217 protein-coding genes, 2 tRNA genes, 3 rRNA genes and 4 pseudogenes (1 of these 226 cut by a window edge) are annotated in these 230686 nt (G+C 36.7%); 124 read left to right on the forward strand and 102 right to left on the reverse strand.

Going from position 1 to position 230686, the window contains the following annotated elements:
• From AC4CVF_RS05265 to AC4CVF_RS05285, 5 genes are all read left to right on the forward strand, one after another.
• Positions 1-1506, forward strand: partial view of a circularly permuted type 2 ATP-grasp protein gene (locus AC4CVF_RS05265; RefSeq protein ID WP_419327763.1) — the 3' portion only. 96 nt of this gene lie to the left of the window's left edge; the window shows 1506 of its 1602 coding nt (coding positions 97-1602); its start codon lies off the left edge, out of view; its stop codon occupies positions 1504-1506.
• Between the two features lie 39 nt (positions 1507-1545).
• The gene (locus tag AC4CVF_RS05270; protein ID WP_490789053.1) at positions 1546-2154 is read left to right on the forward strand and encodes an alpha-E domain-containing protein; all 609 of its coding nucleotides are present in this window, start codon (positions 1546-1548) and stop codon (positions 2152-2154) included.
• On the forward strand, positions 2151-2930 hold the full coding sequence (locus tag AC4CVF_RS05275) for a transglutaminase family protein (protein ID WP_490789054.1): 780 nt from the start codon (positions 2151-2153) through the stop codon (positions 2928-2930). Before AC4CVF_RS05270 ends, AC4CVF_RS05275 begins: the two co-directional genes overlap by 4 nt.
• 74 nt (positions 2931-3004) lie before the next feature.
• Positions 3005-3739: a proteasome-type protease gene (locus AC4CVF_RS05280; protein WP_336954457.1), complete on the forward strand. Its 735-nt coding sequence runs from the start codon at positions 3005-3007 to the stop codon at positions 3737-3739.
• Positions 3740-4059: 320 nt separating this feature from the next.
• Complete coding sequence (locus AC4CVF_RS05285; RefSeq protein ID WP_419359552.1) at positions 4060-4488, forward strand: BLUF domain-containing protein; 429 nt, start codon at positions 4060-4062, stop codon at positions 4486-4488.
• A 69-nt stretch (positions 4489-4557) separates the two neighbouring features.
• Here the strand turns inward: AC4CVF_RS05285 and alr are convergent, their stop codons facing one another.
• Positions 4558-5631 (reverse strand): alanine racemase, encoded by a 1074-nt coding sequence (gene alr / locus AC4CVF_RS05290; protein ID WP_419359554.1) that lies wholly within the window; start codon positions 5629-5631, stop codon positions 4558-4560.
• A 283-nt stretch (positions 5632-5914) separates the two neighbouring features.
• Between alr and AC4CVF_RS05295 the strand changes: the two genes are divergently transcribed.
• Positions 5915-6337: a DUF4259 domain-containing protein gene (locus AC4CVF_RS05295; RefSeq protein WP_419359556.1), complete on the forward strand. Its 423-nt coding sequence runs from the start codon at positions 5915-5917 to the stop codon at positions 6335-6337.
• Between the two features lie 57 nt (positions 6338-6394).
• Here the strand turns inward: AC4CVF_RS05295 and dnaB are convergent, their stop codons facing one another.
• The 4 genes from dnaB to rpsF all read right to left on the reverse strand — a co-directional run bounded on the left by dnaB (position 6395) and on the right by rpsF (position 9132).
• On the reverse strand, positions 6395-7840 hold the full coding sequence (dnaB, locus tag AC4CVF_RS05300) for a replicative DNA helicase (protein ID WP_419820273.1): 1446 nt from the start codon (positions 7838-7840) through the stop codon (positions 6395-6397).
• A gap of 210 nt (positions 7841-8050) precedes the next feature.
• Complete coding sequence (gene rplI / locus AC4CVF_RS05305; RefSeq protein ID WP_004719333.1) at positions 8051-8497, reverse strand: 50S ribosomal protein L9; 447 nt, start codon at positions 8495-8497, stop codon at positions 8051-8053.
• Positions 8498-8506: 9 nt separating this feature from the next.
• Complete coding sequence (gene rpsR / locus AC4CVF_RS05310; protein ID WP_004719336.1) at positions 8507-8734, reverse strand: 30S ribosomal protein S18; 228 nt, start codon at positions 8732-8734, stop codon at positions 8507-8509.
• Between the two features lie 11 nt (positions 8735-8745).
• Positions 8746-9132: a 30S ribosomal protein S6 gene (gene rpsF, locus AC4CVF_RS05315; protein WP_336954464.1), complete on the reverse strand. Its 387-nt coding sequence runs from the start codon at positions 9130-9132 to the stop codon at positions 8746-8748.
• A 266-nt stretch (positions 9133-9398) separates the two neighbouring features.
• On the opposite strand from rpsF, the gene AC4CVF_RS05320 reads away from it, so the two are divergent.
• A complete protein-coding gene (locus AC4CVF_RS05320) occupies positions 9399-9884 on the forward strand; it encodes a hypothetical protein (RefSeq protein ID WP_336954466.1) in 486 nt (161 codons plus the stop codon).
• Positions 9885-9983: 99 nt separating this feature from the next.
• Here AC4CVF_RS05320 and AC4CVF_RS05325 read toward each other — a convergent pair whose 3' ends face one another.
• The 9 genes from AC4CVF_RS05325 to ppsA all read right to left on the reverse strand — a co-directional run bounded on the left by AC4CVF_RS05325 (position 9984) and on the right by ppsA (position 21692).
• Entirely contained in the window at positions 9984-10745 is a 762-nt protein-coding gene (locus AC4CVF_RS05325) for a DUF3142 domain-containing protein (protein WP_490789055.1), read from the reverse strand.
• Positions 10746-10752: 7 nt separating this feature from the next.
• A complete protein-coding gene (locus AC4CVF_RS05330; protein ID WP_490774208.1) occupies positions 10753-12885 on the reverse strand; it encodes a PA5441 family protein in 2133 nt (710 codons plus the stop codon).
• Between the two features lie 86 nt (positions 12886-12971).
• On the reverse strand, positions 12972-13850 hold the full coding sequence (gene cyoE / locus AC4CVF_RS05335) for a heme o synthase (protein ID WP_004719345.1): 879 nt from the start codon (positions 13848-13850) through the stop codon (positions 12972-12974).
• Between the two features lie 6 nt (positions 13851-13856).
• Complete coding sequence (gene cyoD / locus AC4CVF_RS05340; RefSeq protein ID WP_171066910.1) at positions 13857-14183, reverse strand: cytochrome o ubiquinol oxidase subunit IV; 327 nt, start codon at positions 14181-14183, stop codon at positions 13857-13859.
• Positions 14180-14800 (reverse strand): cytochrome o ubiquinol oxidase subunit III, encoded by a 621-nt coding sequence (gene cyoC / locus AC4CVF_RS05345; protein ID WP_056512630.1) that lies wholly within the window; start codon positions 14798-14800, stop codon positions 14180-14182. Before cyoC ends, cyoD begins: the two co-directional genes overlap by 4 nt.
• A gap of 4 nt (positions 14801-14804) precedes the next feature.
• Entirely contained in the window at positions 14805-16796 is a 1992-nt protein-coding gene (gene cyoB, locus AC4CVF_RS05350) for a cytochrome o ubiquinol oxidase subunit I (RefSeq protein WP_004719352.1), read from the reverse strand.
• Positions 16797-16799: 3 nt separating this feature from the next.
• Entirely contained in the window at positions 16800-17864 is a 1065-nt protein-coding gene (gene cyoA, locus AC4CVF_RS05355; RefSeq protein WP_336954469.1) for a ubiquinol oxidase subunit II, read from the reverse strand.
• Between the two features lie 295 nt (positions 17865-18159).
• Positions 18160-18939, reverse strand: a complete 780-nt coding sequence (locus AC4CVF_RS05360; protein WP_490789056.1) for an RDD family protein — start codon at positions 18937-18939, stop codon at positions 18160-18162.
• Between the two features lie 374 nt (positions 18940-19313).
• Positions 19314-21692, reverse strand: a complete 2379-nt coding sequence (gene ppsA, locus AC4CVF_RS05365; protein ID WP_056512635.1) for a phosphoenolpyruvate synthase — start codon at positions 21690-21692, stop codon at positions 19314-19316.
• 154 nt (positions 21693-21846) lie between these two features.
• Between ppsA and ppsR the strand changes: the two genes are divergently transcribed.
• The gene (gene ppsR, locus AC4CVF_RS05370; protein WP_004719361.1) at positions 21847-22683 is read left to right on the forward strand and encodes a posphoenolpyruvate synthetase regulatory kinase/phosphorylase PpsR; all 837 of its coding nucleotides are present in this window, start codon (positions 21847-21849) and stop codon (positions 22681-22683) included.
• Positions 22684-22827: 144 nt separating this feature from the next.
• On the forward strand, positions 22828-23547 hold the full coding sequence (locus AC4CVF_RS05375) for a hypothetical protein (protein ID WP_490789057.1): 720 nt from the start codon (positions 22828-22830) through the stop codon (positions 23545-23547).
• A gap of 61 nt (positions 23548-23608) precedes the next feature.
• Here the strand turns inward: AC4CVF_RS05375 and AC4CVF_RS05380 are convergent, their stop codons facing one another.
• From AC4CVF_RS05380 to AC4CVF_RS05400, 5 genes are all read right to left on the reverse strand, one after another.
• Positions 23609-24166 (reverse strand): NAD(P)/FAD-dependent oxidoreductase, encoded by a 558-nt coding sequence (locus tag AC4CVF_RS05380; RefSeq protein WP_336954474.1) that lies wholly within the window; start codon positions 24164-24166, stop codon positions 23609-23611.
• 17 nt (positions 24167-24183) lie between these two features.
• Complete coding sequence (locus tag AC4CVF_RS05385; protein WP_419359567.1) at positions 24184-25113, reverse strand: ferritin-like domain-containing protein; 930 nt, start codon at positions 25111-25113, stop codon at positions 24184-24186.
• Between the two features lie 213 nt (positions 25114-25326).
• Positions 25327-25809 carry an inner membrane protein YiaA gene (gene yiaA, locus AC4CVF_RS05390; RefSeq protein ID WP_336954477.1) on the reverse strand — a complete coding sequence of 161 codons (483 nt, stop codon included), beginning with the start codon at positions 25807-25809 and terminating at the stop codon, positions 25327-25329.
• 237 nt (positions 25810-26046) lie between these two features.
• A complete protein-coding gene (locus AC4CVF_RS05395) occupies positions 26047-27060 on the reverse strand; it encodes an LLM class flavin-dependent oxidoreductase (RefSeq protein WP_336954478.1) in 1014 nt (337 codons plus the stop codon).
• Between the two features lie 167 nt (positions 27061-27227).
• On the reverse strand, positions 27228-27767 hold the full coding sequence (locus AC4CVF_RS05400; protein WP_056512651.1) for a glycine zipper domain-containing protein: 540 nt from the start codon (positions 27765-27767) through the stop codon (positions 27228-27230).
• Positions 27768-28512: 745 nt separating this feature from the next.
• On the opposite strand from AC4CVF_RS05400, the gene AC4CVF_RS05405 reads away from it, so the two are divergent.
• Positions 28513-28722: a GNAT family N-acetyltransferase gene (locus tag AC4CVF_RS05405; RefSeq protein WP_419327772.1), complete on the forward strand. Its 210-nt coding sequence runs from the start codon at positions 28513-28515 to the stop codon at positions 28720-28722.
• A gap of 353 nt (positions 28723-29075) precedes the next feature.
• Here the strand turns inward: AC4CVF_RS05405 and AC4CVF_RS05410 are convergent, their stop codons facing one another.
• Positions 29076-29507 (reverse strand): YMGG-like glycine zipper-containing protein, encoded by a 432-nt coding sequence (locus AC4CVF_RS05410; RefSeq protein ID WP_336954287.1) that lies wholly within the window; start codon positions 29505-29507, stop codon positions 29076-29078.
• Between the two features lie 389 nt (positions 29508-29896).
• On the opposite strand from AC4CVF_RS05410, the gene prfA reads away from it, so the two are divergent.
• Positions 29897-30985, forward strand: a complete 1089-nt coding sequence (gene prfA / locus AC4CVF_RS05415) for a peptide chain release factor 1 (RefSeq protein ID WP_336954286.1) — start codon at positions 29897-29899, stop codon at positions 30983-30985.
• Complete coding sequence (gene prmC / locus AC4CVF_RS05420) at positions 30985-31803, forward strand: peptide chain release factor N(5)-glutamine methyltransferase (protein ID WP_336954285.1); 819 nt, start codon at positions 30985-30987, stop codon at positions 31801-31803. The genes prfA and prmC overlap by 1 nt, the downstream gene beginning before the upstream one ends.
• 137 nt (positions 31804-31940) lie before the next feature.
• Here prmC and AC4CVF_RS05425 read toward each other — a convergent pair whose 3' ends face one another.
• From AC4CVF_RS05425 to AC4CVF_RS05445, 5 genes are all read right to left on the reverse strand, one after another.
• Entirely contained in the window at positions 31941-32852 is a 912-nt protein-coding gene (locus AC4CVF_RS05425) for a bestrophin family protein (RefSeq protein WP_490789058.1), read from the reverse strand.
• 112 nt (positions 32853-32964) lie between these two features.
• Positions 32965-33798 (reverse strand): ABC transporter permease, encoded by an 834-nt coding sequence (locus AC4CVF_RS05430; RefSeq protein WP_419327773.1) that lies wholly within the window; start codon positions 33796-33798, stop codon positions 32965-32967.
• On the reverse strand, positions 33798-34781 hold the full coding sequence (locus tag AC4CVF_RS05435; protein WP_419327774.1) for an aliphatic sulfonate ABC transporter substrate-binding protein: 984 nt from the start codon (positions 34779-34781) through the stop codon (positions 33798-33800). Before AC4CVF_RS05435 ends, AC4CVF_RS05430 begins: the two co-directional genes overlap by 1 nt.
• Positions 34782-35058: 277 nt before the next feature.
• Positions 35059-35406: a hypothetical protein gene (locus tag AC4CVF_RS05440; RefSeq protein WP_336954281.1), complete on the reverse strand. Its 348-nt coding sequence runs from the start codon at positions 35404-35406 to the stop codon at positions 35059-35061.
• 218 nt (positions 35407-35624) lie between these two features.
• Entirely contained in the window at positions 35625-36641 is a 1017-nt protein-coding gene (locus tag AC4CVF_RS05445) for an AraC family transcriptional regulator (protein WP_336954280.1), read from the reverse strand.
• 271 nt (positions 36642-36912) lie between these two features.
• Between AC4CVF_RS05445 and AC4CVF_RS05450 the strand changes: the two genes are divergently transcribed.
• From AC4CVF_RS05450 to AC4CVF_RS05470, 5 genes are all read left to right on the forward strand, one after another.
• Positions 36913-37296: a hypothetical protein gene (locus tag AC4CVF_RS05450; protein WP_490774202.1), complete on the forward strand. Its 384-nt coding sequence runs from the start codon at positions 36913-36915 to the stop codon at positions 37294-37296.
• A 228-nt stretch (positions 37297-37524) separates the two neighbouring features.
• The gene (locus AC4CVF_RS05455; RefSeq protein ID WP_490774201.1) at positions 37525-38295 is read left to right on the forward strand and encodes a 3-hydroxyacyl-CoA dehydrogenase; all 771 of its coding nucleotides are present in this window, start codon (positions 37525-37527) and stop codon (positions 38293-38295) included.
• Between the two features lie 205 nt (positions 38296-38500).
• The gene (locus tag AC4CVF_RS05460) at positions 38501-39634 is read left to right on the forward strand and encodes an acyl-CoA dehydrogenase family protein (protein WP_490789059.1); all 1134 of its coding nucleotides are present in this window, start codon (positions 38501-38503) and stop codon (positions 39632-39634) included.
• 271 nt (positions 39635-39905) lie between these two features.
• Positions 39906-41552 carry an AMP-binding protein gene (locus AC4CVF_RS05465; protein WP_490789060.1) on the forward strand — a complete coding sequence of 549 codons (1647 nt, stop codon included), beginning with the start codon at positions 39906-39908 and terminating at the stop codon, positions 41550-41552.
• Between the two features lie 218 nt (positions 41553-41770).
• A complete protein-coding gene (locus AC4CVF_RS05470) occupies positions 41771-44236 on the forward strand; it encodes an ExeM/NucH family extracellular endonuclease (protein ID WP_490789061.1) in 2466 nt (821 codons plus the stop codon).
• Between the two features lie 160 nt (positions 44237-44396).
• Here the strand turns inward: AC4CVF_RS05470 and AC4CVF_RS05475 are convergent, their stop codons facing one another.
• From AC4CVF_RS05475 to AC4CVF_RS05485, 3 genes are all read right to left on the reverse strand, one after another.
• Positions 44397-46337: a sensor histidine kinase gene (locus tag AC4CVF_RS05475; protein WP_490789062.1), complete on the reverse strand. Its 1941-nt coding sequence runs from the start codon at positions 46335-46337 to the stop codon at positions 44397-44399.
• Positions 46283-46975 carry a LuxR C-terminal-related transcriptional regulator gene (locus tag AC4CVF_RS05480; RefSeq protein ID WP_336954270.1) on the reverse strand — a complete coding sequence of 231 codons (693 nt, stop codon included), beginning with the start codon at positions 46973-46975 and terminating at the stop codon, positions 46283-46285. Before AC4CVF_RS05480 ends, AC4CVF_RS05475 begins: the two co-directional genes overlap by 55 nt.
• Before the next feature lie 779 nt (positions 46976-47754).
• The gene (locus AC4CVF_RS05485; protein WP_490789063.1) at positions 47755-49206 is read right to left on the reverse strand and encodes a SulP family inorganic anion transporter; all 1452 of its coding nucleotides are present in this window, start codon (positions 49204-49206) and stop codon (positions 47755-47757) included.
• Between the two features lie 214 nt (positions 49207-49420).
• Here AC4CVF_RS05485 and AC4CVF_RS05490 point away from each other — a divergent pair, with 214 nt between their 5' ends.
• The 3 genes from AC4CVF_RS05490 to AC4CVF_RS05500 all read left to right on the forward strand — a co-directional run bounded on the left by AC4CVF_RS05490 (position 49421) and on the right by AC4CVF_RS05500 (position 51181).
• On the forward strand, positions 49421-50032 hold the full coding sequence (locus AC4CVF_RS05490) for a glutathione binding-like protein (protein WP_004719407.1): 612 nt from the start codon (positions 49421-49423) through the stop codon (positions 50030-50032).
• A 204-nt stretch (positions 50033-50236) separates the two neighbouring features.
• The gene (locus AC4CVF_RS05495; RefSeq protein ID WP_336954267.1) at positions 50237-50818 is read left to right on the forward strand and encodes an NAD(P)H-dependent oxidoreductase; all 582 of its coding nucleotides are present in this window, start codon (positions 50237-50239) and stop codon (positions 50816-50818) included.
• 48 nt (positions 50819-50866) lie between these two features.
• Complete coding sequence (locus AC4CVF_RS05500; protein WP_419820284.1) at positions 50867-51181, forward strand: putative quinol monooxygenase; 315 nt, start codon at positions 50867-50869, stop codon at positions 51179-51181.
• Between the two features lie 221 nt (positions 51182-51402).
• On the opposite strand, the gene AC4CVF_RS05505 is transcribed toward AC4CVF_RS05500, so the two are convergent.
• The 7 genes from AC4CVF_RS05505 to AC4CVF_RS05535 form a co-directional block, all read right to left on the reverse strand.
• Positions 51403-52107 carry a hypothetical protein gene (locus tag AC4CVF_RS05505; RefSeq protein WP_490789064.1) on the reverse strand — a complete coding sequence of 235 codons (705 nt, stop codon included), beginning with the start codon at positions 52105-52107 and terminating at the stop codon, positions 51403-51405.
• Positions 52107-52787 (reverse strand): hypothetical protein, encoded by a 681-nt coding sequence (locus AC4CVF_RS05510; RefSeq protein ID WP_336954264.1) that lies wholly within the window; start codon positions 52785-52787, stop codon positions 52107-52109. Before AC4CVF_RS05510 ends, AC4CVF_RS05505 begins: the two co-directional genes overlap by 1 nt.
• 77 nt (positions 52788-52864) lie before the next feature.
• Positions 52865-53665 (reverse strand): thiazole synthase, encoded by an 801-nt coding sequence (locus tag AC4CVF_RS05515; protein WP_490789065.1) that lies wholly within the window; start codon positions 53663-53665, stop codon positions 52865-52867.
• Between the two features lie 14 nt (positions 53666-53679).
• Positions 53680-53877, reverse strand: a complete 198-nt coding sequence (thiS, locus tag AC4CVF_RS05520) for a sulfur carrier protein ThiS (RefSeq protein WP_336954262.1) — start codon at positions 53875-53877, stop codon at positions 53680-53682.
• Between the two features lie 50 nt (positions 53878-53927).
• The gene (locus tag AC4CVF_RS05525) at positions 53928-54293 is read right to left on the reverse strand and encodes a DUF423 domain-containing protein (protein ID WP_336954261.1); all 366 of its coding nucleotides are present in this window, start codon (positions 54291-54293) and stop codon (positions 53928-53930) included.
• Positions 54294-54467: 174 nt separating this feature from the next.
• The gene (gene rpoH, locus AC4CVF_RS05530) at positions 54468-55337 is read right to left on the reverse strand and encodes an RNA polymerase sigma factor RpoH (protein ID WP_336954260.1); all 870 of its coding nucleotides are present in this window, start codon (positions 55335-55337) and stop codon (positions 54468-54470) included.
• Positions 55338-55475: 138 nt separating this feature from the next.
• The gene (locus AC4CVF_RS05535) at positions 55476-55715 is read right to left on the reverse strand and encodes a sulfurtransferase TusA family protein (RefSeq protein ID WP_336954291.1); all 240 of its coding nucleotides are present in this window, start codon (positions 55713-55715) and stop codon (positions 55476-55478) included.
• A gap of 382 nt (positions 55716-56097) precedes the next feature.
• Between AC4CVF_RS05535 and AC4CVF_RS05540 the strand changes: the two genes are divergently transcribed.
• Together AC4CVF_RS05540 and rhlB are read left to right on the forward strand one after the other, a co-directional pair.
• Positions 56098-56310 carry a cold-shock protein gene (locus AC4CVF_RS05540; RefSeq protein ID WP_004822370.1) on the forward strand — a complete coding sequence of 71 codons (213 nt, stop codon included), beginning with the start codon at positions 56098-56100 and terminating at the stop codon, positions 56308-56310.
• Between the two features lie 106 nt (positions 56311-56416).
• Positions 56417-57568, forward strand: a complete 1152-nt coding sequence (gene rhlB, locus AC4CVF_RS05545; RefSeq protein ID WP_336954259.1) for an ATP-dependent RNA helicase RhlB — start codon at positions 56417-56419, stop codon at positions 57566-57568.
• A gap of 93 nt (positions 57569-57661) precedes the next feature.
• On the opposite strand, the gene AC4CVF_RS05550 is transcribed toward rhlB, so the two are convergent.
• Positions 57662-58042, reverse strand: a complete 381-nt coding sequence (locus AC4CVF_RS05550) for a hypothetical protein (protein WP_004719430.1) — start codon at positions 58040-58042, stop codon at positions 57662-57664.
• A 326-nt stretch (positions 58043-58368) separates the two neighbouring features.
• Here AC4CVF_RS05550 and AC4CVF_RS05555 point away from each other — a divergent pair, with 326 nt between their 5' ends.
• From AC4CVF_RS05555 to AC4CVF_RS05595, 9 genes are all read left to right on the forward strand, one after another.
• Positions 58369-58944, forward strand: coding sequence for a nitroreductase family protein (locus AC4CVF_RS05555; protein ID WP_336954258.1), 576 nt, complete (start codon positions 58369-58371; stop codon positions 58942-58944).
• A gap of 75 nt (positions 58945-59019) precedes the next feature.
• Positions 59020-60093 carry an NAD(P)H-dependent glycerol-3-phosphate dehydrogenase gene (locus AC4CVF_RS05560; protein ID WP_336954256.1) on the forward strand — a complete coding sequence of 358 codons (1074 nt, stop codon included), beginning with the start codon at positions 59020-59022 and terminating at the stop codon, positions 60091-60093.
• Between the two features lie 91 nt (positions 60094-60184).
• Complete coding sequence (locus AC4CVF_RS05565; RefSeq protein ID WP_336954255.1) at positions 60185-60640, forward strand: SixA phosphatase family protein; 456 nt, start codon at positions 60185-60187, stop codon at positions 60638-60640.
• Positions 60641-60678: 38 nt separating this feature from the next.
• A complete protein-coding gene (gene gspL, locus AC4CVF_RS05570) occupies positions 60679-61821 on the forward strand; it encodes a type II secretion system protein GspL (RefSeq protein WP_336954254.1) in 1143 nt (380 codons plus the stop codon).
• Entirely contained in the window at positions 61821-62300 is a 480-nt protein-coding gene (locus AC4CVF_RS05575; protein ID WP_419820286.1) for a type II secretion system protein M, read from the forward strand. Before gspL ends, AC4CVF_RS05575 begins: the two co-directional genes overlap by 1 nt.
• Before the next feature lie 89 nt (positions 62301-62389).
• Positions 62390-63394 (forward strand): quinone-dependent dihydroorotate dehydrogenase, encoded by a 1005-nt coding sequence (locus AC4CVF_RS05580; RefSeq protein WP_336954251.1) that lies wholly within the window; start codon positions 62390-62392, stop codon positions 63392-63394.
• A 3-nt stretch (positions 63395-63397) separates the two neighbouring features.
• Positions 63398-63991 carry a CvpA family protein gene (locus AC4CVF_RS05585; RefSeq protein WP_336954249.1) on the forward strand — a complete coding sequence of 198 codons (594 nt, stop codon included), beginning with the start codon at positions 63398-63400 and terminating at the stop codon, positions 63989-63991.
• 24 nt (positions 63992-64015) lie between these two features.
• Positions 64016-65560 carry an amidophosphoribosyltransferase gene (purF, locus tag AC4CVF_RS05590; RefSeq protein ID WP_336954248.1) on the forward strand — a complete coding sequence of 515 codons (1545 nt, stop codon included), beginning with the start codon at positions 64016-64018 and terminating at the stop codon, positions 65558-65560.
• Positions 65561-65645: 85 nt separating this feature from the next.
• Entirely contained in the window at positions 65646-67538 is a 1893-nt protein-coding gene (locus AC4CVF_RS05595) for a M48 family metalloprotease (protein WP_419359585.1), read from the forward strand.
• Between the two features lie 110 nt (positions 67539-67648).
• Here the strand turns inward: AC4CVF_RS05595 and bioB are convergent, their stop codons facing one another.
• The gene (bioB, locus tag AC4CVF_RS05600; protein WP_336954246.1) at positions 67649-68638 is read right to left on the reverse strand and encodes a biotin synthase BioB; all 990 of its coding nucleotides are present in this window, start codon (positions 68636-68638) and stop codon (positions 67649-67651) included.
• A 305-nt stretch (positions 68639-68943) separates the two neighbouring features.
• Positions 68944-70038, reverse strand: a complete 1095-nt coding sequence (gene queG, locus AC4CVF_RS05605; protein ID WP_490789066.1) for a tRNA epoxyqueuosine(34) reductase QueG — start codon at positions 70036-70038, stop codon at positions 68944-68946.
• 46 nt (positions 70039-70084) lie between these two features.
• On the opposite strand from queG, the gene AC4CVF_RS05610 reads away from it, so the two are divergent.
• Genes AC4CVF_RS05610 through AC4CVF_RS05625 form a run of 4 tightly spaced genes read left to right on the forward strand, consistent with a single transcriptional unit; the run spans position 70085 to position 73109 of the window.
• The gene (locus AC4CVF_RS05610) at positions 70085-71560 is read left to right on the forward strand and encodes an NAD(P)H-hydrate dehydratase (RefSeq protein ID WP_490789912.1); all 1476 of its coding nucleotides are present in this window, start codon (positions 70085-70087) and stop codon (positions 71558-71560) included.
• A gap of 7 nt (positions 71561-71567) precedes the next feature.
• Positions 71568-71840, forward strand: coding sequence for an acylphosphatase (locus tag AC4CVF_RS05615; RefSeq protein WP_419359589.1), 273 nt, complete (start codon positions 71568-71570; stop codon positions 71838-71840).
• A 50-nt stretch (positions 71841-71890) separates the two neighbouring features.
• Positions 71891-72775, forward strand: coding sequence for a hypothetical protein (locus AC4CVF_RS05620; RefSeq protein ID WP_336954239.1), 885 nt, complete (start codon positions 71891-71893; stop codon positions 72773-72775).
• Positions 72768-73109 carry a hypothetical protein gene (locus tag AC4CVF_RS05625; protein ID WP_336954238.1) on the forward strand — a complete coding sequence of 114 codons (342 nt, stop codon included), beginning with the start codon at positions 72768-72770 and terminating at the stop codon, positions 73107-73109. The genes AC4CVF_RS05620 and AC4CVF_RS05625 overlap by 8 nt, the downstream gene beginning before the upstream one ends.
• Positions 73110-73219: 110 nt before the next feature.
• Here the strand turns inward: AC4CVF_RS05625 and ruvC are convergent, their stop codons facing one another.
• Positions 73220-73765, reverse strand: a complete 546-nt coding sequence (gene ruvC / locus AC4CVF_RS05630; protein WP_336954237.1) for a crossover junction endodeoxyribonuclease RuvC — start codon at positions 73763-73765, stop codon at positions 73220-73222.
• Between the two features lie 311 nt (positions 73766-74076).
• Here ruvC and AC4CVF_RS05635 point away from each other — a divergent pair, with 311 nt between their 5' ends.
• Together AC4CVF_RS05635 and AC4CVF_RS05640 are read left to right on the forward strand one after the other, a co-directional pair.
• Positions 74077-74643, forward strand: coding sequence for an FxsA family protein (locus tag AC4CVF_RS05635; RefSeq protein WP_336954236.1), 567 nt, complete (start codon positions 74077-74079; stop codon positions 74641-74643).
• 546 nt (positions 74644-75189) lie between these two features.
• A complete protein-coding gene (locus AC4CVF_RS05640; protein WP_166782296.1) occupies positions 75190-75819 on the forward strand; it encodes a LysE family transporter in 630 nt (209 codons plus the stop codon).
• Here the strand turns inward: AC4CVF_RS05640 and AC4CVF_RS05645 are convergent.
• Positions 75816-76004 (reverse strand): hypothetical protein, encoded by a 189-nt coding sequence (locus tag AC4CVF_RS05645; RefSeq protein WP_336954290.1) that lies wholly within the window; start codon positions 76002-76004, stop codon positions 75816-75818. The genes AC4CVF_RS05640 and AC4CVF_RS05645 overlap by 4 nt on opposite strands.
• A 294-nt stretch (positions 76005-76298) precedes the next feature.
• Between AC4CVF_RS05645 and AC4CVF_RS05650 the strand changes: the two genes are divergently transcribed.
• On the forward strand, positions 76299-76550 hold the full coding sequence (locus AC4CVF_RS05650; RefSeq protein ID WP_336954235.1) for a hypothetical protein: 252 nt from the start codon (positions 76299-76301) through the stop codon (positions 76548-76550).
• A 258-nt stretch (positions 76551-76808) separates the two neighbouring features.
• Here the strand turns inward: AC4CVF_RS05650 and metK are convergent, their stop codons facing one another.
• Positions 76809-77975: a methionine adenosyltransferase gene (gene metK / locus AC4CVF_RS05655; protein ID WP_004719464.1), complete on the reverse strand. Its 1167-nt coding sequence runs from the start codon at positions 77973-77975 to the stop codon at positions 76809-76811.
• A gap of 568 nt (positions 77976-78543) precedes the next feature.
• On the opposite strand from metK, the gene tkt reads away from it, so the two are divergent.
• The 5 genes from tkt to AC4CVF_RS05680 all read left to right on the forward strand — a co-directional run bounded on the left by tkt (position 78544) and on the right by AC4CVF_RS05680 (position 83285).
• On the forward strand, positions 78544-80532 hold the full coding sequence (gene tkt / locus AC4CVF_RS05660) for a transketolase (RefSeq protein WP_419327790.1): 1989 nt from the start codon (positions 78544-78546) through the stop codon (positions 80530-80532).
• Between the two features lie 718 nt (positions 80533-81250).
• On the forward strand, positions 81251-81529 hold the full coding sequence (locus tag AC4CVF_RS05665) for a hypothetical protein (protein ID WP_336954232.1): 279 nt from the start codon (positions 81251-81253) through the stop codon (positions 81527-81529).
• A 383-nt stretch (positions 81530-81912) separates the two neighbouring features.
• A complete protein-coding gene (locus AC4CVF_RS05670; protein WP_490789067.1) occupies positions 81913-82509 on the forward strand; it encodes a hypothetical protein in 597 nt (198 codons plus the stop codon).
• Entirely contained in the window at positions 82461-82904 is a 444-nt protein-coding gene (locus AC4CVF_RS05675) for a hypothetical protein (protein ID WP_336954230.1), read from the forward strand. The genes AC4CVF_RS05670 and AC4CVF_RS05675 overlap by 49 nt, the downstream gene beginning before the upstream one ends.
• 138 nt (positions 82905-83042) lie before the next feature.
• Entirely contained in the window at positions 83043-83285 is a 243-nt protein-coding gene (locus AC4CVF_RS05680) for a hypothetical protein (protein ID WP_336954229.1), read from the forward strand.
• A gap of 279 nt (positions 83286-83564) precedes the next feature.
• Here AC4CVF_RS05680 and AC4CVF_RS05685 read toward each other — a convergent pair whose 3' ends face one another.
• Together AC4CVF_RS05685 and AC4CVF_RS05690 are read right to left on the reverse strand one after the other, a co-directional pair.
• On the reverse strand, positions 83565-84041 hold the full coding sequence (locus tag AC4CVF_RS05685; protein ID WP_336954228.1) for a transposase family protein: 477 nt from the start codon (positions 84039-84041) through the stop codon (positions 83565-83567).
• Positions 83989-84384: a transposase family protein gene (locus tag AC4CVF_RS05690; protein ID WP_419327791.1), complete on the reverse strand. Its 396-nt coding sequence runs from the start codon at positions 84382-84384 to the stop codon at positions 83989-83991. Before AC4CVF_RS05690 ends, AC4CVF_RS05685 begins: the two co-directional genes overlap by 53 nt.
• A 193-nt stretch (positions 84385-84577) precedes the next feature.
• On the opposite strand from AC4CVF_RS05690, the gene AC4CVF_RS05695 reads away from it, so the two are divergent.
• The 5 genes from AC4CVF_RS05695 (at position 84578) to AC4CVF_RS05715 (ending at position 87350) form a co-directional block, all read left to right on the forward strand.
• Positions 84578-84907, forward strand: a complete 330-nt coding sequence (locus tag AC4CVF_RS05695) for a YcgJ family protein (protein ID WP_419327821.1) — start codon at positions 84578-84580, stop codon at positions 84905-84907.
• Positions 84908-85955: 1048 nt separating this feature from the next.
• Positions 85956-86171 carry a cold-shock protein gene (locus tag AC4CVF_RS05700; protein WP_336954225.1) on the forward strand — a complete coding sequence of 72 codons (216 nt, stop codon included), beginning with the start codon at positions 85956-85958 and terminating at the stop codon, positions 86169-86171.
• A 100-nt stretch (positions 86172-86271) separates the two neighbouring features.
• Positions 86272-86499, forward strand: a complete 228-nt coding sequence (locus AC4CVF_RS05705; protein ID WP_336954224.1) for a hypothetical protein — start codon at positions 86272-86274, stop codon at positions 86497-86499.
• A gap of 70 nt (positions 86500-86569) precedes the next feature.
• Entirely contained in the window at positions 86570-86776 is a 207-nt protein-coding gene (locus AC4CVF_RS05710; RefSeq protein WP_419327793.1) for a hypothetical protein, read from the forward strand.
• Between the two features lie 358 nt (positions 86777-87134).
• Positions 87135-87350, forward strand: coding sequence for a hypothetical protein (locus tag AC4CVF_RS05715; RefSeq protein WP_336954222.1), 216 nt, complete (start codon positions 87135-87137; stop codon positions 87348-87350).
• Positions 87351-87478: 128 nt separating this feature from the next.
• On the opposite strand, the gene AC4CVF_RS05720 is transcribed toward AC4CVF_RS05715, so the two are convergent.
• Positions 87479-87697 (reverse strand): hypothetical protein, encoded by a 219-nt coding sequence (locus AC4CVF_RS05720; protein ID WP_336954221.1) that lies wholly within the window; start codon positions 87695-87697, stop codon positions 87479-87481.
• A gap of 339 nt (positions 87698-88036) precedes the next feature.
• Positions 88037-88437, reverse strand: a pseudogene (locus tag AC4CVF_RS05725) (OsmC family protein).
• A 310-nt stretch (positions 88438-88747) separates the two neighbouring features.
• On the opposite strand from AC4CVF_RS05725, the gene AC4CVF_RS05730 reads away from it, so the two are divergent.
• Positions 88748-89326, forward strand: coding sequence for a YceI family protein (locus tag AC4CVF_RS05730; protein WP_419327794.1), 579 nt, complete (start codon positions 88748-88750; stop codon positions 89324-89326).
• 84 nt (positions 89327-89410) lie between these two features.
• On the opposite strand, the gene AC4CVF_RS05735 is transcribed toward AC4CVF_RS05730, so the two are convergent.
• The 4 genes from AC4CVF_RS05735 to AC4CVF_RS05750 all read right to left on the reverse strand — a co-directional run bounded on the left by AC4CVF_RS05735 (position 89411) and on the right by AC4CVF_RS05750 (position 92817).
• Complete coding sequence (locus tag AC4CVF_RS05735) at positions 89411-90445, reverse strand: DUF6670 family protein (protein WP_419327795.1); 1035 nt, start codon at positions 90443-90445, stop codon at positions 89411-89413.
• 33 nt (positions 90446-90478) lie between these two features.
• Entirely contained in the window at positions 90479-91102 is a 624-nt protein-coding gene (locus AC4CVF_RS05740; RefSeq protein ID WP_419359609.1) for a sterol desaturase family protein, read from the reverse strand.
• Between the two features lie 114 nt (positions 91103-91216).
• Entirely contained in the window at positions 91217-92215 is a 999-nt protein-coding gene (locus AC4CVF_RS05745; RefSeq protein WP_336954216.1) for an AraC family transcriptional regulator, read from the reverse strand.
• Positions 92216-92424: 209 nt separating this feature from the next.
• Complete coding sequence (locus tag AC4CVF_RS05750; RefSeq protein ID WP_336954215.1) at positions 92425-92817, reverse strand: helix-turn-helix domain-containing protein; 393 nt, start codon at positions 92815-92817, stop codon at positions 92425-92427.
• 66 nt (positions 92818-92883) lie between these two features.
• On the opposite strand from AC4CVF_RS05750, the gene AC4CVF_RS05755 reads away from it, so the two are divergent.
• Entirely contained in the window at positions 92884-94107 is a 1224-nt protein-coding gene (locus tag AC4CVF_RS05755) for an MFS transporter (protein ID WP_419820297.1), read from the forward strand.
• A gap of 72 nt (positions 94108-94179) precedes the next feature.
• On the opposite strand, the gene AC4CVF_RS05760 is transcribed toward AC4CVF_RS05755, so the two are convergent.
• Positions 94180-94734: a lipocalin family protein gene (locus AC4CVF_RS05760; protein ID WP_419820298.1), complete on the reverse strand. Its 555-nt coding sequence runs from the start codon at positions 94732-94734 to the stop codon at positions 94180-94182.
• A 76-nt stretch (positions 94735-94810) separates the two neighbouring features.
• On the reverse strand, positions 94811-95020 hold the full coding sequence (locus AC4CVF_RS05765) for an acyl-CoA thioesterase (protein WP_336954212.1): 210 nt from the start codon (positions 95018-95020) through the stop codon (positions 94811-94813).
• Between the two features lie 251 nt (positions 95021-95271).
• Between AC4CVF_RS05765 and AC4CVF_RS05770 the strand changes: the two genes are divergently transcribed.
• Entirely contained in the window at positions 95272-95586 is a 315-nt protein-coding gene (locus tag AC4CVF_RS05770; protein ID WP_336954211.1) for a hypothetical protein, read from the forward strand.
• On the opposite strand, the gene AC4CVF_RS05775 is transcribed toward AC4CVF_RS05770, so the two are convergent.
• The 4 genes from AC4CVF_RS05775 to AC4CVF_RS05790 form a co-directional block, all read right to left on the reverse strand.
• Positions 95583-96116, reverse strand: coding sequence for a ClbS/DfsB family four-helix bundle protein (locus AC4CVF_RS05775; RefSeq protein ID WP_336954210.1), 534 nt, complete (start codon positions 96114-96116; stop codon positions 95583-95585). The two genes, AC4CVF_RS05770 and AC4CVF_RS05775, sit on opposite strands and share 4 nt — an antisense overlap.
• 201 nt (positions 96117-96317) lie before the next feature.
• On the reverse strand, positions 96318-96587 hold the full coding sequence (locus AC4CVF_RS05780; protein ID WP_419359615.1) for a putative hemolysin: 270 nt from the start codon (positions 96585-96587) through the stop codon (positions 96318-96320).
• A gap of 321 nt (positions 96588-96908) precedes the next feature.
• Positions 96909-97625 (reverse strand): glutamine amidotransferase, encoded by a 717-nt coding sequence (locus tag AC4CVF_RS05785; RefSeq protein ID WP_336954208.1) that lies wholly within the window; start codon positions 97623-97625, stop codon positions 96909-96911.
• Between the two features lie 67 nt (positions 97626-97692).
• Positions 97693-98259 (reverse strand): TetR/AcrR family transcriptional regulator, encoded by a 567-nt coding sequence (locus tag AC4CVF_RS05790; protein ID WP_336954207.1) that lies wholly within the window; start codon positions 98257-98259, stop codon positions 97693-97695.
• Between the two features lie 94 nt (positions 98260-98353).
• Here AC4CVF_RS05790 and AC4CVF_RS05795 point away from each other — a divergent pair, with 94 nt between their 5' ends.
• Both AC4CVF_RS05795 and AC4CVF_RS05800 read left to right on the forward strand, forming a co-directional pair.
• Positions 98354-99100, forward strand: coding sequence for an SDR family oxidoreductase (locus AC4CVF_RS05795; RefSeq protein WP_490789068.1), 747 nt, complete (start codon positions 98354-98356; stop codon positions 99098-99100).
• Positions 99101-99262: 162 nt separating this feature from the next.
• Positions 99263-99850 (forward strand): 2-hydroxychromene-2-carboxylate isomerase, encoded by a 588-nt coding sequence (locus AC4CVF_RS05800; RefSeq protein ID WP_336954206.1) that lies wholly within the window; start codon positions 99263-99265, stop codon positions 99848-99850.
• A gap of 171 nt (positions 99851-100021) precedes the next feature.
• Here the strand turns inward: AC4CVF_RS05800 and AC4CVF_RS05805 are convergent, their stop codons facing one another.
• The gene (locus AC4CVF_RS05805; RefSeq protein ID WP_336954204.1) at positions 100022-100939 is read right to left on the reverse strand and encodes an AEC family transporter; all 918 of its coding nucleotides are present in this window, start codon (positions 100937-100939) and stop codon (positions 100022-100024) included.
• 148 nt (positions 100940-101087) lie between these two features.
• On the opposite strand from AC4CVF_RS05805, the gene AC4CVF_RS05810 reads away from it, so the two are divergent.
• From AC4CVF_RS05810 to AC4CVF_RS05820, 3 genes are all read left to right on the forward strand, one after another.
• Positions 101088-101960, forward strand: a complete 873-nt coding sequence (locus AC4CVF_RS05810) for a LysR family transcriptional regulator (RefSeq protein ID WP_336954288.1) — start codon at positions 101088-101090, stop codon at positions 101958-101960.
• A 52-nt stretch (positions 101961-102012) separates the two neighbouring features.
• Positions 102013-102432: a hypothetical protein gene (locus AC4CVF_RS05815; RefSeq protein ID WP_336954203.1), complete on the forward strand. Its 420-nt coding sequence runs from the start codon at positions 102013-102015 to the stop codon at positions 102430-102432.
• Between the two features lie 90 nt (positions 102433-102522).
• Complete coding sequence (locus tag AC4CVF_RS05820; RefSeq protein WP_336954202.1) at positions 102523-102861, forward strand: immunity protein Imm33 domain-containing protein; 339 nt, start codon at positions 102523-102525, stop codon at positions 102859-102861.
• 133 nt (positions 102862-102994) lie between these two features.
• Here the strand turns inward: AC4CVF_RS05820 and exaC are convergent, their stop codons facing one another.
• The gene (gene exaC, locus AC4CVF_RS05825; RefSeq protein WP_004719517.1) at positions 102995-104506 is read right to left on the reverse strand and encodes an acetaldehyde dehydrogenase ExaC; all 1512 of its coding nucleotides are present in this window, start codon (positions 104504-104506) and stop codon (positions 102995-102997) included.
• Between the two features lie 425 nt (positions 104507-104931).
• Here exaC and AC4CVF_RS05830 point away from each other — a divergent pair, with 425 nt between their 5' ends.
• Entirely contained in the window at positions 104932-106047 is a 1116-nt protein-coding gene (locus AC4CVF_RS05830) for a sigma-54-dependent transcriptional regulator family protein (RefSeq protein ID WP_490789069.1), read from the forward strand.
• Positions 106048-106104: 57 nt separating this feature from the next.
• Here the strand turns inward: AC4CVF_RS05830 and AC4CVF_RS05835 are convergent, their stop codons facing one another.
• From AC4CVF_RS05835 to mdh, 3 genes are all read right to left on the reverse strand, one after another.
• The gene (locus AC4CVF_RS05835) at positions 106105-107067 is read right to left on the reverse strand and encodes an alpha/beta hydrolase (protein ID WP_419327803.1); all 963 of its coding nucleotides are present in this window, start codon (positions 107065-107067) and stop codon (positions 106105-106107) included.
• A 41-nt stretch (positions 107068-107108) separates the two neighbouring features.
• Positions 107109-107951 (reverse strand): SDR family oxidoreductase, encoded by an 843-nt coding sequence (locus tag AC4CVF_RS05840; protein ID WP_490789070.1) that lies wholly within the window; start codon positions 107949-107951, stop codon positions 107109-107111.
• Positions 107952-108151: 200 nt separating this feature from the next.
• A complete protein-coding gene (mdh, locus tag AC4CVF_RS05845; protein ID WP_490789071.1) occupies positions 108152-109324 on the reverse strand; it encodes an iron-dependent methanol dehydrogenase in 1173 nt (390 codons plus the stop codon).
• Between the two features lie 674 nt (positions 109325-109998).
• On the opposite strand from mdh, the gene AC4CVF_RS05850 reads away from it, so the two are divergent.
• Positions 109999-111117, forward strand: coding sequence for an OmpW/AlkL family protein (locus AC4CVF_RS05850; RefSeq protein ID WP_336954197.1), 1119 nt, complete (start codon positions 109999-110001; stop codon positions 111115-111117).
• 178 nt (positions 111118-111295) lie between these two features.
• Here AC4CVF_RS05850 and AC4CVF_RS05855 read toward each other — a convergent pair whose 3' ends face one another.
• Positions 111296-112834 carry an acetyl-CoA C-acetyltransferase gene (locus tag AC4CVF_RS05855; RefSeq protein WP_336954196.1) on the reverse strand — a complete coding sequence of 513 codons (1539 nt, stop codon included), beginning with the start codon at positions 112832-112834 and terminating at the stop codon, positions 111296-111298.
• Positions 112835-113145: 311 nt separating this feature from the next.
• On the opposite strand from AC4CVF_RS05855, the gene AC4CVF_RS05860 reads away from it, so the two are divergent.
• The 3 genes from AC4CVF_RS05860 (at position 113146) to AC4CVF_RS05870 (ending at position 116930) form a co-directional block, all read left to right on the forward strand.
• Entirely contained in the window at positions 113146-114537 is a 1392-nt protein-coding gene (locus AC4CVF_RS05860) for a 3-oxoacyl-ACP reductase (protein ID WP_490789072.1), read from the forward strand.
• Between the two features lie 192 nt (positions 114538-114729).
• A complete protein-coding gene (locus AC4CVF_RS05865) occupies positions 114730-115584 on the forward strand; it encodes a MaoC family dehydratase (protein ID WP_490789073.1) in 855 nt (284 codons plus the stop codon).
• Positions 115585-115664: 80 nt separating this feature from the next.
• Complete coding sequence (locus tag AC4CVF_RS05870; protein WP_490789074.1) at positions 115665-116930, forward strand: serine hydrolase domain-containing protein; 1266 nt, start codon at positions 115665-115667, stop codon at positions 116928-116930.
• A gap of 116 nt (positions 116931-117046) precedes the next feature.
• On the opposite strand, the gene AC4CVF_RS05875 is transcribed toward AC4CVF_RS05870, so the two are convergent.
• On the reverse strand, positions 117047-117634 hold the full coding sequence (locus tag AC4CVF_RS05875) for a TetR family transcriptional regulator (protein ID WP_490789075.1): 588 nt from the start codon (positions 117632-117634) through the stop codon (positions 117047-117049).
• 114 nt (positions 117635-117748) lie between these two features.
• Between AC4CVF_RS05875 and AC4CVF_RS05880 the strand changes: the two genes are divergently transcribed.
• The 5 genes from AC4CVF_RS05880 (at position 117749) to AC4CVF_RS05900 (ending at position 127251) form a co-directional block, all read left to right on the forward strand.
• Positions 117749-119236, forward strand: a complete 1488-nt coding sequence (locus tag AC4CVF_RS05880; protein ID WP_419330379.1) for an MFS transporter — start codon at positions 117749-117751, stop codon at positions 119234-119236.
• Positions 119237-119948: 712 nt separating this feature from the next.
• Positions 119949-122183: a DNA polymerase III subunit gamma/tau gene (gene dnaX / locus AC4CVF_RS05885; protein WP_490789076.1), complete on the forward strand. Its 2235-nt coding sequence runs from the start codon at positions 119949-119951 to the stop codon at positions 122181-122183.
• An 816-nt stretch (positions 122184-122999) separates the two neighbouring features.
• Positions 123000-123737: a PA4824 family protein gene (locus tag AC4CVF_RS05890; protein WP_490789077.1), complete on the forward strand. Its 738-nt coding sequence runs from the start codon at positions 123000-123002 to the stop codon at positions 123735-123737.
• 34 nt (positions 123738-123771) lie between these two features.
• On the forward strand, positions 123772-126519 hold the full coding sequence (gene mgtA, locus AC4CVF_RS05895; RefSeq protein WP_490789078.1) for a magnesium-translocating P-type ATPase: 2748 nt from the start codon (positions 123772-123774) through the stop codon (positions 126517-126519).
• 12 nt (positions 126520-126531) lie between these two features.
• Positions 126532-127251, forward strand: coding sequence for an MgtC/SapB family protein (locus AC4CVF_RS05900; protein WP_336954187.1), 720 nt, complete (start codon positions 126532-126534; stop codon positions 127249-127251).
• Between the two features lie 365 nt (positions 127252-127616).
• Here AC4CVF_RS05900 and AC4CVF_RS05905 read toward each other — a convergent pair whose 3' ends face one another.
• The 3 genes from AC4CVF_RS05905 to AC4CVF_RS05915 form a co-directional block, all read right to left on the reverse strand.
• Complete coding sequence (locus AC4CVF_RS05905) at positions 127617-128048, reverse strand: acyl-CoA thioesterase (protein ID WP_336954186.1); 432 nt, start codon at positions 128046-128048, stop codon at positions 127617-127619.
• A gap of 227 nt (positions 128049-128275) precedes the next feature.
• On the reverse strand, positions 128276-129079 hold the full coding sequence (locus AC4CVF_RS05910) for an OmpW/AlkL family protein (protein WP_336954185.1): 804 nt from the start codon (positions 129077-129079) through the stop codon (positions 128276-128278).
• Between the two features lie 482 nt (positions 129080-129561).
• Positions 129562-130716, reverse strand: a complete 1155-nt coding sequence (locus AC4CVF_RS05915; protein WP_490789079.1) for an iron-containing alcohol dehydrogenase — start codon at positions 130714-130716, stop codon at positions 129562-129564.
• A gap of 120 nt (positions 130717-130836) precedes the next feature.
• Between AC4CVF_RS05915 and AC4CVF_RS05920 the strand changes: the two genes are divergently transcribed.
• The 12 genes from AC4CVF_RS05920 (at position 130837) to AC4CVF_RS05975 (ending at position 143821) form a co-directional block, all read left to right on the forward strand.
• Positions 130837-131340, forward strand: coding sequence for a low molecular weight protein-tyrosine-phosphatase (locus AC4CVF_RS05920; protein ID WP_490789080.1), 504 nt, complete (start codon positions 130837-130839; stop codon positions 131338-131340).
• Positions 131341-131380: 40 nt separating this feature from the next.
• Complete coding sequence (gene murB / locus AC4CVF_RS05925; protein WP_336954181.1) at positions 131381-132409, forward strand: UDP-N-acetylmuramate dehydrogenase; 1029 nt, start codon at positions 131381-131383, stop codon at positions 132407-132409.
• A gap of 13 nt (positions 132410-132422) precedes the next feature.
• Positions 132423-133571: a YdcF family protein gene (locus tag AC4CVF_RS05930; RefSeq protein WP_490789081.1), complete on the forward strand. Its 1149-nt coding sequence runs from the start codon at positions 132423-132425 to the stop codon at positions 133569-133571.
• Complete coding sequence (locus tag AC4CVF_RS05935) at positions 133571-134602, forward strand: alpha/beta hydrolase (protein WP_004719563.1); 1032 nt, start codon at positions 133571-133573, stop codon at positions 134600-134602. The genes AC4CVF_RS05930 and AC4CVF_RS05935 overlap by 1 nt, the downstream gene beginning before the upstream one ends.
• 410 nt (positions 134603-135012) lie before the next feature.
• Positions 135013-136551, forward strand: a 16S ribosomal RNA gene (locus tag AC4CVF_RS05940).
• Positions 136552-136610: 59 nt separating this feature from the next.
• Positions 136611-136687 (forward strand) — tRNA-Ile (locus AC4CVF_RS05945).
• Positions 136688-136731: 44 nt separating this feature from the next.
• Positions 136732-136807 (forward strand) — tRNA-Ala (locus AC4CVF_RS05950).
• Between the two features lie 336 nt (positions 136808-137143).
• Positions 137144-140034, forward strand: a 23S ribosomal RNA gene (locus AC4CVF_RS05955).
• 182 nt (positions 140035-140216) lie between these two features.
• Positions 140217-140331, forward strand: a 5S ribosomal RNA gene (rrf, locus tag AC4CVF_RS05960).
• The 16S, 23S and 5S rRNA genes sit together here with 2 tRNA genes alongside, the layout of an rRNA operon.
• A gap of 406 nt (positions 140332-140737) precedes the next feature.
• Positions 140738-141130: a putative signal transducing protein gene (locus AC4CVF_RS05965; RefSeq protein WP_419359954.1), complete on the forward strand. Its 393-nt coding sequence runs from the start codon at positions 140738-140740 to the stop codon at positions 141128-141130.
• A gap of 519 nt (positions 141131-141649) precedes the next feature.
• The gene (locus AC4CVF_RS05970; protein ID WP_490789082.1) at positions 141650-142849 is read left to right on the forward strand and encodes a hypothetical protein; all 1200 of its coding nucleotides are present in this window, start codon (positions 141650-141652) and stop codon (positions 142847-142849) included.
• Positions 142850-143257: 408 nt separating this feature from the next.
• The gene (locus AC4CVF_RS05975; protein ID WP_419327357.1) at positions 143258-143821 is read left to right on the forward strand and encodes a DUF4256 domain-containing protein; all 564 of its coding nucleotides are present in this window, start codon (positions 143258-143260) and stop codon (positions 143819-143821) included.
• Between the two features lie 670 nt (positions 143822-144491).
• Here AC4CVF_RS05975 and AC4CVF_RS05980 read toward each other — a convergent pair.
• The 5 genes from AC4CVF_RS05980 to AC4CVF_RS06000 all read right to left on the reverse strand — a co-directional run bounded on the left by AC4CVF_RS05980 (position 144492) and on the right by AC4CVF_RS06000 (position 148586).
• The gene (locus AC4CVF_RS05980) at positions 144492-145598 is read right to left on the reverse strand and encodes a porin (RefSeq protein ID WP_490789083.1); all 1107 of its coding nucleotides are present in this window, start codon (positions 145596-145598) and stop codon (positions 144492-144494) included.
• A gap of 221 nt (positions 145599-145819) precedes the next feature.
• A complete protein-coding gene (locus tag AC4CVF_RS05985; RefSeq protein WP_336950729.1) occupies positions 145820-146236 on the reverse strand; it encodes an HIT family protein in 417 nt (138 codons plus the stop codon).
• 28 nt (positions 146237-146264) lie between these two features.
• Entirely contained in the window at positions 146265-146531 is a 267-nt protein-coding gene (locus AC4CVF_RS05990; protein WP_004719576.1) for a YARHG domain-containing protein, read from the reverse strand.
• A gap of 81 nt (positions 146532-146612) precedes the next feature.
• Positions 146613-147485 (reverse strand): NAD(P)-dependent oxidoreductase, encoded by an 873-nt coding sequence (locus AC4CVF_RS05995; protein WP_336950730.1) that lies wholly within the window; start codon positions 147483-147485, stop codon positions 146613-146615.
• A gap of 9 nt (positions 147486-147494) precedes the next feature.
• Positions 147495-148586, reverse strand: a complete 1092-nt coding sequence (locus AC4CVF_RS06000) for an alpha/beta fold hydrolase (protein ID WP_336950731.1) — start codon at positions 148584-148586, stop codon at positions 147495-147497.
• Between the two features lie 141 nt (positions 148587-148727).
• Between AC4CVF_RS06000 and AC4CVF_RS06005 the strand changes: the two genes are divergently transcribed.
• From AC4CVF_RS06005 to trpB, 9 genes are all read left to right on the forward strand, one after another.
• Positions 148728-149915 carry an O-succinylhomoserine sulfhydrylase gene (locus AC4CVF_RS06005; protein WP_336950732.1) on the forward strand — a complete coding sequence of 396 codons (1188 nt, stop codon included), beginning with the start codon at positions 148728-148730 and terminating at the stop codon, positions 149913-149915.
• A 113-nt stretch (positions 149916-150028) separates the two neighbouring features.
• Positions 150029-150358 (forward strand): YbaB/EbfC family nucleoid-associated protein, encoded by a 330-nt coding sequence (locus tag AC4CVF_RS06010; RefSeq protein ID WP_004719585.1) that lies wholly within the window; start codon positions 150029-150031, stop codon positions 150356-150358.
• Positions 150359-150368: 10 nt separating this feature from the next.
• Positions 150369-150965 carry a recombination mediator RecR gene (gene recR, locus AC4CVF_RS06015; protein ID WP_419359958.1) on the forward strand — a complete coding sequence of 199 codons (597 nt, stop codon included), beginning with the start codon at positions 150369-150371 and terminating at the stop codon, positions 150963-150965.
• Positions 150966-151312: 347 nt separating this feature from the next.
• Entirely contained in the window at positions 151313-152455 is a 1143-nt protein-coding gene (locus AC4CVF_RS06020; protein WP_336950734.1) for a ribonuclease D, read from the forward strand.
• Positions 152456-152636: 181 nt separating this feature from the next.
• Positions 152637-152942 carry a YcgL domain-containing protein gene (locus tag AC4CVF_RS06025; RefSeq protein ID WP_490789084.1) on the forward strand — a complete coding sequence of 102 codons (306 nt, stop codon included), beginning with the start codon at positions 152637-152639 and terminating at the stop codon, positions 152940-152942.
• Positions 152935-153348, forward strand: a complete 414-nt coding sequence (locus AC4CVF_RS06030) for a hypothetical protein (RefSeq protein ID WP_419359960.1) — start codon at positions 152935-152937, stop codon at positions 153346-153348. Before AC4CVF_RS06025 ends, AC4CVF_RS06030 begins: the two co-directional genes overlap by 8 nt.
• A gap of 20 nt (positions 153349-153368) precedes the next feature.
• A complete protein-coding gene (locus tag AC4CVF_RS06035) occupies positions 153369-154220 on the forward strand; it encodes an AAA family ATPase (protein WP_336950737.1) in 852 nt (283 codons plus the stop codon).
• A 15-nt stretch (positions 154221-154235) separates the two neighbouring features.
• Complete coding sequence (locus tag AC4CVF_RS06040) at positions 154236-155423, forward strand: vWA domain-containing protein (protein ID WP_336950738.1); 1188 nt, start codon at positions 154236-154238, stop codon at positions 155421-155423.
• A gap of 63 nt (positions 155424-155486) precedes the next feature.
• A complete protein-coding gene (gene trpB / locus AC4CVF_RS06045) occupies positions 155487-156695 on the forward strand; it encodes a tryptophan synthase subunit beta (protein ID WP_336950739.1) in 1209 nt (402 codons plus the stop codon).
• Positions 156696-157381: 686 nt separating this feature from the next.
• Here the strand turns inward: trpB and AC4CVF_RS06050 are convergent.
• The 3 genes from AC4CVF_RS06050 to AC4CVF_RS06060 form a co-directional block, all read right to left on the reverse strand.
• Entirely contained in the window at positions 157382-157813 is a 432-nt protein-coding gene (locus AC4CVF_RS06050) for a CBS domain-containing protein (protein WP_004822228.1), read from the reverse strand.
• A gap of 146 nt (positions 157814-157959) precedes the next feature.
• Entirely contained in the window at positions 157960-158337 is a 378-nt protein-coding gene (locus AC4CVF_RS06055; RefSeq protein ID WP_336950740.1) for a DUF2750 domain-containing protein, read from the reverse strand.
• A 179-nt stretch (positions 158338-158516) separates the two neighbouring features.
• Positions 158517-158750 carry a hypothetical protein gene (locus AC4CVF_RS06060; RefSeq protein WP_004719607.1) on the reverse strand — a complete coding sequence of 78 codons (234 nt, stop codon included), beginning with the start codon at positions 158748-158750 and terminating at the stop codon, positions 158517-158519.
• Between the two features lie 222 nt (positions 158751-158972).
• Between AC4CVF_RS06060 and AC4CVF_RS06065 the strand changes: the two genes are divergently transcribed.
• Together AC4CVF_RS06065 and AC4CVF_RS06070 are read left to right on the forward strand one after the other, a co-directional pair.
• On the forward strand, positions 158973-159332 hold the full coding sequence (locus AC4CVF_RS06065; RefSeq protein WP_004822225.1) for a hypothetical protein: 360 nt from the start codon (positions 158973-158975) through the stop codon (positions 159330-159332).
• Positions 159333-159581: 249 nt separating this feature from the next.
• Complete coding sequence (locus AC4CVF_RS06070) at positions 159582-159908, forward strand: hypothetical protein (protein WP_336950742.1); 327 nt, start codon at positions 159582-159584, stop codon at positions 159906-159908.
• A gap of 10 nt (positions 159909-159918) precedes the next feature.
• On the opposite strand, the gene AC4CVF_RS06075 is transcribed toward AC4CVF_RS06070, so the two are convergent.
• Both AC4CVF_RS06075 and AC4CVF_RS06080 read right to left on the reverse strand, forming a co-directional pair.
• Positions 159919-161529: a M16 family metallopeptidase gene (locus AC4CVF_RS06075; RefSeq protein WP_490789085.1), complete on the reverse strand. Its 1611-nt coding sequence runs from the start codon at positions 161527-161529 to the stop codon at positions 159919-159921.
• Between the two features lie 13 nt (positions 161530-161542).
• On the reverse strand, positions 161543-162937 hold the full coding sequence (locus AC4CVF_RS06080; RefSeq protein ID WP_419359963.1) for a M16 family metallopeptidase: 1395 nt from the start codon (positions 162935-162937) through the stop codon (positions 161543-161545).
• Positions 162938-163113: 176 nt separating this feature from the next.
• On the opposite strand from AC4CVF_RS06080, the gene ftsY reads away from it, so the two are divergent.
• The 5 genes from ftsY to AC4CVF_RS06105 all read left to right on the forward strand — a co-directional run bounded on the left by ftsY (position 163114) and on the right by AC4CVF_RS06105 (position 169726).
• The gene (ftsY, locus tag AC4CVF_RS06085; RefSeq protein WP_336950744.1) at positions 163114-164220 is read left to right on the forward strand and encodes a signal recognition particle-docking protein FtsY; all 1107 of its coding nucleotides are present in this window, start codon (positions 163114-163116) and stop codon (positions 164218-164220) included.
• A gap of 412 nt (positions 164221-164632) precedes the next feature.
• Positions 164633-165226 carry a nitroreductase family protein gene (locus AC4CVF_RS06090; RefSeq protein ID WP_004719619.1) on the forward strand — a complete coding sequence of 198 codons (594 nt, stop codon included), beginning with the start codon at positions 164633-164635 and terminating at the stop codon, positions 165224-165226.
• Between the two features lie 717 nt (positions 165227-165943).
• Positions 165944-168106: a malate synthase G gene (locus tag AC4CVF_RS06095; protein WP_483770930.1), complete on the forward strand. Its 2163-nt coding sequence runs from the start codon at positions 165944-165946 to the stop codon at positions 168104-168106.
• Positions 168107-168296: 190 nt separating this feature from the next.
• The gene (locus tag AC4CVF_RS06100; RefSeq protein WP_004719624.1) at positions 168297-168917 is read left to right on the forward strand and encodes a 2OG-Fe(II) oxygenase; all 621 of its coding nucleotides are present in this window, start codon (positions 168297-168299) and stop codon (positions 168915-168917) included.
• Between the two features lie 143 nt (positions 168918-169060).
• Positions 169061-169726 (forward strand): SOS response-associated peptidase family protein, encoded by a 666-nt coding sequence (locus AC4CVF_RS06105; protein ID WP_490789086.1) that lies wholly within the window; start codon positions 169061-169063, stop codon positions 169724-169726.
• A gap of 9 nt (positions 169727-169735) precedes the next feature.
• Here AC4CVF_RS06105 and AC4CVF_RS06110 read toward each other — a convergent pair whose 3' ends face one another.
• Positions 169736-170200 (reverse strand): MarR family winged helix-turn-helix transcriptional regulator, encoded by a 465-nt coding sequence (locus tag AC4CVF_RS06110; protein WP_336950748.1) that lies wholly within the window; start codon positions 170198-170200, stop codon positions 169736-169738.
• A gap of 962 nt (positions 170201-171162) precedes the next feature.
• On the opposite strand from AC4CVF_RS06110, the gene AC4CVF_RS06115 reads away from it, so the two are divergent.
• Entirely contained in the window at positions 171163-172704 is a 1542-nt protein-coding gene (locus AC4CVF_RS06115; RefSeq protein WP_336950749.1) for a TerC family protein, read from the forward strand.
• 123 nt (positions 172705-172827) lie between these two features.
• Here AC4CVF_RS06115 and AC4CVF_RS06120 read toward each other — a convergent pair whose 3' ends face one another.
• Positions 172828-173685: an alpha/beta hydrolase family protein gene (locus tag AC4CVF_RS06120; RefSeq protein WP_336950750.1), complete on the reverse strand. Its 858-nt coding sequence runs from the start codon at positions 173683-173685 to the stop codon at positions 172828-172830.
• Between the two features lie 127 nt (positions 173686-173812).
• Between AC4CVF_RS06120 and AC4CVF_RS06125 the strand changes: the two genes are divergently transcribed.
• Positions 173813-174271, forward strand: coding sequence for a hypothetical protein (locus tag AC4CVF_RS06125; protein ID WP_419327349.1), 459 nt, complete (start codon positions 173813-173815; stop codon positions 174269-174271).
• Between the two features lie 52 nt (positions 174272-174323).
• Here the strand turns inward: AC4CVF_RS06125 and AC4CVF_RS06130 are convergent, their stop codons facing one another.
• A complete protein-coding gene (locus tag AC4CVF_RS06130; protein ID WP_336950752.1) occupies positions 174324-174560 on the reverse strand; it encodes a hypothetical protein in 237 nt (78 codons plus the stop codon).
• Positions 174561-175206: 646 nt separating this feature from the next.
• Positions 175207-176499 (reverse strand): branched-chain amino acid transport system II carrier protein, encoded by a 1293-nt coding sequence (gene brnQ / locus AC4CVF_RS06135; protein ID WP_419327348.1) that lies wholly within the window; start codon positions 176497-176499, stop codon positions 175207-175209.
• Between the two features lie 326 nt (positions 176500-176825).
• Here brnQ and map point away from each other — a divergent pair, with 326 nt between their 5' ends.
• Positions 176826-177620, forward strand: coding sequence for a type I methionyl aminopeptidase (map, locus tag AC4CVF_RS06140; protein ID WP_490789087.1), 795 nt, complete (start codon positions 176826-176828; stop codon positions 177618-177620).
• A gap of 349 nt (positions 177621-177969) precedes the next feature.
• Here map and AC4CVF_RS06145 read toward each other — a convergent pair whose 3' ends face one another.
• The 4 genes from AC4CVF_RS06145 to aceR all read right to left on the reverse strand — a co-directional run bounded on the left by AC4CVF_RS06145 (position 177970) and on the right by aceR (position 182541).
• On the reverse strand, positions 177970-179142 hold the full coding sequence (locus tag AC4CVF_RS06145; RefSeq protein ID WP_483770935.1) for a benzoate/H(+) symporter BenE family transporter: 1173 nt from the start codon (positions 179140-179142) through the stop codon (positions 177970-177972).
• Between the two features lie 629 nt (positions 179143-179771).
• Positions 179772-180425: a leucine efflux protein LeuE gene (gene leuE / locus AC4CVF_RS06150; protein ID WP_336950755.1), complete on the reverse strand. Its 654-nt coding sequence runs from the start codon at positions 180423-180425 to the stop codon at positions 179772-179774.
• Between the two features lie 153 nt (positions 180426-180578).
• A complete protein-coding gene (gene tal / locus AC4CVF_RS06155; protein WP_336950756.1) occupies positions 180579-181562 on the reverse strand; it encodes a transaldolase in 984 nt (327 codons plus the stop codon).
• A gap of 88 nt (positions 181563-181650) precedes the next feature.
• A complete protein-coding gene (gene aceR / locus AC4CVF_RS06160) occupies positions 181651-182541 on the reverse strand; it encodes an HTH-type transcriptional regulator AceR (RefSeq protein ID WP_034618362.1) in 891 nt (296 codons plus the stop codon).
• A gap of 147 nt (positions 182542-182688) precedes the next feature.
• On the opposite strand from aceR, the gene aceI reads away from it, so the two are divergent.
• From aceI to AC4CVF_RS06190, 6 genes are all read left to right on the forward strand, one after another.
• Positions 182689-183114, forward strand: a complete 426-nt coding sequence (gene aceI / locus AC4CVF_RS06165; RefSeq protein ID WP_004822192.1) for a chlorhexidine efflux PACE transporter AceI — start codon at positions 182689-182691, stop codon at positions 183112-183114.
• 585 nt (positions 183115-183699) lie between these two features.
• On the forward strand, positions 183700-185769 hold the full coding sequence (locus AC4CVF_RS06170; RefSeq protein WP_490789088.1) for a hypothetical protein: 2070 nt from the start codon (positions 183700-183702) through the stop codon (positions 185767-185769).
• A 131-nt stretch (positions 185770-185900) separates the two neighbouring features.
• On the forward strand, positions 185901-187616 hold the full coding sequence (locus tag AC4CVF_RS06175; protein ID WP_336950759.1) for an AAA family ATPase: 1716 nt from the start codon (positions 185901-185903) through the stop codon (positions 187614-187616).
• Between the two features lie 23 nt (positions 187617-187639).
• Entirely contained in the window at positions 187640-188053 is a 414-nt protein-coding gene (locus AC4CVF_RS06180; RefSeq protein WP_490789089.1) for a hypothetical protein, read from the forward strand.
• 397 nt (positions 188054-188450) lie between these two features.
• Entirely contained in the window at positions 188451-189905 is a 1455-nt protein-coding gene (locus AC4CVF_RS06185; RefSeq protein WP_336950760.1) for a SulP family inorganic anion transporter, read from the forward strand.
• 537 nt (positions 189906-190442) lie between these two features.
• Positions 190443-190826, forward strand: a complete 384-nt coding sequence (locus AC4CVF_RS06190; RefSeq protein WP_336950761.1) for a 5-carboxymethyl-2-hydroxymuconate Delta-isomerase — start codon at positions 190443-190445, stop codon at positions 190824-190826.
• Positions 190827-190909: 83 nt separating this feature from the next.
• Here the strand turns inward: AC4CVF_RS06190 and AC4CVF_RS06195 are convergent, their stop codons facing one another.
• The 4 genes from AC4CVF_RS06195 to AC4CVF_RS06210 form a co-directional block, all read right to left on the reverse strand.
• The gene (locus AC4CVF_RS06195) at positions 190910-191482 is read right to left on the reverse strand and encodes a DUF4240 domain-containing protein (RefSeq protein WP_419820320.1); all 573 of its coding nucleotides are present in this window, start codon (positions 191480-191482) and stop codon (positions 190910-190912) included.
• Positions 191483-191545: 63 nt separating this feature from the next.
• On the reverse strand, positions 191546-192412 hold the full coding sequence (gene thiM, locus AC4CVF_RS06200; protein ID WP_490789090.1) for a hydroxyethylthiazole kinase: 867 nt from the start codon (positions 192410-192412) through the stop codon (positions 191546-191548).
• Between the two features lie 9 nt (positions 192413-192421).
• Complete coding sequence (locus tag AC4CVF_RS06205; RefSeq protein ID WP_336950764.1) at positions 192422-193576, reverse strand: hypothetical protein; 1155 nt, start codon at positions 193574-193576, stop codon at positions 192422-192424.
• A 553-nt stretch (positions 193577-194129) separates the two neighbouring features.
• A complete protein-coding gene (locus AC4CVF_RS06210; protein ID WP_336950765.1) occupies positions 194130-194393 on the reverse strand; it encodes a hypothetical protein in 264 nt (87 codons plus the stop codon).
• Between the two features lie 1437 nt (positions 194394-195830).
• On the opposite strand from AC4CVF_RS06210, the gene AC4CVF_RS06215 reads away from it, so the two are divergent.
• Together AC4CVF_RS06215 and AC4CVF_RS06220 are read left to right on the forward strand one after the other, a co-directional pair.
• Positions 195831-196496: a YccT family protein gene (locus AC4CVF_RS06215; RefSeq protein ID WP_336950766.1), complete on the forward strand. Its 666-nt coding sequence runs from the start codon at positions 195831-195833 to the stop codon at positions 196494-196496.
• Between the two features lie 470 nt (positions 196497-196966).
• Positions 196967-197524 carry a GNAT family N-acetyltransferase gene (locus tag AC4CVF_RS06220; RefSeq protein ID WP_336950767.1) on the forward strand — a complete coding sequence of 186 codons (558 nt, stop codon included), beginning with the start codon at positions 196967-196969 and terminating at the stop codon, positions 197522-197524.
• A gap of 47 nt (positions 197525-197571) precedes the next feature.
• Here AC4CVF_RS06220 and AC4CVF_RS06225 read toward each other — a convergent pair whose 3' ends face one another.
• The 8 genes from AC4CVF_RS06225 to AC4CVF_RS06260 form a co-directional block, all read right to left on the reverse strand.
• Positions 197572-197868 (reverse strand): cyd operon YbgE family protein, encoded by a 297-nt coding sequence (locus AC4CVF_RS06225; protein ID WP_336950768.1) that lies wholly within the window; start codon positions 197866-197868, stop codon positions 197572-197574.
• A gap of 3 nt (positions 197869-197871) precedes the next feature.
• Positions 197872-197973: a cytochrome bd-I oxidase subunit CydX gene (gene cydX, locus AC4CVF_RS06230; RefSeq protein ID WP_002120988.1), complete on the reverse strand. Its 102-nt coding sequence runs from the start codon at positions 197971-197973 to the stop codon at positions 197872-197874.
• Positions 197974-198003: 30 nt separating this feature from the next.
• Positions 198004-199149, reverse strand: a complete 1146-nt coding sequence (cydB, locus tag AC4CVF_RS06235; RefSeq protein ID WP_004719675.1) for a cytochrome d ubiquinol oxidase subunit II — start codon at positions 199147-199149, stop codon at positions 198004-198006.
• The gene (locus tag AC4CVF_RS06240; RefSeq protein ID WP_004719676.1) at positions 199146-200732 is read right to left on the reverse strand and encodes a cytochrome ubiquinol oxidase subunit I; all 1587 of its coding nucleotides are present in this window, start codon (positions 200730-200732) and stop codon (positions 199146-199148) included. Before AC4CVF_RS06240 ends, cydB begins: the two co-directional genes overlap by 4 nt.
• Positions 200732-200923 (reverse strand): cytochrome oxidase putative small subunit CydP, encoded by a 192-nt coding sequence (gene cydP / locus AC4CVF_RS06245; protein WP_004719678.1) that lies wholly within the window; start codon positions 200921-200923, stop codon positions 200732-200734. Before cydP ends, AC4CVF_RS06240 begins: the two co-directional genes overlap by 1 nt.
• A 796-nt stretch (positions 200924-201719) precedes the next feature.
• Positions 201720-202334 (reverse strand): OB-fold-containig protein, encoded by a 615-nt coding sequence (locus tag AC4CVF_RS06250; RefSeq protein ID WP_336950769.1) that lies wholly within the window; start codon positions 202332-202334, stop codon positions 201720-201722.
• A 14-nt stretch (positions 202335-202348) separates the two neighbouring features.
• The gene (locus tag AC4CVF_RS06255) at positions 202349-202660 is read right to left on the reverse strand and encodes a Rieske (2Fe-2S) protein (RefSeq protein WP_162242519.1); all 312 of its coding nucleotides are present in this window, start codon (positions 202658-202660) and stop codon (positions 202349-202351) included.
• Between the two features lie 18 nt (positions 202661-202678).
• Positions 202679-203683 (reverse strand): adenosine kinase, encoded by a 1005-nt coding sequence (locus tag AC4CVF_RS06260; protein WP_336950770.1) that lies wholly within the window; start codon positions 203681-203683, stop codon positions 202679-202681.
• Between the two features lie 288 nt (positions 203684-203971).
• Here AC4CVF_RS06260 and AC4CVF_RS06265 point away from each other — a divergent pair, with 288 nt between their 5' ends.
• From AC4CVF_RS06265 to AC4CVF_RS06280, 4 genes are all read left to right on the forward strand, one after another.
• Positions 203972-204439: a GNAT family N-acetyltransferase gene (locus AC4CVF_RS06265; protein ID WP_336950771.1), complete on the forward strand. Its 468-nt coding sequence runs from the start codon at positions 203972-203974 to the stop codon at positions 204437-204439.
• Positions 204440-204799: 360 nt separating this feature from the next.
• Entirely contained in the window at positions 204800-205555 is a 756-nt protein-coding gene (locus AC4CVF_RS06270) for a COG4705 family protein (protein WP_336950772.1), read from the forward strand.
• Positions 205556-205786: 231 nt separating this feature from the next.
• Entirely contained in the window at positions 205787-208726 is a 2940-nt protein-coding gene (locus AC4CVF_RS06275) for an insulinase family protein (protein ID WP_490789091.1), read from the forward strand.
• 27 nt (positions 208727-208753) lie between these two features.
• On the forward strand, positions 208754-209902 hold the full coding sequence (locus AC4CVF_RS06280; protein ID WP_336950775.1) for a phospholipase A: 1149 nt from the start codon (positions 208754-208756) through the stop codon (positions 209900-209902).
• Positions 209903-210308: 406 nt separating this feature from the next.
• On the opposite strand, the gene AC4CVF_RS06285 is transcribed toward AC4CVF_RS06280, so the two are convergent.
• Positions 210309-212180: an ABC transporter ATP-binding protein gene (locus tag AC4CVF_RS06285; RefSeq protein ID WP_419327336.1), complete on the reverse strand. Its 1872-nt coding sequence runs from the start codon at positions 212178-212180 to the stop codon at positions 210309-210311.
• A gap of 170 nt (positions 212181-212350) precedes the next feature.
• On the opposite strand from AC4CVF_RS06285, the gene AC4CVF_RS06290 reads away from it, so the two are divergent.
• Positions 212351-212659, forward strand: a complete 309-nt coding sequence (locus AC4CVF_RS06290; protein ID WP_336950779.1) for a hypothetical protein — start codon at positions 212351-212353, stop codon at positions 212657-212659.
• A gap of 681 nt (positions 212660-213340) precedes the next feature.
• Positions 213341-213678: pseudogene (locus AC4CVF_RS06295) on the forward strand (C40 family peptidase); the annotation flags it as partial.
• 177 nt (positions 213679-213855) lie between these two features.
• On the opposite strand, the gene AC4CVF_RS06300 reads toward AC4CVF_RS06295, so the two are convergent.
• Positions 213856-214131 carry a hypothetical protein gene (locus AC4CVF_RS06300; RefSeq protein ID WP_490789092.1) on the reverse strand — a complete coding sequence of 92 codons (276 nt, stop codon included), beginning with the start codon at positions 214129-214131 and terminating at the stop codon, positions 213856-213858.
• 1087 nt (positions 214132-215218) lie between these two features.
• On the opposite strand from AC4CVF_RS06300, the pseudogene AC4CVF_RS06305 reads away from it, so the two are divergent.
• From AC4CVF_RS06305 to AC4CVF_RS06350, 10 genes and pseudogenes are all read left to right on the forward strand, one after another.
• Positions 215219-215680: pseudogene (locus tag AC4CVF_RS06305) on the forward strand (GNAT family N-acetyltransferase).
• Between the two features lie 784 nt (positions 215681-216464).
• Complete coding sequence (locus AC4CVF_RS06310; protein WP_490789093.1) at positions 216465-217007, forward strand: Csu type fimbrial protein; 543 nt, start codon at positions 216465-216467, stop codon at positions 217005-217007.
• Between the two features lie 56 nt (positions 217008-217063).
• Positions 217064-217618: a spore coat protein U domain-containing protein gene (locus AC4CVF_RS06315; protein ID WP_490789094.1), complete on the forward strand. Its 555-nt coding sequence runs from the start codon at positions 217064-217066 to the stop codon at positions 217616-217618.
• 11 nt (positions 217619-217629) lie between these two features.
• Positions 217630-218145 (forward strand): Csu type fimbrial protein, encoded by a 516-nt coding sequence (locus AC4CVF_RS06320; RefSeq protein ID WP_490789095.1) that lies wholly within the window; start codon positions 217630-217632, stop codon positions 218143-218145.
• 19 nt (positions 218146-218164) lie between these two features.
• Positions 218165-218965, forward strand: a complete 801-nt coding sequence (locus AC4CVF_RS06325) for a fimbrial biogenesis chaperone (protein ID WP_490789913.1) — start codon at positions 218165-218167, stop codon at positions 218963-218965.
• Complete coding sequence (locus tag AC4CVF_RS06330) at positions 218966-221476, forward strand: fimbria/pilus outer membrane usher protein (RefSeq protein ID WP_490789096.1); 2511 nt, start codon at positions 218966-218968, stop codon at positions 221474-221476.
• Complete coding sequence (locus AC4CVF_RS06335; protein ID WP_490789097.1) at positions 221473-222495, forward strand: Csu type fimbrial protein; 1023 nt, start codon at positions 221473-221475, stop codon at positions 222493-222495. Before AC4CVF_RS06330 ends, AC4CVF_RS06335 begins: the two co-directional genes overlap by 4 nt.
• A gap of 360 nt (positions 222496-222855) precedes the next feature.
• Positions 222856-223455, forward strand: coding sequence for a resolvase (locus AC4CVF_RS06340; protein WP_490789098.1), 600 nt, complete (start codon positions 222856-222858; stop codon positions 223453-223455).
• Entirely contained in the window at positions 223456-223740 is a 285-nt protein-coding gene (locus tag AC4CVF_RS06345) for a hypothetical protein (RefSeq protein ID WP_490789099.1), read from the forward strand. It abuts the gene before it with no gap.
• A 1366-nt stretch (positions 223741-225106) separates the two neighbouring features.
• Positions 225107-225310 (forward strand): hypothetical protein, encoded by a 204-nt coding sequence (locus tag AC4CVF_RS06350; protein WP_490789100.1) that lies wholly within the window; start codon positions 225107-225109, stop codon positions 225308-225310.
• Between the two features lie 12 nt (positions 225311-225322).
• Here the strand turns inward: AC4CVF_RS06350 and AC4CVF_RS06355 are convergent, their stop codons facing one another.
• The gene (locus AC4CVF_RS06355) at positions 225323-225562 is read right to left on the reverse strand and encodes a DUF2171 domain-containing protein (protein ID WP_336950780.1); all 240 of its coding nucleotides are present in this window, start codon (positions 225560-225562) and stop codon (positions 225323-225325) included.
• A 592-nt stretch (positions 225563-226154) separates the two neighbouring features.
• Here AC4CVF_RS06355 and AC4CVF_RS06360 point away from each other — a divergent pair.
• A complete protein-coding gene (locus tag AC4CVF_RS06360; RefSeq protein WP_336950781.1) occupies positions 226155-226685 on the forward strand; it encodes a hypothetical protein in 531 nt (176 codons plus the stop codon).
• Between the two features lie 651 nt (positions 226686-227336).
• On the opposite strand, the gene AC4CVF_RS06365 is transcribed toward AC4CVF_RS06360, so the two are convergent.
• Entirely contained in the window at positions 227337-227954 is a 618-nt protein-coding gene (locus tag AC4CVF_RS06365) for a LexA family protein (protein ID WP_490789101.1), read from the reverse strand.
• A gap of 93 nt (positions 227955-228047) precedes the next feature.
• Positions 228048-228682 (reverse strand): annotated as a pseudogene (locus AC4CVF_RS06370) (SOS response-associated peptidase family protein).
• 249 nt (positions 228683-228931) lie between these two features.
• On the opposite strand from AC4CVF_RS06370, the gene AC4CVF_RS06375 reads away from it, so the two are divergent.
• Complete coding sequence (locus tag AC4CVF_RS06375; protein ID WP_336950783.1) at positions 228932-229192, forward strand: hypothetical protein; 261 nt, start codon at positions 228932-228934, stop codon at positions 229190-229192.
• Between the two features lie 175 nt (positions 229193-229367).
• Positions 229368-229577 (forward strand): pyridoxamine 5'-phosphate oxidase family protein, encoded by a 210-nt coding sequence (locus AC4CVF_RS06380; RefSeq protein ID WP_336950784.1) that lies wholly within the window; start codon positions 229368-229370, stop codon positions 229575-229577.
• Between the two features lie 40 nt (positions 229578-229617).
• Here AC4CVF_RS06380 and AC4CVF_RS06385 read toward each other — a convergent pair whose 3' ends face one another.
• On the reverse strand, positions 229618-230085 hold the full coding sequence (locus AC4CVF_RS06385) for a BLUF domain-containing protein (RefSeq protein WP_490789914.1): 468 nt from the start codon (positions 230083-230085) through the stop codon (positions 229618-229620).
• A gap of 39 nt (positions 230086-230124) precedes the next feature.
• Positions 230125-230574 carry a BLUF domain-containing protein gene (locus AC4CVF_RS06390; RefSeq protein WP_336950785.1) on the reverse strand — a complete coding sequence of 150 codons (450 nt, stop codon included), beginning with the start codon at positions 230572-230574 and terminating at the stop codon, positions 230125-230127.
• Positions 230575-230686: the final 112 nt, after the last annotated feature.

The following is a 230686-nucleotide window of genomic DNA, read 5'->3' on the forward strand; positions in this document are numbered from 1 at the left end:
ACGAATCAACAACAGATAGGAAATATTCAACAGGCCATTCATCTAAATATCGATGCACAACAAGCCTCACATCATTTACTTAAACAGATGAATTCGGTTTTTTTTAATGAAATGACAGACGATCACGTTCTTTCTCCTGAAACTGCTGAAAAAATTGAAGATTGGTTATCTCAACACAGTATTTACCAACTTGAAAAACTCAATGAAACAGCTAAAGCGCATTTTTTATATCAAGGAATTACTTTTGCGGTTTATGGTGAAACATCGGGAATTGATCGCACCATACCATTTGACTTAATTCCGCGTGTGATTGCCAAACAACAGTGGAATAAAATTGCAGCAGGCTGTGCGCAGCGTATTCAAGCGTTAAATTTATTTTTAGCTGATATCTATAATCAACAAAATATTTTAAAAGAAGGCTTAATTCCAGCAGTACAAGTACTATCGCATGAAGCTTACCAACCAGTGATGATGAATCATCGTTTGAATGGAAATATTTACAGTCAAATCAGTGGAATCGATATTGTACGGGATTGCAAAGGTGAATTTTTTGTCCTAGAAGATAATCTACGTACGCCTTCAGGTGTGTCATATATGCTTGAAAGCCGTAAGATGAGCGAAAAACTCATGCCTGAATTATGTAATCAACATGTTGCTGATATTGGGCAATATCCGCAATTGTTGCGTGAGATTTTGGCTGAAAACTCAAAGGTAGATTGCCCAATCATCGTGGTTTTAACCCCCGGGCGTTATAACAGTGCGTATTATGAACATTCATTTTTAGCAAGGGAAATGGGTGTTCCATTGGTGACATCGCGTGACCTTTTTGTTGAAAACGACAAGGTTTATGTGAAAACCATCCGTGGTCGTCAGCAGGTTGATGTAATTTATAGACGTTTGGATGATGGTTTTTTAGACCCATTAAGCTTCAGGCCTGATAGTACTTTAGGTGTGGCAGGGTTAATGTCTGCTTATTTAAGTGGAAATGTGGTGATTGCTAATGCTCCTGGTACAGGTGTTGCAGATGATAAGTCGATTTATCCATATGTGGATCAAATGATTGCCTATTATTTAAATGAAAAGCCAATTTTGTCCAATGTACCTACTTATCAATGTCGTGAAGTTGAAGCTTTGGATTATGTTTTGGCAAATTTGGATCAATTGGTGGTAAAAGAGGCTCAAGGTTCAGGTGGTTATGGGATGCTCATCGGTCCTAAAGCAACTGAACAAGAAATTGATTTATTTAAAATGAAGCTAATGGCTTCACCCTCAGCGTATATCGCTCAACCCACCTTAAATTTATCTGTTGCACCAACACTAACTTCCCAAGGAATTGCAGAACGTCATATTGATTTACGACCATTTATTCTCAGCTCACCAGAACGCATAGAAATTGTTCCAGGTGGCTTGACTCGTGTTGCGATGCAACAAGGCTCACTGGTGGTCAACTCATCACAAGGTGGTGGAATCAAGGATACATGGGTAATTGATGAATATTCAATTTAACCCCACCTTCATACCAATCCCAGCCAAAGGAGAGCAAACATGATTTTACTCAGTACTAATGCACAGAATATATTTTGGTTAGGACGCTATTTAACCCGTATTCAATATTTATGTAGTCAATTCCCATTTAAAACCAATGAATTGGCTTTAGACTATGCGCATGCTTTTTGTTTACCTGCATTTGATGCAAGTTCTTTAAATGAATTGATTTTAGACAATAAGCAACCTGCATCATTTCATCAGTATTTTTTATGTGCCAAAAATAATATTCATGATTTACGTGGAGTGATATCAGCACAGTCTTTTGCTGAATTAAATCAGTTATTACAACAAGCAGAGCAAAATGCAGGTTTCATATGTGATGTTTGTGAAGAATGTAATGATGTTTTAGAGGCAGAAGATGATGAATTGTTATTTCTATTTTTTAGTTTAGGGCAAAAGATGGAACAATTTGATCGTCAATTACGCTTTAATCAAGATAAATCAGTCACCTTGACACAATTAAACCATTTAATTGATCGTTTAGACCAGCATGGTATGTGTAGTTTGCCTGAGGTTTGGCAAGAGCTAAAAAATCAACCTGACCGAATGAATTATTATCATTTTAGTGATCATATTGACTCGTTATTTGAATTGGATCGCTTATGAAGTTAATGATTAATCACCAAACCCATTATCAGTATTCTGAATGGGCAAAAAATAGTATTCAGTATATCAAGATGACGCCACAGTCTAATTTGCATCAACAAGTGACAGGTTGGCATGTCAGCGTCCCCGGTGAAAAACAAATCAAAAAAGACGCCTTTGATAATGTTTGGTTGACCAGTTCACAAATTGAACCTTATCAACAAATGTCCATTATGGCCCAAGGGATTGTTGACATTAATGTAGATAATCAATTTGGTATAGAAGATAAAGTATCACCTGTGGTTTTTTTACAACCAACCTCTACAACATTGTGCAATACTGAAATGATAGCTTTTGCAGAACACTATATAACGCATAAGCGATGGATAGATTTCCAAAAATTAGCAGAAGCATTGTTGCAACATATGCCTTATATCAGTGCAAGTACGACAGTAACCCACACTGCAATGGAGTCTTTTTCAGCACAACAAGGAGTATGTCAAGATCATAGTCACGTCTTAATTGCGATGGCGAAAGCCTTGGGGGTACCAGCTCGCTATGTCTCTGGTTATTTATATGTAAATAATCAATCGCATTTGGCGAGTCATGCATGGACTGAAGTGTTTTTAGAGGGCAAATGGCATGTTATTGATGTCAGTAATCAATTGTTTCGACCAGAATCACACGTCTATGTGGCAATTGGAAGGGACTATTGGGATGTTGCACCAGTCCGAGGGGTGAGAGAGCAAGGTGGAACTGAAACCATGTACTCTATTGTTCAAGTACTTGCATGTTAATGGTGGCAGTGGTAAATAGTGTGAATAATTGCAGAATCTGATTACTCTCAAATTTTAGTTGTATAGGTAGTTCCATGACGTATTGCTGTGCTTTAAGACTCAAACAAGGTTTAGTATTTATTAGTGATACGCGAACCAATGCTGGAGTTGATCACATTTCTGTATATCGAAAACTTTATACGTTTGGGGTAAAAGGTGAACGGTTTATATGTATTCAAACTTCAGGCAATCTTGCAACAACACAAGCAGTAATTGGACATTTAGAAAATCATTTGGCACTCAAGCAAGAACCCAACTTGTATAGTGTGAACACAATGTTTGAGGTTGCAGGTTTAGTCGGACAAACTCTGCGTAAAGTTATTGCTGATGTTACTGAGGATACTCAAGAGCAAAGTAACTATTATTGTAGTTTATTGGTTGGTGGTCAGATCCGTGGCGAGGAAATACAGCTTTATAATATTTATCCGCAAGGTAATTTTATTTCTGCAACTAGTGATACGCCTTATTTCCAAATTGGGGAAAGTAAATATGGTAAACCAATTTTAGATCGTGCGTTGAGCTATGATATGCCCTTAGATGAAGCTCTACGTTGTAGTTTAATCTCATTTGATTCGACTTTACGTTCAAATGTATCGGTTGGTATGCCATTAGATGCGATGATTTATCTTAAAGACAGTCTAGAGGTGCCAAAAGGTAAGCGTATTACAGATAGTGATCCTTATTTTCAGCACATCAGTAAACAATGGTCTGAAATGTTAAAGAAAGGTTTGCAAGATTTACCCAAACCGACCCATGATTATTTTGAATAATTTTATGATGTGATTCAAAGCGGGTGTAATCTCGCTTTTTTAACTGTAGAAATAATAAGTAGATCATAAAAAATTAATTTCATAAGTTTCTGTTTTAATATTTTCACTGGATAAATAGAATAAGCTGAAAATATTTTGTGTGTTTTTAATGATGGATGCATATTGAATAAATTTTTAAAATAATAGATGAATTACTGTATAGAGATATTGCAAATATAAATATAGAAAAGTCGATAAGCACTTTAATTATAAAAGTTAAGACTTGTATATTCGTAAATAATTGTTTATAAATAATGAAAGTTAAAAAATAGAAGAATTACATGACTTTTCAATTATGCTATGCAAGTAAAACGACATCACCACCTCATCAAATACTCAATGATTTAAGAGATATTTTAGGTGAAGCGAGAGATTTTAATATACTTCATCAAATTCAAGGCGTCTTATATTTTGCGGATGAACACTTTTTTCAATGCCTAGAAGGCGATGAAATGATTATCTTACACGTGCTTGAAAAATTGTATAAAGATCCAAGACATCATCAAATTAAGTTATTTAGAGCGGGTCACGTTAAGCAGGGGCATTTTTCACAATGGTCTATGAAATACGTTAGACGAAATGGCAAAATTCAACAATACTTTGAGAGTAAGGGTTATAAATACTTTCGCCCATTGAATTTAGATGAGCAGGATATTCCGACATTGCTCAAATTACTCTATGAGATTGAGCAGCCAGAAGAGTTTGTATAAAGTCATAAAATCGATTCAAAAAAATCCAAGCGATGGCTTGGATTTTTATTTTGAATAGAAAATCAGTGCTTAAAGTTTTTTACGGATAGGGCGAGCACTCATACGACAGAGTAACTCATAACCAATCGTACCATTGGCAGCAGCCACATCATCAACCAAACGATCTTTGCCCCACAGTTCAACGACTGTTCCTAGCGGTGCGTCTAAGCCAGTGACATCAATTGCGATCATATCCATTGCTACACGGCCAATGATTGCTGTCATTTGCCCATTGATGCTGACATAATTTTGTCGAGGAAAAGCACGCGGATAACCATCTCCATAGCCTATCGAAACAATGGCAATATCCATATCACTTTTGGCAACAAATGTAGAGCCATAGCCTACAGATTCATCTGCTTTAATATGATTGAGTGCAATGATTTCAGCGGTAAAGCTCATGACAGGTTTGATGTCTAATTCAGCAATGCTTCGATCTGCAAAGGGAGACGCGCCGTAAAGCATGATACCTGGACGTACAAAATCAAAATTCAGTTCAGGCCATTTAAAAATAGCAGCAGAATTGCAGCATGAAGCTAAGATCGGTTCACAAGCAGCTTTTACCTGTAATAATTGATCTTTCTGTTGTTCATTTAACGGGTGATGATCCGCATCTGCATTGGCAAAATGCATAGTCAGCACACAGGTAAAACCTTCTGCTTTGAGTGATTGAATCACTTCAATAATTTCAGCAAACTTAAAACCCAATCGGTTCATACCGCTATTGAGTTTTACCCAAACTTTTAAACTTTTGTCGATATATTGTTTTTTATGTGCACGCAACCAAGCCAATTGTGGCTGATGATGTACAACGACTTCAACATTGTTTTCAACGGCAGTGATCATTTCATCTGCACTGAAAATACCTTCGATGAGAGTAATCGGTTGTTGATAGCCTAATGCTCGAATCTCTAAGGCTTCAGCAAGGCTGGCGACACCAAAGGCATCAGTCGCATTTAAGGCGGCTAAACAGTCCTTGACGCCATGTCCATATGCATTGGCTTTAACCATACTGACAATTTTAGCGCTTGGTGCAAGTTGTTTGACTCGGTTTAAATTATATTGCAGTGCTTCACTGTCAATATAAACTGTTGCTTGACGCACCCTAGTTACTCCTGAGGAATGGCAAAGATTGTATAATGCTAAATCGCATAAATAGAGATAAAAGCCTAACTTTAAAAAAAGTGCAGCTTTAAAACGCTAAATATTGTAGTCCTATCAGCTTTAAATAAACATAAACATTTGTGTTTTGAATGGTTTATTGATTTTGTATCGATAAAATTTTTGCTAAGTGCTTTGCACATAATTTGTAAAGATATAGCTCTTTCTTTTTTAAATAAAATCGTACATTTTATATTTAAATTTAAGGATTTATTTCGGAGGGTGTATGGGAACATGGTCACATGAACCATTTGGAAATGATACTGCAAGTGATTGGGCCTATGAGTTTAAAGAGCATGATGGATATGTTGTCATTGAACAAGCCTTCGATGAAATGATTGATATGGCAACCGAAGAGTTTATCGATGCCGATATTGGTTGTATTGCACATGCTGCGGCAGATGTTTTAGCTAAATCATTTGGTGAAGGGATTGAAGAAAATGAATATTATCCTGAACCTGTAGAAAAATGGCTTGAACAGAATAAAAACAATGTCAATTATGCACTTATTCCAAAAGCATTGACTGCATTATTATTATTGACCAGTGAAAACTCTGAATTGGATGAGCTTTGGCAAGATTCAGATGATTATGATGAATGGACTAAGAATATTGAAACGTTGAGAGAGACTTTAAGTTCTAAGATTTGAAGATTAAAATCTCATCTCTACAGCAGTGTTAAATGATGCTAATTCTATTGATTAATATTATTCTTCATCTTGATATTGCGCATAATACTCAGGCGATAGATTACTAAAGCGCGTGTATTGACCTTCAAAGGCTAAACGCACAGTCCCGATCGGGCCATTACGTTGTTTACCAATGATAATTTCAGCAGTGCCTGCTTCTTTCGACTCTTTGTTATAAACTTCATCACGGTAAATAAACATAATTAAATCGGCATCCTGCTCGATTGCACCTGATTCACGTAAGTCGGACATTACCGGACGTTTATTTGGACGGTTTTCCAGAGAACGGTTAAGCTGTGATAGTGCAATAACAGGGCACATCATTTCCTTGGCAAGGGCTTTTAAGCTTCGTGAAATTTCACCAATCTCACCGACACGGTTATCACCCATGCCTGGCACTTTCATCAATTGTAGATAATCGATCATGATACAACCCAGCTTGCCACCATGTTGTTTGGCAATACGTCGTGCACGTGCTCGAAGTTCCGTTGGTGGCAGTGCAGATGAATCATCAATATAAAGGTGTTTTTCTTGTAGCTGTAAAATGGTTCCTGTGACTTTAGACCATTCATCGCCATCAAGTTTACCTGAACGTAAATGCCCTTGATGGACTTTACCGTATGCTGAAATGAGACGCATGGCGATAGAGTCTGCTGGCATCTCCATAGAGAAAACCAGTGCTGGCAGATCACAGTTAAATAACACACTTTCTACAAGGTTCATGGCAAAGGTTGTTTTACCCATCGACGGACGTGCAGCAACAATGATCATATCACCAGCTTGCATACCAGAGGTTTTATTGTCTAACTCCATAAAACCTGTGGTTAAACCAGTGATATTACCTTCCATTTGAGAAAGTTCATTTAACTTATCAAAAACGTCTGCTACAACTGAGGTAATGGCTTTTGGCCCTTGTGCTTTGGCATTGTTATTATGTTGTTCTGCAATAGAGAAAATATTGGTTTCAGCAAGATCAAGAATTTCACTCACTTCACGACCTTTGGTGTCATAAGCATTTTGCAGGATTTCATTGCCTACTTTAATCATGCTTCTTAAGGTTGAAAATTCTTTGATTTTCCCGGCATAGGTTTCTAAGTTATAGAAACTCGAAGGCGAATCTGACATTAACTGCATTAAATACTCTTCACCGCCAATTGCATCAAGCAAGTTTTGCTTAATCAGCCAATCGTTAACTAAAACTGCATCATACGGAGAATTTTCTTGTGCCAGTTTTTCAATTGCACGGAAGATATATTTGTGACGTGTTGCATAAAAATCAGTTTCATTCAAAGCGTCACTGACTTGTTCAAAAGACTCAGCAACCGTCATCAATGCAGCCAGTACAGCTTGTTCAATTGCCAAGTTATGAGGAGGCGTACGAAACTCTTTTAACTGTGCATTATCTTTATTTTTTGCATCAGTGTTGAAGGGATTCTGTTGAGCTGTGGCAGTTGCCTGAGACATATAAAACCTTGATTTTTAAATCGTGCAAAAACATTATGTACGTGTGTACTGAAGTACTCACTTATCTTAATGCAAAATACTAAAAGTATCTAACAGTAATACCAATAAGTAGGGGAATGAATCAACTAGAAACAATTTCAGCTGATCCGAGGTAAAATTTAAAGATAAAAAAAGAGCATACAAAAGTATGCTCTTTTTTTCTGCAAGAAATTACTCAGATACGATTGTAACGAGAACTTCAGCAGTAACATCATGATGCAATTGGATTGCGATGTTAAATTCGCCAGTGTGACGAAGTGCACCGTTCGGTAAACGAACTTCAGCACGGTCAACAACAAGACCAGCATTTGTTAACGCGTCAGCGATATCACGAGTACCGATTGAACCGAATAATTTACCTTCATCACCAGCTTTCGCGGTGATAACGATATTTACTTCGTTCAATTGGTCAGCACGTGCTTGAGCAGCAGCTAAAACTTCAGCTTCACCTTTCTCAAGTTCTGCACGACGAGCTTCAAAAGCAGCAGTATTCGCTTCAGTCGCTGCAACTGCTTTACCTTGAGGGATAAGGTAGTTACGGCCGTAACCAGCTTTAACTGAAACTTTATCGCCTAATTTACCAAGGTTTTTAATGCGTTGTAATAAAATAATATCCACGGCTCAACCTCACTTATGATTGTCAGTGTAAGGAATCAACGCTAAGTAGCGAGCTTGTTTAATAGCAAGCGCTAATTGACGTTGGTAACGAGCTTTAGTACCTGTAATACGGCTAGGAACAATCTTGCCGTTTTCAGTGATGTACTGTTTTAAAGTGTCGATATCTTTGTAGTCGATGTACGTAACGTTCTCAGCTGTAAAGCGGCAGAACTTGCGACGACGGTAAAAACGTGCCATTGATGTTCTCCTTATGCTTCAACAGAATCTTGAGCTTGTTGTGCTTCTTCACGTTGAGCTTTACGCGCACGTTTTTCTTCAGCACTCTTAGCGAGTAAAGATTCTTCAGTGATGGCGTTTTCACGACGGATAATCACGTTACGAAGGATTGCATCGTTATAACGGAACAATTCTTCTAATTCATTAAGCGTAGTTTGATTACATTCAAGATTCATTAAAATGTAGTGCGCTTTATGGATTTTGTTAATTGGGTAAGCCAATTGGCGGCGGCCCCAATCTTCAAGACGGTGAATTTGACCTTCAGCATCTTTGATGTGAGAAATGTAGCGTTCTACCATTCCCACAACTTGATCGCTTTGGTCTGGGTGTACCAGAATTACGATTTCGTAGTGACGCATTGTCAGCTCCTTACGGTTTATACAGCCCCAACCTTAAAAAGATTGAAGCAAGGAGTCACAATCAGCATAAGCTTTAAACAACAGTTTAAAAGCCAATAGATTGTGCCGCAAAAATTGCGAGGGCTTATTATAGGAAAGTTTGCGCACAAACACAATTTAATATTCAAATATTTATTGGAATAACCACTAAAATTTTACAGATGCGAGATTGAATTTCATCTTGTACCTATTTAGATTGAAAATGAATAAAAGTATGGATAGCTAAAATGACAAACTACAGCGCTGAAAAACTTGAAACCATTGAATCTTATATTGAAAACCCTACACAAAATTTCTACTTTGATGTTTTTGATGGTCGTTATGATATTGTCATGGTGGTGGATTGGAGAGAAGAGGATGATGCAATTATTGGCTATTGTGAAAACATTTTAGAAACTGGACAATTGTCTGCTGAACTTGAAGATGCTGATAATCAACAAGGTTTTAGTATCACAATTCATTATGGTGAAAAATCATTGTTGATTCCTTATCAAGGAAAAGGTGCTGATCGTGATACCACACTACGGGCACTCAATGAAATTTTACAACCTGAGTATGAAATCCGTTTCTGCAAAGCTTCTGATGGTTCCGACACATTAGAATTTATTCCACTTCCGAAAAAATTATGGCATCAACTTGATATGAAATATGCGGGAAAAATGGATGAGTTATTTGCTCGGTTTGAGCATGATTCAGTTTTTTTTGGAAGTTAATTTGGTTAGTCAATTAGAAGTTAAATTACTAAAATAAAAGCATGAATTTATTTATTGTGCAAATATTCGATTTTGATTGATGTAGATGCCATCACATATTTATTGGATTAATTCACGATTATTTTGTCGTAATAAAAATACCACAAAGCCCTTAAAATTTGGGTCAGTATCAAATCTAAGTTGGTGATCCCATTTACCATGTTGTACCAAACCAATTTTATAAGGCAGTTTCAATGTTGAAGCCTTAGTCAAATAAGCCTGATAATTTGGAATAGTGGTAGAGCCTTGATAGGTTTGAATCACCATTTCATCAATATTTTCTCTAAATAGCCTAAGTGTATCTGGATCGCGAAGATTGCCCCAATCCATCAAACTGGTGATGCTAAGTTGATAATGTTGTGGTAACTGCTTTCTAAGCTGTTGTAGAAATAAGCCATACGCTTTTAAATTTTTAGTTGGTACATCAAAGTCAATTTGAATACCTTGAATGTGATTGCCTGCGCTTTCCCATTGTAGGACGCGTTGTAAAATATTTTCTATTTCAGTGCTTTGCCAATTTAAATGATGATTTCGAAAAACCAACCATATTTTCTGATGTGGAATTTTAACCACAGAAATGCCTTGTTGGATCAAGATAGAATGGTTGGAACTTTTCTCTAGCCTAACTTCACCTTGTAAAATATAGATTTCCTTTGCATTACTTAAATAAGGCGTAGACTTGATATTTCCCCAAATCCAAAAGGCATCATAGTCATTTGCATTGACCTGATCGGAGGTTACCGCTGATTGACTCGGTTGACATGCCATTAATCCTAAACAACATTGGATTGTCAGTAGACCCGAGAAAAACTGTTTAAGCATGAATAAGCTACCAATAATATTTTAAAGATTTTGCCCATGTGGTATTTGGATAGTCACGTTTAATTTGTGTGTACCATTGTTTACGTGTGGATTTTGTGGCGTCTTTTCCACCACAGACATTTATACTACTCGGCGAATAACACATAACAGCGCGATAAAGTGCATAAGCTTGTAATTCACTTTTAGAATTTGATTTAATAATTTCTTTATAGACTTCACCACGACTAAAAGTTTCACCTGTAAAGGCATTTTTCGGCTGGTTAAAACTTGGACCATAGTAATAGTCACCATAAAAAATTTCTAAAGCAGTGCCTTGATTACGCATATATTCGCCTAGGCATAAACGATAAGTTAAATTTTTTGGATTTTTTTCTAAACCAGCTGTTAAGGTGCTTAATTTAGGGCATTTGAGCGTTGGTGTAATTTCATGACCATTCCAAACAAAAACTTCGAAGTGGGGTTCTGACTTATAAGCGTTAATTTTGCTGTTATATGCTTTGTATTCTGAGGCATCTTGAGGTAACCATGTGGTAAAGGCTTTATTGAATACCGCATAGTTTTGAGTCATTAAGCTTTTATCTAGTAATGTATATAAAGCCAGATTCTTTTTATCAACTGAACTGTCTTTGGCAATAATGATACTTTGCAAAGCTTTGACATCGGCAATTTGAGTAATGAATGCTTTCTGTAAGGTTGCTTGTTTGATTTTTGAATGATTTCCTAAAAAGGCATTTTGGTTATTGGTGTTTTTATAGTGAATCGCTAGGGCGACTTCTGCCAAAGTTTTTTGATAAGGATTAGCAGAAATTGCGAGTAAATGGTTCCAATATTGTTCAACCAGATTTTTATCACTAATTTTTTCAAGAATGACCCCTTTAAGCGTATATTGGCTGAGTTCTAAATAATTTTGAATAGAATTGGTTTTTTGTTTCGGTAAATAATTTAACGCATCTTGTGGTTTTTTCTGAATAAAATATAAATGAACAGCTTGTAAATAACGGAACAGCTCAGGTTGTTCCTTAAATACAGTTTTTTGTGCATTTAACTCGGACCAACTAATTGGCTGGTACTGCTTAGAATCACTCTGACGCATATGCATCAGATCATAGATAGCTAAAAAGAAAGGATCGTTGAGTGTTTTTGCGTTGAAGTTTTCTAAACCAAATACCTTGCGATCTATTTCGGCTGCCAATGTGGACATATCGAGATTGTAATAATCTGATTTTGGGTGATCCATCTGCCAAATCATCTCTTTGACTAGAGCATCTTGTTGATTAGCAATCCAGTAGCCTCGGCGTAAAAATCCTCTGGCACTGGCTACGTATTGGCCTTTAGGGTAAAGTTTAAAATAATCAGTAATGCGATTGAAAAAAGTTTTAAGAAGTGCTTGATCAACTTTCAGAGTATCTAAATCACCGTAACTTCCTAATGACTGGCTATACAGCTCATTTAATGATGTGCGGATGAGCATGTATTGAGCTGTTTCTTTTAACCAAGGGTCATCAACTTGGCTTAAGGCTGTAAATATTTTAGTTGCTGAGGAATAGTTAGCTTTGTAAAATAAAATAATCCCATTTAAATAAGAAGCATACTGTTGAGCGGGCTGTGTCCATTGTGAATTGACTTGAATCAGTGGAATACTTTGTTGACAATTTTTGATCTGATTTCGTTGTTCTAACAAGCTGCTTTTTTCGTCTTGAGATAGTTTCTTGTGATTTGAAACCTGTTGAAGAAAAACTTCAGCACCAGATTTTAGTGTTATACAGCGTTCATCATAGACGTGATCATTTGCATCGTAAAAAGCACGTTTATTTGGAATCTTATTTTCAGATGCTTGAGTTAAGTCAGTAGGGTAAAAAGGAACTATGCCACTAGAAGTATCCCATAAACTCATTTTATCAACTTCAAATGCTTTGATACTTGCTAAACCTTTGTCACTTAGCAGTAGCATCATGTTGGTTCTATTGTCATTGGCTGGATAGAGTATGGGGAGGTTTAATATACGATATTGATTGTTGTTTAGGTCAAAAGTTGGTGATGCGACTTCTTCTGCAGCGCCCGCAAAACTAGAAGTTGGATAAACAACCAAAGGTAAACCAACAAGAAAGGCATATTGCAGTGTTTTATTTTTAAAAAGCATAAAGTGCCTATCGTTATAATAAAAATTTTAATATTTTAATTTTATTTATGCAGATAAAAAAAAGATAGAGAGAACTCTATCTTTTTTTAAAACAGTGGCAAATGTGGTGCAGGGGAGACATAACTAAAACTAAAGCTCACACTGAGTGCTGTAATTAGAATGACGGAATACAAAAAATATTTTTTTGCCCAGACCTGATCATTTTCAGCTTTAAATCCAATAATCGATAAATATACCCAATAGGCACATAAAGCATTAAAGGTAATAAGGAAAAAGATGTTGGTATAGCCAAAACAATACAATCCATTTAAAACTGCAGCAAACAGAATAACGTATATTAAACTTTCAACTTTTGTGCGAAAAATTGAACGAGCTACAGGTAAAATTGGAATATTTGCATTTTTATAATCATCAAATCGGTAGATTGCAATTCCCCAAGAATGTGGCATTTGCCAAAGTGCGTAAGCTAAAAAAATCAGCAAAGCAGCAACATCAAATCCGTTGGAAACAGCAGTATATCCAATTACAGGAGGGCTTGCGCCTGAAATACTTCCAATCACAGTTTGGTGAATGGTGGTACGTTTACTCCAAAGACTATAAAAAATCACATACACAACAAAGCCGAGTACAGCAAAGCCAAATGCGTAGGCGTTGACAAAAAACCACAACAAAGCAAAGCCAATTAAACCGAGCACAGCTGAAAAAATTAAAGCAACTGTTGGACTGATGGTTTTTTTGACAAGCGCACGATTCATTGTACGTTGCATTTTTTGGTCAATGTCTTGGTCAATGACATTATTCACCACACAGCCAGAGGCAACGACAAGCGTAGTGCCTAGTAATGTGATGAGAAGTAAAAGGAAATCTACAGAACCTTGAGCGGCTAAGAAAAAGCCACCCAAAGTGGTAACGAAGTTACCAAAGAGAATTCCTGGCTTAGTCAGGAATAGATATTTTTTCAACATGACACCCTAGAGCATCATGTTTGAATGTAAGTAGTTCATGATCCATACAGAACCAATTAATAGAACTGCAATCGTCAGAATCGTATAGATGAATGCAATCACATTCCAGCGTTGTTCAGAAGATGAATTCATGTGCAAGAAGAAAACTAATTGTACAAGAACCTGAGCAATCGCAGTGATCGCAATCGTTGCAACAACTGCACCACCAGTCATTCCTTTCATCACCATCCCGAATGGGATGATGGTCAAAACGACAGAAAGGATGAAGCCGATAGAGTATTGTTTGATGTTTCCGTGCGAAGCACCAGCAGCATTATGATCATGACTCATTATAAAGCTCCCAGTAAATAAACTACGCTGAATACACAGATCCAAACGATGTCAAGGAAGTGCCAGAACAAACTTAGGCAAGCAAGACGACGTGTATTTGGTACAGTCAAACCATTTTTCTTGATTTGAACCATTAACACAATCATCCATACCAAACCAGATGTTACGTGGATACCGTGCGTACCTACAAGGGTAAAGAACGCAGACAAAAACGCACTGTGGCTAGGACCATGACCAGCGTGAACTAAATGATTAAATTCATAAAGTTCCATACCGATGAATGTTGCACCAAAGAGCCAAGTGATAATTAACCACATAAGCACTTGGTTTACATTTTTCTTGTAAGAAGCAAGTACCGCAAAACCGAAAGTCACAGAAGAAATTAAGAGAGCAAAGGTTTCAACAAGTACGAAACCTAAAGACTCGCCAAATAACTCTTTTGGACTTGGAGTACCAGGCGGAATATGACTGCTTAATACAGCGAACGCGATGAAGAGTGTACCGAATAAAATCAAGTCACTCATCAAGTATGTCCAGAAACCAAAGACGGTGATGTCTGTATCATCGTGATGATGATGTTCATCGTGTCCGTGGTTGTCGTGATGAAGTACTTCAGCCATATCCTTAGTCCTTCTTCAAGTGTTTTTCAAGTAAAGCATAACGCTCGTTTTCGATACGTTCTACTTCAGCAGCAGGTACGTAGTAGTCCACTTTTTTAGTGAATGAACTTACGATGAAGCTGATAACAGCACCAAGGAAAGTTGCAACGACTAACCACCAGATATGCCAGATTAAAGCGAAGCCCATTGCTGTAATGAACAAGGCAATAACAAAACCAGCAGCACGATCAGTTGGCATATGAATATCTTCATATTTCTCAGGACGTGCATATGCTACACCATTCTCTTTATCATTCCAGAAAGTATCAATACCATTGATTTTTGGAATTTCAGCAAAGTTATAGAACGGAGCAGGGGATGAAGTAGACCATTCAAGTACACGGCCATCCCATGGATCGCCAGTGTTGTCCATGTTGTCGTGACGTTGTAAGAAACCAACAATAACTTGCATTAAGAAACAAGCAATACCGATTGCTACAAGCACAGCACCAAACAAAGCAATTGCTAAGTATGGATCCCATTCAGGGTTGTCATATGTATTCAAACGACGTGTCATACCCATGAAACCAAGGATATAAAGTGGCATGAATGCAAAATAGAAACCAAAGAACCAGAACCAAAACGATGCTTTACCCCAAGTTTCATTTAACTTCCAACCAAACATTTTTGGCCAGTAGAAAGTGATACCCGCGAACATACCAAATACAACACCACCAATAATTACGTTATGGAAGTGAGCGATCAAGAATAACGAATTGTGTACTAAGAAGTCAGCTGGTGGAACAGCCATCAATACACCCGTTAAACCACCGATACCGAAAGTCACAAGGAAGCCAAGTGTCCAGTACATTGGTGATGTAAAGGTAATGCGACCCTTATACATAGTGAATAACCATGAGAAGATTTTCACACCAGTAGGAATCGCAATAATCATGGTCATGATACCGAAGAACGCGTTGACGTTGGCACCAGCACCCATGGTAAAGAAGTGGTGTAACCATACCACGAAAGCAAGTACTGTAATCGCAATCGTTGCATACACCATAGATTTATAACCGAACAACGTTTTACGAGAGAACGTTGAAACGATTTCAGAGTAAAGACCAAAAGCAGGTAATACTAAGATATATACTTCTGGGTGACCCCATGTCCAAATCAAGTTCACATAGAGCATTGGGCTACCGCCAAGCTCATTGGTGAAGAAGTGGAAACCGAAGTAACGGTCAAGTGTTAACATTGCAATTGTTGCAGTCAATACTGGGAACGATGCAATGATCAATACTGCTGTACAAAGTGCAGTCCAAGTAAAGATCGGCATGTCCATAAGTTTCATACCAGGTGCACGCATTTTGATGATGGTAACAAAGAAGTTAACACCGGTTAAAAGCGTACCTAGACCAGAAACCTGGAGTGCCCAGATATAGTAGTCAACACCAACACCAGGAGAATATTGAATGCCAGAAAGAGGTGGATATGCCATCCAACCTGTTGCAGCAAACTCACCTAATACTAGAGAAACCATCATCAAACCAGCAGCACCAGCAAATAACCAGAAGCTCACAGAGTTTAATAATGGGAATGCAACGTCACGTGCACCAATTTGAAGTGGTACAGTAATGTTCATCATACCAACAACAAGACCCATTGCTACGAAGAAGATCATGATTACACCATGTGCGGTGAAGATCTGATCGTAATGGTCGGGATGTAAGTAACCTTCACCACCACCTTTTGCAAGGAACAGTTGAAGACGCATCATGATTGCATCAGCGAAGCCACGAAGTAGCATCACAACAGACACAAGAATATACATAATACCAATTTTTTTATGGTCTACAGATTTAAACCATACATTCCAGAGGTAACCCCATTTTTTGAAATAGGTGATACCACCGAAAACTGCAATTGCACCAAGAGCCATAATGACCATTGTTACAAGTACAATCGGCTCTTTAGGGATTGCATCCCAATTGAGTTTACCTAATAACAAAGACATGTCTTATTCCCCTACAGAAGCAGTTGCATGTTCAGCACCTGCATGTTCAGCGCCTGCATGGTCTGCACCATGGTAGTTGCTCATGTAAGTGTTGATGATGCTTTTGAACAAGTCAGGCGTAACTGAAGAATAATAAGTCACAGGATGAGGCTTAGTAGGGAATGGACCTTTACGTTCAGCTTCGTGTGCAGCTTTAATTTCTTCAGGAGTATGCGCATTGTTCAGCATTGCTTCAATTTGGTGTTTAGAACGATCACCATCTTTGAGCGTAGCAAATTCTGTCGCATCAAGCGTGGTTTTTTGGATCGCTTCAGGATTAATTGAAGTACCTTTACCTGCTTTAATAGCGTCTACCCAAGTGTTGAAGTCAGCATCTGAAACAGCATGAGCTCTAAAACGCATTTGCGTAAAGCCGTAACCGCTATAGTTCGCTGAGAATCCACGGTAGCCGTCTGCTGGACTTGGGTGTTCTGCAAGCATATGTAACTTAGTTTGCATACCCGCCATAGCATAAACCTGACCTGCTAACTTAGGAATGAAGAAAGAGTTCATTGTAAAGTTAGAAGTGATTTGAAATTCAATTGGTTTATTGACTGGGAAACGAACTTCGTTAATTGTAGCTATTTGTTGTTCAGGATAGATAAACACCCATTTAAACTGTTCAGCGACTGCTTGAATTTTTAAATGTTCTTCCATCTGACCTTGAGTATTTGTTAACGGTCTATAAGGGTCATATTTGTGTGAACCCCACCATGTTAAATACGCAAGAATAGCAATAATAATACATGGGATACCCCATACTACAATTTCAATCGCAGTAGAGTGTGCCCATGTAGGTTTATAGTCTGCATCTTTATTTGACGCGCGATATTTCCAACCAAACCACAATGCCATTAAGATCGAAGGAATTACGACCAATAACATTAAGTAAATCGCAGTCATCATCAGGCTACTTTGACCTTCAGCGACTGGACCTTTAGAGTTTAGAAGTACTATATCACCACCACACCCAGTTAAGAGTGCGGTGATCGCAGATAAAGACAATACAGCTAAAGTCGTTTGTCTCATTTTACAACCTCGGTGAAGAGTCCCATTCCCTATATAAATATGGGATAGCGATTAAAGTGCCGCATGATTGAAAATGACTATTATTTCTAAATAGAAAACATTCTCAATGATCTGACACCGCTACGTTGTAGGGCATTATGCCTCATATCGGCAAACTTAGCTATACATAGAGAATGAATATATTGATGTAAAAATACCTGAGACTTTTAGTCGGAATTATAAAGAAAACAAAAACATAAATTATTAATTTCTGAATGTTTAGCTATAAAAAATGGCGGTATAACCGCCATTTGAATTATTCTGAAAGATCAATAACTTTGGTTTTAGAAATACGATCATGCAATGCATAATTCTCTTTAGAGAAAAACATAAACAAATCAACAATGAAAATGATGGCGATAAGCGGCAATATATTCATAATTTGTGACAGAATGAGAAATAAGAATGAACGAACAAAAAAGCCTCTTAAAGAACCTGGTAATTGATTGGTATTTACATCAACAATCTGTAGTTTGAATATTTTTTTGCCAATAGATTGCCCAAATTTAGTAATCATAAAACATTGAGTGATCAAGAGAATGAGTACAAATACCATCAAACCAATATTGAGATAAGCTGGCATACTTTGGCTAATCATTTCTGCAATTTTAACTTGGTTTTCTACTGAGAAACCGTCTGAAGCAACTTTGACCGCATCTTCTGGCATGAAGTAAGCGATAGCCATAATTTGCGGTAAAAATAATAGGGCAAAATCTACAAGTTTAGCTGAAATTCGTTTGCCTACTGGGGCTGCTTTAGTGATTCTTTTTGTACTTTTTTCAATTTTAATATTTTTGATTGCAGGGTTTTGTTGAGGATCAATTTGTTCACTAGTAGATAATGTCGGAGAGACATAACCAATAGGTTCATAAACGAGTTTACCTTGTGTAAGTTCACCAAGCGCTTTCCATTCTGTTAATCCTTGATGCCAAGCTAAATCCGTTAGAAGCACTTGCTGGCTTGCAAGCATTTGATTCAGTTGTTCAATTGAATACGGACCTGCTTGTTGGTTATTTCTCGCCAAGTAAATTTGCATAAAACTCAATTCTCAAAATAAATCTAAAAGTACATAATTGGTAGATGAAAATGAACACAATCGCAACTTTGTTCACCTACTTTTTTAAACCACTATGTATACTAGATTTTTGAATGTATTAACATTAAATTTACACGAAATCTTAAAATATCAAGAAAATTTAACTTATCTAATAGAAGAGGGTTGATTGTAAAACTGGGTCTAACATTTAACCTAAGTGAAGAAAACTTTAACTTACGATCATGTATCGAGTGATTGATATCTGTGCTGAAAGTAAGAAAATTTGAACTAGATCTTTGATATAGCTTAATTCAAAATTTTAAAAAATGTACATAAAAAAGACCCTGCTTGAGGGTCTTTTTTAACTGATTAGATTAAGACTGTTTAATCTTTTCTTCAGCAAGGAAGAACCAAGTATCTAAAACTGAGTCTGGGTTTAATGAAACAGATTCAATTCCTTGTTCCATTAACCATTTTGCAAGATCAGGGTGATCAGAAGGACCTTGACCACAGATACCTACATATTTACCGGCTTTACGGCAAGCATGAATTGCCATAGAAAGTAATGCTTTAACTGCTGGATCACGTTCATCAAATAAGTGAGAAACAATACCAGAGTCACGGTCTAAACCAAGTGTTAACTGGGTTAAGTCATTTGAACCAATAGAGAATCCATCGAAGTGTTCAAGGAACTGTTCAGCAAGTAATGCGTTTGTTGGTAATTCACACATCATGATTACTTTAAGACCATTCTCACCACGTCTAAGACCATTCTGAGCCAATAATTCAATAACACGTTTCGCTTCAGATACTGTACGTACAAAAGGAATCATGATTTGAATGTTGGTTAAACCCATTTCATCACGTGCTTTTTTCAATGCACGACATTCGAGTTCGAAGCAGTCACGGAAGTTATCAGATACATAACGACTTGCACCACGGAAACCAAGCATTGGGTTTTCTTCTTCAGGCTCGTAAAGCTTACCGCCAATCAAGTTTGCGTATTCATTTGACTTAAAGTCAGACATACGAACAATTACAGGTTTGTCAGCAAATGCGGCTGCAAGTGTAGAAATACCTTCAACCAATTTTTCAACGTAGAATTCAATCGGTGATGCATAACCTGCTGTACGTGCTAGAACTGCTGCACGTGTTTCGCGTGGTAGGCTGTCAATGTTTAACAAAGCTTTTGGATGTACACCAATCATACGGTTGATGATGAATTCTAAACGTGCAAGACCAATCCCTTCGTTTGGAATTTGAGCAAAGTCAAATGCACGGTCAGGGTTACCGACGTTCATCATAATTTTGAACGGTAGTTTAGGCATAGATTCGATAGAATTACGTTGAATTTCGAAATCCAATGCACCTTCATAAATAAAGCCTGTGTCACCTTCGGCACAAGAAACAGTGACTTCCTGACCATCTACAAGCACTTCTGTTGCATTACCACAACCTACGATAGCAGGAACACCAAGTTCACGTGCAATAATTGCAGCATGACAAGTACGACCACCACGGTTAGTTACAATTGCAGCAGCACGTTTCATCACTGGTTCCCAATCTGGGTCAGTCATGTCTGATACAAGGACATCACCTTCTTGTACTTTATCCATTTCTTTAATCGAAGTAACGATACGAACTTTACCAGAACCAATACGTTGACCAATTGAACGACCCTCACAAAGAACCGTACCTTTCTGTTTAAGGAGGTAACGTTCCATTGTGCCGACATTCTCACGGCTTTTTACCGTTTCAGGGCGTGCTTGAACGATATAGATTTGATCATCATCACCGTCTTTTGCCCATTCGATATCCATAGGTGCTTGATAATGTTCTTCAATGATCAATGCTTGTTTAGCAAGTTCTTGAAGCTCTAAATCATTTAAAGCAAATTGTTGACGATCTGCTTTTTCAACATCTACAACGACAACAGATTTACCCGCAGCACCTTCTTCACCATAAATCATTTTTTGGTGTTTAGAACCAAGATTACGGCGAATGACGGCATGTTTGCCATTTCTTAGAAGTGGCTTAGAAACATAGAATTCGTCAGGGTTTACTGCACCTTGTACAACCATTTCTCCTAAACCGTAAGAAGCAGTAATAAATACTGCTTCACGGAAACCAGATTCTGTATCAAGTGTAAACATTACACCTGCAGCGCCTGTTTCAGAGCGAACCATACGCTGAATACCAGCAGAAAGCGCAACAATATCATGTGCAAAATTTTGGTGTACACGGTAAGCAATGGCACGGTCATTATAAAGTGAAGCAAAAACTTCTTTAATTGCGATGAGAACGTTGTCGATTCCACGAATGTTTAAGAACGTTTCTTGTTGACCCGCAAATGAAGCATCTGGTAAGTCTTCAGCAGTTGCAGAAGAACGTACCGCAACAGCAATGTCAGGATTACCATTAGAAAGGGCAGCAAATGCTTCGCGAACTTCAGTCTCTAGACCTGTAGTAAGTGGAGTTTCTACAATCCATTGACGGATTTTTGCACCAGTTTCTGCAAGTGCGATTACATCATCTACATTTAATGCTGCAAGTTCTGCATTGATTTTAGCATTTAGGCCACTTTGCTCTAGGAATTCGCGATATGCATCAGCAGTCGTTGCAAATCCACCTGGAACAGATACGCCAGCATTTGCTAAATGACTGATCATTTCCCCAAGTGAAGAGTTTTTACCACCCACGATCTCAACGTCGTGTTTACCTAGTTTTTCCAGACCGATTACGCGTGCTTCCAAAGTTGTTACTCCACTTATGCAGTATTAATCACTATCTTGGCATGAAATTATAACAAAAAACTTAGCATTTTGATTCAACTAAGTGATAGTCATGTAAGATGGGCTTACTATAAAGATTATACATCGCTAAGACAAATGTTTGAGGAGATTTTTAATGTCAGAAAGTAACCAAATAAAGCGGAGCGTATTTTTTATTTCTGATGGTACAGCGATTACGGCTGAAACCCTTGGGCATTCATTATTAGCGCAATTTCCTCATGTAAAGTTTGATATCCATATTATTCCCTATATTACCTCTGAAGAAGCTGCAATGAATGTGGTCGAAGAAATCAATAAAAGGGCGGATAAAGATGGTCAACAACCCTTGGTATTCGATACTTTGGTTGATCCTTATGTTCGAGATATTATTAACACTGCAAATGCTGTGAATCTTGATGTTTTTGAAGGGCTTATCAGTAAGTTGTCCGACGTTTTAGGTACTCCGCCTACAACTTTAGTCGGACAAACACATGCAGTGACTGATTCTGAGTCGTATAAAGCACGTATTGATGCTGTTCATTTTGCTTTAGATAATGATGATGGCGCACGTACACGCCATTATGATAAAGCTGATTTAATTTTGATCGGTGTATCGCGTTCTGGTAAAACACCCACTTCAATTTATTTATCTTTACAGTTTGGTATTCGGGTTGCAAACTACCCATTGACCGAAGAAGATTTGGACGATAACCGCTTACCTGCAGTATTGAAGGAGCATAAAAATAAACTATTTGGCCTGATGATTGATGCTGAACGTTTAGTCGCAATTCGTTCTGAACGTAAAGCTAATAGTCGCTATGCGAGCTTTTCACAGTGTCAGATGGAGCTACGCGCAGTCGAGGGAATCTATATTTCTGAAGGGATTAAATATTTAAATGTTTCAGAGATGTCGATTGAAGAGATTTCAACACGTGTTTTACAGATGACTGGGCTTAAACGTCGTATTGGATAATCCATTATTATGTTTTTTGATGTGTATTGTAATGTAAGGACAGTAGTGAGCTGAATCAAATTTGGCTCTTTTTCTTTTATGTTTATTATTTTTTATAGTGTGATTTGTTATATGAATAAGATATTAAAAATAAGTTCATTTTTCATGCTTGTAAGTGTACAAAGTATATTTGCACAACAAACCAATGTTGAATCATTGAGCAACTTTGAAAATGGTTTGGTTGAAAAATACTATCAAAAAACCTGTTCAGGGCGTGGTGAATGTGATCAGTACAATGAAAAAATTTCTAGTGAAATTGAAAATAAAATAAAAAATGATTCATCTAGTTTTGCATATTCGTTTGCAAAACTCACTGAGAAAAATATGCTGGATATCCATTACAGTCCTGATCGAAAAATCAAATTTTATACGATGGACGTTTCTGCTGGGGGAACGATGAGAGAACCATATAGTTTAATTCAAGTGAAACAAAGCAATGCTTTTGCTTCCCAAGAGTTATCTCAAGTTGGATTTATCGATAAAATTGTGCAAGTCAAAATTAAAAATCAAGATGTTTATTTGGTCACCAGTCTATTTATTAATAGTACCTGTTCAAGGGGCTATCGGATTCACTCCTTTGTGTTGAATAACGGCAAATTTGTCGCGCAACCCATTTTTGAAACCAAAACTCAAAAACTTGATTCAATTGGTATTGAAAATGATTGTCAGGGATGGGAACATTCTGCTGATGATTTTATCCGTATGTCAAAAGATTTAAAAAATATAGATATATTAGTGGTGAATGCTTCAGGAAAATTGACCAATAACTATTTACGTTACCAAAAGACTCCACAGGGTTATCGTTATAGTGGTGTTGTCAAATAATAGTTAATCTAAAAAATAAAAGAGGCTAAAAAGCCTCTTAAACTCGAATCTTCTAAACCTATTATTCGTAAGTAGTAATAATCACATCCACTAAATGTTCAATTCCTTCCATACTTTGTACGGCATGCTCAGTAATTTTAACGACTGGCCAAGTGATTAATTTACAGTTTTTACGTTGCACCGCTGTATAGTAGCTATCTGATTTTAAAAATACTTTATTCTTTAGCGCAGAGTTCGGCATCAATTGACGTTTTAACCATTGTTCCTGAACTTGCGATTCTAGATAACGAATCGCCAACATTGATTTAACACGATGATTAAATAATCGACGGTTTTTGATGATCAAAGGGTGTGAGATTAGCTTTTGGACACCTTTTTCAGTTTGCGGTAAGATAAAAGAGGGTATGATTTGAAAAACTTTTACAAATTCAGCACTGTTTAAAACATGGCTAAGATGTGTGACTGTAAGTTGGTTTGCACCGATAATTGCCACGTTTAAACCTGTAAAATCGATGAGTTTAATCTCGGTAGATGCAATAATTTTACCTTTATAATGCTTAAAAAATTCCGGCTGATTTTGAAAAAAACCTTCATTTTGACTCTTTTTCCTGTCGAGCATATTATTTCCTTTTTATATTAATTGGTCGCAGTGGGTTCAGATGTTAATTGATATATCCAACTTGGAACTTTAGGTAAAGACTTTTCAGGAATCTTGTCAGTCACGCTAACCATGGCATCAATCGGAATATGGAACCATTTCTTATTGCGATCTACTACATTTTTGCCATGAAATTGAATGATTTGAAACCACGGGTTACGGCGTCCCTCTACTGTTCTTCCGCCAATTTTCGAAAATTTATTCATTGCTGCATATAATTTTTCTTCGGGAAGCCCGAGCTTAATAACATTGTCACGCATTTTATTGATCAGTGGTAAGTAAGCCAAAATACCGAGCATCAAACGTGGGTCGATTACCCTTGCAGCCATTTGGGCAAGCTCAATAACGCTTTTATTGATCCCTTGTGCTTCCATCACACTGAAACCTACCCCTAAATGCCGTGCTTCATCACCGTTAATCAGTTCAAAGGCTTGGTGGCAAACTGGATCATCTACAGTATCCAATAAAAAGGTGCATAAAGCGCCATCCAAAGCAACTTCAAGCATGGGAATTACTGCGCCTAAAATATAAAAAGGCATTTCATCGGCATAGGTATCCAGCCATTCAATAATTAAACGTAAATTTTTATTTGGTTTAGGGATATCACCATCTAACATTCCCCAGCGTTTCATAAGCGCCATTTCTGCATTGGCATGGCGTTGTTCTTCAGCATGGAAGATGGCGTACATTTCACGTAAAGTTGCCGTTGGAGCTTTTTTTGACATTGCTGAAAATGCACGAGCACCGACATGTTCAATCCACATCAGATCTGCCATAAAGTCTTTAAGTTTTGGCCATTGTTCGACTGTAACCAGCTCTCGACCTGGTGCATCCCAATCAATATCGGATAAAGTCCATTGTGTATTTTTGACTTTATCTAACATTTTTTCTAAGTCAATTGAAGCCATAGCAAATCTATCAAAAATAAGGATTTCATTGCATTTTATTTAATATCTCTGTGAATCAATTGGCAAAGATATTCATTGTGGAATGATGAAAAATATCAACGCAGTAATGATTTGATTTTGAAAGTGAAAATTTAGCTAAGTGATTGAGATAAAAAGAAAGACTTGTCATAAAAGGACAAGCCTTATCATTTGGAGCAATAGATTGTTTAACAATTAAAATTTATCTTCAGGTGTTTCTAGTTCTTTAACCTCAACTTGCTGAACAGGGTGGGGCTGAGGCAGTTCAGGCTGTGAATGAGTTCTGAGATATTCCAAGTCTCGAATATTCTTTTGTACAGCAACAGCACCGAAGAGGCTAAGTAAAAAAGCCATGATATAAAAGCCTTTCTCACTGAGTGTCATCGTCGCATTCCATAAACCCAATGCGAGCAGAACAATACAGATCACCACGGAAGCCCAGCACAATCCATAATAAATTGCTGTCACTTGCTGACCTTCAAGTTTATCCCGAACAACTTTTTGCAGTGAAACAGCAGAAAATAGACCATAAAGGATCAGGATTAAATAATAGCCTTTTTCATTTAATAGAATTTGTGCATTGAATAAACCGACACAGTAGGCCGCCGCACCAGCAAGCAAAGCCACCCAACTGACTGCAATAAAAGCAGGGGTGGGTTTATTGATATATTGGTTCATTGTTGTTCCTTATTACTATTTTACTGATTTTTATATGTTCTATTATGCTGATTTGAAATGAGATGGCAAATCTTTTCAATTTATGAGAGCTAATTCAAATAAAGTTTAAGTGTGGAAAATAGTAAATAGTATTTTAAATCAATTGGATATTTAAGCTATAGGGCAGTTTAATCAAAAAAAACCAAAATGAAATTTGTCATTTCATTTTGGTAAAGAGGAAAACATGATTGATTTGTATTATTTTTTTAAATCCATCAATAAACTAAAGTTGTCTAGGCGCTTCTGAGTATCATAAATATCGCAAGTGAAAATAAATTCATCTACCTGATATTTTTCTAAAAGTTGCTTTAGACCATTTTTCACTGTATCTGGTGAGCCAATTTGCGCCATACCTAAGAAGTTTTGTACGGAAATTTTCTCTGATGCAGACCACCGGCCTTCCATTGTTGCTATAGGCGGTTTCAGTTTTAAACTTTGCCCTGTCAGTAATGCAAGAATACGTTGATACACACTTGTGGCTAGATACTCTGCTTCCTCATCGGTTTGGGCAACGACAGTAGGAACCCCCATAGATACAAACGGTTTATTTAAATAGGCGGATGGTTCAAAATTTTCACGATAGAGCTGAATGGCTTGGCCTAACATTCTCGGTGCAAAATGTGAGGCAAATGAATAAGGAAGTCCTAATTTAGCCGCCAGTTGTGCGCTAAAAAGACTCGATCCTAAAAGCCACACAGGCACATGCGTACCTTGCCCTGGTGTTGCTTTAATTCTTTGCTGAGGCACTGCGTCGGCGAAATAGCTTAAAATTTCTAAAACATCTTGTGGAAATTGCTCTTCTGTTTCTTGACGACCACGTCTTAATGCACGCATGGTGGTTGGATCTGTTCCGGGCGCACGACCTAAGCCGAGTTCAATACGATTTGGATAGAGTGTTGCCAAGGTACCAAACTGTTCAGCAACCACTAAAGGTGCATGGTTGGGTAACATAATCCCTCCCGAGCCCACTTTAATATTTTTTGTATTGGCTAAGATGTAACCCAGCAATACAGCAGTTGCGGAGCTGGCGATACCGTCCATATTATGATGTTCAGCTAACCAAAGGCGATCAAAGCCCAACTGTTCTGCATGCTGGGCAAGTTGCAATGCATGCTTAAGTGAAAACTCAACTGTTTGATCTTCTCGAACAGGTGCGAGTTCTAGGATAGAGAACTTCGTATTCTTTAATGCGGTATCTGTTAAAGACGACATTTTTAAACTCGAAAATAATATATATCGAAATAATACGATATAAGTGTGCAAATGTATATCGAAAATTGTCGATATTTAGTGCTTTTAATGTTGATTTTATTATCCAAAAAAATTAAGCACCCGAAGGTGCTTGATTTAAATAATTGGATATTAATTTTGCAATGAAATTAATTTTTCCAGTTATTCCAACGGTTTTTGTTTTTGTAGTGACCATAATGATTGCCATTGTCTTTGCGATATCCACGGTCATTATAGCGATAATCAACATTACGATAACCGCTACGATCATAACGATCATTGTAACGTCCATAACGGCTGTCATAGCGGTCATCATAACGACGGTCGTCACTGACTTTTTGACCTAATGCCGAACCACCTGCAGCACCAAGACCTGCGCCAATATAGCCACCAGTTGAAGTTCCCGTCACATTACGACCTACGGTATAACCACCAGCACTACCTAAAGCGCCACCGATGATCGCACCATTACGGTCACGTTTATTTGATGAAGCGCCTGCGCCAACACCACCACCGATTGCAGAACCAATCATCGCACCTGTTGAACCACCCATTTGTTGCCCAATTGCAGCACCCACCACACCACCAAGTGCAGATGTTAATGCTGTATTGGTTGAGTTGCCTGCATGTGCAGTCGTCATCATTGTTGCTGCAATTACAGTTGCACCAAGGATTGCTTGTAATTTCATTTTAAACTCCTGATCGAAGCTTCTTCGAATTCTTTAACTTGAGGCTAGAATAACGAAACATTTAGCAATAATTATGGATTTGAATGTAAGCAATTTCTCTGTTTTGTGTGTGGATTGTATATTTGGCTGATTAATTTATTCATGATTAGTTTATGTTGATCTTATGAGGGGAATATTGTTGTCGTAATAATCATGATGATATTTTAATATTAAAATATCTTTTGAGATGCAGCTCTACCAATGTATAGCCATAACATACAGTCAACCTATTAAAAAACTTATATACAAGAATATAATTTCTCTTAATTAGCATTTTTAATTAAATCAATTGTATGGAAAATAAATTGTTTGATGATAAAAAGCTTGCAATGCCACACCTTACATTCAAAGTTTAAATACCTTTACGTAGGCGTTGCCTCACTTTTCAGATATGAAAAGATGATAAAAATCTTCCGTTTAACAGGGCTCTTGCGCTGCAAACAAAGCAGTGCTTTATTTTTGCTCATATACCCCCGCCCAACGGCGACATCCATGTCGCCACACGGTAGGATAACCATCTAGGATTCACAAATACAAAAACTTATTCATAGCCAAAACTTCTCGATTTCATACAAAAAACATTAGCTTCATTGATGATCAATGACTGGATGAAAATCATTTGTATAAATAATTAGGGGGTTTGACTATAACGAAACGTGATAGTGATATGTGAATAAATATGAAGAATCGCTCGGGCTAAAGACAAATGATCGAAACTGAACGTTTAATTTTAAAACCATTTATGGAAAAAGATTTATTGGAAATCTCTGCTTTATTTCAGGATGAAGATTTTATGGCTTTTTCTCCCAATGGGGTTTTAACGACTGAGTCTGCCATAGGGCGATTTTGGGAGATTGAGAAACATTATAAAGAATATGGCTATGCAAAAATGGCGATTTTCTTAAAAGCAACTTAGCAAATTATTGGATATTGTGGTTTTGGAAAATGCGTATTGAATGGTAATCAAACCGTTGAATTAGGATTTCGTTTACTAAAACAAGAAAGGCGAAAGGGCTAGATAAAAGAAGCTGCAATCAAATTATGTGAAGATATTCAAGCTAGAGGCTTTAAAAATATAATTGCATTTTCTGAATAAAATAATGTTTCTGCGCATCAATCTTTACTTAAACTTTTATTTATACAAAGACTTACTTCTCATTTTTAAATATGCAGGTCATTTTTTTTGAAAAAGAAGTTGAAGAAAACGGAGCAGAGTAATATGAAAAATAAAAAAGCACCCGAAGGTGCTTGATATCATTCACGGATCAATTAGTGATGACGACGGTGTTTTTTGTAGTACTTTTTATTGTACTTACGTTGATCTGCATGGCGGTCTTGAGAAACTTTTTTTCCGAGAACCGAACCACCCGCCGCACCAGCAGCAGCACCAATATAACCACCTGTGGTACCACCCATATTTTTACCGACGGTATAGCCACCAACGCCACCTAAACCACCACCGATTGCAGCCGCAGTACGGTCTTTTCTATTGGTTGATGCTGCAGCACCACCTGCACCACCTACTGCTGAACCAATCATTGCGCCAGTGTTACCACCAATTTGTTTACCTACTGCAGTACCAACGACACTACCTAGAGCAGAAGTTGCTGCAATACGTGTTGAGTTGTCAGCATGGGCACTTACTGTCAATACTGAAGTTACTGCTAATATAGTGCTTAATATGATCGTATTAAATTTCATGTGTTGCTCCATGTCCTTATTTGGACAGTTCTATCTATATTCGATGTGGCAAATGTAACAAAAATTTTTCCAAAAAATGTGGAGAGGAATCTGAAAATTGATAGCGTTTGGTATCTGAATGTATATTTTCTATTAAAAGTGAATTTAAAACACCCATATTAGTCAACAAATAGCATGAATAATGGAGAAAACAAACATCTAATCAAAAATCATGTTGATCATCTTGCTATAAATTCTACTGCTTATTTTGATGGTTCTTATATAAATGTGTCATTTAAATGGCAGAATCGGTAAACTAGGCACAATTTTAGAATTTTCTTACCAATTTTAAATGGGCTGTTATAAAGCTCGATGTTTTTGGTGAGGCTTAGATTGAGAATGTATTTAAAATGAAAGAATCGTTACGTTTACGATTAGACCAACTTTGTGATCGACATGAAGAGTTAGAAGCATTATTAGCAGATGTTGAAGTCATTTCAGACAATAAGCGTTTTCGTAATTTGTCCCGTGAGCATAATGATTTATCCGAAATTACTGATGTCTGGAAAAAGTACAAGCAAGCTGAAGAAGATATTGAAACCGCAGAAGCTATGTTAACTGATCCAGATTTTAAGGATATGGCTGTTGAGGAAATCAAAGAGAACAAAGCTTTAATTGAACGACTCGAAAGTGAGTTGAATATTCTCATGATTCCTAAAGATCCCAATGATGCCAACTCAGCATATTTGGAAATCCGTGCGGGTACAGGTGGTGATGAAGCTGCGATTTTCTCGGGTGATTTATTCCGTATGTATAGTAAATATGCTGAAACTCAAAACTGGCGTATTGAAATCTTATCTGAAAATGAAGGCGAACATGGCGGATATAAAGAAATTATCTGTCTAGTGAATGGTGAAGGTGTTTACGGTCGTTTGAAGTTTGAAAGTGGAGCGCATCGTGTTCAACGTGTTCCAGCTACTGAGTCACAAGGCCGCGTCCATACTTCAGCTTGTACTGTGGCAATTCTTCCAGAAGTTGATGTAGACACTACTGTAGAGATTAATGCTGCGGATTTACGTATTGATACTTACCGTGCTTCTGGTGCGGGTGGTCAGCACATTAACAAAACGGATTCTGCTGTACGTATTACCCATCTTCCAACAGGTACTGTTGTGGAATGTCAGGATGAACGTTCACAGCATAAAAACAAAGCAAAAGCGATGGCATTATTGGCTTCACGTTTAGAAAATGCGAAACGCGCTGCTGCCGATGCAGCAACTTCTGAAATGCGCCGTGACTTGGTGGGTTCCGGGGATCGTTCGGAACGTATCCGCACATATAACTATCCACAAGGTCGTATGACAGATCACCGTATTAATTTAACTTTATACAAGTTAGATGCAGTAATGGAAGGTGATTTGACTGAGCTACTTGACAGTTTACATCGCGAATATCAAGCAGATCAGTTGGCGATGCTTGCACAACAAAATGGTGGTTAATGAATATTGCAAAGGCTTTGGCCTTACGTGGAGAAGCTGAAAGTTACGAGCGTCAAGAAAATGCTTGGTTACTTGAGCATATTTTAAAAATTGATGCATTTGATTTGTCACTTAAATCTACGCAAGAATTAACGGTTGAGCAAGAACAGCAATATGTTAACGGTTTAGCGCGGATTGCTGCTGGTGAACCATTGGCTTATGTGACTGGCTCACAACCATTTTGGACTTTGGATTTAACGGTTAGCAAAGATACTTTAGTTCCTCGTCCAGATACTGAGGTCTTGGTTGAAACAGTTTTAAATCTTGATTTGCCTGAAGATACTCGTATGGTTGATTTAGGTACAGGTACAGGTGCAATTGCATTATCACTGGCGAGTGAGCGTCCTAATTGGTCTATTATTGCCACAGATATCTATGAACCAACTCTAGAAGTTGCTCTACATAATGCTGAAAAGCATGACTTAGGGCAGGTCAAATTTTTCTTAGGAAGTTGGTTTAAAGCTTTGAATCGTCAATTTTTTGATGTGATTGTTTCGAATCCACCCTATATCGATGTTGATGATGAACATATGCAGCATCTCGCTTCTGAGCCTGAACGTGCTTTGGTTGCCCAACAGCATGGTTTGGCGGATATTGAGCATATTATTCAGCAAGGTAAAAAATGGTTGGCAACACAAGGCTGGATTGTACTTGAGCATGGTTATGATCAAGCTGAAGCAGTTCAAAACATTTTTAAAGGTGCTGGTTTTAAACAGGTCAGAACTGTTAAAGATTATGGTGGAAATGATCGTGTGACTTTAGGTCAATGGATAAATTAGAATTGGATTGTTGTTTTAAAAAGACTTTGTTGGGTTGCAGTGATTGCTCAATCAACAAAGTCTTTTTTAACGCACAATAAACTTTAAAAGAATTCGATGTATTTTTATATTTTGAAGTTGAGCTTTAGAAAAATAGCTTAAGTCAAATTACTTTTAACCAATTGAATTGGCTCTAACAGTTCCTCACCTAAAGAGCTGAGCATTTCTCTTTCAATTAAACGGGTAATCGAATCTAAAGGTAAATCATTTTCTTGTAGGCCAAATGGTTCTTCAAGCTGGGCACTCAAAGCATCTAGACCTAAAAATAAATAAGCAATTAAACTGACGATAACAGGTGTCCAAATACCTAAGCTAGCTTCTAAGCTAAATGGTAGAATCAAGCAAAAACAATATACTGTACGATGTAATAAGACTGAATAGGAATAAGGCAGGGGGGTACTTAAAATACGATCACATCCGGCCTGAATATTACCAAGTGCAACAATATGTTGGTTTAAACCCTGATAGATAATGTCAGAAATTTCACCTGCTTTAAGTGATTGAACTAAAGATTTTTGAATTTCTTCTAAAACAAATTGTGAGGCATTGAGGTGATTTTTCAGCTGGTTAAAGGTCAATTCATCTAAATCGACTTTATTATTATAAAAATTAATGGATTGGTTTTGATTGCGTAAGCGATTTCTTAATAAACAGGTAAAAAGCATCACACGATACATTAAAACTTTACGCTGGCTTTCTTTTAAAACATGAGTATCACGAGAAAGGTGTCGTGATGTTGCAATCAATGAACCCCAGAGTTTACGACCTTCCCACCAACGATCATAGCAAGCAGTATTCCTGAAACTTAAGAAAATAGAGAGGATAATGCCGAACACGGTAAATCCAATTGCTGGTACAGCAGGAATTGTAAAATAGTGATGTGATGATAGGTAAACCAGAACTGTCGAGATCAGCACAACAAAGGTTAATGCGGGTAAGACTTTGGGAAGAATGGTGCCGTGCCAAGCAAAGAGAAGTGCGAAGCTGTTACTTTTATCTCGAATGATCATACTGTCTACCTAAATATTACTGTGACAGTGTTTCATAGAGAAAAGCAGAAATGCAAGTTGCAAATAAGCAATTTAAAAAAATACGGCTGATCAAAAGCCGTATCTGAATGGTTTAAGTTCTCCAACGTAAAAACCAGTTTTCAATCAATTTCATTAGACTGTCTGTGATTTTACCGAGGACAGCCAGCAAGATAATCGCAATAATCACAATATCGGGCCGTGAGGTTTCTCGACCATCACTGAGCAGATAACCGATACCTTGTGTAGCTGCAATCAGTTCTGCTGCAATCATAAACATCCACGCTAGGCTTAAACTATTTCTTAGTCCAACGAGAATTCCAGGAGATGCAGCAGGCAGAACAATTTGGAAGATAGTTTGTAGATAGGTCAGACGGTATACTTTTGCCACTTCTAACAACTTTGTATCAACACCATGTATGGCAGATACGCTATTGGTATAGGTGGGAAAGAATGCACCAATCGCGATTAAAGTAATTTTGGAGGCTTCATCAATGCCTAACCACAAAAGCAATAACGGAATCCAAGCAAGGCTTGGAATAGATTTGATTGCTGAAAATGTAGGTTCTAAAAATTCCTCAATGTGTTTGTTTAAACCCACTGCAAGTGCAAAAATTAGCCCCAATAAGCTACCAATAAAAAATCCTAAAAATACGCGCCAAGTGCTGGTATAAATATGGGTAAATAAATCACCTGCGGCAAGCTCCTTGAATGAGCTAACTAAGCTACTTGGGGCAGGGAGAAGATAAGACTCAATCCATCCAAAACGAACTAAATACTCACATAATAAAATGAACAACAACGGAATCGTAATTCCTTTGACCCATTTTAAAACATTGGCCTTAAAGGCAGGTTTGTATAAACCCGCCTGCGCTATATGTACATTTGATTGTCTGTGCATCGATTGAGTATGTGTAGACCTTGTCATTACTTCTCAGCAACCTTGCCAATGACCTTTTGCGCATATTTGCTGTCAAATAGTTGATCCACAACTTGATTTACATTAGTTCCTTTTCGAACCAATTCCTCTTCAGTCAAAATAGTGCCTGCTTTCTTTAGCGCATTAAGATGTTTCGCGGTTGGAATATTTTGATCTAGATTAGTTCGACTCAATTGCAACTTCGCCACTTCAAGTGGCAATTTTGCTTCACGTGCTAATAATTCTGCTAGCTTATCTGGATTGGCTTTTGCCCATTTACGTGCTTGTTCATAAGCTTTAATTACAGCCTCAACTGCTTCTGGGCTTTGGGTGCTAAATTGATCTTTTACACTTAACACACTGTAACTATTGAAAGCGATATTGCGATAGAGCAGTTTTGCACCTGTTTGCAATTGTGCAGACGCCATCAGTGGATCAAGACCAGCCCAAGCATCTACCTGACCACGTTCTAAAGCTGTTTTTCCATCTGGATGCTGTAGATGTACCAATTGCACATCGCGTTTATTTAAGCCAACCGTTTCAAGTGCTTGAAGAGTGAATAAGAATGGGTCTGTACCCTTCGTTGCAGCAATTTTTTTCCCTTTGAGGTCTTTTAAGGATTTGATTGCTGAGTTTTTAGCTACGACTAATGCAGTCCATTCTGGCTGGCTTTGGATATAAACCGTTTTAATCGGACTGCCATTGGCACGACTCAATACTGCTGCTAAACCCGCAGTCGAGGCGAAATCGATACTGCCACTGTTTAAATATTCAAGTGAACGGTTACTGCCTTGGCTAAATACCCATTTGACCTCGGTTTTGGGTAAGGCTTTTTCTAACAGCTTTTGTTCTTTAACCACTAAACTTGTTGGGGCGTAATAGGCATAGTCTAATTTCAATGTTGTTGGGATGGCTGCAAAAGAATACGTTGCGGTTAAACTTAAGGCTAAGGTGGAAACTAAGCGTGTCATTTTTTTGCTAAAAACTTTCATATATACCCCATAAAACTCAAAGAGAAACACAGAGCTAGATATGTATATTTTTTAGGGTGAAAGCACAAAAAAGAAAAACAGATATTGACTTCTTAAAATATGAAATGTAAAAAATATTGGTTTAACCATTTGAATTAATTTATGTTTCTGGGATATGCATATTTGTTTGTTGAATAGATGATTATTGAAATGAGTTATAAAAAAATATTCTAATTAAATTTTAGTCATTAGACAAAAAAAATGCCTCGGTATCGAGGCATTTTTGGATTGGGGTAAATTAAACTGGATAATCTTCCAGACTATCTGCAATTTCAACTTGGTCTAATGCATTGGTTTCAAGTGCCAGACAGAGCGCAACAATTTTTGCAGTATCAGCAATATTTTCTTTTTTCATTGCTAAGCCTGATTGAATTGCATCTAATCGTTCTTGGTGAATATCAAGCGCTTGTGCGACTTCTGATGCATCATTGGTTTTGAAAAAATCATTCATGGCATGTTCAAAGTCATGATCTGAAGCTTTTAAAATACCTTCGATAAGCTCATCTAAATGTTCAGTTTGAGCAGAAAGGGAATGGATAAAGTTTTGAACTAGATTTTGTTCTAGTACATCAATCATCTTAATCATGTTAGTGACCTAAAAGTGATTAAAGGGGAGGAGGGTACAACAGGAAAAAGCAGAAAATCTGCTTTAAATTGGGTAATAAATATACCATTTTTGATCAAATTGCAACCTGATTCAGATGAGCTGTAAACAGAGAGCCTGACTTTATATTGATATATTTTTTTATTATAGTTTTGATTTAAAAGAAATTTCCTAAAATACCGTTTTTTTATTGAACGATGTTATTTGGGTTCTCTATAAGCACCTGGACTTAGACCAGTCCATTTTTTAAATGCCCGATGAAATGCGCTGGCATCCTGAAAATTCAACAGCTCACTGATGTCTTGTAAGGTATATGTGGTTTTACAAAGTAGTTCAATCGCCATGTCCCGCCGTATATCATTTTTGAGTTGTTGGTAACTGCTACCTTCATTTTTTAAACGGCGTTGTATAGTGGCTTCTGAAATATTGAGCTGCGCAGATAGTTCACCAAGTTCTAACCATTCAGCAGGAGCAATAGAAAGTAATTGCTTGCGAATCATTGAACTTAAAGCCAAAGGATTCTTAAATCTTAATAGTAGATTTTCGGGGGTGTTTTTAATAAAACTATACCAAGATTTTTGGTCGCGTTTGATTTGAATATTTAAGTAGTTTGCATCGAATTGCAGATAATTTTCAACTGCTTGGTAAGTAATATTTTCACAGAATCGAACGCGATAATCGTTGTCATCTTCAGGAGGCATGCATTTTAATTGTAATTGATTGAGTAAAATTCTTTGATCTGCTAACCAACAGATTAAACTGTGAACCAACATGATATAAGTGGCATAGCAGAACATGCGCTTGGTTTGTAATTTGTCTGTAATGACAATGTATGCATAATTTTCATCTACAATCATTTTGCTGGAGAAATCATCCAAGACAAAATTAAAATATTGCAAAATTTGTTCAATCGCAGTTTGTAGGGTATCCGCTTGCATGACCATTTTAGACAATAAATTATAACAACCACGTCGCATCTGATGCGAGTCCATGCCAAAGAACTCATCATTCATATGGTCAGCTATTTTAGTCCAAAGTTTTGCATAAGCAGAAACAGCAATACGTGATTTGGCTGCCTGAAATATTTCCATTGGTATTTCTGCATCATGCAAAATCTGCTTTATATCATAGCCCTTATCTTGGGCACTGTTCAGGGCTTCATGTACCAATGCAATAGAAATTGTGCCTTTACTTTCACTGAATTGTTGAATATTCACAAGGTATACTTTAATAAAACCAGATAATTTATGAAATTTTAAACAAAATTAAAGTAATTATGCATTTATTTTATTGTGGAAATAAAATGAATACAGAAACATATACTCAAATTTTATTCTAGATTCGTCAATGAATAATATGCTTTTTCTTGGCTTTAGCTCAATCTTTTATTACAAGAATGAAAGGGCTAGCTGTTGCAATTGATTAGCATTGAAAATAAATGATAATTTGTTATTTTAATGCATCTATGATCAAAAATAATGTATAAAAATGAAATATTCACTTTTATTGCCATTACTGGTATTGCCAATCACAGTATTTGCACTTGAAAATACAAATAAAGAGCGACAGTGCCTGAATGTAAACGAAAGTATTACAGTTAAGTCTTGTCTAATAGTCCATGGGACTGGTACTGATGCTGAATATGTAGAACTTAATTTTAGTAAAAAAGTGTTTTTTATTGAAAAGCCAATAATATGTTATAACACCGAGTGTGATGTAAGACTTGGTGATCAATTTAATCATCTCAAAGTTGCTGAAGTCTATTATTTAAGTGAGAAAAATAAAAAGCAAACAACACGGTTAGTTGGTAAATATTGGACGTGCTATAAACAAATCGATGGAAAAATTAATGTGTGTTATAGAGAAAAATAAGTATTTTAAGATTATAAGAGTATTGATCCATTCTCTCCTATTCTTTTATGTTGTGATTTGACGCTGTTGATCTTATGAAATATTGCTATTGTCCAAATACATCATACAAGATGCAACTTTTGGAAATTGTACTCAAGCTTGACTATGTTTACTCTGCATCTTAAGTCGAAAGTGGGTTTAATTCATCATTTAAACTGCTCTATTCAAACAATGAACTAGGAAAATAAAATGAAAATTGAAGGAAAAGTTTTTGTAGTGACTGGTGGTGCATCTGGATTAGGTGCTGCTACAGCCACACATTTGATTAGTCAAGGTGCGAAAGTGATCATGGTGGATATGAATCACCAGCTTGGCGAAGAAATGCAGAAGCGCTTAGGTGAAAAATCAAAATTTGTTCAACTTGATGTGACAGATGAAATTGCTGTTGAACAATTCTTTAAAAATGTGGAACAGGATTATGCGCAATTAAATGGCTTAATTAATTGTGCAGGGATTGGTCCATCCGCCAAAGTTCTGGGTAAAAATGGCATCCATGCTTTAGATGCATTTCAAAAAGTATTGAATATTAATGTCGCAGGAACATTTAACATGCTGCGTTTTGCCGCAGATGTCATTTCTCGTTATGAGTTACAAGTAGGTGAAGAAGATCGTGGTGTGATTATTAACACTGCTTCAGTGGCTGCGTTTGATGGCCAAATTGGTCAATCCGCTTATGCTGCGTCTAAAGGTGCTGTTGTTGCAATGACATTACCTTTGGCTAGAGAACTTGCGCAACATGCCATCCGTGTGATGACCATTGCACCAGGGATTATGGAAACCCCAATGTTGAAATCATTACCACAAAATGTTCAAGATGCGCTGGGTGATATGGTGCCTTTTCCTAAACGCCTTGCGAAGCCTGAAGAGTTTGCACAGCTTGTTGGTCATATTTGTGAAAATAGCTATTTAAATGGTGAAACAATTCGATTAGACGGCGCAATCCGTATGCAGCCAAAGTAATCCGGTCTAATCTATCTGCTTATGTCTAAATTTGCTTTAACGCAAGCAATAGCAAACTTTTTAAAAAATCAATACTGCCTGACATGATCTCAACCATCGTGTTAGGTGGACTTCAGCCTAAATTTATACAAACAACAAGATTTGACTGGTCGCTGATCATGATTGCAGTGATTTAAAATTTAAAAGTGCTGAGAGGGATGCTCATATGATTCTCAATGATGAACAAAAAATGGTTCAGGAAATGATGCGGAATTATTCGCAGAATAAACTTAAATCCACTGCTGCTGAACGTGATAAAACTGCAAAATTTCCTCATCAAGAACTCAAAGAATTAGGTGAACTGGGTGCATTAGGCATGACCGTATCTGATCAATGGGGTGGCGCAGGTTTGGACTATATTTCCTTGGTGACGGCAATTGAAGAAATTGCCGCAGGAGATGGTGCAATTTCAACCATTGTCAGCGTACAAAATTCTTTGCCTTGTGGAATAATCCAAAAATATGGGACAGACCAACAAAAACAAGACTACTTAATACCATTGGCAACAGGTCAATGGCTTGGCTGTTTCTGTTTAACCGAACCACAGGCGGGTTCAGACGCAGGTGCTTTGCTATGTAAAGCAGAACGTGATGGCGATTCATGGGTAATTAATGGAACCAAACAATTCATTACGTCTGGAAAGCACGCACAAGTGGCGATTGTATTTGCAGTTACGGATAAATCCGCAGCGAAGAAAGGGATTTCTTGTTTTATCGTTCCAACCAATACAGAAGGTTATATCGTTTCTCGGATTGAAGACAAAATGGGGCAACATTGCTCAGATACTGCAACAATTTTTTTTGAGAATTGTCGGATTCCTGCTGAGAACATATTAGGAAATGAGGGGGAAGGATATAAAATCGCCTTGTCGAATTTAGAGTCAGGTCGCATTGGTATTGCCGCTCAATGTGTGGGAATGGCACGAGCAGCATTGGAAGCTGCGGTTGAATATGCCAATCAGCGTAAAGCTTTTGGAGTAGAGTTGGTACAACATCAGGCTGTAGCATTTCGCTTAGCCGATATGGCCACTCAAATCGAAGCAGCACGGCAGTTGATTTACCATGCCGCAACTTTAAAAGATACAGGTTTACCTTGTCTAAAAGAAGCATCAATGGCGAAGTTATTTGCATCTGAAATTGCTGAAAAAGTCTGTTCAGATGCGATACAAATTCATGGTGGTTATGGTTATGTCGCTGATTTTCCGGTTGAGCGAATCTATCGAGATGTTCGAGTCAGCCAGATTTATGAAGGCGCTTCCGATATTCAACGTTTAGTTATCGCAAGAGCGGTGATTCATTAAGTTCAATTGTAGATTAGCGCATCAAAATTCTATCTCAAGACCAGCTTCGCACTGGTCTTTTTTTAAAGCCTTCCACCATGACAGGAAAAACAGATGTTCAAAAACCGCAATACAATTGAGGTATTTGGAAATTGTGTGTGAATTCTAATCATGATTATCTATAAGCATAGAAACACATGTTGAATGATTCAACATTTTAAAGAAAAGCTATAAAGCAAAATATGGAACCGCACATCGAGATGATTTGTGCTGAAAATACAAGGATATTGCCATGAAAACATTGGAACAAGCCTATCAAGAATTCGATTATGAAAAACTAATCAATGAGCAACTGCTTGGCAACCCACAGTCAATCAATGCCTATATCGAGTGCTGCGAGCGTTTTGTTGGTTTAAATAAAGTGGCTTTGATCTGGGAAGGCAAAAACGGTGAGTCTTCACAATGGACCTTTGAACAACTGGCACAAGCAGCAGGAAAATTAGCCAATTATTTACAATCGCTCGGTTTAAAAACAGGCGATTGTATTGCTGGTTTGTTACCACGTACTCCAGAATTATTGATCACCATATTGGCAACATGGCGTATTGGAGCAATTTATCAGCCCTTATTTACCGCTTTTGAATCAAAAGCGATTGAGCATCGTGTAGCAACGGCCAATACCCAACTGATCATCACCAACATTGAACAACGTCCCAAACTAAACGGGATTGAACTTCCGCATATTCTGACCGTTCATCCACAAGATTTTGCCACAACAAAGCATGCAGATTTTTGGCAAGAACTAGAAAGTCAATCAGCTGAATGTGCACCCGTCATGATGAGTTTTGCAGATAATTTTTTAATGATGTTTACCTCTGGAACAACAGGTTTGGCAAAATCTGTTCCAGTGCCATTAAAAGCAATTTTGGCCTTTAAAGAATATATGCGTCACGCTGTTGATTTACGTGAAGATGATTCATTTTGGAACCTCGCGGATCCAGGTTGGGCATATGGTCTATACTATGGTATAGCGGGCCCATTGGGATTGGGACACAGTATCATCATGGATGAACGAGCATTTAGTGTCGACCATGCTTTGGAAATTATTCAAAAATACCAAGTCAGTAATCTTACAGGTTCACCTACAGCATTTCGTATGTTCTTTGGTTTTAAAGAAAAATTTAATACTTCGATCAAAGATCATTTACGTGCCGTTAGTAGTGCTGGTGAACCTTTAACTCCTGAAGTAATTCATTGGTTTAATCATGACTTAAATGTCAATATTTATGACCAATATGGGCAAACAGAATTAGGTATGGTAATAGGTAACCATCATGCTTTAACACATGCAATAAAAGTCGGCTCAGCAGGTTTTGCTAATCCTGGTCATCGTTTTGCAGTGTTAAATCAAGACAACCAAGAAGTTGAACGAGGTGAGATTGGAACGCTAGCAATTGACTTCTCTCAATCGCCACTCACATGGTTTAAAGGTTATGGTGGGAATAATCGTAAATCCTTTGTTGGTCATTATTACTTAACTGGAGATACGGTCCGTTTGAATGAATTAGGTGGGGTGGATTTTATTGGTCGTGCAGACGATGTCATTACAACTTCAGGTTATCGTGTTGGGCCATTTGATGTTGAAAGTACACTTTTGGAATGTGTCGAAGTTTTAGAATCTGCAGTCATTGGCAAACCTGATCCAGAAAGAACAGAGATCGTAAAAGCTTTTATTGTGCTCAAGCCTCAATTCAAGGGTTGTCAGCAATTGAATGCTAAATTACAAGAATATGTACGTTCACGATTATCTAAGCATTCTTATCCACGAGAAATTGAGTTCGTTGAAAGCTTACCTAAAACATCTAGTGGCAAAATTCAACGTAATTTATTGAAGCAGCAAGAAGTAGCTAAATTACAGCAAATACAATTGCTGGCTTAATATATTTTAAAGTTCCATGCTTTGCACCCGAAAGGGTGCTTTTTTTTATGATCAGCATGAGATCTCGTATTTCTAAGGTTCTTATAACAATTTTAGTCCACTTTGCCAGTAGTATATTTTGTCTAAACTATAAATGGATCAAATAGAATGATTTAAATTCACGATATTGTCATTAATAAAAATTAATCTGCTTTAAATTTCAACAAACGTTAAAAATTATGCAAAATTTAAAACTACATACACTTTGTTTAAGCCTTGCACTATTGGGCTGTTCATTTCCAAGCTATGCACAATTGATGTTTAGCCAATACATTGATGGTACAGTAAATAGAAAAGGCTTAGAAATTTATAATCCAGATGGCAGCACTGTAAATCTTGCAGATTATCAAATTGAACAATATACCAATGGGGCAACGAGTAAAACAGCAACTTACACCTTAGAGGGAAATTTAGCCAGTAAAGCAAAATTTATTATAGGTCGTACCGAATTACAGGCTGAACTTGGCACTAAAGTGAATCAGGTTGCTGGTTTGTCATTTAATGGTGATGATGCCTTGGTCCTTGTTTATAAAGGTACACCTGTAGACCGCTTTGGACGGATTGGGGAGAAACCAGCAAGTGGCGGCTGGGGAACAACAATCACCAGCTATCAAAATAGCCTAAGTAGAATAAAAAATAAAAATGATGTCAGCGCTGTAGATCCAAATAGTGCCTTTGATTTGGACAGTGAGTGGAGCAAATGGTCAGATCGTAATGCATTCAGTAGCTATTTAGGTACTGGTACAACGACACCGCCAATCACTGCAATCAGTTGTAGTACTGCTGATACTGCAATTGCAGATTTACAATCTGCGGCACAAAACCAACAATATGTGGTTCGAGGTGTAATTACTGCGGATTATCGCTATCAAAATGGTTTTTCAGGTTTTTATATTCAAACTCCTGACAGTAAAGCTAAAGCAAATTTAAGCAATGCGATTTTTGTCTATCTCCCTGCTGCAAGCACAATCACTGGCGGTAAAGTGGGTGAAGAAGTGATTCTGAAAGGGCGTTTAACCAATTATGAAAATCAATTGCAAATTGATCAACTGAGCAGCAATATTCAAACTTGTAATAATCAAGCCGCAAGTTTGGTGAGTTCTACTCCGATTCAACTGCCATTTTCAAGTTTAACCGATGCTACAGGCAATGCACCTAAGCGCTATCAAGGCATGTTGGTGAAAATTCCTCAAACCCTAACGGTTAGCGAGAATTATGATTATGGTCGATATGGTCAATTGTCTTTAAGTTTGGGACGCTTATATATCCCAACCAATTTATATCCTGCGAAATCCAATGAAGCGGTTGCTTTAGCAAAACAAAATTTACTGTCTAAGATTATCTTGGATGATGGTTATAATAATCAAAACAGAACACCATGGTTGCCACAAACATTTAATGCGGCAAACACTTTACGTACAGGCTATCAGCTTAAAAATGTTGAAGGGATTTTGGAATACCGTTTCAATGCTTGGCGTATTCAACCGATTCAAAACAAAGCTTTGCCTGAGGTTGTCAAAGACAGTAATCTGCGGAATTCAACCGTCTTGGCAAAAGAGACTAAACAGGTTCGTGTTGCCGCATTTAACGTCTTAAATTATGACAATTCTCCGCTGATTGGTGTTAAACCAGATCGTGGTGCAAACACCGAGACAGAATTTAATCGTCAACATGCCAAAATAGTCAGTGCGATTAAAACCATTGATGCAGATGTTTATGGCTTAATGGAAATTGCCAACAATGGTTATGGCGAAAAAAGTGCTGTGAATTACTTAACCAAAGCTTTAGGTGCAGATTGGAAATATGTCATCCCACCGAATATGGATAAGTTAGGTACTGATGTGATTGCAGTTGCGATTATTTATAATAGCAAACGTGTAAAAGCTGTTGGTAATCCTGTGGTATATGATGATTTGACACAGAAAAACCGAGTCACGATGGCACAAAGCTTCCAAGCGGTAACGGGAGGAAAAACCTTTACTGTTGTACCAAATCACTTAAAGTCTAAAGGTAGTTATCCTGACGATAAAACTTCACCAGAAGCAAACCAAGGTGATGGTCAAGGCTGTTGGAATCCGACTCGTGTTACTGCAGTACAAAAGTTGATTCAGTGGATTGCAACCAACCCGACCAAAGCTGAAAAACCAAATTATTTATTGGTCGGGGATATGAACAGTTATGCCAAAGAAGATCCAATCTTGGCATTTGAAAATGCGAACTACAAAATATTGCTAAATGATGAAAAAGTAGGGCAAGGTAAATCTGCATATAGCTATGTCTTTGGTGTGGCCAGTGATGCAACCGGGAATGGTGGTGCGGGTAATTTAGATCATGCCATTGCAGATGCAAACTTATACCCAATGGTTAAACGTACTTTTGCATGGCATATCAATGCTGATGAACCAACAGCATTAGACTACAATGAAGAATATAAGACTGAAGAGCAAATTGCTTCTTTCTATGCGCCAGATGCTTTCCGTTCTTCTGATCACGATCCGGTTATTGTTGATTTAGATTTAAATGAATCAAGTGGTACTACAGGTGGGCATAAGAGCAGTGGGGGCAGTACGGGGCTGTGGTCTTTATTTGGACTGATGTTACTTACTGCGACATCAGTATTTGCGCGTTCTAAAAAGAAATCCTAATACGCGATATCTTTTTTAAAGAGAAACTAGTGATCTAGTTTCTCTTTTTTATGCTTTTATAAAACTATAGAACATAAAAAATTGCACCAACTGATTTAAGATTGAATCTCTTCATAGATCAAGCGAATGATTGGTCGAAATTCTATTTCATCCATCCAAATCATTCAGTTTTATCTTTCAACGGTATTATGGCTCGGATCACGGTAAAACCCTGCTGAGAATGGATTTCAAAACTACCTCCAATTCTTTTTACTCGCACTTGCATACTCTGCAAACCCACATGCAAGCCAGCTTGAACTTGATCTACTTCAAAGCCAATGCCATTGTCTTGAATGGTTAAAACGAGTTGTTGTCGTTCATCTTCAACCAACGAAACTTCGACATCAGTTGCATGGCTATGTTTTACAATATTGGTTAAGGCTTCTTCTGCGACACGAGAAAAGGTTAAACAAATCAATGCAAGCGGTTTATGTTTCCATTTTTCTGCAAAAATCCAAGTCGATTCAATCTCCATTTCTTCGAAAATTTGTATAAAACGATGACGCAATGGCGCAACCCACATCACTGGACTTTCTGGTATTTTTGCCCCAGCACTGCTTCCTGAGTCAATCACTTGGCGTAAGTCATTTCTTAACAGTTTAAACATAGAGATCACTTGTTGTTTTTCAATATGTTCACTGTGATCCAGTATAATCATCGAGCGAACAATTGAACCACCCAGTCCATCATGTAATTCATGGGACAGGTTTAGACGCTCTTGCAACCGCATATTATCAATTTCGAGTTGGTATTTTTTATCTAAAGATTGTTCTAAGTCAAACGTGACTTTTTCAATAGTTTCTTCAAGCGTCTGATTAAATTTTTCAATACGTCCAACATTTTGCGAAATACGATAAGCCAAGATAAACGAAATCGCTAAGCTGGTAATTGGTGCGGCCAATGGCGTCCAATAGAGCGTCTGATCCAGATGATGGATCATGCTATAAAAATCATGAACAATAATAAGTAAATAGATAAGGAAAATAAACGCAAGCAGGAGAATGTCCATCTTTCTACGTTTAAAAGCAATCCACTGGAAAAACAAGCAGTTAAAAATAAATACCATGCCAGAATAGAAAAAGACAGAGGATAAGCTACGTTCTAGATAATTGATCGGTGTCAACAGCAATGCCGCAATTGCGATTGTAGAAGTCAATAAAAGTAAACGTTCTAAATACGGATAATGGCGATTGGCAAAACGCCAAGCAAATAAACAGAGGCAATAGGTATATCCAACTAAAAACACCAGATTTAGACGTGCTGTTAAGATACTGTCGGTAAAAGGAATAGGAATGGTCGAAATAATATTATAGGCAAACAATACCCATAAAAATGAAGTTAAACCAAACCACCCAAAGGCTTTTTCTTGGCGTCGAAATAGCCAAATGGTAAAACCTGTAGTTCCCACCACAAAGGTAATAATAATATTGATAAAAAATAAAGTTCGCCGTTCAAAAACCAACTGATCCTGTTGATTGGCGATATCTTCGGCCTGACCAAATTTAATTTTTCCTAGGCCTGAATGTTGTGATGCAACCCCTACAACACGGACTAAAATTTCATTTTGCTGGTTTTGAATAGATGTAGCAGGAAGCACCCAATATCTTGGCATATTCCAACTTCTAGACAATGGCTCTACTAAGGATTTGTCTTTCCATAACAGTTCATTATTGCTATAGACAGCTCCTGCAATATTGATTCGTTCAATCAGTAAGGCGACAGGTTGATTTTCCTGATCGCACTGATATTGCCATTTGATTTTATACCAAGCAGCGCCTGTGTAGTTTTTCCAGCGCGTTTCCCAGTCATCTGGCAAGGTGACTGTTTCCCATCCCTGTTGGGGAACCTGTTCCAGATTTGGAAGCGCTTTGACAACTTGTATACTTTGGATTTGAAAATAGCAGACTGCATCTGTTGCATTGGGCTGAGCTGTTAAGAGAGCACCAGCAAAAGCAAAATGTTGTGTCAAACTTAGGATAAGACCGAAAAGCCCGATTAACTTTAGAATTAGTCGAGTAATCCTAAGTTGCGTGCTGTATCGATGGCTTTGGCTCTGTTGCATACCGCAAGTTTCCGATAAATATGTTTAATATGAGATTCAACGGTATAACGGGATAAATTGAGTTGATCTGCAATTTCCTTATTGCTTAAGCCTTGAGAAACTAGTTCTAAAATTCCCAATTCTCTTTTGGATAATACACTGTCCTGATCCATTACCTTCTGAATGGGCGATGTTTTATTTGAATTATTTTTCTCATTAAAATGTAGTTGTTTTAAAATTTTTTGGGCAATAAATGGATCAATAGGGGCCCCACCACGTAAAACACTTTTAATCGAAAGAGAAACTTCCAAGTCATCTCTTTCTTTCAAAACATAGCCTGTTGCACCTGCACTTAATGCATTGAGAATGGCATCTTCAGTGCTCCAAGCTGAGATCACTAAAATCATGATGGTTGGATCATAGTTTTTTAAAATTTCAATAAATTCAATTCCATTTCCATCAGGCAAGCCTAAATCAACCAATGCAAATGAAGCTGAATGTATACTGAGTTGTTCTTTGGCTTGAGCTAAACTTTGGGCAAAACGTAAATCTGAAATTGAGTATCCAAGATTAATTAATATGTCAGTCAGTCTTTTTTGTATAAGAGGCTCGTCTTCTACGATGATAACTGGAACAGGTAAACTTAACTCATTGTTCATGATGTAAAAAACTCGCCCATGTCTATTGGACTTAGTTTTTCAGATATTGATGACTTTATCTATACCTGATAATAGGTATTTTTAGTATTTAATAAGGGTCTGTTGATATTTCATAAATGGCTTGCGTTGTAGGTTAAAATTGAGCATGAGACGTATACGTCGTAAAGCATGAAGAGAATAGCGAGACTATTTTCAAGTTTCATAACGAAGGCTGAGATAATTTTAACCACAACCCTGAGCAAGAACAAAGCACTGCTTTGTTTGCAGCGCAAGGCGCAGCGGGGACTAGCGTGTTTTTTGCCTCTACATCGTTACCTTGCGAAACGATGTTTCTCATCATTTAGAATGACTAAATTTCGTATTTCGCGCCTAGTATCATCTAAAAATATTCGTAGTCGCAAACATAGACGAATTGTTAACAGACCCAAAGTGATTAGAAATGAATATTCAGTTTATTACAATCGAGTTTTAACGCGCTAAATGAGTATCAAATGATGTCTAAAGTCAATTTATTGAGATCAAGTTAACTTTTTGAGATAAGGTTATTGAGACTGGTTAAGTAAATATTCAAATTTTATTAGATAAAAATCACAATTTAAAAGCAAAATATCGGTTATATTCGATAAATAATGGATTATTTTTATAATGGATGTCGTTTACGATGATTAAATTCCTTAGAAATTTGGCAGTGATACAATGTATTGCGATTACCATTTTGGCTATTGTTCTTTACTTGTATTAAACACTTAGCATCACTGCCTTAAGAAAAATAAAGATGTTTATTTTACCGCGCTAAATTGATCAACTAAGCTTCGACTTGCTTCATTCATCCCTATAATTTCAACCTGAATGTTATTTTGCAGAAACTTGTTCTGTGCCTGATTGAGCATACTGACAGAGGTAATATCCCATATATGGGCATGAGTTAAATCGATAATGACATGATCAATAGATTCATTAAAATCGAAAAACTGAAAGAATTTGTCTGAACTGCTAAAGAAAATTTGCCCAAAAATTTGATATTTACGGGTCGTGCTGTTCAATAGATGAGACTGGACACGCACTGCATTTTCTAATTTATTGACTAAGAAAAGTGCAGATAAAAGTACACCAACCAATACACCTAAAGCTAAATTATGCGTCATTAGTACAATGACCACCACCGCAAGCATCACGCTATTGCTTTGTTTGGGATGTTTTGAAAAGTTTTTGACTGAATCCCAGTTGAATGTAGTAAAAGCCACCATAATCATAATTGCCACAAGTGCAGCCATTGGAATATAAGACAGCCATTCTTTTAAAAAGACCACTAAACACAGTAAAAAAATACCAGCAATCAAGGTCGATAGGCGAGTTCGTGCGCCAGAAGATACATTGATAATTGATTGCCCAATCATGGCACAACCTGCCATCCCTCCCATAAATCCACTGACCATATTGGCGATGCCTTGACCACGACATTCTTTATGACGATCACCTTCAGTTTGCGTCACTTCATTAACAATTGTAGTTGTCATCATGGTTTCGAGTAAACCCACGGTGGCTAAAGTGATGGCATAAGGAAAAATAATTTTTAAGGTATCCACGTTAAGTGGAATGTCTGGAATCAGAAATAGTGGTAAAGTGTCTGGAAATTTTCCTAAATCACTAACTGTACGCATATCCGCACCCAAAAATAAGGCAACTAAACTTAGTACAATAATGCACACTAAGGGTGAGGGAATGAGTTGACCGATTTTGGGAATATAGGGAAAAAGATAAACCAACCCTAAGCCAAAGGCGACAAATAGATAAGCCGTCAGATCCATACGTTGTAATTCAGGAATCTGTGCCACAAAGATGAGAATGGCCAATGCATTAACAAAACCATAGACGACAGACTGTGAAACAAAACGCATCAGCTTTGCAACTTTAAAATAGCCAGCAAGAATCTGAATAATTCCAGTCAAAATTGTGGTGGCAAATAAATACTGTAAACCGTGATCTTTGACGAGGGTAACCATGAGCAATGCCATCGCGCCTGTGGCTGCGGAAATCATTGCAGTACGTCCACCGAAGAAAGCAATGCTCACTGCAATACAAAATGATGCATACAGACCAACTTGTGGATCTACACCTGCAATTGCAGAAAAAGCAATTGATTCAGGAATAAGTGCTAAGCCCACGACCATTCCAGCAAGTACATCTGTACGAATATTGGAAAACCATTCCGCTTTTTTTAGACTAATCACTACAAACCTTTCATCATTCTTTAAAGATGCGTATGTTAAAACATCTCTTAGTGAAAAAGCAGTTAACTTTGACTTGAAAAAGTCTTCATTTTGTTGAATATTCAAGTTATAGCTGATTTTATAAATTTATGCTTTTTGCAATTTTATGTTTTACGACTTGAAATTGTGATCTGAGCCATTTACAACTTAAACAGTCATATAACAAGGATTAGATATGAAATTATATTATTCACCAGGTGCATGTTCTTTAGCGGCCCATATTTTACTCAACGAAATTAATGTTGATTTTGATCTAGAACGTGTTGATTTAAAAACGCATAAAACAGAAAAGGGCGCAGATTATTACGAAATCAATCCAAAAGGCTATGTACCCGCATTAGAAATCAATCCAGGGTTACTTTTAACTGAAAATGTTGCAGTACTGCCTTTTATTGCACAACACGATCCTAAACAAGATTTGATCCCACCATCAGGTTTGGGACGTGCTAAAGTTTTAGAATGGTTGGGTTATTTAAACTCAGAGTTGCATGATGAATATGCTGTCTTCTTTGATCCAGCAATCACTGAAGATGAAAAAGTACGTGGCTATGCAACCATAGATAAGATGTTGAAATACATAGATGACTATCTTGCCGAGTCTGAATACGATTATTTGGTTAATGACCGCTTTGGTCCTGCTGATGCGTACTTGTTTGTACTGACAAATTGGTCGAATTCAATTCATCATGATCTAACTCCATTTACCAATATTGTGGCATTACGTAATAAAGTTGCTGAACGTCAATCTGTACAGATTGCAATGCGTGATGAAGGTTTAATTCCTTAAGTATAGTGGAATAGAGCTACAAAGCACCTACGGGTGCTTTTTTATTGAATTGATTAAAGTGAAATGGGCAGAAGCAGAAAGAATTAGATATTTATTGTTGATTTTTAATCAATAATGTTTTGTTTATTTTTGCGTTTTTTGGAATAAAAATAAGCTCTATAGTTGCGCCATAAATCAAACGTATTGGCAAAACATAGGTAAACAATGAGTAATATCTTAATCGTAAATGGTGCAAAACAGTTTGCACATTCAAAGGGTGAATTAAACGATACTCTGACTGACTTGGGTAAAGCAGTACTTACCGATTTGGGGCATAGTGTAAAGGTGACACGTACTGATGCAAATTACGATGCTCAAGAAGAAGTGGAGAAATATCTCTGGGCTGATGTAGTGATCTATCAAATGCCAGGTTGGTGGATGGGTGCACCGTGGACCATGAAAAAATATATTGATGATGTTTTTACCACTGGTCATGGCCGTTTATATGCCAATGATGGTCGTAGCCGTTCTAATACTGCCAAGAAATATGGTTCAGGTGGTTTAATTCAGGGGAAAAAATATATGTTGTCATTAACTTGGAATGCACCCTTACAAGCGTTTGATGATCCTGAGCAATTTTTCCATGGTGCTGGTGTAGATGGTGTTTATTTACCTTTTCATAAAGCCAATCAATTTTTAGGGATGGAAAGCTTAGAAACATTTATTGTCAATGATGTGATTAAAGCACCGCAAATTGCGCAATATGAACAAGCATATCGCCAGCATTTGCAGCAGCTTTTTGCTTAAATTAATTGGTATTTTGAATATCTCATTTAAAAATTTAAGGAGTTTAAAATGTTGACCATTGTGGCTGAAATCCGCGCATATCCAAATGGATTACACAAAGATAAAATTATCCAAGCATTTAAGAAAATCACCCCAACAGTATTACAAGAGCAAGGTTGTCATGGCTATCAGTTATTGGTTGACGCTGATGTTGATGTAAGTTATCAAATCAAGGATTGTGATTTGATTGTGATGCTTGAAAAGTGGGAAAGTATTGAGCTTCTCAATGCACACTTGCAAACTGAGCATATGCAAGCTTATCAACTTGAAGTAAAAGAGCATGTTGCTGATGTTAAAATCCGTATTTTAAACAATGGATTTTAAAATTTATACATTGCTGGATAGATTAAAAATATATAAATCAAAATGTCGAGCTTGATTATTGAATCTAATACTTAAAGTCAACCCAGCCGAGTTGGAGCGAAGTAGTTTAGTTTACTTTTGTGGGGGAGTGTTGGCCTTATTGCTTTTGTATGGAAGATACAGAGTATCTTCCATACATTCTTCCCCAGCTTTATGAATCGTTGGTAGATGTGAAAAGTGTTCTATTCAAATTCACCGTAGTCTTTAAAATTAATCTGCTCAAGTTTAAGTGAATAACTGTTCTTTAATTTAGACCAAGAAACTTGCTTAGCTTGATCCTGATTTTCAAACGCACTACCTCCCGTAGTATTTTTAATTTTACCTGTTAGAAAATTGATACTTTTCGCACTGGTTTCACCAGAAGCGCGATGGAAGTAATCTGTATCGTAACCAATTAGTTTAAAAGACTGGTTTTGATAACGAAAAGTAAAAGCGTTGTTATAGACAGACCATGAACCGCAACTGAGCCAATAATGTAAATTAATTTTAACTAATCCATTTTTGATGTTGAGTGGATCGCTTTCACCTAAAGGGTCAGTAAGACAGGGTGATTCTTGATCTCCCTCAGTAGGAAGCAAGGAATTACTTGCAATAAGACGATAGCCTTGAGGGCCTTTAAATAAAATTAATAACTTTCGATTGTTTAAATTCAGCTGAGGATTACCTAATCCCTCATTTGTCACAATATTTTTTGGATCTGTATTTTCAATAATTAAAGCAAGATCCGCTTGTTGATCACCATTTAAATCACCTTGTGCTTTACTCAGTACTTTCCAGTTTTTGGGGACAAATGATTGATAGTCAGCTTTGGTATTGGTGTCTGCCCAAACCAAAGCTGAGAATATTGTTAATGTACAAAATAAAAGTAACCCAGTTTTGTTTTTCATTATTTTTCTCCAATAAATTTAACGCTAAAGTTATGAATAAATTCTTCACTATCCCAAGGGATATTTTCCAAAGTATAGCCTGTCGAAGTTCTCAGTGTTTTCCAAACAATTTTGGCTGGCGTTTCAACTTGTGCAAAGATATTTGGAGTTGTGGTTACTTTGGCTTTGTTGCTTAGAAAGTTAAGGCTGGTTTCTTTTAGTTTGCCACTAATTTTATCTAAATCATAAACATCAAATCCAATGAGGTGGAATTGATTGTTCTTCAGTTTAAACCCATAGGTATACATCAAGCCATATGTATTGCTACAAGATGACATGGTATTGAATAACACATCTAAGCGTTGATTTTCTATCGTCAACGTAGAATCATCTAAAGCATCTTCGATACAGAGTTCTTCTGAACGATAGGTCCAGTTAGAAATTTGCCGACTTAGCTTGAGCTGTAATTGTTGATCTTTTCGAAACAGCACTAATAGCTTTCGATTGTGCTGGTTTTTATTTTTGGGTTGAATGATGATAGCAATATCCTGTCTACCATCCTGATTCAAATCACCCTCTGCTTGAGCAAGAATTTCCCAATTATTTGGAATAAATTTTTGTAATGAGTTGGAAGGTTGATTTGCAAAACTTAGCGATGAATAAGCGATCAGGAGAAGGGTGGTATTTATTATTTTAGTCATGATCTCTCTCAATGAATGTATCAAGATATTTTGAGCCTAAAAGTACTTCGGAAAATCCTTTTAGGCAATTCAAACTATTATTTAAAGAAATAACCTGTTTCAGGTGAGCTTGCATTTGCTATACGTTTACGTGGCATACGACCCGCCAAATACGCTTCACGTCCAGCTTCAACCGCTTTCTTCATTGCTGATGCCATTAAAACTGGATGCTGTGCAGCGGCAATCGCGGTATTCATGAGTACACCATCGCAACCTAGTTCCATTGCAATTGCGGCATCGCTCGCAGTACCTACACCAGCATCAACCAAAACTGGCACTTTGGCATTTTCTTTAATAATCGAAATAGTATGTGGATTTAAAATGCCTAGACCAGAACCAATCAAGCTACCTAAAGGCATAATCGCAACACAACCCATGCTTTCGAGTTCTTGGGCGACAATAGGGTCATCTGATGTATACACCATCACTTCGAAGCCATCTTCAATCAATGTGCGAGCAGCATCAAGTGTTGCTGTTATATTGGGATAAAGGGTTTTCTCATCACCTAATACTTCCAATTTGACCAAGTTATGACCATCTAAAAGTTCACGTGCAAGCATACAAGTACGTACTGCGCTATTGGCATCAAAACAACCGGCTGTGTTTGGTAAAATGGTATATTTTTCAGGAGGAAGTATCGACAGTAAGTTGGGTTGATCTGGATTCTGCCCAATATTTACTCGGCGAATCGCAACAGTCACAATTTCAGCGCCACTGGCTTGAATTGCTAAATCAGTTTCTTGCATGTCTTTGTATTTACCCGTACCAACAAGAAGGCGTGATTGAAAAGTACGAGAACCGATAATAAGAGGGGAGTTTTCAGTAGGAAAATCTAGCATGGGAGAGCTCCAAATTAGCCGCCACCGACAGCGTGAATGATTTCAATACGGTCTTTTTCAGTAATAGGGGTAAGTTCAAGTTTACTTTTTGAAATGATCATTTCATTCATTTCTACGGCAAAGCGTTTACCTTCGAGTGAAAGTTCCTGAACCAGTTGTAAAAGATTTTGGCAAGCGGTTTCTTGAGGCTCACCATTTAAGAAAATTTGCATATACATTCCATTCGATTGCGCAAATTGTGAGGTCTAAAATCAAAATAAATTTATTTAGCGTATTTCAATGCGTTCCATGCGAGAACTAGCCAACCTGCAATCATGAGTGCTCCACCAATGGGTGTAATTGCACCTAAACCTCGTGGTAAACCTAGTGCCATGACATAAAGCGAACCGCAGAAAAATAAAATACCGATTTGGATGAGTAAGAAGCTAGCTTTGATTGGAAGTTGTGGAATGACTTTACCGAGAATCGCCAATGCCAATAGACCTAGTGCATGGTAGAAAAAATAATCGGTTGCTGTTTGCCACCATACCAACTGAGCTTCAGTTGCATGAGCTTTTAAACCATGTGCGCCAAATGCACCTAAGATTACTGCAAGCGCTAAATTCAGTGCTGAAATTGCAATCCACATAAGCCAGTCATCTGCATTAATTTGCGCATAACATTAACACAATTTCAAAGCGGGATTAAAGGCAAAATCTATTAAGAATAAAGATTTGACAAAAATATCTGGCAAAATAAAAGGGCATGTCGCCCTTTTATTGAAAATTTAAATTTTATCTTGTATGTAGACAGTTTTGAAGATTTAGTTGGATGACATGGCAACTTTAATTTTGTCCATAGCATTTTTTTCTAACTGACGAATACGTTCAGCAGATACATTGTACTCTGCAGCCAGTTCATGCAAGGTCGATTTATCATCATCTAACCAACGGCGCTGTAAGATGTTGCGTGAGCGATCATCTAACTGTTCCATGGCATTATGCAAAGCTGATGTACTTTGTTCTTCGTAATCTTCTTCTTCGACTAAACGGGCAGGATCATAGCGGTTATCTTCAAGATAAAGTGCTGGTGCAACATGGGTTGAGCCTTCGTCATCGTCATCGCCTTGAGCTTCAAATGCAGCATCATAAGCAGTTAAACGACCTTCCATTTCCAAGACTTGTTCAGGTGTTACATTTAAGTCGTTGGCAATCGATTTTGCTTCTTCAAGTGTGAGTTTTTTACTCGATTTTTTTAGGCTACGTAAATTAAAAAACAATTTACGTTGCGCTTTGGTGGTCGCAATTTTGACAATACGCCAATTGCGAATCACATATTCATGAATTTCAGCCTTAATCCAGTGCACAGCAAAAGACACCAAACGTACACCCATATTCGGGTCAAAGCGTTTGACTGCTTTCATTAAACCGAGATTACCTTCTTGAATTAAATCACCTTGTGGCAAACCATAGCCCGCATAACTGCGCGCAATATGCACCACAAAACGTAAGTGAGACATCACTAACATTTTCGCAGCATCTAAATCTTGATCGTAAAAATAGCGATCAGCTAACTCTTTTTCTTGTTCAGCTGTCAAGATTGGAATCTGATTTACGGTGCTGATATAAGCACCTAAGTTAACACCTGGTGCAGATAAGGACAGGGGCATCAACTGATTGCTGCTGTCACTCATGGGTTCTCCTTATAGGAATTTCGTTGTATAGCTAATGTATTCATCTTAATTCGAATATTGTACATAAGTAAGGAAATTTGGGTATCGAAATGTAAAAATATATGCAAATTTGCAAAAAATAATTTGAATCGAAAATAATTAAGATTCAATTAAGTAATGAAATTCATGCTCTGATCGTTTAGTCAATTGGCAAGTTATCTTATTGATCTCGCAATAACGAGTAATGTCAATTTCGCTGTGCGGATCAGAGGACATTAAGAGAAATATTTGATTAGGCAATGCTCTTTTTAATTCACGTTTTAACATTAATAGAGGCATTGGGCAGGGTTTGCCCATACAATTTATTTCAATAGTTGTCTGACCTAAAGTTTCATTCATTTTTTGGCAAGGTAACAATAGGGTGATGGAACGCATATTTTACCAAGTTTATTGAAACACCCCAACAAAAATTGGAAAATTCTTCAACAAATAAAAAATAATCGTGAAGCTGTTTAAAAAACACGCTTGATATCGAAAATAATTATCAAAAAAAATTCTATTAATTGTCATAAACCCATGTTAAGCTCGTTGCGTATTTAGGATTTATCAGAAACAATTCTTGTTTTGAAACCCTATTACAAGATGGATGTAACCGGGATTTTGTTAATAGTTTTACAGAATGATTACAAGCTTTGAAATTAGAAAATATTTTAAAACTTTGTTTGCTCTGCTGTTTGCAACACCGGGTGGTCCCTTTTTCTTAATAACTGAGGATTAACTTATGACAGCTCGTGAACAAGGCGTAGTTAAATGGTTCAACGACACTAAAGGCTTCGGCTTTATCCAACGCGCAGGCGGTGATGACGTATTCGTTCATTTCCGTGCTATCCAAGGTGACGGTCATCGTTCACTTCGTGACGGTCAACGCGTTGAATTCAGTGTTGTGCAAGGTCAAAAAGGTTTTCAAGCTGAAGAAGTTCAGCCTTTAGACTAATCTTAAATTTTTAAAATTTAAGTGGCGCTCCAATTTCTTATAAATTGGGGCGTTTTTTGTTTATAATGGGCGCAATTAAAAGTGTCTACAGTTAGAGCTCGTATTTATGTCATCAGGTTTCGAAACCCTTAATTTACATCCGCAACTTAAACAAGCGATTGATGCTTTAGGGTTTAAAGAAATGACCCCAATTCAGCAAAAAGTATTGAAATATACTTTAGCAGGTCATGATGCGATTGGTCGTGCTCAAACCGGCACAGGTAAAACAGCAGCATTTTTAGTCAGTATTATTAATGATTTGCTCACAAACCCAATTCAAGAACAACGTTTCCGGGGCGAGCCACGTGCATTGATTCTTGCGCCAACACGTGAACTGGCAATTCAAATTGAAAATGATGCAAAGGATTTGGTCAAATATACCAATCTAAATGTCGTGACTTTGGTTGGTGGTGTAGATTTTGATAAACAAAGAAAGCAATTGGATCAAGGTTTTGTCGATATTTTAGTAGCAACCCCGGGTCGTTTAATCGATTTCACCGAACAAAAAGAAGTTTGGTTAGATCAAATTGAATTTTTAGTGATTGATGAAGCTGACCGTTTATTAGATATGGGCTTTATTCCATCAGTTAAACGGATTGTGCGTTTTTCTCCACGTAAAGAACAGCGTCAAACGTTAATGTTCTCGGCAACATTTAGCTATGATGTTCTCAATCTTGCACAACAATGGTTATGTGAGCCAGTTACAGTAGAAATTGAGCCTGAAAAGAAAACCAATGCTGATGTGGAACAACGTGTATATGTGGTCGAAAAGAAAGATAAATATCGATTATTACGTGAAATTTTGGCAGATGAACCCATTGAAAAAGTGATGATCTTTGCCAATCGGCGTGATCAAGTTCGTAAACTTTATGACCATTTAAAAGCTGATGGTTATAAGGTGGTGATGCTATCTGGTGAAATAGCGCAAGATAAACGTTTGAAAATGTTGGATCAATTTAAAAATGGTCAACATAATATTATGATCGCAACAGATGTTGCGGGTCGTGGTATCCATGTTGATGGCGTATCTCATGTGGTGAATTTCACTTTACCTGAACAGTCAGATGATTATGTACATCGTATTGGGCGTACAGGTCGTGCAGGTACGCAGGGTGTGAGTATTAGTTTCTTATCTGAAGATGATGCATTTAATTTACCGACTATTGAGAAAGCGATTGGACAAAAATTGCCTTTAACTCGACTAGAAGGTTATTGCTAGGTTTTTTGTTTCTTTATCGGATTGTGCGTAAAAAACCCACTTATTTAAAGTGGGTTTTTTAATGGCTATTTTTAATTTAGAAGACTAAACGGATTAACTTGCTTTACAGCTAAAGGTCAGAGTTGTTTGATAGTCAGTATCTTTTTCAATACCGTAATTTTTGCCCATCACTGAACCTAATACGCCTGCTGCTGCAGTGATCATTTTTCCAGTTTGTTCATCGACTACACCTTTTAAGCTGCCATGGTATTCAGTTTTTTCATCAACCAAGACGGGCGCACCTTTTTTACCGCAAGCCTTGTTTGCTGCAGTAATGGCATTGTTTTTTGCCGTAATTTGATCTTTACCTAAGCCAGTAACTTCATACTGGTTATCTGCTTTTTGAATCGCTAAAGTTTGTGTTGGATTTGATGCACATGCTGTGAAGAGTAATGCTGAACTAGCAAGTAAAGTGATCGTTGTTAATTTATTCATATTGATTCTCAAATTCCTGTACTAAAAATTAAAAAGATAGTGCTTTTAAATTAGTTATAATTTGAGCATAGAATGTGGGCTAAATATTGAGAAACATGTATAAATTTTGCAGTTTTTTTTGAGTTTATTGATGATTTGGCTTTATTTTTAAAGCCACAGGGTATTGAAGGCATTTTTTTTGTGAGCAATCATGATCATTGATAACCTAACAATAAGTTGTATGCATTATTGACAGATGCTAAGTAAATTTTGTTGGAGATAGCTTAATGATTTTAGATTATGCTAATCTTGAAACAAGTGAAATTAACTAGATAATAGATAGGTCAATGTCAGATTTAAATTTCAAAGCAGTACATGACAATATTCATCAACGTCAATCAGTCGGTCATTTGGTTGAACCAGCACCTTCACACGAACAACTGAATATTGCATTTAAAGCCGCTTTAACAGCACCCGATCATCATCGTTTAAAGCCAACACAATTTATTGTAGTGGATGTTGAACAACGTGAAGCATTTGGCGCATTACTGGCACAATCTATTGCTGACTTAGGTGAATTAGATCCAGCCCAAGTTGAACGAGTAAAACTTCATCCTTTTAGAGCACCTATTTTAGTACTTGCTGTGACTAAATTCCAAGACCACCCTAAAGTGCCTTTTTTTGAACAAACGCTGAGTTCAGGGGCAGCAATTGAAAACTTTTTATTGTCGATGCAGGCACAAGGTTTCGCAACAATGTGGCGGAGTGGGGCTGTTGTTGAATCTAAATTATTAAAATCAGCATTGGGTTTAGCTGAGCGAGATTTAATTTCAGGCATTATTTATGTTGGCACAGCGGCAAAAGCGATTGCCTCGCGTGCAGAGGTTGAAACAACACAATATGTTCATTTTTGGCAAGCTTGAGTCAAAAAAATATTGATATTTTCAGATTGAAAAAATCACTGGGTTATTAGGATAAGCATTTTAGGATAACAATAAATGTCGGATTTACAATTTAAAGATTTAGTTGAACCTATTGTTTTGGGTCAGAAAACAGCATTACGAGTGACTGTACTGGGTGGCGGTAGTTTTGGTACTGCAATGGCAAATACAGCAGTACGTAATGGTTGCGACACCATGATTTGGATTCGTGATGAAAGTATAGCTGCCGAAATTAATGCAACCCATGTAAATAAACGCTATTTACCTGATTTTCAATTGGAGACGGGCTTACGTGCTGAGTCAAATCTAGAAGATGCAGTGCGTGATCGCGATATTATTCTGGTCGCAATTCCAAGTCATTCTTTTCGTGATGTTTTACGTCAAATTAAACCTTTTATCAGTGCGCAAGCCGTTGTTTCATTAACCAAAGGGATTGAAGCAAAAACCTTTAGTTTTATGAGTGACATCATTCGTGAGGAGCTTCCTGAAGTTCCTTATGGTGTTCTTTCAGGGCCAAATTTAGCCAAAGAAATTGTTGCAGGACAACCTGCGGGTACAGTGATTGCCAGTGATAGTGAGTTAGTACGTTATGCCGTACAACAAGCACTGCATAGTGCCTTGTTTCGAGTATTTGGCAGTGACGATGTGCATGGTGTCGAATTGGGGGGGGCACTTAAAAATATTTATGCTGTTGCAATGGGAATGGCGGCAGCTTATAAAGTCGGTGAAAATACCAAGAGTATGATTTTAACCCGTGCCTTGGCTGAAATGAGCCGCTTTGCAGTTAAGTTGGGTGCAAATCCTTTAACCTTCTTAGGCTTGTCTGGTGTTGGTGATCTTTTTGCGACCTGTAATAGCCCGTTGAGCCGAAATTATCAAGTTGGTTTTGCCTTGGGTTCTGGAAAGACACTGGAACAAGCAACATCTGAACTGGGTCAAACCGCTGAAGGGATCAATACCATTGTACAAGTCAATGCACGTGCAAAGGAGTTGGATGTCTATATGCCAATTACAACTGCGTTGTATGAGGTTATTTTTGACGGTGCACCACCACTCAATATTGCTGTTTCTTTAATGAAGAATGGGCATCGTAGTGATGTAGAGTTTGTCCTTCCACATAACGAAGTTTAATGGCATGTTGTTAGGACAATATTTCAAGCTTTAGAGATGGATTTGTAACAAAGCCTCGTTATAATCAGTGCAATATTTAAAAGGAAATCTTATGCAACTGACTTTGGTGCGTCATGGTGAAGCAGCTCCACCCGTCAATGGGGTGGACAGTAAACGACCTTTAACACAACGCGGGCATTTACAAGCAGAACAAACGGCTAATTTTTTAAAACAAAACGTACAGCCTGATGTATTTGTTGTAAGTACTTTATTGAGAGCACAAGAAACATTGGCGCACATACAGACTTACTTCCCAGATGTATCAGTATTAGTCTGTGATAAAATAAAGCCAGATGATGATGCAAAATTAGCAATCGAGTGGTTGTCACAATTGCCATTTGAACGTATTGTTGTGGTATGTCATATGAATGTTGTTGCACATATTGCTGAACAGTTGACACATGAACATTTTAATCCTTTTGCCTTAGCAGAGGCTCGTATCTATGAGCAAACTGTGATTGCAAATGGTCTATCTACACAAGATAAAGCCTTTATTCCAACTGTATAAAAGCATTGTTAAAAGAACTTAACGGCAGAAAACGATAAATGTTGTACTTATGGATGCCTGAAGCCAATGGGGTTTGGCAGTGGTCTCGAGGAAGTGATTGGACTAAATCTTCGACCCTAGAACAATTAATACAAGATATTAAACTTTACCAAGGTGAAGAAGCTGTGGTTTTCTTCCCCAGTCGTGAAGTGCAAATTCTTCAACAGAAATTTAGTAAAACTCAATATAAACAATTGGGTGTAGATGGTGTCAAATATTTATTAGAAGAATATGTGATTTTGCCGATTGATCAGATGAAAGTGTTTTCATACTTTCAACAACCGGATCAGGTTTCAATATTGGGGATTCATCAATATGCTGTCACAACAATGCAGCATTCCTTGTCATTGATTCCGTTAAAAATCGTATCTTTATTACCTGACTTTTTGATGCTGCCCGCACCAGAAGCTGGACAGACGATTTTGGCCAATATCAATGGGCAATTATTGGTTCGAGAAGGTGAGTTTCTTGGTAATTCGATTGATGATATCAGTGTATATTTAGATTTTGCTGATCGAGAAAAAAATTATCTATATAGTGGATTGACAGATGAGCAAGCGGTCAGCTTATTTGCCATTGCTACAGCGGATCAACGTGAGCCTTTTGATTATCAATTTAGTGAAATCAAAAAAACTAAACAACATCCTTATAATGTATTGCCAAAAGCCAAGCAAGCCAATCAAGGTGTTTCTCGTTATTGGCAAGCCTGTGCAGTATTGGTGGTTGTGTTGATCATTGCGCAATTGAGTTATGATGCTTTGCGTTGGATTAAACTAAAGAAAGTTGCGGATCAAACTGCTTTAATTGCAGTGGATCAGTACAAAAAGTGGTTTCCAAATGAGCAACGGATTACAGAAGAGTCTGTAGAGCGTCAGTTTAAAAATAAATTAGCACTTAGTCAGAGTGCCAATACGCAAGCTTTACAATTACTCAGCCGTGTTGGGCCTATTCTGATGCAACATCAGATCATTGCCAGTCGTGTGAATTATGATACAGCTGTGTTAAACATGGATCTGGTGGCGAAAAATGCTGAAGGCTTACAGACCTTGGTAACGCAACTGAATCAACAGGGCTTTAAAGCGGAATTAGGTAATGTTCAGACGCAAGGTGCATCTGTCGTTGGTTTGGTGAAGATACAATAATGAAAACAATGGAAAATGTGCAAAATCGACTGGATATATGGTCTGAGAAAATCGCAGATAATTTAGAAAAAATATCACCACGTGAACGTGTCATGGTTATTTTCACTACGATTTTTGTCATTGTGGCAATTGTGGGTGCGGCATTGTGGTACACCCATAAAGCTGCCGAAAAACAGCAAGCACGTTTAAATCAGATGAAAGATCTTGTGGTTTGGATGCAAAGTAATGTGGTGACTATGAAGCCTGCAGATGACTTGGCTTTAACCACCGCAGATAAAATTCAACGTGTAGCACAACAACAAGGGCTTTCGGTTGCCTCGCAGCAAGTGGGTGAGCAATTTCAGATTATTGCACAACATCAAAACTATGCCGTTTTAGCAAACTTTTTAACCCAAATTGCCCAAATGGGTGTAAGTTTGGAAAAGATGGAGTTAGCCAAAGAAGGTGGGCAGATTAAATTAACAGCGACGGTACAGTAGTAGCGAAAATAAACACAGTTCAAGCATAGCCTTTTCAACATACTGTGCCTATAATATGGCAACTTAAAAAGCAGTAGACTTTTGTAGCTATGATGTATTCACTTGCTCGCCCTTTGTTGTTTTCTTTAGCACCAGAGCGTGCACATGAACTCACATTATCCATGCTTAAATCTGCCCATAGAATGGGGGCGATTCGTCAAACTGTTGCTGCCAAACCAGTCACTTGCATGGGAATTGAGTTTCCAAATCCAGTTGGCCTAGCAGCAGGACTAGATAAAAATGGCGCTTATATCGATGCCTTAGCGGGTTTAGGATTTGGTTTTATTGAAATTGGAACCATTACGCCTAAACCACAAGAGGGCAATCCCAAGCCACGCCTTTTCCGTATTCCCCAAGCCAAAGCAATTATTAACCGTATGGGGTTTAATAATGATGGTGTGGATCAATTGGTTGAGAATGTTAAAGCCGCAAAATTTAAAGGCATTCTTGGTATCAATATTGGTAAAAATGCCACAACACCAGTTGAAGATGCAGTTTCTGATTATTTAGTTTGTCTTGAAAAAGTTTATAACTACGCATCTTATATTACTGTTAATATCTCATCTCCAAACACCAAGAATTTACGTTCTTTACAAAGTGGCCATGCCCTCACTGAACTTTTGGAAACACTGAAAAAACGTCAGTTAGAGTTGGCAGAAGAATTGCAACACTATGTTCCTTTAGTGTTGAAAGTTGCACCAGATCTAGAAGCTTCAGATATTGAATTTATTGCATCACAATTGTTGCAGTTTAAAATTGATGGATTGATTGTGACCAATACAACATTATCCCGTGAGGGGGTTGAAGGTTTACCATTTGGTGATGAAGCGGGTGGTTTATCCGGTGCGCCAGTATTTGAAAAGAGCACGGCATGTTTGGCGGCTTTTTCAAAAATTTTGCAGGGGAAAATTCCTTTAATCGGTGTTGGTGGAATTTTATCTGGTGAACAAGCTGTTGCAAAACAACAAGCCGGCGCAAGCTTAGTCCAAATTTATAGTGGTATGATCTATACAGGTCCTATACTCATTAAAGACTGTGTTGACGCTATGATTTAAAATATGAATACCTTAGACATTATTATTCTGATTCTATTGCTCATTGGAGGGCTAAACGGTTTGCGACAAGGATTCGTGAAAGCCTTTGCGAACTTGATAGGATGGATATTTGCACTGATTGTCGGTGCCAAATATGCCAATATCATCGCACCTTCAATGTCTGCACTCAGTCAGGATCCTGTGGTGCAGAAAATTGCTGCATTTGCTTTTATTGTCTTGGTCATTATTGTTTTAACATGGATTGTCACTGCTTTACTTAATCAGATTTTAAAAACTTTAAAACTCGGTCCATTAAATCGTTTAGCTGGAAGTGCTTTGGGTGCCTTGAAAGGTTTGTTCATCGTCCTCATTACTATGCAAGGTTTAGGGCCGTGGGTTGAAAGTTCTCCAACTTGGAAACAATCCAAATTCATTCAGACGCTTTTACCATTTGCACCTTTGGCATCTGAAATCTCTAAAGATGCTGCAAATGAAGCATTACATCATATACATTCAGAAGATCGTTCCGATGATGCTTCTGTAACGAAGACTGATCGATCATCGGATATTCAAAACGATGAAAAATCAGCACATTCGACAAAGAATCCGTTTTATTAGTCCTAGCTGGTCTGCGAGGTAGTTATGTGTGGAGTCGTTGGTATAGCAGGTAAAGCACCTGTAAACCAAATGTTATTTGATGCGTTGACGATGTTACAACATCGTGGGCAAGATGCGGCTGGGATTGTGACTTGTCATAATGGACGTCTTTTTCTAAGAAAAGATAATGGTATGGTACGTGATGTATTTCATACTCGCCACATGCGTGCGTTACTCGGTAACTATGGTATTGGTCACGTGCGTTATCCAACTGCTGGTTCTTCAAGTAGTGCAGAAGCGCAGCCTTTCTATGTAAACTCACCGTATGGGATTACTTTGGCTCATAATGGTAACTTAACCAATGCAGCTGATATTCACGATGACTTATTCAAAACTGACTTACGTCATATGAATACGGACTCAGACTCAGAAGTATTGTTAAACGTTTTTGCTCATGAATTGCAAAAATGTGCATCATTAACGCCAATGCCTGATGATATTTTTCATACGGTTAAACGTGTGCATGAGCGTTGTAAAGGTGCTTATGGCGTCGTTGCAATGATCACAGGGCATGGCATTGTTGGTTTTCGTGATCCGAATGGTATTCGTCCACTTATTTATGGTTCACGTTTAACTGAAAATGGTGAAACAGAATATATCATCGCATCGGAATCTGTTGCAATAACAGCATTAGGATTTAAGGTAGAGCGTGATATTGAGCCTGGTGAAGCGATCTTTATCAATTCAAAAGGTGAATTCTTTTCACAACAGTGTGCTGCAAATTCGCGCTACCGCCCATGTATTTTTGAATACGTTTATTTTGCGCGTCCAGACGCAATAATTGATGGTATTTCGGTATATAAAGCACGTTTGAAAATGGGTGAAACCCTTGCGAAGAAAATTCTTCATGAATGGGGTGATATGCATGACATCGACGTGGTGATTCCAATTCCAGATACAAGTCGTACTTCTGCTTTAGAGTTGGCGAATATGCTGGGTGTGAAATTCCGTGAAGGTTTCATGAAAAACCGTTATATTGGCCGTACCTTTATTATGCCGGGCCAACAACAACGTACCAAATCCGTACGTCAAAAACTCAACCCTGTAGAGCTTGAGTTTAAAGGTAAGAACGTTTTGTTAGTTGATGATTCGATTGTACGTGGTACGACTTGTAATGAAATCATTCAAATGGCACGTGATGCTGGTGCAAAAAAAGTCTATTTTGCCTCTGCTGCACCTATGGTGAAATATCCAAATGTGTATGGTATTGATATGCCAGCAAAAGCAGAATTGATTGCTTCACATCGTAGTGTCGAAGAAATACAGGGAATCATTGGCGCCGATCGTTTAATCTTTCAAGACTTGGATGATCTAAAAGCTGCAGTAAGAACCAGTAAGGTTCCTGTAGTGCAAGAGTTTGATTGTTCAGTGTTTGATGGTGTTTATGTGACAGGTGATATTGATGAACAATATTTAACTGATCTGGAGCAAAGTCGTAGTGATACTGCTAAAAAAGAGAAAGATGGTTATATTGATGTCAATATCGATGCTGCATCTGTTGATTTGAGTGGTATCAAAGAAGAAATGTAATCAACTTTGATTTACATTGAGAAAAAGCGGGAAGTTCCCGCTTTTTTCATTTATAGTATTTTGCAATGTAATGAGGAATTTTACATTGAAAGATGTCAGTCATTATTTGATAAAAAACAAAAATATGTTGTGGTCTGCAAGTATTTGTTTACTTGCGGTCATTTTGACGATTTTTATTCTAAATACTGTTTTAGGGTTGCTGGTTCACTATGCAGACCCAGATCAAGAGATTTGGTGGAATATTCTCAGCCCATACTGTGTAGGCTTGATCATTGTCATTATTGGATGGTCAATCGCATATGAATTTTATGTCTTCCGTACAGGTGGTCATTCACTTGCAAAGCAATTAAAAGCCCGTCGTTTAAGTCAAATTGAAAGCACACCTGAAGAAAGTGTAGCATTAAAACTAGCAGATAAATTTGCGGAGACTTTTGAAATTGATGCACCTACATTATATGTTTTGCCAGATGAAGTTGGGGTTAATGCATTAACTGCTGGATTCCATCCAAGAGATACAGTGATTATCCTGACTTGGGGTGCATTACAGAACTTGGATGAATTAGAACTTTATGGTTTGCTCGGTCATGAGTTTAATCAAATTTTGTCAGGTGAAGCACGTGAAAATACCCGACTTAAAATTTTATATAGTGGTTTAATTACCTTTAGCCAGTTGGGAAGTAAAATCGCAAAACAGGGTTTTAATCGTTATAACGCCAAGGGAAATCAGCATAAATTTGAAACCAGTTTTGTTGCTGTTGGTGGCGTGATTTGGCTGTTAGGTAGTATGGGGATTTTAATTAATCGTTTGATTAAATATTTCACTTTAGGGGGGCGTACTTTTTATAACGATTATAAAACTAAAAAGTTATTGTTAAATAATGCCAATGTACAAACGTTATTACGGATCTATGTGCATCACGCAGGTTCTCAAATTCATAGTGAGTTTTCAGAAGCCATTGCGCATATGTGTTTTGCTAATTCATTAAGTCCGCAAAGTTGGTTAAATATCCATCCAAGTATTGAAGACCGTATTTATGAGTTAAATCCAACACTATTACAGGATTTACAGCTCGAAAATTTAAAAAAATTACGCAGTCAGCCTTTATTTAGTTTGTTGCGACCTTTGGAAGAATCAACAGGGGATGTTTATAACCCGTGGGTATCTCCACAGCCGCTACCTCTGTTACGATTATCGCCGATTAGTTTTGCTTTAAACGATGCAATTAAGCCTTTAAATCCAGAAGTACGCCGTCAAATTGAGCGTTCTGACTTGATTCAGCGCGCTATGCAAACAGCAACGGGTTCTCGTGAGGTGATGGTCGCCATCTTAATGATTCGACAGTATCGCGAATTTATTCCATCTGATGCAGAGGTGAGTCGTGCAATTATTGACTCACTTTTGAATTTAGATGGTCGGGTGCATATTCAAATTTTCCATGATGCCTGTGAAAATCTTGGTAATATGCCTGCGACCAGTGCACGTCAATTTGTGACCAAGCTAGCGAAAATTATTCAAGAAGATGGCGAGATTGGTTTGTTAGATGCATTGCTGATTGAACGTGTAAAGGCTGAATTGCATTTGCTGCCGATGCATACACCCTCATCATTGGAAACGGTGAAGCCGCAAATTGTGCGCTTGATTGATGCATTACTGCACGTACAGCAAATTAACAGTGCCAATCAGCTTGATGTACGTTATGAGATTTTAGAACGGGTTTTGTCTAAGGATGAGTTAGAACTGTTTGAGGAAATCTCAGATGAACCTATTGATTTGGGAGAAATCTTAAATGATATTGCAGGGTTATTATTACGTGATCGCCTAAGTATTTTGGGCGTGGCTGAAATTTGTTTGTGGAATGATCGAATTATTACGCAAGATGAACTAGATGTACTGCAATTGCTGTATTGGCGACTTGGCTTTGCCACAGATGATATCGTAGATCAAATGCAAAAAAAGAATAGTGTGATGATTATTTAACAAATGTAAAGTAAGTTGTAGTGACGTAATCATAGAAAGTATAATAAAAAGAATCAAATGGGAAACGCGAACACCCCTTTTTTTTGAAGTGGTGTTCACGAAACTTTGAATTAACTCGCCATAGCATCGACAGAAAGCTCAGCCACTGTTGGTTTGGCTTTTTCTGCTTTTAAACCTAACTTATTAAACAGTTGTTTGTCTTTACCTTCGCCTGCATTCGGTGTGGTTAATAATTTTTCACCACTAAATAGCGAGTTTGCACCTGCCATAAAGGCTAAAGCTTGATCTGAGTCAGTGAGAGATTCACGGCCAGCAGAAAGACGGATATAGCTGTGTGGCATGATAATACGCGCAACCGCAATAGTACGAATCCATTCTGTGACATCAAGTTTTTCAACATCTGCAAGTGGTGTACCTTCAATTGGGACAAGCATGTTGATCGGTACAGATTCAGGATGAACAGGCAAGGTTGCTAATTCATGTAATAATCCAATACGATCATTACGATTTTCACCCAGTCCAACAATACCGCCACTACAGACTTTCATACCTGCATTACGAACATGATCCAAGGTGTCTAAGCGATCATCAAAAGTACGGGTGCTGATAATATGTGAATAGTATTCACGAGACGTATCTAAGTTATGGTTGTAATAATCTAAGCCTGCTGCATGTAAACGTTCAGCTTGTGATTGGTTAAGCATACCCAGTGTCATGCAGGTTTCTAAACCTAAGGCTTTAACTTCACGCACCATTTCGAGGACATAAGGCATATCACGCTCATGTGGGTTTCGCCATGCTGCACCCATACAAAAACGCGAAGAACCTGATTCAATGGCTTCTTTTGCTTCACTGATTACTTTATCAACCGCAATACGTTTTTCAGCTTCTAATTTTGAATCATAGCGTGCAGATTGCGAACAATATTTGCAATCTTCAGGGCACTTACCAGTTTTAATTGAAAGTAAAGTACTGACTTGGATGGTATTGGCATCAAAGTGTTCACGATGAATTTGCTGTGCTTTGAAAACTAAGTCTAAAAAAGGCTGTTCATATAAAGCTTGAATTTCTTCACGAGCCCAGTCATTACGTACTGTCATTAATTAAATCCATGATAATCATTATCTATCCCTGTATATAATACATAATTCATGCCAATTCTATAGGGCAAAAAAGTACAAATATGATGGTATCTTACGATTAAAATGATCAAGAGTATAGAGAACTAAAATTATAAATATAGTTGCAAAGTTAATCACATTTCTTGTGATTTACTCACAAAATTTTAACTTTAATTTTTGTTAACTTCAGTGTATTGGTTATTAAAATATTCAAAAATTACGAACTTTGTAACGATCTGAAAATTATAATTTGGCACAATTTAAGGGCATAAATGAGCTTGAATTTAGCCTTGTTTAGAGCTTTGCTCTTTAATAGCCCAATCAATATGGACTTGCACAACTTCATCATGTAGGGCTCTATTTTGGGTCAAAGCTGTAATAATTTGGGCTGAATACGGTGCATTACCTAAGCCGATTGCAATATTGCGCATAAAGCTTTGAAAGCCTGTACGTCGGATGGGACTTCCTTCAGTACAGTTGAGGAAGGTTTGCTCATCCCATTGCCATAAATCTAATAAATTAATATTGTCTAAGCCATGACGTGGATTAAAGTCTTCAATTGAGGCTTTTTTGGCAAAACTGTTCCAAGGACAAATCAGTTGACAATCGTCACAGCCAAAAACACGGTTACCAATACCACGTCTTAACTCTTCAGGAATAATTCCCTTATATTCGATGGTTAAATAGGCGATACATCTGCGCGCATCCAGCATATACGGCTCAACGATCGCTTGTGTTGGGCAAATATCGATACAGGCTGAACATGAACCACAATGAGGCGTTGACGGTTCATCAAAGGGTAAATCAAGTGAAGTAAATAATTCACCTAAAACAAAAAAGGAACCCGATTTTTTATGAATCAATAAAGTATGTTTACCCGTCCATCCCATTCCTGCACTTTCTGCCAGTGATTTTTCAAATACTGGTGCCGAGTCCGCAAAGGGGCGAGATTCAAACGGACCAACTTTTTCTTTAATGAGGGTTGCCAAGGTTTTTAACCGACCACGCATGATTTTATGATAGTCACGTCCACGTGCATAACGGGCAATAATGGCTGAATTGGGTTCATCTGGGACATAACGTGGTTTTGGTGTTTCAACCAAATAGTTCATTCGTACACAGATGATACTTTTCGTGCCTGGAACCAATAGTGTGGGATCCGCTCTTTTTTCTAAATTTTCTTCTAAAAACTTCATATCGCCATGGTATCCGCGTTTTAAATATTCTTTAAATCGTGGTAATTCAGCTTGAGCATCAGGACAAGCAATGACACAATCAGCAAAGCCCAGTTGCAAAGCCTGTTGTTTGATCCAAGACTTTAGTTCTTGAAGATCAAGCTGTTGCAAGGGAATGGATTGCAAAGTTAAAGTTGCCGACATAATGAATCAATGCGCTATAAAATAGTGAGAAGAAAAGGACAGAATGATGCATCAGCAAGTTTATCACAGCCGTGAAATACAAGCATGGGAAGCGCGTTGGTTTGCTCAGCAAAATAGCACTTTTGGTTTAATGCAACAGGTGGCTTGGTCGATTGCGCAACACTTAAATATTTTGTTTCAACAAGCTTCTCCCTCAATTACTACTGTTGCGCTGTGGTGCGGTGCGGGAAATAATGCTGGTGATGGCTATTGTGTTGCTCATTATTTGCATCAATACGGTTATCAAGTCGAAATATTTGCAACTGAAGCAGGGCATTCTCAGCAGTTGAAGGCGGCAATTGAATTAGCACAGGCAGATCAACTCAAAATCCATCCACATTTTAATATCCAAAAGCGGTTTGATTGTCATATTGATGCATTGTTTGGTATTGGTTTAAATCGTGATTTGGATGATGCATTGCAAGCGATTATTCAACACTATAATACCCAATCAGGTTTAAAAGTAGCCATTGATATTCCGAGCGGTTTAAGTGCCAATACAGGACAACCTTTACCTGTGGCGGTAAAAGCAGATCAAACATTGACTGTTTTAGGCCTTAAAGCGGGTTTGTTTACAGGACAAGGTCGAGAATATACGGGGCAAATTGAGCTCATTTCAGTCGTCCCAGTAGACTCGCAATTAAAAGCAGTCGCACAGTTGTCACCCAAACAGATCCAATTGCCACAACGCCAAGCGTTTGGTCATAAAGGCAGCTATGGGCATGTTTTGGTAGTTGGTGGGCATGCAGAGATGGGGGGAGCAGTCATGTTAGCTGCTGAATCTGCATTTAGTGCGGGTGCAGGAAAGGTCACGATTGTATGCCATGCCAAACATCACACTGCAATTCTGGCACGCTCTCCTAATATCATGCTGAGAGATATCAATGCTTTAAATGATTTAGATATTCAAGATTTATTAAGCCATGTGGATGCTGTTAGTTTTGGCATGGGTTTAGGACGTGATGCTTGGGCAAAACAACAATTTTCAAAATGGTTTTCACCTATCCACTTAAACCCACAGCTACAAGTGGTTTTAGATGCTGATGCTTTATGGTTTTTAGCTGAACAAGCTGTTCAACTCAATCAACGAACTTACCTGACCCCTCATCCTGGTGAGGCTGCTAAATTATTAAATTGCTCAGTGGCAGAAATTGAACATGATCGTATTGCTGCGATTCAAAAACTTCAGCAAAAATATTCAGGCCAGTGGGTACTTAAAGGTTCTGGAAGTTTGATTTTAGAAAAACATCTATGGATCTGTACTGCGGGGAATGCAGGCATGGGCACTGGTGGAATGGGAGATGTTCTTGCAGGAATGATTGCTAGTTTAAAAGCACAGTTTGATGAAAATATTCATTTACATGAAATTGTCACCTTGCATGCTTTGGCAGGTGATAGGCTCGCAAAAAACGGTATGCGCGGTTTACAGGCACAGCAAATGCGTGATGCTGTCTACTATGTGGTCAATCATTGTGAGGAGTGAGTTTGCGATGAAAGCGGTTAAATTGTTAATTCGTGGTAAAGTTCAAGCTGTAGGTTACCGTCGGTGGTTTGAAAAAGAAGCTTTACAATTGGATTTAAAAGGTTATGTGAAAAACCTAACTACAGGAGAGGTTGAAGCTGTTGTGATCGGAGATGAACAAGCGATTTTAAGTTTGATTCGTCATTGCTATGTTGGTCCGTTACGTGCTGATGTGAGCAGTATTGAACAACAAAACCTTAATCATGGTTTAGACTATACTGATTTTAAGATGATTCGTTAAAGAGATTATTTAGAATAGCAACCACATACTGATATCAATCAATATTACATATGATGATCAACAAAATTTTATTAAGCTGTATTTTGATTTGCGGTATTCATACTGAGCTTGTCGCACAACCAGTAGATGCTGTGACGAATAAGAATAAGATTGCTTTAAAAAATTTGGACTTTAAAACTGTGATGAAGTCTTTTTATCAAAAACAGATCCAATATGTCAAAATCCCTCAATTAGATCAGAGTAACATACAGTATGTCGGGATTAAAAATCCCGAATATACCCATGTCTTTGATCGTGATGATGCTGTAATTGTATTTAGCCCTGCGAGTGCTTATCAAAATGCTCAAAATGAGTTGCGCTATCTTATAAGTACGACAGAAGTTTCGATAGATAAAAATAATGAACTACTAAACTTTTGTGGTGTATGCGCAACATTTACTAAAATCTACCTATTTAAGAAAAATGCTTTAGGTCAATTTGAGTTAGTGAGCCAGAGTCAGGATGAAAATAGTTGGATGAATGCAGATTTTAATTATTTGCCTTATCCGACTGAAAATATAGTTAAAAATATTCGAAAAATTGGTCCGAGAATAAAAGGCTATGTTGAAGAACAAGCCTATAGTCGACAAGGCTATTCAACGAGCACGCTCTATATCATCCCATTTGATGAAAACCCTGCAATGGTCAAATTGGAAGTTGCAGAAATTGGGAATGACAATGAAGTGACAGGAAGTGATAAAATCTACAATACACAAGCTGATTATCGTTTTTTAAGCACTGAGCATGAGGGTTTGTACGATATTGAAATTCACTATTCTGGTACGCAACAAATCTATGTTGGTGATATCGCTAAAATTGTGCCTATAAATGAAACCCATGTTTATCAGTATAATGAAAAACAGCAGAAGTATATTCGAGTGAAATTACATGATTGATAAATATTTAGTTGTTGGAATTGTATTTGCTGCGTGTTTGGTATTGATTATTTATACCCAACTCGATAGTGGAAAAAAAGAAGATAAGTCTTTGTCATTTAAAGCAAAGTTGCAAAAAGAATTTCCAAGTTATACCATTCTTGAACGGAATCAAAATTTCATAATATGTCGAGAAGGGAGTAATCCACGTATCCCTGAAGAGTTGGTGTTGATTCGTGTTGATTCTGAACAGAAGAAAAATTTAAGAACTTCTGGAAAAATGTTAATTGCAACCTATACGAAGCAGCCCAGTATTCGTGAGATTCGAAAAGATACTTTGCCTTATTTAACTTGAGATGGGCTGTACCATCTCAATAAATAAAAACGCTTTGAATTCACCTTTATGACTGATATAGCTTGGGCTTAGACATGGGTAGAGCGAGGCGTTTTGGTGGAGTATATAAATTAACGTCGACGACTACTATTGCGACTCCGCCCACGAGCCATACCGCCTAAAGCATTCAGTACAGCTAGTTTGCTCATACTGCCAGAAGCATGGGCATGGCAAATTGCTGCAGCGAGTGCATCGGCAGCATCTTGTTGGGGTTGGATTGATAAGTTGAGTAACTTCATCACCATCAACTGAACTTGTTCTTTGTCTGCAGCACCATAGCCCACAACAGATTGTTTAATTTGACGAGCTGTATATTCTGCAACTTGTAAGTCTAAATTGACCAATGCGGCAATTGCAGCACCACGCGCTTGCCCAAGTTTTAAAGCAGAATCAGGGTTTTGTGCCATAAATACTTGCTCTACAGCAGCTTCTGTAGGGCCATGAAACTGAACAATGCGTTCAACTCCAGCAAAAATTCGTTTGAGTCGCTCAGGCATTTCAGTTGTTTCAGTGCGAATTGTACCAGCATCAACAAAAGTAAGTTTTTGACCATCTTTTTCAATGATGCCATAACCTGTTAAGCGTGAACCGGGGTCAATTCCAATAATTAAAGGCATAATACTGCTTATAGTAAGTCTTGCTTCAATTATATGATTCTAAAAATGAATTGTAAGTAAAATTTTCACTTAGTTGTATAATCAAAGTACACATCAGTATTATTTCCTATAAGCACAGTGCGAGGGTGCTCATTATTTGTAAAACCTTAGTCAATAAATTGCACAAATATACAAAATCGCTGTTAGAACACAAAATTACCCTTTAAAATTTTTTAACTGCCCATATAAATGATAGAAGCAACGAAATTCATTGTTTTTATATGTGAATTTTCAAGCTCACTTTTAATTTATCTTTGAGATGCCTTGTTTCGATGAAACTTTTTCCTATTATTTTAATTGGTACGATTCTTGAAATTGCTGTATGGATTGGTGTAGCCCAGTTCATTAGCGGTTGGTACGTATTTTTCTGGTTTATCATTGCTTTTGTAATTGGTTTAAACTTGTTGCGCTCAAGTACCGCAACAATTATGCCGCAATTACAACAAATGCAAATGACAGGAATGATGGGGAATGATCCTGCAATTGCCAAAAAAATGGCGACAGCATTTGCGGGTATTTTGTTGATGATTCCAGGTTTAATCACCGATGTCTTGGCGCTACTGGTTATTCTTCCACCTGTACAGAATGCAATTAAAAATGCTGGTATGAAATATATGGCGAAAAAGCAACAAGCCATGATGAACAATATGATGGGTGGAATGGGGGACATGGGTGGTGCTCAAGGTCAAAACCCATTTGCAGATTTGATGCGTCAAATGCAGGATATGCAAAACCAGCAATCTGGGCAACATCGTGATTCAACCATTATTGATGGTGAAGCGCATGAAGTTGAACCGCAGCATAAACAAATTGAATTGAAAGATATAAATAAAAAGTAAAATACAGTCTACGATGTTGAATAGAACGCCGAATCAATGATTCGGCTTTTTTATGCCTGAAATCATAGGGTCTGTGGACAATTCGTCTACGTTTGCGACTATGAGTGTTTTTTAGGCGATACTAGGCACGAAATACGAAATACGAAATACGAAATACGAAATACGAAATACGAAATACGAAATACGAAATACGAAATACGAAATACGAAATTTAGTCATTCTAAATGATAAGAAACATCGTTTCGCAAGGTAACGACGTAGCGTCAAAAAACACGCTAGTCCCCGCTGCGCCTTGCGCTGCAAACAAAGCAATGCTTTGTTCTTGCTCAGGGTTGTGGCTAAAATTATCTCAGCCTTCGTTATGAAACTCGAAAATAGTCTCGCTATTCTCTTCATGCTTTACGACGTATACGTCTCATGCTCAATTTTAACCTACAACGCAAGCCATTTATGAAATGTCAACAAACCCTAAAGCAAGCATAATTTCTTAAACATATTTTTGATCAAACGATATAATCACTGAGTCACAATTTCTAAGATTTTATTATGTCGATGTTATTGACTATTTGTGCACTACACTTTGTTGCACAGTTGAGTCCTGGTCCAGATGTATTACTTGTCGCTAAAAGCTCAGCATCGACAACACGTGCCAATACTTTAAAAATCATTCTAGGCATCTCTGCCGGTGTGGTGGTATGGGTTGCTTTAACTTTGCTTGGTTTTACGGTTTTATTGGAACAATGGCCGTGGATTCAACAGGTCTTGATGCTGATCGGAGGCCTGTTCCTTGCCAAAATGGGCTATGCAATGTTGAGAGGCGGCATTGCAACACTTAAACAAAATACCAATTTAGATGGCGTGATCGAGCAGCCCCCTAAAAACTATTTTCTATTAGGGCTTTATACCAATTTAGCTAATCCTAAGATTGTGATTTATTTCAGTAGTGTTTTTTCATTGGCATTGAGTTCAACAGCAGGTGCAGATTTAAAACCGCAATTGGCAGTGATTATTCCCATTCAAACATTTTTAGTTTTCAGCCTATTGATGATGATCATGTCAATTCCTAAAATTAAGCGCATTTATCAAAAATCTGGAAGTTATATCGATATTGTTTCAGGAAGCTTTTTCTTATTATTTGCTATTTTCCTGTGGGTCGATGTTTTGAAAATGTTTTAATGGTCAGGATGTGGTTGAGATTTTAAAAGCTGTTCTTGTGACGGTTGATCATTGCGACTGTGGTTCGGATCTTGAGTGGTATACCGATGCGGATCTAAGGTTTTCATATTATTCTCAGATTGCGTGTATTTACGACTGCGATTTGCACGTTCTCTTAATCCGCCTTTTTTAATCAGCTGTACCAAAATAATCTCCAAAACAATTTCTTTCACTTCGTAGATTATAGCCTGAATCAGTGTGATACAGAATATTGAATGAATGATCCACAATTAGATGGTATTGATTTATAATCATTTATTTTTATTATATAAATTTAAGTTGTTGAATTTATATAAGAATATATTGAAACAAATTTGTCTTGTCAAAAGATGCGAATCATGTACACTAAAAAAAGAAACAGATTTTTTGCATTACATATATGGATATAATTGTAGTGTAATAATTAAAAACAATAATAGTGCCTAAAAGGAGATCTGAATATGATTCTACAATATCATTGTGCTTGTTGTGATGAAGCGGTCAGTTCAACACAAAAAGTTTGTCCAAAATGTGGCTCTCAACATATTAAAAGCCCATATGGATTATGGACGTTTTGTCTGGTTGCTTGTTTGATTGCAGCAGTAACGTTTAAAGTGGGACATATTTATTTGCAAAATCACAATACAGAAACCCCAGCACAAGTTTCTTTATTGAGTGTATTACAGCCAGATTCTAAATCAGATGGTCAATAATTCATGTAAGTGTAGATGGTAGGTTTAATTGTATAAAGGTTTGATTTTTTAAAAAACAATAAAATTAGATCATGCTAATGATTAAAATAAACAAACCATTAGAGCTGTTTTAAGTTATAAATATCGATAGGATATTTAACATATAGAAATTCAGTGGTGTAGAGGAGGAAAAATTTTGAGGTATTCATCCCGATAACATTAATTCAATAAAAAAGCTCGCATTTGCGAGCTTTTTTAGATTTAGATCTTAGGCTAGAATTACAAATTTGCAGAAGCTTTAAGCGCTTCAACTTTATCTGTCTTTTCCCAAGTAAATGCAGTATCTGAACCTTCTCGACCAAAATGGCCATAAGCAGCGGTTTGCTTATACATTGGTTGAATCAAGTCAAGCATACGGGTGATACCGTATGGACGTAAGTCAAAATGCTCACGAACCAATTGGATAATCAATTCATCAGATACTTTACCGGTATTAAATGTGTTGATCGAAATGGAAGTCGGCTCAGCAACACCAATTGCATAAGACACTTGAATTTCACATTTATCCGCCAAACCTGCTGCAACAATATTTTTTGCAACATAACGGCCTGCATACGCTGCAGAACGGTCAACTTTTGATGGGTCTTTACCCGAGAAAGCACCGCCACCATGACGCGCCATACCACCGTAAGTATCTACAATGATTTTACGACCGGTTAAACCACAGTCTCCCACTGGACCACCAATCACAAATAACCCTGTTGGGTTGATGTGAAATTTAGTACCTGCATGGAACATTTCAGCAGGGATAATTTTTTTCACGATTTCTTCAATCACAGCTTCTTTAAGATTGGCTTGCGAAATTTCAGGATCGTGCTGAGTTGAAAGAACAACTGCATCTAAGCGAACAGGTTTGCCATTTTCGTAGGCAAATGTTACTTGGCTCTTTGCATCTGGGCGTAACCACGGTAGTGCGCCGTTACGACGTAATTCAGCTTGTTTTTCCATTAAGCGATGTGCATATGAAATCGGTGCTGGCATTAACACATCAGTTTCACGGCTTGCATAACCAAACATTAAACCTTGGTCACCTGCACCTTGGTCTTCTGGTTTCTGACGGTCTACACCTTGTGCAATTTCAGGTGATTGTTTACCCACCATGTTAATCACAGCACAAGTTGAACCATCAAAACCTAAATCGGTATGGTGATAGCCAATTCCATTTACGGTATTGCGGACAATAGTTTCAAAATCGACATTTGCAGTCGTTGTAATTTCACCTGCAAGAACGACTGCACCAGTTTTTACTAATGTTTCGCATGCAACCCTAGCGTATGGGTCTTCTTTTAAGATTGCATCCAAGATAGCGTCACTGATTTGGTCAGCCATTTTATCTGGATGGCCTTCGCTCACAGATTCCGAAGTAAAAACAGCATACTCGCGCATGAAAGTCCTATCACAGTAATTTATAAAGACGCAATATGTTACATCGACTTCAGCCTGAGGACTAGCATTACCTGACTAAAATGCATGAATTAAATTCATTTTCATGTGTTTTTAATTGATATGCTCATGAGTAAAATTGATAAAAGATTGCGATTGGGTATTGTTTCTGGGCAAATCACCAAAAGTGTGGCAGTTTGAATTCAAGTTATCATGATTTTTTATCGCGTGAAACGCTTTAGCGAGATCTTGTTCTATTGAATAATGATCAGCATGAAATTTTCAAAATTTAGACTGAATTGGATGGTGAAAGAATGTCCGAATGTAACTGCATCGCTTAAACATAATCAAATTTGTTTTGCTGATGTTGAGATGTTCGATGTGAATAAGAAAAAAGACCGTTTTTAACGTTGATTTAAGACTATTCAGTATATTTTTTAATTAATTTGCAACCTAAGCGGATAAATATAGACTTAAGTCTTTACCCTGATCGCTTTTTTTAAGACAATACATCCCAGTTTTTGAATTTTCTATTCATCTTCCTATATTTTAATTTATTGGACTCTGATTTATGACAACCCCGCTGAATGAACGTCGTATAGCTAACGCAATTCGTGTATTGGCTATGGATGCTGTGCAAAAAGCTAATTCTGGACATCCAGGTGCTCCAATGGGGATGGCAGATATCGCTGATGTCGTATGGCGTGAATTTTTAAACCATAATCCAAGCAACCCACAATGGGCAAACCGCGACCGTTTTGTATTGTCAAATGGTCATGGTTCAATGTTGCAATATGCTTTGCTTCATTTAACGGGTTATGATCTTTCTATTGAAGATATTAAACAATTCCGCCAGTTACATTCTAAAACTCCTGGTCACCCAGAATTAGGTTATGCACCAGGGATTGAAACGACAACAGGTCCACTTGGTCAAGGTGTTGCCAATGCTGTAGGTTTTGCACTTGCTGAGAAAACTTTAGCAGCACAATTTAATAAAGAAGATATTCAAGTTGTAGATCACTTCACTTACTGTTTCTTGGGTGATGGTTGCTTAATGGAAGGTATTTCCCATGAAGCATGTTCACTTGCTGGAACATTAGGTCTTGGAAAACTCGTTGTTTATTATGATGACAACGGTATTTCTATTGATGGTGAAGTAGAAGGCTGGTTCTCTGATGATACAGAAGAACGCTTTAAAGCTTATGGTTGGCAAGTACTTCGTGCAGACGGTCATGATGCAGATGCAATTCGAGCTGCAACAGTTGCTGCGCGTGCAGAAAGCTCGAAACCAACGTTGATTATCTGCAAAACGATTATTGGTTTAGGTTCGCCAAACAAACAAGGTAAAGAAGATTGCCACGGTGCGCCACTAGGTAATGATGAAATTACATTAACTCGTGAAGCATTGGGCTGGAAAGAAGAGCCGTTTGTTATTCCTGCCGATGTTTATACAGCTTGGGATGCAAAAGCAAAGGGTTCAGCCTCAGAAGCTGCTTGGAATGACGTTTTTGCAACCTATGCTGCAAAATACCCAACAGAAGCGGCTGAGTTAAAACGCCGTGTCAATGGTGACTTGCCAGCAGAATTTTTGGCACAAGCGGATGCTTATATTGCTGAAGTGAATGCAAAAGGTGAAACCATTGCAACACGTAAAGCAAGCCAAAATGCGATTCAAGCATTTGCCCCTTTACTACCTGAAATCTTAGGTGGTTCTGCTGACTTGGCTGGTTCAAACCTTACACTTTGGAAAGGCGCGAAAGGGGTTGAGTCTGATCCTGCGGGTAACTATGTACATTATGGTGTGCGTGAGTTTGGTATGACTGCAATTGCCAATGGTGTAGCATTGCATGGTGGTTTCATTCCTTATGTAGCTACATTCCTTATGTTTATGGAATATGCTCGTAATGCAGTTCGTATGTCTGCATTGATGAAACAACGTGTGATCCATGTTTATACCCATGATTCGATTGGTCTAGGTGAAGACGGTCCAACACATCAACCTGTTGAGCAAATTGCATCTTTACGTGGTACACCAAATTTAAATACGTGGCGTCCATGCGACACAGTTGAAGCGTCTATTTCTTGGAAATCTGCTTTAACACGTAACGAAGGCCCTACAGCGTTAATTTTCTCTCGTCAAAACTTACCATTCCAAACACGTACTCAAGCTCAGATTGAGAATGTTGTGAAAGGTGGTTATGTATTGGCTGAAGAAAAAGGTGAATTAAAAGCGATCATCATTGCGACCGGTTCAGAAGTTTCATTGGCGATGGAAGCATATGCACAACTTGAGGGTGTGCGTGTGGTGTCTATGCCATGTGCGGAAGAATTTGTTAAGCAAGATGTTGCATATCGTGAAGCGGTATTACCATCAAATATCCGTGCACGTGTTGCAGTTGAAGCTGGACATGTAGATTACTGGTGGAAATTTGTAGGTTTAGACGGCAAAGTCATTGGTATGTCAACTTACGGTGAGTCTGCACCAGCCAAAGATTTGTTCCAATTCTTTGGTATTACCACAGAAGCAGTTGTTGGCGCTGTAAAAGAATTGACAGCTTAATTCTTACATTGTTTAAATATAAAACGCCCCAACAGGGGCGTTTTTTTACCTTTGTTAAATCTTTTAAAATAACAGACAATGGCTTTTTTTCCTTAAAACTGAATTATTAATTCTAGGGTAACAAGCTGGCAATTTTTTAAAAGCGAAATGGCAGCGTAACAGCAACAGTTAGAATAAAACCCCATCCACCTAAATCGAAAACTTTTGATACTGCAAGAGATGCAAAAGCTTGGGCCAAAGAACTTGAGGTCACCTTGAAAAATGAAAAGGTGCAAAATTTTAAACATATAGTTTTTAAAGATGCTCTGATTGAATATCGAGAAAATGTATCTATAAATAAAAAAGGTGCATCCCAAGAAATCACCAGAATAAATTACATCTTTAAAAAATATGGACTGTTCAAAGGCTTTGATAAATGTAGATAAAGAAATGCTTGTTAAATGGAGGGAATTGCGTTTAGAAACCGTTAAGGAGGGCAATTGTTCGCCGTGATCTAATAATGTTTCAAGGCTTCTTTGCATGGTGCATAGAAACAAAAATATGGTTAGGTAGTAACCCACTCAAGGATGCGTCCATACCTAAATAATCAGAGCATAGAGAGCGTGTTATTGCTGATTGGATTAATGATGATTCAAAAGTCTTAATCCCCAAGAAGAACAAGCATTGTTGTGAGATATCAGACAATGAAGCAAGAGCAGTACGGCGACTGATCTTAGATATGCAAGGTCAATCTGAAGCATTGGATGAATGGCTGGATGCTATAGTTGATCGATATTTTTATAGCAGTTCATGGCCCCAAATGGTTATTAAATCAGGTACAGTGGATATGCCAGTTATTGCTCGCGCAGAAAGGGATGCTTGTTTTGATGTGAAGTGTGGCTTAGATGCATTAAATGTGAGGTATCCATTTATTCAATATAAAGCACACTGCTTGACCCTGCACAGGGTATATGGCATATTTCTTGTTATAGTGGGCAAAGTTATGGTAATCCGCTAGATATTAAGCTCACTTTTAAGTGGGCTTTTTGCTTTTTAGAAATACAAATAAAAACAGATATTATAATACTGTAGAAAAATTGGAAATTATATGAGTAAACGGTGAGATCAGTAACCTAAGACCACTTTTATTTAGATAATTTAAAACACTATACTTAACTGTTGTTTATTAAAAAAATTTATATTCAAATTATATGGAAGTTTATTTACTCATTTCTATTTACTTTAATACGCATGAATATTGAAATTTATCTATGTTGCTTTTATTTTAAAACTAGAAGATGGAATAATTATTTGATTTATATAGGTTAAATATTTTACATATATTCTTGTTAATTATTTATTCAGGATGAGACAAGCTCAAAATTATTAAAAGGTAAAAAGATGAAAAATATATTAAGTGGCTTAGTGCTAGTATTTATGTCTAATCATATATATGCGGCTGTAACATGTGGTACGTCAACATCAACACTTCCTACTTTAAATAGTGTTTATAAATCAGGTGAGTTTAGAATTTTCTACTCATCAAATCCAAGTAATGCTGATTACATACCAAATCAAACTGATCTTAATAATAATGGTATTCCAGACTATGTTGAAAATGTAGCAATACAAGCTAATGCGACTACAGAAGCTTTAACTAGCCTTAGATTTGTTCATCCTTTAAATAGTGAACGATACGCGGGTGCGGCAAAATTCATTGATATCCATTTAACAGCTTTAACTGGCAATGGTGTAGCGTATGAAAATCCTTCAATATTTATTAATAAACCAACCAAAGAAGGTAAATGTGCTCTTAACATATATATTCGAAATAATATTGAGAGTTTTACTGGAGATTATTGGGTTACAGGAACGCACGAAATTTTTCATCTTTATCAATATGACTATAATCAATTTAAAGGTGGCTGGTACCTTGAAGGAATGGCTAAATGGCTGAAAGTCTTTTGCAATCGGGTACTCAAAATGGAGATGGCCTAACTCCATTGCCAAAAGAACAAAAAAAATTAACAGCAGAGGTTTATGAAGTACCATACAATCAATTATGGAGTCGATTAGCCGTACTTTCTGATACAACAAATGGTCAACTAAATCTTCCGCCAAATTTAATAAACCGAACATACCTAGATGGCACAAAGGTGTTTAAGGATGACAAGTTAAAAGGTTATTTATTTATTAAGAAAACTTTAGAAAGTTTGAAAATTAAATCAGATCAAATTTCTTCACAAAATGGTCGGAATCCTCATAATTGGGACGAAATAGATCAGTCTAATCCTGCTAATAGAACATTAATGTTAAAGGCAATCCAAGATTCAATGTTGCAATTTGGGATGAATCAAACAACAGAAGAACAAGAATTTTTACTTTTACAGTAAGAATATGATTTTCAATAGTTTTAAATTTAAAGCTCACTTTTAGTGGGCTTTTTTATTTTCTAAAGCTTATAAATTATAATTCAATTAACAGGCTGAATTTAGTAGTATCGACCTAGAGTTCATTGCATTGAGATAATCATGAAAAATAAATATTTATTTCTATTTGTCATATTTATTTGTATTGGTTTTTTTATTTTATTAGTTAAAGGTGAATTACAATTATCTCAATCTGGCGGTATTGAAAAGGAATGTATAGGAGTAAATATTCCTGAGAGTGTAAAATATACAAAGTCCCGACAATATTGTACTTGTTTCAATAATCAGCTTAATTATAAAGATAGCAGTAGTGCTCAAAGTTTTTGTTTAAATAAAATTAACTAAAAATAAATTTTATCCGTCAAATAGTTTGATGGATTCACCATGACCGCCGAAAAGCGGTTTTTTATGTCAGGAGAAAATGAATGACACGTGAAGAACGCCAACATTATGTAGATGTAATTAAAGCCCTCTACAAAACCTCTATTTCAGTTGATGAAGTCAAATTTCAGATGAAGTAGTAGATATTGTAGATACAATTCTTTATGCAATTCGAAATTGCACTATGAATCTTGGCATTTTTATTTCTATTGTTAATGATGTTACTTCTGAAATAGACTTCTTTCATAACTCACTTTTACTCAGTTCTAAATTATAAATTCCTGCAATAAAATTGAACCTTAAGACAAACTTTTTCCATCTATTTCGATATCGCTCTGCAAGGATTTTGAAAGTCTTTAATGTTCCAAATACATGCTCAATCCCTATTCTTCTTTTATTAATTTCTCGATTATATGTTTTTAGTAAAGGATCTAATTCACAACGTTTTTTAGCCTTGCACGGTAACAAGCTATTGGGATATATAGTATAAATCCCTTGATAACCTTTATCTTCCAGAATAAATGAATTTGTTGGGACTAAATGCAGATTGCGTTTGAACAGTTCAAAGTCATGTACAGCGCCTTTGCTCATGCATAAACTTAGTATTTGCTGAGTTTTACAGTGAATGATCGCTTGTACTTTAAGCGTATGAGTCTTTTTCTTACCACTATAGCTTTTTTTCTGTTTTTTTAGGCCTTTGAATTGGAGTTTCAGTAGCATCTACAATCACCACATTCCAGTCTATACCTTCACCTTCGGGGATATCTTTGGGTAAATTAAACAAACCTGACTGGATTAAACTAACTTCAACTTGACGAACAATTCTGGAAGCTGTTGGCTCTGATACACCGTAACTTGCAGCAACATGAAATAAGGTTCGGTATTCTCTCCAATAGCTTAAACAGAGTAGTACTTGATCTTCAAGACACAGTTTCGGTGGTCTGCCTTTAGATGGAATTTGCATCTGCATTTGTTCAACCATTAGAGAAAATGTTGAACGAGATATGCCTGTATAACGCTTAAACTGGGAATCAGAAAGCTTTGTTAAGTTGAGATATTTCATATACAGATTATGCTTGAAAATCTTAAATTTTAATCTATTTTTTGACAAGTTCATCAATACTCAATAATGTAATTTTTTATTTATATATTAGTTTAAAAGTAATAATTGTTTATCCTTAATCAGATTGAACTTATAATTTTGCTTTATTTTTTTAGGATCAAAAGTGAAAATTTATAAGGGATTTCTTAATCTCATTGGTTGCACATGTTTAATCATCAGCTCTTCAGTGATAGCAAAAACAAGCATTAGTGTTTTTTCACCTAAAAAAGGTGTGATTTGTGATAAATATATTTGTGCTGATAAGAAAGGTGTATCAAAATCCCTTACGGCCAAATATTTAGGGACTAAGAAAGCGAGTAAAGCTTTTTCACAAAGCAATTTTGACACATCAGCATTTACACTTTCTAATGGGGTATTTTGTGATACAAATACAAAAAGATGTCATGTAGATCGATATTTTGAGAACGGACATAGAAGTAAAGTTGATAAAAGCATGACTGATAAGCTTTTTAATTATAAATAGTTCTTTGTCATAAATAACTTAAAGAGCTCGTCTAAAGGTGAGCTCTTTTATGATCGAAATGTGGAAATTAACCAATATAATATTCTTAGCAAAAAAGAAAACCATAAAATAAACCAAGAACAAGGCCGTTACAAAAGGCAAAGCAAATTTAATTTGAAGTTAATGGGCACAAATTGGAACAGATGAAATTTTCTGATTGAAAAGAACCCAATATATAGAAATTATTTTGAGTGAACATAAAATTTTAAAAGAAATAATCATTGAAATTTGTATATTCCCATGATTATGAAATCAATTATTCAATAAATTTTTGTTATCTGATATGAAACAAAATAAGAATGATTATCTACATCAAATTAGATATGATAAGGGCAACTATTAATTTATCAATATAGATGAAATTACAAAAGACAATTGTAGAAATTTTATAACTTTAAAGGACTATGGATTGCATATTTCAAAGATTGTATTTAAGAGTTGAATAAATAATACATGTAAGATTTTTATAATTATAAAACTGTTGATTACAGTTAATAAAGTATCAGAAAAATCATTATGAATTACATTAGTCGTCATAATTGATATAAATAAGACCAAAATTAAAACATAGAATTTGCTATTAAGATATTGATTTGTCATGAAAAACTCATTCTTTAATTGTTATATTGTAACATTTATCTCTAGAGACTTGTATATTAGATATGTCATGAAATGAAAAGAATTATTTATTTGTAGAAATAATAAAGCAAAAATAATCGTAAGTGTAAGTTAATAAATGAAATTTTAACATTAAATTTTAATAACTATAAGCATTTATGAAGAACTTTTATAAATAAAATTAATATATATATAAGAAAACTTGATTATTTTTGTTTTGGGTGTACAATAAACTTAACTAGAAAAAGTCATGTTTGGTAAATTTTCTCTAAGTACCGCAGTATTAGTCATAATCCTTCGTTTTTTTCAGATTTTAAGCTCCATTCTTTATTATTTCGATGTTACAGAATAGTCAATAAAATGGCTAAATTTTTAAAAAATAGGATTTATTATGTCTAATTCAAATGTTATGAAAGGTACTGTTAAGTGGTTTAATGAAGCCAAGGGTTTTGGTTTTATTCAGCCAGAATCAGGTCCAGATGTTTTTGCTCACTTTAGCGAAATCGCTAGCTCTGGCTTCAAAACTCTTGCTGAAGGTCAACCCGTTGAATTCAGTATTGCACAAGGTCAAAAAGGCCCAAATGCTATAAATATTGTTGCTGTATAAGTAATTGTAAATAGTAAAAAGAAAAGCACTAATTAGTGCTTTTTATTTTCTCTTAAAATTAATTTTAAGATTGTTAATAAGTTTAAATTTAGGATGTAAATTGTTAAAAATAAATGATTTAATTGCAAAATCTAAAAATGGTACAGAAATTCTTGTGTCTTTGATTCCTCTAAATAAAATACAAAACACACGTGAAGGCTTTAAAACAGTAGAGGTTGGAAAAAGAGTTCTTCTTTCCTCTGGAATTGAAGTTGATTTGAATTTAGATGGACGGACCTTCTATGCCTCTTTAAATCAACTATTTAAATTAAATGATAGAGTTATTTAAAAAACTCAATTAGTTACTGAAAACTTAGGTGGATTCTTCATTTCTGCCAAAATTTTATTAGGATATCGTAATGCTTAAACATAGTATCAGTGTTAAAGACCAGTTTGGAATTAAATATCTCATTCAGGCAACCGTGGATAATTATTTCGCTAATACCCAATGTTTTTCAAATTTAAAATACATTACAGTTGAAGGCGAAGACATACGACCGAGTTTTGAAATGTTTTTTCAAAGTAAGCTCACTGGTAAAATTTTTAAAATTGATAAAATCTCTTAGTTATAATGAATTTAGTGTTTTAAAGGGGATGAAGAGCAAATACCTTAATTAAAGTGGAAGCAGGTATTTACATCGCTTATTTCAACTTGCATTTTAAAAATATTAGTGTATTTATAACGTATTCAAATTTATTTGAAATTTGTTATTTCCGTGAAAGTGCAACAAAATTGCAACATTCTAAATTATTTAATTGATTTATAAGCAAATTATTTGCCCCAATTGGGGCGGTTTTATTTTGTGAACTTGGTTTGTAAATTAACTAAATTTTAGTAGCAGTTTTTTGCAATAGGTATATAGTTGTGCCATTCATTGGGTATTCATGAAACATGGTGATACATATCCCATAAGTGAGGAAAATATGAGCCTTTATGAACAAATTAGTGATGAAATTACCTTGATGGATGCAGGTGAGCAAAAGTGGATTGGGCAGGATTTGCCGCTTGAATCTATGGTTGCTGTTGAGTTACTGCTACAAGATTTTCAAGAAGATAAGTTGATTAAGATCCGCCGTAAAAACCATGAAAAGCACTCTGGTTTAAAACAGGTTGATCGTGTCTTGGTTGAGAAGTTATAAGTTTAAAAGCCCCGTAAGGGGCTTTGATATTTTAGAAATATTTTGCAGAACAATCGTACAAAAACTGACTCAAGTAAATTAGTTATAAATAAAACTTTGATAATTCAAATGATATTAACCTAGAAAATTTAAGATAAACGATCCATCATATTTTTAATACGTTTTTCAGCATCGCCCAATGAAATATCATGATAAAAATCATCTACAAATGGATGTTCCTTAGCGAGATATGGAATCAAAATAGTTCTTAAATTACCAGTTTGGGTATGAACAGACATCAGTGTCGAAGAATCACCAAATTTATATTCAGAAAGAAAATTACACAGCGACCAAAAAAGTGATTTCATGATTTTCTTTATTAAAATGATCTTAATAATCTTGAAAACTTTTTTCACCTACAAATACCCATAAGCCAAATTCGAGCTCACAACAACGATTAATAACTTTTTTTAAATACAAGGTATAAAATGGTTAACTTGATCATGGTGTGTAATCACACAAAAGTCATTATGGATAACAGCTAGATTACTTTTAGCTTCCACGGAAAGAATTGCAAAATAATTGGGATTAGAAAAACAAAGTGTAGGCCATACGGATTGATGTAATTACCAACATTTTTGACAGGACGTTTTGTATCATATTTTTACGCTACTATTATGAATATGTGCTTGTCCTATGCTTAGCATTTAGCATTCAATTCCCAACTCTGTTTGAATTTGAATATTTGAAGTCAATAATTTATGAACAGGACAACTTTCTGTAACTTTAAGCAGGCGTTTATGTTGCTACTCGGTGAAATCACCTTTAAGAAAAATTTTCCTTGAAATATTATTCTCAACTAGTTCAGGGTTTAAAGCTCAATCTAATTGTACATGTTCAATTTTAGCCCTTTATGATTTGAATACATTTCTAAGTTGCTCACAGTACAAGCAGATTATGTAGATAATAGAAATTAAATCGGATTCTGTGCTGTATCTTGAACACCCTTATCGCTAGGTTTATCGGCATACCATGTATGTCCTTGGGGGTGGGTGAGTGTCACACGATAAGGTGTCTGTGTACTTTCTACTTGAGCAAGATTTGCCATAAAATGTTCATCAGATAAAAATAGACCAGTATCATCAATATAAAATTTTCGGAAAAGTTTTCAGTTTAATTTATTGCTTTATAAATTTTAGATTTGAATGTGACCTATGGTCAATGTTTTTCTTAATTACTTTTTAAAAAATAAATAATTATAAAACAAAGTCTTGTTTTGTTTTTTTAGGGTTGGATTAAGTTTTTAAAATGGTCATTATAGAATCGTTGCATATATGCAACATATCGTATTATCAATAACAGTGAATTTATACGGGAAGTGTATACACTAATATCCATTCGATAGCGAGAATATAAAGATGAACTTTAAAGCATTAACATTGGGTTTGGCCGTAGCATCAGTTACAACTTTCAGTATGGCAAAGCCTGTAGATTACAAAATTGATCCAACACATACTGCAACAGTATTTACTTGGAATCATTTCGGTTTTTCAACACCTTCAGCAAACTTCAGTGACATTCAAGGTACGATCTCTGTTGATAATGCAAAACCAGCAGACTCATCTGTCAATGTAACTATTCCATTAGCTAGTTTAAATACCAATGTAGCAGCATTAGACCAACATTTAAAAAAGGCAGATTTCTTTGATGCTGAAAAGTATCCAAATATCACTTTTAAAAGTACTAAAGTTCAAGCTTTAGGTAAAAATAAATACAAAATCACAGGTAATTTAACTGTGAAAGATGTGACTAAACCAGTTATTTTAGATGCTGTTTTAAACAAACAAGGTGAACATCCAATGACTAAAGCGCAGTCAATTGGTTTCAATGCAACGACATCATTTGACCGTTCAGCATTTGGTGTTGGAGCATACGTGCCAAATGTAGGTGATAAAATTACTGTAAATATTACAACAGAAGCGTCTGTAGCAAAGTAATATTTAAATAGATCAAAGGCTTATAAGGTGGATATAACTTGCTTTATAGGCCTTTTTTATCGACTAGATAAAAGTTGCATCAATCTAATCAGTACGGATATCTAAATATTCAATATAACCAGTACCTTCAACTGGACTCCCTTTGAATGTACCTTTGTATTGATAGCTTCCTGCATAGCCTCCAGCCATGCCATATTGAAAATCTGCATTTGTTAGACCATCAATACGTATTAACGAATTTCCATTATTATCATTCACGCACCATGAGAAAGTACGAGGTAAACGCATTGATAAACCATTCGGTGTTATAACACGTTGAGCTTGAAATGCATGGACATTAAAATTAAATCCATTTGAATGAATACTGCCATGATCATCTGTAGAACGAATATATACTCGACGTTGCAATACAAGATTTAATGGGCCAAGAACTTCGACAAGTAGGACTTGAGTTTTCTCATCGATATTTAAAATATGATAAGTAAAATAATTGATATATAAATTTACATCTACTGCACGAGCATATTCATAAGTACAAAGTCCTTGAACTGAGGTTTTCTTACCTTGATATTCAAGAAATCCTTCATATGTACATAATAATGCCCAGTGATCATATAAACCTAATGACATTTGTGCAAAATGTGCAATTTTATCAGTCGCACGAATCTTTAAATCAAAATTGAAATCATGACCTTCACGATGCGCATGAAAATTTGGATATGTGCCTTTTAATAACAAGTCATTCCCAAATTTTAAGGATGAACCATTACTTTCCAATTTACAGTCATTTTCTACACTATAGCCATTAAAGTGTTTGTCTGTACCCACTGCTGTGCCTATTAATACATTTGCTGTATCAAGCGCAGTGGTTTGGATCAAATGTTGATTTCTAAAAATTTTTACACGTGGTTGACCAACCACAATTAAAAGATTCAAAAAATTAAATGGTGCATTAAGATTCGGAATCATAACCCCATAATGAACGCAAGAATATTTTCCTCGTGGTGTATGCGTTGGCGTATTCACCTCAAAAGGTTTTCCGTTGATTGTCTCTGAACAATCGATAAAATTATGTAAAAACTTTGGCGCAGCAATGTGTTTGGGTAATAATCGTTTCATCTAAATGATCCTTAATACTTTATTTGTTAAAATTTACAGTTCTAATGAGATGCCTTGACGAGCACTTTTTATATCCAATGCACTCTTAGAAGTAATTTTAAGATATGATTTTGCAAATATTTTCTGTGATGTCTTGTTTAGGATTATTTCAAAATTTTTAGGTAGATTTATTCCTAGAGGATTGCTTTCTTTAATCGAAAGCTCAGTAAAAACACGTGTTCCCATAATATAATCAAACCACGGACGTGTAACACACCAATTGGCATTTTGATTACTAGCCATATGATGATCATAGTGCCAAGGGATCCGTTTACGCGCATATTCAGGGTCTAGGTGAGATTTTGCATGTACTCGCCAATAATTCCAAATCCCATAATATAAGCCGGCAGTAAAAAATGGTGCAATGGGTAAAAATACAGTTGAAACAGCGGCTATACCTAACAATGCGGTTTTTTCATTATAAATTTCTGCATTTTTAAACATAGATTCACGATATCCTTCATCATGAAACACATGTGTTCTGGCACGTTTATGATGTGCTATATGTGTGAAGAAAGGGCTATTACGGTGTTTACTTGGAAATTCATGCAACCATACCTTATGTGCATACCATTCAAATCCATTCGCAACTAAAAGGCCAATTGGAAAACCTAACATCTCTAATCCTTTTCAATTAAGAAATAAACATCAGTGTAGAAAAGAACAGCTCATTTTTTTTGACTGAAAAGCTAACTCGTTAAATGTCATTAGAATCAAGTTATAGCTAAAAAATTATTTTTGCTTACGCTGGCGATAATGGGATGGCGTTTCATTTGTCCAGCGTTTAAAGGCACGTGAAAAGGCGGAAGGCTCAGAAAAACCAAGTAAATATACAACTTGATCTATGCTTATATTGGGATTCATCAATAGTTTTTTGGCCATTTTTTCACGGTAAGTTGCCAAAACTTTTTCAAAAGTCGTATTCACTTCTTTAAGATCTGCACGAAGTTTTCGTGGCTGCAGCCCTAAATGTTGGGCAATTAATTTTAAATCTAATTGACCTGATTCTAATAAACCGGAGCTGAGTAAGTTTTCTATATCATTAATTAAATAATATTTATCGACAACTTTCACCTGCTGTTTAGCAACATGCTCATGTATTTTTAATAGCATTGGTTCAGCTGATGCTGAAGCTAAGCTCAATATTTCAGCATCAAAAACTATACAGCCGTGCTGCATACCTAAACGAGTAGGGCATTTCCAGATACGTTGATATTCATCTAAGCTCGCACCTTGTTGGTATGGCAACCATATTTCTTTGGGATTAAAATGATTGTTAGTTATATAGTTCAAAAAATTAAGCATAACGCTTATGGCGCATTCTAGATAATGACGAACTGGGTGCTGAAGATTCGTGATCATTGCATTTTGATTTTCAATGTGTAAATGAGCCACAAAAGCATCAGTAAAAATTTTTTGATAACGCAAAGCTCTTTGTAAGCCGTCCCCAAATGTAGGACTACTCATAAAAATGTATTCTAATATTTCGCCTCTAAAAATGGGGAAATGTTCACCTACATGAAGTCCGATATTTTGATCAGCACTGATTTCTTCAGCTATTTCCCAAAAGCGTTGTTGGGTCGAATTATCTCGCCGAATGGTTTTGTCAGGTGGTTGTTCTGATAATCTTATTTGTGAAAATATCCGATTTGCATCCAAATTCATTTTATTTAGGGTGTGATATGTTAACCAGAGGAAAACACCAGAATCACTAGATTTGTTTTGATCCATAAATCAAAAATACCGATTTCAACATATACAATTAATACTCATAGATCAGGCTACAAATGTATAAAAGTCATGAAAATTTAAGCTTGTTTTATCATCTTAGAGAAAGCCATTTGACTGTTCAATGTCATTGCGTGCTAATTTTAATTATTGTTCTACAATCTAATTTAGCTATTCAACAAATACGCCTAACAATCTTTTTAAAATGTCTTTTATTTCTGAGCTGCCTTCTCAACTAGTCGCTTAAAGCTAGGGCATTGCAAATGCGATGGTGCAGGGCAGTCACCTACGTGGCGAAGTATGTCACGGAGTGCGATCAATTTATGAATTTGAAGATCAATCTCATCGGCTTTTTGATGAATAACACTTGGAGAAAGATCAAGTGCGCCACGACTATCGAACATTGCTGCGATCTCTTTAAGCGAAAAGCCCGCCGATTTTCCCATTGAAATCAAAGTGAGTCGTAACAGAACTTCAGAAGAAAATTGTCTACGTAATCCATGACGAGAAATTGAGAAAATCAAACCGATTTCTTCATAATAGCGTAGTGCTGAAGGTTTAATTCCACTTTTTGCTGAAACTACACCAATATCAAGAAATTTCATACTTGACCTCAAGTCAACTTGAATTAGTAGTATGTGATTAAACACCACTGCTGACAAGAGCGCAACATGACAGAGCAGACAGAATCGATAAACAAGACCCAAACTGGAATCACCATCACTTTGGCGTTATCCATGCTATTGGCATCGCTGGGGACAAGCATTGTCAATATCGCCTTACCCACACTTGCTGAGGTATTTCTACTGCCATTTAATCAAATACAGGCTATTGTAATTGGATACCTTGTCTCGCTGACGCTCTCTGTTGTCATTGCTGGACGCTTAGGTGATCGATATGGATGTAAGTCTATGCTGATCGTTGGACTGATTATATTCAGTTTGGCTTCACTGCTATGTAGTGTTGCACCTAACTTATGGATATTGGTTGCTTCACGATCATTTCAAGGAATAGGTGCGGCATTCTTAATGACACTTGCAATGGCACTGACACGTCATACCGTCAGTAAATCACAGTTGGGAAGAGCAATGGGAATGCTTGGAACGATATCAGCTTTAGGTACAGCACTTGGACCAGTGTTGGGTGGGTTTCTGCTTGTTGTGAGCGGTTGGCAAGGCATTTTTGGATTACAGTTTATACTTGCGGGTATCGCGATTATTCTGGCTTGGGTACTGCTGCCTAATGATTACATTAAAAAAGAAATTCCTGCACTAACTTCTTTGCAACCAGACACGAACATAACACAAAACCTCATGGTTAATTTGCTGGTTGCCGCCGTTATGATGACCACACTTGTCATTGGACCTTTTTATCTCAGTCTTGGTCTAAACTTGAATCAAATACAAGTGGGTTTGATTATGGGGATTGGGCCAGTGGTTGCTATCTTAAGTGGGATTCCATCGGGTCGACTTGTCGATCGTTGGGGCAGTCGCTATATCGTCACTACAGGGTTGATTTTTCTGATTATCGGTAGCTCGATGCTCGCTATCTTACCGAAATTGATGGGTATAAGTGGCTATATTATGCCGATCATTATTTTGACTTCGGGTTATCAACTGTTTCAGGCAGCCAACAATACCATGACCTTGGCAGATGTTCCCAAAGCTCGACAAGGGATGGTATCAGGACTTCTTAGCTTATCTCGTAATATGGGCTTAATTATCGGGGTTTCAGTGATGGGAGCTATTTTTTCATTTGGTGTCGGCACAAATCAACTCACTCAGGCAACGGCTTTAGCAATCATTGATGGGATGCAATTTACCTTTTTGTGTGCTGGAGCATTGATGATTGTGGGGGTGCTCATCAGTTTTGTCTCATTTCGTAGACAATATTGATAAGAAGGATTTGTAGCGTAATCGTATAAAATGAGCTAGATCTAACAAGCCCTTTTAAGGGCTTGTATGCGTTTATTTTTGTTTGGTTTCAATTAAATCACTTAAATTATAACCTAAGCTTTTAGCATAATTTAAATATTCTTCAGTTGTGGCTGGATCAAGCTGTGGAGATCGACTGAGTAACCATAAATATTTTTTGTTGGGTGTACCGATCAATGCAACTTGATAATTTTCATCCAGCTTTAAAATCCAATAATCACCACGCCCCACAGGTAACCAACGAAGTACTTTTGGTAAAAAACTTACTTTTAATTTGGAGTTCGTAGGCGCGTTTTGTACATATGCTTCGCCAATTGATTGTTGAAGCTTGCCATTTTTATCGTAACAACGATTATCTACTTTGATTGAGCCATTTTCATTTAAGGAATAATCAGCAGTAACGTTATAATCGCATTTATTTTGAAAATACATTGGCTTGCGTGCAATTTCATGCCAAGTACCCAGATACCTCTTTAAATCTACATTTTTAACGGTTTGAATCTTTTCATTTCCTGCATAAGCAAATGCCGCAACACTAAGTAATGCTATTCCACCGACGAGCGTTAATATTTTAAACTTGTTGTTCATGACATAGCCCTATATTTAAGTATTTAATATATATATTCATTATGTCGCGCCTGATGCGGGGATATTGTAATTTTGCTTACAAGTCATGTAGTTTTTTCATGTAAAAATCTCTTCTAAGCAGTCCAAGTTGTCTTTTTCTTGCGATAATTTCATCATGCTGGTAAGGCAGTATTTCAGCCAATTGATCAACAGTTAAATGGTTGTTTTCAATGAGAAAGCAATCTTGATCTGTTGACCAAGCAGAGGATAACAATTGTTTTGTGTTTGGCTTATTTCTATAGGACATGGGATTAAATTTTTTACACCTTAAATGGCTGACAATCAATAAAATTGCGAGTGATTGAATTTTAACGCTCTGCACTTTTAGCGATATAAATTTGATATATTTATATCAAATTTTGATTTTGTTACTTAATCAAGATTTTAATATGTACTTTAGAAAAACTCAAATTTTAATTGTTATCGATAAATTGAGAGGGTGATATAAGATATAAATAGTTTATGATCAGCTTAACCTAAGAACGATGAAGCAAGTTTATGAAAAAAATAACAATGGTATTATTGCTTATGCTTACAGGTTGCATTACTCCAAATCCTCATAGTTTGGTACTGATGAAACAAGAAAAACCCATTAAAGTCATGCATGAGCAACTGGATGATGAAAATACCAGTAATGAGGTAAATAGAGCATTATTATGTGGTGAATATGAGCGTGTCTATAAAACAGAATACCTGCCTGCTTTAATGAAATATGATAAATCATTAGGGCAAGAAAAACCAAAACAGTACTATTTGGATGAATTAAATAACACCATTTCTCAATATTTAGAACTGAAAAAAATAACCTGTTAAGGCTTTTTAGTTTGTTCAGTATTTATGTTGAGTTTCTTCCATTTTCTGATTTGAACTCTAAAATTGGTAAAAGGGGCGACAGTGTTGATATGAATCCATTTATACAGTGGCCAGTTGGCAGGTGTGGTTGCCCATTTACGTTGATTTATTTCAAATAGTTCTCCATCTGTTAGATTTTCAATCCAGTCTGTGACTTCTTTGACCTGTTTAGATAATAACCGAGTATTTTCTTTTAATGAATGCTGGGCATGGGTTTGATAAAAATTTTGATATAGACTTGCTAAGTTATTCCATTTATAGCCTTCTTTCGGCATTGAAACGGGGAAACCTGCAAGTTCTTTGCTTTCCCATTCTAATAATAAATTTACCCATCCCAATTGATAGGATAAATTTTGGGCAGGGGTTTTATCTACAGTTGCAACTTTATGATCTTTTAAGTCTTCGGATATTTCTTCAAATTCTGTTAAATATTGATTTAATGAATTATTGATTGCAACAATCAGTTCCTGTTTAGATTGATAGGTTTTCATCTATTCAATATTCCCAAAATAAATACAATACTGTTTATATTTAGTGCAAGTTTAGATCTAATTTATTTTAATTATGAAAAGGGTGGAGCAACTCATTACCGTAGTGAATATATAGTAATGAGTCTGAAATTAATGCCAATAGAAAATGAGTCATTCAAGAAGGCTTGTCTATTGTTTATATTCCGCAGCGATTATTCAAAATTATTTAGCAGCAGCTTGCACATCGCCTTGTGCACTTCTAAACAACTTCCATTCATCAACCACTGTTCCATTTGGAAGCTTACAATATCCTGCTTCATTTCCTAATGCATCTTTTTTAATCTGAGACTCGCCTCCCATTTTTTGACAATACACACTTGCGGGATTAGCCATGCCAAGCGGTTTAGCATTTTGAGTATTTACTTCAGGGGTAGAACAGGCAGAAAGAAGTGTTGTCATGAGCACAGATGTGCCAATATATATTTTATTCATTGCAAATAAAGTCTTTGTTTTAAAGTATGAAGTATAATTAAATTAGCAAGTTTTAATGTATCTACTCTGTATAATCCTGTAGCTCAAAATAATGATGAGTACGACTTAGTATAAAGTTTAATTAAATAATATTATGTATAAATAAAGAAAATCTTTTAAATGTAAATGGTATAGTCAGTTAAATATAATAGTAAGTTAAATATGGGCAACGCAGTATTGATATTACACTTACACCAACACCGTATTTATGGGTGGAGACTAAATAGGGTATAAAAAGCACGAAACAGTAAAGTCTATTTCATGCTGATATAGATAAACAGATTATACATTTAAGTGTTTGATAAAATGCTCTAAAACCAGGGGTGATTTTAATTCTAGATTTGGCGCATATTTTTCATTTTCAGTTCGTAAATGAGGAATATTTAAGGCAGCTTTACGCAATTCACAAGTATGACCAATCAGCCATTTTTCCATATCCTCTGCTGCAACTTCGACATGGAATTGTAGTGCTAAGATATTTTGACCAACTCTAAATGCCTGATTTGTATAAATTGCAGAGCTTGCAAGTAATTCAGCCTGTACTGGCAAGTCAAACGTATCACCATGCCAATGTAAAACTTCGGTATTTACGAGTGGCAATAATGGATTATTTTGAGCCAGATTTAGCTTCAATTGACTCCAGCCAATTTCTTTTTGATGGCCTGCATAAACCTTTGCACCCAAAGCATGTGCAATCAATTGTGCACCTAAGCAAATACCAAGCGTTGGTAAATTCTTGGCTAAACGTTGTTTAAGATAAGTGATTTCATCATTTAAAAAAGGATAATCCTCAGTTTCATAAACACCAATTGGACCACCTAGAACGACGACTAAACCTTCAAATGCAAATGCTTGCTTTAAATCATCTATACCTGCTTCAAAATAACGTATGCGATAGCCCAAATCATAAAAAGTGTCTTCAAGAATACCTAAATCTTCAAAAGCTAAATGTTGAATGGCATAGATTGTCTTCGGCAAAGCGTATGTGGAGGAAGTCATGGTTTTATGATGATTTAACGAGAATATCGCTAATTTATACTAGATTCTATTGGGTTGAAAACTAAATTTATGATGTGATTTGCAACATAGAATAAATACAGTGTTTGCTTGATTCCAAAATGGTCGATTTAACCGAATCATCAGAAACACTTCTTGCTATGAGTATAGCACCTACCAGTTGACATAAGACGCCCCAGGCTTTTTCTTCACTTCCGAGGCGTTGAGTAAATAGGGCATGACCGCGCTGTAATTCTTGTTGATAGCGTTGTTTAATCTCCTCATCAGAACGTGCGACTTCTGTGGCGAGTGTTGGCAGTACACAACCATGATTTGGATGTTCAACATGAGAGAGGGTTAAGTAACGATTGAGTTCAAATTCAATCCATAACTCAGCCTGATTATGGGGATTGCTTTGCCACAGCTGAATGCTATTTTTAAGTTCATTTTCAACCAATGCTTTAAACAAATCCTGCTTGGAAGAAAAATGTGAATAGAATGCACCACTGGTCACGCCAGCAGCTTTCATAAAGCCATCTACACCGGTTGCAGCAAAGCCATCTTTTTTGGCAAGCTGTCCACTGATTTTTAATAGTTCTTTTCTTTTTTCTTCTTTATATCCAGATTTGTATCGCATATTTTCCTCGATCAAATTTTCCTTGACGCTCTTGTAAAACTATAACATAGTGATCGTTATAATAACGATCGTTATGCAAAAAGGGAAGCATGATATGCAAGATGAAATAACAACATCAAATCAGAAAGTTGCATTGATTATTGGAGCAGGTGATGCAACAGGTGGCGCAATTGCGAAACGTTTTGCCAAAGGGGGATATATTAGTTGTATGACCCGTCGCAATGCTGACAAGTTACAACCACTGATTGATGAAATTGAACAGGCTGGCGGGACAGCATATGGTTTTGCATCAGATGCTCGAAAAGAACAGCAAGTTATACAATTAATCGAAGAAATTGAAAGCAATATTGGTGAAATAGAGGTACTGGTTTTTAATATCGGTGCCAATGTCCCATGTAGCATCCTTGAAGAAACAGCGCGTAAATATTTTAAAATATGGGAAATGGCCTGTTTTTCTGCTTTTTTAACTGGTCGTGAAGTGGCGAAACGAATGGTAAGCCGACAACGCGGGACATTGATCTTTACAGGTGCGACTGCTGGTCTACGTGGTGCTGCTTATTTTTCAGCATTTGCAGGGGCAAAGCATGCACTTAGAGCTTTGGCACAGAGTATGGCGCGTGAACTTGGTCCACAGAATATTCATGTGGCTCATGTGGTAGTTGATGGTGCAATTGATACAGATTTTATTAAAAACAGTTTTCCTGATCTTTATGAGAAAAAAGACCAAGATGGTATTTTAAATCCTGAACATATTGCTGAAAATTATTGGTATCTTGCCCAGCAACCACGTGATGCATGGACGCATGAGCTAGATTTACGCCCTTGGATGGAAAAATGGTAAGTCACTTTATATTAGTAAGTTTTTTGTATGAGTAGGTTAATATAGCTAGATGACTTATCTCGATATAGTGAGAGTAAGAAGTCATGATTTAAGTTTTTTCTAGAATTATTTTTACAGTAGTACGATAAAAATATGATCAGTACAGTTAAGGAATAACACTGAATGAAACAGGTAGAATTTTATTTTGATTTGGGTAGCCCATATAGTTATTTAGGCTTTTATCAGATTCAAAAAATTGCAAAACAAAATCAAGCACAAGTGATCTGGAAGCCGATCTTGCTTGGTGGCATTTTTAAAGCCACAGGGAACAGCAGTCCAATGGCTGTGCCAGCAAAAGCCAGTTATTCGATGATCGATATGGGGCGTTGGTCAAAACTCTGGAATATTCCAATACAAATGAATCCCTATTTTCCAATTAATACTTTAAATCTGATGCGCGTGATTACAGCAGTTCAGCTTTATCAAGCTGAAAAATTCTTAACAGTGTTAAACGCTTTATTTGATGCAATGTTTGGGCATCCGCGTAATTTAAATGATATCAATGAATTTATTACCTTGCTTCAATCATTGGGTTTTAGTACAGAGCAGGTTCAAACTTGGCTTTCAGATGAACAGGTTAAAGCCCAACTAAAAAATATCACAGAAGAAGCCATTGGGCGTGGTGTTTTTGGTGCACCGACATGGTTTATTGGAGATGAAATGTTTTGGGGTGTTGATCATCTTCACTTTGTTGAGATGGAATTGGCTTAATCTTGATAAATACGCTTTTAAATTCTGATTCTATTATTTAGATGCTAGCATTAGAGAATTGCGTTGTATTGTGTTACAGCTAGCCATGCCGCACAGTTATTCTATAGAAAGCCAAACTGCATTGAATCAGAAAAATATTTGATGAAGAATGCTAATCGTAAATGTAGAGGATTAAACATAAAAATGCTGTAATAGTGCAAGGATTAGTGCCAAAGTAAATACGGATAAAAGTGTTTGCATGCTGATGCTTGCCGCCATTAATTGATGATCGCCGTTTAATAGTTTGGTTAAGATATATGCGGAAGATGCGGTTGGGATAGAAAAGAAAATCATGATAGCAATCACGGCGGCATGACTTAGCTCAAAAAACTGCAAACAGATAAAGGCAATAAGCGGGATCAGCAATAATCTGATTAGGCTAATGAGCAAAGACTTTTTCAGATAAATTCTGAGGGTCGAAAATTGAATTGCTGTTCCTACACATAATAAGCCTAACATCAGACTACTACTTGAAAAAGCATTTAACAGATTTGCAAAGCCAGACCAAATAGGGATGTTTAAAAGATTAAATGTAATTCCCAATATACAAGAGCTGATCAGTGGGTTTTTGATTAAAGACCAGAATATATTTTTAATGTTCTGTTGATCTTTATCTGTCAGAGAAAGGATCGAAATAACATTAACCAAGGGAATTGCTATAGCAAGGATATTTACCAAGATACTTTTGATTTCAGCATTATTAAGTGTTGTGGCAATCGAGAGTCCGAGATAGGTATTAAAACGAATCAAGCTTTGGACATATACACCGATCTGGGCAATAGGTGTTCGGTTTAACTTTGCAAACAGATAAACGCCAGCAATGATCATGGCCATAATTAAAAAAATGACTGTAAGAATACTGTTGAGATGCCCCATATTCATATCTGCATTTGCAAGAGAACTAAACAATAAGGCTGGAAATAAAATATAGTAATTTAGCTTTTCTGCGCCATTCCAGAATTTTTCATCAAGTATATGTGACTGGAAAAGATAAAAACCTAAACCAATCAGGGCGATGGATGGGAAAAGAATAGTAATCATTTGTAGCATGATGAACGCTCTATGCAGAACCTAATTCGACCAAGTCCCACCCACTGATTTTTTTCATCTGTAAGCTAAACCCAAGTAAATTTTAATCAAGAATATGACTTATGCCTATTCATGGTAAAATGAGTCTTTACTCATGGATAGAGTAGCGATGACATTTACTCAACTGACTATTTTTGCCGTGTTAGCTGAACAGAAAAGCTTTACTGTTACAGCTCAGCGTTTGCAAATTTCTCAATCTGCGATTTCTCATGCAATTAAATGCTTAGAACAAGATTGGTCGGTCACATTGTTTTATCGCAATCATAATGAAGTTGAGTTAACTGAATCGGGTATACGGCTTTTAGTGCATGTGAAAGAAATTTTGAATATTTCCAATGTCCTAAAGCAAGAAATCTCCGATATACAAGGATTTCATTCTGGAACTTTAAGAATTGGATCTTTTGGTGCTTCATCTTCTAATGTACTTATTCCCTTAATTCTAGAAAAATTTAGTTTAAAATATCCAAATATTGAAGTGTTTATTAAAGAAGGAACGGATAAAGATATTACTCAATGGATTCATGATCGTACTATTGATGTTGGATTTGTAGTTTTACCCGAAGAACGCTTTGATACTTTTCCTGTGATTGAGGATATTTTTGTAGCACTTATTCCAAAGTCCTATGCACGATCACAGCAAAGTGCAGTTCGATTGGATGAATTGGCAGAATATCCTTTTTTAATGACCTCAGCAGGCAGTCAAAACCATGTCACAGAGATGTTTAGAAAAGCCAATCTGAGTCCAAAAATTAAATGTTATTTTTCTCAAATTTTGACCATTATTAATATGGTTAACAATGGTGCAGGTGTTTCAATTGTTGCTGATATGGCATTGAATAAAGAGTTAATGACACTGTTTCCCAATGTGCAAAAATTACCTTTATCACCCAATATTAAGCGGTCTATTAGTCTGGCAGTGAAGAATAAAAAACAGATGAGTCCAATTACGCAGGCATTTATTGATATTGCACAAATGGTTTAGCATTTTATCGTGAACGTTTCGCAGAAGAATAAATGACGAGTCTAAACACAGCATGAATGATTTGATTTATAAATTCATAGAACGTCCTAAAACAGCATTTATACTATGTGGCTGTGTTGCTAACCTATCCTTATGGGCAATTAGTCATATCAAAAGTTTTAGTATTTTATGGGTAATATGCTTCTTTGTTTTTACCGCATTTTCTGCATTGTTTTTGTCTGTTTATTTGATGGAATTTGTTGAGAAAAAACCAAGATACAAGATCTACTTTCAACTGTTGTTTTATATACTTTTGATCATTTTATATTTAGCATTGAATACTTATAAATCTGTTTTAGATCAGAAATTTCTTCCACAAAGTTTAGTGATGTCTGTGATTGTGTTTTTCACAATGTTATTGATGATGAATTTAAGAGTCGTGGTTGGATATAGTTTCGAACATATTAAAATGTTATGGAAAAGACCTAAATAATTTTGCTGCTGATCTCAGTATATCTGTTTGAACGCATTGGTTTATTCAACTAAACAAACAATACGAAACAGGCAATAAAGGAATGTGTTGATGAATTTAGAAACATTACAAAGGCAAATTTGCAAAAAATATGAATCAAAATATATGGAATTTAATCTGTCGGATAGGGTTGCAATTGCATTACAGAGTCTAGGCCAACAACCGATTTATGCAGTTCGAGTTGCGCTTAAAAAACAAGACAATGTTTCTTGGTTTATTCACTGTGGAGAATATTCTTCAGCTGATGATTTTTATCAACCGCTGCATGCCTCACATTTACAGCAATATTTACCTGAAATTTTACCTTATTTGGCGCTTGAGCACGGTTATCATGTCATTATTGATAAGCATGGCTATGAAGATGTTTGGATGAATCCAACAACCGACTAAATTTAGCGAATCATCGCAATCTGTATAAAATAATGAATGAATTGACAGTTATAAGGATTAAACAGCATCTTAATCATGACTAAAAAAAGCGAACCGAAGTTCACTTTTTTAAAGTGTAAATCAACTATAGAACTTAGAAGAAGCCCATTGCTTTGGTTGAATAGCTAACCAATAAATTCTTGGTTTGTTGATAATGATCAAGCATCATCTTGTGGTTTTCACGGCCAATACCAGATTTCTTATAACCACCAAATGCTGCATGTGCAGGGTAGATATGGTAGCAGTTGGTCCATACACGACCAGCTTCAATCGCACGACCCGCACGATAAGAGGTATGCGCAGAACGAGACCATACACCAGCGCCTAAGCCATACATCGTATCATTGGCAATTCTGATTGCATCATCATAATCTTTAAATGTTGCTACAGAGAGAACTGGTCCAAAAATTTCTTCTTGGAAAATCTTCATACTGTTGTCGCCTTTGAAAATGGTAGGTTCAATATAGAAACCTTGACCGACTTCCTGACGATCGCCACCCCCTGTAAGCAGTTGAGCACCTTCAGCACGACCTGTTGCAATACAACCCAAGATTTTGTCTTGTTGCTCTTGAGATGCCTGAGCACCAATCATGGTGTCTGTGTCTAAAGGATGTCCAGTTTTGATGCGTTTTACACGTTCAACTGCCATTTCAAGGAATTTATCTGCAATACTTTCTTGAACCAATGCACGTGATGGGCAAGTACATACTTCACCTTGGTTTAAGGCGAACATGGCAAAGCCTTCAAGCGCTTTGTCTAAATAATCATCATCTTTATCCATGACATCTTCAAAGAAAATGTTTGGTGATTTACCACCAAGCTCAAGCGTTACAGGAATAATATTTTCAGTTGCATATTGCATGATCATTTGACCAACCGCAGTAGAACCTGTAAAGGCAATTTTAGCAATACGTGGATTGGTAGCCAGTGGGCGACCCACTTCAACGCCGTAACCATTGACAATATTTAAAACGCCTGGCGGTAAAATATCTTGAATGAGTTCTGCAACTACTAAAATACTTGATGGTGTTTGTTCAGCAGGTTTAAGTACAATACAGTTACCCGCTGCAAGTGCTGGTGCAAGTTTCCATGCTGCCATAAGAATAGGGAAATTCCATGGAATGATCTGACCCACTACACCTAAAGGTTCATGGAAGTGGTAAGCAATGGTATCTTCATCAATTTCAGAGATACCACCTTCTTGTGCACGTAAACAACCTGCAAAATAACGGAAATGGTCAATTGCTAAAGGAATATCGGCTGCCAATGTTTCACGAATTGGCTTACCATTTTCCCATGTTTCTGCAACCGCCAGTAATTCTAAATTTTCTTCTAAACGATCTGCTATTTTCAGTAGTACATTTGAACGTGTTGTTGGAGATGCTTTGTTCCATGAAGCTTTGGCTTTATGTGCTGCATCTAATGCAAGTTCGATATCTTCCGCGGAAGAACGTGGAATTTTGGTAAAGGCTTTACCATCTACAGGAGAGACATTATCAAAATATTGCCCTTTAACCGGTGCTACCCATTTGCCATCAATAAAGTTTTCATATTGGGCTTTGAACTGTACTTTTGAACCAGGTTGATTTGGATCTACATAACGCATAAGAGTATCCCTTTACTTATATTCATGATCATTCATGATGTGTTTAATATGGCATGTATGAACAATGATTGTTTACATGATGGATTGAGCATAGAGAGTCAAAGGTAGGGAAAAGGTTGGATGAAATCCTAGAGTCATTTGCGCTATGCTTTAATCTTTGGCAATATTTTCTTGTTTATTAGAAAATTGCTAAATATTGGAAAAAATTGGTTTTATTCTACAGCTTTGGTATGAGTTGTGTTGACTCAGGTTAAGCTCACTATGTTAATGTGCTAGAGTAATTTATAAGCAGGTCCGCTGGATAAAAACAACAGAGAAAGGATAGGATATTTTTTAACGAATTACAGAGGAAGTAGCGTATGTTAAGCCAACAAGAGTTATCAAATAAACGGAGTTTAATTGAGCAGTTACGCTAAAGCAGTAGTTTGTCTTTAAAACATGCTGATCAACTCGGACAGAGTATTGCAAGTTCATGGCAACGTTCCAACTCAGCTGCGATTCCCAAAGATCGTGATGCTGCACCTTTGATGAATGTAAAACAAGAAAGAAAAACGCTGTTAGAAAAAGCAATAGAACATTGTCGGGATGAATTAACTCATATCGCAGAACAGTCAGCAATGGTTGCTGCAGTAGGGGATATCGGTAGTACTATTATTTGGTCAGCCGCAAGTGGGCAAATGCGCAATGCTGCAGAACGTGTCCATTTTATTGCTGGTGGACAATGGCGTGAAGATTTGGTGGGAACTAATGCTTTGGCACTGTCATTAAAAACCCAACAATCCAGTTGTGTGTTTTCCAACGAGCATTTTATGTCTTCTGTGCATGACTGGGTTTGTTATGCCTCTCCAATTATAGATCCATATTCCAAACAAGTTTTAGGGGTCATTGATCTTTCAACCACATGGAATCATCACAATAGTTTGGGATTATTGGCGGCTGAGCGCTGTGCCTCGATTATTCAATCGGCATTGCTAGAGTTTCAACAACAACATTTATTTATCCGTGCTTTTGCTGTGCCACAAGTGTTGTTCAATGGCAAGATTGTGGTATTGACACCACGACAAATTGAAATTTTGACCATTCTTGCGTTGTGCCCTCAAGGGATGAATCTGGAAAATTTACATCAAGCGTTGTATGGTGAACGAAAAGTGAGTGTCGGCACATTAAAAGCAGAAATGTCGCAGTTGCGTGATATCTTGGGCGGCATGCTGGGTTCACGGCCTTATCGTTTATTGGCACATGTTGAAGCAGATTTCTTGCAAGCAGAGAATGCTTTAGATGCGGGTTATACCGAATCCGCTTTAAAATTATGTAAAGGTGTATTTTTAGCTAAAACCGAAAGTCCTTTTTTATCTGCATGGCGAGATTGCCTCGAATCACGCCTAAGTGAAGCGATTTTTAAAGCCAATGAAACAGATGCTTTATTAAAACACCTTGCACATTTTCCAGAAGCGATTGATGCCGTTGAACGTCTAATTGAACTTACACCAGACGGGCATCCTGCTCATCAAATTCTAATGAAATATAAAGATGAGCATTGATTTTGCAGGATACTTTTAACTGATCATTTGCTTGCAAAGAAAAATGGATTTGAGCCTTTAAGGTTGCTTTTGAGCTAACCATGAAAAAAGTTGATGATAAACTTCTCTTCTGACTTCTGGTGCCGATAAAACCAAGTCATGTAGTCCATTTTGAATGGTCATGACATTAACATCGCCCTGTATTTTACCTGCATCTCTGACGATGTCTTTGACCTCTAAAATAACATCAGTGCTTTGAGCATCTCGGTTAAATTTCTTAGGATAGGTTGTTCTGTGAGAATGCATCACTAAGGTTGGTACATTGATCTGTACACCTGCATGAATTTCTTTTTGGGCTTCAAAAATTGCATGCACAAAGCTTAAATATACTTTGGGGTAAGTTGGTTTTTTCCACTCTAAGCTGAAATCCCATTCGCCTTGCAAATCTTTATGCAGACTGGTGACATACCATTTATTTAATTCACTTGGAAACTTTAAATTAGGTAAGCGTTTGCCCATTGCGCTGAGTTTGGGGAGGGCTAATTTTTTCTTCCAAGCAGGCATATTAAAGTCATAAAAAGGACTATTGCACCATAAGGCTTGAATAAGGGGATGTTGTGGATAATGTGCTGCATATAATGTTGCGATCAATCCACCTGTAGAATGTCCTGCCAGTAACACCTCAGTGTGGCCTTCCTGACCAATAATCTTTAATGCTTGCGTGATTTCTTCATCATATTCATTCAAATTTAGAACATAATAATATTTTTGATGTGGTAGGTAAGAACGACCATATTTTCTTAAATCAAGTGCATAAAAATCATAATCATGTTGATTAAATTGTTCAGCCATTTCTGTTTGAAAGAAATAATCGATAAAACCATGGATATAGAGCACCGCTTTCTTGGTCGCTTGAGCTGCTTGTTTGCGTACCAAAGTCGCAATGACTTTACCATCATAGTCATTTGGTAAGTTTAAGGTTAGTTTTTCATAACCCGTACCAAGGGTATCAGGTTGATATTCAATAGATTGAGTGGTCATAGCGTATTCCTGAATTTTATAGAAAAATGAAATCCGAAAAATTACAGATAGTCTTTTACCAGCGCATAGGATTCATCATATAGTTTTTGTGCCAACTTTATATTTTTGGCCCTGCCTGATTTAAACGCTGGAGTTTGTAAACTCACATAATCACCATTTCGCTTTTCCCATGACGGATCAAAAGCAATTTTTTTAATTAATTCGGCAGGCTTAGATGGTGGAATAAGACCAAGTTTAATGATTGCATATTGCCATTTGGGTAATTCACGATAAATCTCAGAATCTACGCCACCTGGATGTAATGCATTGCTGGTGACATGACTTCCATATAGTTGTTTGGCGAGGATATTACTAAAGAGCAGATTAGCTAATTTACTATTGCCATAGCTCAAAACACCATTGTATTTCTTCACTTGATCCGCGTTAAAGTTTTCAGGTTGGATACGACCTAAAAGATGCATCATTGAAGCCAAATGAATTACACGACCTTGTTGGGCTTTTTGAACCAATGGAAGAAGTTTCAATGTCCAAAGAAAAGGCCCCAGATAATTTACCCCAAACTGTTTTTCAAAACCATCAGCTGTGGCCTCAAGATCAGGTGTCATCATGCCAGCATTGTTGACTAATACATCAATTTTTTCATATTTAGCAATAATTTCATTGGCTGCTTGGTTAATTTGTTCAAGACTATTTAAATCAAGGTGAATTACGTCTACTTGACCTGTACCGAATGACTCTAAATGTTGCTGTGCTGTTTTGGCTTTTTCTGGATTACGACAAGCAATGATCACATGGTGACCATCCTTAATAAAGGTTTCTGCAGTTGCAAGCCCGATTCCGGTATTTGCACCCGTGATGATGATGGTTTTACTTGTTGTTGTCATTGCTGAAATAATCCGCTGATGTTTTAAGCATCATAGTCATAGATTGTGACTTTATCAATATATCTGACAATAATGATTGTCATTTTTTATAAGCGTATAAAAAAGGAATATTACTAAAGTAATATTCCTGAGTATCAAGCACACTTCATTGTATTTGGCCTAAAAGGTTCTTAGGCTGAGTAGAAAGAAAGCGGATCGTTTTACATGGCTGATTCAAAAATTTTAATGACTTGAGCATCAGTTGCTTTACGTGGATTGGTCAACATACAGGCATCTTTTTGCGCATTTGAGGTCATCACTGCATGCTCTTCCGCTTTGACACCCAATTCAGCTAAGCCAGAAGGGATACCAATAGATGAAGATAACTCACGAATTGCATCAATCGCAGCAAAGGCAGCCTCAGTAACGGTTAAACCCTCAGTATTGACACCCATTAATTGGGCAATTTTTGCATAACGGTCTGGGCAGGCAATTAAGTTAAACTCACACACATGCGGTAATAGAATTGCATTACATACGCCGTGTGGAAGGTTATAGAAGCCACCTAATTGATGAGCCATTGCATGTACATAACCTAAAGACGCATTGTTAAATGCCATACCTGCTAAATATTGTGCATATGCCATTGCATCACGTGCTTCAAGATTTTCGCCATTGGCAACAGCAGGGCTTAACCATTCGCTAATCATTGAAATGGCTTTTTCTGCACATGCATCAGTAATTGGGTTTGCAGCAGTTGAAACATAAGCTTCTACAGCATGAGTTAAAGCATCCATACCCGTTGCAGCAGTTAAAGCAGCAGGTTTTGCAATCATGAGTTTAGGATCATCAATTGCAACAAGCGGTGTACAACGCCAATCAACAATTGCCATTTTTACATGGGTATCAGTATTGGTGATAATACAGAAACGAGTCATTTCGGAAGCAGTTCCTGCTGTCGTATTGATTGCGACAAGCGGTGTCATTGGGACTTTACTTTGATCAATCCCTTCATAATCACGAATATGACCGCCACCTGCGGTAACTAAGCCGATTCCTTTTGCACAGTCATGAGAAGAGCCACCGCCTAAAGACACAATAAAGTCACAACCATTATTGTTATATTCGTTTACGCCATTATGTACGTTAATGTCTGTCGGGTTTGGTTCCGCCCCAGGAAAAATATGACTGTCTACCCCAGCATCTTTAAGATATCCAACAATAATGTCTGCAACACCAAATTTGAATAAGCCGGCATCAGTGACGATGAGGGCTTTTTTTGCCCCTAAATTTTGTGCTTTAGCACCGACTTCTTTGGCACAACCTGGACCAAAAAGTGAGACGCAAGGGATGTAAAAACCGTTTGTTTGATCTGCTATATTTTTAAAAGCCATGGTGCGATTCCTTCTACCATTGTTATTTCATCATTCCAGAAAGGTGATGTTCACCTTGAGGTTGAGTATCTGTTTTGAGGGCTAGATTGAATACCTACTAAACACCTACCAAACTTTAATAATGCAAACCTTAAACTAAGTATTTGATATTTTTATTTAAAATAAAGTAGTGAAGTTTTTCTTTATAATTTTTAAGGTGAAAATTATATTTGAACGTGAGTTTTGATTAAAAAGTACAAAAAGCTATTTTGTTGGGTGTTTTTTGCTCTAACAATTCATTTTATTTTTAAAAAGTGAATCGTTGAGTTTAATTTCGGGCATACATTTTAAAATCCATCAAAATAGAATGAATTATCAATTTATGAGAATGTGTATTGATAATTAAAAAGTTAAAATTATGTGAAAAATTTGATATTTATATAATAGTTCAGCAGGGGCTTAAATAGACTTTTTAAATATACCTTTACTGTTAAATTATGCTAAATGATAAAAATAAAACAATGATATATATCATTAATAAGTAGTATAAAAAATTTAAAAATAAAATTACCTATATTTTTTACGGCTGAGTGAAAATGCTATTGATCAGAATTTTATACATAAAGATTGTTTTTTATGTATGTTTTTTAAACAGGTTGCCACGGTTCGGTAATCTCATATTTTAAGGATAAAAAATGAAAAAAATATTAACGTTAAAAAATATTGTCATAACAAGTTCATTGTTCGCGATTACCAGCATGAGTTTTGCGGGGGAGTATAAACGCTTTTCAGTATCTGCAGGTTGGTTACATGTTATGCCTCAGGGAAAAGCCAATCCCTTTAATATTAATACCAGTGTTAAAAATGGTACCAACGCAACAGTCGGAAGTATCTCTACAACCAGTTTTTTAAACTCAGTTGATCCTAATGCTATGGGGGAAGACTTAGGCGGAGTACCATTTAATCAGAAAGAGGTTTTAACTGAATTTCTCAATGATGCATTTATGCAAACCCTATTGACCGATGGTAAGGGTAATATTTTGCCAGAGGTCGCAGGAACAGCAAATATTCATGGCTTGGAAAATTGGCAAGCTAAGGGAACAGGGCTTGAAGTCGATGATGTAGATACCCTTGGTATGATGTTAAATTATTACATTAATGACAATGTTTCTTTGCAACTCATTGGTGGAATTCCTCCAAAAGTTGATATTAAAGGTAAAGGGGAAATCTTGGCACCCCTCACCGGATTAGCCACCTCGCCAAGTGACCTAGTCGGAATTTTATTTCCAGATGGTATAGATTTAAACCAAGCAATTCCAATCACCAATTTAGGCAACAAATCTAAAGCAGCTTCAGTCCGTGCATGGACACCAGCGCTTGAAGCGCAATATCAGTTTGGTCAGTCTGGTGTCAATAAATTGCGTCCATATATTGGGGTAGGGGTGATGTACTCTCATTTTACTGATATTAAATTGAACTCACAGATCAAAAGTGATCTGGTCGCAGCGGGACACATGATTCAAAACGTTTTAGATGGAAAAGCAGGGGCTGCGTTGGATGGCAAACCTTCCAGTGCAAATCCTTATGTAAGAGTTAAAACGACTGATGCAATTGCACCTATTGTAAGTCTGGGTGCTACTTATGATATTAATGAAAACTGGTTTGGTGTGGCTTCTGTTTCTTATGCCAAGCTCAACAATCAGGCTAAGATTGATGTTGTTGATGCCAAGACTGGTAAGCGACTGATTAATTCCACGACAAAAGTTGATATAGATCCATTGATTACTTATGTTGGTGTGGGGTATCGCTTCTAAAATCAACACTATTTTCCCTAAGAATAGTGAAGATTTTAAATGGTTAGCTTCGGCTAACCATTTTTTATGTTGAGCAGAATGGTCTATGCAATTTTTTTTAGCTAGATGTAGATTGATGAGCAATAAAAAAGCATCCTAAATGGATGCTTTTTTGAGAGTATTGTACAAATCAGAGAATTTATTTCTCTACGATTGCAGTTACACCTTGACCACCAGCAGCACAAATCGAAATAAGTACACGACCTGAACCTTTTTGGTTAATCAATTTTGCAGCAGTTGCCAAAATACGACCACCTGTTGCTGCAAATGGATGACCAGCAGCTAAAGAAGAACCTTTAACATTGAGTTTGCTACGGTCAATTGAGCCCAATGGTGCATCTAGACCTAAACGTTCTTTACAGAACTTAGGATCTTCCCATGCTTTTAAGGTCGAAAGAACTTGTGATGCAAAAGCTTCATGAATTTCATAGTAGTCGAAGTCTTGAAGTTTAATACCCGCACGAGCCAACATACGTGGAACAGCATAAGCAGGCGCCATCAATAAACCTTCTTTCTTATTCACAAAATCTACCGCAGCAGTTTCAGTGAATGTTAAGTAGGCAAGGACTTCATGACCATTTGCTTTAGCCCATTCTTCAGAGGCTAATAGAACAACTGAAGCACCGTCTGTAAGTGGGGTAGAGTTACCTGCAGTCATTGTTGCAGTATCACCTTTACCAAATGCAGGTTTAAGCTTAGCCAATTTTTCAACTGAAGAATCAGGACGCAAATTATTGTCTTTGTCTAGACCCATAAACGGCGTGATCAAATCATCGAAGAAGCCTTCATCATATGCTTTGGCCATTTTTTGATGTGAAGATGCAGCAAGTTCATCTTGAGCTTCACGCGGAATACCCCATTCTAAAGCAGTAATCGCTTGGTGATCACCCATAGATAAACCAGTACGAGGTTCACCATTTTTTGGTGCATCCATCAAGTCTTTAACATTGATTTTAGCTAAAGCTTTTAAACGGTCTTTACCTGTTTTTGCAATGTTTAATTCAAGCAATGCTTTACGTAAGCCGTCACCAAATGCGATTGGTGCATCAGAGGTAGTATCTACACCACCAGCAATACCCACTTCAATTTGGCCTAATGCAATTTTGTTTGCAACAAGGAAAGCTGCTTGTAAGCCAGTACCACATGCTTGTTGAATATCATAAGCAGGGGTTTCAGGCGCAAGTTGAGTATTTAAAACACATTCACGTGTCATGTTGAAATCACGGCTATGTTTTAGAACTGCACCAGCAACCACTTCACCTAAACGTTGACCTTGAAGGTTAAAACGTTCAATTAAACCGTTTAAAGACGCAGTAAGCATGTCAATGTTTGACGCTCGGAAATAAGGGCCATTTGAACGTGCAAAAGGAATACGGTTACCGCCAATAATTGCTACGCGACGTACAGTGTTTTGACTCATAATTTTATCCTGCTGACCAGAAGTTTGAGTTTTAGAAGATGAAGATGTTGTAACTTTTTTTGCCGTCGATGCAGTTGCTTTGCTACGTGAAGCAGCTGCTGGTGCACGAGTCGGTTTTTTAGTCGTGTTGGCTGCATTGGCATTTGTAGAATTTGTGTTGCTACTTTTACTCGTACGAGTACGAGGTTTTGATGTATTTGACACAGTTTCTTGTACAGTGCTTTCAGCGTTCGAATTTTCTTGAGTTGTTTTGCTCATAAGGCTTTTCCAAGCATGTTCGCAATATTCTTAGGGCTTACATTAACATAATTGGCTATGACTCGAATTGACTATAATGACATTTGCATATTCTTTCAGGTCAAGTCATCATTTTGGCAACTCAAGTATGATTTAACTGAAACTTATGGGTCATAGAGATGATAGCGTTGTTGACGATTCCTCTAAGTCTTGCGCGAAGACCAACGCAAGCCATTTAAGAAAGCGTAACACAGCTAAATATCTGAGATTATACTGAAGTTAAAAGATAGCTTAAGCCCCATACAAAATTAATTTGATGAGAGATAAGAAACATGTCTGACCAATACCAAGCATTTGCTAAATCTCCAATTGGTAAATTTGTCATAAAAAATTTAGGTTTACCATCACCAATCCAGCTAGACCGCTTTGAGTCAGCCACTCCTGTCGTTAAAGGTGCTGTATTATTTGGTGCAGCTCCAAAGAGTCATTTCACTGGTGAAGTTGCGCAGGTTCTTAGTAATATTCATGCCAACACTTATGCAGGGAATAACGCAGAGTTACAACAAGCTGCGGCAAAATCTGGTTTGAATGTGGGTGCTTTTAATGAAGGCGATAAAGAATCAAAATTCAAAGCAGTGATATTTGATGCATCAGGGATTCAAAATTCAGAACAATTACATGAACTACACAAGTTTTTTAATCCTGTTGCCCGTCAAATTGCAACATCAGGCCGTGTAATTATTATTGGTTTAACACCTGAAACTGCACCAACGATTAAGCAGGCGATTGCACAACGTGCATTAGAAGGGTTTGTTAAATCGGTTGGTAAAGAGTTTAAGAAAGGAATTGCTGCTGATCTTATTCTGGTTGATGCAGATGCTGCACAAAACTTGGAATCAAGTTTACGTTTTGCAATTTCTCCACGTTCAGCATACGTATCGGGTCAAGTGATTCGCGTATCTAAAGGTGATGTGATTGATATCGATTGGGCAAAACCGCTTGCAGGCAAAACTGCACTAGTAACAGGTGCAAGCCGTGGTATTGGTGAAGCGATTGCACATGTATTGGCACGTGATGGTGCACATGTAATTTGTTTAGATGTTCCACCACAACAAGCAGACCTTGACCGTGTTGCAAGTGAAATTGGTGGTTCTACACTCGCAATTGATATCACTGCTGCTGATGCTGGTGAAAAAATCAAAGCTGCGGCAGCTCAACAAGGTGGTTTAGATATCATCGTACATAATGCGGGTATTACACGTGACAAAACTTTGGCAAATATGAAGCCAGAGATGTGGGATTTGGTGATTAATATCAACTTATCTGCTGCTGAACGTATTAACGATTATTTATTGTCAAATGATGGATTAAATGCAAATGGTCGTATTGTTTGCGTATCTTCAATTTCAGGTATTGCAGGTAACTTAGGTCAAACCAACTATGCTGCATCAAAAGCGGGTGTCATTGGTTTGGTGAAATTCACTGCACCTGTACTAAAAAATGGTATTACCATTAATGCTGTAGCGCCGGGTTTCATTGAAACTCAAATGACCGCGGCAATTCCATTTGCAATCCGTGAAGCGGGTCGTCGTATGAACTCAATGAGTCAAGGTGGTTTACCTGTTGATGTTGCTGAAACAATTGCTTTATTTGCATCTACAGCATCTACAGGATTAAATGGTAATGTTGTGCGTGTTTGTGGTCAAAGCTTATTGGGTGCATAATCACGCATAAGTGAAGTCCTGTTTCGTTTAGGGGATTATTGCGAAGTGATTATTTAAGTATTTAAATAATCACTCTCACTGACTTTCGCTTGAACGAAATCAGGATGTTTATTCTCTGTCATTCGTTAATTTTCAACTGAAATGTTGGATTTTTTAAATGTTGAATAAGAATTAATTTTTCAAAGGTCTAGTATGAATACTCGCCATTTTAGTCAGCTTCCTAAGCCATATTTAGCTTATCCAAAAGTGATTCAGGGTTTAATTTTTAAAAAGCCAAAAGGTGAAAAAGTTCTACCGCAAGTTGAATATGTGGTTGATTCATTCAAAATTGATCCAAATCATTTAAAAGCATATAACGAAGTGTGTGGCTTTAAAAATAATGGGTATATTCCCGCGATTTATTTAGCTGTTTTATCGCAAAGTTTACAAATGCATATGATGACCTCTGAAGCATTTCCTTTTGCAATCTTAGGCTTGGTGCATATTCGCAATCAAATTAAGCAAACACGTAAAATTGGTGTCAATGAACAGCTGACTTTATCTTGTCAATTTGGTGAGTTAAAGCCCCATGATAAAGGGGTTCAGTTCGATTTCATCACAACAGCCAAAGTTGGCGGTGTCGTGGTCATGCAAGGATTAACCACCTATCTAGCACGTCAAAAGACTGAGGGTCCTGTTGCTGATAAACCAAAAGATAAAAAAGAACCAAATTATCAAGTTCAGGCAGTTTGGGAAGTTTCTGAAAATACTGGTCGTCGTTATGCTATGACATCAGGTGACTTTAACTTGATTCATATCCATGCATTAACTGCAAAAGTATTTGGTTTTAAACAGGCGATTGCTCATGGGATGTGGAGCAAGGCGCGCGTTCTCGCTGGGCTCAACTTACCAGAAGCTTATGAAGCCGATGTATTGTTTAAATTGCCGATGTATTTACCTTCAACAGTAGAATTTTTAACTGCACAAGATGGTACAACAACTGACTTTTTGATTCGTAATCAAAAATCACAAAAACCTCATGTTTCTGGTGTGGTTAAGGCTTTATAAGATAAAATATAAAGCCTGAGTCGAGATGATTCAGGCTTTTTTAATTAAAAAAGTTATGATTAAAAAAATAGGATGGGGTAATGAGCAGTTTAACGGACATTATTTTTGCGAATACGAAAAATTATCAGGGTTATGTGGATGAGCGTTTTCAAGATCTCGCTGTTCAATTTAGCCGTTTGCAGGATGGTCGTAGCGAAAATGGTGGTGCTGCTTTAACTGTTTATTTTCGAAATGAAAAAGTTGTCGATATATATACGGGTAAAAAATCCAAAACTGAGCAATGGGATGAGCAAACTTTATCAGTGTGTTATTCCACTGGGAAAGGTGTATTGGCAACACTCGCACATATTTTAGTGAGTGCAGGTTTCTTAGACTACGATACGCCTATAGTCAATTTTTGGCCTGAATTTGCTCAAAATGGTAAAGAGAAAATGACACTGCGTCATATTTTAAGCCATCAAAGTGGCTTATACGATATTCGCAATATTGTTGCTGGTGCAGTTGAAATGGCAGATTGGCAGCATATGCTCAAGGTCATGGAGCAGGCCACACCTCGTTTTGCTGTAGGAACTGATATTGCATATCAGGCATTAACATTTGGCTGGTTGGTGGGTGGTGTTTTAGAGAAAGCAACGCATCAATCTTTAACACAGTTAATGCAGAAGTATTTGGTTGAACCCCTACAACTTGATGGTGCCTATTTTGGTGTGCCTGAATCTGAGTTAAATCGTGTGGCGCGTTTAATTCAAAAAGCAGTGCCAGTACAAAAAACAGAAACAAAATCCAGTAAGAGCAAAGCTAAGAAGCATCATAAAACGTCATTTTCAGATAAATTGGTTGAATTAACCGGACAAAATCCGCAAGATTTTTTAGATGCTATGGTACCGAAAGGGATGCGTGATTTTAGTTTCTTTAGTGACCAAGGGCTTCAAGCGATTATTCCAGCGGCCAATGGTGTATTTAGCGCCAATAGTCTTGCAAAAGTTTATGCCATGATGGCAAATAAAGGGGTTTGGGAAGGAAAAGTTTTAATTCGCCCTGAAATATTTACAGAGTTAAGTCAGATCCAATCGATTAAACGAGATCGCGTGATGCCAATTCCTATGAAATGGCGTTTAGGCTACCATCGTGTGATTAGTATGGGTAAACGTGCTAAGCAAGGCTTTGGACATATTGGATATAATGGCTCTGGGGCGTGGTGTGATCCGCAACGAGGGCTTAGTTTTGCCTATACTCATAATTTTGCCATTGGTTCAATCACAGGCGATTATCGTCTTTGGGGACTGACCCAAGAAACATTACGTTGCGCTGATGGTTTACTTAAGGGAAGTAAAGGCTGGTTTTAAATATTAAGATCAAAGCGATTGAAATTTCATAGAAGGTTAGATGGCTGAGTCTTATAGTGCAAAAGAATTAAAAATAAGGACTTTATACAGCGGCATGTAGATCCATCTATATTTTCTTAGGCAAGTAACTCCATTTTTAAGATGGTTTCGACATGATGTTTAAACGAGTGTTGGTCTAGACCTTTTAAGCCAAGTTGATAGATTCCTTCTAAACCACAAACAAAAGCAATCAGCCGCCAAGCAATGTCTTGGCTACTGCTGGCTGTAGCAATTTTAAATTCTTGTTGGGCGACGCCATGTTCAATCGCTGTAACCAAGGCAACATGCCATTGTTCCATCGTAATATTATAAGCTTTTTTAATTTCAGGATCTTGATCGATTAAAATCTCAGCTTCATTCCAGAGTCGTAAATAGGGTTGCGTTAGTTCAATATTTTCAAAGCCTAGCAAGAGAGATAAACGCTCAAAACTACTATCGGTTTTAATTTGATCTTCTACTTCATTGAGTTGATCCATCAATTCAATAAAAACTTCTGCCTTTAAATGCGAACTTGATTCAAAGTGATGATGTACTTGTCCTGTTGAAACTTGTGCTTCTGCGGCAATACGGCGCACAGTTAATCCATTCAATCCATCTTGTAGTGCAACACGCTTTGCTGCATCCAAAATCATAGTACGACGCTGTTCTCGGTTTAAATAATTCATCACTTTTAATACAACAAAATTTACAAAACAAATATTAAACAAAGTTGGACGTTTGTTCAAGTCTGCTTATAATGATGAAACTTGAACAAGCGTCCAACTTTAATTAGGTGTGTTATGTACCGCAATTGGGTGATTTTGGCAATCATCGTTTTAATTTATTTACCGGTTTCAATTGATGCAACGGTTTTGCATGTTGCCATCCCAACATTGAGTGCTGCTTTATCACTATCCAGTAATGAAATGCTCTGGGTGATTGATATTTATTCACTGATCATGGCAGGCTTGATTTTGCCCATGGGGGCATTGGGGGATCGTATTGGCTTTAAACGTCTGATGCTGATTGGTGCTGGTATTTTTGGTGTGGCTTCTCTCATGGCTGCTTTTGCGAGTTCAGCCTATATGTTGATTGCGGCAAGAGCATTTCTTGGTGTAGGTGCTGCCATGATTTTACCTGCAACCTTGGCAGGTGTTCGCAATACCTTTTTAGATGAAAAACAACGTAATTATGCTTTAGGTATTTGGGGAACTGTCGGTGGTGGTGGAGCCGCTTTTGGTCCACTGTTGGGTGGTTTTATTCTGGAACATTTTTCATGGGGAACCGTGTTCCTGATTAACGTGCCAATTATTATTTTGGTCTTGGTATTGACGACATGGCTGGTGCCAAAGCAAGTGGTAGAAACCAAACAACCTTTAAATCTATTACAAGCGCTCACTTTGGTCACTGCAATCTTAATGCTGATTTATTCAATTAAGACCTCTATCTATGCGTTTAGCCTAGGGATGATTTTGATTTTTGTGCTTGGATTGGGATTGTTGGTGGGATTTATCCGCCATCAATTAAAAACAACCCAACCGATGATCGATTTTAGTCTGTTTAAGAATCCTGTGATCTCAACCAGTATTGTGATGGCAATGGTGGCTATGATAGCTTTAGTAGGTTTTGAGCTACTCCTTTCACAAGAATTACAGTTTGTGTATGGATATAGTCCATTGGAAGCAGGTTTGTTTATTTTGCCCTTTATGATCGCTATTAGTATTGGAGGACCTTTTACCAGTATTTTAATGAATCATTATGGTTTACGACCTGTTGCAACTATTGGGATGCTGATGTGTGCCTTATGTTTCTTTGGCTTGGCCATGACCAATTTTGATATCGATTATATTCAAGCTTGGGTTTGGATGGTGTTGATGGGAATCAGTGTTGAAATCGCGTTATTATCTTCCACGGCAGCTATTATGTCTGCTGTACCTCCACAAAAAGCAACGGCTGCTGGTGCAATTGAAGGCATGGCGTATGAGTTAGGTGCAGGTCTTGGGATTGCGATTTTTGGACTGTTACTGTCTATATTTTATGCGCATTCAATTGTCTTGCCTGAGCATTTACCGCTGAATATCGCAGCTCAAGCAAGTTCTTCTATTGGTGAGGCATTATTGTTGACCAAGCAGTTAGAACCCGCATTGATGCAACAGGTAAAACAAGCAGCTTTTGAAGCGTTTATTCATTCACATAGTAAAGTCTTGGGCATTTCGGGTCTGATGTTTCTGGTTTTATCTGTATTTGTTTGGCGTGCTTTACCTGCAAAGAAACAGATTACTGTCTAGAATATTGCGCATGATTTAAATTATGCGCTTGTTTTTATATTTGTAGTCAAGCAACTAATTGTTTATACAAGTGATTTTTATGTAGCCATTGATCTGAAATGAAGCTTTTATTTTGGTATGAACTTTTAGAAACTATTTATTGCTTATCAATTCATTTTTGAAACTTTTGAATTATAGATGGTTGTCCTACCGTGGGGGCGACAGGGATGTCGCCGTTAGGCGGGGGTATATGAGCAAAAATAAAGCACTGCTTTGTTTGTAGCGCAAGAGTGAGGCATAGCCTACGCAAAGCTATTTAAACCTTGAATGTAAGGTGTGGCATTGCAGGCTTTTTTATAATCAAAAATTTTTTCCATATAATTGATTTAATTAAAAATATTGATTAAGAGAAATTCTATTCTTGTATCTGAGTTTTTGACAGGTTGACTATAGGTTTTACGGTGTAATATAAAAGTTTGGAGAAGCGATTGAAAAACTATAACAGCCCAAAATGTGATTTGTTTAACACTGCCACGTCAGTGTTTTTTAAAGTAAAATTAGCTATTGTGTGTTTTTAAATCTATTTAAGCGATAGATAAACTTTATATTGTAGAGCACAGTGTCAAATTAGAAGAAATTGATCGAATTATCTCTAATAAAAAATAACTCTACAGTTCTTCATTCACTAATCAGTAAAAAAACAGTATCCTTAGACCTGTAACTAGGAGCTTCCATGTATCAGGTACTTGCACGTAAATATCGCCCACGTAACTTTAATGAATTGGTCGGACAGAATCACGTTTCACGTGCACTGACCAGTGCGTTAGATCGTGGACGTTTACACCATGCCTATTTATTTACTGGAACACGTGGGGTGGGGAAAACCACGATTGCTCGAATTTTAGCGAAATGTTTAAATTGTGAAACAGGGGTAACCTCTACACCTTGTGAAGTTTGCGCAACTTGTAAGGCGGTAAATGAAGGGCGCTTTATTGACCTGATTGAAATCGATGCTGCTTCACGGACAAAAGTTGAAGACACACGTGAGTTGCTCGACAATGTACCTTATGCACCGACCCAAGGTCGATTTAAGGTATATTTGATCGATGAGGTACATATGCTGTCGACGCATTCCTTTAATGCGTTATTGAAAACATTAGAAGAACCGCCTGAACATGTAAAATTTTTATTTGCGACCACAGATCCACAAAAATTACCAATTACGGTGATTTCACGTTGCTTGCAATTTACTTTACGTCCATTGGCTGTAGATGAAATTACCCATCACCTTACAGACATTTTAAATAAAGAAGAAATTGCATCAGAGCAAGATGCGATTTGGCAAATTGCTGAATCTGCCCAAGGTTCGTTACGTGATGCATTGTCTTTAACTGACCAAGCAATTGCTTATGGTCAAGGCGCAATTCATCATCAAGATGTCAAAGAAATGCTAGGTTTGATTGATAGAACCATCATTTATGATTTGATCTTGGCAATTCATCAAAATCAAAATGCACGGGTTAGTCAGTTATTACTACAATTTAGGCAACAGGCTTTAGATGTTTCACTGGTTTTAGATCAGTTTATTTCAACTTTGCATGAGTTGGCGATGTTGCAATATTTGCCTGATTTAAGTCTAAAATACAGTGCTGAAATTAATCAAAAAATTATGCAGTTATCAAAAATTGTCTCTGCACAAGATTTACAGCTTTATTATCAAATTGCCTGTAAAGGTCGAGCGGAGCTACAACTTGCAGTAACACAAGAGCAAGGCTTTGAAATGACAGTATTGCGTTTACTGGCATTTAGACCGATGCAAATCAATGAAATTGTAGTCTCTCAAGCTGAACAACCACAAAACAATCAAAATATCGCTCAAGTTGCTGTGTCACAGCAACCGCATCAAGCATCTGTTCAAGCCGGGATTATTCAAGAAGCGCAAATTCAGCAAGCACAGATTCAACAAGAACCAGCTCATCAACAGCAGGCTCAGCAAGCACCTGTTGAAAAAAATAATGAACAACAAAATGCTGCTTTGAATGTAATTCCGCAACCAGAAAGTTACGCGCCATTAACAGAAGTACAGCAACCGCAGGTTGAGATCAATTCGCAGCGTGTAGTGAATGATTTAGATCCAGCTTTTGACGAAATAGAAGAGCTGCAAACTCAACAGCAAAGCGTTGATCATGAACCCAGTAGTGATGACTACTTGGATGACTTTGCTGAGGAAGCACAACAAAGCGCTGTAGTTGAATCAACTGTTCATAATAATCAAAATATTGAAGCGCAGTCGCCAACTGTTCAAGAGAAAATTGCAGTAGAAAATGCTGAACCAAGTTTAACTTTATTTGGTGCTGATTTGAGTCAACCGAAAAATTCTACGTCTCAGTCTAGTTTAAATAAAGATGTATTTTTTTTAGCACCTGAGAATCAGGATCAAAATGTTGAAATTGATTTAGTTGAGCCTATTCATTCTCAAACAGATACTCCAGCTCAAGTTTCTAATATTATCCCTGAAATAGAACCAGGATCTTCTGGTGAGCAACAAACGCCGCAACAGATACTTGCCTTAAAATTACAGGTCTTAGAAGGTGAGTGGACAGTTGAAAAATGGGAGTATTGGTTTAGAAACAGCTCACTTTCTCCAGCTGTTCAAGAACTTGCACAGCATGGGTTAATGACAGGGGATGTGAATGGTCAATCTATTTTTCAAATTTCACAAAAATATGAAAAATTACTGAACCAAGCACAACATGACCTTGAGGCAAAATTAAAACAGCAATGGCCGAGTACTTTGTTTACAGTGCAATATGGTGAAGTTGAGTCGACTACACCTTATATGATGCAAAACGAGCGTAAGCTTCGAGCTTATGATCGTGCGAATGAAATGCTTGAAAAAGAACCTTTGGTCAAAAGTTTAATTGAAGCATTGGATGGGAAGTTGGAAAATATTCAGCTCAAAGCTTAGGGGCTGTAGACATTTCATAAATGGCTTGCGTTGTAGACTAAAATTGAGCATGAGACGTATACGCCGTAAAACATGAATGAGAATAGCGAGACTATTTTCGAGTTTCGTAACACAGGCTGAGATAATTTTAGCCACAACCCTTCGGGACTTGTGTGTTTTTTGCCGCTACGTTGTTACCTTGCGAAACGATGTTTCTCATCATTTAGAATGACTAAATTTCGTATTTCGTGCCTAGTATCGCCTAAAAACACACGTAGTCGCAAACGTAGACGAATTGTCAACAGCCCCTAATTTTAAAAAACATCTAGATTAAATAACGTTTTAAATAAGCTCAATTTCACTGGAATTGGGCTTGTTTTTATTCCACTGTATTTTGCCGAAATTTAGGCAATATTCACAATCCTTTTCTGCCTGTGCCAAGGTAAATCATTTTAAAATCTCATCAGGTTCTCAATTTATATAAGAATTTTAATTCAAATTATGATGATCAATCTGGCATTTATGGGCGTTGTTATGCTGAAAATCACTTGTTTTAAATATTTTTATGGTTATAATTGCGGCAACTTTAATTAGCGGAGACCCTAAGTGGCAAATTGTTCATCGAGGCGCTGTAGTTTATATACAGCCATTATTCGTATCTGAGCAAGAGAGCGCTGCCTTTAGGAAAGCTGTCTTGCAATGAGACAGTTATAATCTGATTTTAAACTACATCCCCATTTTGACGTGAAACAGCTCAATTTTGACTTTAATCAGTTCAATTTTGGCTTGTTTTTGTGCGCACTTAGATTCATACCGCCTCAGCAATGAGGATTACGGATGGTAATCAATCAACTTTGTATGATAGAAACAGTACTGATTACGGGCTGTTTTTTATTACTTATTATTCATAAATCAGCATATGCCGATCCTGTATTAATTACAGATGATGCAAGTGTTGCTGATCTATATACTTGCCATTTTGAAAGTAATATAAACTTTTATAAACATCAGGAGGTCAATTCCAGTTTTTCTCCAGTATGTGGCATTGCCAAAAATTTGGAATTAAGTTTTCAACTGGATGATCATCTTCAAAATAAGAATCGTCATGATGTGATATCAGGTCAATTCAAACGTAATTTGAAAGCAGTGGAATCGAATAGTTGGGGCGCTGCCGCATCCCTAACAATAAGCCGAAATATGTATGGTGATGACCACTCTAGTTGGAAAGTGAATCTCCCCGTAACTTATTTATTACTGGATGATCGTTTATTTTTAAATGGCAACATCTCCTATGAACATCAGGGCAATACTCAGTATGTTTTAGCTGCAATTTCAAGCAATTATTGGATCAATGCTAAAACTTCGCTCAGTGCAGAAATCTTTAATCAAGATCATCAGTCTGTATTTTTTCAAACCGCATTTGGTTATGAGTTGATTCAAGATTTTGTCAGGGTCCAAGTGGCTTATGCAGATCGATTTGACCACCATCATGATCGCTGGTTTGGGCTGGGAGCTGAGTTTCTCACCAATTTTAAGCTCAAAAAAAAATCATCTAATTCAATTCCTGTTCAATAGGAAGAAATCTTTATTGCCAAAAAAGGAGAACACTATGCTTCATAATCTATGGCAACGTTTATTTTCTAATTTCATCAAAAAATATCATATTCAACATTTATTTGAACGTCATCGTTCATTTAAAGAATTACATCAAGCAAGTTATGCCAGTGAAATTAGTAAAAAAATTTCACAAAGTTTGATCAATGCTTCCTATGTACTTTCAGACCAATTGCTCAATCATTTAAATACAACAGAGCATGGTCTGTCAGCAAAACAGGTTGAACAACGACAAGAACAATTTGGATTAAATGAGCTTGCGCATGAAAAACCACTGCCGTGGTGGAAGCATCTTTGGTATGCCTATCGCAATCCATTTAATATTTTACTTACAATTTTGGCTCTGGTGGCTTTCTTTACTGATGATATAGAAGGCACAATCATTATTACATCCATGGTTGTACTTTCTACTGTGTTGCGCTATTGGCAAGAGTTTAAGTCAAATAAAGCGGCCGCTGCATTAAAAGCCATGGTGAGTAATACAGCTACCGTGATTCGTCAAGTAGATTGGGATGATCCAGATTTTGAAACCATGCAAAATGACTTAGATCAAGGATCTCAACAGATTGAACTTACCATCCAAGATTTGGTCCCTGGCGACATTATTTTATTGTCTGCTGGTGATATGATCCCAGCAGATTGTCGAATTATCTTTGCAAAAGATCTCTTTGTTTCGCAAGCGTCGATGACGGGTGAATCTATTCCTGTAGAAAAGTTTGCTGATCAAAAAGATCACACTCTGCAAAATGCATTGGAACTGGAAAATATTGTTTTTATGGGAACTAATATTGTGTCGGGTTCTGCAAAAGCGGTGGTGGTAAATACTGGCACACAAACCTATTTTGGGGCATTGGCACACCGAATATCACATGCAGATCGTGCAACGACCTCATTTCAAATGGGCGTAAATAAAGTCAGTTGGTTATTGATTCGATTTATGTTGATCATGGCGCCAATTGTATTATTTATCAATGGGTTTACCAAAGGCGATTGGAGTGAAGCATTGCTGTTTGCTTTATCTGTTGCTGTGGGTTTAACACCTGAAATGTTACCGATGATCGTGACCTCAACATTGGCCAAAGGTGCAGTATTCTTATCTCGTAAAAAAGTTATCGTTAAACGTTTAGATGCGATTCAAAATTTCGGTGCAATGGATGTTTTATGTACAGATAAAACAGGTACATTGACTGAGGATAAAATTTGTTTATCACAACATGTCGATGTAAATGGCAAGTCATCACAACGTGTACTGGTACAGGCGTACTTAAATAGCTATTACCAAAGAGGGCTGAAAAATTTACTGGATGCTGCAATCTTGGACCATGCTGCACAAGACTTGCAAGATCTAAATTTTAAATTTAAGAAGCTGGATGAAGTACCATTTGATTTTGTGCGTCGACGTATGTCAGTAGTGGTCCGCACCTTACAAGGGAATGCACGCATTATCACTAAAGGTGCGGCAGAGGAAATGCTGAAAGTCTGTTCGCATGTAGAGATAAACGACAAGATTGAGCTATTAACGCCTGAGTATCTTGAAGCTATTCAAGAAAAAATACGCCAATTTAATCTTGAAGGTCTACGTGTTATTGCCATCGCATATCGAGATTTTAATGGTAGATCAGATCACTTTTCTGTCGCAGATGAAAATAATTTGATTTTAACTGGTTATCTAACTTTCTTGGATCCTCCTAAAAAATCTGCTGCACCTGCTCTAGCTCAATTGGCAGCCCATGGCGTCAATGTCAAAGTGCTTACAGGTGATAATGAGTTTGTTACTCAAAAAGTCTGCGAAGAACTTGGGTTGGATTGTGAACATGTACTTTTAGGTGGGCATGTTGAGAATATGACTGACGAAGAACTAAAATTTGCAGTTGAATATACTCAAGTATTTGCCAAATTAAGCCCAGTTCACAAAGAACGTATTGTGATGCAGCTGAAAGAGAATGGACATGTGGTTGGATTCTTAGGAGATGGTATCAATGACGCGGCGGCTATACGCAGTGCTGATATTGGAATTTCGGTGGATACAGCAGTGGATATTGCCAAAGAGTCAGCAGATTTAATTTTACTTGAAAAAAGTTTAATGGTGCTTGAAGAAGGCGTGCTAGAGGGACGACGTACATTTGCCAATATGTTGAAATATATCAAAATGACGGCAAGTTCAAATTTTGGTAATGTTTTTTCGGTATTAGTAGCGAGTGCTTTTATTCCGTTTTTACCGATGCTACCAATTCATTTGCTTATACAGAACTTACTTTATGATGTATCACAAATCGCCATTCCATTTGACAATGTTGATGATGAGTTGATCGAGAAACCGCAAAGCTGGAAACCAAATGAAATTGGGCGTTTCATGATTTTCTTTGGACCGCTTAGTTCGATCTTTGACATTTTGACCTTTGCTCTCATGTGGTTTGTATTTCATGCAAATTCACCAGAACAGCAAACCTTGTTTCAGTCAGGTTGGTTTGTCGTAGGATTATTAACACAAACAATTATTGTGCATATGATTCGTACAGAAAAAATACCATTTATTCAAAGTCGTGCGGCAATGCCTTTGATAGTCATGACCTTGGTCATTGTGGCTGCTGGTATTTTCTTACCAATGGGGCCTTTTGCTGAGTACTTAAAATTACAAGCTTTACCATTAACTTATTTCTTATTTTTACCATTAATCTTGCTTGGCTACATGCTGGTTGTGCAACTGATGAAAAAAATTTACATCCGTCGTTACGGTTGGTAATGGAGAACACCAATGCAACTCCAATTCATGCAACATCTAGAATTAGCGAATATGTTAGATTCTTTGATTAGTTTACTTGGCGCTTTTATTTTAGGAGGATTGATCGGGTTTGAGCGACAGTATAGACAACGTACTGCAGGTTTAAGAACCAATGTGTTGGTTGCACTTGGCGCTGCTATATTTGTTGATATTGCCAATAACTTAACAGGTGCTGATGGCTCGGTACGTGTGATTGCTTATGTGGTTTCTGGCATTGGATTTCTTGGCGCAGGGGTAATTATGCGTCAAGAAGGGAATATTCAAGGACTTAACACTGCTGCAACCTTATGGTGTTCTGCTGCCGTCGGTGCTGCGGCAGGCTGTGACCGTTTGGTGGAAGCAATATTGGCGACGATATTTATTTTGGCAGCCAATACTTTATTGCGTCCTATTGGGCACATTATCGACCGTAAGCCTTTAAATGTTGATTCGGAAATGCAACATGAAATTTATGTGGTTTGTCAAAAAGAGCACAGTAAATATGTTATGGATGAGCTGAATAAAGCTTTAAAGCGTTATCATTTTCCAGCCAAAGATTTTGATGTAGAACCTTTTGGTGAGCAAGATGTGGAAATTAAAGCGATTTTGATTGCGAATTCCGTTGAGGAAAAAGAAATTCAGCCCATTATTGAAATGTTAAATCAAATGCCAGAAGTGAGTCAGGCTTTTTGGGATCAAAATACGCTCGCTTGAAATGATAGTTTATTTTTAGGATGTTGGGGATGAGTTTTTTAAGAATTAATTTTGTCTTAAATGATATAAAGTGAACTCGACTTATCTTTAACTGATTGAAAACAATGATCTTGACAGTGTCTTACTGAGCTTTCATTCAATTTCAGGGTCAGCCTGCGGCATGCCCTACTTTTTTTCGGAGGGAGGAGCTAAGCTTCGCATGGACAAGCATCTTGCAAAGTCTTGCTCCTCACCGCAAAAATCGTCGACAACCAGCTACACATTCAATAAATCGTAGAAAGAAGACTTTATGAATGAAGTCCTGCCTCAGACTATTACGGATGACGTTTCTGAGTAGCATATTTAATCAAGAACCTATATTGAACTCAGATTATATAGTTTTGCAAAGAATCTCGCATTTTTTGTGGAATCGGGGTGCTTTTTTTTGTTTCACGTTCTACAAAAACATGGATAAAGTGACCTTGTGCTGAAGCATCATTTTTACCTTGTTTGAAAATTGCCAGATCATAACTAAGTGATGTATTTCCAATTTTTGTAATCGCTACACCAACTTCAATAATTTCAGGGTAGGTGAGTTCTTCTAGAAAATGGCAAGAAGAATTTACCACCAAACCAATGATGGGTGAATGATGTATGTCAAAGTCTGCTTTGTGGATCAATAGCGCATTTGCAGCAGTATCAAAATAGCTATAATAGGTCACATTATTGACATGTCCATAAATATCATTGTCCGCCCAACGTGTTTGGATGGGTAAGATAAAGGGATATTGGCTGCGTAATTTTATTTCTGGTTTCATTTTGATTGATTCATTTCTATAGATTAAATATTTAGAATATTTTCGCTGTCAATCACGAAGTCAATTCTTTATATGGTTTTATAAACAAGTAACTTTATAGATGAATTTTGCATTTTTTTACAAGTGTTTTGGTTAAAACATTCACGATCAAGTTTGGGCAATAAAAAAGCTCATTAAGTATAACTTAATGAGCTTTTCAAATTTACAACTGATTCAGTTCAAATTGATTAGAAACGATAACCAAGACCTAAATAAGTCACGATTGGTTTAATTTCAATGCTGCTTTGGCCTGAAATTAAAGTTGTTGGTCCGCCTAACGTTGTACCATTTACATTTAATTTTGCTTTTGTTGTCAGATGCGCATATGAAACAGAAGCAGTTGCATACCAATTTTTATTGATATTGAAATCTGCACCTAGAATTGCAACAGGAGCAAACGCATCATCAACTTTAACTTTACCTAGTTCAGGTCTAAACGCGCCGATAGGTGAAGCTTTTAATGCATCATTGATTGCTGGATCAGTCTCAACATTTGAGAAATGAGCATACATCAAGCCAGCACCCACATAAGGTCGGATCTTGTTATTGATTGAACCAAAGTGATAACGAGCTGAAAGCGTTGGTGTATAAGCATCTGTTGTTGCAGCTTTATCAAATTTATTCAAATCAACTACAGTTAGGCCATGAACTTTAATGCTACCTTGACCAGCAAGTTCCATTTCAGGAGGAGCACCTAAAGTTAATTCAAGTGAAACGTTATCATTAACAAAATAATCAAGCATCAAGCCTGCTGTATCTGCATTTTGTACTTCAAAACCTGCATCAGGGTTATTAGCTTGTATATTTGCCAGAGGTCCTAAGAAAGGACTATTACCAGTTTTACCATTGACGCCTTGTCCTTTACTTTGAGGCATAACATGCAACCAACCAGCAGAAACACCAAAAGTCTTACCATCTGAAGTTGCTGCGTGAGTAACGTTGCTTAATCCAAATGCTGCTAATGGCAGAATCGCTAATGTAAGTTTTTTCATAAAATGATTTTCCAATACTATCAGTTGTCTTAATTTTCCGATTAAGATCCGGCGCGATTTTAGAGTAATTATTTTAAAAATTAAATAAAAATTAAATAAAAACTCATTACTAGGCAGTCATAAAAATAGTCATCTAATAGAGTATTTTTTTGAAAATTAATGAATTTTAAATTATTTCATTAAAAAAACTTTAAGTTTAATTGATTAAAAAATATAACAAACATTATAAGTCACGTTGATTTTTCACATATTAAGAATAACCAACTTCAACTTTAAAGTAGTTTTTGCGTGGTTACATTTTGAGTTGAAATGTAGTCAAATTGATGAGATATACCCTATGTGCATACTATGGTTTATGTTTGTATAAGTTATATAGAAGATATTTGAAAATAAAACACGAAGATGAAATATGCTAACTTATCTCAATGTTTTATTTAGAAATTTATTTAATGTATGACTTCGTAAATGAATACTGATAACTTTTAATAAATCGTTTGATAAATTTTTAACGCATCTAAGTGGCTTAGCGGTCTTGGATTATTTTGTAAAAGACGTGTCTGAAGCATTGCATCGGATGCCAATCTGTCGAGTTGGTGTTCTTGTACATTTAAATCTCGTAACTTCAAAGCCAACCCACTGTGATCCAAATGTCTCTGCATATGATCAATAAATAAATCACACAAGCCGTCTGTGCTACCTTTACTATATGGATCAATCCATTGCATTAATTCTGCGTAATGTATTTTTGCTTCAGGCGCATTGAATTTTAAAATTTCCAATAAAACTAAAGCATTGGTATGTCCATGTGATAAATGAAAATGACCGCCCAACGGATAAGCTAAAGCGTGAACAGCACCTACTGGAGCATTGGCAAAAGCTTGTCCTGCAAGCATAGAGCCAAGTAACATATTCTGACGAGCTTCTAAATTTGTACCATCAGTTAATACTAATTTTAAATTTTTATTTAAAAGTTTAAGTGCTTGTTTAGCAAGCATGTCTGCATAAAAATTCTTTTTAATTTTAGAAGTATAGGCTTCAATTGCATGCACCATAGCATCGATACCTGTTGCTGCTGTGATATGTGCAGGTAAGCCTGAGGTAAAGGTTGCATCTAAAATTGCGACATCTGCATATAAAATTGGAGAAACAATTCCAGTTTTGGTTGTTTCACCTGTCGTGACAATAGAAATGGGCGTTACTTCAGAGCCTGTGCCTGCTGTGGTTGGAATAAGAATTAAAGGAAGGCGAGGGCCTTTGACATTATTAACCCCATAGATTTCCTGAATACTTTGTGATTGCTTTGGATTTGCCAATATCGCAATGAGTTTGGCAACATCCATAGAGCTACCACCACCGAAGCCAATAACCACATCTACTTGATTTTCTTTGGCGAATTTAACTGCCGATAAAACAATTTGCTCTGCTGGATCTGCCTGTACATCGGCATAAATTTCATAGTTTAAATTGCATTGCGCTAAAATTTTTAATAGCGGCAAATGCAGTGCGTGTTGAATCATGCCTGCATCTGTCACGATTAATGCTTTGTGGTATTGATTGCCTAATACTGTACTGAGTTCTTGGATTGATCCTAAACCTGAAATAATATTGGCTACAGTTTGGAATTGAAAATGACTCATATGTATTATCCTTAATCTATCATCACAAATTAAACATTATTGTTTTAAGGTTCTATAGGATTCGCCTGCTAAATAACTTAACATAAGACTTTATAAAAGAAATGATCATTTGAGGTTGTTATGTCATCCAAAATGCCATACAAAGTTTTATGTGTGTGCTTAGGAAATATTTGTCGCTCACCCACAGCAGAGGTGGTTTTACGACACTATTGTGATGAAAAACGATTAAATGTAATTGTGGATTCAGCTGGAACGAGCAATTATCATCCAAATAAATCACCCGATAGTCGTAGTCAAAAACATGCAATAAAAAGAGGCTATGATCTTTCTAGCTTACGTGCTAGACAATTAAAAATACAAGACTTTTTAGAGTTTGATTTGATTCTTGCCATGGATCATGAAAATCTTGGGGATATACAGCATTTGTATAACCAAGCCAGCAGCCAATTTGGTCTTGCTCAAATTAAAGCTAAAATTGCTTTAATGAGTGAGCACGATTGTATTTATCCACAACAGGCGCTTCCAGATCCTTATTATGGTGAAGCTGATGGATTTGAACGTGTACTTGATCAGTGTGAATCAAGTAGTTCGGCTTGGGTACATGTGTTTCAACAACAGTTTTAATGCACGTGATTGAAATATTTTTAGGAAATAAATTTAAGTTATGAATATTGAATCACAGGTTCAACTCAAACCTTTCAATACATTGAGTTTGAGCTCGATTGCATCACATTATGTCAAAATACAATCTATTGTAGATCTTCAGCAAGCATTACAGTTTTCTAAAGCACATGATTTAAACGTTTTACTGCTTTCAGGTGGTAGTAATATAATGTTGCCTGAACATATCCATGCGCTTGTTGTTGCTATAGATATACAAGGTGTTGAATTTTTAAGCGAAGATGCAAGAAGCAAAACAATCAAGGTGGGTGCTGGGAAAGTTTGGCATGATTTTGTGTTGTGGACGACCACACAACAGCTTTATGGTTTACAAAACCTGGCTTTAATTCCTGGTTTAGTCGGCGCATCGCCTGTGCAAAATATTGGCGCGTATGGTGTGGAAGTCGGTGAATTTATTCAATCTGTGGAAGTCTATGATCGTCTATCAGCACAAACTCTTTCAATTCAAGCACGAGATTGCCAGTTTTCTTATCGACACAGTATTTTTAAAGATAATCCAGATCGTTATGTCATTACCCATGTAATTTTTAAATTACTTAAACATGCTGATTTAAAAGTAAATTATGGAGATTTAAAAAATGCGATGATGGGAGATATGAGTGCTGAAAACTTACAAAAGCAAGTGATTCAGATTCGTCAAAGTAAGCTCCCGAACCCGAATGAATACCCAAACGTGGGAAGTTTCTTTAAAAATCCAATTATTAAGCAACAAGAGTTTTCACAATTAATTGCAAAATTCCCTAATATTCCACATTATCCTCAAACAGGGAATCAAGTTAAAATTGCAGCGGGTTGGTTGATTGATCAATCAGGCTGGAAAGGTAAACAGCTTAATCAGGTAGGAATGTTTCATAAACAAGCTTTGGTATTGGTGAATTATGCCGATGCAACACTGAAAGATGTACGCGCAACGTATCAGGCAGTACAAAAAGATGTTTTTGAGAAGTTTGGTGTGCACTTAGAACCTGAACCTGTGCTTTATGATGAATTAGGGTTAATCGAAAACCATTAGATTGAGTAAATATATGGTCAAACCGCATTGGATGGTCAGATTTCTACGAATAATTGCCATATTATTTGTATTGTTCGGCTGTTTGGTCGTTTTTTGGTATACGCCATTTTATTCGACAATGATGGTTAAAATCCTAAATAGTATTGTTCCCGTTGAAGTGAATCGGGTGGCAGCAAAGAGCCAACAAAATGCTGCGCTTTCGGAGGCTGAAAACTTAGAACCTGGTTCTGATTTATGGATTGCTCGACAAGCCTATCTTAAGCTGATGGATGAAGCGATTAAGAGTAAAAATGCACAGGATTTAATCTTACTTCAGTTACGATATAAAGCCTTACAAGAAAAAATTGCTAAAGAGCAAAAAAATGAAGAACTACAACAAAATAAACCCGTAATTCCTTTAGTTTCTGAACGTGCTGCATCAGATGTTGTTGAAAATCAGTCGAGTGATGTTGTTAAAAACTTATTGGATTTAAATAGTGAAGACAATAAAGCACTAATGGATGAATATTTAACATTCTTAAAAAAACATAAAATTGATGAAAAATTACTTCAAGAAAACTCACACACATTGGCAAATGAATTGTCCAGTTCGCAGGTACAAGAAGATCTTGAGAGTTTGCCAACCAAAACCAGTGAACAACCGAAGCCCATCAGTCAGCCTTATGCAATTGTAGTCTTGGGTGGTGGTTTAACTTTAGATAAAAATCAAAAAGATATTATTGTTAATGACTATACTAGGCTAAGACTTGAGACAACCTTGGCCTTAGAAGAAAAAAATAAGCTTCCTATTGTACTCAGCGGTGTAGAAGCGCCCTATATGCAAAAATGGTTGTCTGACCGTGGTGTTCAAGCAAAATTATTAGAAAATAGGAGTATGAACACATGTGAAAATACACGTTTCAGCTCATTACTTTTACAAAAGAAAGGTGGTGCACCCACAGTATTATTAATTACCGATCGTTATCATATGCCTAGAACACGTCGGTTATTTGCATTAAATGGTATAGAAACAATTCCTGTCAATGCACCTATGCCAACTCAATTAACAGCATGGCAGCCTAGCAAACAAAATTATGATCATAGTCGTAGAGCCAATTATGAAACTTTAGCAACAATCCGAGATATGTTGTTTGGTTCGAGTGGCTGTAGAGAGGTGCCTTAATGGCAGATATTCCATTTTTAAATCCAACAATTCTAAAGCAACTTGACTTACCTATTCCAAGTCGAGATACAACACCACAACTATTAGAAGCTTTAAACTTAAATCGTGAATATATTCCAAATAAAGAAATAAAATCTTACCAACGTCTTTATGGTTTTGATCAACTGGACTGTGTGCAATGGCAAGGTTTTATTGATATGCCATTGTTTAAACTCCATGTGCAAGTATTTAAACCCAATATAGATAAAATAAAAGGTACTGTGTGTTTGTTGCATGGCTATTTAGAACATAGTGGTATTTACCAACCGATTGTAAAAGAAATTCTTGAACAAGGGTTTAGTGTGATTACTTATGATTTGCCTGGGCATGGACTGAGTAATGGTTCTCCTGCAAATATTCAAAATTTTGACCATTACCAACAAGTGTTACATGCGGTCTATCAATATGTAAAAAATGCAGAGCAGCTTCCTAAGCCGTGGTTGGGAGTGGGGCAAAGTACAGGTGGTGCAATTTGGATGCATCACTTACTTGAGTATGCGCAAAAACGTGAAAATCCAATTGTGGATCGGGTGTTACTGCTTTCACCATTGGTACGACCTGCAAAAACAGCGTGGTGGCATAATTCTATTGGTTTAGGAATTATTCGCAGAATTAAAAGAGAAGTTCCTCGGCACTTTAAAAGAAATAATCACAATCCTGAGTTTTTAAGATTTGTACGCCTTAAAGACCCGTTACAACCTCGAATGATGGGAATGGATTGGATTTTGGCAATGTCAAAGTGGATGCTGGAAATGGAAGCCTATCCAAAGTGCCGCATTCCGGTTTGGTTGGCACAAGGTGCACAAGACCAAACTGTAGACTGGAAATATAATATTGATTTTGTACGTCGACAATTTAGATTACAGACCTTATTGATTCTTGAAGAAGGCTCGCATCAATTGATTAATGAACGTGCTGATATACGTGCAGCATTAACAGGATTAATTCCTGCGTTTCTACATGCACAATCTTCTGGTGATTATTTTGAATAGATATAGGTTGCTTTTAAGCTGAATTTCTCAAAAATGCCTAAAAAATAGGTGAATTATGCGGTTTTTTGAATATTTAGATTAAAAAATAATCACACGATGCATTTTGTTGAAAATAGGGCTTGCGCTGGTTTAAAATCTGTATAGAATACGCAGCATCCCGACGCGATACAGCAAACGAACTTAGCTTAGAGGGTTAAGTTGTTAAATGTTTATTGCGTCTTATTTATCACTGACGAAGTGATAAATTAATCATTAAGAGAATATGAAGAACAACTTGTGTGGATTTTTACTAATTGATTGATCGAAATATTATCATTGATTGATTGGTTTAAATTACTCGAAGTTTATTTGAGAGAATTTGTCAGAACATTGATGAGCCAGAATTGTGACCTTAAGTCACTAATGATTTTTAACTGAAGAGTTTGATCATGGCTCAGATTGAACGCTGGCGGCAGGCTTAACACATGCAAGTCGAGCGGGGGAGATTACTTCGGTAATTGACCTAGCGGCGGACGGGTGAGTAATACTTAGGAATCTGCCTATTAATGGGGGACAACATCTCGAAAGGGATGCTAATACCGCATACGCCCTACGGGGGAAAGCAGGGGATCACTTGTGACCTTGCGTTAATAGATGAGCCTAAGTCGGATTAGCTAGTTGGTGGGGTAAAGGCCTACCAAGGCGACGATCTGTAGCGGGTCTGAGAGGATGATCCGCCACACTGGGACTGAGACACGGCCCAGACTCCTACGGGAGGCAGCAGTGGGGAATATTGGACAATGGGGGGAACCCTGATCCAGCCATGCCGCGTGTGTGAAGAAGGCCTTATGGTTGTAAAGCACTTTAAGCGAGGAGGAGGCTCTTCTAGTTAATACCTAGGATGAGTGGACGTTACTCGCAGAATAAGCACCGGCTAACTCTGTGCCAGCAGCCGCGGTAATACAGAGGGTGCGAGCGTTAATCGGATTTACTGGGCGTAAAGCGTGCGTAGGCGGCTTTTTAAGTCGGATGTGAAATCCCCGAGCTTAACTTGGGAATTGCATTCGATACTGGGAAGCTAGAGTATGGGAGAGGATGGTAGAATTCCAGGTGTAGCGGTGAAATGCGTAGAGATCTGGAGGAATACCGATGGCGAAGGCAGCCATCTGGCCTAATACTGACGCTGAGGTACGAAAGCATGGGGAGCAAACAGGATTAGATACCCTGGTAGTCCATGCCGTAAACGATGTCTACTAGCCGTTGGGGCCTTTGAGGCTTTAGTGGCGCAGCTAACGCGATAAGTAGACCGCCTGGGGAGTACGGTCGCAAGACTAAAACTCAAATGAATTGACGGGGGCCCGCACAAGCGGTGGAGCATGTGGTTTAATTCGATGCAACGCGAAGAACCTTACCTGGTCTTGACATAGTAAGAACTTTCCAGAGATGGATTGGTGCCTTCGGGAACTTACATACAGGTGCTGCATGGCTGTCGTCAGCTCGTGTCGTGAGATGTTGGGTTAAGTCCCGCAACGAGCGCAACCCTTTTCCTTATTTGCCAGCACTTCGGGTGGGAACTTTAAGGATACTGCCAGTGACAAACTGGAGGAAGGCGGGGACGACGTCAAGTCATCATGGCCCTTACGACCAGGGCTACACACGTGCTACAATGGTCGGTACAAAGGGTTGCTACCTAGCGATAGGATGCTAATCTCAAAAAGCCGATCGTAGTCCGGATTGGAGTCTGCAACTCGACTCCATGAAGTCGGAATCGCTAGTAATCGCGGATCAGAATGCCGCGGTGAATACGTTCCCGGGCCTTGTACACACCGCCCGTCACACCATGGGAGTTTGTTGCACCAGAAGTAGGTAGTCTAACCGTAAGGAGGACGCTTACCACGGTGTGGCCGATGACTGGGGTGAAGTCGTAACAAGGTAGCCGTAGGGGAACCTGCGGCTGGATCACCTCCTTAACGAAAGATTGACGATTGGTAAGAATCCACAACAAGTTGTTCTTCATTGATGTATCTGAGGGTCTGTAGCTCAGTTGGTTAGAGCACACGCTTGATAAGCGTGGGGTCACAAGTTCAAGTCTTGTCAGACCCACCAAGTCTACTGAACACAGAAGAGCAGATATATTAAGATCTTAAGCTGGGGACTTAGCTTAGTTGGTAGAGCGCCTGCTTTGCACGCAGGAGGTCAACGGTTCGACTCCGTTAGTCTCCACCACTAATTACAGACTAAGTGATTACAGAACTTAGTAAGCCGATAGCTTATTAAGTTCTGTGATTTATCACAGTTAACTACTCGCTGACGAGGCGGTAGTGAATCATTAACAGAATATATTTGAGTTGAAATAATTGTTTAACTCGTTTTAGTTGATGTTAGCAAGCAATTGTTAATATTGAATGAAATGAGAACTAGCGATAAAACTGAATCAAGCGTTTTGGTATATGAATTAAATTGAAGCTGTATAGTGATTAAGTTCACAGGCAACAAATAGAAGTGGTTGAATCCACATTGTTGATCCTCCTTGTAGGGATTAGCGACTGTTTGGGGTTGTATAGTCAAGTAATTAAGTGCATGTGGTGGATGCCTTGGCAGTCAGAGGCGATGAAAGACGTAATAGCCTGCGATAAGCTTCGGGGAGGCGGCAAATATCCTGTGATCCGGAGATTTCTGAATGGGGAAACCCACTTACCATAAGGTAGGTATCGCATGATGAATACATAGTCATGCGAGGCGAACGAGGGGAAGTGAAACATCTCAGTACCCTTAGGAAAAGAAATCAATTGAGATTCCCTCAGTAGCGGCGAGCGAACGGGGATCAGCCCATTAAGTTATATGTGTTTTAGCGGAAAGCTCTGGGAAGTGCTACCGTAGAGGGTGATAGTCCCGTACACGAAAGGGCACATATAATGATGACGAGTAGGGCGAGGCACGTGAAACCTTGTCTGAATATGGGGGGACCATCCTCCAAGGCTAAATACTCCTGACTGACCGATAGTGAACCAGTACCGTGAGGGAAAGGCGAAAAGAACCCCTGTGAGGGGAGTGAAATAGAACCTGAAACCGCATGCATACAAGCAGTGGGAGCCGACTTGTTCGGTGACTGCGTACCTTTTGTATAATGGGTCAGCGACTTATATTCAGTAGCAAGGTTAACCGTATAGGGGAGCCGTAGAGAAATCGAGTCTTAATAGGGCGTTTAGTTGCTGGGTATAGACCCGAAACCGGGTGATCTATCCATGAGCAGGTTGAAGGTTGGGTAACACTAACTGGAGGACCGAACCCACTGTCGTTGAAAAGCCAGGGGATGACTTGTGGATAGGGGTGAAAGGCTAATCAAACTCGGTGATAGCTGGTTCTCCCCGAAAGCTATTTAGGTAGCGCCTCGGACGAATACCATAGGGGGTAGAGCACTGTTTCGGCTAGGGGGTCATCCCGACTTACCAAACCGATGCAAACTCCGAATACCTATGAGTACTATCCGGGAGACAGACTGCGGGTGCTAACGTCCGTAGTCAAGAGGAAAACAATCCAGACCGCCAGCTAAGGCCCCAAAATTATAGTTAAGTGGGAAACGATGTGGGAAGGCATAGACAGCTAGGAGGTTGGCTTAGAAGCAGCCACCCTTTAAAGAAAGCGTAATAGCTCACTAGTCGAGTCGGCCTGCGCGGAAGATGTAACGGGGCTAAAACTATATGCCGAAGCTGCGGATGTATACTTAGTATACGTGGTAGGGGAGCGTTCTGTAAGCCGATGAAGGTGTATTGAGAAGTATGCTGGAGGTATCAGAAGTGCGAATGCTGACGTGAGTAACGACAATGCGAGTGAAAAACTCGCACGCTGAAAGACCAAGGGTTCCAGTCCAACGTTAATCGGGGCTGGGTGAGTCGACCCCTAAGGCGAGGCCGAGAGGCGTAGTCGATGGGAAATTGGTTAATATTCCAATACTTCTGTGTAATGCGATGAGAGGACGGAGAAAGTTAAGTCAGCCTGGCGTTGGTTGTCCAGGTGAAAGGCAGTAGGCATGCATCTTAGGCAAATCCGGGGTGCTCTATGCTGAGAGCTGATAGCAAGCTAGTTTACTAGCGAAGTGGCTGATACTATGCTTCCAGGAAAAGTCTCTAAGCTTCAGTTACACAGGAATCGTACCCGAAACCGACACAGGTGGTCAGGTCGAGTAGACCAAAGCGCTTGAGAGAACTCTGCTGAAGGAACTAGGCAAAATGGTACCGTAACTTCGGGAGAAGGTACGCTGCTGACGGTGATAGGACTTGCTCCTTGAGCTATTGGCAGCCACAGAAACCAGGCCCCTGCAACTGTTTATTAAAAACATAGCACTCTGCAAACACGAAAGTGGACGTATAGGGTGTGATGCCTGCCCGGTGCTGGAAGGTTAATTGATGGGGTTAGCGTAAGCGAAGCTCTTGATCGAAGCCCCAGTAAACGGCGGCCGTAACTATAACGGTCCTAAGGTAGCGAAATTCCTTGTCGGGTAAGTTCCGACCTGCACGAATGGCATAATGATGGGGGCGCTGTCTCCAGCAGAGACTCAGTGAAATCGAATTCGCCGTGAAGATGCGGTGTACCCGCGGCTAGACGGAAAGACCCCGTGAACCTTTACTGCAGCTTGACATTGAACTTTGATCTTACTTGTGTAGGATAGGTGGGAGGCTTTGAAGTAGTGACGCCAGTTGCTATGGAGCCATCCTTGAAATACCACCCTGGTAATATTGAGGTTCTAACTCTGTCCCGTTATCCGGGACGAGGACCATGTCTGGTGGGTAGTTTGACTGGGGCGGTCTCCTCCTAAAGAGTAACGGAGGAGTACGAAGGTGCGCTCAGCGTGGTCGGAAATCACGCGTAGAGTATAAAGGCAAAAGCGCGCTTAACTGCGAGACCCACAAGTCGAGCAGGTACGAAAGTAGGTCTTAGTGATCCGGTGGTTCTGTATGGAAGGGCCATCGCTCAACGGATAAAAGGTACTCTGGGGATAACAGGCTGATACCGCCCAAGAGTTCATATCGACGGCGGTGTTTGGCACCTCGATGTCGGCTCATCTCATCCTGGGGCTGAAGCAGGTCCCAAGGGTATGGCTGTTCGCCATTTAAAGAGGTACGCGAGCTGGGTTTAGAACGTCGTGAGACAGTTCGGTCCCTATCTACCGTGGGCGTTGGAAATTTGAGAGGATCTGCTCCTAGTACGAGAGGACCAGAGTGGACGAACCTCTGGTGTACCGGTTGTGACGCCAGTCGCATCGCCGGGTAGCTATGTTCGGAAGGGATAACCGCTGAAAGCATCTAAGCGGGAAGCCTACCTCAAGATAAGATTTCCCTAGGACTTTATGTCCTCTAAAGAGCCGTTGAAGACTACGACGTTGATAGGTTGGATGTGGAAGTGCGGTGACGCATGAAGCTGACCAATACTAATTGCTCGTGAGGCTTGACTATACAACACCCAAGCAGTTGTATACGAACTTCGAAAGAAGTAAGCATCATTTGATTCATAAAAGATCAAACATACTTGATTTAGTTGTAAAGCTAGTTAAAATATTCAACTCAAATGTTCTGTTAAACTCATTTGGTACGAAGTAAGGCATTTAAATAAGACCCGAACAAGTCCATAACAGTTTGCTGGCGACAATAGCAAGAGTGAACCACCTGATCCCTTCCCGAACTCAGAAGTGAAACCTCTTAGCGCTGATGGTAGTGTGGGGTTACCCATGTGAGAGTAAGTCATCGCCAGCTTTTAAATCTAAAACACCCCGGTCTCTAACGAGAACGGGGTGTTTTTTTATGTGTGAAAGAAAATAATAAATAGTAAGAATAAGATGTAAATTTTGTTGTTTTATATCCTCATCAAAATATAGAAAAGTAGGATAGAGTTACGACAAACTATAGTTATGGGTGACTTAAGCAGAATAGGATAAAGGATAAAATTTAAATAATTCATAATAATTTTTCTATTAGCTCGGAAGAATTTGTACAGGAATTTAAAACCTATCTATCCTTCAACGTATTTCCTTATTTTTTATGAAATTTGCTTTGCTTTGACATAGCTTAAAAAATGAAAGTATCAACTGAATAAATTTATGCAATATACAGTTAAATGAATTGAGCTTAAAATTCAATTTTATTTCTGTTAGGTGTTCTTATGCAATGGGTGGTCGCTGAAACATATTCATTTCCTTACGAGGCTCAGATTGCCAAAATACAATTAGAAGCAGCTGAAATTCCAGCACGTATTGAAAATGAACACACCATTAACATGGATTGGCTTTACTCCAATGCTTTGGGTGGTGTGCGACTGTTAGTTCCTGAAAGCTATGCAGAAGAGGCTAAAGGATTACTTACCCAAGATTTTAGCCAAGAATTAGAACAACAGTTTGGAGCAAGTGAAAGTTGCCCAAATTGTGGTAGTAGTGATATACAGTCATATACACAAGGAAAACGTCCCGCTTATTTGGTTTTTTTACTGCTTGGTTTTCCACTCTTTTTTTATAAAAATGGAACGAAGTGTAAAGAGTGCCAACATTTTTGGAGCTAGTGCTATATTGGTAAATTGGCAAGATATTTTAAATAAGCAAACTTTAGATCAAATAAATCACTTTCTAGAAAATATCGCAAAATTTGATCAATAAAACCAATGCATCATTCAACAGGATTTTGAAGTTGGAGGGGGGAAAGAAAATGTGGATTTTCATATTAAAGAATTAGGTGATGATTTTTTATTTTTACCAAATTATATTTAACAGGACGTGGGCTTTATCCAGATGGAAAATATGATACATCATATTTTACCATCTTTGATTATACTGTTAATCAGAAATTATCTGATCAGCTGATTGTGGTCAAAATAGATCATCAAGGTCATTTAGACCATCTAAGTATCTAAATTGGGAAAGTTGAAATATAGAGCTAAACCTAACATGTTCATATTTTTGTTAAAATGAAACAAAGGCTAAGCTTTAAACTTGATATATTCTATGTAGAGTTTATTTGCACAATCATAAGTACTTATATTTGCTGAAATCTGAACACTGCAATTTACAAATAATGGATGAACATGGATAGAAATACTCCCATTTATGTTTCTTTAATAGGTACAAATAGCCATCAGATAAAAATTCCAGCAGGGCAAGGAAGCTTCTCAATTGGTCGAATCGGAATGGACAAGAAAAAGGTTGATGTTCTTGTCGATGAAAATGCTGTAATCAATTGGAATGCTTTTAATATTTTTTATACGCCACATGGTCAACAAAATCCGCATTTGTATCCTTATGGAAATTGGCCGAGATTTTTTTATTATTGGGGAAATGATCAGGGTTTTATTGAATGGTCGAAGAAAAGAGTAATAGAAGATTTTTCTTGGCGACCTACGCAAGCGATTTGTCTAGATTTAAGTCATGCTCAAATTCATAACTTTTCAATCAAAGCAGACGAACATCCAATCATACTGGATTTAAGTCATCCTGATGATGAGAACAAGAAGGCGTTATATTCGCTTCATTTGGCTGGTCATATTGATCATTTTGAAATTATTACCACCGCACCATATCCCCATATTAGAATAGAGCCAACAACAAACCAAGATCCAATGATATCGGCATACCATCTTCCTGTTATGAAAAATTTAGCGGCAATAACTTCGTTAGATTTAACTGTTAAACCTTTAGGCCAAGCTTTTGATTGTGGAAGTTTATTACAGTTTCCTAATTTAAAAAATCTAAACTTAACTGGGAATATAACCAATACAACAAGTTTAAAACAACTTCACCGACTTGAACGTATTGGGATACGCTATGCCGTAAATTTGGAAGGCTTTCAAGCTTTAAATACTTGGGAAAATTTAACCTCCTTCATTGGATGGAATATTGATGAAAAAATAGGGAAAAGGTTAAATGCTGAATTAAAGCATTTAGCTAAAGAAAAGCAATTGGATTATTCTTCGGTGTCTAAATTGAGGAGTTCAATATGGTTTACCAATGAATATGGGATTCCATTTGAAAATTGGGAAAGCTGTAATGCAAAAATAGCGATCAAAGCATATAAATTTGCTTTAAAAGAAATCTCCAAGGCGAAGACGAAGCAAGATGTGGAGGAGGTAATTATTGAACTTGTAGCGATGGTTAATACATTGCCCAATATTGAAACTGTTGAAAGAGAAGATATTGGTCTTGCTATACAGCAACTGGTTGAAGCTTCAACATTAGATATAGATCAAGAAACAGTGAATACTTGGTTTGATGAAATACGAGATTTTTAAAATATTTTATGGTTAAGTAAAAAATGACAAGATTTCTTGCTATTTTTAAGATTAGGATTAGAAGTTATATTCCATAGCTAAGTTGATAACAGTTTTTGTTCTCTATATGCAACTGTCTCATTACTTTTTTTAATTAATAATTGCGTAGAAGCGAGCTTGCTTATTGATATTGTAGTCAACGCTAATTCCATAACTTATGATCGCCATGGCCATTTTTTTGTCATTGCAAAATATATTTAACTTTAGTTGAATTGGTATAAAAGGAATTGCATATGCAGAGAAATTCATTGAATTATCAGTGCCACACTGTTTAATTATTCCAATTCCGTATGTCTAAAAATTGGATTTGGTTAGGCTTGAGAGATAATGCTATGCTAATAAAGACTTAAAATAAGGCAGTAAAATAAAATGACAAAACAGCAAGAAAAACATAGTCCGTTACAAATTGAAAATCTATTAAAAACTTTAGAACAGCGCTTTCAACAGCATATAGAACGACATGCACAAGTGAGCTGGGATTTTATACAAAGACAACTTTTGCTTTGTCCTGAAAAGCTACCGGCTTTACAACAAATGGAAATGACTGGCGGTGAGCCTGATGTGGTTGTTTTACCGAATACAGAAGGTCTGTATTTTTTTGATTGTGCAATTGAGTCGCCAAAAGGGCGGCGCAGCATGTGTTATGATCGAGAGGCGTTACTCAGCCGCAAGGATCATCCTCCTGAAGATACGGTGATCGATTGGGTGCAGAAGCATGCTTTAGCGCTAATGACTGAACAACAGTATTATACCTTACAACAAATATTCAATTTTGACTTAAAAACATCCAGTTGGGTCGAGACACCAAGAGTATTACGTGAGCAAGGTGGCGCGATCTTTTGTGATCAGCGTTATGGGCGTACATTTACTTATCATAATGGTGCTGCTTCATATTATGCGAGTCGTGGTTTTCGAACCTATATCAAACTTTAACCGTTTAAAACTGAGATAGTGAAATCCTAAGATTCTATCGAGCTTGTTTTTATTTTTTTGTTTAGAATATAACTCCTGTCATAGCCTATAGTCAGCTTGTCGAAAACTCAGACACAAGAATATAATTTCTCTTAATTTAGATTTTTAATTAAATCAATTGCATGAGTAAATAAAGTGTTTGATTATAAAAAAGCTTGCAATACCGCACTTTACATTAAAGTTTAAATAGTTTTGTGTAGGCGATGCTTCACTTTGTAGAGGATGCCAAACCTTGCGCTTCAAACAAAGCAGTGCTTTGTTTTTGCTCATGGGCGAGGGTACCTCCCCCCAACGGCGACATCCATGTCGCCCCACAGTAGGATAACCGTCTATGATTCAAAAGTACAAAAAATGAATCGATAGCTAACAGTTTCTAGGAGTTCATACGAAACATAAATTTAATGATTTTTAGTTTTCGTTTAAGAAACTGTATGCCTATCCAATGATGAAATTGATGTTGCTAAATGACAGGTCTGTCATGGATGATTAAACGTATGTGCTATTTATAAAAATGCTGAATTTGTATTATGGTTACTTCATTAATGAATATGAATTTTATAAAATTAGTTTTTTATTGTTGAGTCGAAATAAAAAACGGCAAGATGACTTACCGTTTTTATAAAGATTAGGATTAGAAGTTATATTCCATACCTAAGCCAATAACAGTTTTCTTTTTCTCTGGGGTAGATGTCGTTGACCAATCACGTTTTTGTTGACCAACAACACCATAGAAGCGAGCTTGTTTATTGATGTTGTAGTCTGCGCCAATTCCGTAAAGGTCTTGTTTACGATCATCACGCCCATCGAGTTCTGTTGTTGCAGAAATATATTCAGCTTTTAGCTTAATTGGTGTAGAAGGAATCGCATATGCAGCAGTGATGCCATAAGCATTTTCTTTCAAGCCTTTGAACGATGTTACTGTAGTACCAGAAGTGGTTGCAACAGTGTCATCAGTTGGTTTGGCTGTTTGCCATAATGCACCGAATACTAAGCCATCAAGACCCGCAGGTTTCAAGTCTACAGAACCTGTAACACGGATTGCGTCAGAGTAAATTGTGTTACTACCTAATTCAGAGTTATATGCATTATATTTAGATGCAACACCGAAGTTACCTGCAACAGAAGCAGCTAAACCGTAGTCTTTGTTGTCATAAGTAAGTGAGGTAGAGATACCATCACCGAAACTATCACGACTACCTTTTTGGCCTTTAGCATCATTTTTTAAAGCAGATGATTCTTCACCTTGCTGGAACATGATGTTGAAAGCTAAACCAGCCAATAATTTTTTATCAGTTTCAAAACCGATCACGTTTTTTAAACGATCTTCACCAACTAAAATCGCAGTCATATCGAGTTCATTGTGATCGTTGAAGATATCTTGGTTGTTACCAGCAGCATTTTTGAAATATGAATCAAACTGACCCACTTTTAAAGTTGCGATACCGTCTGATTTAATCCCCACGAAACGGTTACGGTTAGTAAAAGCATCGCCATCACCATCAGCACTGATTTGCCATTCTGCCAAGTAAACTGCAGACAATTTATCTGTTAATTTCTCTTCGCCTTTAACACCAATGCGAGAAGCGTTAGAGTTTACTTTAGTTACGCTTTCGTCTTTAAAGCCATTATTATCGATTTGATCTAAAGTTACGTTGAATTTACCATACAATGTTGGCGCTGCTTGAGCTGCGCTTATGCTAAGGGTGGCGATTGCTGCAGCGAGTAGCACTTTTTTCATTGAGATTTCTCCAAAACATGTTCAATGGGTTTGCAGTTACTTTTTTTATTCAGTAAGTGTGGATTTGTGCACTACTTACTAACTTGCATGCAGTATCTGTAAACTTTGTTACATATCAGTGAAGAAAAAATGACAATTTAATGACGTGAATTTAACATTTGTGTAATTTAAATAAAAAAATGAGGCCTGATTAGCCCCATTGATTCTAAAAAGATTTTTAATTAAGCCAGTGCAATCTTAATTTTTTCAGCAAACCCTTTAATTTTTTCCTGATCACCCATTTGAATAGCGTGACGACCTAATTCATGCACCGAGCTCGGAATTAAATGAAAGTGTACATGAGGTACGGTTTGTCCAGCAGAAGCCCCAGAAAGTTGCATCAATACAATACCTTGAGTATTCAAAGCTGTTTCAATTGCTTGCGCTATTTTTTGCACAATCTTGATTGTATAAGCTGCAATTTCAGGATCTAAGTCTAGCAATGTGATAGCTGGAGCCTTCGGAATAATCAGAGTGTGCCCATCGGCTTGCGGCATGATATCCATAAATGCAAGCACATGATCATCTTCATAAACTTTAATTGCAGGAAGTTCACCACGTAAAATTCGTGCAAATATATTCTGATCATCATAAGCCATGTTTATTTCCTTGAAAGTATGAATGTGATTATTTACAGTTCAATTCTTTCTGACGTTCCTTGATAGAGTCAAGTTTTTGCTGCTCTTTTTCAGAAAATTTAGGCTTACTTGTATAACAATTGTCATTATTATATTTTGCTTTTGCTTCAGGATCTTTAAAACAGAACCCTTTTGATGCATAAATGACATTGTAATCATCTTGCAATTTTTTACATTCTTGGGTGTTATCAGCAAAAGCGTGACTAGCGACTAAAATAGATAAACTAGAAAGTGTAGCAATTACATATTTATTCATGATACGACCTCGAAATTGACATATTTACATGTCACTTAATGTGATTATAAGGTTTAGTTGTGATTATTCAATGACGAAAAATTAATCTAATGTAATTTTGCTCCATGATTCATACATTTTTACGGCGGTAGAAAAATCGCTATCAGGCTCTGAAAGACTATTGGCTACGGTAATTAAGCTTTGTGTTAAACCAAGAATAGGTGCTGATAATCTTGCATCACGAACTAAATCAATGGCAATACCGGTATCTTTTGCCAATAAGGGTAAAGCAAAGGTCAGTGGAAAGCTGCGATTGAGGATACGTTGCGGTAGTGCGGTTTCAGTCACACCACTTTTACCACTGGATGCATTGATACAATCAAGTGCTTCATTTAAATCTACTCCATGTGCTTTCAGTGTGGTAAATCCTTCAGCAGCCGCACATAAATGAACCGCCATCATCATATTATTTACAGCTTTTACTGCAAAGCCTGCACCTGAGTCACCAACACGTTTAATTAATTTACCCATCGCTTGCATTGCAGGTAGGGCAATTTGAAACGCTTCTGCCGAACCGCCGACCATGAAGGTCAGTGTTGCATTTTCAGCGCCAATGGTTTGACCACTTACAGGTGCATCCAAAAAGTGAATATTATTTTTGAGAAGATACTCAGACTGTTTACGCGCAGCATCAGGTACACCACTGGTACAATCGACCCAAATCGCGCCATTTTTGATCTTTAAATCTTGGATTAAATCATCAATATCTTGGCTAGTCGGTAAACATGAAAAAATAATATCAGCTTGTACTGCTTGATTAAGTTCGACCGCTTGAGTACCAAACTGAGTTGCATGTTGCTTAGCCTTTGCAAAATTTCGATTCCATACATATACGGTATCAAAATATTTGGGTAAATGTGCTGCCATACGATAGCCCATTGCGCCTAAACCAATAAATGCAACTGTAGTCTTCATATCTATCTCTTAAATTTTTGTCGATCTTTGTTCTAACCATCTGGACAGAGTAGGCCAAAATTCATCTGCACTTTTTTGACTAGACATTAGCCCTAAATGTCCCCCAGGAATAAGAGTAAACGTGACATCACTACTCTTTGTCAATTCACTTAAAGGCTTAACTGCATCTGCGGTGACCATTTGATCATTTTTTCCAGCTCCAATCATCAGTGAACAGTCGATATTTCTAAGTTCAATTTTATGGTTACTGAGCTGAATTGCCCCATTTTTCAGTGGATTTTGCAGCCAAACATTAAATAACATGTCTTGATTGACACCACCGGGGTAATCCACCATGTGATTTAAAAAATTTCCAAGGGTGGCGTGTTCATGCAAGAGTTCTTTGTCGTCTAAATTTAGCAACAATTGTTTATGACCCTCATACCAACCCTTTGGATCTAAAATCTTAAAACCAATGGCATTGAGTAAGCCGGGGGTATGTATCAGTTTTTTCGGTAAACCACCTTTATATAAAGTATCTTTCAGTTTTTGACTCTTTATAATCAAATTATTTATTTTTTGATAAAGTTTACCAATGCCACCCGAGGCGTAACTGTCAATTGGACTGGCCAAGATAATTAAGTTTTTAACATAATTGGGTTGGCGTAATGCCGTGTAAAGTAATACAAAAATGCCAGCCATACTCCACCCATGAAGGGATATTTGCTCACTTTGAGCATGCTCTCGAATTTTATTAATGCATAACGGCATGGCTTCATCAATAAAATATAAGAAGTTTAAGTTGCGATCTTGATAACTGAGTTTTCCCCAGTCCAATAGATAAACATCATAACCTTGTTCAGTAAAATATTTAATGAGTGAACGATAAGGGTAGAGATCATAGATTGCCATATTGATAGACAATGGTGCTGTAAAAACCAAAGGTTCCTTAAATTTTTTTTCAACAGCTGCATAGTAACGCACTTTGGTTTGATGATGCTCTGCAATAATTTTATAAGGGGTACTTTGAGATAAAACCAATGACTTACCATTGAAGATACGTGTGGTTAGATTCTTCAATTTGGATTTGCGCTGTTGGAACTTAGCTGATACTTGTGTCATAAGCGGTGTTTGTCTCATTTTTATGCAGATTTAAGCGAAGTGTATGTGATAATTTACGATTTTACCTTGACCTTAAATACATAGGACGCTCAAAATGTTGGCAATATTTTACAAAGGCAGTTTTTGGACTGAGTAGTTGAAATGAGCCAGCACGACGACATTGAATACCAACTTGATACTTTAGCGATTCGTACAGGTCATACACGCAGTTTTGAAGGTGAACATAGTGAGCCGATTTTCCTCACTTCGTCATTTGTGTATGAAAATGCAGCGGAAGCAGCAGCAAAATTCTCTGGTGCTGAACCAGGCAATATTTATTCACGTTTTACCAATCCAACAGTAGCAATGTTTGAAACGCGTTTAGCTGCACTCGAAGGTGGTGAACGGGCTGTGGCAACAAGTTCGGGTATGGCTGCCATTATGGCAGTTGCAATGTCGTTCTTAAAAGCAGGTGATCATGTGATTTGTTCGCGTGCTGTTTTTGGTTCTACTGTTGCATTATTTGAAAAATATGTCGCCAAATTTAATGTCGCAGTGACTTTTGTTGATTTAACTGATTTAACAGCTTGGCAAGACGCGGTTCGTCCTGAAACTCGCTTACTGTTTGTTGAGTCACCTTCAAATCCCTTGGCTGAAGTCGCTGATATTCAAGCACTATCAGATTTAGCACATGCAAATGATGCTTTATTGGCTATCGATAACAGTTTTTGCACACCAATTTTACAGCGCCCATTACAATTTGGTGCAGATTTAGTGATTTACTCTGCCACCAAATATCTAGATGGACAAGGTCGTGCACTGGGTGGGGCTGTGGTCGGAAATCACAAATTACTTGAAGAAGTATTTGGTTATGTTCGTACCGCTGGCCCATCGATGAGTCCATTCAATGCATGGGTCTTTTTGAAGGGTTTAGAAACCTTAAAACTACGCATGAAAGCGCATTCTGAAAGTGCACAAAAAATTGCCGAGTGGCTAGTTGCTCATCCAAAAGTGGAAAAGGTTTATTTTGCTGGATTAGCAGACCATGTTGGGCATGAGTTAGCAGCCAAACAACAAACTGGTTTTGGCGGAATCGTTTCTTTTGAAGTGAAAGGTGAGCGAGAAGGTGCATGGAAAGTTATTGACCACACACAATTTATCTCAATTACAGGCAATCTGGGTGATGCTAAGTCAACAATTACTCATCCTGCGACAACGACTCATGGTAAGCTTTCTCCTGAAGCTAAAGCAGCAGCGGGTATTCGTGAAGGTTTAATCCGTTTGTCTGTTGGTTTAGAAGATGTCGATGATATTATTCGTGACCTTTCTCATGGATTAGATTTAATTTAAGATAAGCATAATTTGTGAAAGAGTTTGTTTCATTTTCTTCTAGGCATTTAAAAAAACTAGTCATGAAAGTGCAAGACAGAGATTTAATTTAGGACTTTTGTTCGGAGTATTTTATGAACATTAATATGCTTATGCAGCAAGCGCAACGTATGCAGAAAGATATGGAAAGCAACGTTAAAAAGGCAAAAGAACAACTTGCCCAAACTGAAGTGAATGCTGAAGCTGGTGGCGGTTTAGTAAAAGTAACAATGACTTGCCGGAATGTTGTTAAGCGTATCGAAATCAGTCCAGATTTGTTACAAGACGATCCAGATATGATTGAAGACTTGATAGCAGCAGCAATGAATGACGCGGCTCGCCAAGCTGAAGTTATTACAGAAGCGAAGATGAAAGAAGCTAATTCAGGTATGGGTTTACCACCAGGTCTTTCAGGTTTGTTCTAAGGAATCATAGGTGTTTAGCGACCGTTTTGACCAACTCGTACAAGCTTTACGAATCTTACCTAGTGTTGGGCCGAAATCGGCTCAACGTATGGCACTCCATTTGATCATGAAAAATAAAGAAGGTGCTATTGGTTTGGCGCATGCGCTAAATGAAGCAACCTCTTATATTCATGAGTGTAGTGTTTGTCATTCTTTAACTGAAAATGAAGTCTGTGATATTTGTTGCTCAAATGATCGGGATGATCAACTGCTTTGTGTGGTTGAGTCCCCAGCAGATGTGATGGCAATAGAGCAGTCTGGTAGCTTTAGAGGAAAATATCATGTACTTGGTGGACATTTGTCGCCTTTAGATGGTATTGGTCCTGAAGAGATAGGTATTCCATATTTAGTGCAACGTTTAACTGATGGTAAAATTACTGAAGTAATTTTAGCCACCAATGCAACTGTAGAAGGGCAAGCGACTGCACATTATCTTGTAGAAGCAACAAAACATTTGTCTTTGCAAATGACACGAATCGCACAAGGTGTTCCACAAGGTGGTGAATTGGAATATGTGGATAGTCATACATTAAGTCAGGCTGTTCATAATCGTATGCAAATGAAATAGTGATCTTAGGTTTTGTAGCATTTAGAGTTTGTTGGGCTTGGATGTTTAGCGCAAATGCGATAACGATTAAAAGATCAACAAACTCTGTTTAATTTAAAAATTATTTACATTCATTCTAAATTTTTTATGTACACTCAAGCTAAATCAATGATTAGCCTGGTTATTTATTACTTTAAAATATGCTTTTATTAAGTTGTAAAACCTATATATAAAATAAATATTCACAAGAAACTTTATTGAAAAATAAGGTGTTTACGGAGAATTAGTTTAAAAATATTATATTTAAATTTTATATATTAAGGTAAAATCATATTTCATTTGAATGTAACATTTTGACTTAAACTGACATGTTTCAATTTATTAATCAACAGACCGATCTCGAACATGTGTTGAATTTGATGCAACATACTTCGACTTATGGTCTAGATACTGAATTTATTAAAGTCGACACACTTTGGCCAAAACTCGGTGTATTCCAAATTAATGTCAATGGTCAAGTATTCTTGCTCGACGGTACAACTCTAAATTTAGATCAATTTTGGTTTGAGCTTTTTAAAGCACAGCAAAATGTTTTTCATGCCTGTGGGGAAGATATTGATTTAATTTATCATTATGCAGATAAAAAAAACCTGAATAATGTGTTCGATACGCAAGTTGGGCTGTCTTTTTTAGGCCATGGTCTACAAGTCAGTTATCAAAATGCTTTGAAATTAGTCTTAGATATCGATATTGATAAAGATCAGACACGTTCAGATTGGTTGGCTCGACCACTAACGGATGAGCAAATGAATTATGCTGCTAATGATGTTTTATACATTATGCGTCTGGCTGAAAAAGTAAAAGCTGAATTGGTCGAAAAAAGTTTATACTCGCATGTGCTTGAAGATTGCCAAAATTTGACCTTTGAAATTGCTTCTGAAACCCCGAAAGACAAATTGTATTGTGATATTGGTAATTACCGTCATTCCAGAAAACAGCTAATGCAATTGCAACAGTTGAGTGTTTGGCGTGAAGAAATGGTTAAAGCACTGAATCAACCGCGTAGCTTTATTCTCAAAAGTGCCACAATGATTGATTTAGTTGAAGTCAATCCAAAAAATAATTTTCAATTGTCTTCTGTTAAGGGGATACGTCCCAATATTGTTCGTGAGCATGGAAAAACAATTTTAGATTTATTGAAATTCCTGCCTGAAACAGATGAGTGGCCACTTCGTATTGCTCGCCCAATCAAACATTCATCTCAGGGAATCACGGTTGAAGTAGATGAGTTGATTTCTCAGGTTTCATTTGAAATGCAAGTACCCAAAGAAGTACTTATGCGTAAAAAATGGCTGAATGCCTTGTATCATCATGTGGTATTTCATGGTAATGAGCAAGATTTACCTGGGTATTTACTGGGATGGCGCTATGAATTGCTCACTCAGCCGCTTATCCATTTACTACAAGAAGATATTAAATTTTTAAGTATGCAGATGAAAGTAAATGAGTGATTGGAACTGGTTCTTTTGAGCTATTGTTTAGGGGAATAATCTTCAAGACTATTGCGTTACTATTGATCAAAGAATTAGCAATTGAACCTAAATAACGACTGATGCGTTAACTTTCGATAATGTCTCCATTGTTTTTTTCATGTATGCTGTCAACTAAGTTTTACTGAAGCTGTTGTTTAAAATGCATTGTGATATTTATAAATCGAGCAAAAAAGATGAAATGTATCTTTATGTGGCTCGTCCAAATCATCCAAATAAAGATGAAAGTGCAGATCCCTTAGCGGCTCTTTCTGAGCCTCTACGTATTGCCTTTGGTCGGGCTACGCATATAATGCATCTTGAACTAAGTGAAACTAGACCATTGGCACGTGTAAATGTGTTACATGTAATCGATTCACTTAATACAAAAGGCTTCTTTATTCAAATGCCGCCAGAAGGTTTAATTAACCCAAATGCGGTTGAACCAGAGGGACTACGTGGTGCTTGATCAGTTATCAGGAATATGGGCAAATTTTTTAGATCTATTTGATTCTATCCCAGAAGATAATATTGCAATATCCGTCTATATTCTTGGGACGCTGTTGATTTTATGGTGCTGGTATTCGATTTCAAAGCGATTGCCATCGCCACTTGGCGGTATTACATGGATCATTGTATTTGCCGTTCTAGCAACCCCGACCATTTCTGAAGGACCAAACTCAGCGATTGCGCCAGCAATTTTTGGACTGTTATTTGGTATTCTTACCAAGGATTCACCATTGATTTGGTCAAATCTTGCCTTAATTACATTTGTTATGGGTATTGGTTTAGTCATTGGATTTTTTTGGTCTAAATACAAAACTACGAAAAATGCCCAAGCAAGCGCTGTAGCAAAAAATATTTCACCACTTTAAATAAAAAATAAAGGTAAGTTATGTCTGTAGATTCTCAACAATTCACAGGTACTGAACAGTATATCGCAACGGATAGTTTAAAACTGGCTGTAAAAGCAGCTCGAGCATTGCAAAAGCCATTATTAGTCAAAGGCGAACCTGGTACAGGTAAAACCTTATTGGCTGAACAAGTTGCTGAGAGTCTAGGCCTTAAATTAATTACTTGGCATATTAAATCTACAACCAAAGCACAGCAAGGTTTGTATGAATATGATGCAGTTTCTCGTTTACGTGATAGCCAGTTGGGTGATGACCGTGTTTACGATATTAAAAACTACATCAAACCAGGTAAGTTGTGGGATGCATTTACCAGCGAAGAGCGCTGTGTATTGTTGATTGATGAAATAGACAAAGCCGATATTGAATTTCCAAATGACTTGCTACATGAATTAGACAAAATGTCATTTTTTGTCTATGAAACAGGTGAGACCATTACTGCAACTCAACGTCCGATTGTGATCATTACTTCAAATAATGAAAAAGAACTGCCAGACGCGTTTTTACGTCGTTGTTTTTTCCATTATATTGAATTTCCTGATGAAGAAACGATGCGTGAAATTATCGCAGTTCATTTTCCTGATATCTCCGGAACACTGGTTTCAGAAGCATTACAAGTCTTCTTTAAATTACGCCAAGTGCCTGGCTTAAAGAAACCTCCTTCAACATCTGAATTAATTGACTGGTTAAGCTTGTTAATGGCAGATGATATGCCTGAAGACATTTTGCGTAATCATGATAAATCAAAAGCGATTCCACCTTTATATGGCGCATTGATTAAAAATGAGCAAGATGTACAGTTGCTTGAACGCTTAGCCTTTATGTCACGTCGTTAATGAGGAGATCGCAACATGTTTGTGCGATTATTTTATACCCTCAGGAAATATGGTGTTCCAGTTTCAACACGTGAACTCATTGATCTCAACCAAGCAATTAGTGAAGGATTAGTTTTTGCCGATCAAGATGATTTTTATCAATTAGTAAAAACAGTCATGGTCAAAGATGAACGCTTCTTTGACAAATTTGACCGTGCCATGAAAGATTATTTTGAAGGTATTCATACTTTTGATATCGATGATCTGCTCAGTAAAGTTCAAAAACTTCCCAAAGACTGGTTTGATTTAGAGTTACTTGAAAAACATTTAACACCAGAACAACGTGCTGAATTGCTGAAAGCAGGTTCGCTTGAAGAACTGATGAAGATGTTGGAAGAGCGCTTGCGTGAACAACACAAAAAACATCAAGGCGGCAACCGTATGGTTGGCACAGGTGGAACTTCACCGTTCGGTGCTTTTGGTGACCATCCTGAAGGCGTGAGAATTGGCGGCCCGAGTCGTAAAAATTCAGCTGTAAAAGTTTGGGAACAGCGTAAGTTTCAAAATTTGGATGATGAACAAATTTTGGGTACTCGACAAATGCAAATGGCTTTACGTCGTTTACGTAAGTTTGCTCGTCAAGGTGCTGCAGAAGAATTAGATATTAACAGCACTATTTATGAAACTGCCAAACAGGGCATTCTAGATGTACAAATGGTGCCTGAACGGCGTAACCGTATTAAAGTTTTGATGTTGTTTGATGTGGGTGGATCGATGGATTCACACATTGCGCAATGTGAAAAACTGTTTAGCGCGGCAAAAACTGAATTTAAAACTTTAGAGTATTTCTATTTCCATAACTGTCTATATGACTATGTGTGGAAAGATAATCATCGTCGTTCGTCTACCCGCATGAATACATGGGATTTATTTAATACCTACGGGAAAGACTATCGTGTAATTGTGGTAGGTGATGCAAGTATGGCACCTTATGAGCTGAAATCGGTTGGTGGTTCTGTCGAATATATGAATGATGAAGCTGGGGATGTATGGTTACGTCGCTTACGCAATCATTTTGAAAAAACAGCATGGTTAAATCCAGAAGAGCAAGGTTACTGGCATTACACGCAAACCATCGCACTTATTAAACAATTATTCGACGATCATATGTTTCCAATGACCCTTAAAGGTATTGAGGATATGACGAAATATTTGTCACGATAAATTATTCTCAAGCAAAGTTGTTATTCATAAATTCAACAGCTAATTTATTAAATAGGGAAAGAAATGGATCATCAAATAAATGGTATTGCATTACCAAATGAACAAGGCTTTTTTGGTGAATATGGTGGTCAATTTATTCCACCTCATTTAAAAGAAGCAATGGATGAAATCAATATTGCATATGAAGAAATTCGTAAAACGCCTGAATTTCAAAATGAATTGGCTGATTTATTTGCCAATTATGTAGGTCGTCCTAGTCCTTTATACCATGCAAGACGCCTTTCTGATCAATTGGGTGGTGCACAAATCTATTTAAAGCGTGAAGACTTAAATCATACAGGCGCACATAAAATTAACCATTGTTTGGGCGAAGCTTTGCTTGCCAAATATATGGGTAAAACCAAAGTAATCGCAGAAACAGGTGCTGGTCAACATGGCGTTGCACTTGCAACAGCGTGTGCTTTGGTCGGTATTCCATGTGAAATTCATATGGGACAGGTGGATATTGAAAAAGAGCATCCCAATGTCGTGAAAATGAAGATTTTAGGTGCAAAACTGGTTTCAGTCACTCAAGGTACTGCAACACTCAAAGATGCTGTAGATAGTGCATTTGAAGAGTATTTAAAAGATCCTAAAAACTTTATTTATGCGATTGGTTCTGTGGTTGGACCGCATCCTTTCCCAAAAATGGTACGTGATTTCCAATCTATTATTGGCAATGAAATTAAAGTTCAAGCCCAAGATCGCTTTGGCGCACAACCTGATTATGTAGTTGCATGTGTAGGCGGTGGCTCAAATGCAATTGGCGCATTCACTGCATTTTTAAATGATGCAGAGGTTAAACTTGTTGGTGTGGAACCAGCAGGTCATGGTCTGGATACTCAACAGCATTCAGCAACATTGACTTTAGGTAAACCAAGTCAGATTCATGGTATGGCATGTTATGTGCTTGAAGATGAACAGGGCGAACCCTTGCCTGTGCACTCGATTGCATCTGGTTTAGATTATCCAGGTGTAGGCCCTCAACATAGCTTTTTAAAAGATTTAGGCCGCGTGGATTACTCTACAGCAACCGATCAAGAGTGTTTAGATGCGTTTATGACCCTTTCACGAATAGAAGGGATTGTTCCTGCATTAGAAAGTTCTCATGCTGTGGCGTGGGCAATTCGCGAAGCGCCTAAATTAGCGAAAGAAATTAAAATTGTTGTAAACCTTTCTGGACGTGGTGACAAAGATGCCGACTATGTTGCTGGAAAGTTAAATCTAAACTGATTAAAAATTGATTTGATCTAAAAACCTAGCATTGGCTAGGTTTTTATTTTGTCGTTAAATTTGAAATTCAGGTTTAGCTTCTACTTAATGAAGTAAATTGTTTATAGCTATATTAATTAAAGACATGCAACTCAAAATAGATGATTATTTGTAATATATTAAAATAAAAAAATTTGATATTTTATAGCTAATCTGTAAAAAACTCAGACATAAGAGTAGAATTTCTATTAATTAATATTCAAATAAATCAATTGCATGAGAAAAATAATTTATTTGAATATAAACACGCTTGCAATGCCACACCATACATTCAAAGCTTAAATGCCTTTGCGTAGGCGATGCCTCACTTTTCGTAGGAGTTGCTAAACTTTGCGCTGCAAACCAAGTAGTGTTTTGTTTCTGCTGATGTTAGGCGAGGGGTACGTCCTTTAGGTCCCTCAACGGAAACATCCTAGTCGCCCCTTAGAAGGATAACCATCTAGGGTTCAAAAATACCAAAAATGAATTGATCCCCCAACAGTTTTTAAAAGTCCATACAAAAAATGTGCTTCATTTCTGATCAATGACTTGATGGAAGTCATTTGTTTGAATAAATAGGCAGTTTTGATTATAACTTAGCTGTTAGTTTTCTAAGCACAAGAAAAAACCCTCCACATGGAGGGAGGGTTGTATTTTTATAATTTAACTTAACCTGAAATATATTGTCTTAACTGTTCAATCAATTTTCTTTGATCTTCCATCGTAGCTTTGACTAAATCGCCAATAGAAACAAACCCAACCAGTGTTTCGCCTTCAATTACAGGTAAATGGCGTAGGTGTCCGTCAGTCATTAAATTTAAACATTCTTCAACGGTATGGCCACGGGTCACAGAAATCACTCTAGAGGTCATAATTTCAGCGACTGTTGTATGGTCAGATGTACGCTGCATAAGCGCAATTTTACGTGTATAGTCGCGTTCAGAAAGAATTCCAACGACCTTTGTATCTTGAGTGACAACCACAGCACCAATACCTTTGTTTGCCATAAGTGTAATGGCTTCTAATACTGTGGCAGAGGGTGAAATCGTATAAATTTCACGACCAATCTTATCTTGGATTACTTGTGCTACTGTCGTCATAATTATTCTTCCTTTTCTAGGGTACTTACCAATCTGCACACCTTTAAATTAACTGTATTTTTTAACTTTGCAAATACTTGGCAGTCATAAAATATAAAGTTTATTTTTTACAACAATTTTAAACCGATAAAAATATATCTTCGCCTTTAAGTCGTTTGAAATTGAACATGACTATGAAAAAAGAAATGTTCCATTTGAGACGTTGAGAGTTTAAATTTTCGAGATGAAGAATTAAACAATGCTGGCATGATATTGAGCCGTGTTAACGTGGGTAACAGCGAGTCTCTAAAATCTTTAGGTGTTATTCTACGTGGGGTGTAGTGGGGCCAATGAATCTTTGCATACTGATGGGCTTGAACAGCATTTAGCCAAAAAGGAAAATAAACTTCATTTGAACCAGACTTCATTGCCCAGCCATCATGGTAAAGTCCCCAAAGTACACCACAATACATGAGTGATTTTAAAATAGAAATTTTAATAAACAATTCATTCGAAATGGGCTGAAGATGAATATACTTTTTCATAATTAATAATCTTATTTAGTACATTGCCTATTGTAGTTGAAATTCTTATAAGAACTGTTGGTGCTTTATGCTCAATCGTAAGCATTTATTAAAACAATAAAAAATGTATTGAAAACGTAATGATTTATTAAAAAATAAAAATGATAGGGCAAAAAAAACGCCACCTAAGTGACGTTTTATTATGCTTGCATGGTTGCCATCTTTTGCCAATATTGGGCTTTTAGAGAATCACGTTCAACGCGGAAACCTTGGTAGTAAAGTTCTGCAAGAAACATTGCTGCTTTACCATGGCCAGCCTTCGCCGCATCTTCTAATGCTTTTACTGCTTCTACAAAGTTCATTTCACATTGGATTGTATTTACAGCATCTGCATAAACATGTTCTAAGTCTTGGTGAGAGATCTGATGAATCATATATAACTCCTTATTGTAATTATGATCTTTTAACATAGCTCCCCAACGGAGCTTATACTTAACTAATCTAACTTAACTTTATTAAACTAATATTACAATTAGCCTTGTTTGTCAAGTGATTTGAAATCTATGCTTGACGAAGATAAGATTACATGATTAAACATTAATCAGAAATAATATTTATTAAAATCAATATGAGAATTAAGACAAAGGGAGAGCAAAATGACAAACACTATAGATGGCTTTATTTTTGATGTACCCGCTGCTGAGTCTCAGATCGTAGAATTAGCTCAGTATCACCGTAAACAACTGGATGAGGCAATTTATCATCAAGAAATCCATCTTGGGGATTATTGTTTAGCCCAGCGTAAACGCGTGTACGATTATACCCGAAACTTAAATCCAGTGCAAAAAGCAGGTTTTTACCGAATCTATGATGGCGAATTGAGGCGTCTTGCTGATGATGATGATTTGCACCCTGCGCATGCAGAGGGTGGAGTGAGTATCTTTGCTGTCAGCATTGCATTGGCAATTATCGCGATTATTTTGTATTTCGCATTCTTACGTGCAACGATCCTTTAATTGGTACTAATATTGAAGTGATTCACGAGTTGCTTAACTTTACTCAAGCCCTTTTCTTGAATATGAGAAGAGGGCTTAAACTTTCATCTCTACACGCTATGATATCTATGCTGGGATTATTAAGCGCTGTCGTACTATCTATCAATTTTGATCTTAAAGATCATCTTACAACCGATCTTCAGATGTCTTGAAGAAAGCCCTATATTTTTATGGTCAGGATGATAAACTATCTGTAATTAGAGGTAGTTCATGCAAAAATTCAAAGATTATTTTCAAAAATTATTCTATTCATTCCCTGTGGAAAAAATCTTGAATTGTTTTGTTGCTGTAATCATCGCATTGATGATTTTTCTTGCAATACTGGCTTTAACACGCCCAATTAATCCAAATCAATACAAATATGTTTTGCAATATTCACAACAAGCAAGCAATCCAAAGACACAAAAGATTGCCAATCAATTACGCAGCCAAGATCGTATTTATGTGGTTGAATATTTACGTCTATTACGTGCCTACCATTTTGAAAATCAACAAGTAAAACGATATCCAGCTGTGGATAGTAAAGATCCGCAATAATGGATAATATTTATTTGACTGATCCAGCTTGCGTACGAATAGTTTTTTGAATGATCAAAGTCGGGACATCCGGCATGGTATGCGTATCCATTTGCTGGTGTTGATTTGAACTGGATTGCTCTGGGGTGGTTAAATCAGCCTTCAACATGTCTTTTAACGCATTCTGATCCAGTATCGGTGCAACAACAACCAAAGTGAGACGGTCTGCACGAAGATGTTTTTCAATAGCTTTTTGAACTTGTTTGGTGGTAACTTGACTCAATTGCTTTTGATATTGGGTTAAATAATCCGCAGGAAGTTGATAAAAGCCAATCGATGCGATTTGTGCATTGATATTGGCATTGGAGCTGAAGGTCATTGGGAAAGAACGTAACATGCCTTCCTTAGTTTCTTCGAGCTGTTTTCTTTGTATTGGATTTTTTACAAAATCGCGTAAGGCCTGATGTGTAACTTTGATACTCTCCATCAATTGATTTTGTTCAGTGGAATAACTCAAGCTGAAGAAACCTTGAGCCAATGTGGAGGTCAAATTGCTATAAGCTCCATAGGTATAACCCCGTTTAACTCGAAGTTCTTTCATTAAAATGGAATTAAATCCGCTTCCGCCAAACATTTGATTGGCGACTTCTAGTGCAACACGATCTGGATCACTGCGCTGAATCGCCAAGTGTCCCATCATTACGTTGGCTTGGGTTGAGTTAAACGGGATGTAATGGATATTAAAATCATCTTGATCTTGTGGTTCAGGAAGTGCTTGTGCAGCTTCACCTTGGGTGAGGTTTTGACTGATTAAATTGGCCAGTTGAGTTGCATCGGCTGAAGTTAAATTACCAGTAATAGCAATATTCATGTTTTGGGCAACAAGCAGTTTTTGTCGATACGCTCTAAGTAGTTCTGGAGTAATTTTTTTTAGGCTCCCATTGGTGCCAACAGTGGGCTCGGCATAAGGATGTTGTCCATACAGAGCACGATAAAAGCGAATATTCATAATCCGACTTGGATTTTCTTGAATTTGCTTCTGCCCAACTTTGGTATTGTTTAATACAAGATTTAAACCCGATGGATTAAATTGTGCATGATTCAGCACATGTAGCATGGTATTGATGGCAGGGTTTAATTTTTCAGGATCTGATAAGACCCGAAGTCGGACGACAAACATATCACGGTACGCCGTAACACTAAATTGAGCACCTAATCCTTCAAATGTTGACGCAATTTGTTTTGCTGTATATTGATCTGTCCCTTCAGTGATCAGCTTGGCTGCCATATTTGCCATACCATACAAGCCTTTTCCTAGTGCTTCATCTTGTGACGAACCTGCATTAAAGGTGAGTTGAATATCCACAATAGGCAGGTCGGTGGCTGAAACAAAAAGTGTCCTGACTTTTTGGTTGTTGGAGAGGTCTTGAACAAATGGCGCTTGATACAGTTGATGTTTATCTAAATTTTTTAAGCTTTGTAAGGTCGAATTTGCTTTAAGTGTTGAATCATCTAAAACAACCTCCGTTTCATCATGATTGTCTAATTCAACCTCCGCATGGTTAAGGGGGGAGTAGAGTAAGCTGATGAACACAAACAAGGGTATTTTTATCGAATAGGTCGAGAATGGATTAAAATTCATGAGAGATCCTTTTTTATTCTTTTGTACTTTCAGGCATTAAATACAAACTACTCAGATTGGCTTTGACAAAATAAATATTGGCAATTCGTTGTAAATCTTGTGGTGTCACTTTGTCATAATGTTTAGGTAATTCATCCATTAAACGAAAACTTAGGCCATTTACTTCCAAATTCCCAATCATATTGGCTTGTCCACCAATATCATCCTGACTATAGATTAAATTTGAAACAAAGTTGTTTTTGACACGATCGAGTTCAGTTTGATTGACCAATTCTGTTTTAAATAAATTCATCTCTTTTTCAATCGCTTTTTGTGCCTCATCCAGAGAAACATCATCACTTGGGATCGCGGAGATCATAAATAAACTGTCGCCACGATTATAGGGGTCATAACTGACACTGATTGCGGTCAGCACTTTCTTATCTCGAATCAGACGGTCTTGTAAACGAGCGGAGATTCCGCCATCCAGTAAGGACTGGATAATGGTTAGTGCGTAGGCATCTTGTGGGTTTTTTGCTGTGGCAATGGATTTGACATTCCAAGCCATAAATAAGTTGGGCACTTGTACTGGCAACTGCACTTCCATATGCCGATACCCCATTCGGTCAAACTCTAAAACATCATTACGGTCTGGAAGTTCCTTTTTGGGAATTGCTGCAAAATATTTTTCAACTTGTTTAAGTGCCTGTTCTGCATTGACATCTCCTACAATGACTAAAGTCGCATTATTGGGCGTGTACCATGTTTGATACCAATGTTTAAGATCATCCAGACGAATATTCTGTAGGTTTTTCATAAAGCCAATCACAGGTTGACGGTGGTGACTGGTTGGATAGGCGATCCATTTAAAGCGTTCGTAGGCAAGATTTCGTGGATTATCATCTGTCCGTTGGCGTCTTTCTTCCATAACCACTTTGATTTCAGGATCAAAGTCTTGTTGTTTGAGGACCAGATTTGTCATACGGTCTGCTTCAAGTTCCAAAGCCAATGGAAAATACTTCTTGGGGTAAAGCTGATAATAGTTGGTGTAATTTGTATATGTGGCAGCGTTGGTGCGGCCACCATAAATACGACTTAAACGTGCAAACTCATCATCTGGAACCTTTTTAGTTCCTTTAAACATCATATGTTCAAGTACATGGGAAATACCAAGCACATTACCAGACTCATCACTACTGCCAACACCATACCAAATTTGAGTCATGACAATTGGAGAGCGATGATCTTCTCTGATAATCACTTTTAAACCATTTTTAAGTGTGGTTTCGAAAGTAGTCCTTGAAAGTTGGCTTTGAGGTGCTGCCTGAAGTTGAGTATTTATCGTGCTTAATGATAAAAAGAAGATTGGCGCAATGATAACTTTGGATTGTCTAAGAAGATTAAAGAATCTAGATTTCAGAATATACACAGATAACCCAAAAAATTATTTTAAATTTAGAACTATTCTTAAAAAATTAATGATTTAAAGCAAGGTTAGAATGTTGCATTTTGGTTTGCTTGTTTTATCGCTGCTTTAACTCTAAAAATGATGCAATCTATGCTAAACTCATTCTTTTTTAACGCTATGCTTTTCAAGGAATCGGCATGCAAGAACAGCAAAATAAATTCTTGATTGATGCGGATATCGGGGATGACGATGTCACATTACCTAGTTTACCAGCCGTCAATGTGCCTATTATTGAAAATAATGTAGAAACACCTAAAGCGGAACCTATTCAAACTGAAAGCCAAGCCGCACAGATTGAATCAGCTGATGAAAAATCCAAAGGTGGCTTTTTTAGTCGCATGAAAGAAGGTTTGACCAAATCGCGTAAAAGCCTTGCCGATGGTATGGTTAATATCCTGATTGGTGGTAAAGAAATTGATGATGAGTTGCTTGAAGAGGTAGAAGAGCAACTTTTGGTTGCTGATATCGGGGTAGAGGCGACTAAAACCATTATTACGAACTTGACTGAGCGTACGGAACGTGGTGATTTAATTTACTCACATTCATTGTATAAAGCGCTACAAGAAGAGCTAGTTGCTTTACTTGCGCCTCGTGTAAAACCATTGCATATCGATCCCAATAAAAATCCATTTGTGATTTTAGTGGTGGGTGTAAATGGTGTAGGTAAAACAACCACGATTGGTAAATTAGCCAAACGTTTACAAGGCGAAGGCAAGAAAGTCATGCTTGCAGCAGGAGATACCTTCCGTGCAGCAGCAACTGAACAACTTCAAATCTGGGGTGAACGTAACAATATTGCTGTCGTGGCTCAAGGCCATGGTGCAGATAGTGCTTCAGTCATTTTTGATGCCTTTGAAAGTGCTCGTGCCAAAGGTGTGGATGTTTTAATTGCCGATACAGCAGGGCGTTTGCATAACAAAAGTAACTTGATGTCTGAATTGACCAAAGTAAAACGTGTTATGCAAAAAATTGATGCAACTGCGCCACATGAAGTGATGTTGGTGGTGGATGCTGGTACTGGTCAAAATGCGATTAACCAAGTTGAAATGTTTGATGAAGCTGTAGGTTTAACTGGTTTAACCATTACCAAATTAGATGGAACTGCAAAGGGTGGTGTGTTGTTTAATATTGCCAGCCGTACCCATGTACCAATTCGATATATTGGTGTCGGGGAAAAGATAGATGATTTACGTCCATTCTCTGCAAAATCGTTTGTCGCAGCATTATTTGAAACAGATAAGTAATTTAGAAAACTATTTATCTTCAATGAGACTCCGCTTTATGCGGAGTTTTTTATTTTTTTAAGACTGGGGCTCTTGATAGTATGTTATTGGAAGAAGGCATTATAAGAATGTCATTGAGTTGTATTTTAATACTATGTCTAGAATCGTATGTCGAAATTTGCATATTTTTACCACAAAATAAGTAATGAAAAGCCCATAGGAAATTTGACATATTCTTATCGTTTTAAAGTACAAAGTACCTTAAAAAGGGGTTACAGAAACACGATGGCATTTTAAAAGACCCAATTTCACATATTGTTCTAAATATAGAACACATTGTTATGTATATAAGCATGACGAAACTAAGAATGATGCAATACACTCAAACCATGTTAAATAACACGACCCATTTGGTCATAGAAGGATTAACACCATGTCATTTTTAAATCAAATCAAACAACGCCGTACAATTTATGCAATTGGTAGAGATTTAAGCTTAGACCAAGCGAAAATTGAAGAAATCATCAAAGATGCAATCAAGCATAGCCCATCTTCATTTAACTCACAGTCTTCTCGTGCTGTGATTTTATTTGGTGATTCACATGTTAAATTCTGGACAATCGTTTTAGAAACTTTACGTAAAATCGTTCCAGCTGAAGCATTTGAAGGAACTTCGGGTAAGATTAACAGCTTTATCGCTGGTGCTGGTTCAGTGTTGTTTTATGAAGATTTAAGTGTGATTAAAGCTTTACAAGAACAATTCCCATTATATGCAGACAATTTCCCAGTATGGTCTGAGCATTCAACAGGTATTGCACAATTTGCAACTTGGACTGCATTGGCTGAAGCGGGTATTGGTGCATCTTTACAACATTATAATCCAATCGTAGATGAAGAAGTGGCGGCAACATTTGATGTGCCTGCTGACTGGAAACTTCGCGCACAATTAGTATTTGGTTCAATCGAAGCACCAGCGGGCGAAAAAACATTTATTGATGATGCAACACGTTTTAAAACTTTTAATTAAGTGAAGCATTTAGTTTTAAGTTGAGGTCTATCTCTTATTTAGCTTAGACCTTGCTATTCCAGAAACCTGTTTAGAATGAAAATTTTAAACAGGTTTTTTATGTGTAGCACTTTATCCGTGCTTGTCGCCAGATAATAGATAGACGCTGTATGATTAAAAGAGACAAATGTGTTTGCACAGCCACGTATTAGAATGAAACTTTAAATTTAATTTGTGTAGGGGATACCCCAGCTACACCTTGTAGGATTAAATAATGTAAAAAAGCATAAGTGCTTTAAAAAATTATGTGATTCCACCTTGTTGCTAAAGATTCTAATCATCTAAATTGAAACAATAAGATGAGATTTGAACAAATAGAAAAAAATATAAGTGAGTCGAACAATTCTTTACACAGAATTATGGATTGGTTTTATCGACATTTAGCGCTATTCATGGCTTAATCTTTGCTCAAGGAATAAAAGTGTATAAAAAATGGAGAAATTAGGGTTGATTCAGCACTTTGGTCTAATTTAGACATTTTAAAAAATTTATACACTGTTAAAAAGCGATTTAAGTTGATGGTGTTGCTGTATTTTTGATCGTTATTTTTTAAGTTAATATAGCTATTTTTTTAATTAAAATGATCACTATTTAGCAATGTGATAGTACTATTCAGCATGGTTTAAATCGGTATACTAGAAACTCTTGTTATAAAAAGTAGCAATATCAGGAAAGACAATGACTGCACGTATTCAAAAAGGCAAGTTAGCGATTGCTAAAGAACTTTACGATTTCATCGAAAATGAAGCACTACCAGGTTCTGGTTTAGATAGTGAAACATACTGGAAAAACTTTGAGCAAGTTGTTGTCGATCTTAGTCCTAAGAATAAGGCGCTTTTAGCGAAGCGTGACGAGATTCAGGCTAAAATTGATGAATGGCACCGCAACAATAAATTTGAACTTCAAGCTTATAAAGCTTTCCTAAAAGAAATTGGCTACTTATTACCAGAAGTAGAAGATTTTCAAATCAGTACAGAAAATGTAGATGAAGAAATCGCATTATTGGCTGGTTCGCAATTGGTGGTACCTGTGCGGAATGCACGTTATTGCTTAAATGCGGCAAATGCGCGTTGGGGTTCTTTATACGATGCACTTTACGGTTTTGACGTGATATCTGAAGAAGGTGGCGCAGAAAAAGGTAAAGGCTATAACCCAGTTCGTGGCGATAAAGTTATCGCATTTGCAAAGAATTTCTTAAATGAAACATTCCCATTGGCGAATGGTTCACATGCAGATGCAACAAAATATGCTGTTGAGGGCAAAAAACTTGTTGTCACACTCAAAGATGGTTCAACCTCGACTTTGGCGAAAGAATCACAATTTGTCGGTTTCAATGGTGACGAATCTGCACCCGTTGAAATTGTACTTTTAAATAATGGCTTACACGTTGTTATTGAAATTGATGCAAATAGCCCAATAGGCAAAACTGATGCAGCGGGTGTAAAAGATCTTGTTTTAGAAGCTGCTGTTACCACGATTCAAGATTTAGAAGATTCGATTGCTGCTGTAGATGCAGAAGAGAAAGTAGAAGGCTACCGTAACTGGTTAGGTCTAATGAAAGGTACGCTTGAAGAATCAATTGAGAAGAACGGTAAAACCGTTACGCGTACATTAAATAAAGATCGTACGCATAAGAACTTGATTGGTGGTGAAACAACACTTCATGGTCGTTCATTGATGCTTCTTCGTAACGTTGGTCATTTAATGACAAACCCTGCAATCCTTGTAGATGGTGCTGAAATCTACGAGGGTATTATGGATGCTTTAATCACACCATTACTGACTTTCGCAGACATCAAAGGTCAAAACGAAAACAAAAACTCACGTAAAGGGTCAATGTATATCGTTAAACCAAAAATGCATGGTCCAGAAGAAGTTGCATTTGCTGTCGAATTGTTTGAACGTGCTGAACAAGCGCTTGGTTTACCAGCGAAAACTTTGAAAATCGGGATTATGGATGAAGAGCGCCGTACATCTGTAAACTTGAAAAACTGTATTGCACAAGCAAAAGACCGTACAATTTTCATCAATACTGGTTTCATGGATCGTACAGGTGATGAAATTCATACCTTTATGGAAGCAGGTCCGTTCGTTCGTAAAGGCGAAGTGAAAAGCCAAATTTGGTTCCCAGCTTATGAAAACCGTAATGTTATGGTGGGTCTACAAGCAGGTTTACGTGGCAAAGCGCAGATTGGTAAAGGTATGTGGCCTAAACCTGACATGCTTTTAGACATGTATAAAACCAAAATTGAACATCCTGAAGCGGGTGCGAGCTGTGCATGGGTTCCTTCACCATCAGGTGCAGTGATTCACGCGATTCATTATCACCAATGTAATGTCTCAGCACGCCAACAAGAGTTATTGAAAACTGAAGCACTTCCGTTAGATGACTTGTTGACACCGCCTTTAGCGACAGATACAAACTGGACTGAAGAAGAGAAGACCAAAGAACTTGAAAATAACCTTCAAGGGATCTTGGGTTATGTTGTTCGTTGGGTTGATTTAGGTGTAGGTTGTTCTAAAGTGCCAGACATTAACAATGTCGGTTTAATGGAAGACCGTGCAACTTTGCGTATTTCTTCTCAACACGTTGCAAACTGGTTGCGTCATGGGATTGTGACTAAAGCGCAAGTTGAAGAAGTTATGCAGCGTATGGCGAAAATTGTTGATGAACAAAATGCCAACGATCCTGAATATAGCAACATGGCGCCTGGTTTTGATGGTTATGCATATAAAGCTGCTTATGATTTAGTATTCAAAGGTGGTGAACAACCGTCTGGCTATACTGAGCCATTATTACATGCATATCGCTTAAAGTTAAAAGGTTATACAGGCGATTAATTTTATCGTCTAATTTATTTTGTTTGATTATCAACAAAGCCTCTTCGGGGGCTTTATTCTTTTTATTGTTTATTTTAACTGTTGCTATGCTTCCATATATAAAATTTGTAGACGTGACTTTGAGTTTTAAGCCAATGATATAAAATCTCTGATACAATTTAAGGGAATTAATCATTAAGCTGAATTATAAATGACATCAATTCTGAAATTAGATGCGTTGAAGAATGCTGAAGTTGCGAGTACGCCATATCCGTATTTTGTAGTTGAAAATGCTTTGGCAGATAGTGAAGTCCAGGCAGTAATCCAAGACTTTCCTAAAATTGAACAAGGCGGAAGCTTTAACATCGAAGATGTAGAAATCAAGCCTAATTTTGATCGCTTTCTAAAATCATTGGATACACCAGAATTTCGTCAAATTTTAACAGATAAATTTGATGTCAACGTTATGGAACATCCGATGATGATTACTTTACGTGGCTACTCTCGTCAAAAAGATGGCCGGATTCACAGTGATTCAAAAAGCAAATTGTTGACGGTTTTAATCTATTTAAATGAATCTTGGGATGCGCCGAATGGACGTTTACGTATTCTCAATGACGATAAAGACATCAATAACTATGTGACAGAAATCAATGCAGGACCAGGTTCACTGGTTGCATTTAAAGTGACTGATAATGGTTGGCATGGCTATATTCCTTATGAAGGGCAACGCCAATCCATTCAAATTAATTTTTTGACTAGCGAAAAAGCCAATGCAAAACATAAGTTTTTTCATGGTTTAAGCGCCAAAGTGAAAAAGATTTTTGGATAAAAGCAATGAGGGTAAACTTCGGTTTATCCTCAATTGAAATTGTGAACTGTTTCAATTTTTTATCAATGTCTAATGTTGTTATCAATAGATAGCGCGATAGATAAATTCAACAATTATAAGTCAGTATCTTAAATCTTATTATCATGTGTGCTAATTTTAAACCGATCAGCTTAATACAAGTTCAGCAGCTTGGCTTGCCTGCAGTTCCTTTCCCGTATGAAGAAGAAATATTTCCCAGCTTTCAAACGCCGTTGCTATTTAAATCCAATCAAGGGATTGAATGGCGTTTAGTCAACTTTGGTTTAGTGTCAAAATGGGCTGAGGATAAAGATGTTGCAAAACATACATATAATGCAAGAAATGAAACTCTGATGGAAAAACGCAGTTTTGTCGAGGCTTTTAGCAAGTGCCAATTTGGTGTGATCGCCGTGACAGAGTTCTATGAATCCAAATATATCAATGGTCGACCACAACGATGGGGTGTACGGCGTAAAGATGGTCAGGCTTTTTATATTGCTGCACTTTATGAGATTACTCGATTAAAAACTGGTGAAGTTGTTCGTTCAGCCGCCATGATTAGTATGGATGCCCACCTGCATCCGATGATGAGTGAGTTTCATGAACCTCGAACAGACAAACGTTCGGTGGTAGTTATTCCACATCATCGACTTGATGAATGGTTGGGCTTACCGCAGCCCAATATTTTGAGTTTTATCGAAGGGTTCCCTGTGGCTGAGTTTGAGTGTTTTTATTGCCCCAAAAGATCGAATAACAAAAACTCGCCACAGTTGAACATCTTCGATGAATAGCCTTAAATATTAATGTGCAAGGTTCTTAAAAATAATTTTTAAGTTTTCCATGGTTTTTTCAATTTGAAGTGGCGTTAGACCTTCAAATGACTTTTCAAGTACAACACTCATTAAGTCATTTATTTTTTGCGTCATTTGTTGTCCAGCTTCTGTTAAATGTACTCTTGTGATACGCGCATCATTTTCACACGAGTAAGTATCAACAAATCCTTCCTCTTTTAAGCGATAAACAATTTTAGTTATCGTCGACATTTTTGAAACGATCATTTCTGAGAGCTCAGAGACACTTGCATCTGGTTTGGCTTCTAATGCAACCAACAATCGTCGTCTAGAATGGTCTACCCCATACTTTTTAAGTACGTGATCTAAATTTAAAACATACTGCGAATGTACTTGAGTGATCCAGTAGTATGGGAAATTTTCGATATTAAAATTTTCAGCTGCAGGTAAAAATTTTGCATATTTTTTAGTCATTTAAGGGTCCCTGTTTTTGTAATTATTGCCATATCTTAAGCGGTAATCATATTTTACTTTGAATACTTGAATCAATATGTGATAGATCACTTAAAGAAAAAAACAAGTAAAATCGACGAAATGTAAATTTTGCTTGAACTAAACTTAAGTTAAAGTATTTAGTAAAGGCATTGTACGACTGTCTATAGATAGATGGAAATCAGTAATACTTTGCGAAAACTTAGTCGCTTCTTCATGCAATTTAGAATGAATATAATTCATTCTCTAGTGTCGCCGTGGAATAGAAAGTTTTAAACCAACCCCAAAGGCAGATTTTATTAAATGTTAATGAAAGTCCTTGTGTCATAGTACGATCCTAAGTATTTCAGCTTGCCTAATTATGAAAATTACCAAGAAGATGTTGTTAAAAGCAAGCTCATTAGTTAAAAAAAATAACATCTTATGTTATTTTAACTGAAAAATAAAAGAAATCAACTTCGCTTAGCTCTAAATATTTTTTTTTGTTAAAATTTATTATATAAATTTATCAATTTTTTACTCCGTTAGTTGCCCTTATATCTAATTGAAAATAATTGATTAAATATAGTTATGATTAATATAGTCTACTAATTTAAAGGCTTCTACAAACATAGTTATACGTAATTTTTTACGAAAATACCAATGACATTTCTGTAATATTGATTGAAAAATAATTTGAATATGATGTATCGATATCTGTTAAAGACTATATTTGTAAAATGATGATTAGAAATACAGGAAATTTGCAGGTATCAGTCGGCTATACATATATATAAACTTAAATAAATGTAAATTTTTTATGAAAAATAATTACAAGCCTAAGATATTGTGCATAATTATAGCAATTTAGTTGAAAAGGTATCATTCATGGATCCGTCGTCTTGTAGGTCGAATTTATTTTTCTCCAATTTATATATTTATAATAATAAGCAGGAGATCTAATAATGGAATTTTTATTAGACCCTGGAATTTGGGTTGGTCTTTTAACCCTAATAGTTTTAGAAATTGTACTGGGTATTGATAACTTAGTTTTTATTGCCATTCTTGCAGATAAACTTCCTCCTGAACAAAGAGATAAAGCACGTATCATCGGCTTATCTCTAGCATTAATAATGCGTTTAGGTTTACTGTCTATTATTTCTTGGTTAGTGACATTAACTAAACCTCTGATTGAAATTGGTGGTCTCTCTTTCTCAGGACGGGATTTAATTCTATTATTTGGCGGGTTATTCCTCGTCTATAAAGCTGTCACTGAACTGCATGAAAAAATAGAGGGTAAGCCCGAGGTTAAAAGTTCAGGGGCTGTCGTTTATGCAAGCTTTTGGGCTGTTGTTGCCCAAATCATTGTTTTAGATGCTGTATTCTCTCTCGATTCAGTGATTACTGCGATTGGCATGGTCGATAATATTTACGTAATGATGGCAGCAGTAACAATTGCTGTTATTGTGATGCTGATTGCTTCTAAGCCATTAACATCTTTTGTCAATAAGCATCCTACTGTCGTGATTCTGTGCTTAAGCTTTTTATTATTGATTGGTGTGAGCTTAATTGCTGAAGGTTTTGGTTTCCATATTCCAAAAGGTTATATTTATTCGGGTATTGGTGTAGCTATTTTAATAGAAGCTTTTAACCAGTTTTCTAGCCGCAATGTTGAAAAACATCAGTCGAAAACACCATTGCGTCATCGTACTGCTGACTCAATTTTAAAATTGATGGGAAGCAAACTTGATGCAGATTTATTACAAAACCCTGAGACTTTAGCAGCACAAAAAGCCTTTGGTGATGAAGAGCGTTATATGGTCGGTGGAGTGTTAACGCTTGCAGAACGTTCAGTTGCATCAATCATGACCCCTAGAAATCAAATATCTTGGATTAATCTTGAGGATGATGCAGAGAGTATTCGTCAGCAAATTTTGGCTGTACCGCATAGTTTATTTCCTGTGTGTCGTGGACAATTAGATAAAGTGGTTACGGTTGTACGCGCTAAAGAGTTAATTGATGTACTGGATGAACCAGAGCAATTACAAGCCTTGCTTAAACGTAGTCGTCCGATTTTTATTTTTGAAAAAATGAAAGTGATTGATGCTATTCATACTTTAAGAACGTCTAAGGGTTCTTTAGTCTTGGTGAGTAATGAATTTGGTAATATCCAGGGTTTGATTTCTCCATTAGATGTGTTTGAAGCAATTGCTGGTGAATTCCCTGATGCAGATGAGCAGTTGGAATTAATTAAACTGGATGATACGACCTGGAAAGCCTCTGGCATGCTGGATTTGTATCAACTTGAGCTGGAACTTGGTATGTTGGATCTAGTTCAGGAAGACTCAGGCTATTTTAGCGTGGCAGGTTTGATTTTAGATAAAACCCAAGGCGAAGCAAAAGTAGGCACTCAGATTGAACAAGAGGGCATTTGGTTTGAAGTCATCGAAATGGATGAAAATCGGATCAAAACGGTAAAAATTACCCGTCCAGAGCAATTTTCGTAACTGTTTTGCGATTAAATCGTAAGCAGATATAAAAGACTAAAAAATGCCTCATTAATGAGGCATTTTTTTGAATAAAAAGAGCACTTAGATAGGATTACTTATCTAAGTACTTAAAACTAAAAATTAATTAAAAATATTTTTTGTCATAATTGGCCATAAATTTTGATGTGACTTCCTAAACATTAACATATGACCAATGGCTTTATGACCTGTATCTTTCGGTTTAAGCTCTATCATTTCAGTGGGGGCTTCTGGATACAAACGAAGTAGGTCTTTGACATTGGCTTCAGTGGCGATCTCATCGTCCGATGACCAATACACCGTAATTGGGCATTGAATTTCGTTGTGATAGTCCTCGAAAATAGTTTTACCTATAGCGTTCATCACATAACCGGGTTTACTGCAAAATTCCGCCCATTGTTTTGCAACATTTTTGGGTAAATTTTCTCCCATTCCTAAAAACTTAGTAGCACCATAGCCTTTGACTAAACTTGAAATAGGAAAGATCATGTTAAACATGACAGGTGCCATACGTTTGGTTCTCCCTTTAAGTCCTTTTACATGTCCTGTAGAGCCTGAAATTGCAATCACTTGAGCTACTTTCTTGTAGTTGGAAACAATGCCTAGTAATTGCCCCCCAGCACTATGACCTAAGAGTATGACTTGTTCTTTGCCTGTCTTATTCAGCAAAGTTTCAATAGCAGCAGGAATATCCAGTTGTCCCCAATCTTGGATACTTGCTGTGGACTGACGAATAGGACCATGTAAGGAGTCACCTATACCACGGAAATCGAAAACTAGTACATCTGAACCTTGTTGAGCAAGCCACTCTATAAAGTGATGATAAAAGCTCTGAGTAATACCTGTGGCAGGACAAACCAAAATAGGCAAACGATTAGTTGATTGTTTTGCCGGATAAAAACGTGCAGTTAAGCTATAGCTATCTGCACAAGTTATGGTTAAATTTTCAAATGTATTCATAACAATTCTATGAGTATGCTTTAATGATTACTTTACACAAGTTCCAAAAAGAAACTTGTTAAAAGTATGACTTCTGAGTCAAATGCAATAAAAAATATTTTAAGTAATTGGAATAAAGGTGTTTTAAATGGATTTTGTGAGTTTGGATTTGTCGGTAAAGTTAGCGTTAATATTTAGTGGAATTTATCTATGGGTAGGCATGTTGACAGGCGTTTGGAAGTATTACCAAATCAGCCGTTCAGAAATTGCCCGAGCGCATTATTATGTTGATATCGCACATCGCAGTAGTTTGCTTTATGCTCCAGCCACTTTGATTTTAGCGGTGATGGCCTATTGTTCAAGCTGGACTGAAACAATAAATTTGATATTTGTTTTGGTCAATTTATTCTTTTTTAGTTTTTCAATCGCCAGTTATGTTTTGCATGGTTTCTTGAAAGATACGACCAACCAATTTAAGCAACCACATCAATTAGGAACAGTGCAATTACCGAAAATATTGTTACGTATAGCAATGCTATTGTTGGTGTTAGGGGAGATTGTTGCGACTGGTGGATTATTACTTGGAATGTTTATTACTTTATTTTAATAGTTAATTTTTATAATTTTCTTATTTAAGATGGATGCATGGCATCCATCTTTTATTCTGTAATCTTCGCAAGTTTACGAGATTTATGGTCGACTACATCCCAAACATAGAAGGCAGCAGAAACGACTAATGCATAGGCAAAAAATTCAGGTTTTAAATTTCCTTGAATGAGTCCATGAATTAATAGTGTCATTAAAAGTGCAAGCGTTGTACTTAGATAGATGACCAGTTTCGTATTTGTCTTCAAAGAATTAATGAAGACTTGCTTATTGAAATGTATTGATAACATCTCCATCCCTCCTGTCTGCTCGACAAAAACCACATTGTTTTAGTCTGGATTGGTTTATTCAGTTGTACCATATCTAATAATTATTTCAAGAGCAAATACCTCTATTATTCAAAATAATTATGACATATTTATTACAAGTGATGATTATTTTATAAAAAATGAAAATATGTGTAATTTTTTTGATAAATGGCGTAATAGTTGTTGAAGTAGTGTGAGCTAGTTATCAAAATAAAATACAATAACTTAATAGGTCTTGAAAGTGTTTTCGACTAAAGTTGATAAAAAATTATGCAATATTTATGCAAAAATCGAAAAAAATGACTATTTTTTCAAAATAATTCAATTTTGGCATGGAGAACGGTTCACTCATTCAAAAAAAAGCAACAACGCGACTGAATTTATCTTTGTTGAATTAAAATTAAGTTTTAGTATTTTTAGCCAAATGTTTTTTATACGTAGAGCAATGCTTGATTTGATCTATTCAGGTTCATTGATCACATGTTTGAAGCACTAAGATGGATCAAAGAACGCTTTAAAAATTGTGTCGCAAACAATAACGGCCTGTGGGGTAAACATGACAATTATTGATCACTGTTAAAATAAGATTTGGGTAAAATCAAATTTTAAGGATGATAATTAAAAAGCTTTATTTTTTAACTTTATCAATTACGACACAGATGATTAACACGATCAATGATGGGATCACCCATGCAAGGTTCTGTTCATTTAACGGTAAGTTTTGAATCATCAAAGGTAAGCTGTCTTTAAAGCTTGTGACTTTAATTCCTTCAATAAGACCAAATAAAAATGCAACGCCAGTAACAGGTGCGATAACCGTGGTTGGGTTATTGAATTTACCCCAAAAGAAGCTCAATAGAATGACCACAATTGCTGGTGGGTAAATTGCACTGAGTACAGGCACTGAAAAAGCAATCAGTTTGGTTAACCCTAGATTTGAAATCACCAATGAAAATAACACCAAAATAATCACTAAAACTTTATATGGAATTTTTGTCAATTCAGAGAAGTATTCAGCACATGCGCAGGTTAAGCCAATCGCAGTAACCATACATGCAATAAAAATCAAAGCTGTAAGGAATAAAGAGCCTAAGTCACCAAAAGCATGTTGAACATAAGCATGCAGGATCACTGCGCCATTCTCAGCATTTGGAGCAGCATCATGACTGCCTAAACCTAGTTTAAATAAGCTGAGATAAACCAGCGTTAAACCTACACCAGAAATCAAACTTGCAATAATGGCATATTTGGTTACGAGTTTTTTGTCTGTTACACCACGAGAATGGATGGCATGAATAATAACAATACCGAAAACCAAAGCACCTAAAGTGTCCATGGTTAAATAACCATTCACAAAACCTTCAGAAACAGGGCTGGTTGCGTAATTGTTGATTGCAGGAGAAATTGAACCAGTAGGGATCAGAAATGCTGCAATACCTAAAATTGCGAGTGCAACAATTTTTAGTGGTGCAAGAATATGACCCACTGTATCCAATAATTTATTTGGATAAAGAGAAACTAAAGTCACAAATGCAAAATAGATAACACTATAAATAAATAATGCTGTACCACCATTGCCAAAGTATGAGGAAAAACCAATTTCATAAGAAACAGTTGCGGTACGTGGTGTCGCGAATAATGGTCCAACCGAGAGATAACATACTACGGTCAGTATTAAACTTGCGACTTTACCTAAAGGCGAGCTTAAAATCGCAATAGAACCTTCAGTTTTAGAAAGTGCCATAATGGTAATAACAGGTAAGCCTACAGCCGTGATTAGAAAACCAAGCGCTGCGAGCCATACATGTTCACCGGCTTGTTGAGCAACAATGGGTGGAAAAATAATATTGCCTGCCCCAATAAATAAGGCAAAGGTCATAAAGCCTAAAGCAATAATATCCTTGGTACGGAGATTAGTCATAAACTGTGGTTGAAAAAGCAAAACAGCGATTTTAGTAGAAATAGCTTATTTTTTGTATTTTATTTTATGGATAATATTCCCATTTTTTATAAATTTTAACCAATTAGTTATATTGATTATATTTATGTGGATGATTCACAGTTAATTTTCAAAAATCAAAATTTTTAAAAAATATAGAGTGTGAAAGAACATTATAGGGAGAAATTATACTTATTCTAAAATTTGTGTGCTTGATTTTGCATTTTTATTGAATATGATAGGCGGTAAATTGCCCTAAACGTATTGAAAAGGCATATAATATTTTTTCACTTTTGCGGACAGATCCAATGAAAGCTTCTACAGTCACCATTAAAACCGAACAAGACCTTGAAAAATTAAGAGTGTCGGGGCGTTTAGCTGCTCAAGTTTTAGCAATGATTGGTGAATATGTGAAGCCAGGGGCGACGACTGAGTATTTAGACGATATTTGCAATGATTTTATTGTCAATACGTTGAAAGTGATCCCTGCAAATATTGGATATTATGGTTATACCAAAACCACCTGTATTTCTCCAAATGAAGTGGTCTGTCACGGTATCCCATCAAAACACAAGGTTTTAAATGATGGTGATATTATCAATATAGATGTTGCGATTATCAAAGATGGTTATTTTGGTGATACCAGTCGTATGTACTATGTGGGTACAGTTAAACCTGAAGCGAAAAGACTGGTTGAAACGACTTATGAAGCGATGGTGGCTGGAATTCATATGGTTAAACCCGGTGCAACACTTGGGGATATTGGTCATGCGATTCAACAAGTTGGGCAACGTGAAGGTTATACGATCGTTCGTGAATATTGTGGTCATGGGATTGGTAAGATTTATCATGAGCAACCTAACGTATTACATTATGGTCAACCCGGGCAGGGCTTAGTGCTTAAAAAGGGTATGGTTTTTACCATTGAACCGATGATTAATGCGGGGAAATCCAGTGTCAAAGAGTTGAAAGATGGTTGGACTGTGGTCACTGCGGATAAGTCACTGTCAGCGCAATGGGAACATATGGTTGCAGTCACAGATACGGGCTTTGAGTTGCTTACACCGTGGCCTGAAGGCACTGGAAGCTACCCGGAAATTTGAACTTTAGACTTTAGTCTATTGAATGAATTGTGATCGATGATTTATTGTTTTTTTATCTTTAAAAATGATATTGTTATCACTTTATTTAATAGAAATGTGACTATTTCTGGGGATATTTCCGTTTAAGAAATATCCAATAAGTGTTTTTAAGTATTGGTTTAAATATTAACCAATCGCTAAGATAGCTTCCAGATTCTCGCTGTAGTTTCTATTGTTGTTCCAAGCTTTCTAGCTTACCCATCCTAGGGTAAGCTTTTTTTTGTCTATCGCTTCTCGATTTGCTTTGATTCGACAATTGAAAATTTAAAATAAGATGAATGAGCCTCCATTCATCTTATTGATCAAAATGCTATTTTTTAAGTTTAAAGTTTAAAATAAACGAAACAGCGAAGCCAAATAGGAGTCCCCAAAAAGCGGAACCAATCCCAAAAAACTGAACACCTGATGCACTGAATAAGAAGGTGAGCAGTGCGGCTTCACGATCTTTGACTTCATGAAATGCAATCGCAATATTATGGCTAATCGTACCAAACAAGGCGATCCCCGCTAATGCCACAATAAAAAGATGTGGAAAAGACATCAATAGACTTGTCAATGTTGCCGCAAATAGCCCCATCAAAATATAAAAGAAACCACAGCTCATGCCAGCAATATAGCGCTTCGCAGGGTCTGGGTGAACTTGGTCATCCAGACTGACTGCAGCACTGATTGCAGCAATATTCACGGTATAACAGCCAAATGGTGCAAGCAAAGTCTGCGCTGTACCTGTCCAACCAATAAGTTGGTTAACATGGGGTTTATAGCCATAACTTTTAATCATCGCAATCCCTGGTAAATACTGAGATGCCATATTGATTACAAATAAAGGCAGTGCCAATCCGAGAATTGCAGACCATGTGAACTCAGGTGTCATCCATACTGGTTTTGCCAATCCCCACTGTAAGGTTGGAACATGAAACTCCATAAAAAATGGACAAATGATAATTCCTGCGATCACGGTAATCACAATACAATAACGAGCCCATAGCCGTTTAGTGACGATATAAACCGTCAAAAGGCTGAGAATAAATGCCCAGTCGTTTTGCATACTGGCAAATAGAGCAATACCAAACTTGAGTAATACACCTGCCAGCATGGCACTGGTCAAACTCTGAGGAATATACGAAATAATTTTTTCAAATATGCCTAAAAAGCCTAGTGTGGCGGTCAGTAAACCACTCACTAAGAAAGCACCAATGGCTTCATAGAGTGAGTAGCCGCTGGCAGTGGCAATGATGAGTGCAAGTGCAGCGGTTGACCATGAGGTGGCAACAGGATATTTGAATTTCCAAGAAAGAATTAATCCTGAAAGACCTATACCTAAACCGAGTGCCCAAAACCAAGAGGTAATTTGTTCAGGGTTTGCGCCAAGTAATTGAGCTGCTTGTATGACGAGTACAGCCGAAACACTGATACCAATTAAAAAGGTAATGAAACCTGCAAATACAGCAGGTATAGAGAAGTCTTGGAGTAACTTTTGCATGATCCCTTGCTTTTAAATTTGATTGAATGGTTGAAAATGCAACCATCATACAGGGATCATTTTAAAGCTTATAGGGTTAATTGGAATTAAATATAAAAAGTAAATATAAAACTGATTAGATTATCATTATGGGAGAATATGGCTTTTTTAATCTAGAACTATCTTAGTTGAAAACAATGTATAGTCAAACCACCTAATTATTCATATAAGTGATTTGCACCAATTCATTTTTGGTACTTTTGAATTATAGTTGGTCATCCTACTGTGGGGCGACATGGATGTCGCCGTTGGGCGGGGGTACAAGACGTAGCCTTCGCCCAGCAAAAGATTTTTGTCCCTTTTTATCCCTAAAAAGGGAGGCATCGCCTACGCAAAGGTATTTAAACGTTGAATGTAAGCTGTGGTATTACAAGCTTTTATAATCAAAAATTCTTTCCATGTAATTGATTTAATTAAAAAATAATTAATTGAGAGAAGTTGTATTCTTGTGTCTGATTTTTTTGACAGGTTGACTATAGATTACCCATTGATAAAAATTAGATATTGCCTTGAATAGAAAGCGCAGTTTATTCAAAAGAACGATTTAAAAAAGAATGTTTTAATTGGGAGATTTATTTAACTAAATCAGCTTACATTGTTGAAACAGCAAGCTTTATTCCAAAAGCACAGAACAGTAAACCTACACAGGCAACACAACCTGCAGCAATTTTGTAGCGTGTATTGAAAAAAGTGGCGAGCTTAACGCCTGAGAAGATCAAGATCGTCAAATAACTCATACTGATGATTTGCAGAATCACAGAAAGTGCCGCAAAGCTTAAAGCGGGGTAAGGGTAATCGGGATCAACAAACTGAACAAAGAACGAGAGATAAAATAAAATTGCTTTTGGGTTGAGTAAGCTAATGGTGAGTGCTGTTCGAAATGGATGGAATTGTTCGTGAGTTGCAGTATTGGATGTATTTGTTTGCAGCGTTTGTGGTTTGTTTTGCCAAGTTTTGATACTTGCGATCAGTAAACGAATACCGAGATAAGACAAATAGCTTGCGCCTACAACTTTGAGAATGATAAATAACCAGGGAAAGGCGTGTAGTAAAGAGGCAGCACCTAAAACAGTACAGAGAATCAGAATTAAATCTCCTGTAAATACGCCTAAAGCACCGATATAGCCCGTTTTAATTCCAAATCGAGAGGCAATTGACATGACATACAATGAGTTGGGACCGGGTAAAATGACGATAAAAATAGTCCCTAGTATATATGTCACTATATCGGTAATACCAAACACAACATTCTCACTGTATAAATAAGAAAAGCGAAATAAAAAAGCCGAGTGGTTATGATAACAAACTCGGCTTTAGAGTGTGAGCGATTTTAGTGCAATTTTACCCAAAAGCGCATCTACAATTTAGATTTATATAAATCCTTCTAAATACATAGATTAGTCAATAAAATCAGCATCTAGACCAAAAGATTGGCGCAATAATAATGCAAGTTGTTCACGCGCTTTGATAAAACCGTCAATCCCGCTTTGCAATAATTGGAATGCCATTAAATCAGCTTCCAATTGTTGTTTAAATTCAGCTTTAGAGATCTCTTGATGTTCTTGAGCAGTCTGTTCAGTGTCTAAGCTAAGTTGAGAAACCACATGACGTTGATCATTTTTCAATTTTTCTAGCAGACCCGGTGCAACGGTTAAAAGGTCGCAACCTGCTAAACCTAAAACTTGGTCAATGCTACGGAAGCTTGCGCCCATCACTTCAGTTTTGATTTGATGTTGCTTGTAGTAATGATAAATTTGTTTAACAGACAATACGCCTGGATCTTTCTCAATTGGATAGCTCTCTACATTTTCAGCTTTTTTAAACCAATCTAAAATACGACCGACAAATGGAGAAATCAAAGTAACCCTTGCATCTGCACATGCTTTGGCTTGATGTAAACCAAAAAGTAGCGTTAAGTTACAATGAATGCCTTCTGCTTCTAGCACTTTTGCTGCTTGAATACCTTCCCATGTAGAGGCAATCTTGATCAGAATACGATCTTGGTCTATCCCATATTCTTTATACAACGCAAGTAGCTCTTTGGCTTTGGCAATGGTTTCTTCGGTATTATAGGAAAGGGCTGCATCCACTTCTGTTGAGACACGACCTTCTACAATATTTAAAATTTCGACACCCAGTTTGACGGTGAGAATATCGATGGTGCGTTCAACGAGTGCATCTAATTCATAACCTTCTTTTTTTGCTTGAGCATAGGCATCTTCAATCAGCTCACGACTTTCAGGCTGTTGTGCTGCTGCTGTAATGAGTGACGGGTTAGTCGTTGCATCCAAAGGGCGAAATTGTTGAATTGCGTTTAAATCACCTGTATCAGCAACGATAGTGGTTAAGCGTTTTAATTGATCTAATGCAGATTGTGTCATTACCGATTATTTCTTAGTTAAAATATTTGTGATTTATTTATAACACAATGCGATTTGAGCAAAAGAGGAAAATGTACTGAAAGGCCTATTATTTTGTATGAATTCTTTGATTTCGAATGTGATTAATCAAAAAACGAGCAGCTGAGCCTAAATTGCTCTCACGACTCCAGACTAAGTCGACAAAATATTCAAATTTTGGTGTGAAATCGAGCAAATCCAAGATTTTTAACTTATGTTTAAGCTCAGGATTTTCATTAAACATTTCTAAGGGAAGTACTCCCCAACCCAGTTCTTTTAAAATTAAAGCACATGCTGAGTGGTGATTGTCCGTCCGCCAATAGTTTTTAGAATAAAGCAGTTCAGGTTTAATGGTTCGATCACGACTTGCCACGACAATTTGTCTGGATTGTAGGATTTGTTCAAAAGTAACTTGTTTATGTGCTGATAATGGATGATGAATAGCTGAAACAGGAACCAAGGCTTCTTTTTTAAATTCGACAAATTGCTCACGGCTTTCAAGTATTTCACGTTCAAACATCAATGCCAGTTGTGCAGTCTGATTCATCAGCATTTTCAGCGCATCTTCTTGTGGTGCTGAGAAGATATTAATTTCTAAAGTTGGAAAATGCTCTCCCAACAGTGCAATGTATTCAGCCCAGTCTGTATGCAGTAATTCAGAAACCACCACGATATTTAATGAGGATTCCAAGCCTTCGCTAAGTGCAATCGCTTGTTGTTTCCACTGATTCATTTCTACTAGCAGTTGTTCAGTTTTTTCATATAAGCGTTGAGCTTGAGGCGTAGGGATTGGTTCACGTCCCACACGATTAAAGAGTTTTAGATTTAAGTCTATTTCCAAGTTGGCGATAGACATACTGACAGCGGAGGGGACTTTGCCAAGCTGTCGGGCTGCTGCTGAAAATGAACCTGTTTCCATCACCGTTTTAAAGATGGTGAGTTGTTCTTGGTTAATATTCATACGTTTGGCGCCATTCTGTTTAATTCTTCAATCATTAAATTTACTCCAATTCATACGACCTTTCAATGAAATTGAAAGAACCTGACTCGATTGATCAATATTATAAAAATATAATGCATCCATCGAATCAAAAAAGAGTAGTTTTAAATGATGATTTCCAAAAGAAGGGTTATTCATGCATTAAGCTATGAAGTCATCCTGTTGGTGATCATAGCGATTGCATTAAGTTTTATTTTTGAAGTGCCAATGGAAGTTACTGGTGTATTAGGTGTTGCGATGGCCGTGACTTCAGTGGTTTGGAATATGGTGTTTAACCATTTCTTTGAACAATTTGAACGTAAGAGAAAACTTAAACGTACCATTGGTGTACGTATTTTACATGCCATTGGTTTTGAGGGTGGTTTGATGTTAGCCACGATTCCAATGGTTGCTTACGCAATGGATATGTCTTTGTGGCAAGCAATTTTATTGGATTTTGGAATGACCACCTGTATTTTGGTGTATACCTTTATTTTCCAATGGTGTTATGACTTGATTGAAGAGCGTATGGGGGCAAAGCCTGTACATTCTTAATTAAGCCTGCAATGCATTTATTTTAAATTTTAGTGAAAATTTCAAATGTGTTGCGTTAGAGATCCCCTTAGTTTTTTTGAAAACTAAGGGGATCTTTTTTTATAAAAATTTAATTGAATAAATAACATATAATTAAAATAGATTTTAAATAATTAATAAAGAATGGATAAATTAGAATCAATAAAGATAAAACCCGTTACACGATCACAGCTCAGTTTAAACAAACTTTTGCAAAAGATAATTGGAATTCAATTTGTTTTGTAAAATTGTTCGCCTACAATAGGGTCTGTTAACATTTCATAAATGGCTTGCGTTGTAGGCTAAAATTGAGCAGGCAAGGCATGAAACGAAGAGAATAGCGAGACTATTTTCGAGTTTCATAACACAGACTGAGATAATTTTAACCATAACCCTTCGGGACTAGAGTTTTTTTGTCGCTACGTCGTTACGAACTACTCATTTAGCTGACTAAATTTCGTATTTCGTGCCTCGAATCGTCTAAAAAAACTCGTTGTCGCAAATATAGAAGAAGTGTCAACAGACCCTAATAAATTCAATATATGTAAGAGATGGATTGAGGCAAATATGGTGCAGACAGTTCAGGAGCAGCTGCCAGATAGACACCAGCTTGCTGCTCAAGAATTACTTCAGGTTTCAGCAAATTTAAATAAGATTTATCTTGATCAATTTGACTATTTGTCCGAGATTACTGCGCACAACTTTTTCCAGTTTGATCCACAGCAGCATCAATTCAGTCTGGCAAATCAGTTACTCAATATCTACTTTGATGAAGAAAAGGGTTTAATTTTTGATTTAAATTTTGAAAAGTTACCGCGTTGTTTAGAAAATAAAATTAATATCAATCGTTTTGTTCAATATTTCTCAGAAAATATTTATTTTTATACAACAAAATATCATGAGATACATCCAACTGATTTAAAGACCAAAGCCCAAATCATCCGCCAAACGCTGATTGAGCAGGTTTTTGAGTGGGTGGATGGTGAAAATCGGGTAGAGCAGTATTTATATAATATTAGTGAAGCAGATGCAGAGCGTATTGATCAAATTTTGCTGCACTATGAATATTTTGATTATGCCTATGTTTCTGATTTTGCCAAATATGGTAAAGCGATTCCTTTAAGTGTTGAAATTAACATTAAGCATTTAGTGCTGATTAATTCTGTATTGGGTCAAGAGTTTTTACCGATTCAGTCATTGGTACCCAAATTTCAACAGGCCATTTTTTCTTTAGATCAGTTTATTCCAGCGCATTATTTGCGTATTTTAAAGATTTTTCACCCAGAATCATTACGCTTAAAAGAACTCAGCCAGTATTTTGCAAGTTATCAATTGCTGGCGGTACATGCTCAACAACAACCGCAAATGCTTGCTTATGCAAAATATATGAAACGCGGTTTTTGGCAATATCAGGATTTATTGAGCAAGCAGCACTTTTTACAAAAAGATGCTGAATATTGGGAACAGGATCAAATTCCACAAATTCCAATTTGTAGTCTTAAGCGCACTGCAAATTGGCTATTTAAACAAGATGAACAGGTCAATGATTGGATTAGTCGACATATAAAGGACCCCAATGTCCGGATCACAATCACAGCATTAAGTTTGATTGATACTTCAAAGATTTATCCTGAAGTCACTGTAAGTGTTTTAAAGTATTTTAAAAATATTGCAGCACGGCTATTTTTAATTGAATGCCATTCCTTTGCAATTACAAATGAATGGCAAAACAACCCAAAGAACAATCGTTATAGTTTTTTAAAAACAGAGATTGAAAATAAATCGAATAAGAAAACGATTTCTCATTCTTATTTGTATATCGAAGAATGGTTGGATTTTGCTGCGTTGATGTTGGCAGATCAACCGCAGATGTATAAAAAAATATACCTTAAGATAAATCGAATCATTCAAGCATTTATGCTGTTTGTACAACACATTGCTCAGGGCTTGCCCAAACAACTGATTAAATTTATTGATCCGCAACGACAACAACATGCTGAATTCTTTATTCAGTTGCAAAAGCAAAATATAACAGTCGATGATTTTCGTAAAAAACTGAAACACATGCAGATCGGTCGTGCATCTAACCCGAGTATATACGACAGCTTTGTTTTGGACTATGTGATGCATTTATTTAATGATCATCACGATATAGAGCGAAATGTCACTTGGTCTGGTTTATATCAGCAAGCACAGCGTTGGCATCAACATCATTATTTTGTTGATACCTTATCGACACTTAAAGAAAAAATAGATGTAGATCATTGGGATCGCGTTGCACCAATGCAAAAGATTTATTTTGATGAGTGGTGCTATGAGGAACTGAATAGCCTAAAACGAATTATTCAAGAGTCGTTGGTGTTTAAACACTGTTTGGCATTGTCCTATTGTGCGCGGATTGTAGATCGAGAATATGTAGCATTTCATGTATCGAAAGTTGATGATGTGACGCAGGAAATGACTTTGGGTTGTTATTACAAATTAGGACGTTTGGTCTTTGATCAATTGCGTTTACCCAATAATCTTATTCCTGATGAGTTCTATATATTGAAAGCTCAAGCTTTTATTGATGATGTAAATCAGCATTTAAAATGGAAAAGCAGTATTCAACCCAATGAAGAATTGGGAAACTTATAGTTTGACGCAGATCATTTTTAAGTGGGCTGCTTGGCTTTAATTCACTTTTCGTGATGCATTTGGCTTAACTTTTTATACAAAAATCGTTAGGCTATAGCCGTCCCATCCTGTTTAGGTAATTCAAGGCTGTTATGAAACAAGAAACTGCACTCAAACTTATGAAAGCGGGTGAAAATGTCTTTTTGACTGGATCTGCTGGTGCAGGAAAAACCTATACGCTTAATCAGTACATCAATTATTTAAAAGCACGCAAAGTCCCTGTTGCAATTACAGCATCTACGGGGATTGCAGCAACACATATGAATGGTATGACGATTCATACTTGGGCAGGTATTGGGATCAAAGATACGCTGACTGATGATGATTTGAAGCGTATGAAAGAGCGTAAATACTTAAAAGAGCATTTAGAAAATGCCCAAGTCTTGATCATTGATGAAATTTCAATGTTACATGCCAAACAGCTAAATTTAGTCAATCAAGTTTTAAAATATTTTAAAGAATCTGATGATGCTTTCGGTGGAATTCAAGTGATTGCAGCCGGAGATTTTTTCCAGTTGCCACCTGTAGGTAAAAACAGCGAACTAAATCGAGATAAATTTTGTTTTATGTCAACCGCTTGGGTTGAAGCAAAATTTCGTGTTTGCTACCTGACAGAGCAGCATCGTCAAGATGATTCGGCATTGAATGACGTACTCAATGCGATTCGTGCCCAGAATATTCAGCCACAGCATATTCAAGCGCTACAAGATACCCGTAATCAAGACATTGGTGATACCTACACGCGTTTGTATACCCACAATATGGATGTGGATAGCATCAACTTTCAGCATCTCAATGCGATTGAAGGGGATGATCATCAATTTGTAGCGGTGACAGATGGTAACGAAAAGCTGATCGAAACATTGAAATCTTCTGTACGTGCGCCTGACGAGTTGACGCTTAAAAAACATGCCAAAGTCATGTTCGTTAAAAATAACTTCGATATGGGTTATATCAACGGTAGTTTAGGTGAAGTTATTGGTTTTGAAGAGGACGATGAACTGGGAATGTTGCCTAAAGTCAAAATGACCGATGGTACAACCTTATTGGTTGCGCCAGAAACATGGTCTGTTGACAATGAAGGTGGTAAAACCATCGCCAGTCTACAACAAGTACCATTACGATTAGCTTGGGCGATTACTATTCATAAATCACAAGGGATGACCTTGGAAGCTGCGGAAATCAACTTAAGCCATACTTTTGAAAAAGGTCAGGGTTATGTGGCTTTATCACGGCTTAAATCGATTCAGGGTTTAAGATTGTTAGGTTTTAATGATCAGGCATTGGAACTGGATAGTCTTGCAATTAAAGCAGATCGCCGTTTTCAAGAGTTATCTAATGAAGCCGAAGTGCATTATGCAGATTCAGATTTAACTTCACAGCACAATGCTTTTATTCGTCATTGTGGCGGGACTTTAAATACCACTGAGATTGAACGTAATGAGAAGAAGCTGGCGCGTAATAGTGGTAAAACCAATTATGCCTCGGCAACACTTGATGAAACACGTGAATTGTTCGAGAGTGGGTATGAGATTCAGGATATTGCGGTTGAACGTGGATTAACTCCTGCGACGATTATCAATCATTTGGCTCGTTTACATCGAGAGCAAGGTTTAGATATCTCGATTGCAAATCCTGGTGAAGAAGTTGTAGAAAAAATTCGTGTGATCTATAAAAAATTGAAGAAACGTCAAGATCCAAGTCATTTTAATGATGATGGTGCGATTAAATTGCGTCCAATCGTTGATTTAACCAGTCCCAAAATGGGCTATGATCAGGTACGTTTGGCATTGTTATTTGTTGAGTGATAGATGTTTTTAGTGATGAATTAATGGCTAAATTTGAGAAAAAGTTATTAAGTCCACGTTTAGCTATTTTGTCTAAATGCAAATATTCTAATAGTTATAATCTCAGCTTTCAGTTGTGCCCATTTTATTATGCGCATGAATTGATAGATTCAAATATTTCTTTTGAAGGGTTGGAGCTACCATCTCCATTTTTAAAAGATTTGCTTGGGTTGACGTTGGTTTTTGATGAAAATGAATCTGAAGCATTTAATGGGTGTTTTACCATTAAAAGTATCCATAATCCTGTCGATTTATACCAATTGGCATTTATTGAAAGTCGTGACGGTTATCTAAAAGTGATTGCGAAAATCAAGATCGATTTTGAGTTTGAGCAATTTGATGATTTTGAAAATCTAGAATTGGTGATCAATGCTACTGTTGCTTCTCAGATCTTATGATTCAATCGTTTTAAGTGAAAAAGAATGCATTAACACAGATGTTTATTGATGATTTTGTTAAGGTCTATCAATAGAATACAATAGATGTCGTGCTTTGAATGAGATAAAGAACCATAAAGCGCCCTAGTCCAGAAATGTGTCATCTCATGGTTATTCTTATTCTAAAATTAAAGTGAATTTCAGCATCGTATAGCTGTGTAGTAAATTTGGATGCTATACTCGCACTTTAACTTCCTTCAAAACCAGTGCTTTTTTATGACACTTACGCCACCTTAAGTTTATTTACCTCTTCTAATTTGTAAATAACTCATCACTGTCTAGTGATGTGGTGTAGTCGTTTGTGTGTCGTATATCACATCACTAGCCTATCAAAAAATCAAAAAAATAGGCGCTATTTATGTTATCTAATATCCGAGAACAATGGTTCTCTAACATCCGTGGGGATGTGCTTGCTGGACTTGTTGTGGGGCTTGCACTCATCCCCGAAGCTATTGCTTTTTCAATTATTGCTGGTGTAGATCCAAAAGTGGGTTTATATGCATCATTTTGTATCGCCGTCGTGATTTCGTTTGTTGGGGGACGTCCAGCAATGATTTCGGCAGCAACAGGCGCTATGGCATTGCTTATGGTCACTTTAGTAAAAGAGCATGGCCTTGAATATTTACTTGCTGCAACAATTTTAACGGGTGTGATTCAAATATTTGCAGGCTATTTGAAGTTAGCGAAGTTAATGCGGTTTGTTTCTAAATCTGTAGTGATTGGCTTTGTGAATGCTTTAGCTATCTTAATTTTTATGGCTCAGTTGCCTGAATTTGTGAATGTGACGTGGCATGTTTATGCTTTGGTTGCATTAGGTTTGGTAATCATTTATTTATTTCCGCTCATTCCAAAATTAGGAAAAATACTGCCTTCACCGCTTGTGTGTATTATTGCAATTACGATATTGGCAATGAGTCTTGGATTTGATGTGCGAACAGTTGGGGATATGGGGGCTTTGCCTGATACGCTTCCAATATTTTTACTTCCAGACATCCCTTTGAATGTTGAAACATTGAAGATTATCTTGCCGTATTCATTCGCATTAGCGGCAGTTGGTTTACTTGAATCTATGATGACAGCGACGATCGTGGATGAAATGACGGATACACCAAGTGATAAATATCAGGAATGCAAAGGGCAAGGAATCGCCAATATTGCATCTGGTTTTATGGGCGGAATGGCGGGTTGCGCAATGATCGGTCAATCTATGATTAATGTGAAATCTGGCGGTTTAACTCGCCTATCAACATTCTCAGCAGGTATTTTTCTTCTTATTCTTGTTGTGTTTATTAGTGACTGGCTCAAAGTGATTCCAATGGCTGCATTGGTTGCTGTAATGATTATGGTCTCTATTAGTACCTTTGAATGGCGTTCTCTAACTAGCTTTAAAGCAAATCCTAAAAGTAGTAATGTTGTGATGATCATGACTGTCATAGTGGTCGTGGCTACTCATAACCTCGCATTAGGTGTACTCAGTGGCGTTTTGCTTTCAGCGCTATTTCTTGCCATTAAATTAGAAAATGATATTCAGGTGAAGTCTGCTTTTGAAGAATCAGCACGTTTATATGATTTAAGCGGTCAGATTTTCTTTAGCTCTTCTGAAAAATTTATGCAAAGCTTTGACTTCAATGAGAAAATTTCAAATGTCATTATCGATTTGACTCACTCCCATATTTGGGATGTCACATCTGTTGCGATGTTGGATTCTGTTGTAAGCAAATTTCGTAAGAATGGAATCAACGTCACAGTACGTGGTTTAAATGAAGCGAGTTCAATTATGATCGATAAGTATGGTACACATGCCAGAATTTAAATTAACGAGACTCTATATTTATGTAGAGTCTCTAAAATCGGTATAATCTTAATTATCCAAGTACTTCGTAATATGAATTAGCTAAGATTCATTTATGGGATATATGCCACAAATGCTAAAACTAAAATCAGCAAGTGAGAATGGTTTTAGCTTGTGGAATATTGATACAGCTGAAAAATATAATCAATGTAGTGTAAAAAATGTTTGAAATAATTAAGATGCTAACTTAAGCCCAATGTCTAGCTTTTAAAAAAGATTCAAACTTAAAGTAATATTTACAGATTAAAATCAACGAAATATAGATTAGTGTTTGATTTATCTAGAATTCCCTATCATTTAGAAAATTTAGTATTTGGAAGTAAATTTGTAGAGCTAAAAGTAAGCTAAAAAAAATAACACCTCTACGACTTGCTTTTTCTTTTACCGTTCTCATAAATCTAAGCGCTAAAATGTTAATTTAGCGTTAATTTTACAGTTTTTTTATATGTTAATGCTATAATTGTTATCAATATCTAGTGCTTTCAAACGGTTAATACCATGCCACAAATGTTTATTGATTATTCTGACAATATTCAAAATTTAGATAAAAAGAAATTGATGTTGGGCTTAAATCATGCACTGTTCGATACAGGGTTAGTGGGGCAAGCACATGATATTAAATCCCGTATTCAATCAGTTTCGGATTATTTGATTGGCTTTGGGGATGAAAGTGGCGAGCAGAGTAAGCAGGCATTTATTTTTGTACGTTTACAAGGTCTAAGTGGTCGTACTGAACCACAAAAAGATTTAATGACTGAAAATTTATCGCAATTTTTACAGTCATTTGAAGATTATTCTGCACAGGGTTTAGAAATTCAGCTCTGTGTAGAGTTTGCTGAAATGCCACGAGAAATTTATAAAAAAGTTTTCGTGCAAAAATAATCAGATTGGGGCTTAGAAGATAAGCCCCAATCTTTTACTTATTTATTTCTAAGTTCGCATATTGCTTTAACCAGTTTTGGATATCATGCTTGTAACTCAACACCATTGAGTAAATCTCTTTCAATCTTGCCTGCTGCAAAATCATAGTGATGTTCTGGATGTTGTAAATATACTGCATCACGAATCTCAGACTCTTCTTCATTTTCATAATGAACGCTATATGCTTCATCAGCAACATAGAGTAGACCCTCAGCCCAAGTGTCGCCTATATCAAAACTATATTTTCTGCTAACAAAGTTTTGAATATCTTCTTGTATGTCATCAAAGAAATCCTTGCCTTTGAGGATTAACCAACATCTAAAATAAATAAAACCATCATCTGATAGATAAGCATCGAAATTGAAAATACCATCTTTTTCCGTAAATTCAGATTCTAGAATTGTCGAGAGTTCTGCGATTTCAGCGCTATAGAGTTGTGAGAGTTTGAGCTGAAGTGTTTTTTCAAAAATAATCAGTTGTTGTTTATCCAACTGAGATAAATATTGCACAAGATCTTGTAAATGCTGGTCAATATCATAGTCAGACCAGTGAGCATCTTTGTTGTGGTTCGACTGGTCTATTGCGTCCCAAAACAATTTTTCTTCTTGTAATGACATATGTGGTTTCATAATCGGTTTAAGCTTAATTTTAATGATTAAAAGCAAGTTTATATTTGTACTCTAAAGACTTAAGACTTTTATATCAGCATATTGCCAAATTTTATCCGCACTCATTTGATGTATTTCATCTAGAAATGCGACATTAAAGCTCCCAACAGATTGGGCTTTTTCAAAAGCTAATTTTCCTGCAATCGCAAAATGGATATGTGCAGAGACTGCTGCGATCGTGACTGTTGTGACCGAACTATACGCTGCAATTAATGCGCCTAAAGCGCAACCTGTTGCCGTAACTTTAGGCTGTAAAAAACTTCCGCCATTAACCTGAATCACGCTATTGAGCTGTTTAGAAAGAATAAAGTCAGATTCACCAGAAATTGCAACACATTCAGTATGGGTTAAAAGTGCTAAAGCTTGCAAATAGACTTCATTACTCGAAACAGTACTGTCTACACCTTTGGATTCAACCTGATTACCGGCAAGTGTACTGATCTCTGAAGCATTGCCACGAATAATACTCGGTTTAAGCAAAACCAATTGATCGACCATTTCACTGCGCCATTTGAGAAATGCACCATAACCAACAGGGTCGAGAACCCACGGTATATTTTTACTTGTTACAGTTTGTGCTGAAATCTGCATGGCCTGCATTTGTTCAGACGTAGGCGTTCCCACATTGATACTTAATGCTGCAGCAATAGACGCAAAGCTTTCAGCCTCAAATGGGTTATCAATCATTGCCGGTGAAGCCCCTGCAGCTAACAAGACGTTGGCAGCATAATTTGCTGCGACACTATTGGTAATACACTGGACTAAGGGCTGTTGAGTTTGCAACTCAGTCCAAGCATCCACAACTTTTTGTAAAATGACATCAGTGCGCGTATGAAGTTGATCCGTTTGAGAATGGGTAATATTTTCAGGATGATTCATAGATGCTCCTTACTGAGTAAAGTAGTGGTCTTGGTGTTTGCAACTGCGACAAAATAATGTCACATAATTTTGTGCATCGTACTCAACTGTCAATTCGTTTGAGCCACAATACATACAGCGCTTTTGTGAATAGAAATTTAACCGGGGTTCGATCTTTTTCCATGATTTCCACACAGGTTGAAAGAAGATACCTTCATCGTAGCCTAAAAACCGATAAAACAGTATTTCACTCATTCTACTCAATGGAATATTCGGTGGGCGTGGCAGGGTTGAGGTTTCCCATTTTTCTGCAATTGCACGTTCTCTATATTGTTGTACTGTTTTTTTGAGAATATTGGTATTTATAAAGTTTTCGTTACGAACTTGTAGCGCCTTTTTTTGATATAAATATTCAAGCGCAGTTTGAATAAGATAGAAAATTTGCCCAACGGCCAATGTGTCGAGTAGGTGATAACAGAAGATTTGGAAGTTTTTATTACCCGAAATCTGGATACCCCACGTGCGGCAATAATGTTGGGTAAACTGTACAATTTCTTGATACAGCACAACATAGAGTGCATTTTTCACTTCATCGGATGTTTTAAATGGGATACCTTGGCTTAGATTCTCATAGAACCAATGGCGTAGTTGTGTTGCAATACTAAACATACTCGGTTCAGAATAACCATCCAAACGAACGTTGATATAGTATTGGTGGGCATCATCGCTAAAATCTTTGGCGACAAAAACATTATCTTTAATCAGCTGATTGAGAAGTTGACTTTGAAAATAGTAATTGGGTGTAATGGGATGATATTTAATTACTTCCCAATCAATAAACTCTTGATGGTTGGTATTTTCATGCACCTGATTGTCTAAAATACTCAGTAAAAATAATTTATGTAAAAAACTGAGCTGGTCTAAACCTAATTCAAAGTTATCTTTTTTCTTTAGCTTACGGGTTTCTTGCAAGCGAGTTTCTTTAATCAGTTTACGCCGTTTACTTTGACATGTTTCACAATGACAGTTACGTTGATTGTTTTGAAAAACTTGATGATTGCAATGGCTACATTGGTGAAAACTGACTTCTTTCTCAAATTCTTCAGCTTCAACATAATACATACTTGCCTGACAAAGCGGGCAAAATGTACTTTCATCCAGCTGTTTTTGCAGAATTTGAAGCATAGAGATAAATGTATAAATTATTAAGGACTTTTCATTATACACATCTATATAGATGAAAGCTGATTGCTTAAATTGAATGTTTTATAAAATATACATATTCGATCATGATTGAAGCCATTGTATTGTTATTCAATGATATTCAAAAAACTAAATCTCAACGATTCAATCCAGTTGAGTGCAAGTTTAGATGTTTCTAAATGAGATCATTTTTTAATCTTTCCCTCTGGTCCGTATGTAGAATGCTGTTATGGTATTTTCTTGCTCAAAGAACTTAAAATATTCAAAATGACCCGATTGAGAACCGTTATATTGGTCGCTTCGTTGCGTCAAAACATATTGACCATTCAGAATTATTGCAGGACAAATAGCGCAGTCTGACTTGTATTATCATTTTGAAAAGCAAATATTTATAATCCCATTGCAAAAGTAACGATGTGGGGCCTTGGAGAACTGAAGCTTGTATATGGTTTAAATGCGGTAAATAGAACGTATCTATTGATTCTATTTACCGATAAAAGGTGATTTAAACAATAATCCTAATGGTTATATGCCCTTAGTAAGCAGCAGGACACGGTAATTCAGAATCCTCAAAATGCTCCATTTTAGCTTGAAGCAATGCCTTGGCTTTTTTAGCTGGAACTCTGTGCTGTCCTAGCATTTCATATTCCTTTAAAAGCGCAGTCACTTCACTGCTTTTTAAAGGAATGCCTTCGCAAGTCATAAACATCGCAATAACTTGATGATCTAACTTAGCTTTATCCAGCATTTGCATCGTTTTAATGTTTTCAACACGAACTATATGGTCTTTAAAAATCATGTTGCACCTCATTTTTTGTTGAGTATTTTTATTGTGCGATATACACGATATTAAACAAGCAAGAACTGTGCTCAAAATGTAGTCGCTTTGAAAAAAGTGTAATGTTTTGCATTGTGGCGGTTTAGGATTTATCGTGCACCTAAGGGTTGTTATAAGCCATTACCCTTGCCAATATGCAACTGATGGTTGGATTCCATGACACAAAGAATATCTTTTGTTTCCATTTATTCAGTACATTGAAACCATTAGGTACAATCGCAATACGATGTTGCACATTGGCCAGATTGGTTGCGGTGAGTGGTGCTGGAATAATGAGATAGGGGTGAACATTAAGTTAAATTTATTGATGCCCACAAGGATATCACCACGTAAGCCTAAATTTTTTAAACAGAGTGACACTATAAAATCGTTAAGTTTAGCAAAATCGCGTATTAATGACTTATCCCACATCGGTTGTAGGATTTTCTCTTGTTCATGAATACCAAAGCTGATGGTGTATTTTTAGCCATTTTTTTAAATTTTGATGAATAAATGCCTAATCGAAGTGTTTCTTCATCCGCAATTTTTGTAATTGAAACGCTTGTGTCAGGGTAGGTCTATAGCCAGTCAGATATTGTGCGCATCATAATGTTGATGCATGATACTGAGTCCACCAGTATCTGCCATAACATTGGCTTGTCCATTAAATTCATTCATCATTGGCTTGGGCAATGGTGGCCTTTAATGTCGGTACATTCATCCTTCTAATAATGATGTTTTGACTATTGGTGACATTTAAAGAGGGGTCAAAGCATTAGACAATGAGGAGTTTGATTCATAGGTAGAACGGACCTTATTGACTAAAAAACACTCAGATTTGACCAGAAGAATTTTAGGTTATATGACTGAGTGCATCGTAATACATCAAAATAAAGGCATTGGTTGCTAGCACTATTTTTTATTTTGATTAGTGATGACTATATGTATTTATAGCTAATTGCCTAACTGTGGCCAATTTTTCTACGGGTATTTTTTGAGCGTTGTACAGGGTTAGCTTGAGTGGTGTAACCGGTTGCTACTATATATAGTTTGTGTGGCATAAGCTACGACAAACAGCTGTAATAATAATGATATATCTCGTTATTATTGCTTTAAATCAGGATATGATTTTCTTATTCATGGGGAACATCCTTTTAATTTGTTTTTAGAGTTATGCTTATTCTGAATGTGTGCTATTCAAAGGATCTAGTTTTAGATAAGAAGAAATAATTTTAAAATGTGATTTCAGGACAAGCAGATGAATGATTTTATTCCAGTAAATGAGAAATTATGTGATAAGTAAAATGAAAATTTTTTCATTATAAAAATTAGAACAAATCACCATTGTCATAAAACTGTCATCACGACATTGCATAGTGCAATAAATTTTACATATTTTTGACATAAGAGTAGAGCAATATGGCATTTAAATACGGCGTTGCTGCATTAGCTTTAATGCTAAGCGGATCAGTTTTTGCAGCAGTCACCTTATCTGCGCCAGAAGAAATTGTAGTATTGGCGGTGAACGATCAAGAAGTGAATTCAGGTTTAATCCGTAAAAAGAATGAATATAAAGTCGATGCAGGTCAAGTTGCAGTAAGTGTTCGTTACCAGCAATATTTTGAACATTTAAATGGTGAACACGATATTTTAAAATCGGGTGTAGTCACAGTGACAGCGCCAGATTTAAAAGATGGTCAAACTTATAAAATTGCTTTAGTGAATCCGCCTCAGCGTTTTGAAGATGCAAAAAAGTATTCAGAACAACCAACGATTGCGATTTATGACAATAAAAATCGCCTCGTGGTACAACAGACTGGTGTAAATACTGAAGCGAAGCCTTGGTTAGGTTCTGGGTTATTTGGCAAAGTGATTGATTTAACTTCAAGTAAGAAAGCGCCAGTAAATCAACCAGCGGCTGTATATGCAACAACGACAAGCCAGTCACCAGCAGCAACCACAGTTACTAAGACCACTCAAGCCTTAAGTGATGCCAATTCAGCAGATCGCCAATTGATTCAAATCTGGCAAAATGCAAGTAAGGCGGAACGTCAGAAGTTTATGACTTGGTTAGCTGAGCAATAATTTTGAGTACATGTGAAAGACCATTTCGATGGTCTTTTTTTGTATTTAACTGAATAATACAATTTTATAAAAGTTAGTTTATAGTTCTGTGGAGTTTGCACTTCCCCATCTTTTCTTGAAAATTTAAATATCTTTGTGTAGGCAATGTCTCACTTTTGTAGGGAAATACCAATCTTGTGCTACAAACAAAACTGTACTTTGTTTTGCGTTTGTTTGGCGAGGGGGGGACGTGCAATACCCCCGCATTTTCACAGATAATGGGCGACATTGATGTCGCCACATGATAGACATACCAGATATGATTAAATAGTGCAAAAGCATAAATGGTTTGATTGATATAATATTCATCATCTTGATGATTATAAATTATTTTATGGGTAAGACGGAATGGAGTGAGAATAAGGCTTTTCTCGCTACCATTTTCGTTTTATAAAGTACTTTACTCAGCTTTAATATGACAGAAATAAAACTTGATAAAATATCAGCTTAATTTTAGAACAGTACGAATATCTGACATTACACATTTAGTTGATCTGATTAATTCTGCCTATCGGCAGCAAGAAGGTCGTAGTTGGACAAGTGAATCAGAAATTGTCGCGGGTGATCGTATCAATGCCAAGCAATTAGAACAAGCATTGACTCAGGATAATTTTCAGTTATTTGTTGCTGAATTGGAGGAGCAAATTGTCGCATGTATTGGTCTGACTTTTACCCAGCATGATGTGGAAATCGGCACATTTTGTATTGCAGCTCAATTACAGAATCAAGGTATTGGCAAATACGTTTTAGATTTTGCTGAACGGTATGTGCATGACAAAGTTCTATCCAACCCTTGCCATTTTACGCATTTCGTTATGTGGGTTTTAAGTGTACGTTATGAATTGATTGCTTATTATCAGCGCCGTGGCTATGTTCAAACGGGTGAAGTGGCGGATTATCCTTTAACTGCAAATGTAGGCCTACCTATTGTAGATTTGCATTTAATCGAAATGAGAAAGAGTGTTAAAAGTAGCGTTTCATCTAATTAAAATAAAACCCTAAATAAATCAGGGTTTTATTGTTTCAAATTTTGGATTTAGCTCAAGAACCAAGTGTAATAGCCCCATAGCATGAGTGGCCATGCAACATAGGGGCTAAATAACCATTTCCATAACCAAAACTGTGGTAGAAATCCTACCCCATGTATAAAGCCACCTGAAATACCAATCATCACCATCATGAGCGCACTATGGTTATAATGACCATTGGCATCAAGCATTGCGCCAGGGTGAATCAATAATACCGCAGCAAGAGGCAATGCCATCAAAAACGAAATGGCCATTGCAAACTTATTCGGCTTTCTTTCTTTTGTTGTCATTGCGATCTCTGTCATGGTTTATTCCTCATCCAAATCTTGATGATGTTCAATATAGAGTGCGCTTAACACACCTGCAAAACACGCCATCAAGATCCCAAGAATCCAAGCGAAATACCACATAAATATTCTCCTATTTGCTTAGACACAGCCTTAGTACAGGCTGTGTGAGTTATCTTGAACATGTTTGTTGGTGATAACGCCCCACATCTTGTAATAACACCATGTGGTATAGATTAAAATAATTGGCACAAATATAGAAGCAACCACAGTCATTACTGTTAATGTATTCTTACTCGAAACCGCATCCCACATGGTTAAACTTACAGTTGGGTTGATACTCGATGGCATTAAGAATGGGAATAGTGCAAAACCAGCAGTTAAAATTGAACCAGTCACTGCTAAGGTAGAACCTGTAAAGCTCACGCCAGCTTTGTTTTTACCAGCACCAAAGATAATCAGGATTGCACCAAGGATTGCAGAAATAGGTGCAAGCATGGTGATCGGGTAAATTGAATAGTTATTCATCCAACCATGGTTACCCGTTGTTAATACTTCTTTCGCAAGCGGATTAGCAACAGCATTGGTATTAAATGGTTGTACCAAAGTATATCCTTCGATGCCACCAAAATATAACCAAGCACCAACGCCCAAGAAGGTAACTAAGAAGAGAATGCCCATCAATTGTGTGGCTTTAGCAGAACGTTGACGTAATACACCATCTGTACGCAGCATTAACCATGCGCCACCATGTGCACACAGCATCGACAAGCTTACTATACCGCAAACCAAGGCAAATGGATTGAGTAGGGCAAAGAAGCTACCTGTATAAGTTGAACGTACAGTCTCATCTAAAGTAAACGGTACGCCTAAGAACATATTACCAAATGCAACACCGAAAACCAGCGCAGGTACAGCTCCACCGATACATAAGCCCCAATCCCAAGAATTACGCCATTGAGTATTTTGAAGTTTAGAGCGATAGTCAAAGCCAACAGGTCTAAGGAAGAGTGCAAATAAGACCAGCAAGAGCGCCCAGTACATACCTGAGAAGGCCGTTGCATAAACCATAGGCCAAGCAGCAAATAGTGCACCACCCGCAGTCACGAACCAAACTTGGTTGCCTTCCCAATGCGGTGCAATGGTATTGATTGCTGCACGGCGTTCATCATCAGTTTTACCTACAAATGGCATGAGTGCCATTGAGCCCATATCGAAACCATCTGTCAGGGCAAAGCCAATCAGTAGAACACCGACTAAAACCCACCAGATAATTTTGAGAAGTTCATATTCGATCATGATTGATTCTCCCCAGTTTGAGCTTGCTGAGCTTCAAGTTTCTCGAAGTGATATTTGCCTGTATGTAAAGAACTTGGTCCTAAACGTGAGAATTTGATCATTAAATACATTTCAATAATCAATAACACCGTATAGAACGCGGCTAATGCAATGATTGATCCCCATACATCGCCAGTGCTTAAACTTGATGCAGACAGATGTGTAGGCAACACTTCACCAATGGTCCATGGTTGACGACCACCTTCAGCCACATACCAACCTGTTTGTGCTGCAATCCAAGGTAATGGCAGTGCAAACAATGCAAATTTAAGTAACCACGGTTTATTTTCTGCATTACGTTTTGCCACAGCAAATGTTGCAAGAATAAACAGGAGTAGCATCAAGAAACCAGAAGCGACCATTGCACGGAAAGAGAAGAACAATGCGGTTACATTTGGAATCGTATCTTTTGTTGCTGCTTGAATATGTGCTTCAGAAGCATCCGTTACATTTTCAGTATACTTTTTGAGAAGTAAGCCATAACCTAAATCTTTTTGGTTTTCTTTGAACGATGCCATAAGTTCAGGCGAACGGTCACCAGCACGAAGTTTTTCGAGTTCGCTATATGCGACCATACCATTACGGATACGGGCCTCATGCTGAACCATCAAATCTTTAAGACCTGTGACTTCTTTATCGAGTGAACGTGTGGCAATAATACCCATTGCATACGGGATTTTTATAGCGTAGTCAGTACGTTGTTCTTCCTGATTTGGAATACCAAATAAAGTAAATGGCGCAGGCGCAGGATGTGTTTCCCACTCAGACTCAATTGCTGCCAACTTAGTTTTTTGAACGTCACCAAGCTCATAACCAGATTCGTCACCTAGTAAGATTACTGAAAGTGTAGATGCTAAACCAAAGATTGCAGCGATGGCGAAAGAGCGACGCGCAAATGGTAAATCACGTTTTTTCAATAAGTAATAACTCGAAATGGCAAGAACAAAGATTGCACCAGTCACATAACCTGCAGACACCGTATGAACAAATTTCACTTGAGCAACTGGGTTAAAAATCAAAGCACCAAAATCGACAAGTTCCATACGCATGGTTTCAAAATTAAATTCTGAACCGACAGGATTTTGCATCCAACCATTGGCAACTAAAATCCATAATGCGGATAAATTCGAACCCAGCGCAACTAGCCATGTCACACTTAAATGTTGAACTTTTGAAAGGCGATCCCAGCCAAAGAAGAATAAACCAATAAAAGTTGATTCTAGAAAGAATGCCATCAATCCTTCAATGGCAAGTGGCGCACCAAAAATATCACCCACATAGTGAGAGTAGTACGCCCAGTTTGTACCAAACTGGAATTCCATCGTCAGACCAGTGGTTACACCTAAAGCAAAGTTAATACCAAAAAGTTTGCCCCAGAATTTGGTCATGTCTTTATAAATTTCTTTACCAGAAATCACATAAGTGGTTTCCATAATGGCAAGAATAAAAGCCAGACCTAGAGTAAGTGGTACAAATATAAAGTGATACATCGCGGTCATTGCAAATTGGAACCGCGAAAGATCGACCACGCTTTCAGAAATCATCAACGTGTCTCCTTGATTTGGGAAGGACTGCCAGCAATACGCTCAGCAACTTGGTTATCAAAATCTTTAGGAATAGTCGGAGCATCAAACCAGATATGTTTGATCGTCATTAGAAGAGCAATCTTAATTATTAATATGACTGCAATTTCTCTGACAAGCCGACGGTTTAAATCGTTAGGTTTTAAGCTCATGCGTTAAGCCTATTATTTAAATATGCTTATATTATTAAACAAAACGCAACAAGAAATAAATAGATAAAACAGTTAAAATAAAAATATATTATTAAATTTATATTAAACAAGTAGTTAAAAATTTACTTTGTTAAAAAATATACTAAATTTTATTGATTTTAAAGTTGATCAAAACACTTAGAATTAATAAAAATAAAACCAACTAGAATGGTATTGTTTAGATTTTATTAAACCAACTAAATTAGTTTGATTTAGTTTTTTCTTTAAAAATTAATCTGATTAAAAGAGTTGGTTTTAAATTTTTATAATTGTGCTGTAAAATAAATCAACCACTTGAATTCTTACACAAGTACGATTTTATGTTTTAGTAAATAATAGACTTTTTACTAGAATTTTACTTAAAGTAAGAGCCCCATTGGCTCATGTAAAAGATGAAAGAGTAAAATATCGGATTGTGGTTTCATGTTTATTCTAAAGAGTAAATTCTAATTTTTGCGATGTCGTAAATTAGGGGGGATGTTATGCAATATTTAGTGGGTTATAAAGTGGAGCTATCAGTGTGAAGGGTGGTTTTCATCTCGTAGAACATGTTTAAATTTAGCTATAGATCTCTGAAATTATTGCTGATTAAGTTTAGTTTTCGCTTAGACTATTGCATTAAATTCTGCTTCATTTCTTGATGTAAAGTTATTATTTTATTAAAGTTTATGGGGGAGAACAAGATATAAAAATATAGTGAGTAATTGTACTAATACGTCGCACAAAAGAATGTTGACTTAAATGAACAAATTATGAATTAATATTGGTCTGAACTAAATAGATGATTTGAAATTGAAATCTTCTTCGCAATATAATGGGATTTTCTAAAACGTATTAAGATAATTTGAGATTGAAATTCTAATTCACCAAATTCTGGTTCGACTTGGATATAGTGAAGCTGTCCATTTTCATCACGTACTCGTGCTTGAGCTGAAAAACCTGGGCGTGCATTACCACTAGAAACAGTAGCTAATCGTCCAAGCAAGTCAACTTGATTCAATGCAACTTTAGGTTTTATCACCTGATCCAAACAATGAATCATAAACACGGTAAAGAAGATTGCAATCACCAATGCGGGTAAAACCACATAATACCAAGCGGCAAAAACTTGTTTGCTGGCAAAGATAGATAGCTGTAAAAAATAGCCTGCAAAACTAAAATTCAATAATAAAAAAACGAAAATAAGAACTTTGGAAAATTTAACTTGTAGTAAGGGGGATTCGATGAGCCAATCTGGTGAAATTTTTTTCAGAAAGGTACTTGGCCGTAAGCCGATATAGTAGCCAAAAGTTTCTGCCATACTCAGCAGAATTAAAGCCAAGACACTGAGGTGAAAGGGCATTAATTCATGTTCAAATAAAAATCCAAGCATGGCAGTTTCCAATCTTATTCGTCCTCGATGTAAATACCACCATCTGAATGGACTGAAATATTTACTTTTTCAAGTTTATCACCCAGACATGGTCCTGAAATACATTCACCTGTTTCAACTTCAAACAAAGCACCATGTGTAGAGCATTGAATATATTCGCCATCTTGGTCTAAAAACTGATTTTCAAGAAATTCTAACTCAGTTTGTAGGTGTGGGCAGACGTTTTGATAGGCATAAAATGCACCATCACGTTGAGTGATAAAAATTGTATCACCTGTCATTGTGTCAAACGCACGTGCCTTACGCTCTTCAATTTCATCGGTCATTGCAATTTTTTCAGACATTTATGCACATTCCTTTTTGAACGTTTCGAGTAGATTTGCGTATTCTGCAACGTCTAGACGTGGCCCAAATTTAGACACCACTTCACTAGAAATAAGAATAGCAAGTTGTGCCGCAGTTTGTAAATTTTCACCATTATTTAAAGCATATAAGAAAGCACCTGAGAATGCATCACCAGCGCCATTTGCATCGACTGCATTTACTTTACGACCTTGAACATAAAAATGTTGTTTTTGATCTGCGACCAATGCACCTTTTTCACTCAAGGTGATGACCACATCAGTACTTAGCATTTTTAACTTATTGAGCGCAGCTTCTACAGAGTCAGTTTCTGTATACATCATAGCTTCTTGTTCATTACAGAAAATTAGATCTACACCATCATCGATTAATTCATTTAAACCTTGACGTGCATATTGCACCATAGCTGGGTCTGATAGAGTTAATGCGATTTTAACCTTGTGATCACGTGCAATTTGACGTGCTTGATTTACTGCAGCTCGTGCTGAATCACTTGTAGACAAATAACCTTCGATATATAACCATTGTGCTGTCTTTAAAGGTTCAAAATCCATTTGTAGATCTGAAAGCTCAGCAGTAATACCGAGATAAGTCTGCATCGTGCGTTCTGAGTCCCCACTGACTAAAACCATACAGGTGCCCGTAACGCCTTCACTGATGGATTTTTTAGAAGTTTTGATGCCTGCTTCATTTAAACCATCGAGATAAATTGTGCCTAGATCATCATTTCCAACACGACAGGCATAAAATGCTGAAGAACCTAATGCACTAAATGCCACTGTTGTATTGGCAGCTGAACCACCAGATGCTTGACCTTTATAATTTTGGCTAGCTTTTAAATTATTGTATAGCTGAGTTTGGGACTCACCATCTGCGAGTTGCATGGTGCCTTTTTGCAAATTTTGTTCAGCTAAAAAGTGATCTGATACTTTAAATTCTTGGTCAATGAGCGCGTTACCAATTGCAAAAAGGTCAACTGTAGCCATGTTCTTCATCACATCAATGTTAAAAACATAAAGTTTACACGAATGCTCAGCTTTACAGTAGTTTGTTGAAAAAAATTCAATTACATTTGTCAAATATGGTTTGTTAGAGTTTTATAATCTGCTTGTGTGCTGAACAAAACTGTTTTTGAGATGATTTTTGCTTCATTTAAGCCATTGTTTTTATCAATGTGCGTGATTAAATTAGATTGCTAGGTTAGGTTTTGTTTGGAAATAAACATAGGCATAAAGTTAAAACTGTCTACAGACCCTAAACATATTGGAGGTTGAGTGAATATTTTAATTCAACAGGTAGATCAATTGCCTGCGCAAATTCAAGATTTAGCTATAGTTGCTGAGAAAGAAGGGTTTCATTTTATTCAACGGTTGGTTGATGAATTTCAGAAAGGAACCAATAAATTTAATCGACATGGTGAATTTTTATTGGTTGCGTTTGATGGAGATAAACTGGTTGCATGCGGTGGTTTAAATATTCAAATCAGTGAAGATGGTGATACAAAGCATAACCCTGAAACTCAGCATAAAATTGGTCGGGTACGTCGTTTTTATGTATTGCCTGAATACCGCAAAAATGGATTAGGTAAAAGTTTATTGCTTGAACTTGAAAAAAGAGCAAAACCCAATTTTTCTGCATTGTGCTTAAATAGTGAAAAAGATGCAGCGCCATTTTACCAAAAGCAAAATTATGTTTTTGTCTCAAATCACCCAAATTATAATTACTTTAAATATTTAATTTAGTGAATTTGGAAATCCTTTGGTCTCTAATCTGTAATGTTACGCAACAACATAATTTGAAAATGCTGCTGGATTACAAAGATAGGCTTTAAGGTCATCTTTATTTTTGGAGACGAATTTGTATTGATCTCCAAAAATAGTTTTCTTGGTAAACATACTAAAAATAGCCTAAGTAATTCTTTTCTACAAAAACCTAAACATAGATAAGCCATATTTAATCAGTTTTTGTAAAGTCATGATAAGTACTAAATACAAATCTTACTGAGTCTTTAAGAGGGTTAAGTGACTTTTTTCACATTTTAATTCTATTTTAAGTCGAAGTATAGACTATAGCTTTTAACGCATAATTGCTGAATATGTGAAATGAAGCAAAATGATTTAGATGTGCTGATTGCAAAAGTTCCGCAAGTCACATTACTATTTTGGATCACCAAAATCTTTGCAACCACTTTTGGTGAAACGGCCGGTGATGCTGTGTCAATGTCGCTTAATTTAGGGTATTTGCTAGGAACCTTTATCTTTGCTTTTATCTTTATCGCTTTTGTCTATTTTCAAATTCGGGCTAAGGCTTTTCACCCCTATTTATATTGGTTTACCATTATTGCAAGTACGACAGTGGGGACCACATTAGCAGACTTTGTCGATCGCTCACTGGGTATTGGCTATTTCGGTGGAAGTACGTTATTACTCAGTTTGGTATTGTTGACTTTATATGCTTGGTATAAGGTTGAAGGAACAATTTCACCACATATTAATCAGCCCCGAGCAGAACTGTTCTATTGGTTAACCATTACCTTTTCGCAAACTTTAGGTACAGCATTGGGAGATTGGTCATCAGATACAGCAGGACTGGGTTATAGCGGTGGGATTGTGTTATATGTGGTATTGATTTTAATCGTCATCACTTTGTATTTATTTACAAAAATATCCAGAGTTATTTTGTTCTGGAGCGCATTTGTGCTTACTCGACCATTAGGTGCTGTGGTTGGTGATTTTCTAGATAAACCAATTGATCATGGTGGATTAGCCCTGAGTCACTTCATAGCATCAGCTGTATTGTTGAGTGTAATTTTGATCTGTATTTTTATTGCTCAGCGTTGGGATACAGAAAAAACATAAGCATCACTAATTTAAAAATATTGAGTAAAAAAAGTGAAGTTTTACAGTGATGATCGAATCTTTTGATCATCACTTTTTTTATTTATCCCATTGCTCATTCTTGATATTTTGACAGTAAGTCGCGATTAATTCTGATTGATTTACTAAGAATTAGTTTTAGGAATGAATCGCATTTATTTAAGTTTCGGTTATACTTAAACGTATAGATAAATATTTAATATTGGAGATCGCATGACTGTAGATGTCACTGAAACCTTATCTCAAACTGTTCATCCTGCGTTTCAGCTGGTACGTCAACACCATGTAGAAGCTTTAGACATTTTAGTGTCTGAATATAAACATAAAGTGACTGGTGCGATGCACTACCATTTAGCAACAGATCATGACGAAAATGTGTTTCTAGTTGCTTTTCGTACTCAACCGATGGATTCCAAAGGTGAGGCGCATATTCTTGAACATACAGCGTTATGTGGTTCAGAGAAATTTCCTGTACGTGATCCATTCTTTTTGATGATTCGTCGTTCATTAAACACATTTATGAACGCATTTACGGCAGCAGATTGGACGGCTTATCCATTTGCAACACAAAATAAAAAGGATTTCCAGAACTTATTGGAAGTCTATTTAGATGCTGCTTTTGCTGCCAATTTAAATCCATTGGACTTTGCTCAAGAAGGTATTCGTATTGAGCTTGAAAATGGTGAACCTGTTTATAAAGGCGTGGTATTTAATGAAATGAAGGGAGCGATGAGTTCGCCTTCAGACCAGCTTTATCATCAGCTTGCACATCATTTGTTCCCGAAAACAACTTATCATTATAATTCTGGTGGTGATCCAAAGGATATTCCAGACTTAACTTATGAAGAGTTAGTAGCGTTTTATAAATCACATTATCACCCAAGTAATGCTGTATTTATGACCTTTGGTGATGAGCCTGCTTATAAATTGCAAGAACAATTTGAAAAGTTGGCGCTGTCCAAATTCAGTAAAGGTGAAACGATTTACTCTAAAGAAGAGCAGCGCCTCACAGCACCAATTGAAGTACAAGAAACCTATGCTGTTGATGCAGAAGATTTAAAAGACAAGACGTACCATATTTTGTCTTGGTTATTGCCGAAGACCAGTGATGTTAAACTTCGCTTGGGTATGCGTTTAGTTGAAGGGATTCTTTTAGAAAATTCAGCTTCGCCATTGCGCCATTATTTAGAAACATGTGGTTATGCGCAGTCTACGGGTCCAATCATGGGTGTAGATGATTCAAACTATGAAATGACGTTCTATTGTGGTGTTCAAGGTTCAAACCCTGAGCATACTGAAGAATTTAAAAATGGTGTACTCAATATTCTTCAAGATGTTGCTTCAAAGCCTATTGATAAAGAAATGGTTGATGCAATTTTGCACCAAATTGAATTACATCAACGTGAAATCAGTGGTGATGGTACACCGTATGGTTTAACGCTGATCCTCAATGGTTTGGGTAATGCAATTCATCATAATGATCCAATCCATGCCTGGGATGTAGATACTGCCATTGCAGAAGTAAAAGAAGAACTCAAAGATCCGATGTGGTTATCTAATTTGATTCAAGTTCATTTATTGGATAATCCACATCGTGTACAAATGACTTTAGTTCCAGATGCAAATAAATCTGCTCAAGAAGCAGAAGATGAAAAATCACGTTTAGCGAAAATTGGTGAGGCTTTGTCTGAAGCAGATAAAGCTGAAATTATTGCTCAGACAGAAGCTTTAAAAATCCGTCAAGAAACACCAGATGATTTGAGCTTATTGCCTAAAGTCGGTTTGGAGGATATTCCTGCTGAATTGGCCATTGTTCAAGGTCAATTGCGTGAAGTGATTTGCAATGGGGTAGATACACCATTAAATCTGTACCATGCAGGTACAAACGGAATTTACTACCAACAAGTATTGATTCAAATTCCAGATCAAATTGTAAAATCGCCTTATTTCAACTTACTGTCTGTTCTCATGGGAGAAGTGGGGGCGGGCGAATATGATTATCTTGAACTTCAACAGTTACAGACTGCTGTCAGTGGCGGCTTGGGAATGGGCGCTTCGCTTCGTTCTAAAACCGATGACAAAGGTCAAATCAGTGCATGGTTGACTTTAACAACTAAATCTTTAACTGATAAATTTGATGCCATTCAGTTGCTTAAACTGGCTTTTGAGCAGTTACGTTTTGATGAAAAAGATCGCATTATCGAACTTTTACAACAACGTAAAACACGTTGGGCTTCTCGTTTATCTGGTTCTGGCCATAGTTATGCGATGCAAATTGCCTCACGTCATATGAGTGCGTTAGCAAAACGCGATTATGACAATACAGGCCTAGGCGCATTGAATTGGCTAGGTGATTTGATTGCAAAAATTGAAAAAGATGATGCGGCATATGATGCGTTTATAGATGAGTTAAAATCAATTCATAAAGGTTTAATGCTTGCACCAAAACAATTTTTATTGGTGTGTGAAGAGCATCATTCAGAGCGTTTAGTTGAAGAGGTTCAAACTGTTTGGGATAAGCTTACGGTTGATCAATCTCCTGTTTATTTAACTCAAGTGGCTATGGATGAGAGCGATGCAGATCAAGCATGGTTAATTCAAGCCAATGTTCAATTTTGTGCTTCTGCTTACCAAGCTGTAGATGTTGCACATCCAGATGCTGCGCCGTTAATGGTACTTGCAGGCTATTTACGGAATGGTTTCCTACATAGTGCCATTAGAGAAAAAGGCGGAGCATATGGTGGTGGTGCAAGCTATGACGGCAATGCTTGCTCGTTCAGATTCTATAGTTATCGAGATCCGCGCCTTGCAGAAACATTCCAAGACTTTGAGGCAAGTCTAGATTGGTTATTACATAAAGAGCAGCATGATTATCAACTTGAAGAAGCAATTCTTGGTCTAGTTTCGAGTATGGATAAACCTGGATCACCAGCAGGTGAGGCCATTACTGCATGTTATGCATTGCTTCATGGACGGACACCTGCGTTTAGAAAGCAATTACGCGAACGCTTATTAAACGTTACTATTGATGACCTTAAGCGTGTCACACAAACTTATTTACTTGAGCAAAAGCCTGTAAGAGCTGTAGTCGCTCCAGTTGTAAAAAAAGACGTGTTGGAACAATTAGGTTTTGAAATTAAGAAAGTAAATTAACCCTATAAATTCTTTCTGGAGAATTCTATGTCGTTCAAAAATTTTGAACGTACACCATTAAATCTGAGCATCTTAATGATGCTCAGTTTTGGTTTGGTGACCATTGTACACGCAGATGATACTGCACAAGTAAATCCTGCAAGTACACAAGCCTGTGTTGCACTCGAATCTAACGCTGACCGTTTGGCTTGTTACGATAAAATATTTAAAACGCCTGCGGTTGCTCCGCAAGTTTTGGTGTCAGAGCAACGTGCTGCCTTAGATATTCAAAAAGCCAATGTTGAACCTGAAACACTAAAAGACAAAATTACCCAGACAGCTGAAAATTTATTTGCAATTCATGGTGATAAAATTGATCCCAACACCTCATTACTTGATCGACGTTGGGAGCTTTCAGAAGATAGTAAGTTAGGTACATGGAATATTCGTGCGAATCAACCTGTATATTTACTTCCTGCATTTTGGACCAGTAAGAAAAATGAATTTCCACAGAGCCCAAACCCCCAAAATACAGTGGAAGAAGATCAAAATTTAAAGTCTATGGAAGCAAAATTCCAGATTTCTTTAAAAACCAAAGCTGCTGAAAACGTGTTTGGAAATAATGGTGATGTTTGGGTAGGATATACACAATCTTCTCGTTGGCAAGTTTACAACAGTGAAGAGTCCCGTCCATTTCGTGAAACAAATTACGAGCCTGAAGCAAGTTTAATTTTTCGAACCAATTATAATTTATTGGGTTTAAATGGACGTTTATTAGGTTTGACGTTGAATCATCAGTCAAACGGACGTTCTGATCCACTTTCACGTAGCTGGAATCGAGTAATTTTAAATCTTGGATTTGAAAAAGATAATTTTGCTTTGATGGTGCGTCCGTGGTATCGCATTGAAGAAGATTTTCAGGATGACAATAATCCTGATATTAAAAATTATATTGGTCGTGGTGATTTAACCGCATTCTATCGTTGGAATGACAATGATTTTTCTTTGATGCTACGTCATTCTTTAAAAGGTGGAGATGATTCACATGGTGCAGTGCAGTTTGATTGGGCGTTCCCTATTAAAGGGAAGTTACGTGGTCATTTTCAATTGTTTGATGGATATGGCGAAAGTTTGATTGATTATAATCACCGTGCGACCTATGTTGGACTAGGTGTTTCATTAATGAACTGGTATTAATCATTTAAAATAGCGTTGATTGGCTAGATTTAAATAAGAAGCTGTCTTTATATAAGGCAGCTTTTTTGTTTTTGATTTATACGGAAAAGTTGTTGTTTTATCTGGATAAGTAAGCGGAAAGCTCAAGAGTACTGTTTTTATATACTAGTTTAAATATTGCAATAACATAAGTAATAATTTGAGTACAAATGATGGAGGGTATTTAATCATATCAAAATAATCAATTCTGTTGCCTCGTCAAGCCGATTAATTCTTGATTCTAAAAATATAATCATTGAACTGCATGTTGTAGCTAAAATATATCCAAATAAGGCTATGATGTATACTTAATCAATAGAATAGACGCAATAAAAAACCACGTTATTTTTAACGTGGTTTTTATAATTTGGCTATTTAAACGCTTTATTTATGAAGCGCTGACTGTTGAGTCTTCATCTTCAGTGGTTTTCTGTTCAGGTTCAACTAAAAAACCACCCGTCTGCCTATGCCATAAATGCGCATAAATACCATTTTGTGCAATAAGCTCTTCATGGGTGCCTTGTTCTGCAATTTGACCTTGATCTAGCACAATCAAACGATCCATTTGTGCAATGGTTGAAAGACGATGGGCAATTGCGATCACGGTTTTCTTTTGCATTAACTCATCTAAGCTTGATTGAATTGCAGCTTCAACTTCGGAGTCTAAGGCACTAGTTGCTTCATCTAAGATTAAAATTGGCGCATCTTTTAAAAATACACGTGCAATGGCAATACGCTGACGTTGACCACCCGACAGTTTTACTCCACGCTCACCAACATAAGCATCATAGCCAGTACGACCTCTTAAATCTGAAAGTTGTGGAATAAACTCATCTGCTTTGGCTTTTCTTACTGCTTCATACATTTCTTCATCAGTCGCATCAGGACGACCATATTTGATATTTTCCGCAACTGTACGATGTAGCAACGAGGTATCTTGGGTGACAAGCGCGATATTTTTTCTTAAACTGTCTTGAGTGACTTCCTCAATATTTTGACTATCAATGGTAATTTTTCCCTCATTAATGGTATAAAAATGTAGAAGTAATTGAATTAAGGTGGATTTTCCCGCACCAGAACGTCCAACAATACCAATTTTCTCGCCAGGTTGAATGTTTAAGTTGAAGTGATCAATTACTTTTTTGCTATTATAGGCAAATGTGACATCACTAAATTTAATATTGCCTTCAGTCACAACAAGTGGTTTGGCATCTTCTTTGTCTTGGATATTGATCTGACGGCCTAAGGTTTGCATACCATCTTGAATTGTTCCGACATTTTCAAACAGGGCAGAGGTTTGCCACATCATAAATTCAGCCATACTATTGAGTTTAAGAATCATGGCTGTTGTTGCCGCAATGACACCAATCGCGGCTTGCCCCTGTAACCATAACCAAACAGCAGTACCTAGAACTCCAAAGAATAAAACGGCGGTCAGCAAATTGATGCAAAGTTCGTATGCAGTGCCTAAACGCATTTGTTTGAACACAGTACGCATAAATTCTTTCATTGATTCTTTTGCATATTGACTTTCACGGCCAGCATGGGCAAAAAGTTTCACTGTCTGAATATTCGTGTAGGCATCTGTTACTCGTCCGGTCATCACCGCACGCGCATCGGCTTGTTCTTTAGATATTCGTCCTAATCTGGGAATGTAAAATAATGCTGCACTCACAAACAGTGCCAACCACAATAAAAGTGGAATCAATAGAATAGGGGAAATTGAGCCCAATACTATACTGATGGTGATGAAGTAGATGACAACATAAGTCACCATATCGCCTAAAATCACCCAAAACTCACGTACTGCTAGCGCTGTCTGCATAACTTTTGCAGATAAACGACCTGCAAAGTCATTATGAAAGAAGTCTAAGCCTTGGCGTAACATAAGATTATGAAATCTCCAACGCAAACGCATTGGAAAACTACTGTATAAAATCTGATGTCTGATAATAGATTGCATACTGGCAAAAAAGATATTTGCCAATAAAATACAGCTTAAAAAGATCAAATTTTCACGATGATTCACTAAAAAGTCTTGAGGTTTTGACTGAGTCAACCAATCGACTAAATGTCCGATTTGTGAAAAGAATAAGGCTTCAAAAGATGCTGTTGCAGCAGTGAATAATATTAAAATCAATAAATAACGCTTAACACCAGTCGCAGCTTGCCAAACAAATGGAAAGAACTTAGTGGGTAATGGTTCGTTTAAACCTTTCGACGGATATGGATCTACTAACTTTTCAAACCATTGCAGCATAGTTTACCTAACTTTATGTGAATTACTTTAACAATTATGAGTTTGCAAAAATTTACTTTCTAAACAAGACCTTACATGAGATGCAAGTTTAGTTTTGAACATGTGAAAACCTATGTGAATAATAAGTTTATTACGCCATAATTAATAAAGTAGGAATGGCGTAAATAATTATGGGTTCAATTAGACAAAGAAGTCTTACCGATGGCACTATTCGTTATCGAGCTGGAATTAGAACTAACAGAAAAGTCTATCTAGTTTTCATTGAAAGCAAAACATTTAACCCTCGTAGAATAGCAGAAAAATGGATTGAAGATCGTAAAAAAGCGATTAACCTTAATCCTAATATATTAAATGGTCATTCTGATCTGATAAAAATGAGTTTAGGAAATGTTATAAAAATATTTAGAAGAAGTAAAAGGTGTATATATTATCTCAAAAATAAATACTTTGAAGCAGATACAGAAATTTGCAATTGCTAAGTTAACTATTTCAAACTTAAGATCAATTGATATATCAAACCATGTTAATTTGCGAAAAAATGGTAATGTCGAATACATTTGATAACTGTTGCTTGAAGTACAATTCAAAATGAACTAATACTAATAAGGGGAATTCTGACTCATGCAATGATTATGTGGGATATGCAGATATGGCAAGTGAACTGGTACTGCAAATTTGTGCCTTGACTGGTGAAGTAAGCTGAAATGCTCGTGAAATTGAAAACATGTCTTGTCTTACCAATGCGAAAACCCAAGAATATTAAGAGAGGACATTTGCTTCGAAAAATCAGTAAGTGTAAGCCAAGAAAAACTTAGCGAAACCGTGAAGGATGTCAACGATAAGTTTGGTGATTTTATGCAAACTGGTGGCGGAGAAATATCAGATTTCTTCGAGAAAATTACACCTTGAGTTGGCATAACAGCTAAAGAGTTTCAGGACTTATATGGGTATTCATTTTGTGAGTCATCTAGTTGAAAAGAAGTTAGACAATAAAATTAATAGATAACTGGGAACAGTCACACAAACTTAAATCAGTACAGATTGGCGCATGAAACGCTATTTTTTGCTTTAAGTTTATTCTCTTAGGATTTTAACTCTATAGAATGTTATCCCTCAGGAAGTTAAAAACTCTAATCCTGAACAATGCAAAGAATACGTGGTGTTTAAAAACTGCTGGTGTAGTGTATCCAAAGCATTGGTATCGGGCTCTAGGTTATGTAGGCTAAGGATCTAAACTAACAAAACCAGCCATGGTGAAGTAGCCAATAAAAGCCGTAGCGGTGGTGGTCATTTCTGCTTTGTAGCAGGTCGGGATAGTAATTCAGGTAAGTTGGATCTGCATTGGTGGAAATCAATCAAATATGGTTTGATATGCTTTATACAACGAATCTGATTTTAAGAGTTCCAGCGGTACAGCAAAACGAATAAGGCAGCAGAGTCACGGTATAAGCTTCTAGTATTGAGTGGCGTTACAGAAACTCAGGTTACGGAAGTATAGGTTTAAAGGCTCTGATTATGAGGGCTTAATTTAATAATCTATACGTATCTTATTATATATTGTATTTAATAATAGCTGTTATAAATAAAATAAACTGTGACTTTATGAATTTTAAGAATAATTTTTTTATTTTTTTATCTAAAATCCTTTGTATAACTGTTCGTGTAACAGAAAAATTTATTGCAATAGAATAAATGCTTTCACCTTTTTTAAATTTTTCAATAATTTATTTTTTCTGATTTTCTGATTTTCTGATTTTCTGATTTTCTGATTTTCTGTTAGAATTTCCGGCCTTCCAGTTTTTTTGACAACTTTATTTTGCTTTTTAATATTTAATTGAGATAATTTTTCAAATTCAATACATAATTTTAAGAAATATATAAAAAATAATTTCATATCTCCATTGATTTCACTTTTTGAATAATCAAAACATATCAATCGAATTTTTTTCATTAATTTATTAGTAATAAATAATATTTATTAAAAACTACTCCCTAAACAATCTATACTTATTATTACTAATAGATCATCAACTTCTAAGGCGTAATTAATCAATTTTTAAGTATATCCCTAAAATATATAGACTTATTAACTGAAATTTATTTAAAAACAATCTTTTTTTTGAATTTTATAAACATATTTATTAAAAAAGAAAGAAATTTTAACGTTTCAAATTTTAAATTTGGATCAATCCTAACATGAGTATATGCACGCATATTAATACTCCTAAATTAAAATATATTAAAACTATTGAAATATTTCAATATGGTAGATATAATATTTATAAAATCTATAACTTTAATAATGAGGTTTTAGTGATTTATTTAGCCTATCATGTCGAATTAAAGCTATTTTTTCTATATTTCATACTTTAGATTGCTGAGAGCACTTATTACTAAAAGCAAACTGAGAGCCATATTTAAAGATTAGAATATTTTAAAAATATACTTTAATTCATTATCTGTAATTATTTTTTACAACAAGTTGATTTATATAGTAATTATATAAATGGTTAATGATTGATAAAAAATCACCACTTTATCCTCAAATAATCTTATGCTTATTGATGATTGAATAAGATATTATTTAATATTTATATCACTGAAATTAGGTATTTTTAGATTTAATTTTAGAACTAAAAAATTTAGCTTGTTGTTTAAATGTAGGCTGAATAGCTCTTTTAGAATTTCTTACTAAATGTGATATTAAGAATTATACTTTTAAGTCCGCCTTTACAGTAAACGTAATAATCTCCGTAAACTCCTTTAACACGAATCAAAGCAAGGGCAAAGAAAACTATCATTGAGTACAATACCAGCGATGACTTATTCGAAAAGTGCATCAATGAATATCGAATAGTGGCAAAAAATACTGATGGACACGTAGCTGATGCAGAAAGATTGAGTGAGGTATGGCCCCCGGAGCGAGAGCTGAATAACGCCTATTATGTTAAATGACAAATAGATGGCTATTTATTTGTAACTTTGAAATATTTATTTTAACACGATTGTTCAATAATTTTTAGGCTAATTGAATATTTATGAGAATATTAAAATTATTTGATTTTCCTAGGTATTTAGAAAAAGCTCCAGTTTGGTTTTTAGATAAATGGGGTGTTCCTGCTGAGATATATAATGAGAGCATACAAACCTCTATTGATCATAAAGAAAGTATTCCTCAATGGTATATAACTTTAGATGCAAGTCAGAATATTATTGCTGGATTTGGAGTAATTGAAAATGATTTTCATGAAAGAGAAGATTTATCCCCAAATCTATGCGCTTTATATGTAGAGACAAATTATAGGAATTTAAATATTGCAAGAAAACGATTAGATTGTTTTAAAAAAGATATATGAATAATGCATTTTAAGAGGCTATACCTGATTATTGATCATGAAACATTTTATGAAAAATGTGGATAGGATTTTCTAACTAGGGTTCAAGAAGATGAAGGTAGGGTAGTTCGAATGTATGTAGCGGATTTTTCAGAACCTATATAGGGAAATTTGAAAATTATACTAATGCATATTAATCCTAAAGATTTTCTAAAATTTAAAAAATACGGCTTATACCCCCAAACAACAATTCAATACATTAATAACCAAATAACTACTTAGCCCAAACTCTTAAAACTCTAGTCAGTGCAGGGAATCACGCTTTGGATCATTGATACTGTTGCTAAATATAATGAGTGTAGTGCTCTGAATGATGCAATAAATAAATTAAAACAAATAAATTACAAATCAATATGAAATTTTTATAAAATTGATTTTGGGGATTATTCAATTGACGCATATGAAGCATCATTTGGATTTTCATTATTTGATTAGGCAGGATAGTATTTCTCAGCAACTGAATATTCTTTACATGAAATCATCTCAATACAAACTTATTGTTAGGAGTAGGAGTTTTTTGACTATAGAGTGTTTTTTAATTTCAAGCTCATAAGGTTTACAATATTTTTAATGTCTATTCACAGATTTTTATTAGTTCTATTTTCCTCTAGAGAATATTTTTTAATATAAAAAGTAAATTTAGATTATTGATATTTCAAATTATTATTAAATCTACAATGGGGTTTATGTTTTTATCTATGTTTTAAACTTATTTAGTGTTTAAATCCATAGTTTTAAATATTTGATCAATAAATACAAAAAGATAAAGTTACATTTTTTAATTCTAAATAAACATTAATTGAACACTAATTCATCACATGCAAATATGTCGATGCTTTCACACTTCTTGTGTAAAAGTTAATAAATAATGCATAACTCGGGATTAAATATGAATATTTTAACAAAAGTAACACTTACTGTATTGCTGACCACAGGGTATATCGCATCTTCACAAGCTCAAGCTGCGGTTGCTGGTCAAGTGGATGTCAAGCTGAATGTTTCAACAGGCTGTACTGTCGAAGGTTCTAAGGTTAGTGGAAATATTAATCAATTTGGTACATTAGATTTTGGTAAAACTTCTGGTACATGGACTAACGTTTTAACTGCTCAGGTAGCTTCATCTGCTTCTGGCACACCTCTAACAGTAAAATGTGATGGTACAAAGCCGGTTGATTTTACTGTGGCAATTGATGGTGGTCAACGCACTGATCGTAGCCTTAAAAATACAGCCGGTGCGGATACCGTGAGTTATAACGTCTACCGTGATGCAGCACGTACAACTGTGTATGCGATCAACACACCTCAAACTTTCACAGCTGCTACTGGAACATCTCAACCAGTTCCAATCTTTGGTGCAATTGCTGCAAACAGTGGAACTGCAAAAGCACAAGGTGATTATACAGACACTTTATTGGTGACTGTGAATTTCTAATCAGTATACGTGTGAACAGGTTTGTTGTTGAACAGGCCTGTTTTTAGGAGGTGCGTATGCAGTTGTTGATTAAACAATGTGTAGGATTTTTGGCTTGTTTCCTAGTTTCGTCATTAACTACCGCTGGGCAAGTGGCAGCTAAGCTAAATCTACAGTTGGAATTACAACCATCATGTGAAATTAATAATCAGTCTGTCTTTGATGGAGCAAATGGTTTGAATTTGGGGCAATTGGATTTTGGCAGTACATCAGCCTCTTTTAATAACATTAATGAAACCAGTTTAAGTAATGGTTCAACATCGGGATTGACCATTCAATGTCCTGGCAATTCTCCGATAAAAGTTACTTTTGGTGCAGGACAGAATGACAGCAAGGTTCCAGCCCCTTTTAGTGCAAATTATTTCCGTGCTATCAGTAATGGTACCGATTTCCTTGCCTACAACATCTTATATGGCACTGCTCGGGAAGTGTTAAAGCCGAATCAGTCCATCACTTTGACCAATAATGGTCAACCACAGAGGCTTAATCTTATAGGCCAAACTGTCAATAATGGTCGGCCAGTCTCGCTTGGACAATATACCGACACTATTCCAATTACCATTGAATTTTAAAGAACAAAATCATGAAAAAAATAGGTTTAAGTGTTCTGCTGATTTCGATTGTTCAAAGTGGATTTGCTGTTGATCCCGTAAAATCAGCAAGCTTTAAGGTAGAGGCAATTATAGCGAATGGATGTGGTTTAAATAATACCGAACAATTACTTGATTTCGGTCGTCATCCTGTTGTGACGCAGGGGCAGTTAAAAGGATCTGTGATCAATACTGCGCAAAGCTGGAATATCCAGTGTACAGAGCGTCTACCTGTCCTGATTACACTAAATGGGGGAGATAACTTTTCTAACAGTTCTCGGCGGATGAAAAATGTACAGCAGAATGAATTTGTATCCTATCAGCTTTACCAGGACAGCTCTTTAAAGAGTGAATATGCCAGTGGGAATAGTTACTCACTGACGCCAACCACTGCTTTAAATCCGCTATTGAACTTTTCAATCTACGCTGTAGCAGATTTGAATAATAACAATCAACCACGATCAGCAGGCCTTTATAAAGATACGGTCGCAATTACGATTACATGGTGATTCTATGAGCTTAAATAAAATGAACATATGGTCGAGCAGGACTTTCTCAGCAGCCGCAATATTGATGATGACCTCACCTGTATTCGCACAGGCTACTTTTTTAATCTGGCCAATTTACCCTAAAATTGAAGAAAACGAAAAAGCCACTGCGGTATGGCTACAAAATACTGGTAACTCTGATGCCATGGTACAGATTCGGGTATTTAAATGGGATCAGAATCATCAGCAAGATGCTTTTGAGGAGCAAACTGAGATTATCCCAAGTCCGCCGGTGGCAAAGATCAAAGCCGGTGAAAAGCATATGTTGCGTTTAACTCGGGCAACCTCAGTACCAGATACAAAAGAACTTGCCTATCGAATTATTGTTGATGAACTGCCGATCAAGCTCAATCCAGAAAACGATAAAGAAGCCTCGACAGTCAGTTTTCAGATGCGTTATTCAATTCCCTTGTTTAGCTATGGCAAAGGACTTGGCAGTGGCTTGACTGAGCTTTCACAAAAAACCAATGCGAAAAATCCTTTGGCTAAACCGATATTAAGCTGGTGGGTCAAAAATAATGAACAGGGGAAACCTGAACTTTATATTCAAAATACCGGTTCAAAATTTTCACGACTTTCAGGAATTAAATTGACTCCAACTTCAGAACAAATGGCTTTTGGCAAAACTGCCTTTGGTTATGTGTTGGCAAACAGCACCATGAAGTTTGATCTGGACAGCAAGATACTCAACAGCCTAAGTGATCAAACAAGCTTGTATGGAATCGACAGTTCAGGGGTACAACAGGAGTTGATTGAGATTAAAAAACAAGGAGGGAGATAAATGGGTTATTTATCTGGTTTAAATTCACCTTCTTTTTTATGCAAAAGCCTGACCTTTATATTGATCTCGAATATCCCAATGTTGAGCTGCAATGTGTATGCAAATGGCTTACCTCCACCACCGAGAGATGTTTCAGAAGTGAATAGCTTATTTAAGCTCTATCTGGACTTGGTGATCAATCAATATTCGACGCGACAAGTGATCCCCGTCATTGTCAAAGGAGATCATTATTTTATCCAGCAATCAAAACTGGATGAATTACAGATTAAGCTACCTGCAGATGCCCTACAGCAACAGACCGAAAAAAACCTGACTGATCTGGATGTATTTACTCTAGGCTTTTCGGGCAAGGCCTTGGATTGGGTCAGCCTCAATCAGATTCCCGAATTGAAGTATGAATATAATTCAGCACAACAGTATTTTAGTCTAGATCTTCCAGCCAGCTGGATGCCGGTGCAAATACGTGGATTAGACTCCTGGTATCAACCTGAAACAGCACAGTCGGGTATTGGTTTATTAAATAACTATGACTTTTATACCTACCGCCCAGAGAATGGTGGCTATAGCAGTACGCTATTTACAGAACAACGCTTTTTCTCACCTTATGGGGTACTGAGAAACTCTGGGGTCTATAGCAAAACAGATTTTAATTCTGTTGAAAAAGACTCAAATCAAAATAATGATGGCTACCGTCGCTATGACACCACTTGGCAATATGATGACCCAGTCAGGGTATTTTCATTTTTAGCGGGTGATGTAATTACCGGAAGTAAAAACGCCTGGGGAAGTTCAGTGCGTTTAGGTGGATTACAACTCCAGCGTAATTTTGGTACTCGCCCAGATTTGATTACTTATCCTTTACCGCAGTTTAAAGGACAAGCGACCTTACCAAGCACCGTAGATTTATTGATCAATGGACAGAAAGCCAATTCAACTGATGTGCAATCAGGCCCCTTTATTCTCAATAATGTTCCGTTTATCAATGGTAAAGGCGAGGCGGTGATTGTCACCACGGACAGCGTGGGTCGTCAGGTGGCCACCTCAGTGCCATTTTATATTTCGAATACTTTGCTTAAACCTGGATTATTGGATTATTCGGTGTCGATGGGGCAAATCCGCGAAGATTATGGAATCAAAAACTTTTCATACGGCAAGTTTGCAGGTTCAGCGGATGCACGTTATGGGATCAATGATTGGCTCACTGCTGAAGGGCGGGTTGAACTTTCAGATTCAATTCAGTTGGCTGGACTGGGTTCAGTGCTCAAGCTGAATCAGTTTGGTGTGTTAAGTGGTTCGGCAACTCAGAGCTGGGCTGATGCTGAATTTAATCGAGCAAACAACCAAAATCTCAAAGGAAATCAATATACTTTAGGCTATAGCTATAACCAAAAACGTTTTGGATTGAGTCTCAATCATACCCAGCGCGATCAAGCTTATTATGATCTTTCGCGTTTGCAATATAGCAATTTGATCTCAGCCAACAGCAATAAGAGTTGGGTTGCCAATACTTATTTTGCCACAGATAAGTCAGGTACTTTTGGAGTGGCCTATATCCAAACCAAGAACCGCGACATTAAAAATAAACTGATGAACCTGTCGTGGGCACCAGTATTACCGTCCTATCTACGTGGTGCGACAGTGTCTTTAAGCGCTAATCGAGATTTTGTGGAAAAAGAGTGGAGTGCTGCATTTCAGTTGTCAGTTCCATTTTCCAAGAGCAGATCTACAGCCAGCCTAGGCTACAGCCAACAATCAAGTGGCGATTATGGTTATATCAACTATAACCGTAGTGCACCATTGGATGGTGGTGTTGGTGTTGATTTAACTCGACGCTTTAATGAAAACAGTGATGATTTTAATCAAGCCCGCTTGAGCTACCGAAACCAATATTTTAATACCGATATCGGTATGTCGGGTAGTAATGACTACAACTATTGGTTTGGACTGTCAGGTTCAGTGGTGTTGATGTCAGGCAATGTCTTTGCTGCCAATCGATTGGGTGAGTCTTTTGCTTTAATTGATACCAACAAAGTTGCAGATGTACCCGTACATTATGAAAACAGCTTGGTTGGTCGTAGTAATGCGAAGGGTTATGTCTTTGTACCGTCAGTGACCCCGTATTACGCGGCTAAATATAGTATTAACCCCATAGACTTACCTTCAAACTTTAATGCGACTCAAGTTGAAAATCGGATTGCAGCAAAACGTGGTTCAGGTGTTGTGATTGGCTTCCCTATCAAAAAGTCTTATGCGGCAAATGTGTCTTTAGTACAGAGCGATGGGCAAGCGATTCCAGTGGGTGCAATGGTACATCGTCCAGATCAAACATCGAGTTATGTGGGGATGGATGGGATTGCTTATCTTGAAGATTTAGCAGCAGAGAATACGATAAGAGTTCAACTGCCAGATCAGCGCATATGTGAAGCAAACTTTTCATTGGATTTAAAACAAGCACAGCAACAAATTGCAGTGATTAAGTCGGTTGTTTGTCATGAGGTGGCTAAACCATGATTACTTTAAATAAAATAATACCAGCAGGTCTATTATTCTCTGGATTAATATTGATTAATGCTCAAAGCCATGCAGAGTGTGATGTTAATTCGAGTGGTAAAGTTTCTATGGGGCAAGTTCCTTCAATTACTCTGGCAGAAAGTGGAGTGGCATCTAATCAGTTTAGTGCAGGCTTGAAGTGTGAAGGATTTAGTTTAGCTTTCGCAAATATTACTTATCTGAAGTATCGAGTTGATCAGATACCAGTAAACTATATAAATAGTGTCACTGGTGAACGTCTTACTATAAATTACTTAGATACTAATAAGAATCCTATAAATCTTGGTAAAGAAGTAGAAATGAATACGTTTTCACTGGTTAATTTTTTTAATGGACCAGAAGGCTCATTACCATTTTATGCAAAGATTAATCCTGGACAAACTGTATCGCCTGGGATATATCGAGCTGAAACGCCATTTAAAGTCAAATGGTATCACTCTGTGCCAGCTTTTGCATTTATAGGTGCCGGGCTCTTTTATGAAAGCCCAGGCTTTAATAGAGGTTTTTTGGGTTTTGGTTTTAATTGGGGGACTGGTAAAGATGCATCATTGGATTTGAGTGTTGAAGTTTTACCTGATTGTCGCATTGCGACCAATGACGTTAACTTTGGGACAGCTCCTTTTGCGACAGCTTTTAAACCAGTGAATACCTCGATGGGAATACGCTGTTCTGTAAAAACACCATATTATGTAAGTTTAAATAATGGTTTATATCCGCAAAATGGCAATCAACGTGCAATGAAGTCTAATAATGGCAATAATTATTTAACATATGAAATTTATAAAAATGCAACGACAGAGCGTTGGGGTAATAATGCAAGTGAGAGATGGTCGAGTGCCAATGCAACTACAAACGCAGGAAACTATAATGGTATAACGCAACAAAGTTATGCATTTACAACAAAAATCCTAGAAACCAATCCTGATAATTTACCTGCTGGAAATTACAACGATACAGTAACTATTCAAGTAGAGTTTTAAGCTATGTTAAATATGTGGAGTATATTTTTTTAAATGAATATTATTTTGTTAATAAAATATTGTATTTTATTGGCTAAAATAGAACGTAAAGTTTATCTTAATTAATTTTTTTGATTTTTTAATAAGTGAGGTATTTATGGTGTTTAAAATAAGATATTGTTTTATATATTTTATTTATTAAAATATTGTATTGAATTATTTTTAATTTTATTAATATTACATTTTTATTACAGTTAAATAATTGAAATTTAAATGTGTTATTTATTTTTTTAATATGCATTTTGTCGTAAATGGGTATTGATAAATAGAAATTAAGAATATAATTTTATTGTTTCAACTTATAGTATTATGGAATGTTAAGTGCGAGTCTATGCGTATTATCGAATCGATGATCTTAAAGTGATTAATGATTGTGATGTATATTTATCATCAAATATTAGTTATGAAATACCTAAAAGTAGGGTGGTTTATGAACAGGTTAAAATTGATATACCAGTTAAATATAGAGACAAATTTATAAATTTAATTAATCACTCTATGGAGAGTGGAGATATGCTGTTTATTAATGATTTAGATTCCTTGGGTAGTGATTTTAATGAAATTGATTTTAGTTTAGGCTTGATTTTTAAAAAAAGAATAAGATTAATATGTTTAAGATTTTCAAAAAATGAAATTACTGGAGATATGAAAAAAATATTTATTCATTTTATTAAAATGAGTTGTGAGTTTGAAGAAAATCTTAAAAAGTCTAAAAAAAGTAATAAAAATAATAAAAGTAATAAAGAGAAAGTAATCGGAAGGCCTGAGATTTTAGATTCGAAACAGAAATCTGAAATTATAAAGAAGTTTAAAAAAGGTCAGAGTGTTTATTCTATAGCAAAACAATATGAAGTAAGTCGAACGGTAATTCAAAGATTGATATCTCAGTCATGTAATGCAATAAAAATAAAGGAAAATTAAATGAAAGTTACTGAAAATTTAAAAATAAGTAGATTAGCAATAGCCCAAAATAAAAAAAATCCTAAAAAAACAACAATTGTTAAAATTTTATATTATAGGACAGTGAAGTCTAATAATGTTAATGAAATTAAACTCAAAGATTGTGTGATAGAAATACAATCACTAAGTGGTGTTTTAAATTATGAGGTTTTAGAAGTCAGTTTCAGAGAAGGAAAAGTTTATTTTTTAAAAAAAGATCAATTGTATTTTATCGAAATTAATAGGTCTTTGTTTAATTATGTTTGAATTTATTTAATATGTAAGGATAAATTTATGTAAGTGGAATGCTTAAATGTTTTAAATTGGATTGTGTTTATATTACGGATATACAATTTTTCTTTCTCTATAATGCGCTACACTTTCTTGAAATTTTCAATTGTTTCCTATATATAACATTTTTCATCAATAATTTATTAGATTAATCTAATATCGAACTCTTACAGCAGAAGTTTATTTTATTGAAACCTGTTGTGCATATGGACCAACCATTGCGGAAATTACTATGGTAGCTTTCGTAATAAATGAAATATCACCAAGCCCATTACTTGATATTACATAATTTAAGTTTTAAGGAGTGAGTAAAACAATACAATGATGTTTAGTTTTTTTAAGTTATTGTTTTTAAGATAAATTTAATTTAATTTAATTTAATTTAATTAAAGCGGATAATAAGTTTATTTTGTTAATATTTACGCCATAATTAATAAAGCAGAAATGGCGTAAAATTATGGGTTCAATTAGACAAAGAAGCCTTACTGATGGCTGAAATTAGAATTAACAGAAAAGACTCCCAGCTTTCATTGAAAGTAAAAGATTCATCTCTCGTAAAATAGCAGAAAAATAGATCGAAGATTGTGAAAAAGCGATTAAACTTAATCCTAATATATTTAATGGTCATTATGATTTGATAAACTAGAATCGAGATAAGAGTATTGATAAATATGTTTATGTATCCAGATGTTCGAGTAAGAATACTAAAATATGCTTTTGGTGATGAATTAACAATCATACTTCGAACTATCGCATCTAACTTTAAAAATGCAAGTAGAATATTGGAAATTGAAGATTAAAAAATTCATGATTTCAGACATGAGGCATGTGGTCAACTGAGACTAGCCTGACAATTCTTCAAATACAAAGAGTATGCCTAAATTCCTCTTGGTAAACATTACAAAGATATATTTCAGTTGAAAAACGATTTTAGCCTTTAGAGTTTAGTAAGTTGTTAGTCATTATTGATGAAGGCTAACATGGTTCTAAATGCTTTAGTTTGATAGTCATCATTTAGGTTTTTAGCTAATTCAGTTTTATGTGAACCATAAATGTGTATGTTTACTTTTCAATCTTAAACACAGTAAATGGAAATTGTAATTGAAACAAATTACATTGCATCAAACATTAGGAAATAAACTAAGCGCAACGAGTTTTGAAAGCCAGGTGAATGAAATAGATGCATGTATGTTGTGGTTATATAGATTCACCAAATTAGGCAAACCGAAACCCGAGGTGATTCTCAAATTTAAGTTGCTTAGGGACTTTTGAACATTTCAATCTTTGTGCAGCACGGCAAATAGGCACTAGCACTGAACACACCAATACAAGTGGTGACTTATTGGAAAAGTCCATCTGTAATTATCGAGAAGTGGCAAGAGCAGTTGATGCCGAAGCATTAAAGGAAGCATGGCCTTCGGAGCGAGGACTAATTAATATGGGACCAATTATGTTAAATTTGATAATTTCTACTTATAAAATCGGTAATATAATGATGATAAAAATGCCAATCAAATTGATTGGCATTTTTGAAATAGCAAATTAATTTAGGTAAAGCCTACAATGTTTGCCACTGATTTCTTACTTCTTCTGAATTTTTATTCAAAATTACATTTCCATCTTTAATTTCACTCACCCAACTTAATGGAATCAGGTGATGTTCATTATGTTCATCATCACTTCGTGTCAATTTAATGGAATCTTTTCCCTCAAGATGATCGACTTTACCGATCTGTGTACCACATGAAGCAATTACTGAAGCATGTTCTTTAATATCGTTAGCATTAACGTTACTCATAATGTTTGCCTATTTATTGTTCAAGTTGAGATACCAGTCTAAAACTTAAAAAAAGATAATGATGTAAGTATTTTTAAGCTTTAAGTTTTATTGAGTTAAGAATGTAAGGTTTAAAGAGTTATTTAATTTAAAAAATTATATTTGTAAACAGATATAAAACTAATGGTAATGTGATTTTTTTCTCACTTGCTTTGATATATTATGTTTGGTTCCTTTATTTTTTGTGATGCAATTATAATTTAAAAACTTTATTGAGAAGTATATGATTATTCGCTTTGATTTTAATGATGTTGTTGAGATATTTTATTTTAACTTTATGTTTTATAATTATTTATTTTTAATTTATCAAAGTGAGGTTTTAGTGTTTTATATTGTAATTTAATGTTTTTTATTTAAGAAGTTTTAAAAGCGATAATATTCAACAGTGCTGTGGTTTTGAACATGTTTTATTTTAATTTACTTAATTCTGTTTTATACAAACTGTTCTTCAAACTATAACAAATAGTAATATTGAATGAAAATAATTAATCTAGGATGATTATCGTTGACTGAGTATCTGGATTAATAATTTTTATCAAATAGAGGATTAAATATGTCAAATTCTAATATAGATAATGAAGTTGTTCAAAATATGAGTAAAGAACAACGTAAGCAACTAAATGCTGACCCTATTTCAGGTGAGCCAGGAGCTCACCCAATTGGCACAGGTGTTGGTGCAGCAGGTGGCGCAGCAAGTGGTGTAGCTATTGGAGCCGTTGGCGGACCTGTAGGTGCTGCAGTCGGGGGAGTAGTAGGAGCAGTTGTTGGAGGATTAGCAGGGAAAAGTATTTCTGAAGCTGTAAATCCAACAGATGAGGATGTTTATTGGCGTGAGACTTATAATACGCGGCCTTACTTTAAAGACACGGTTAACTTATATGATAATGTAGATTACGATCGTGATTATCGTGATGCCTATCAACTAGGGTACACTTCTAGAAGCAATTATCCTTATGAAACAAAATTTGAAGAAGTTGAAGCTGATCTTAAGCTTCAATGGGAAAAGACTAAAAGAGAGTCTCGTTTAAAATGGGAAGAAGCAAAACATGCAGTTAAAGATGCTTGGGAAAGAGTAACACGTTAACAGATGCTCGAAAAAGTAGTCCTTCAATGTAAGGGCTATTTTTTCAAGCATTTGTTTTATAACAACATTTTATACTTTCACCTACTTCTATAAACAAACACAAGTAATCAGGATGTTTCTGTGCCATGCTTGCTAAATCATAATCTCCATTAAATCGCTTTCCCTTTTTTGCTTTCTGATTAGCGATATTTGCTTCTGTTTTGTTGGAACCAATTCATACTGAGACAGGCAATCCGCTTCATTGTTGAATACGTTCGTGCATTCCTTGGCGATAATCAATCACCAAGATTATAATTATGCTTAAAACTTGATAGATCTAGAAAACACTCATCAATTCAATAAATCTCGAGTTCGGGTGGTGCGAAATAACTGGCAAAAAATGAATGAAATCGACGTGACATCTCAGCATATATCGCATAGTTACTTGAAGGAACTTGAAAACAATTTTTCTGGACAGCATCTTTGATTTGAAAAAATGGAGGCTCATTTTAATCCCCATAGCCTTGACTTAGTTACTTCGAGCTACTGCGCAACCATTGTTATTTAATAAAACTATCACCAAGACATTATTTAGCTTCGGGTTAAAGAAACGCTCAGACCAGACATAGCAATTATTGATATCAATAAGAACAAATATCTTTTCTTCATGTATCATTTAAAGTTCTTAATAATTTTGGTGACAACACCCCAAATTACTAATTCTTGTTCATTGCGGGGGAGGATTGGTTTGTACTCAATATTCTCAGGTTTGAGCCACACTGCAGGCAAATTTCTAAGATCATTTTCATTATGAAAAATATTAAACAATTCATCATGTGACATCCGTTGTGTAATCATCATTCTTTTCACAGTGAAATCATTGTCAATGAATGCGATAACAATATCTTGGTGCTGTGATCGAATACTTCTATCGATAATCAAATAGTCAGTGATATCAATTCCAATGTCTTTCATCGAATACGACTCAACTTGAACAATGAATGTAGCTTCCTTATTTGAAATAAGCAGATCATCCATGTCAACAGTTTTGTCTATATAATTCTCAAATACTGAGGAGGAATCTGCAGTAATTTTATTTAAAACTAATGGAATAGAATACTTAGTGATTGCCTGAAATGACGATATTCTAGATAGGTCAGATGGACATTTTAATTTAGATGAATGTGCTCTGATATCAATAACTTTAGAGCTTTTCAAGTGATCTAGACTTGCATCTTTAAGCTTTTGAAGTTTAGCTTTCGATAATTTTGAATTTAATTCAATATTCATAAAAAATACCACTTGAATAAGTTACGTATTCAAGATATTAAATGTAATAGTTTTTAATTTCAAATTTAAACTATGTGGATAAACAGTCTTAATTTAAAAAAGGTCACTTTGTTTGGCTACTTCAGATGAGTGTTCACGAGGGAAAGCGGAAAATCATCACGCATTTCAAAGAAATTTTCGTGTGCATTTTCTTTATCAATATTCAAGCAGTCTTTTCGATATTCTCTTGATATGACTATGATTGATCTTTTTTCATCGGTAGGCGCATAAAATTGCTTCATGAAAGGATGATTGTCAGAATTGATTGTAATCATTGAAAAAATATTATTATTTTTTAATTAACTAATCATCGTGAGTTTCTGCAACAGCGAATGGTAGTCGTTCTTACGGTGAATTCTGTACAAATGGCTTTTACCATCGATGCACTTGAGATCATCAAATTCTTGAACCGGCACAAAGTAAAACTTGCTATAAGTCAAGCATGTCGAAAGTTAGGCTTCTCAACTATAGTTTCAGTTCAAGTATTATAGGTGTGTCCCTAACTTTGTATCCTCAGCCCATTTTGGAATTAGTGCAAATCTTCATAAATCTAGGTTAAACTCTTTCATAATAATTGGAGCAGGGTATAACGGATAAACGTGTGACTTTAAAGGATAATCCATTGCATTGAGTTCGATTCCTAATTGAACAAATGCTGTTATTTTTGGAGTTTGATAGTTTGAGCACATGAGTTAATCAATTTATTATAAATTTTAAATTTCGTTTTTAATTGTATTACAATAATTTATTGGTTAGTTATTTAATATATAAAAATTAACTGGATAAAATAATTTCATAAGAGTTAATTGATGTTTAATATCAGTACATTGAACAAAATTAAGAAAAATTAGTTTACATATTTTATCTGAAACCATATTTAAAAAAAAATTAAAAATAGGTTATATTCCTAATCAATTAAGATCGACGGAAATCTTCTATTGGATATTCAAGAAATAGTACTTCAAGATGAAAATTTTCATTTACATAAATTGGTAAAAGTTAAAGATACCACTTATGACCCTATAAAAAAGGATAGGTCTATTTTATGGTTTTGGATTTACTCTGAAACTTCTGATTTTTTTCACTTTGAATTGTGGGATCAATTAGACCGTGCTGTGGTAAATCAAAATATTACTCATAAAGATTACCAGTTCAAAGTTGTAAGCATCAATGATAACAAAAAAATAAATTATTCATGAATAATAATTTTTTATCATATAATTAAAATATTTAATTAACACTAAGAAACTATTTAAATTTTTATATTGAGGAGATATTGGTATTTCAATTTACATGAGAATGTTAAAATTGGAAAATTTAAAAAATGATTATGTCTCAATTAATGGAATTGCAGAATGTGTCCAAGATTAAGAGGTGCTTGATCAATTGTGGTCCTCCGCTTCGTATGGAACTTTTTTTGAACAAGGAAAGTCGGATCCAAATATTCAATTAGTACGTGTAATATGTAATGGTGCACAATACTGGAAAGGTGCAGGAAAATTTGTAACTCTTTTCAAAGTAGCAAAAGCGTCAATATCACGTGAAACAGAGCAGCTTGGAACAAGTCATTCTGTTAAGCTATAAATTTTTGTAAAAAAGACGAACTTACGTTCGTCTTTTTTTATTAAAGAAAATTAGATATTCCACGTTGGTTTAAACCAACTCGCTTTCGAAGCCGAGTCTGCTTTTCATTTAAGAGTTCATTTAAGAAGGCATCTAAATTGTCTTCGGTTAAAGCAGTAGGAGTGAACGAGTCGTAACCTAAACGATTAAAGAAGATCTCTGCTTTTGAGCACTTTTGAACATATTTCATTGACCAGTTTTTAAAACTAATTTGGTCAATTTCTACATTTTTGAATTCAATAATATCTTTATGCCTAGCGTCATTTCTAATGTTATGGAATAGCTCTAGTACAGTTGATCTTTCACCTTCAAGACACTGGAAAAAAAAGTTATTAGCATAGTAAAGCACACCAAAAACATTGTTTTTCGAATTAAAATCTCGAGCAGTATTCAAAATATCATTTAAATCTTCTATGAGGTCATTAGTTGATTCATTTCTTGTACTTGCGTAGCACAAACGAATCATGATTTATCATCTATATTAACGTTTTCAAAATAGACTAATGAATTACTCATCGATTTCAAAATTATATGGTTCATGAGCATACTCCGAAGCTAAAAGGTCTATGAATGAAGGAATAGTGTTACTTGAAAGAAGAAATGGGTTAAAATCATCAAGATGGTGTTCTTGAAAAAAGTCACCTAATCTTTTGTTAACAGGTGCAAATTTCATATTCCAATGTTTGAATAATCCAACATCGCATTTCTCATGATAGAGAATTTCACAATTTTGATGACGTGGATCTTTTAAAATGCGGTTATAAAAAAGATCATTAACTTTACTCTTGCTACCTTCAAGACATTGGACAAAATATCCATGTCCATAGTAAAGAACTCCTGTAATCTCATGACGAGAATTAAAATCAACAGCAGTGTTAAGAATATCAATTAGATCAGATTTAAGTTCAGGGTGCGCTTGTGTCGCTTTACTAGCGTATAAAACCCTTACAAATTCCATTATGAATTCATCCAGTTTGATTTGTTACTGATGGTGTGTGATAACTATTTAATTTTATTAGTAAACTTTATGTTTCCACATAGAAAGAATAGTAACTTTAAAAGTTTACAAC

It is taken from the genome of Acinetobacter sp. LipI_19 (assembly GCF_058242925.1).

Coding starts and splice junctions, on each gene's coding strand:
- AC4CVF_RS06310 (WP_490789093.1), top strand. CDS start 216,465: ATGAATATTTTAACAAAAGTAACACTTACTGTATTGCTGACCACAGGG.
- AC4CVF_RS05720 (WP_336954221.1), bottom strand. CDS start 87,697: ATGAAATCACTTTTTTGGTCGCTGTGTAATTTTCTTTCTGAATATAAA.
- AC4CVF_RS05820 (WP_336954202.1), top strand. CDS start 102,523: ATGAATTTAGAAACATTACAAAGGCAAATTTGCAAAAAATATGAATCA.
- tal (WP_336950756.1), bottom strand. CDS start 181,562: ATGACACAATCTGCATTAGATCAATTAAAACGCTTAACCACTATCGTT.
- AC4CVF_RS06090 (WP_004719619.1), top strand. CDS start 164,633: ATGTCATTTTTAAATCAAATCAAACAACGCCGTACAATTTATGCAATT.
- cyoB (WP_004719352.1), bottom strand. CDS start 16,796: ATGTCTTTGTTATTAGGTAAACTCAATTGGGATGCAATCCCTAAAGAG.
- AC4CVF_RS05650 (WP_336954235.1), top strand. CDS start 76,299: ATGATTCTACAATATCATTGTGCTTGTTGTGATGAAGCGGTCAGTTCA.
- AC4CVF_RS05525 (WP_336954261.1), bottom strand. CDS start 54,293: ATGTGGATTGCAATTTCAGCACTGAATTTAGCGCTTGCAGTAATCTTA.
- cydX (WP_002120988.1), bottom strand. CDS start 197,973: ATGTGGTATTTCGCTTGGATTCTTGGGATCTTGATGGCGTGTTTTGCA.
- AC4CVF_RS06300 (WP_490789092.1), bottom strand. CDS start 214,131: ATGAAAAAAATTCGATTGATATGTTTTGATTATTCAAAAAGTGAAATC.
- AC4CVF_RS05500 (WP_419820284.1), top strand. CDS start 50,867: ATGTTGACCATTGTGGCTGAAATCCGCGCATATCCAAATGGATTACAC.
- AC4CVF_RS06000 (WP_336950731.1), bottom strand. CDS start 148,586: ATGACACAAGTATCAGCTAAGTTCCAACAGCGCAAATCCAAATTGAAG.
- AC4CVF_RS06355 (WP_336950780.1), bottom strand. CDS start 225,562: ATGAGTAACGTTAATGCTAACGATATTAAAGAACATGCTTCAGTAATT.
- cyoE (WP_004719345.1), bottom strand. CDS start 13,850: ATGTTGAAAAAATATCTATTCCTGACTAAGCCAGGAATTCTCTTTGGT.
- ftsY (WP_336950744.1), top strand. CDS start 163,114: ATGCAAGAACAGCAAAATAAATTCTTGATTGATGCGGATATCGGGGAT.
- AC4CVF_RS06035 (WP_336950737.1), top strand. CDS start 153,369: ATGTCTGTAGATTCTCAACAATTCACAGGTACTGAACAGTATATCGCA.
- brnQ (WP_419327348.1), bottom strand. CDS start 176,499: ATGACTAATCTCCGTACCAAGGATATTATTGCTTTAGGCTTTATGACC.
- AC4CVF_RS05620 (WP_336954239.1), top strand. CDS start 71,891: ATGATGATCAACAAAATTTTATTAAGCTGTATTTTGATTTGCGGTATT.
- mgtA (WP_490789078.1), top strand. CDS start 123,772: ATGCTTCATAATCTATGGCAACGTTTATTTTCTAATTTCATCAAAAAA.
- AC4CVF_RS05760 (WP_419820298.1), bottom strand. CDS start 94,734: ATGAACAACAAGTTTAAAATATTAACGCTCGTCGGTGGAATAGCATTA.
- AC4CVF_RS05990 (WP_004719576.1), bottom strand. CDS start 146,531: ATGAATAAATATGTAATTGCTACACTTTCTAGTTTATCTATTTTAGTC.
- AC4CVF_RS05395 (WP_336954478.1), bottom strand. CDS start 27,060: ATGTCGTCTTTAACAGATACCGCATTAAAGAATACGAAGTTCTCTATC.
- AC4CVF_RS05320 (WP_336954466.1), top strand. CDS start 9,399: ATGACAAACTACAGCGCTGAAAAACTTGAAACCATTGAATCTTATATT.
- AC4CVF_RS06225 (WP_336950768.1), bottom strand. CDS start 197,868: ATGACAGAGATCGCAATGACAACAAAAGAAAGAAAGCCGAATAAGTTT.
- AC4CVF_RS06260 (WP_336950770.1), bottom strand. CDS start 203,683: ATGGCTACAGTTGACCTTTTTGCAATTGGTAACGCGCTCATTGACCAA.
- AC4CVF_RS05385 (WP_419359567.1), bottom strand. CDS start 25,113: ATGGCTTCAATTGACTTAGAAAAAATGTTAGATAAAGTCAAAAATACA.
- AC4CVF_RS05325 (WP_490789055.1), bottom strand. CDS start 10,745: ATGCTTAAACAGTTTTTCTCGGGTCTACTGACAATCCAATGTTGTTTA.
- AC4CVF_RS06060 (WP_004719607.1), bottom strand. CDS start 158,750: ATGATTCATCAGATCTCTCACCAAGACTTAGAACATGTTTATGCAGAT.
- AC4CVF_RS06070 (WP_336950742.1), top strand. CDS start 159,582: ATGCAAAAATTCAAAGATTATTTTCAAAAATTATTCTATTCATTCCCT.
- AC4CVF_RS05685 (WP_336954228.1), bottom strand. CDS start 84,041: ATGCTACTGAAACTCCAATTCAAAGGCCTAAAAAAACAGAAAAAAAGC.
- tkt (WP_419327790.1), top strand. CDS start 78,544: ATGACAACCCCGCTGAATGAACGTCGTATAGCTAACGCAATTCGTGTA.
- bioB (WP_336954246.1), bottom strand. CDS start 68,638: ATGACAGTACGTAATGACTGGGCTCGTGAAGAAATTCAAGCTTTATAT.
- AC4CVF_RS05510 (WP_336954264.1), bottom strand. CDS start 52,787: ATGACTAAAATAATAAATACCACCCTTCTCCTGATCGCTTATTCATCG.
- AC4CVF_RS06360 (WP_336950781.1), top strand. CDS start 226,155: ATGTCAAATTCTAATATAGATAATGAAGTTGTTCAAAATATGAGTAAA.
- AC4CVF_RS06145 (WP_483770935.1), bottom strand. CDS start 179,142: ATGCAAAAGTTACTCCAAGACTTCTCTATACCTGCTGTATTTGCAGGT.
- AC4CVF_RS05790 (WP_336954207.1), bottom strand. CDS start 98,259: ATGCGATACAAATCTGGATATAAAGAAGAAAAAAGAAAAGAACTATTA.
- AC4CVF_RS05410 (WP_336954287.1), bottom strand. CDS start 29,507: ATGAAATTTAATACGATCATATTAAGCACTATATTAGCAGTAACTTCA.
- AC4CVF_RS05640 (WP_166782296.1), top strand. CDS start 75,190: ATGTCGATGTTATTGACTATTTGTGCACTACACTTTGTTGCACAGTTG.
- AC4CVF_RS05915 (WP_490789079.1), bottom strand. CDS start 130,716: ATGAGTCATTTTCAATTCCAAACTGTAGCCAATATTATTTCAGGTTTA.
- thiS (WP_336954262.1), bottom strand. CDS start 53,877: ATGCAAATTTTCTTAAATGGTGAGCCTCAAGAAACCGCTTGCCAAAAT.
- AC4CVF_RS05855 (WP_336954196.1), bottom strand. CDS start 112,834: ATGAGCAAAACAACTCAAGAAAATTCGAACGCTGAAAGCACTGTACAA.
- AC4CVF_RS06290 (WP_336950779.1), top strand. CDS start 212,351: ATGGGTTCAATTAGACAAAGAAGTCTTACCGATGGCACTATTCGTTAT.
- AC4CVF_RS06205 (WP_336950764.1), bottom strand. CDS start 193,576: ATGCTTCAAATTCTGCAAAAACAGCTGGATGAAAGTACATTTTGCCCG.
- AC4CVF_RS05675 (WP_336954230.1), top strand. CDS start 82,461: ATGGCTGAAAGTCTTTTGCAATCGGGTACTCAAAATGGAGATGGCCTA.
- AC4CVF_RS05985 (WP_336950729.1), bottom strand. CDS start 146,236: ATGGCTTATGATGATCAGAATATATTTGCACGAATTTTACGTGGTGAA.
- AC4CVF_RS05565 (WP_336954255.1), top strand. CDS start 60,185: ATGCAACTGACTTTGGTGCGTCATGGTGAAGCAGCTCCACCCGTCAAT.
- AC4CVF_RS05635 (WP_336954236.1), top strand. CDS start 74,077: ATGAAACTTTTTCCTATTATTTTAATTGGTACGATTCTTGAAATTGCT.
- AC4CVF_RS06210 (WP_336950765.1), bottom strand. CDS start 194,393: ATGATTTTTAAAGACCATATAGTTCGTGTTGAAAACATTAAAACGATG.
- AC4CVF_RS06390 (WP_336950785.1), bottom strand. CDS start 230,574: ATGGAATTTGTAAGGGTTTTATACGCTAGTAAAGCGACACAAGCGCAC.
- AC4CVF_RS06005 (WP_336950732.1), top strand. CDS start 148,728: ATGAGCCAGCACGACGACATTGAATACCAACTTGATACTTTAGCGATT.
- AC4CVF_RS05745 (WP_336954216.1), bottom strand. CDS start 92,215: ATGGATCAAAACAAATCTAGTGATTCTGGTGTTTTCCTCTGGTTAACA.
- cyoA (WP_336954469.1), bottom strand. CDS start 17,864: ATGAGACAAACGACTTTAGCTGTATTGTCTTTATCTGCGATCACCGCA.
- AC4CVF_RS06095 (WP_483770930.1), top strand. CDS start 165,944: ATGACTGCACGTATTCAAAAAGGCAAGTTAGCGATTGCTAAAGAACTT.
- AC4CVF_RS06330 (WP_490789096.1), top strand. CDS start 218,966: ATGGGTTATTTATCTGGTTTAAATTCACCTTCTTTTTTATGCAAAAGC.
- dnaB (WP_419820273.1), bottom strand. CDS start 7,840: ATGTCTCAGGCAACTGCCACAGCTCAACAGAATCCCTTCAACACTGAT.
- AC4CVF_RS05810 (WP_336954288.1), top strand. CDS start 101,088: ATGACATTTACTCAACTGACTATTTTTGCCGTGTTAGCTGAACAGAAA.
- AC4CVF_RS05375 (WP_490789057.1), top strand. CDS start 22,828: ATGCTTGTAAGTGTACAAAGTATATTTGCACAACAAACCAATGTTGAA.
- AC4CVF_RS05850 (WP_336954197.1), top strand. CDS start 109,999: ATGAAAAAAATATTAACGTTAAAAAATATTGTCATAACAAGTTCATTG.
- AC4CVF_RS05690 (WP_419327791.1), bottom strand. CDS start 84,384: ATGAAATATCTCAACTTAACAAAGCTTTCTGATTCCCAGTTTAAGCGT.
- cyoC (WP_056512630.1), bottom strand. CDS start 14,800: ATGGCTGAAGTACTTCATCACGACAACCACGGACACGATGAACATCAT.
- aceI (WP_004822192.1), top strand. CDS start 182,689: ATGATGATTTCCAAAAGAAGGGTTATTCATGCATTAAGCTATGAAGTC.
- AC4CVF_RS05475 (WP_490789062.1), bottom strand. CDS start 46,337: ATGCAACAGAGCCAAAGCCATCGATACAGCACGCAACTTAGGATTACT.
- AC4CVF_RS06335 (WP_490789097.1), top strand. CDS start 221,473: ATGATTACTTTAAATAAAATAATACCAGCAGGTCTATTATTCTCTGGA.
- AC4CVF_RS06010 (WP_004719585.1), top strand. CDS start 150,029: ATGAACATTAATATGCTTATGCAGCAAGCGCAACGTATGCAGAAAGAT.
- AC4CVF_RS05995 (WP_336950730.1), bottom strand. CDS start 147,485: ATGAAGACTACAGTTGCATTTATTGGTTTAGGCGCAATGGGCTATCGT.
- AC4CVF_RS05730 (WP_419327794.1), top strand. CDS start 88,748: ATGAACTTTAAAGCATTAACATTGGGTTTGGCCGTAGCATCAGTTACA.
- cydP (WP_004719678.1), bottom strand. CDS start 200,923: ATGAGCTTAAAACCTAACGATTTAAACCGTCGGCTTGTCAGAGAAATT.
- AC4CVF_RS05920 (WP_490789080.1), top strand. CDS start 130,837: ATGTCATCCAAAATGCCATACAAAGTTTTATGTGTGTGCTTAGGAAAT.
- gspL (WP_336954254.1), top strand. CDS start 60,679: ATGTTGTACTTATGGATGCCTGAAGCCAATGGGGTTTGGCAGTGGTCT.
- metK (WP_004719464.1), bottom strand. CDS start 77,975: ATGCGCGAGTATGCTGTTTTTACTTCGGAATCTGTGAGCGAAGGCCAT.
- murB (WP_336954181.1), top strand. CDS start 131,381: ATGAATATTGAATCACAGGTTCAACTCAAACCTTTCAATACATTGAGT.
- AC4CVF_RS05910 (WP_336954185.1), bottom strand. CDS start 129,079: ATGAAAAAACTTACATTAGCGATTCTGCCATTAGCAGCATTTGGATTA.
- AC4CVF_RS06185 (WP_336950760.1), top strand. CDS start 188,451: ATGTTATCTAATATCCGAGAACAATGGTTCTCTAACATCCGTGGGGAT.
- AC4CVF_RS05460 (WP_490789059.1), top strand. CDS start 38,501: ATGATTCTCAATGATGAACAAAAAATGGTTCAGGAAATGATGCGGAAT.
- cydB (WP_004719675.1), bottom strand. CDS start 199,149: ATGATCGAATATGAACTTCTCAAAATTATCTGGTGGGTTTTAGTCGGT.
- AC4CVF_RS05295 (WP_419359556.1), top strand. CDS start 5,915: ATGGGAACATGGTCACATGAACCATTTGGAAATGATACTGCAAGTGAT.
- AC4CVF_RS05900 (WP_336954187.1), top strand. CDS start 126,532: ATGCAACTCCAATTCATGCAACATCTAGAATTAGCGAATATGTTAGAT.
- AC4CVF_RS06345 (WP_490789099.1), top strand. CDS start 223,456: ATGAAAGTTACTGAAAATTTAAAAATAAGTAGATTAGCAATAGCCCAA.
- AC4CVF_RS05795 (WP_490789068.1), top strand. CDS start 98,354: ATGCAAGATGAAATAACAACATCAAATCAGAAAGTTGCATTGATTATT.
- AC4CVF_RS06100 (WP_004719624.1), top strand. CDS start 168,297: ATGACATCAATTCTGAAATTAGATGCGTTGAAGAATGCTGAAGTTGCG.
- AC4CVF_RS06120 (WP_336950750.1), bottom strand. CDS start 173,685: ATGAATACATTTGAAAATTTAACCATAACTTGTGCAGATAGCTATAGC.
- AC4CVF_RS05965 (WP_419359954.1), top strand. CDS start 140,738: ATGCAATGGGTGGTCGCTGAAACATATTCATTTCCTTACGAGGCTCAG.
- AC4CVF_RS05540 (WP_004822370.1), top strand. CDS start 56,098: ATGACAGCTCGTGAACAAGGCGTAGTTAAATGGTTCAACGACACTAAA.
- AC4CVF_RS05465 (WP_490789060.1), top strand. CDS start 39,906: ATGAAAACATTGGAACAAGCCTATCAAGAATTCGATTATGAAAAACTA.
- exaC (WP_004719517.1), bottom strand. CDS start 104,506: ATGCGTTATGTAGATCCAAATCAACCTGGTTCAAAAGTACAGTTCAAA.
- rhlB (WP_336954259.1), top strand. CDS start 56,417: ATGTCATCAGGTTTCGAAACCCTTAATTTACATCCGCAACTTAAACAA.
- purF (WP_336954248.1), top strand. CDS start 64,016: ATGTGTGGAGTCGTTGGTATAGCAGGTAAAGCACCTGTAAACCAAATG.
- AC4CVF_RS05430 (WP_419327773.1), bottom strand. CDS start 33,798: ATGACAAGGTCTACACATACTCAATCGATGCACAGACAATCAAATGTA.
- AC4CVF_RS06110 (WP_336950748.1), bottom strand. CDS start 170,200: ATGACTAAAAAATATGCAAAATTTTTACCTGCAGCTGAAAATTTTAAT.
- AC4CVF_RS05970 (WP_490789082.1), top strand. CDS start 141,650: ATGGATAGAAATACTCCCATTTATGTTTCTTTAATAGGTACAAATAGC.
- AC4CVF_RS05625 (WP_336954238.1), top strand. CDS start 72,768: ATGATTGATAAATATTTAGTTGTTGGAATTGTATTTGCTGCGTGTTTG.
- AC4CVF_RS05535 (WP_336954291.1), bottom strand. CDS start 55,715: ATGAATGAAACTTTAGGTCAGACAACTATTGAAATAAATTGTATGGGC.
- AC4CVF_RS05480 (WP_336954270.1), bottom strand. CDS start 46,975: ATGAACAATGAGTTAAGTTTACCTGTTCCAGTTATCATCGTAGAAGAC.
- map (WP_490789087.1), top strand. CDS start 176,826: ATGAAAGCTTCTACAGTCACCATTAAAACCGAACAAGACCTTGAAAAA.
- AC4CVF_RS06115 (WP_336950749.1), top strand. CDS start 171,163: ATGGAATTTTTATTAGACCCTGGAATTTGGGTTGGTCTTTTAACCCTA.
- AC4CVF_RS06365 (WP_490789101.1), bottom strand. CDS start 227,954: ATGAATATTGAATTAAATTCAAAATTATCGAAAGCTAAACTTCAAAAG.
- AC4CVF_RS05870 (WP_490789074.1), top strand. CDS start 115,665: ATGAGCAGTTTAACGGACATTATTTTTGCGAATACGAAAAATTATCAG.
- AC4CVF_RS06270 (WP_336950772.1), top strand. CDS start 204,800: ATGAAGCAAAATGATTTAGATGTGCTGATTGCAAAAGTTCCGCAAGTC.
- AC4CVF_RS06285 (WP_419327336.1), bottom strand. CDS start 212,180: ATGCTGCAATGGTTTGAAAAGTTAGTAGATCCATATCCGTCGAAAGGT.
- AC4CVF_RS05770 (WP_336954211.1), top strand. CDS start 95,272: ATGAAAAAAATAACAATGGTATTATTGCTTATGCTTACAGGTTGCATT.
- AC4CVF_RS05865 (WP_490789073.1), top strand. CDS start 114,730: ATGAATACTCGCCATTTTAGTCAGCTTCCTAAGCCATATTTAGCTTAT.
- AC4CVF_RS06020 (WP_336950734.1), top strand. CDS start 151,313: ATGTTTCAATTTATTAATCAACAGACCGATCTCGAACATGTGTTGAAT.
- AC4CVF_RS05665 (WP_336954232.1), top strand. CDS start 81,251: ATGCAAGGTCAATCTGAAGCATTGGATGAATGGCTGGATGCTATAGTT.
- AC4CVF_RS06040 (WP_336950738.1), top strand. CDS start 154,236: ATGTTTGTGCGATTATTTTATACCCTCAGGAAATATGGTGTTCCAGTT.
- AC4CVF_RS05860 (WP_490789072.1), top strand. CDS start 113,146: ATGTCTGACCAATACCAAGCATTTGCTAAATCTCCAATTGGTAAATTT.
- AC4CVF_RS06195 (WP_419820320.1), bottom strand. CDS start 191,482: ATGTCATTACAAGAAGAAAAATTGTTTTGGGACGCAATAGACCAGTCG.
- trpB (WP_336950739.1), top strand. CDS start 155,487: ATGGATCATCAAATAAATGGTATTGCATTACCAAATGAACAAGGCTTT.
- AC4CVF_RS05495 (WP_336954267.1), top strand. CDS start 50,237: ATGAGTAATATCTTAATCGTAAATGGTGCAAAACAGTTTGCACATTCA.
- AC4CVF_RS05670 (WP_490789067.1), top strand. CDS start 81,913: ATGAAAAATATATTAAGTGGCTTAGTGCTAGTATTTATGTCTAATCAT.
- AC4CVF_RS05285 (WP_419359552.1), top strand. CDS start 4,060: ATGACTTTTCAATTATGCTATGCAAGTAAAACGACATCACCACCTCAT.
- rpsF (WP_336954464.1), bottom strand. CDS start 9,132: ATGCGTCACTACGAAATCGTAATTCTGGTACACCCAGACCAAAGCGAT.
- AC4CVF_RS06275 (WP_490789091.1), top strand. CDS start 205,787: ATGACTGTAGATGTCACTGAAACCTTATCTCAAACTGTTCATCCTGCG.
- AC4CVF_RS05330 (WP_490774208.1), bottom strand. CDS start 12,885: ATGCTTTTTAAAAATAAAACACTGCAATATGCCTTTCTTGTTGGTTTA.
- aceR (WP_034618362.1), bottom strand. CDS start 182,541: ATGAATATTAACCAAGAACAACTCACCATCTTTAAAACGGTGATGGAA.
- ruvC (WP_336954237.1), bottom strand. CDS start 73,765: ATGCCTTTAATTATTGGAATTGACCCCGGTTCACGCTTAACAGGTTAT.
- AC4CVF_RS05715 (WP_336954222.1), top strand. CDS start 87,135: ATGAGCCTTTATGAACAAATTAGTGATGAAATTACCTTGATGGATGCA.
- ppsR (WP_004719361.1), top strand. CDS start 21,847: ATGTCAGAAAGTAACCAAATAAAGCGGAGCGTATTTTTTATTTCTGAT.
- AC4CVF_RS06025 (WP_490789084.1), top strand. CDS start 152,637: ATGCATTGTGATATTTATAAATCGAGCAAAAAAGATGAAATGTATCTT.
- AC4CVF_RS05360 (WP_490789056.1), bottom strand. CDS start 18,939: ATGCAAATTTACTTGGCGAGAAATAACCAACAAGCAGGTCCGTATTCA.
- queG (WP_490789066.1), bottom strand. CDS start 70,038: ATGTCGGCAACTTTAACTTTGCAATCCATTCCCTTGCAACAGCTTGAT.
- prmC (WP_336954285.1), top strand. CDS start 30,985: ATGAATATTGCAAAGGCTTTGGCCTTACGTGGAGAAGCTGAAAGTTAC.
- AC4CVF_RS05615 (WP_419359589.1), top strand. CDS start 71,568: ATGAAAGCGGTTAAATTGTTAATTCGTGGTAAAGTTCAAGCTGTAGGT.
- AC4CVF_RS05930 (WP_490789081.1), top strand. CDS start 132,423: ATGGTCAAACCGCATTGGATGGTCAGATTTCTACGAATAATTGCCATA.
- AC4CVF_RS06050 (WP_004822228.1), bottom strand. CDS start 157,813: ATGACGACAGTAGCACAAGTAATCCAAGATAAGATTGGTCGTGAAATT.
- AC4CVF_RS06250 (WP_336950769.1), bottom strand. CDS start 202,334: ATGCTTGGATTTTTATTTGAACATGAATTAATGCCCTTTCACCTCAGT.
- AC4CVF_RS05550 (WP_004719430.1), bottom strand. CDS start 58,042: ATGAATAAATTAACAACGATCACTTTACTTGCTAGTTCAGCATTACTC.
- AC4CVF_RS05805 (WP_336954204.1), bottom strand. CDS start 100,939: ATGCTACAAATGATTACTATTCTTTTCCCATCCATCGCCCTGATTGGT.
- AC4CVF_RS05735 (WP_419327795.1), bottom strand. CDS start 90,445: ATGAAACGATTATTACCCAAACACATTGCTGCGCCAAAGTTTTTACAT.
- AC4CVF_RS06240 (WP_004719676.1), bottom strand. CDS start 200,732: ATGATTTCTGAAAGCGTGGTCGATCTTTCGCGGTTCCAATTTGCAATG.
- AC4CVF_RS06180 (WP_490789089.1), top strand. CDS start 187,640: ATGGCTAAATTTGAGAAAAAGTTATTAAGTCCACGTTTAGCTATTTTG.
- AC4CVF_RS06125 (WP_419327349.1), top strand. CDS start 173,813: ATGGATTTTGTGAGTTTGGATTTGTCGGTAAAGTTAGCGTTAATATTT.
- AC4CVF_RS05455 (WP_490774201.1), top strand. CDS start 37,525: ATGAAAATTGAAGGAAAAGTTTTTGTAGTGACTGGTGGTGCATCTGGA.
- AC4CVF_RS05835 (WP_419327803.1), bottom strand. CDS start 107,067: ATGACCACTCAATCTATTGAATATCAACCTGATACCCTTGGTACGGGT.
- AC4CVF_RS06075 (WP_490789085.1), bottom strand. CDS start 161,529: ATGAATTTTAATCCATTCTCGACCTATTCGATAAAAATACCCTTGTTT.
- AC4CVF_RS06130 (WP_336950752.1), bottom strand. CDS start 174,560: ATGTTATCAATACATTTCAATAAGCAAGTCTTCATTAATTCTTTGAAG.
- AC4CVF_RS06325 (WP_490789913.1), top strand. CDS start 218,165: ATGAACATATGGTCGAGCAGGACTTTCTCAGCAGCCGCAATATTGATG.
- AC4CVF_RS05555 (WP_336954258.1), top strand. CDS start 58,369: ATGTCAGATTTAAATTTCAAAGCAGTACATGACAATATTCATCAACGT.
- prfA (WP_336954286.1), top strand. CDS start 29,897: ATGAAAGAATCGTTACGTTTACGATTAGACCAACTTTGTGATCGACAT.
- AC4CVF_RS06255 (WP_162242519.1), bottom strand. CDS start 202,660: ATGACCGATGAAATTGAAGAGCGTAAGGCACGTGCGTTTGACACAATG.
- rpoH (WP_336954260.1), bottom strand. CDS start 55,337: ATGAGTGACAGCAGCAATCAGTTGATGCCCCTGTCCTTATCTGCACCA.
- AC4CVF_RS05515 (WP_490789065.1), bottom strand. CDS start 53,665: ATGCTAGATTTTCCTACTGAAAACTCCCCTCTTATTATCGGTTCTCGT.
- AC4CVF_RS05450 (WP_490774202.1), top strand. CDS start 36,913: ATGAAATATTCACTTTTATTGCCATTACTGGTATTGCCAATCACAGTA.
- AC4CVF_RS05750 (WP_336954215.1), bottom strand. CDS start 92,817: ATGAAATTTCTTGATATTGGTGTAGTTTCAGCAAAAAGTGGAATTAAA.
- AC4CVF_RS05740 (WP_419359609.1), bottom strand. CDS start 91,102: ATGTTAGGTTTTCCAATTGGCCTTTTAGTTGCGAATGGATTTGAATGG.
- AC4CVF_RS06215 (WP_336950766.1), top strand. CDS start 195,831: ATGGCATTTAAATACGGCGTTGCTGCATTAGCTTTAATGCTAAGCGGA.
- AC4CVF_RS05700 (WP_336954225.1), top strand. CDS start 85,956: ATGTCTAATTCAAATGTTATGAAAGGTACTGTTAAGTGGTTTAATGAA.
- AC4CVF_RS05710 (WP_419327793.1), top strand. CDS start 86,570: ATGCTTAAACATAGTATCAGTGTTAAAGACCAGTTTGGAATTAAATAT.
- AC4CVF_RS05405 (WP_419327772.1), top strand. CDS start 28,513: ATGATCGAAACTGAACGTTTAATTTTAAAACCATTTATGGAAAAAGAT.
- AC4CVF_RS05980 (WP_490789083.1), bottom strand. CDS start 145,598: ATGAAAAAAGTGCTACTCGCTGCAGCAATCGCCACCCTTAGCATAAGC.
- AC4CVF_RS05975 (WP_419327357.1), top strand. CDS start 143,258: ATGACAAAACAGCAAGAAAAACATAGTCCGTTACAAATTGAAAATCTA.
- AC4CVF_RS05890 (WP_490789077.1), top strand. CDS start 123,000: ATGGTAATCAATCAACTTTGTATGATAGAAACAGTACTGATTACGGGC.
- AC4CVF_RS05840 (WP_490789070.1), bottom strand. CDS start 107,951: ATGACAACAACAAGTAAAACCATCATCATCACGGGTGCAAATACCGGA.
- AC4CVF_RS06320 (WP_490789095.1), top strand. CDS start 217,630: ATGAAAAAAATAGGTTTAAGTGTTCTGCTGATTTCGATTGTTCAAAGT.
- AC4CVF_RS05275 (WP_490789054.1), top strand. CDS start 2,151: ATGAAGTTAATGATTAATCACCAAACCCATTATCAGTATTCTGAATGG.
- AC4CVF_RS05425 (WP_490789058.1), bottom strand. CDS start 32,852: ATGATCATTCGAGATAAAAGTAACAGCTTCGCACTTCTCTTTGCTTGG.
- dnaX (WP_490789076.1), top strand. CDS start 119,949: ATGTATCAGGTACTTGCACGTAAATATCGCCCACGTAACTTTAATGAA.
- AC4CVF_RS05380 (WP_336954474.1), bottom strand. CDS start 24,166: ATGCTCGACAGGAAAAAGAGTCAAAATGAAGGTTTTTTTCAAAATCAG.
- AC4CVF_RS05755 (WP_419820297.1), top strand. CDS start 92,884: ATGACAGAGCAGACAGAATCGATAAACAAGACCCAAACTGGAATCACC.
- AC4CVF_RS05505 (WP_490789064.1), bottom strand. CDS start 52,107: ATGAAAAACAAAACTGGGTTACTTTTATTTTGTACATTAACAATATTC.
- AC4CVF_RS05280 (WP_336954457.1), top strand. CDS start 3,005: ATGACGTATTGCTGTGCTTTAAGACTCAAACAAGGTTTAGTATTTATT.
- AC4CVF_RS06175 (WP_336950759.1), top strand. CDS start 185,901: ATGAAACAAGAAACTGCACTCAAACTTATGAAAGCGGGTGAAAATGTC.
- AC4CVF_RS05575 (WP_419820286.1), top strand. CDS start 61,821: ATGAAAACAATGGAAAATGTGCAAAATCGACTGGATATATGGTCTGAG.
- AC4CVF_RS05780 (WP_419359615.1), bottom strand. CDS start 96,587: ATGAATAAAATATATATTGGCACATCTGTGCTCATGACAACACTTCTT.
- AC4CVF_RS05435 (WP_419327774.1), bottom strand. CDS start 34,781: ATGAAAGTTTTTAGCAAAAAAATGACACGCTTAGTTTCCACCTTAGCC.
- AC4CVF_RS06190 (WP_336950761.1), top strand. CDS start 190,443: ATGCCACAAATGTTTATTGATTATTCTGACAATATTCAAAATTTAGAT.
- thiM (WP_490789090.1), bottom strand. CDS start 192,412: ATGAATCATCCTGAAAATATTACCCATTCTCAAACGGATCAACTTCAT.
- rpsR (WP_004719336.1), bottom strand. CDS start 8,734: ATGGCACGTTTTTACCGTCGTCGCAAGTTCTGCCGCTTTACAGCTGAG.
- mdh (WP_490789071.1), bottom strand. CDS start 109,324: ATGGCTTTTAAAAATATAGCAGATCAAACAAACGGTTTTTACATCCCT.
- AC4CVF_RS05680 (WP_336954229.1), top strand. CDS start 83,043: ATGAAAAATAAATATTTATTTCTATTTGTCATATTTATTTGTATTGGT.
- AC4CVF_RS05875 (WP_490789075.1), bottom strand. CDS start 117,634: ATGAATTATTTAAACCGAGAACAGCGTCGTACTATGATTTTGGATGCA.
- AC4CVF_RS05490 (WP_004719407.1), top strand. CDS start 49,421: ATGAAATTATATTATTCACCAGGTGCATGTTCTTTAGCGGCCCATATT.
- AC4CVF_RS06170 (WP_490789088.1), top strand. CDS start 183,700: ATGGTGCAGACAGTTCAGGAGCAGCTGCCAGATAGACACCAGCTTGCT.
- AC4CVF_RS05440 (WP_336954281.1), bottom strand. CDS start 35,406: ATGATTAAGATGATTGATGTACTAGAACAAAATCTAGTTCAAAACTTT.
- AC4CVF_RS05580 (WP_336954251.1), top strand. CDS start 62,390: ATGATGTATTCACTTGCTCGCCCTTTGTTGTTTTCTTTAGCACCAGAG.
- AC4CVF_RS05775 (WP_336954210.1), bottom strand. CDS start 96,116: ATGAAAACCTATCAATCTAAACAGGAACTGATTGTTGCAATCAATAAT.
- AC4CVF_RS05815 (WP_336954203.1), top strand. CDS start 102,013: ATGAATGATTTGATTTATAAATTCATAGAACGTCCTAAAACAGCATTT.
- AC4CVF_RS05270 (WP_490789053.1), top strand. CDS start 1,546: ATGATTTTACTCAGTACTAATGCACAGAATATATTTTGGTTAGGACGC.
- AC4CVF_RS05935 (WP_004719563.1), top strand. CDS start 133,571: ATGGCAGATATTCCATTTTTAAATCCAACAATTCTAAAGCAACTTGAC.
- AC4CVF_RS05800 (WP_336954206.1), top strand. CDS start 99,263: ATGAAACAGGTAGAATTTTATTTTGATTTGGGTAGCCCATATAGTTAT.
- yiaA (WP_336954477.1), bottom strand. CDS start 25,809: ATGAACCAATATATCAATAAACCCACCCCTGCTTTTATTGCAGTCAGT.
- AC4CVF_RS06280 (WP_336950775.1), top strand. CDS start 208,754: ATGTCGTTCAAAAATTTTGAACGTACACCATTAAATCTGAGCATCTTA.
- AC4CVF_RS05785 (WP_336954208.1), bottom strand. CDS start 97,625: ATGACTTCCTCCACATACGCTTTGCCGAAGACAATCTATGCCATTCAA.
- AC4CVF_RS05470 (WP_490789061.1), top strand. CDS start 41,771: ATGCAAAATTTAAAACTACATACACTTTGTTTAAGCCTTGCACTATTG.
- AC4CVF_RS05905 (WP_336954186.1), bottom strand. CDS start 128,048: ATGAAACCAGAAATAAAATTACGCAGCCAATATCCCTTTATCTTACCC.
- AC4CVF_RS05880 (WP_419330379.1), top strand. CDS start 117,749: ATGTACCGCAATTGGGTGATTTTGGCAATCATCGTTTTAATTTATTTA.
- AC4CVF_RS06055 (WP_336950740.1), bottom strand. CDS start 158,337: ATGAAAAAGTATATTCATCTTCAGCCCATTTCGAATGAATTGTTTATT.
- AC4CVF_RS06315 (WP_490789094.1), top strand. CDS start 217,064: ATGCAGTTGTTGATTAAACAATGTGTAGGATTTTTGGCTTGTTTCCTA.
- AC4CVF_RS05610 (WP_490789912.1), top strand. CDS start 70,085: ATGCATCAGCAAGTTTATCACAGCCGTGAAATACAAGCATGGGAAGCG.
- AC4CVF_RS05560 (WP_336954256.1), top strand. CDS start 59,020: ATGTCGGATTTACAATTTAAAGATTTAGTTGAACCTATTGTTTTGGGT.
- AC4CVF_RS05585 (WP_336954249.1), top strand. CDS start 63,398: ATGAATACCTTAGACATTATTATTCTGATTCTATTGCTCATTGGAGGG.
- AC4CVF_RS05400 (WP_056512651.1), bottom strand. CDS start 27,767: ATGAAATTACAAGCAATCCTTGGTGCAACTGTAATTGCAGCAACAATG.
- AC4CVF_RS06105 (WP_490789086.1), top strand. CDS start 169,061: ATGTGTGCTAATTTTAAACCGATCAGCTTAATACAAGTTCAGCAGCTT.
- AC4CVF_RS06065 (WP_004822225.1), top strand. CDS start 158,973: ATGACAAACACTATAGATGGCTTTATTTTTGATGTACCCGCTGCTGAG.
- AC4CVF_RS05765 (WP_336954212.1), bottom strand. CDS start 95,020: ATGTCCTATAGAAATAAGCCAAACACAAAACAATTGTTATCCTCTGCT.